The 230,686-nt window shown below is 45.2% G+C and carries 230 protein-coding genes (2 of these 230 cut by a window edge); 210 read left to right on the top strand and 20 right to left on the bottom strand.

Annotated features, from left to right (window positions below):
• From rpsB to NSQ20_RS13075, 59 genes are all read left to right on the top strand, one after another.
• Window positions 1-79, top strand: the final stretch of a protein-coding gene (gene rpsB / locus NSQ20_RS12785) for a 30S ribosomal protein S2 (protein ID WP_017689155.1). Its footprint begins 620 nt before the window's first position; the window shows 79 of its 699 coding nt (coding positions 621-699); its start codon lies beyond the left edge, outside the window; its stop codon occupies window positions 77-79.
• A 115-nt stretch (window positions 80-194) separates the two neighbouring features.
• Window positions 195-845 (top strand): translation elongation factor Ts, encoded by a 651-nt coding sequence (tsf, locus tag NSQ20_RS12790; protein ID WP_017689154.1) that lies wholly within the window; start codon window positions 195-197, stop codon window positions 843-845.
• Between the two features lie 232 nt (window positions 846-1,077).
• A complete protein-coding gene (gene pyrH, locus NSQ20_RS12795) occupies window positions 1,078-1,806 on the top strand; it encodes a UMP kinase (RefSeq protein ID WP_017689153.1) in 729 nt (242 codons plus the stop codon).
• On the top strand, window positions 1,806-2,360 hold the full coding sequence (frr, locus tag NSQ20_RS12800; RefSeq protein ID WP_036670384.1) for a ribosome recycling factor: 555 nt from the start codon (window positions 1,806-1,808) through the stop codon (window positions 2,358-2,360). The genes pyrH and frr overlap by 1 nt, the downstream gene beginning before the upstream one ends.
• Before the next feature lie 89 nt (window positions 2,361-2,449).
• The gene (locus NSQ20_RS12805) at window positions 2,450-3,217 is read left to right on the top strand and encodes an isoprenyl transferase (protein WP_017689151.1); all 768 of its coding nucleotides are present in this window, start codon (window positions 2,450-2,452) and stop codon (window positions 3,215-3,217) included.
• Window positions 3,218-3,233: 16 nt separating this feature from the next.
• Window positions 3,234-4,028 carry a phosphatidate cytidylyltransferase gene (locus NSQ20_RS12810; protein WP_036670385.1) on the top strand — a complete coding sequence of 265 codons (795 nt, stop codon included), beginning with the start codon at window positions 3,234-3,236 and terminating at the stop codon, window positions 4,026-4,028.
• A gap of 70 nt (window positions 4,029-4,098) precedes the next feature.
• A complete protein-coding gene (locus NSQ20_RS12815) occupies window positions 4,099-5,238 on the top strand; it encodes a 1-deoxy-D-xylulose-5-phosphate reductoisomerase (RefSeq protein WP_340032688.1) in 1,140 nt (379 codons plus the stop codon).
• A gap of 113 nt (window positions 5,239-5,351) precedes the next feature.
• On the top strand, window positions 5,352-6,623 hold the full coding sequence (rseP, locus tag NSQ20_RS12820; RefSeq protein WP_036609317.1) for an RIP metalloprotease RseP: 1,272 nt from the start codon (window positions 5,352-5,354) through the stop codon (window positions 6,621-6,623).
• 62 nt (window positions 6,624-6,685) lie between these two features.
• On the top strand, window positions 6,686-8,140 hold the full coding sequence (proS, locus tag NSQ20_RS12825) for a proline--tRNA ligase (RefSeq protein ID WP_100529405.1): 1,455 nt from the start codon (window positions 6,686-6,688) through the stop codon (window positions 8,138-8,140).
• Between the two features lie 382 nt (window positions 8,141-8,522).
• Window positions 8,523-12,842, top strand: coding sequence for a PolC-type DNA polymerase III (locus tag NSQ20_RS12830; protein WP_036670388.1), 4,320 nt, complete (start codon window positions 8,523-8,525; stop codon window positions 12,840-12,842).
• Window positions 12,843-13,098: 256 nt separating this feature from the next.
• Window positions 13,099-13,560, top strand: coding sequence for a ribosome maturation factor RimP (gene rimP, locus NSQ20_RS12835; RefSeq protein ID WP_036609311.1), 462 nt, complete (start codon window positions 13,099-13,101; stop codon window positions 13,558-13,560).
• Between the two features lie 123 nt (window positions 13,561-13,683).
• Window positions 13,684-14,781: a transcription termination factor NusA gene (gene nusA / locus NSQ20_RS12840; RefSeq protein ID WP_036609309.1), complete on the top strand. Its 1,098-nt coding sequence runs from the start codon at window positions 13,684-13,686 to the stop codon at window positions 14,779-14,781.
• Between the two features lie 25 nt (window positions 14,782-14,806).
• Window positions 14,807-15,112, top strand: coding sequence for a YlxR family protein (locus tag NSQ20_RS12845; protein ID WP_036609307.1), 306 nt, complete (start codon window positions 14,807-14,809; stop codon window positions 15,110-15,112).
• The gene (locus NSQ20_RS12850) at window positions 15,105-15,434 is read left to right on the top strand and encodes a ribosomal L7Ae/L30e/S12e/Gadd45 family protein (RefSeq protein ID WP_017689142.1); all 330 of its coding nucleotides are present in this window, start codon (window positions 15,105-15,107) and stop codon (window positions 15,432-15,434) included. The genes NSQ20_RS12845 and NSQ20_RS12850 overlap by 8 nt, the downstream gene beginning before the upstream one ends.
• Entirely contained in the window at window positions 15,427-18,015 is a 2,589-nt protein-coding gene (gene infB / locus NSQ20_RS12855) for a translation initiation factor IF-2 (RefSeq protein WP_036609305.1), read from the top strand. The genes NSQ20_RS12850 and infB overlap by 8 nt, the downstream gene beginning before the upstream one ends.
• A 25-nt stretch (window positions 18,016-18,040) precedes the next feature.
• Window positions 18,041-18,400 carry a 30S ribosome-binding factor RbfA gene (gene rbfA / locus NSQ20_RS12860; RefSeq protein ID WP_017689140.1) on the top strand — a complete coding sequence of 120 codons (360 nt, stop codon included), beginning with the start codon at window positions 18,041-18,043 and terminating at the stop codon, window positions 18,398-18,400.
• Between the two features lie 19 nt (window positions 18,401-18,419).
• Entirely contained in the window at window positions 18,420-19,397 is a 978-nt protein-coding gene (locus tag NSQ20_RS12865) for a bifunctional oligoribonuclease/PAP phosphatase NrnA (RefSeq protein ID WP_036609303.1), read from the top strand.
• The gene (gene truB, locus NSQ20_RS12870) at window positions 19,391-20,314 is read left to right on the top strand and encodes a tRNA pseudouridine(55) synthase TruB (RefSeq protein WP_036670396.1); all 924 of its coding nucleotides are present in this window, start codon (window positions 19,391-19,393) and stop codon (window positions 20,312-20,314) included. The genes NSQ20_RS12865 and truB overlap by 7 nt, the downstream gene beginning before the upstream one ends.
• 82 nt (window positions 20,315-20,396) lie before the next feature.
• Window positions 20,397-21,323 carry a bifunctional riboflavin kinase/FAD synthetase gene (locus NSQ20_RS12875; RefSeq protein WP_143760269.1) on the top strand — a complete coding sequence of 309 codons (927 nt, stop codon included), beginning with the start codon at window positions 20,397-20,399 and terminating at the stop codon, window positions 21,321-21,323.
• A 159-nt stretch (window positions 21,324-21,482) separates the two neighbouring features.
• Window positions 21,483-21,752, top strand: a complete 270-nt coding sequence (rpsO, locus tag NSQ20_RS12880) for a 30S ribosomal protein S15 (RefSeq protein WP_036609297.1) — start codon at window positions 21,483-21,485, stop codon at window positions 21,750-21,752.
• A gap of 259 nt (window positions 21,753-22,011) precedes the next feature.
• A complete protein-coding gene (gene pnp, locus NSQ20_RS12885; RefSeq protein ID WP_074094584.1) occupies window positions 22,012-24,114 on the top strand; it encodes a polyribonucleotide nucleotidyltransferase in 2,103 nt (700 codons plus the stop codon).
• Window positions 24,115-24,289: 175 nt separating this feature from the next.
• Window positions 24,290-25,285, top strand: a complete 996-nt coding sequence (locus NSQ20_RS12890; RefSeq protein WP_340032689.1) for a polysaccharide deacetylase family protein — start codon at window positions 24,290-24,292, stop codon at window positions 25,283-25,285.
• 99 nt (window positions 25,286-25,384) lie between these two features.
• On the top strand, window positions 25,385-26,668 hold the full coding sequence (locus NSQ20_RS12895; protein WP_076326816.1) for a pitrilysin family protein: 1,284 nt from the start codon (window positions 25,385-25,387) through the stop codon (window positions 26,666-26,668).
• On the top strand, window positions 26,628-27,074 hold the full coding sequence (dut, locus tag NSQ20_RS12900) for a dUTP diphosphatase (RefSeq protein WP_179086415.1): 447 nt from the start codon (window positions 26,628-26,630) through the stop codon (window positions 27,072-27,074). The genes NSQ20_RS12895 and dut overlap by 41 nt, the downstream gene beginning before the upstream one ends.
• A 157-nt stretch (window positions 27,075-27,231) precedes the next feature.
• Entirely contained in the window at window positions 27,232-28,131 is a 900-nt protein-coding gene (dpsA, locus tag NSQ20_RS12905; protein ID WP_017689131.1) for a dipicolinate synthase subunit DpsA, read from the top strand.
• On the top strand, window positions 28,128-28,724 hold the full coding sequence (locus NSQ20_RS12910) for a dipicolinate synthase subunit B (RefSeq protein WP_062833836.1): 597 nt from the start codon (window positions 28,128-28,130) through the stop codon (window positions 28,722-28,724). The genes dpsA and NSQ20_RS12910 overlap by 4 nt, the downstream gene beginning before the upstream one ends.
• Window positions 28,725-29,101: 377 nt before the next feature.
• Window positions 29,102-30,319, top strand: coding sequence for an aspartate kinase (gene dapG / locus NSQ20_RS12915; RefSeq protein WP_017689129.1), 1,218 nt, complete (start codon window positions 29,102-29,104; stop codon window positions 30,317-30,319).
• Between the two features lie 47 nt (window positions 30,320-30,366).
• Window positions 30,367-31,245, top strand: a complete 879-nt coding sequence (gene dapA / locus NSQ20_RS12920) for a 4-hydroxy-tetrahydrodipicolinate synthase (RefSeq protein WP_076326814.1) — start codon at window positions 30,367-30,369, stop codon at window positions 31,243-31,245.
• Window positions 31,246-31,721: 476 nt separating this feature from the next.
• On the top strand, window positions 31,722-33,401 hold the full coding sequence (locus NSQ20_RS12925) for a ribonuclease J (protein WP_036609284.1): 1,680 nt from the start codon (window positions 31,722-31,724) through the stop codon (window positions 33,399-33,401).
• 221 nt (window positions 33,402-33,622) lie between these two features.
• Window positions 33,623-34,396 carry an ATP-dependent Clp protease proteolytic subunit gene (locus tag NSQ20_RS12930; RefSeq protein ID WP_235193785.1) on the top strand — a complete coding sequence of 258 codons (774 nt, stop codon included), beginning with the start codon at window positions 33,623-33,625 and terminating at the stop codon, window positions 34,394-34,396.
• Window positions 34,393-34,623, top strand: a complete 231-nt coding sequence (locus NSQ20_RS12935) for a YlzJ-like family protein (protein WP_036670404.1) — start codon at window positions 34,393-34,395, stop codon at window positions 34,621-34,623. Before NSQ20_RS12930 ends, NSQ20_RS12935 begins: the two co-directional genes overlap by 4 nt.
• A 90-nt stretch (window positions 34,624-34,713) precedes the next feature.
• Entirely contained in the window at window positions 34,714-37,452 is a 2,739-nt protein-coding gene (locus NSQ20_RS12940; protein WP_036670405.1) for a DNA translocase FtsK, read from the top strand.
• 195 nt (window positions 37,453-37,647) lie between these two features.
• Window positions 37,648-38,475 carry a spore cortex-lytic enzyme gene (sleB, locus tag NSQ20_RS12945; RefSeq protein WP_076318532.1) on the top strand — a complete coding sequence of 276 codons (828 nt, stop codon included), beginning with the start codon at window positions 37,648-37,650 and terminating at the stop codon, window positions 38,473-38,475.
• A gap of 126 nt (window positions 38,476-38,601) precedes the next feature.
• Window positions 38,602-39,882: a pitrilysin family protein gene (locus NSQ20_RS12950; protein WP_076326811.1), complete on the top strand. Its 1,281-nt coding sequence runs from the start codon at window positions 38,602-38,604 to the stop codon at window positions 39,880-39,882.
• A 3-nt stretch (window positions 39,883-39,885) separates the two neighbouring features.
• Window positions 39,886-41,166 carry a pitrilysin family protein gene (locus NSQ20_RS12955; protein WP_076318533.1) on the top strand — a complete coding sequence of 427 codons (1,281 nt, stop codon included), beginning with the start codon at window positions 39,886-39,888 and terminating at the stop codon, window positions 41,164-41,166.
• Between the two features lies 1 nt (window position 41,167).
• Window positions 41,168-41,938 (top strand): 3-oxoacyl-ACP reductase FabG, encoded by a 771-nt coding sequence (gene fabG, locus NSQ20_RS12960; protein ID WP_036670413.1) that lies wholly within the window; start codon window positions 41,168-41,170, stop codon window positions 41,936-41,938.
• A gap of 163 nt (window positions 41,939-42,101) precedes the next feature.
• Window positions 42,102-42,365: a DUF3243 domain-containing protein gene (locus NSQ20_RS12965; protein ID WP_017689119.1), complete on the top strand. Its 264-nt coding sequence runs from the start codon at window positions 42,102-42,104 to the stop codon at window positions 42,363-42,365.
• 197 nt (window positions 42,366-42,562) lie between these two features.
• Complete coding sequence (locus NSQ20_RS12970) at window positions 42,563-43,330, top strand: DUF3388 domain-containing protein (protein WP_036609270.1); 768 nt, start codon at window positions 42,563-42,565, stop codon at window positions 43,328-43,330.
• Window positions 43,331-43,396: 66 nt separating this feature from the next.
• Complete coding sequence (locus NSQ20_RS12975) at window positions 43,397-44,434, top strand: RodZ domain-containing protein (RefSeq protein WP_340032690.1); 1,038 nt, start codon at window positions 43,397-43,399, stop codon at window positions 44,432-44,434.
• Window positions 44,435-44,507: 73 nt separating this feature from the next.
• Window positions 44,508-44,672, top strand: coding sequence for a hypothetical protein (locus tag NSQ20_RS12980; protein ID WP_167350848.1), 165 nt, complete (start codon window positions 44,508-44,510; stop codon window positions 44,670-44,672).
• Between the two features lie 155 nt (window positions 44,673-44,827).
• Window positions 44,828-45,319, top strand: a complete 492-nt coding sequence (locus NSQ20_RS12985) for a YajQ family cyclic di-GMP-binding protein (protein WP_036609266.1) — start codon at window positions 44,828-44,830, stop codon at window positions 45,317-45,319.
• Between the two features lie 320 nt (window positions 45,320-45,639).
• A complete protein-coding gene (gene pgsA / locus NSQ20_RS12990; protein WP_017689114.1) occupies window positions 45,640-46,227 on the top strand; it encodes a CDP-diacylglycerol--glycerol-3-phosphate 3-phosphatidyltransferase in 588 nt (195 codons plus the stop codon).
• A gap of 107 nt (window positions 46,228-46,334) precedes the next feature.
• Complete coding sequence (locus NSQ20_RS12995; RefSeq protein WP_036670416.1) at window positions 46,335-47,591, top strand: competence/damage-inducible protein A; 1,257 nt, start codon at window positions 46,335-46,337, stop codon at window positions 47,589-47,591.
• 243 nt (window positions 47,592-47,834) lie between these two features.
• Window positions 47,835-48,899, top strand: coding sequence for a recombinase RecA (gene recA / locus NSQ20_RS13000; protein ID WP_036609261.1), 1,065 nt, complete (start codon window positions 47,835-47,837; stop codon window positions 48,897-48,899).
• A gap of 282 nt (window positions 48,900-49,181) precedes the next feature.
• A complete protein-coding gene (locus NSQ20_RS13005) occupies window positions 49,182-49,919 on the top strand; it encodes a regulatory protein RecX (RefSeq protein ID WP_074094594.1) in 738 nt (245 codons plus the stop codon).
• Between the two features lie 310 nt (window positions 49,920-50,229).
• On the top strand, window positions 50,230-51,771 hold the full coding sequence (gene rny / locus NSQ20_RS13010; RefSeq protein ID WP_339169623.1) for a ribonuclease Y: 1,542 nt from the start codon (window positions 50,230-50,232) through the stop codon (window positions 51,769-51,771).
• Between the two features lie 154 nt (window positions 51,772-51,925).
• Window positions 51,926-52,720, top strand: coding sequence for a TIGR00282 family metallophosphoesterase (locus tag NSQ20_RS13015; RefSeq protein ID WP_036609256.1), 795 nt, complete (start codon window positions 51,926-51,928; stop codon window positions 52,718-52,720).
• Between the two features lie 117 nt (window positions 52,721-52,837).
• Complete coding sequence (locus NSQ20_RS13020; protein ID WP_007430104.1) at window positions 52,838-53,098, top strand: stage V sporulation protein S; 261 nt, start codon at window positions 52,838-52,840, stop codon at window positions 53,096-53,098.
• Window positions 53,099-53,183: 85 nt separating this feature from the next.
• Window positions 53,184-54,185 carry a dipeptidase gene (locus NSQ20_RS13025; RefSeq protein WP_340032691.1) on the top strand — a complete coding sequence of 334 codons (1,002 nt, stop codon included), beginning with the start codon at window positions 53,184-53,186 and terminating at the stop codon, window positions 54,183-54,185.
• Between the two features lie 193 nt (window positions 54,186-54,378).
• The gene (locus tag NSQ20_RS13030; RefSeq protein ID WP_017689107.1) at window positions 54,379-54,951 is read left to right on the top strand and encodes a phosphate propanoyltransferase; all 573 of its coding nucleotides are present in this window, start codon (window positions 54,379-54,381) and stop codon (window positions 54,949-54,951) included.
• A 312-nt stretch (window positions 54,952-55,263) separates the two neighbouring features.
• A complete protein-coding gene (gene miaB, locus NSQ20_RS13035; protein WP_036609253.1) occupies window positions 55,264-56,820 on the top strand; it encodes a tRNA (N6-isopentenyl adenosine(37)-C2)-methylthiotransferase MiaB in 1,557 nt (518 codons plus the stop codon).
• Window positions 56,821-57,086: 266 nt separating this feature from the next.
• On the top strand, window positions 57,087-57,536 hold the full coding sequence (locus NSQ20_RS13040; protein WP_036609251.1) for a YlbF family regulator: 450 nt from the start codon (window positions 57,087-57,089) through the stop codon (window positions 57,534-57,536).
• Window positions 57,537-57,745: 209 nt separating this feature from the next.
• Window positions 57,746-58,150, top strand: coding sequence for a PaaI family thioesterase (locus NSQ20_RS13045; RefSeq protein ID WP_047842517.1), 405 nt, complete (start codon window positions 57,746-57,748; stop codon window positions 58,148-58,150).
• A gap of 78 nt (window positions 58,151-58,228) precedes the next feature.
• Window positions 58,229-59,032, top strand: a complete 804-nt coding sequence (locus tag NSQ20_RS13050) for an NUDIX domain-containing protein (RefSeq protein ID WP_036609248.1) — start codon at window positions 58,229-58,231, stop codon at window positions 59,030-59,032.
• Window positions 59,033-59,099: 67 nt separating this feature from the next.
• Window positions 59,100-59,657: an isochorismatase family cysteine hydrolase gene (locus NSQ20_RS13055; RefSeq protein ID WP_036609245.1), complete on the top strand. Its 558-nt coding sequence runs from the start codon at window positions 59,100-59,102 to the stop codon at window positions 59,655-59,657.
• A gap of 197 nt (window positions 59,658-59,854) precedes the next feature.
• Complete coding sequence (locus tag NSQ20_RS13060; protein WP_036609243.1) at window positions 59,855-61,309, top strand: nicotinate phosphoribosyltransferase; 1,455 nt, start codon at window positions 59,855-59,857, stop codon at window positions 61,307-61,309.
• Between the two features lie 397 nt (window positions 61,310-61,706).
• Entirely contained in the window at window positions 61,707-62,360 is a 654-nt protein-coding gene (locus tag NSQ20_RS13065) for a hypothetical protein (protein WP_036670421.1), read from the top strand.
• 110 nt (window positions 62,361-62,470) lie between these two features.
• Window positions 62,471-63,490 (top strand): acryloyl-CoA reductase, encoded by a 1,020-nt coding sequence (locus NSQ20_RS13070; protein WP_340032692.1) that lies wholly within the window; start codon window positions 62,471-62,473, stop codon window positions 63,488-63,490.
• Between the two features lie 74 nt (window positions 63,491-63,564).
• The gene (locus tag NSQ20_RS13075) at window positions 63,565-64,119 is read left to right on the top strand and encodes a hypothetical protein (protein WP_076318538.1); all 555 of its coding nucleotides are present in this window, start codon (window positions 63,565-63,567) and stop codon (window positions 64,117-64,119) included.
• Between the two features lie 76 nt (window positions 64,120-64,195).
• Here the strand turns inward: NSQ20_RS13075 and NSQ20_RS13080 are convergent, their stop codons facing one another.
• On the bottom strand, window positions 64,196-64,714 hold the full coding sequence (locus NSQ20_RS13080; RefSeq protein WP_036609234.1) for a MogA/MoaB family molybdenum cofactor biosynthesis protein: 519 nt from the start codon (window positions 64,712-64,714) through the stop codon (window positions 64,196-64,198).
• Window positions 64,715-64,885: 171 nt separating this feature from the next.
• On the opposite strand from NSQ20_RS13080, the gene NSQ20_RS13085 reads away from it, so the two are divergent.
• The 7 genes from NSQ20_RS13085 (at window position 64,886) to NSQ20_RS13115 (ending at window position 71,715) form a co-directional block, all read left to right on the top strand.
• A complete protein-coding gene (locus NSQ20_RS13085) occupies window positions 64,886-66,004 on the top strand; it encodes a GTP-binding protein (RefSeq protein WP_340032693.1) in 1,119 nt (372 codons plus the stop codon).
• Window positions 66,005-66,077: 73 nt separating this feature from the next.
• Entirely contained in the window at window positions 66,078-66,413 is a 336-nt protein-coding gene (locus tag NSQ20_RS13090) for a four-helix bundle copper-binding protein (protein ID WP_036609230.1), read from the top strand.
• Between the two features lie 534 nt (window positions 66,414-66,947).
• Window positions 66,948-68,678, top strand: a complete 1,731-nt coding sequence (gene argS, locus NSQ20_RS13095; protein WP_340032694.1) for an arginine--tRNA ligase — start codon at window positions 66,948-66,950, stop codon at window positions 68,676-68,678.
• A gap of 6 nt (window positions 68,679-68,684) precedes the next feature.
• Window positions 68,685-69,740: an ABC transporter ATP-binding protein gene (locus NSQ20_RS13100; protein WP_340032695.1), complete on the top strand. Its 1,056-nt coding sequence runs from the start codon at window positions 68,685-68,687 to the stop codon at window positions 69,738-69,740.
• Window positions 69,737-70,447 (top strand): hypothetical protein, encoded by a 711-nt coding sequence (locus NSQ20_RS13105; RefSeq protein WP_340032696.1) that lies wholly within the window; start codon window positions 69,737-69,739, stop codon window positions 70,445-70,447. Before NSQ20_RS13100 ends, NSQ20_RS13105 begins: the two co-directional genes overlap by 4 nt.
• Before the next feature lie 99 nt (window positions 70,448-70,546).
• A complete protein-coding gene (locus NSQ20_RS13110; RefSeq protein WP_051447120.1) occupies window positions 70,547-71,092 on the top strand; it encodes a hypothetical protein in 546 nt (181 codons plus the stop codon).
• Window positions 71,089-71,715 (top strand): YdcF family protein, encoded by a 627-nt coding sequence (locus NSQ20_RS13115; protein WP_340032697.1) that lies wholly within the window; start codon window positions 71,089-71,091, stop codon window positions 71,713-71,715. Before NSQ20_RS13110 ends, NSQ20_RS13115 begins: the two co-directional genes overlap by 4 nt.
• 185 nt (window positions 71,716-71,900) lie before the next feature.
• On the opposite strand, the gene NSQ20_RS13120 is transcribed toward NSQ20_RS13115, so the two are convergent.
• Window positions 71,901-73,991: an ABC transporter ATP-binding protein gene (locus NSQ20_RS13120; RefSeq protein WP_340032698.1), complete on the bottom strand. Its 2,091-nt coding sequence runs from the start codon at window positions 73,989-73,991 to the stop codon at window positions 71,901-71,903.
• Window positions 73,992-74,003: 12 nt separating this feature from the next.
• A complete protein-coding gene (locus NSQ20_RS13125) occupies window positions 74,004-75,749 on the bottom strand; it encodes an ABC transporter transmembrane domain-containing protein (protein WP_036609220.1) in 1,746 nt (581 codons plus the stop codon).
• 485 nt (window positions 75,750-76,234) lie between these two features.
• Between NSQ20_RS13125 and NSQ20_RS13130 the strand changes: the two genes are divergently transcribed.
• Together NSQ20_RS13130 and NSQ20_RS13135 are read left to right on the top strand one after the other, a co-directional pair.
• Window positions 76,235-76,531 carry a HesB/YadR/YfhF family protein gene (locus NSQ20_RS13130; protein WP_036609218.1) on the top strand — a complete coding sequence of 99 codons (297 nt, stop codon included), beginning with the start codon at window positions 76,235-76,237 and terminating at the stop codon, window positions 76,529-76,531.
• 76 nt (window positions 76,532-76,607) lie between these two features.
• Window positions 76,608-77,057 (top strand): NUDIX domain-containing protein, encoded by a 450-nt coding sequence (locus tag NSQ20_RS13135; protein ID WP_340032699.1) that lies wholly within the window; start codon window positions 76,608-76,610, stop codon window positions 77,055-77,057.
• Window positions 77,058-77,156: 99 nt separating this feature from the next.
• Here the strand turns inward: NSQ20_RS13135 and NSQ20_RS13140 are convergent, their stop codons facing one another.
• The 3 genes from NSQ20_RS13140 to NSQ20_RS13150 all read right to left on the bottom strand — a co-directional run bounded on the left by NSQ20_RS13140 (window position 77,157) and on the right by NSQ20_RS13150 (window position 79,533).
• The gene (locus tag NSQ20_RS13140; protein WP_036609214.1) at window positions 77,157-77,669 is read right to left on the bottom strand and encodes a hypothetical protein; all 513 of its coding nucleotides are present in this window, start codon (window positions 77,667-77,669) and stop codon (window positions 77,157-77,159) included.
• Between the two features lie 416 nt (window positions 77,670-78,085).
• Complete coding sequence (locus tag NSQ20_RS13145) at window positions 78,086-78,529, bottom strand: DUF441 domain-containing protein (protein ID WP_036609212.1); 444 nt, start codon at window positions 78,527-78,529, stop codon at window positions 78,086-78,088.
• Window positions 78,530-78,534: 5 nt separating this feature from the next.
• Window positions 78,535-79,533: a YpdA family putative bacillithiol disulfide reductase gene (locus NSQ20_RS13150; protein ID WP_076249782.1), complete on the bottom strand. Its 999-nt coding sequence runs from the start codon at window positions 79,531-79,533 to the stop codon at window positions 78,535-78,537.
• 178 nt (window positions 79,534-79,711) lie between these two features.
• Between NSQ20_RS13150 and NSQ20_RS13155 the strand changes: the two genes are divergently transcribed.
• The 6 genes from NSQ20_RS13155 to NSQ20_RS13180 all read left to right on the top strand — a co-directional run bounded on the left by NSQ20_RS13155 (window position 79,712) and on the right by NSQ20_RS13180 (window position 85,004).
• The gene (locus NSQ20_RS13155) at window positions 79,712-80,305 is read left to right on the top strand and encodes a metalloregulator ArsR/SmtB family transcription factor (protein WP_339191614.1); all 594 of its coding nucleotides are present in this window, start codon (window positions 79,712-79,714) and stop codon (window positions 80,303-80,305) included.
• 412 nt (window positions 80,306-80,717) lie between these two features.
• Window positions 80,718-81,863: a ribosome small subunit-dependent GTPase A gene (gene rsgA / locus NSQ20_RS13160; RefSeq protein WP_340032700.1), complete on the top strand. Its 1,146-nt coding sequence runs from the start codon at window positions 80,718-80,720 to the stop codon at window positions 81,861-81,863.
• Window positions 81,864-81,919: 56 nt separating this feature from the next.
• Complete coding sequence (locus NSQ20_RS13165; RefSeq protein ID WP_076318547.1) at window positions 81,920-82,258, top strand: L,D-transpeptidase; 339 nt, start codon at window positions 81,920-81,922, stop codon at window positions 82,256-82,258.
• Between the two features lie 163 nt (window positions 82,259-82,421).
• Complete coding sequence (locus tag NSQ20_RS13170) at window positions 82,422-82,961, top strand: GNAT family N-acetyltransferase (RefSeq protein ID WP_036670432.1); 540 nt, start codon at window positions 82,422-82,424, stop codon at window positions 82,959-82,961.
• 170 nt (window positions 82,962-83,131) lie between these two features.
• Window positions 83,132-84,607: an aldehyde dehydrogenase family protein gene (locus tag NSQ20_RS13175; RefSeq protein ID WP_340032701.1), complete on the top strand. Its 1,476-nt coding sequence runs from the start codon at window positions 83,132-83,134 to the stop codon at window positions 84,605-84,607.
• Between the two features lie 244 nt (window positions 84,608-84,851).
• Window positions 84,852-85,004, top strand: coding sequence for a hypothetical protein (locus tag NSQ20_RS13180; RefSeq protein ID WP_164783094.1), 153 nt, complete (start codon window positions 84,852-84,854; stop codon window positions 85,002-85,004).
• Window positions 85,005-85,126: 122 nt separating this feature from the next.
• On the opposite strand, the gene NSQ20_RS13185 is transcribed toward NSQ20_RS13180, so the two are convergent.
• On the bottom strand, window positions 85,127-85,366 hold the full coding sequence (locus NSQ20_RS13185) for a hypothetical protein (RefSeq protein ID WP_074094612.1): 240 nt from the start codon (window positions 85,364-85,366) through the stop codon (window positions 85,127-85,129).
• A 422-nt stretch (window positions 85,367-85,788) separates the two neighbouring features.
• Here NSQ20_RS13185 and NSQ20_RS13190 point away from each other — a divergent pair, with 422 nt between their 5' ends.
• From NSQ20_RS13190 to NSQ20_RS13240, 11 genes are all read left to right on the top strand, one after another.
• Window positions 85,789-86,109 carry a hypothetical protein gene (locus NSQ20_RS13190; protein WP_074094613.1) on the top strand — a complete coding sequence of 107 codons (321 nt, stop codon included), beginning with the start codon at window positions 85,789-85,791 and terminating at the stop codon, window positions 86,107-86,109.
• Between the two features lie 54 nt (window positions 86,110-86,163).
• Window positions 86,164-90,168, top strand: a complete 4,005-nt coding sequence (essC, locus tag NSQ20_RS13195) for a type VII secretion protein EssC (protein WP_340032702.1) — start codon at window positions 86,164-86,166, stop codon at window positions 90,166-90,168.
• Window positions 90,169-90,184: 16 nt separating this feature from the next.
• Window positions 90,185-91,015, top strand: coding sequence for a hypothetical protein (locus NSQ20_RS13200; protein WP_036670435.1), 831 nt, complete (start codon window positions 90,185-90,187; stop codon window positions 91,013-91,015).
• Between the two features lie 6 nt (window positions 91,016-91,021).
• Complete coding sequence (locus NSQ20_RS13205) at window positions 91,022-91,570, top strand: WXG100 family type VII secretion target (protein WP_017689072.1); 549 nt, start codon at window positions 91,022-91,024, stop codon at window positions 91,568-91,570.
• Window positions 91,571-91,756: 186 nt separating this feature from the next.
• Window positions 91,757-92,032: a WXG100 family type VII secretion target gene (locus tag NSQ20_RS13210; protein WP_017689071.1), complete on the top strand. Its 276-nt coding sequence runs from the start codon at window positions 91,757-91,759 to the stop codon at window positions 92,030-92,032.
• Window positions 92,033-92,190: 158 nt separating this feature from the next.
• Window positions 92,191-94,266, top strand: coding sequence for a hypothetical protein (locus NSQ20_RS13215; protein ID WP_340032703.1), 2,076 nt, complete (start codon window positions 92,191-92,193; stop codon window positions 94,264-94,266).
• Between the two features lie 33 nt (window positions 94,267-94,299).
• Window positions 94,300-95,052 carry a vWA domain-containing protein gene (locus NSQ20_RS13220; RefSeq protein WP_127543696.1) on the top strand — a complete coding sequence of 251 codons (753 nt, stop codon included), beginning with the start codon at window positions 94,300-94,302 and terminating at the stop codon, window positions 95,050-95,052.
• Between the two features lie 10 nt (window positions 95,053-95,062).
• On the top strand, window positions 95,063-95,905 hold the full coding sequence (locus tag NSQ20_RS13225) for a protein phosphatase 2C domain-containing protein (protein ID WP_036609194.1): 843 nt from the start codon (window positions 95,063-95,065) through the stop codon (window positions 95,903-95,905).
• 189 nt (window positions 95,906-96,094) lie between these two features.
• On the top strand, window positions 96,095-96,901 hold the full coding sequence (locus tag NSQ20_RS13230; protein ID WP_017689067.1) for an SDR family NAD(P)-dependent oxidoreductase: 807 nt from the start codon (window positions 96,095-96,097) through the stop codon (window positions 96,899-96,901).
• Window positions 96,902-97,054: 153 nt separating this feature from the next.
• Complete coding sequence (gene hrpB, locus NSQ20_RS13235; protein WP_340032704.1) at window positions 97,055-99,574, top strand: ATP-dependent helicase HrpB; 2,520 nt, start codon at window positions 97,055-97,057, stop codon at window positions 99,572-99,574.
• 871 nt (window positions 99,575-100,445) lie between these two features.
• Window positions 100,446-101,051 carry a general stress protein gene (locus tag NSQ20_RS13240; RefSeq protein WP_017689064.1) on the top strand — a complete coding sequence of 202 codons (606 nt, stop codon included), beginning with the start codon at window positions 100,446-100,448 and terminating at the stop codon, window positions 101,049-101,051.
• Window positions 101,052-101,228: 177 nt separating this feature from the next.
• Here NSQ20_RS13240 and NSQ20_RS13245 read toward each other — a convergent pair whose 3' ends face one another.
• Complete coding sequence (locus NSQ20_RS13245) at window positions 101,229-101,621, bottom strand: DUF202 domain-containing protein (RefSeq protein ID WP_339188147.1); 393 nt, start codon at window positions 101,619-101,621, stop codon at window positions 101,229-101,231.
• Window positions 101,622-101,694: 73 nt separating this feature from the next.
• On the opposite strand from NSQ20_RS13245, the gene NSQ20_RS13250 reads away from it, so the two are divergent.
• The 7 genes from NSQ20_RS13250 (at window position 101,695) to NSQ20_RS13280 (ending at window position 108,118) form a co-directional block, all read left to right on the top strand.
• Window positions 101,695-102,843, top strand: coding sequence for an acyltransferase (locus NSQ20_RS13250; RefSeq protein ID WP_340032705.1), 1,149 nt, complete (start codon window positions 101,695-101,697; stop codon window positions 102,841-102,843).
• 513 nt (window positions 102,844-103,356) lie between these two features.
• Window positions 103,357-103,731, top strand: a complete 375-nt coding sequence (locus NSQ20_RS13255; RefSeq protein WP_036609188.1) for a helix-turn-helix transcriptional regulator — start codon at window positions 103,357-103,359, stop codon at window positions 103,729-103,731.
• Between the two features lie 2 nt (window positions 103,732-103,733).
• A complete protein-coding gene (locus NSQ20_RS13260) occupies window positions 103,734-104,741 on the top strand; it encodes a Gfo/Idh/MocA family oxidoreductase (protein ID WP_340032706.1) in 1,008 nt (335 codons plus the stop codon).
• 268 nt (window positions 104,742-105,009) lie between these two features.
• On the top strand, window positions 105,010-105,450 hold the full coding sequence (locus NSQ20_RS13265) for a ribonuclease (protein WP_036609184.1): 441 nt from the start codon (window positions 105,010-105,012) through the stop codon (window positions 105,448-105,450).
• Window positions 105,451-105,464: 14 nt separating this feature from the next.
• A complete protein-coding gene (locus NSQ20_RS13270) occupies window positions 105,465-105,740 on the top strand; it encodes a barstar family protein (protein ID WP_340032707.1) in 276 nt (91 codons plus the stop codon).
• A gap of 262 nt (window positions 105,741-106,002) precedes the next feature.
• Window positions 106,003-107,292, top strand: coding sequence for an MFS transporter (locus tag NSQ20_RS13275; protein WP_340032708.1), 1,290 nt, complete (start codon window positions 106,003-106,005; stop codon window positions 107,290-107,292).
• A gap of 133 nt (window positions 107,293-107,425) precedes the next feature.
• Entirely contained in the window at window positions 107,426-108,118 is a 693-nt protein-coding gene (locus NSQ20_RS13280) for a helix-turn-helix domain-containing protein (RefSeq protein WP_340032709.1), read from the top strand.
• A 190-nt stretch (window positions 108,119-108,308) separates the two neighbouring features.
• On the opposite strand, the gene NSQ20_RS13285 is transcribed toward NSQ20_RS13280, so the two are convergent.
• Window positions 108,309-108,875, bottom strand: a complete 567-nt coding sequence (locus tag NSQ20_RS13285) for a TraR/DksA C4-type zinc finger protein (protein WP_036670451.1) — start codon at window positions 108,873-108,875, stop codon at window positions 108,309-108,311.
• Between the two features lie 198 nt (window positions 108,876-109,073).
• On the opposite strand from NSQ20_RS13285, the gene NSQ20_RS13290 reads away from it, so the two are divergent.
• The 20 genes from NSQ20_RS13290 (at window position 109,074) to NSQ20_RS13385 (ending at window position 126,825) form a co-directional block, all read left to right on the top strand.
• Window positions 109,074-109,451 (top strand): DivIVA domain-containing protein, encoded by a 378-nt coding sequence (locus NSQ20_RS13290; RefSeq protein ID WP_017689054.1) that lies wholly within the window; start codon window positions 109,074-109,076, stop codon window positions 109,449-109,451.
• Between the two features lie 42 nt (window positions 109,452-109,493).
• On the top strand, window positions 109,494-109,928 hold the full coding sequence (locus NSQ20_RS13295) for an Rrf2 family transcriptional regulator (protein ID WP_017689053.1): 435 nt from the start codon (window positions 109,494-109,496) through the stop codon (window positions 109,926-109,928).
• A gap of 36 nt (window positions 109,929-109,964) precedes the next feature.
• The gene (locus tag NSQ20_RS13300; protein ID WP_047842548.1) at window positions 109,965-110,462 is read left to right on the top strand and encodes a metallophosphoesterase; all 498 of its coding nucleotides are present in this window, start codon (window positions 109,965-109,967) and stop codon (window positions 110,460-110,462) included.
• 341 nt (window positions 110,463-110,803) lie between these two features.
• On the top strand, window positions 110,804-111,718 hold the full coding sequence (locus tag NSQ20_RS13305; RefSeq protein WP_340033024.1) for a sugar phosphate isomerase/epimerase family protein: 915 nt from the start codon (window positions 110,804-110,806) through the stop codon (window positions 111,716-111,718).
• The gene (locus NSQ20_RS13310; protein WP_036670454.1) at window positions 111,715-112,887 is read left to right on the top strand and encodes a Gfo/Idh/MocA family oxidoreductase; all 1,173 of its coding nucleotides are present in this window, start codon (window positions 111,715-111,717) and stop codon (window positions 112,885-112,887) included. Before NSQ20_RS13305 ends, NSQ20_RS13310 begins: the two co-directional genes overlap by 4 nt.
• Window positions 112,888-112,950: 63 nt before the next feature.
• Window positions 112,951-114,048: a Gfo/Idh/MocA family oxidoreductase gene (locus NSQ20_RS13315; RefSeq protein ID WP_036670455.1), complete on the top strand. Its 1,098-nt coding sequence runs from the start codon at window positions 112,951-112,953 to the stop codon at window positions 114,046-114,048.
• A 341-nt stretch (window positions 114,049-114,389) separates the two neighbouring features.
• Window positions 114,390-115,361 (top strand): HNH endonuclease, encoded by a 972-nt coding sequence (locus tag NSQ20_RS13320; protein ID WP_051449697.1) that lies wholly within the window; start codon window positions 114,390-114,392, stop codon window positions 115,359-115,361.
• Window positions 115,362-115,546: 185 nt separating this feature from the next.
• A complete protein-coding gene (locus NSQ20_RS13325) occupies window positions 115,547-116,338 on the top strand; it encodes a GCN5 family acetyltransferase (protein ID WP_051449698.1) in 792 nt (263 codons plus the stop codon).
• A 173-nt stretch (window positions 116,339-116,511) separates the two neighbouring features.
• Window positions 116,512-117,231 (top strand): ferritin-like domain-containing protein, encoded by a 720-nt coding sequence (locus tag NSQ20_RS13330; RefSeq protein ID WP_340032710.1) that lies wholly within the window; start codon window positions 116,512-116,514, stop codon window positions 117,229-117,231.
• Between the two features lie 239 nt (window positions 117,232-117,470).
• On the top strand, window positions 117,471-118,130 hold the full coding sequence (locus NSQ20_RS13335) for an HAD hydrolase-like protein (protein ID WP_340032711.1): 660 nt from the start codon (window positions 117,471-117,473) through the stop codon (window positions 118,128-118,130).
• 393 nt (window positions 118,131-118,523) lie between these two features.
• Window positions 118,524-118,964, top strand: a complete 441-nt coding sequence (locus tag NSQ20_RS13340) for a hypothetical protein (RefSeq protein ID WP_076326795.1) — start codon at window positions 118,524-118,526, stop codon at window positions 118,962-118,964.
• Between the two features lie 633 nt (window positions 118,965-119,597).
• Window positions 119,598-119,975, top strand: a complete 378-nt coding sequence (locus NSQ20_RS13345) for a hypothetical protein (protein ID WP_036670459.1) — start codon at window positions 119,598-119,600, stop codon at window positions 119,973-119,975.
• 288 nt (window positions 119,976-120,263) lie between these two features.
• Window positions 120,264-120,410 carry a hypothetical protein gene (locus tag NSQ20_RS13350; RefSeq protein WP_156946107.1) on the top strand — a complete coding sequence of 49 codons (147 nt, stop codon included), beginning with the start codon at window positions 120,264-120,266 and terminating at the stop codon, window positions 120,408-120,410.
• 370 nt (window positions 120,411-120,780) lie between these two features.
• On the top strand, window positions 120,781-121,257 hold the full coding sequence (locus tag NSQ20_RS13355; RefSeq protein WP_036670460.1) for a GNAT family N-acetyltransferase: 477 nt from the start codon (window positions 120,781-120,783) through the stop codon (window positions 121,255-121,257).
• Window positions 121,258-121,520: 263 nt separating this feature from the next.
• On the top strand, window positions 121,521-122,156 hold the full coding sequence (locus NSQ20_RS13360; protein ID WP_338708528.1) for a Type 1 glutamine amidotransferase-like domain-containing protein: 636 nt from the start codon (window positions 121,521-121,523) through the stop codon (window positions 122,154-122,156).
• Window positions 122,157-122,367: 211 nt separating this feature from the next.
• On the top strand, window positions 122,368-123,147 hold the full coding sequence (locus NSQ20_RS13365; RefSeq protein WP_338708529.1) for a Cof-type HAD-IIB family hydrolase: 780 nt from the start codon (window positions 122,368-122,370) through the stop codon (window positions 123,145-123,147).
• Between the two features lie 201 nt (window positions 123,148-123,348).
• Window positions 123,349-124,119, top strand: coding sequence for a nucleotidyltransferase domain-containing protein (locus tag NSQ20_RS13370; protein ID WP_338708530.1), 771 nt, complete (start codon window positions 123,349-123,351; stop codon window positions 124,117-124,119).
• A gap of 550 nt (window positions 124,120-124,669) precedes the next feature.
• Entirely contained in the window at window positions 124,670-125,215 is a 546-nt protein-coding gene (locus tag NSQ20_RS13375; protein ID WP_036670465.1) for a hypothetical protein, read from the top strand.
• Between the two features lie 224 nt (window positions 125,216-125,439).
• Window positions 125,440-126,093, top strand: coding sequence for a lysozyme inhibitor LprI family protein (locus tag NSQ20_RS13380; protein WP_338708531.1), 654 nt, complete (start codon window positions 125,440-125,442; stop codon window positions 126,091-126,093).
• A 240-nt stretch (window positions 126,094-126,333) separates the two neighbouring features.
• Window positions 126,334-126,825: a GNAT family N-acetyltransferase gene (locus NSQ20_RS13385; RefSeq protein WP_340029838.1), complete on the top strand. Its 492-nt coding sequence runs from the start codon at window positions 126,334-126,336 to the stop codon at window positions 126,823-126,825.
• 22 nt (window positions 126,826-126,847) lie between these two features.
• Here NSQ20_RS13385 and NSQ20_RS13390 read toward each other — a convergent pair whose 3' ends face one another.
• Window positions 126,848-127,135: a hypothetical protein gene (locus NSQ20_RS13390; RefSeq protein WP_036609138.1), complete on the bottom strand. Its 288-nt coding sequence runs from the start codon at window positions 127,133-127,135 to the stop codon at window positions 126,848-126,850.
• Window positions 127,136-127,288: 153 nt separating this feature from the next.
• Here NSQ20_RS13390 and NSQ20_RS13395 point away from each other — a divergent pair, with 153 nt between their 5' ends.
• The 15 genes from NSQ20_RS13395 to NSQ20_RS13465 all read left to right on the top strand — a co-directional run bounded on the left by NSQ20_RS13395 (window position 127,289) and on the right by NSQ20_RS13465 (window position 136,445).
• Window positions 127,289-127,510 carry a helix-turn-helix transcriptional regulator gene (locus tag NSQ20_RS13395; RefSeq protein WP_179086413.1) on the top strand — a complete coding sequence of 74 codons (222 nt, stop codon included), beginning with the start codon at window positions 127,289-127,291 and terminating at the stop codon, window positions 127,508-127,510.
• 133 nt (window positions 127,511-127,643) lie between these two features.
• Window positions 127,644-128,045 carry a GNAT family N-acetyltransferase gene (locus tag NSQ20_RS13400; RefSeq protein ID WP_036670471.1) on the top strand — a complete coding sequence of 134 codons (402 nt, stop codon included), beginning with the start codon at window positions 127,644-127,646 and terminating at the stop codon, window positions 128,043-128,045.
• A gap of 100 nt (window positions 128,046-128,145) precedes the next feature.
• The gene (locus NSQ20_RS13405) at window positions 128,146-128,349 is read left to right on the top strand and encodes a helix-turn-helix transcriptional regulator (RefSeq protein WP_338708533.1); all 204 of its coding nucleotides are present in this window, start codon (window positions 128,146-128,148) and stop codon (window positions 128,347-128,349) included.
• Window positions 128,350-128,549: 200 nt separating this feature from the next.
• Window positions 128,550-129,074 carry a DNA topology modulation protein FlaR gene (locus NSQ20_RS13410; protein ID WP_338708534.1) on the top strand — a complete coding sequence of 175 codons (525 nt, stop codon included), beginning with the start codon at window positions 128,550-128,552 and terminating at the stop codon, window positions 129,072-129,074.
• Between the two features lie 190 nt (window positions 129,075-129,264).
• Window positions 129,265-129,693: a hypothetical protein gene (locus tag NSQ20_RS13415; protein WP_338708535.1), complete on the top strand. Its 429-nt coding sequence runs from the start codon at window positions 129,265-129,267 to the stop codon at window positions 129,691-129,693.
• Between the two features lie 52 nt (window positions 129,694-129,745).
• On the top strand, window positions 129,746-130,147 hold the full coding sequence (locus NSQ20_RS13420; protein ID WP_338708536.1) for an NUDIX hydrolase: 402 nt from the start codon (window positions 129,746-129,748) through the stop codon (window positions 130,145-130,147).
• Window positions 130,148-130,328: 181 nt separating this feature from the next.
• Complete coding sequence (locus NSQ20_RS13425; RefSeq protein WP_338708537.1) at window positions 130,329-130,856, top strand: YfiT family bacillithiol transferase; 528 nt, start codon at window positions 130,329-130,331, stop codon at window positions 130,854-130,856.
• 184 nt (window positions 130,857-131,040) lie between these two features.
• Window positions 131,041-131,595 carry a helicase gene (locus NSQ20_RS13430; RefSeq protein ID WP_338708538.1) on the top strand — a complete coding sequence of 185 codons (555 nt, stop codon included), beginning with the start codon at window positions 131,041-131,043 and terminating at the stop codon, window positions 131,593-131,595.
• A 39-nt stretch (window positions 131,596-131,634) separates the two neighbouring features.
• Entirely contained in the window at window positions 131,635-132,288 is a 654-nt protein-coding gene (locus NSQ20_RS13435; RefSeq protein WP_340032712.1) for a DUF4367 domain-containing protein, read from the top strand.
• Window positions 132,289-132,318: 30 nt separating this feature from the next.
• A complete protein-coding gene (locus tag NSQ20_RS13440) occupies window positions 132,319-132,801 on the top strand; it encodes a DinB family protein (protein ID WP_036670479.1) in 483 nt (160 codons plus the stop codon).
• 54 nt (window positions 132,802-132,855) lie between these two features.
• On the top strand, window positions 132,856-133,395 hold the full coding sequence (locus NSQ20_RS13445; protein ID WP_036670481.1) for an AAA family ATPase: 540 nt from the start codon (window positions 132,856-132,858) through the stop codon (window positions 133,393-133,395).
• An 83-nt stretch (window positions 133,396-133,478) separates the two neighbouring features.
• Window positions 133,479-134,210: an AAC(3) family N-acetyltransferase gene (locus tag NSQ20_RS13450; protein ID WP_340032713.1), complete on the top strand. Its 732-nt coding sequence runs from the start codon at window positions 133,479-133,481 to the stop codon at window positions 134,208-134,210.
• A gap of 102 nt (window positions 134,211-134,312) precedes the next feature.
• Entirely contained in the window at window positions 134,313-134,792 is a 480-nt protein-coding gene (locus NSQ20_RS13455; protein WP_127546051.1) for a DinB family protein, read from the top strand.
• 87 nt (window positions 134,793-134,879) lie between these two features.
• Window positions 134,880-135,815, top strand: coding sequence for an acetamidase/formamidase family protein (locus NSQ20_RS13460; protein ID WP_340032714.1), 936 nt, complete (start codon window positions 134,880-134,882; stop codon window positions 135,813-135,815).
• A gap of 48 nt (window positions 135,816-135,863) precedes the next feature.
• Window positions 135,864-136,445 (top strand): HAD-IA family hydrolase, encoded by a 582-nt coding sequence (locus tag NSQ20_RS13465; protein WP_340032715.1) that lies wholly within the window; start codon window positions 135,864-135,866, stop codon window positions 136,443-136,445.
• Window positions 136,446-136,484: 39 nt separating this feature from the next.
• On the opposite strand, the gene NSQ20_RS13470 is transcribed toward NSQ20_RS13465, so the two are convergent.
• The gene (locus NSQ20_RS13470; RefSeq protein ID WP_036609111.1) at window positions 136,485-136,934 is read right to left on the bottom strand and encodes a DUF1569 domain-containing protein; all 450 of its coding nucleotides are present in this window, start codon (window positions 136,932-136,934) and stop codon (window positions 136,485-136,487) included.
• Between the two features lie 157 nt (window positions 136,935-137,091).
• Between NSQ20_RS13470 and NSQ20_RS13475 the strand changes: the two genes are divergently transcribed.
• The 8 genes from NSQ20_RS13475 (at window position 137,092) to NSQ20_RS13510 (ending at window position 142,025) form a co-directional block, all read left to right on the top strand.
• Complete coding sequence (locus NSQ20_RS13475; protein ID WP_340032716.1) at window positions 137,092-137,265, top strand: hypothetical protein; 174 nt, start codon at window positions 137,092-137,094, stop codon at window positions 137,263-137,265.
• Window positions 137,262-137,417 carry a hypothetical protein gene (locus NSQ20_RS13480; protein WP_340032717.1) on the top strand — a complete coding sequence of 52 codons (156 nt, stop codon included), beginning with the start codon at window positions 137,262-137,264 and terminating at the stop codon, window positions 137,415-137,417. The genes NSQ20_RS13475 and NSQ20_RS13480 overlap by 4 nt, the downstream gene beginning before the upstream one ends.
• 353 nt (window positions 137,418-137,770) lie before the next feature.
• Entirely contained in the window at window positions 137,771-138,598 is an 828-nt protein-coding gene (locus NSQ20_RS13485) for a methyltransferase domain-containing protein (protein ID WP_340032718.1), read from the top strand.
• 34 nt (window positions 138,599-138,632) lie between these two features.
• Entirely contained in the window at window positions 138,633-139,565 is a 933-nt protein-coding gene (locus NSQ20_RS13490; RefSeq protein WP_340032719.1) for a hypothetical protein, read from the top strand.
• Between the two features lie 60 nt (window positions 139,566-139,625).
• On the top strand, window positions 139,626-140,204 hold the full coding sequence (locus NSQ20_RS13495) for an aminoglycoside phosphotransferase family protein (RefSeq protein ID WP_340032720.1): 579 nt from the start codon (window positions 139,626-139,628) through the stop codon (window positions 140,202-140,204).
• Between the two features lie 442 nt (window positions 140,205-140,646).
• Complete coding sequence (locus tag NSQ20_RS13500; RefSeq protein WP_076326777.1) at window positions 140,647-141,093, top strand: GNAT family N-acetyltransferase; 447 nt, start codon at window positions 140,647-140,649, stop codon at window positions 141,091-141,093.
• A 45-nt stretch (window positions 141,094-141,138) separates the two neighbouring features.
• On the top strand, window positions 141,139-141,462 hold the full coding sequence (locus tag NSQ20_RS13505) for a hypothetical protein (protein ID WP_340032721.1): 324 nt from the start codon (window positions 141,139-141,141) through the stop codon (window positions 141,460-141,462).
• Window positions 141,463-141,500: 38 nt separating this feature from the next.
• Window positions 141,501-142,025 carry a GNAT family protein gene (locus NSQ20_RS13510; protein WP_036670493.1) on the top strand — a complete coding sequence of 175 codons (525 nt, stop codon included), beginning with the start codon at window positions 141,501-141,503 and terminating at the stop codon, window positions 142,023-142,025.
• 134 nt (window positions 142,026-142,159) lie between these two features.
• On the opposite strand, the gene NSQ20_RS13515 is transcribed toward NSQ20_RS13510, so the two are convergent.
• From NSQ20_RS13515 to NSQ20_RS13525, 3 genes are read right to left on the bottom strand one after another with little or no spacing between them, the layout of a single operon-like run.
• Complete coding sequence (locus NSQ20_RS13515) at window positions 142,160-143,125, bottom strand: substrate-binding domain-containing protein (protein ID WP_340032722.1); 966 nt, start codon at window positions 143,123-143,125, stop codon at window positions 142,160-142,162.
• Window positions 143,118-144,707, bottom strand: a complete 1,590-nt coding sequence (locus NSQ20_RS13520) for a response regulator (protein WP_244898339.1) — start codon at window positions 144,705-144,707, stop codon at window positions 143,118-143,120. Before NSQ20_RS13520 ends, NSQ20_RS13515 begins: the two co-directional genes overlap by 8 nt.
• A gap of 5 nt (window positions 144,708-144,712) precedes the next feature.
• A complete protein-coding gene (locus NSQ20_RS13525) occupies window positions 144,713-146,524 on the bottom strand; it encodes a sensor histidine kinase (RefSeq protein ID WP_036609096.1) in 1,812 nt (603 codons plus the stop codon).
• A gap of 243 nt (window positions 146,525-146,767) precedes the next feature.
• Here NSQ20_RS13525 and NSQ20_RS13530 point away from each other — a divergent pair, with 243 nt between their 5' ends.
• The 29 genes from NSQ20_RS13530 to NSQ20_RS13670 all read left to right on the top strand — a co-directional run bounded on the left by NSQ20_RS13530 (window position 146,768) and on the right by NSQ20_RS13670 (window position 173,942).
• A complete protein-coding gene (locus tag NSQ20_RS13530) occupies window positions 146,768-147,790 on the top strand; it encodes an ABC transporter substrate-binding protein (RefSeq protein ID WP_017689009.1) in 1,023 nt (340 codons plus the stop codon).
• A gap of 85 nt (window positions 147,791-147,875) precedes the next feature.
• A complete protein-coding gene (locus NSQ20_RS13535; protein WP_036609094.1) occupies window positions 147,876-149,387 on the top strand; it encodes a sugar ABC transporter ATP-binding protein in 1,512 nt (503 codons plus the stop codon).
• A gap of 4 nt (window positions 149,388-149,391) precedes the next feature.
• Window positions 149,392-150,435 (top strand): ABC transporter permease, encoded by a 1,044-nt coding sequence (locus tag NSQ20_RS13540; protein WP_081745908.1) that lies wholly within the window; start codon window positions 149,392-149,394, stop codon window positions 150,433-150,435.
• Window positions 150,425-151,399: a galactofuranose ABC transporter, permease protein YjfF gene (yjfF, locus tag NSQ20_RS13545; protein ID WP_074094671.1), complete on the top strand. Its 975-nt coding sequence runs from the start codon at window positions 150,425-150,427 to the stop codon at window positions 151,397-151,399. Before NSQ20_RS13540 ends, yjfF begins: the two co-directional genes overlap by 11 nt.
• 108 nt (window positions 151,400-151,507) lie before the next feature.
• A complete protein-coding gene (locus NSQ20_RS13550; protein WP_340032723.1) occupies window positions 151,508-152,560 on the top strand; it encodes an ABC transporter substrate-binding protein in 1,053 nt (350 codons plus the stop codon).
• Between the two features lie 221 nt (window positions 152,561-152,781).
• On the top strand, window positions 152,782-153,846 hold the full coding sequence (locus NSQ20_RS13555; RefSeq protein WP_340032724.1) for a polysaccharide deacetylase family protein: 1,065 nt from the start codon (window positions 152,782-152,784) through the stop codon (window positions 153,844-153,846).
• A gap of 190 nt (window positions 153,847-154,036) precedes the next feature.
• Window positions 154,037-154,567: an AAA family ATPase gene (locus NSQ20_RS13560; RefSeq protein ID WP_340032725.1), complete on the top strand. Its 531-nt coding sequence runs from the start codon at window positions 154,037-154,039 to the stop codon at window positions 154,565-154,567.
• Between the two features lie 237 nt (window positions 154,568-154,804).
• Window positions 154,805-155,290, top strand: a complete 486-nt coding sequence (locus NSQ20_RS13565; RefSeq protein ID WP_282322188.1) for a GNAT family N-acetyltransferase — start codon at window positions 154,805-154,807, stop codon at window positions 155,288-155,290.
• Between the two features lie 12 nt (window positions 155,291-155,302).
• The gene (locus tag NSQ20_RS13570; RefSeq protein ID WP_340032726.1) at window positions 155,303-155,833 is read left to right on the top strand and encodes an AAA family ATPase; all 531 of its coding nucleotides are present in this window, start codon (window positions 155,303-155,305) and stop codon (window positions 155,831-155,833) included.
• A gap of 48 nt (window positions 155,834-155,881) precedes the next feature.
• Complete coding sequence (locus tag NSQ20_RS13575) at window positions 155,882-156,349, top strand: DUF2691 family protein (RefSeq protein WP_339188098.1); 468 nt, start codon at window positions 155,882-155,884, stop codon at window positions 156,347-156,349.
• 699 nt (window positions 156,350-157,048) lie between these two features.
• Window positions 157,049-157,408 carry an NIPSNAP family protein gene (locus tag NSQ20_RS13580; protein WP_338708560.1) on the top strand — a complete coding sequence of 120 codons (360 nt, stop codon included), beginning with the start codon at window positions 157,049-157,051 and terminating at the stop codon, window positions 157,406-157,408.
• Between the two features lie 23 nt (window positions 157,409-157,431).
• On the top strand, window positions 157,432-157,929 hold the full coding sequence (locus NSQ20_RS13585; protein WP_338708561.1) for a GNAT family N-acetyltransferase: 498 nt from the start codon (window positions 157,432-157,434) through the stop codon (window positions 157,927-157,929).
• 2 nt (window positions 157,930-157,931) lie between these two features.
• Window positions 157,932-158,474 carry a GNAT family protein gene (locus tag NSQ20_RS13590; RefSeq protein WP_127546102.1) on the top strand — a complete coding sequence of 181 codons (543 nt, stop codon included), beginning with the start codon at window positions 157,932-157,934 and terminating at the stop codon, window positions 158,472-158,474.
• Window positions 158,475-159,035: 561 nt separating this feature from the next.
• A complete protein-coding gene (locus tag NSQ20_RS13595; protein ID WP_340032727.1) occupies window positions 159,036-159,494 on the top strand; it encodes a GNAT family N-acetyltransferase in 459 nt (152 codons plus the stop codon).
• A gap of 155 nt (window positions 159,495-159,649) precedes the next feature.
• A complete protein-coding gene (locus NSQ20_RS13600) occupies window positions 159,650-160,117 on the top strand; it encodes an NUDIX domain-containing protein (RefSeq protein WP_127546115.1) in 468 nt (155 codons plus the stop codon).
• 50 nt (window positions 160,118-160,167) lie between these two features.
• Window positions 160,168-160,437 (top strand): hypothetical protein, encoded by a 270-nt coding sequence (locus NSQ20_RS13605; RefSeq protein ID WP_101313464.1) that lies wholly within the window; start codon window positions 160,168-160,170, stop codon window positions 160,435-160,437.
• Window positions 160,438-160,477: 40 nt separating this feature from the next.
• Window positions 160,478-161,011, top strand: a complete 534-nt coding sequence (locus NSQ20_RS13610) for a GNAT family N-acetyltransferase (RefSeq protein WP_340032728.1) — start codon at window positions 160,478-160,480, stop codon at window positions 161,009-161,011.
• Window positions 161,012-161,176: 165 nt separating this feature from the next.
• Window positions 161,177-162,205, top strand: coding sequence for an alpha/beta hydrolase (locus tag NSQ20_RS13615; protein WP_340032729.1), 1,029 nt, complete (start codon window positions 161,177-161,179; stop codon window positions 162,203-162,205).
• 26 nt (window positions 162,206-162,231) lie between these two features.
• A complete protein-coding gene (locus NSQ20_RS13620) occupies window positions 162,232-162,648 on the top strand; it encodes a hypothetical protein (protein ID WP_253507730.1) in 417 nt (138 codons plus the stop codon).
• 207 nt (window positions 162,649-162,855) lie between these two features.
• Window positions 162,856-164,043: a glycoside hydrolase family 5 protein gene (locus NSQ20_RS13625; RefSeq protein WP_340032730.1), complete on the top strand. Its 1,188-nt coding sequence runs from the start codon at window positions 162,856-162,858 to the stop codon at window positions 164,041-164,043.
• Window positions 164,044-164,247: 204 nt separating this feature from the next.
• Window positions 164,248-164,787, top strand: a complete 540-nt coding sequence (locus NSQ20_RS13630) for a GNAT family protein (RefSeq protein WP_340032731.1) — start codon at window positions 164,248-164,250, stop codon at window positions 164,785-164,787.
• A 166-nt stretch (window positions 164,788-164,953) separates the two neighbouring features.
• Window positions 164,954-165,229 (top strand): hypothetical protein, encoded by a 276-nt coding sequence (locus tag NSQ20_RS13635; protein ID WP_036609065.1) that lies wholly within the window; start codon window positions 164,954-164,956, stop codon window positions 165,227-165,229.
• Between the two features lie 11 nt (window positions 165,230-165,240).
• Entirely contained in the window at window positions 165,241-166,041 is an 801-nt protein-coding gene (locus tag NSQ20_RS13640; protein ID WP_340032732.1) for a phosphotransferase, read from the top strand.
• A 237-nt stretch (window positions 166,042-166,278) separates the two neighbouring features.
• Window positions 166,279-167,160: an AraC family transcriptional regulator gene (locus NSQ20_RS13645; protein WP_036609061.1), complete on the top strand. Its 882-nt coding sequence runs from the start codon at window positions 166,279-166,281 to the stop codon at window positions 167,158-167,160.
• A 22-nt stretch (window positions 167,161-167,182) separates the two neighbouring features.
• A complete protein-coding gene (locus tag NSQ20_RS13650; RefSeq protein WP_340032733.1) occupies window positions 167,183-168,454 on the top strand; it encodes a sugar ABC transporter substrate-binding protein in 1,272 nt (423 codons plus the stop codon).
• Between the two features lie 91 nt (window positions 168,455-168,545).
• Window positions 168,546-169,451: a sugar ABC transporter permease gene (locus NSQ20_RS13655; protein ID WP_036609058.1), complete on the top strand. Its 906-nt coding sequence runs from the start codon at window positions 168,546-168,548 to the stop codon at window positions 169,449-169,451.
• A complete protein-coding gene (locus NSQ20_RS13660; protein ID WP_340032734.1) occupies window positions 169,451-170,275 on the top strand; it encodes a carbohydrate ABC transporter permease in 825 nt (274 codons plus the stop codon). Before NSQ20_RS13655 ends, NSQ20_RS13660 begins: the two co-directional genes overlap by 1 nt.
• A gap of 5 nt (window positions 170,276-170,280) precedes the next feature.
• Window positions 170,281-172,830 carry a hypothetical protein gene (locus tag NSQ20_RS13665; RefSeq protein WP_340032735.1) on the top strand — a complete coding sequence of 850 codons (2,550 nt, stop codon included), beginning with the start codon at window positions 170,281-170,283 and terminating at the stop codon, window positions 172,828-172,830.
• 41 nt (window positions 172,831-172,871) lie between these two features.
• The gene (locus NSQ20_RS13670; protein WP_101313873.1) at window positions 172,872-173,942 is read left to right on the top strand and encodes a glycoside hydrolase family 88 protein; all 1,071 of its coding nucleotides are present in this window, start codon (window positions 172,872-172,874) and stop codon (window positions 173,940-173,942) included.
• 59 nt (window positions 173,943-174,001) lie between these two features.
• Here the strand turns inward: NSQ20_RS13670 and NSQ20_RS13675 are convergent, their stop codons facing one another.
• Window positions 174,002-176,284, bottom strand: a complete 2,283-nt coding sequence (locus tag NSQ20_RS13675; protein WP_340032736.1) for an FAD-dependent oxidoreductase — start codon at window positions 176,282-176,284, stop codon at window positions 174,002-174,004.
• A gap of 113 nt (window positions 176,285-176,397) precedes the next feature.
• Here NSQ20_RS13675 and NSQ20_RS13680 point away from each other — a divergent pair, with 113 nt between their 5' ends.
• From NSQ20_RS13680 to NSQ20_RS13740, 13 genes are all read left to right on the top strand, one after another.
• A complete protein-coding gene (locus NSQ20_RS13680) occupies window positions 176,398-177,162 on the top strand; it encodes an AraC family transcriptional regulator (protein WP_127546136.1) in 765 nt (254 codons plus the stop codon).
• A 360-nt stretch (window positions 177,163-177,522) separates the two neighbouring features.
• Window positions 177,523-179,856 (top strand): endo-1,4-beta-xylanase, encoded by a 2,334-nt coding sequence (locus NSQ20_RS13685; protein ID WP_340032737.1) that lies wholly within the window; start codon window positions 177,523-177,525, stop codon window positions 179,854-179,856.
• Window positions 179,857-180,054: 198 nt separating this feature from the next.
• Complete coding sequence (locus NSQ20_RS13690) at window positions 180,055-181,875, top strand: sensor histidine kinase (protein WP_340032738.1); 1,821 nt, start codon at window positions 180,055-180,057, stop codon at window positions 181,873-181,875.
• Between the two features lie 23 nt (window positions 181,876-181,898).
• Window positions 181,899-182,750: a helix-turn-helix domain-containing protein gene (locus NSQ20_RS13695; RefSeq protein ID WP_036670530.1), complete on the top strand. Its 852-nt coding sequence runs from the start codon at window positions 181,899-181,901 to the stop codon at window positions 182,748-182,750.
• A gap of 168 nt (window positions 182,751-182,918) precedes the next feature.
• A complete protein-coding gene (locus NSQ20_RS13700) occupies window positions 182,919-184,235 on the top strand; it encodes an ABC transporter substrate-binding protein (RefSeq protein WP_340032739.1) in 1,317 nt (438 codons plus the stop codon).
• Between the two features lie 208 nt (window positions 184,236-184,443).
• Complete coding sequence (locus NSQ20_RS13705; protein WP_036670532.1) at window positions 184,444-185,325, top strand: sugar ABC transporter permease; 882 nt, start codon at window positions 184,444-184,446, stop codon at window positions 185,323-185,325.
• An 83-nt stretch (window positions 185,326-185,408) separates the two neighbouring features.
• A complete protein-coding gene (locus NSQ20_RS13710; RefSeq protein WP_100528989.1) occupies window positions 185,409-186,239 on the top strand; it encodes a carbohydrate ABC transporter permease in 831 nt (276 codons plus the stop codon).
• A 189-nt stretch (window positions 186,240-186,428) separates the two neighbouring features.
• Window positions 186,429-186,977 (top strand): glutathione peroxidase, encoded by a 549-nt coding sequence (locus NSQ20_RS13715; RefSeq protein WP_036609037.1) that lies wholly within the window; start codon window positions 186,429-186,431, stop codon window positions 186,975-186,977.
• Window positions 186,978-187,042: 65 nt separating this feature from the next.
• Window positions 187,043-187,906: an AraC family transcriptional regulator gene (locus NSQ20_RS13720; protein ID WP_047842609.1), complete on the top strand. Its 864-nt coding sequence runs from the start codon at window positions 187,043-187,045 to the stop codon at window positions 187,904-187,906.
• Between the two features lie 136 nt (window positions 187,907-188,042).
• Window positions 188,043-188,297 (top strand): hypothetical protein, encoded by a 255-nt coding sequence (locus tag NSQ20_RS13725; RefSeq protein ID WP_036609033.1) that lies wholly within the window; start codon window positions 188,043-188,045, stop codon window positions 188,295-188,297.
• Window positions 188,298-188,445: 148 nt separating this feature from the next.
• A complete protein-coding gene (locus NSQ20_RS13730) occupies window positions 188,446-189,045 on the top strand; it encodes a nitroreductase family protein (protein ID WP_036670536.1) in 600 nt (199 codons plus the stop codon).
• Between the two features lie 94 nt (window positions 189,046-189,139).
• On the top strand, window positions 189,140-190,771 hold the full coding sequence (locus NSQ20_RS13735) for an S-layer homology domain-containing protein (protein ID WP_340032740.1): 1,632 nt from the start codon (window positions 189,140-189,142) through the stop codon (window positions 190,769-190,771).
• Window positions 190,772-190,952: 181 nt separating this feature from the next.
• On the top strand, window positions 190,953-191,864 hold the full coding sequence (locus NSQ20_RS13740; RefSeq protein ID WP_338708579.1) for an NAD(P)/FAD-dependent oxidoreductase: 912 nt from the start codon (window positions 190,953-190,955) through the stop codon (window positions 191,862-191,864).
• 127 nt (window positions 191,865-191,991) lie between these two features.
• On the opposite strand, the gene NSQ20_RS13745 is transcribed toward NSQ20_RS13740, so the two are convergent.
• Window positions 191,992-192,201, bottom strand: coding sequence for a hypothetical protein (locus NSQ20_RS13745; RefSeq protein ID WP_338708580.1), 210 nt, complete (start codon window positions 192,199-192,201; stop codon window positions 191,992-191,994).
• Window positions 192,202-192,447: 246 nt separating this feature from the next.
• On the opposite strand from NSQ20_RS13745, the gene NSQ20_RS13750 reads away from it, so the two are divergent.
• The 5 genes from NSQ20_RS13750 to NSQ20_RS13770 all read left to right on the top strand — a co-directional run bounded on the left by NSQ20_RS13750 (window position 192,448) and on the right by NSQ20_RS13770 (window position 195,535).
• Window positions 192,448-192,801, top strand: coding sequence for a DUF3243 domain-containing protein (locus NSQ20_RS13750; RefSeq protein ID WP_340032741.1), 354 nt, complete (start codon window positions 192,448-192,450; stop codon window positions 192,799-192,801).
• A 245-nt stretch (window positions 192,802-193,046) separates the two neighbouring features.
• Complete coding sequence (locus tag NSQ20_RS13755; protein ID WP_017688959.1) at window positions 193,047-193,613, top strand: hypothetical protein; 567 nt, start codon at window positions 193,047-193,049, stop codon at window positions 193,611-193,613.
• A 156-nt stretch (window positions 193,614-193,769) separates the two neighbouring features.
• Window positions 193,770-194,627 carry a heme o synthase gene (cyoE, locus tag NSQ20_RS13760; RefSeq protein WP_340032742.1) on the top strand — a complete coding sequence of 286 codons (858 nt, stop codon included), beginning with the start codon at window positions 193,770-193,772 and terminating at the stop codon, window positions 194,625-194,627.
• Window positions 194,628-194,824: 197 nt separating this feature from the next.
• Window positions 194,825-195,307 (top strand): tetratricopeptide repeat protein, encoded by a 483-nt coding sequence (locus NSQ20_RS13765; RefSeq protein ID WP_340032743.1) that lies wholly within the window; start codon window positions 194,825-194,827, stop codon window positions 195,305-195,307.
• 30 nt (window positions 195,308-195,337) lie between these two features.
• Window positions 195,338-195,535, top strand: a complete 198-nt coding sequence (locus NSQ20_RS13770) for a hypothetical protein (RefSeq protein ID WP_340032744.1) — start codon at window positions 195,338-195,340, stop codon at window positions 195,533-195,535.
• Window positions 195,536-195,577: 42 nt separating this feature from the next.
• Here NSQ20_RS13770 and NSQ20_RS13775 read toward each other — a convergent pair whose 3' ends face one another.
• Window positions 195,578-196,453, bottom strand: a complete 876-nt coding sequence (locus NSQ20_RS13775; RefSeq protein ID WP_340032745.1) for a LysR family transcriptional regulator — start codon at window positions 196,451-196,453, stop codon at window positions 195,578-195,580.
• Window positions 196,454-196,618: 165 nt separating this feature from the next.
• On the opposite strand from NSQ20_RS13775, the gene NSQ20_RS13780 reads away from it, so the two are divergent.
• From NSQ20_RS13780 to NSQ20_RS13825, 10 genes are all read left to right on the top strand, one after another.
• The gene (locus NSQ20_RS13780; RefSeq protein ID WP_047842617.1) at window positions 196,619-197,566 is read left to right on the top strand and encodes a DMT family transporter; all 948 of its coding nucleotides are present in this window, start codon (window positions 196,619-196,621) and stop codon (window positions 197,564-197,566) included.
• Between the two features lie 187 nt (window positions 197,567-197,753).
• Entirely contained in the window at window positions 197,754-198,785 is a 1,032-nt protein-coding gene (locus tag NSQ20_RS13785) for a LacI family DNA-binding transcriptional regulator (protein ID WP_100528793.1), read from the top strand.
• A gap of 247 nt (window positions 198,786-199,032) precedes the next feature.
• Window positions 199,033-201,582, top strand: coding sequence for a glycoside hydrolase family 2 protein (locus NSQ20_RS13790; RefSeq protein WP_340032746.1), 2,550 nt, complete (start codon window positions 199,033-199,035; stop codon window positions 201,580-201,582).
• Window positions 201,583-201,747: 165 nt separating this feature from the next.
• Entirely contained in the window at window positions 201,748-202,281 is a 534-nt protein-coding gene (locus NSQ20_RS13795; RefSeq protein ID WP_340032747.1) for a hypothetical protein, read from the top strand.
• Between the two features lie 77 nt (window positions 202,282-202,358).
• Window positions 202,359-203,063: a response regulator transcription factor gene (locus NSQ20_RS13800; protein ID WP_017688950.1), complete on the top strand. Its 705-nt coding sequence runs from the start codon at window positions 202,359-202,361 to the stop codon at window positions 203,061-203,063.
• The gene (locus tag NSQ20_RS13805) at window positions 203,060-204,100 is read left to right on the top strand and encodes an ATP-binding protein (protein WP_340032748.1); all 1,041 of its coding nucleotides are present in this window, start codon (window positions 203,060-203,062) and stop codon (window positions 204,098-204,100) included. The genes NSQ20_RS13800 and NSQ20_RS13805 overlap by 4 nt, the downstream gene beginning before the upstream one ends.
• Before the next feature lie 34 nt (window positions 204,101-204,134).
• Window positions 204,135-204,860: a cytochrome c biogenesis protein CcdA gene (locus NSQ20_RS13810; RefSeq protein WP_338594921.1), complete on the top strand. Its 726-nt coding sequence runs from the start codon at window positions 204,135-204,137 to the stop codon at window positions 204,858-204,860.
• A gap of 18 nt (window positions 204,861-204,878) precedes the next feature.
• Window positions 204,879-205,460 carry a redoxin family protein gene (locus NSQ20_RS13815; protein WP_340032749.1) on the top strand — a complete coding sequence of 194 codons (582 nt, stop codon included), beginning with the start codon at window positions 204,879-204,881 and terminating at the stop codon, window positions 205,458-205,460.
• A gap of 16 nt (window positions 205,461-205,476) precedes the next feature.
• A complete protein-coding gene (gene msrB / locus NSQ20_RS13820; protein ID WP_340032750.1) occupies window positions 205,477-206,565 on the top strand; it encodes a peptide-methionine (R)-S-oxide reductase MsrB in 1,089 nt (362 codons plus the stop codon).
• 235 nt (window positions 206,566-206,800) lie between these two features.
• Window positions 206,801-208,711 (top strand): AraC family transcriptional regulator, encoded by a 1,911-nt coding sequence (locus NSQ20_RS13825; RefSeq protein ID WP_340032751.1) that lies wholly within the window; start codon window positions 206,801-206,803, stop codon window positions 208,709-208,711.
• Window positions 208,712-208,847: 136 nt separating this feature from the next.
• Here the strand turns inward: NSQ20_RS13825 and NSQ20_RS13830 are convergent, their stop codons facing one another.
• Both NSQ20_RS13830 and NSQ20_RS13835 read right to left on the bottom strand, forming a co-directional pair.
• Complete coding sequence (locus NSQ20_RS13830; protein ID WP_340032752.1) at window positions 208,848-209,519, bottom strand: hypothetical protein; 672 nt, start codon at window positions 209,517-209,519, stop codon at window positions 208,848-208,850.
• A gap of 44 nt (window positions 209,520-209,563) precedes the next feature.
• Window positions 209,564-210,085, bottom strand: a complete 522-nt coding sequence (locus tag NSQ20_RS13835) for a hypothetical protein (protein ID WP_282321723.1) — start codon at window positions 210,083-210,085, stop codon at window positions 209,564-209,566.
• Window positions 210,086-210,313: 228 nt separating this feature from the next.
• On the opposite strand from NSQ20_RS13835, the gene NSQ20_RS13840 reads away from it, so the two are divergent.
• From NSQ20_RS13840 to NSQ20_RS13860, 5 genes are all read left to right on the top strand, one after another.
• Window positions 210,314-210,991, top strand: a complete 678-nt coding sequence (locus NSQ20_RS13840) for an SOS response-associated peptidase (RefSeq protein ID WP_036608866.1) — start codon at window positions 210,314-210,316, stop codon at window positions 210,989-210,991.
• A gap of 187 nt (window positions 210,992-211,178) precedes the next feature.
• On the top strand, window positions 211,179-212,309 hold the full coding sequence (locus NSQ20_RS13845) for an NADH-dependent flavin oxidoreductase (protein WP_127546194.1): 1,131 nt from the start codon (window positions 211,179-211,181) through the stop codon (window positions 212,307-212,309).
• 137 nt (window positions 212,310-212,446) lie between these two features.
• Entirely contained in the window at window positions 212,447-213,214 is a 768-nt protein-coding gene (locus tag NSQ20_RS13850) for a DeoR/GlpR family DNA-binding transcription regulator (protein ID WP_340032753.1), read from the top strand.
• Window positions 213,215-213,234: 20 nt separating this feature from the next.
• Window positions 213,235-213,693, top strand: coding sequence for an OsmC family protein (locus NSQ20_RS13855; RefSeq protein ID WP_074094724.1), 459 nt, complete (start codon window positions 213,235-213,237; stop codon window positions 213,691-213,693).
• Between the two features lie 58 nt (window positions 213,694-213,751).
• A complete protein-coding gene (locus tag NSQ20_RS13860; protein WP_074094725.1) occupies window positions 213,752-214,342 on the top strand; it encodes a DUF2062 domain-containing protein in 591 nt (196 codons plus the stop codon).
• Here the strand turns inward: NSQ20_RS13860 and NSQ20_RS13865 are convergent.
• Complete coding sequence (locus NSQ20_RS13865) at window positions 214,320-215,249, bottom strand: AEC family transporter (RefSeq protein WP_036670567.1); 930 nt, start codon at window positions 215,247-215,249, stop codon at window positions 214,320-214,322. The two genes, NSQ20_RS13860 and NSQ20_RS13865, sit on opposite strands and share 23 nt — an antisense overlap.
• Before the next feature lie 214 nt (window positions 215,250-215,463).
• Between NSQ20_RS13865 and NSQ20_RS13870 the strand changes: the two genes are divergently transcribed.
• From NSQ20_RS13870 to NSQ20_RS13930, 13 genes are all read left to right on the top strand, one after another.
• The gene (locus NSQ20_RS13870; protein WP_338708592.1) at window positions 215,464-216,546 is read left to right on the top strand and encodes a lactonase family protein; all 1,083 of its coding nucleotides are present in this window, start codon (window positions 215,464-215,466) and stop codon (window positions 216,544-216,546) included.
• A gap of 393 nt (window positions 216,547-216,939) precedes the next feature.
• A complete protein-coding gene (gene hxlA / locus NSQ20_RS13875) occupies window positions 216,940-217,572 on the top strand; it encodes a 3-hexulose-6-phosphate synthase (protein ID WP_036670570.1) in 633 nt (210 codons plus the stop codon).
• 4 nt (window positions 217,573-217,576) lie between these two features.
• Window positions 217,577-218,140 carry a 6-phospho-3-hexuloisomerase gene (hxlB, locus tag NSQ20_RS13880; protein WP_047842632.1) on the top strand — a complete coding sequence of 188 codons (564 nt, stop codon included), beginning with the start codon at window positions 217,577-217,579 and terminating at the stop codon, window positions 218,138-218,140.
• A 267-nt stretch (window positions 218,141-218,407) separates the two neighbouring features.
• Entirely contained in the window at window positions 218,408-218,767 is a 360-nt protein-coding gene (locus NSQ20_RS13885) for a helix-turn-helix domain-containing protein (RefSeq protein ID WP_062833989.1), read from the top strand.
• A 488-nt stretch (window positions 218,768-219,255) separates the two neighbouring features.
• Window positions 219,256-221,058, top strand: coding sequence for an oligoendopeptidase F (gene pepF, locus NSQ20_RS13890; RefSeq protein WP_340032754.1), 1,803 nt, complete (start codon window positions 219,256-219,258; stop codon window positions 221,056-221,058).
• 111 nt (window positions 221,059-221,169) lie between these two features.
• On the top strand, window positions 221,170-221,685 hold the full coding sequence (locus NSQ20_RS13895; protein WP_245838093.1) for a DUF2500 domain-containing protein: 516 nt from the start codon (window positions 221,170-221,172) through the stop codon (window positions 221,683-221,685).
• Between the two features lie 235 nt (window positions 221,686-221,920).
• Window positions 221,921-223,414 (top strand): rhamnulokinase family protein, encoded by a 1,494-nt coding sequence (locus tag NSQ20_RS13900; protein WP_127546212.1) that lies wholly within the window; start codon window positions 221,921-221,923, stop codon window positions 223,412-223,414.
• A gap of 1 nt (window position 223,415) precedes the next feature.
• Window positions 223,416-224,177, top strand: a complete 762-nt coding sequence (locus NSQ20_RS13905; RefSeq protein ID WP_340032755.1) for a DeoR/GlpR family DNA-binding transcription regulator — start codon at window positions 223,416-223,418, stop codon at window positions 224,175-224,177.
• A 113-nt stretch (window positions 224,178-224,290) separates the two neighbouring features.
• A complete protein-coding gene (locus NSQ20_RS13910) occupies window positions 224,291-225,019 on the top strand; it encodes a (Fe-S)-binding protein (protein ID WP_017688927.1) in 729 nt (242 codons plus the stop codon).
• Entirely contained in the window at window positions 225,016-226,533 is a 1,518-nt protein-coding gene (locus tag NSQ20_RS13915) for a LutB/LldF family L-lactate oxidation iron-sulfur protein (RefSeq protein WP_076249613.1), read from the top strand. Before NSQ20_RS13910 ends, NSQ20_RS13915 begins: the two co-directional genes overlap by 4 nt.
• The gene (locus tag NSQ20_RS13920) at window positions 226,523-227,248 is read left to right on the top strand and encodes an LUD domain-containing protein (RefSeq protein WP_340032756.1); all 726 of its coding nucleotides are present in this window, start codon (window positions 226,523-226,525) and stop codon (window positions 227,246-227,248) included. The genes NSQ20_RS13915 and NSQ20_RS13920 overlap by 11 nt, the downstream gene beginning before the upstream one ends.
• A gap of 214 nt (window positions 227,249-227,462) precedes the next feature.
• Complete coding sequence (locus NSQ20_RS13925) at window positions 227,463-228,017, top strand: glutathione peroxidase (protein ID WP_340032757.1); 555 nt, start codon at window positions 227,463-227,465, stop codon at window positions 228,015-228,017.
• A 299-nt stretch (window positions 228,018-228,316) separates the two neighbouring features.
• Window positions 228,317-230,686, top strand: the 5' portion of a protein-coding gene (locus NSQ20_RS13930; RefSeq protein WP_340032758.1) for a bifunctional cytochrome P450/NADPH--P450 reductase. Its footprint extends 804 nt past the window's final position; 2,370 of the gene's 3,174 nt are visible here — the first part of the coding sequence; its start codon is at window positions 228,317-228,319; the stop codon falls past the right edge of the window.

Below are 230,686 nucleotides of genomic sequence, written 5' to 3' on the forward strand. Positions count from 1 at the left end.
CCGCGCTGTTAAATTGCTGACAGGTAAAATGGCTGATGCTGTAATCGAAGCTAACCAAGGCGAAGAAACTTCCGCTTAATAGATTCGAACATATGTTATAAACTAAATTAAAAGGGTGGTTGGCAGGTGGATAACCTCTCACTGCCCTTTTTTTAGAGTGAACGTACAATACTTAATGTTGGAGGGAATTTATAATGGCAGTTAATGCGAGTGCAGTAAAAGAACTTCGCGAAAGAACGGGCGCTGGTATGCTCGATTGCAAAAAAGCACTGGAAGAAGCAAACGGTGATGTAACAAAAGCAGCTGAATTGTTGCGTGAGAAAGGTCTTTCTGCAGCAGCAAGCAAAGCAGGCCGTGCAGCAACTGAAGGCGTTGTAGAATCTTACATCCACGCTGGTGGACGCATTGGTGTCTTGGTTGAAGTTAACTGTGAAACTGACTTCGTTGGTAAAACGGATCAATTTAAGGATTTCGTTAAAGATGTAGCTATGCAAATCGCTGCAGCTAATCCTAAATTCGTTAAACGCGAAGAAGTTCCTACAGATGAGCTGGAAAAAGAAAAAGAAATCCTGAAAGCTCAAGCTCTTAACGAAGGCAAACCAGAGAAAATCATTGAAAAAATGGTTGAAGGCCGTATCGGTAAATACTACGAAGAGTACTGCCTGATGGAACAAACTTTCGTTAAAGATCCAGACAAAACGATTTCCCAATTGCTGAACGAAAAAATCAGCCAAATTGGTGAAAACATCTCCATCCGTCGTTTCGTTCGTTACGAACTGGGTGAAGGTCTTGAGAAAAAAGTAGACAACTTCGTAGAAGAAGTAATGTCCCAAGTAAATAAATAAGACGGTTTCTATAGACCGGCGAGCAGAATTGATTTTCGAAGATATAAGAATGATGAAACTTCGAAGCGTAAACTCCCTTATATCTCAGGAAAACAGTGACTTACCGGTTAAACGTTTTTCCTAAAAGAGCGGAACACAACTGTGTTCCTTTCTTTTTAAGCAGGAGGCCATGCGCGAGAAGTTTTGTTGGTTGAACACCAAGCGTGTTCGATTCAAAGTGGAGGGTGAATAATTGGAACAGCCAGTATTTAAACGTGTTGTCTTAAAGGTCAGCGGAGAGTCTCTTTCCGGTCAAAACGGCTACGGTATTGATGCAGATACGATCTCGTCGATTGCCCAACAGGTAAAAGAGGTTGTTGCACTTGGTGTACAGGTTGCTATTGTATGTGGCGGCGGAAACATCTGGCGTGGAATTGCCGGTAGCGAAAACGGCATCGATCGTGCAACTGCCGATTATATGGGTATGCTGGCGACAGTAATGAACTCGCTGGCACTGCAAGATGCTTTGGAACAGATTGAAGTGCCTACGCGTGTACAGACATCTATTGCAATGCAACAGATTGCAGAGCCTTATATTCGTCGTAGAGCTATTCGCCATCTGGAGAAAGGCCGGGTCGTTATTTTTGCAGCAGGTACAGGTAACCCGTTCTTTTCCACGGATACAACAGCAGCACTGCGCGCAGCGGAGATTGAAGCAGAAGTTATCTTGATGGCCAAAAATAAAGTTGATGGTGTATACTCAGCAGATCCGTTTAAGGACAGTACAGCTGTGAAATTTGATCAGTTGACTTACATGGATATTCTTAACAAAGACCTTGGTGTAATGGATTCGACGGCATCCTCGCTTTGTAAGGACAACAACATCCCGTTGATCGTATTTGCCATTACGGAACAAGGTAACATCAAACGTGTTGTTCTGGGCGAACGTATCGGAACAATCGTTAAAGGGAGTGTAGATTAATGCCACAAGCAGTTAAACAACATGCCGAAGAGCGTATGGAAAAAGCAATTCAAGCATTGCGTCGTGACCTGGCTACTTTGCGTGCAGGCCGCGCAACTCCAGCTCTTCTGGACCGAATTCAGGTAGAGTATTATGGAGCAATGACGCCATTGAATCAACTCGCTAATATCAGTACTCCGGATTCCCGTACACTGATGATTCAGCCTTGGGACAAATCCTCCATGAGTGACATCGAGCGTGCCATCATGAAATCGGATCTGGGTCTTACTCCAGCCAATGATGGTAGCATGATTCGTTTGTCTATTCCGGCATTGACGGAAGAACGTAGAGCGGAACTTGTTAAGCTGACGAAGAAGTTCGGTGAAGAAGGTAAAGTAGCGATTCGTAACATTCGCCGTGATGCGAATGATGACATCAAGAAACTGGAAAAGTCAGATATTTCTGAGGATGAATCCCGGAGACATCAAGATGATATCCAAAAATCGACCGACAAGTTTATTGCTGAAGTCGATAAGGTACTCGCTGCCAAAGAAAAAGAAATCATGGAAGTGTAAGACAAGCGCAGCCCCTCCAATACGGTGGGGTTTTGTCTCTTTTTCCAAGCTTCAGATAAAGAAACTTCAGGGATTTTGGAGGAACAGGAATGATCAAACGGGTTCGGTCGTGGTGGAATGGGGCTGACAAGCAGGAAACGCTGACTATATCCGAGGACAATATCCCGCAGCACGTCGCCATCATCATGGACGGCAATGGACGATGGGCCAAACGTTTGGGGCTGCCGCGTATAGCCGGGCACCAAAATGGCATGAAGGCGGTCAAACGTGCGACCATCGCGGCGGATGAACTGGGCATCAAATATCTGACGATGTACGCTTTTTCGACAGAAAACTGGACGCGTCCAAAAGAAGAAGTGGATTTTCTGATGCGACTTCCGCAAGAATTTCTAGCTATAGAGCTGGATGAACTTATAGAAAAAAATGTGCGCATTCGCATGATGGGTCAAGAGGAACATTTACCTTCTCATACCATTAATGCCTTGCGGGAAGCCATTCGTCTTACGGAACATAATACAGGTCTCGTTTTGAATTTTGCAATGAACTATGGAAGTCGTCGTGAAATGACGGACTGTGTTAAACAGATCGCTCTGCAGGTGAAATCGGGGGAACTATCGGCAGAGGATATAACACCCGAACTCATTGATAGACATATGCTGACGGTTGACATGCCTGATCCGGATCTGCTGATCCGGACGAGCGGAGAGTTGAGATTAAGCAACTTTATGCTTTGGCAGCTTGCATATAGTGAATTATGGTTTACGGATATATACTGGCCCGAATTTGGCAAAAAGCATTTGCTTGAAGCAGTAGCCGAATATCAGCGCAGAACAAGGCGTTACGGCGGTTTGAAATAGATGGAGGATGAAGCCGTTGAAACAGCGACTAACGACAGGAATCATAGCAGGTGTGTTGTTTTTAGGTTTTTGCATGCTGGGCGGACCCTGGTACCATGGTTTGGTATTGCTTATGGCTCTCATCGGTTATTATGAATTTGTTAAAATGACCGGGGTGATGCCTTTTTCAGGTGTGGCCCTGATTGGATATGCTGGTGTGTTTGCCATTGTGTTTCCTTGGGAAATGTTTTGGGAGGCAAGACCGCTATCCTTATTTCAGGTCATCTGGATAGTAATGCTTGTACTGATGACAGCTTCGGTTGTCACCAAAAATAAAGTTCCCGTGAATACAGTGGCCATGCTTTTCCTCGGCGTGTTGTATATAGGGATCGGTTTCTATTACATTGCAGAATCCAGACATCTGCATCATGGGTTGTTCTGGACGTTCCTGTTGCTGGGCTCCATATGGGCCAGTGATGCAGGAGCTTATTTTGTAGGGAAACTCATTGGTAAAAACAAACTGTGGCCTTCTATCAGTCCAAACAAAACTATAGAGGGTGCACTGGGTGGCATCGTAATTGCAATTGTTACTTCTGTTATTTTTGCATTAGTATCAGATGGTTTGCTTTCCTGGCAGAGAGCGATTGTGATCGGAATTGCCTGTGCAGTTGTAGGTCAGATGGGTGACTTGATCCAGTCTGCATACAAACGTGTATATAATATCAAGGATTCAGGCAGTCTTCTCCCAGGGCATGGAGGCATTCTTGATCGGTGCGACAGCTGGATTGTTGTTTTTCCATTCGTACATATACTAATGCTACTGCCCTACTAAAGAAGAACATGAGTCTGAGATAACAGCATTGTTCGCCGTAGGCATTGGATAATTAAAGATGAGGTGCAGCATGAAAAAAATTGCGATTCTTGGGTCAACCGGTTCCGTTGGAACCCAGACACTGGATGTAGTTGACATGCATCCAGAACTCTTTCAAGTGGAGGGACTGGCTGCCGGAGGCAATACAGACCTGCTGATCGAACAAACCAAACGTTACCGGCCGAAGAAAGTATCAGTGGGGTCCAAAGAACTGGCGGAGAAGATAGCTCCACATTTGCCAGCAGGAACGCAACTATTTTATGGCAACGAAGGACTCGTAGAAGTTGCGGCAGGAACCGATGCGCATACGGTTGTTACAGCGGTGGTGGGCAGTGTTGGATTGGAGTCAACGCTTGCTGCCATAGATGCAGGCAAACAGATCGGACTGGCCAATAAGGAGACATTGGTTACAGCGGGGCATATCGTTACGACAAGAGCGGCTGCCAAAGGAGTTTCTTTACTGCCCGTTGATAGTGAGCACTCTGCTATATTCCAATGTTTAAATGGTGAAAACAGAGAACGCCTGACAGGCATCACGCTCACCGCTTCAGGTGGATCATTCCGTGATCTTACCCGTGAACAGTTGAAGAACGTGACTATAGAGGATGCGCTTAAACATCCAAATTGGTCAATGGGCTCCAAAATCACGATAGACTCGGCAACGATGGTAAACAAGGGTCTCGAGGTCATTGAAGCACATTGGTTATTTGGTCTTCGATATGATCAGATTAATGTATTGCTTCACCCAGAGAGTGTTATTCATTCCTATGTGGAATTTGATGACACAAGCATCATCGCACAACTGGGGAATCCAGATATGCGTGTGCCCATTCAATATGCACTGACTTACCCTGACCGCTTGCCATCACCGGCACAGCGTCTGTCTCTTGCTCAAGCTGGGAAATTACATTTCCGTGATATGGATATGGAACGGTTCCCGTGTTTAAGAATGGCGTATGAGTGTGGTAAAATGGGAGGAACCGCAACAACGGCGTTTAATGCAGCCAACGAGGTTGCTGTAGCCCGTTTCTTGCGTAAAGAGATTTCATTCCTTAAAATAGAAGATATTATTGCTTCTGTGCTGGAAGCACACCACAATGTGGACGAGCCTGATCTGCAGGAGATCGCGCGTTGTGATCAGGAGAGCCGTAAGCTTGCGGCTAGTCTGTAATCTCTTTTTTCATAACAAATTGGAAGAAGTGATTCTCTTGTGCGGCATCAGAGAATAATGATAATCTAGAGGGACAGACTGCGGTGTGTGCCGTGAAGGAGGATGGATAGGGATTGGAAACCATACAAGTGGTATTTCTAACGGTGCTCATGTTCTTTGTCATCGTGACGGTTCATGAATGGGGGCATTATTATTTTGCCAAACGCGCCGGTATTCTTGTACGGGAGTTTGCGATCGGTTTTGGTCCCAAATTGTTCTCATATAAAAGAAACGAGACCCAGTTTACATTGCGTTTGTTGCCTTTTGGTGGATATGCACGGATGGCAGGGGAAGATCCGGAACTGGTAGAGATCCAGGAAGGACAGACCATTGCGGTAAGATCAGCGGATGACCAGGTGAAGATGATCTATCTGGACCAGCTGGATAACCGTAAAAATGTAATACGTGGTGAAGTCATCTCCATTGATATGGAGAGAGCGCTGAAGCTTCAACTCGATGTAGATGGAGAGATTCAGGAGTATCGTATTCATCCTCAAGCAATGTTGGTAAGTCGTGGTAAACAAACGCAGATTGCACCGAAAGATCGTCAATTCGGCAGCAAAACTGTTGGACAGCGTGCATTGGCTATTTTTGCGGGCCCACTCATGAACTTTATCTTGGCCTTTGTGCTGTTTGCTGTATATGCCCAGATGGCAGGAGTTCCAGTGGAAAATCCAAAAAATCTTGTAATTGGTGAAGTGCTTGAAGGTGGGGCAGCCGATGAGGCGAACCTGCAAAAGGGCGATATTATCGAAACCATCAATGGTACTGCAATTGGTACGGATTCACAAAAAATGGTGTCGATGATTGCCGATTCCAAAGACAAGCCGATGGAATGGACGCTGCGCCGGGGTTCGGATACGTTTAATATAACGATTACTCCACGTGCTGTAGAAGGACAAGAGGGCGGTAAAGTTGGAATTGTACCTACGTTACCAACCCGATCTGTTGGATTTGTAGAGACATTTAAAGTCTCAGGCGTGGCCATGGTTGATACAACCAAAATAATATTTGAAGGTTTTAAACATCTGATCAATCAGTTCAACATGGATGATATCGGTGGTCCAGTTCGCACATTTGAAGTGACAGGACAAATAGCTAAACAAGGGATTGAACAGTTAACGAGATGGGCAGCGATTTTGAGTCTGTACCTTGGGATTTTCAACCTGCTACCAATACCTGCACTGGACGGCAGTCGTCTGGTATTTTTGGGAATTGAAGCGCTGCGCGGCAGACCTGTTGATCCCAATCGCGAAGGCATGGTGCATTTCGTCGGATTTGCGATGTTGTTTGTGTTGATGCTGGCAGTAACTTACAATGATATATTACGTTTAATTAACGGATAATTACGGTTGGACTACGCTCTGGACATTCAGAGATAGTCGTTATGGGAGGACGCTGGAGTCTTATGTCAAAGGAAAATGATAAACAGTTCGTGACTGAAATCACACCACAGGGTGAGGATTTCTCACGCTGGTACATTGATGTTATCAAAAAAGCTGATCTCATGGACTATGCACCCGTACGCGGTTGTATTGTGTTCAAACCAGACGGATTTGAAATCTGGGAACATATTAAGGATGAGTTGGATCGTCGTTTTCGGGAAACGGGTCATCGCAACGCATACTTCCCGATGTTCATTCCTGAGAGCTTCTTTCAAAAGGAAAAAGAGCACGTGGAAGGTTTTAACCCTGAATTACCATGGGTTACGGAAGCTGGCGGAGAGAAGCTGGAAGAACGTCTGGCAATCCGTCCTACATCCGAAACGATTATTGGTCACATGTATTCCAAGTGGATTCAGTCTTATCGGGATCTTCCGGTACTGATCAACCAGTGGGCTAACGTAGTTCGTTGGGAAAAAAGAACATTGCCTTTTCTTCGCACAAGTGAGTTCCTGTGGCAGGAAGGTCATACAGCGCATGAGACGGAAGAAGAAGCACGTGAAGAAACGATGAAAATGCTTCAGATTTATCGTGAAGTGGTTGAGGAATACTTGGCTATTCCTGTAATTGTAGGTCAGAAAACCAAGTCCGAGAAGTTTGCGGGTGCGGTGGATACCTACTCGATCGAAGCCATGATGAAGGATGGACGTGCAGTACAAGCAGGTACATCTCACTACATGGGGACGAACTTTGCAAAAGCATTTGAAATCCAGTATCTTAGCCGCAATAATGTGCTGGAGCTGGCTTACACCACTTCATGGGGAGTAAGCACACGTTTGATCGGTGCATTAATTATGGTTCATGGAGATGACCGTGGTCTCGTACTTCCTCCTAAAGTCGCACCGACTCAAGTGGTCATGATTCCAATTGGACCTCCGAAAACGCGTGATGCTGTGGTTGGGCGTGCAGATGAGTTGTTCACTGAGTTGAAAAAAGCTGGAGTCCGTGTGAAAATGGATGATCGCAGCGATGTTCGCCCAGGTTGGAAATTCAATGAATACGAGATGCGTGGTGTTCCGATTCGTCTGGAGATTGGTCCACGTGATATGGAAAATGGCGTTTGTGTACTCGTATCACGGATCACAGGTGAGAAGAAAGTGGTAGAACAAGCAAACCTGGTAGAGGAAATCCAGGCTATGCTGACACAGATCCAGGTAGATATGTTAGAGCGTGCTCGCACATTTATGTCGGATAACTTCTACTCCGTGGATACACTCGATGAGATGAAAGAACTGATGGAAAATAAACGCGGGTTTACACTGGCCGGATGGTGCGGTTCAGAAGCTTGCGAAGATAAAGTAAGAGAAGTTACAGGTGCAACAAGCCGGAACATTCCGTTCCAGCCTGCGGAAGAAAAACATACGTGCCTGGCTTGTGGTGAACAGGCAGAACACACGGTTGTGTTTGCAAGAGCGTATTAAGTCAGGATAACCTGACTATATACATTGAACTAAACATTTACATGAGAACGTAGAGAACAGAAATAACCTGAAGAAGCGGAGCTAAGAGCTTTCTGAAAGAAAGATACATCGGAAGCATACGCTGCGCCTTTATCCCCGGATTTTCCCCTTTGTAAATGGGAATCAAAAAATCTGGGGGTAACAGCGATCGGAAGGTTGTTCTGTTATCGGAGTGGTAAGTGTAAATATCTTTTTGTTCAATGTATATAATGGCACGTACGGACTGTAAGAGTAATGAATGGAGAGCTTCTGTCGGATAAAATGAGTCGGTGCGAGTTCGGATCGGTGACATTTTTGAATGCAGGGGCTTTTCATGCTTTAAGGGGGTACAAGGAGGAACACGATGAGCGGATTCGAGGAGAAAAGAAAACGGTTTGAGTTGTTGATGAAACAGGCAGAGCTTCCGGCTGGTCTGTTAGAGCCCTATTTTTTGGATGGATGGATTGAACAAGTAGAGACTAATCGAAGTAATCGGGAATGGAATATTCTCATTGCAAAGGATACGTTAGTACCCGCTCCAATCTATCGCACATTTTGCCTGCATATTCAAGAGAAAATGAATCATATCGCCAAAATTTCATTTGGCTTCAAATACACAGACCAAGTACAAAATGGGGATATCGTCAGTGAATATTGGAATCTGTTTCTCGAGTGGGTTACCCGTGAGATTCCATCTGTAAATGGTTGGATGAACCGGACAACCTTTGAATGTGAAGAGGATCTTCTACAACTGACAATGAGTGATGCAACGTCGATGGAATTGGCTCGTAAGAAACAGATTGATCAGGCTATTACGAAATTCTATGAAAAATACTTTCATCTACCTCTTCGCATCAAGATGCAAGTGGGTGAAGTGGGAAGCAATAAAGAGGCCATGGAACAGTTCCAAGCCCAAAAACGTGTAGAAGAACTTGAGGTCATCGAGAAGATGATGAGTGAAGTGGACACAGAAATCCCGGTGGATGAGGAGCAGGGTGATCTGCGTTTGCAAATGGGTTATGACATCAAGGAACCTGCAGTACCTATGCAGGAAATCCAGGATGAAGAGAAAAAGGTTACGCTTCAAGGTTCGGTGTTTGGACTGGATCGTAAAGAACTGCGAAACGGAAATACGTTGTTTACCTTCTACCTGACCGACTTCACGGACTCCATGCAAATGAAGATGTTTGCCAAAACAAAAGAGGATGTTAAAATTCTCAGTTTGTTGGCTAACGGTAAATGGGTAAAAGTGCGTGGTCGTGTAGAATATGACCGGTTTATGCAAATTCCTGAACTGGCCATGATTCCATCGGATTTGATTGAAGTTAAAGCACCGCCGTCTCGCAAAGATAATGCACCAGAGAAACGGGTGGAGTTCCATTTGCACTCTACGATGAGTACGATGGATGCTGTAACTTCAATCGACAAATACGTGAAAATGGCAGCAGAGTGGGGACATAAAGCGATTGCAGTCACTGATCATGGTGGGGTGCAGGTATATCCCGAGGCTTCCAAGGCTGCTAAGAAAAACGGGATTAAAATGATCTACGGCCTCGAGGCCAATGTCGTGAATGACTCTGTTGCCGTTGTAATGGCTCCTCAGCCATTGGATCTCCAAACAGCAACATACATCGTATTTGATATCGAGACCACAGGTTTGTCGGTAACACAGAACAAAATCATTGAGATTGCAGCCGTGAAGATGCAAGATGGTAAAGAAATCGACCGGTTTGCAACGTTTGTGAATCCGCATGAACGCATTCCCTACAACATTCAGCAGTTGACCAATATTAATGATGACATGGTAAAAGACGCACCTGAGCTGGAGCCTGTCATTCGTGAGTTTGTGCAGTTTGCTGGTGATGGTGTGCTTGTTGCGCATAATGCACGTTTTGATATGGGCTTTATCCAGGCTTCGCTGAAGCAAATTGGAATGCCAGAGCTTCCTAACCCTGTCCTTGACACGTTGGAACTGGCGCGATTGTTATTTCCAAAAAATAAGAACCACCGTCTGAATACGATGGCAGATAAATATAAGGTTGGACTTGAAAGTCATCACCGTGCCATTGATGATACGATTGCACTCGCGGGTATACTGATCGGATTATTAAATGATGCTGCTCAGATGAAAGGGTTAACGAGGCTTGATCGCTTGAACGATTATGTAGGTGTCGACTTGTCGAATACAAGACCTTTCCATTGTGGAATCTATGCATTGAATGATGTCGGTAAGAAAAATCTATACAAGCTGGTATCTCTCTCTCATACGGAACATTTCAAGCGGGTACCGTGCATTCCCAAATCAAAACTGATTAATTTGCGTGAAGGCCTTGTTATTATATCGGGCTGTGAAAAAGGGGAGTTTTTCGAAGCGGTGCTTAACAAATCGCTCGAAGAAGCGGAAGAGATCGCTGAGTTCTATGACATACTGGAGATCCAACCACTTACCATGTATATGCATTTGGTGGATAAAGGGTTGGTGGCTACACCCGAAGAAATCAAAACAGCGATCCGTAAAGTCATCGATATAGGTGCAAAATTTAATAAACCAGTCATAGCCACAGGTAACGTGCACTATTTGGAACCGCGTGACAAGTTATATCGGGATATTACCATTCACGGAATTACAGGTTTTAGTCCACTCAAAGATCAACGTAAACCGGATGCACATTTCAGAACGACAGAGGAAATGCTGGAAGAGTTCCAGTTCCTGGGCCAAGATAAAGCTTACGAAGTCGTTGTTACAAATACGGTAGAGTTATCTGACCGCTTTGAGGAAATTAAGTTATTCCCGGACAAACTGTTTACTCCAATTCTGGAAGGTGCGGACGAAGAAATCCGTAATACCTGCTATGACACTGCCAAGTCTATCTATGGCGAGGAATTACCAGAAGTAATCGTTGCACGACTAGAGAAAGAGCTCATTCCAATTATTAAATACGGTTTTTCTGCCAACTATCTGATCTCGGAACGCTTGGTTAAAAAATCGAATCAGGATGGTTACCTCGTAGGTTCGCGGGGATCGGTTGGCTCCTCTGTTGTTGCTACATTCCTGGGTATATCCGAGGTTAATCCACTACCTGCTCATTATATTTGTGTGAATTCAGAATGCAAACACAGCGAGTGGTTCCTGGACGGCAGTGTTCGAAGTGGATTTGACCTTCCAGAGAAAGAGTGTCCGGATTGTGGTGGCACACTTAAAGGAGAAGGCCAGGATATTCCGTTTGAGACCTTCCTTGGATTTAAAGGAGATAAAGTTCCCGATATTGACTTGAACTTCTCTGGTGATTATCAGCCTCATGCTCATAACTATACGAAAGTACTATTTAGTGAGAAGAGTGTTTTCCGTGCGGGGACCATCGGTACGGTGGCTGAGAAAACAGCATTTGGTTTTGCCAAGAAGTACGAGGAACATCATCAGAAGAAATGGCGTGGAGCTGAATTGAATCGTTTGGCCTCTGGCTGTACTGGGGTGAAACGGAGTACTGGCCAGCATCCCGGTGGTATTGTTGTAGTACCTGATTATATCGAGGTCGAAGACGTTACACCTGTTCAGTTTCCGGCTGACGACGTTAATGCGGAGTGGAAAACGACACACTTTGATTATCATGCTTTTGAAGAAAACTTGCTGAAACTTGATATTCTGGGGCACGATGATCCAACTATGATGCGGATGTTGCAGGATTTGACAGGGGTCGATCCAACGACCATTCCGATGAATGATCCGAAAGTTATGAGCATGTTTAACTCAACCGAAGCTTTGGGTGTTACACCGGAACAGATTAGGTCGCCAGTCGCAACGTTTGGCGTGCCGGAGATGGGAACGAAGTTTGTACGTCAGATGCTTGTTGAATCCCAGCCGACGTCTTTTGCCGATTTGCTGCAGATTTCCGGATTGTCCCATGGTACAGGGGTATGGCTTGGAAACGCTCAGGATCTGATTAAGAACGGAACGTGTAACATTAAGACGGTGATTGGTTGTCGGGATGATATCATGTTATTTCTGATCTATAAAACGGGAATGGACGCAAGTCTGGCATTTAAGATTACCGAGAGTGTTCGTAAAGGACGGGGTCTGCCACAGGAATGGATTGACGAGATGAAGAATTGTAAAGTGCCTCAATGGTACATTGATTCGTGTCTCAAAATCCAGTACATGTTCCCGAAGGCTCACGCGGCCGCTTATGTTATTTCGGCAGTACGTACGGCGTTTTTCAAGCTGTATCATCCGATTGAATATTACGCAACTTACTTTACTGTTCGAGCTGATGAGATTGATATCGAACTGATGTGTCAGGGATATGACGCGATCTATCGCAAAATTACGGAAATTGAGCAATTAGGTTTCCAGGCACCTCCAAAAGAGAAAAACATGTTACCTGTTCTGGAAATGGGTCTGGAAATGGCAGCACGCGGATTCTCGCTGAAATCCATTGACTTATACCGTTCAGAAGCGACAAAGTTCATCGTTGACGGAAAAACACTAATCCCTCCATTTTCAGCTTTGGCAGGAATCGGGGATAATGCAGCTCGCAATATTGCTGCGGCAAGAGATCATGGTGAATTCCTGTCAGTGGAAGACTTCCAGCAGAAGTCGAAAGCAAGTAAGACCATTGTTGAACTCCTGTCGAATATGGGATGTTTCCGTGGCTTGCCAGAGAGCAATCAGCTTTCCCTTTTCTAGGATTGAATTTGGATCTAACCATAGCGATTGTTGGGGGAACGTAATTTTTCCTTCATTAGTAAGTAAACTGCCTGAAGCATCGCTTACTTGTCACTATTACCAGACTATGTTATAATTTTTGAAGTGAACGAGATAGTACGAATTTCTAAAGAGTGGGGAAACCCACTCTTTAGTCTTTGGTATACAAGAATCTTGGGTATTGAATAATCTGCCAGTGCTTTTTTGCTGGTGTAACCTAAGTTGGAGGTTATTGGTTTTGAGCACAACGAACATTAAATCTACCGTGGAAGAAATGATCCAACCCTACTTGAACGAACAAGGTTTCGAGCTGGTTGACATCGAATACGTCAAAGAAGGCAGCAACTGGTTTTTACGGGTGTATGTCGACAAAGAGGGTGGCATCGACATCGACGATTGTGTCTTGATCAGCGAAAAGCTGAGCGCCAAGCTGGATGAGAACGATCCGATTCCAACCATCTATTTCCTTGAAGTGTCTTCTCCCGGTGCGGAGCGTCCACTTAAAAAACCTGAGGACGTTACCAAAGCTGTAGGCAAAAATGTTTTTGTTACAACCTACGAGCCGGTGAACGGATTGAAGGAATTTGAAGGCAAGCTGCTTTCCTTTGATGACGATGAACTCGTGATCGAAGCAGGCAAAAAACAGCATGCCATTTCTTATGATAAGGTTGCCAGTGCGCGCCTAGCTATTTTGTTTTAAGTGCCTTGTTCACTTTATTAATGAAAAAGACACATCTCACGATAACGGCAAGGTGCTCATGAGTTCAGAGCCTTTCGCCGTTTTACGTATGAGATGCCATGTTTGAAAGGGGGATCAACATTCATGAGTACGGATTTTATTGAAGCAATGAATGAATTGGAACGGGAAAAAGGGATCAGCAAGGATGTGCTGTTTGAAGCGATCGAGGCTGCACTAATTTCCAGCTACAAGCGGAATTTCAACACGGCCCAGAATGTGCGTGTTGACATGAACCGTAATACGGGAGTTATTCGGGTGTATGCCCGTAAATTGATCGTGGAAGAAGTCCTGGATTCACGTACCGAAATTTCATTGCCTGCTGCACGAGAAATCAACCCACACTTCCAGCTGGAAGATATTGCGGAGATTGAAGTTACGCCGCGTGATTTCGGACGTATCGCGGCACAAACTGCCAAACAGGTAGTGACCCAGCGGATTCGTGAAGCCGAACGCGGCCTGATCTACAACGCTTTCGTAGATAAGGAAGAAGATATCGTTACGGGAGTGGTGCAGCGTCAGGATTTGCGCAATATCTACATCGATCTGGGCAAAATCGAAGCGGCTTTACCGCTGACCGAATTGATGCCGAACGAGAAGTTTGTTCATGGTGACCGTATTAAGGCGTATATCACCAAGGTCGAGAATACGACGAAAGGGCCGCAAATCATTTTGTCCCGTACCCATCCGGGCCTCTTGAAACGTCTCTTTGAACTGGAAGTGCCTGAGATCTTTGACGGTGTAGTTGAAATTCGCTCCGTCGCTCGCGAAGCAGGGTTCCGCTCCAAGATTGCCGTTCATTCCCGCAACGAGGAAGTTGATCCAGTTGGATCTTGTGTAGGTCCTAGGGGAATGCGCGTGCAGACCATTGTGGGTGAGCTGCGCGGTGAAAAAATCGACATCGTTCGTTTCTCCGATCAGGTAGACGAATATGTTGCTAATGCACTGAGTCCTTCCAAAGTATTGGAAGTTCATGTATTTGAGGAAGAAAAGATGGCTCGGGTTATCGTTCCGGACTATCAACTGTCCCTCGCAATTGGTATCAAAGGCCAAAATGCCAGATTGGCAGCCAAATTAACCGGCTGGAAAATCGACATTAAGAGCGAGAGCCAGGCGGAACAGGAATTCGGCAGAGAAAAAGATTCTTCTTCTGAAATGCATCAGGATTCCGTCTCCGTCGACTAAAGTAAAGTACGGGGGGCGCTGACGTATGAAACCAAAAAAAGTGCCGCTGCGCAAATGTGTGGCATGCCAAGAAATGATGCCCAAAAAGCAGCTGATTCGCATTGTTAAAACGCCAGAGGATGAAGTGCTGATCGATTTGACTGGCAAAAAATCCGGACGTGGTGCCTATTTATGCGGCAAAGAGTCCTGTTTTAAGCTCGCACTCAAAAACCGGGCTTTGGATCGGGCGTTAAAAGGCAAAGTCTCACCTGAAATTTACGAGCAATTAGCAGCTGACTTCATCGCGGTTGAGGATGAATTCATAGCAGCACAGGAGCGTGAACATGACTAATATTAAAACGCTGTCTTATTTGGGACTCTCTATGCGTGCAGGTAAACTTGTAACAGGTGAAGAAATTGTACTTAAAGCGATCCGTTCTTCCGAAGCTAAAATGGTTATTGTTGCGGGTGACGCCTCAGCCAATACACAAAAGAAATTTCGCGATAAATGCGGAACTTATAAGGTTCCTCTGTTGATCGGATTTGACCGGGATAGTCTGGGTTCAAGTATCGGTAAAGACACGCGTGTTGTTCTTGCAGTAACGGATCGAGGGTTTGCAAAAATGATCTCCAAGCAAGTCGGTATAATGTCGGAGGTGGAGTATATTGAGTAAACAGGAAAACAAGGATAAATTGCGGGTTTATGAATATGCGAAGTCCCTTAATATGAGTAGTAAAGAAATTATAACCATTCTTAAAAAGCTGGAAATTCCCGTAAACAATCATATGAGTGTCATGGAGAATGGTTCAGTCGGTAAGGTGGAACAATTTTTTAAAGATATAAAATCCACTGCTGCTTCGAAACAAGGCAACGATGCAAAACCAGTTGCAACTTCGGCAGTACGTAGTGACAAACCAGTGGACAGCAACAAGCCGGCCGGCGGAGTGAACACGCCGATTAGCAGCAACCCATCCGGTAGTCCCGTACAAACAAAAATACAACAGGAAAAGCAGGTAGGTATGAACAATAGACCAAATTCCAACAATAACAATGGCACTCAAAGACCCAGCGGCCAAGACAGTCGCAACAGAACGAACTCTTCCCAAGGCTCAAGCCAAGGAGGACAATCAACTAACCGTCCAAGACCAGCTCAAGGTGGACAAAGCAGTACTGCATCCCGTCCGCAAGGAACGGGTGGTCAACGTCCGAATAACAGCGGTGGCGGTCAAGTAAGAACTTCAGGCCCTAACAGCGGTGGTAATACAGGTACTGCTGGCAACCGTAGCGGTGGCCAAGGTCAGAGCCAAGGACAAGGCCAACGTAGAAGCGGCCCAGGTGGTACTACTGGCAGCAACAACAATAGTGGTAACCGTTCGAACAGCGGTGGCGGTGGACGTCGTTATGATGACAACCGTGGCGGTAACTTCCGTGGTAACCGTGGTGGCAAGAACAACCGCAACAGAAATCAACAACAGTACCAACAACGTGAGAAAATTGATAACACACCTAAGAAAATCATCGTTCGTGGTGATATGACCGTTGGTGAAACAGCGAAGTTGCTCCATAAGGATGCTTCCGAAGTTATCAAAAAGCTCATCGCTATGGGTGTTATGGCAACAATCAACCAAGAGCTTGATATCGAAACGATCCTTCTGCTTTCAGGTGAATTCGGTGTTGAGGTTGAAGTGAAGATTGTGCTTGAAGATGACCGTTTCGAAACACTGGAAGAGAATGATGATGCTGCTGACTTGCAGGCTCGTCCACCAGTAGTTACGATCATGGGTCACGTTGACCATGGTAAAACTACTTTGCTGGATGCGATTCGTTCTACGAATGTATCCGATGGCGAAGCAGGCGGAATCACGCAACATATCGGTGCTTATCAAGTTGAAATTAACAACAAAAAAATCACGTTCCTGGATACTCCGGGTCACGAAGCGTTTACAGCGATGCGTGCACGTGGCGCACAAGTTACGGATATGACGATTATTGTCGTAGCTGCGGATGACGGTGTTATGCCACAGACCATTGAGGCGATTAACCATGCCAAAGCTGCTGGGCTACCAATCATCGTTGCTGTCAACAAAATTGACAAGCCGGGCGCTGATCCAGATAAAGTGAAACAAGAATTAACCAGCTATGAACTCGTTCCGGAAGAGTGGGGCGGAGATACCATCTTTGTTAACGTGTCAGCGAAACAAAGAATGGGTCTGGAAGGTCTGCTTGAAATGATTCTGCTCGTTGCAGAAGTGAACGAATACAAAGCGAACCCGGACAAACGTGCCCGTGGTACAGTGATTGAAGCCGAGCTGGATAAAGGACGTGGCCCAGTTGCACGTATCCTCGTACAGCACGGTACATTGAAAGTCGGCGATGCTTTCGTTGCAGGTAACTGCTTCGGTCGTGTTCGTGCGATGGTCAATGACAAAGGTCGCAAATTGAAAGAAGCTGGACCTTCAACACCTGTAGAAATCACAGGTCTGACTGAAGTTCCAGGTGCGGGAGATCCATTCATGGTGTTTGAAGATGAGCGCAAAGCGCGTTCCATCGCTGACAAACGTTCGATCACGCAACGTGAATCCGATCTGGGTACGCATACTCGTGTGACGTTGGATGATCTGTTCCAGCACATCAAAGATGGCGAGATCAAAGATCTGAACGTAATCATCAAAGGTGATGTACAAGGTTCGGTTGAAGCATTGAAAGGTTCCCTTGCGAAGATCGAAGTTGAAGGTGTACGCGTGAAAATTATTCATAGCGGCGCTGGTGCAATCACAGAATCCGACATCATTTTAGCTGCAGCATCCAATGCTATCGTGATCGGTTTCAACGTTCGTCCTGATAACCAGGCGAAATCAACTGCAGATCAAGAGCAAGTAGACATTCGTCTGCATCGCGTGATCTACAGTGTTATCGAAGAAATTGAACAAGCGATGAAAGGTATGCTCGATCCGATCTACAAAGAAAAAGTTATCGGTCATGCTGAAGTTCGGAGCACGTTCTCCATCAGTAAAGTGGGTACCATCGCTGGTTGTATGGTTACCTCGGGTAAAATTACGCGTTCTGCGGAAGCACGCCTGATTCGTGATGGCATTGTCCTTTACGAAGGTAAGCTGGATTCCCTGAAACGTTATAAAGATGATGCCAAAGAAGTAGCACAAGGTTACGAGTGCGGTATCACACTTGATAAATATAATGATCTCAAAGAAGGCGACGTTATCGAAGCTTTCATTATGGAGACAGTACAACGATAAGCAAGGAAGCATGAGGTGAACAACAATGGCTAAGATTCGTACAGGTAGAGTGGGCGAGCAGATCAAGAAAGAAATAAGTCTGCTCATCCAGTCTGAACTGAAAGATCCACGTATCGGCTTTATTACGGTAACGGGAGTCGAAGTGACAGGAGACTTGTCGCAAGCCAAAGTTTATCTGAGTGTCTTCGGTGAACAGGAACAAAAAGATAACACGCTGAAAGCTCTGGCAAAAGCAAATGGATTTTTGCGTTCGGAGCTGGGCAAACGTATCCGGTTCCGGCATGTTCCCGAGTTGATATTTAAGATTGACGAATCCATCGCTTATGGCAGCCGAATTGAGAAGCTGCTTGGCGATATTGGTTCCGACAAGAACGAATCCCAGTAACAGAATAGAGGAGACGGCAATGCACACTTATGAACAGGCGCTCCAGGCCGGAAAGCAATTTCTACTGGAGCATGATGATTACCTGGTCGTGTCGCATGTACAGCCGGACGGTGACGCAGTCAGCTCGACGGTAACGGTGGGCTGGCTGCTGTCATGTCTGGGTAAGACATTCACGATGATTAATGAAGGTGAAATCCCCGGGCGCATGCAATTTTTGTGGGAAGCAGGCAACATTGTGAACATGACCGAACAACCACCGCAGCGAAAATATAAAGCTGTTATCTGTGTGGATTGTGCAGACTTTGCCAGAGTAGGTTTGACACGTCATTATTTCGAAGATGATGCTGTTATCTTGAATATTGATCATCACCCTACAAATGACGGTTATGGTACAGTCAACATCATTAAGTCAGATGCTGCTGCTACGGCTGAAATCTTGTTCGATTTTCTTAACCTGTTCCAAGTAACATGGGATCAAGATGTTGCGACGGCAGTTTATACAGGATTGCTTACCGATACAGGTGGATTCCGCTATGCCAACACCAGCCCAAATGTAATGAAAACGGCCTCCAGACTGCTTGAACATGGCGTGAATGGACCCTATCTCGCCCAGACCTTGTTGGAGCAGGTGACTCTTCCGCAAGTTCGGATTTTGAATCAGGCACTATCAAGCCTGCAGATGACAGATGATGGAAAGATAGCCTGGGTTGTTATTACACCAGATGATATGGTGGCTTGTGGAGCAGCTAATGAAGATCTTGAAGGGGTAGTGAACTATCCGCGCAACATTCAGGGCGTGGAAGTTGGTATCTTTTTCAAAGTCATCAACGAGAATGCAGTCAAGGTTTCTTTGCGTTCAGCTGGTAAAATTGATGTTGCTGCACTAGCACAGACCTTTGGCGGAGGCGGGCATGTGCTCGCAGCCGGATGTCGTCTGGAAGGCAGACTTGATGATATTATCGCAAAAGTACTGAAGCAGGTGAATTCACAATGGTAAAGCCATTTGAAGGTGTACTTCCGGTATATAAACCGGCGGGTTTTACTTCTCATGATGTTGTAGCCAAAATGCGTCGCATTCTCAAAATGAAGCGCATTGGGCATACGGGCACACTTGACCCACAAGTTACAGGCGTTCTGCCGCTCTGTCTTGGACGGGCGACACGTGTGGTAGAGTACATGCAGGAGCTTCCGAAGGAATATCTGGCTACGCTCAGACTGGGACTGTCTACTGACACAGAGGATATGACAGGGGAAGTCATTGAGCGGGCTGAAACGACTGTGGAAGTAACACAGGAACAGGTTCAACAGGTGCTTGAGCAGTTTCTGGGAACGATTTCACAGGTACCACCTATGTATTCTGCGGTAAAGGTAGACGGCAAACGTCTTTATGAGCTTGCTCGTGAAGGTAAGACGGTAGAGCGTAAGAGCCGTGAGGTCACAATCTATGAGCTCGAACTTACTGGGATTGAGACTCAGGGTGAGACCACCGATATATCCTTCCGAGCCTTATGTTCAAAAGGAACTTATATTCGGACATTGTGTGTAGACATTGGTCGGCAACTCGGATATCCATCAACCATGGTTCAACTGGAGCGTACGATATCGGCAGGTATCTCTGCAGATCGTTGTCTTCGTATTGAAGAAGTGGAACAACTTATGGCTGACGGGACTTTGGCGGAGGCGCTGATTCCTGTTGACGAGGCTATTGCTTCAATTCCGGCCCATAAGGTTGGAGAAGAACAGACCAAAGGAGCACTTCAAGGTCAGAAACTGTCTGCACGTCTTCTGGAACCGCCTGTAGAGCAACCTGGTCTATTGCGGTTGTATGCTCAGGATGGTACGTTTCTGGGGATATTTGAACGGGATGAACTAAAACCAACGGTGAGGGCAGTTAAAGTCTTTTTGCCGGAATAAAGAGGTTTCGGGCTTGGAGTTGTGGTGAGGCTCAAGCTTGGCCTATCTAGTGAAATGCAGGTGAATGATTGTGAAAACCGTAATGCTAACCTATCCGCAGACGTTACATTCGACTGAGCTGAGCACACTGCCCCAAGTGCTTGCGATTGGTCAATTCGACGGACTGCATCTCGGACATGCAAGTGTCATTTTATCAGCTGTCCGCATTGCGCGGGAAACGGGCATGCAGGCAGCGGTCATGACCTTTCATCCACATCCGAAGGAAGTTATGCGCAAAGGGGATTACGAGGGTTATTTAACTCCCTTGAGAGATAAAGAAGACATCTTGGCAGGAATGGGCGTTGATGTACTCTATGTGGTGGAGTTCAATGAAGATTTCTCACGTTTGACGCCGCAACAATTCGTACACGACTTGTTGATTCCTCTTCAGACACGAACAGCGGTGGTTGGTTTTGACTTCCGTTTTGGTCACAAGGGTGCAGGGGATGAACAACTTCTTCGTACTTTGGGAGAAGGAGAGATGACGGTGGAAACCGTTCCTCCTTTCTTGTTAAATGGTGAAAAAGTGAGCAGTTCTCTCATTCGTGGCCTGTTGAAGCGTGGGGAGATGGATGAGGCCAGTCAGTGGCTTGGCCGACCTTACAGCATCAGAGGAACCGTCATTCACGGGGAGAAGCGTGGACGAACGATTGGATTTCCTACAGCCAACCTTGAACTCACGGATCATTACGTTACCCCGTCGAAGGGTGTTTACGCTGTTCGTGTGCAGTATGGCGAACAGGAACTGCATGGCGTAATGAATCTCGGTGTGAAACCTACGTTTCACGAAAGTGGGATGAAACCTACGTTTGAAGTGCACCTGCTTGATTTTGATGGACACTTGTATGACCAGGAACTAAAGGTTGAGCTCGTTCACTATATTCGTGCAGAACGAAAGTTTGACTCCATTGAGGCATTGATTAGCCAGATTCGTGAAGATGCATTAACTGCCGGCCGCCTGTTATCTTAAAGGTTCAGGATTAAATGCATGTTTACATTTACTTTAACTAGGCAATTATGATATACTGTACTACGTTGTCGATTGAGGCAACATTAACCTTGGCTTGGTTGCTTGCTCTCACCGGCGGTGACGAGGCTAATGGCGATTATATTGAAGGAGGTGAACAGGATGGCATTGACTCAAGAACGTAAACAACAACTGATCGACGAGCACAAAACTCACGAGTCCGATACAGGATCTCCAGAGGTGCAAGTTGCTATCCTTACGGAAAACATCACAAGTTTGACAAACCACTTGCGTACGCATAAGAAAGACCACCACTCACGTCGTGGACTTTTGAAAATGGTAGGTCAACGTCGTAAGCTTTTGGCTTATGTGAAAAACAAAGATGTTAAACGTTACAGCGCACTGATCGAAAAACTCGGATTGCGTCGTTAATTATCGTACATGTTTTCAAAATCAACCTGGCTGTTATCCGTCATTCTTTTGTCTAAAAGGACAAGCGGAACTTACAGCCGGGTTGTTTTGTAGATGAACATGTTGCCATATATTTGTAGATGGGGCTCCGTGAGGAGCTTTTGTTGTGCAGGTTAGCATGTTGAAAGATCCATACATAGCTAATGAATGCAGGACAAGCAGGAAATACTGTAAATATGCAGAATCCATTGAATTAGGAACGAATAAAAGGAGGGGTTTCATGGAACAGCGTGTTGAAATGCAGCTTGGTGGAAGAAAACTTACGCTTGAGACCGGGCGTTTGGCCAAGCAGGCTAATGCTGCCGTTAAGGTAACATACGGGGATACCGTGGTATTGTGTACCGTGACAGCATCAAGTGAGCCGAAAGATCTGGACTTTTTCCCATTAACGGTGAACTATGAAGAAAGATTGTACGCCGTAGGTAAAATCCCGGGAGGATTTATTAAACGTGAAGGCAGACCGAGTGAGAAAGCCATTCTTTCAAGCCGTCTGACAGACCGTCCAATTCGTCCTTTGTTCCCGGAAGGCTTCCGGAATGATGTACAAGTTCTGAATATCGTTATGAGTGTGGATCAAGATTGCGAACCGCAAATCGCTGCAATGATTGGTACATCAGCAGCATTGAGCATTTCGGATGTTCCATTCAGCGGACCGATTGGTGGCGTGAAAGTGGGACGTATTGATGGCGAGTTCATCATTAACCCAACGATTGCACAGCTTGAAGTTAGTGATATTGAACTGGTTGTTGCAGGAACCAAAGATGCCATCATGATGGTTGAGGCCGAAGCAAACGAAGTGCCGGAAGAAGTGATGCTCGAAGCAATCATGTTTGGACATGATGAGATCCAAAACATTATTGCTGTAATCGAACAACTTGTACAAGTTGCTGGAAAAGAAAAAATGGCTGTTAAGTTGCGTACCGTTAATGCTGAAGTTAACAACAGTGTGCGTGAATTCGCCAGCGCTCGTCTGGTCGAAGCGGTTAAAATCGCCGAGAAGCATGCTCGTCAAGATGCAATCGATGTAGTGAATGACGAAACCGTTGCTCACTTTGAAGAGAAATATATTGAAAGTCCGGAATTGTTCAAAGACGTGAAGGAAGTTCTGCACGATATCGTCAAAGAAGAAGTGCGCCGTCTGATCACGCATGATAAAGTTCGTCCGGATGGACGTGGACTTGCTGAAATTCGCCCAATTGAATGTGATACATCTCTGTTGCCACGTGCACATGGTACAGGACTGTTTACGCGCGGTCAAACGCAAGCACTTAGCGTTTGTACACTTGGTGCACTGGGTGATGTTCAGATTTTGGACGGAATCAGTCTTGAAGAAACGAAACGATTCATGCATCACTATAACTTCCCACCATTCAGCGTAGGTGAAGCTCGTCCATTGCGGGCTCCGGGCCGTCGTGAAATCGGACATGGTGCTCTGGGTGAGCGCGCTCTTTCCAAAGTGATCCCTTCCGAAACGGATTTCCCATACACGATTCGTTTGGTATCTGAAGTTCTAGAATCCAACGGCTCATCATCTCAGGCAAGTATCTGTGCCAGCACTTTAGCTATGATGGATGCAGGTGTACCAATCAAAGCTCCAGTTGCGGGTGTAGCTATGGGTCTGATCAAAGATGGAGATCATGTATCCATTCTGAGTGATATTCAAGGTATGGAGGATCACCTCGGTGACATGGACTTTAAAGTAGCTGGAACACCTGAAGGTGTAACTGCAATCCAAATGGACATCAAAATTGCTGGTATTAATCGTCAAATTTTGTCTGATGCATTGGCGCAAGCCAAAGAAGGCCGTATGCACATTTTGGGCAAAATGAACGAAATTTTGAAAACTCCACGTGAGCAGTTATCACAATATGCGCCTAAAATTACAACGATGCATATCAATCCGGACAAAATCCGTGATGTTATCGGTGCAGGTGGTAAAATTATCAATAAAATCATCGAAGAAACCGGTGTTAAAATTGATATTGAACAGGATGGACGTGTCTTTATCGCTTCTTCCAACCAGGAGATGAATGATAAAGCCAAAGCGATCATCGAAGGTATTGTGCGCGAAGTATTGGTCGGCGAGATTTATGTCGGCAAAGTAAAACGCGTAGAAAAATTCGGTGCATTTGTTGAAGTACTTCCGAACAAAGAAGGTCTGGTACACATCTCGCAACTGTCAACTGAACGTGTTGCCAAAGTGGAAGATGTTGTAGCTATCGGTGATTCCATTACGGTAAAAGTAACGGAAATTGACCCACAAGGTCGAATCAACTTGTCCCGTAAAGCAGTTTTGACTGCTGAAGCTCCGGCTCAATCCTAGGTTACCGAAGCGACAGGTTATAAATGGATAGATTGAATGAAGAGACAGAATGTGAATTTCTGGCTCTTTTTTTAACGTTTAAATACGTAAAGCAAGGATGAAACCATGGCTCAGCATTCATATTTTTGCCCTTGTCCTCATATGATGGGGACAAAGACGGCGGGAGGATGGAGCTGTGGGAAACCAATCCAAAAAGCTGGCGGCTGTTCTGGCGGGTGTGACTGCGGTCATATTGATCGGACAAGTTGGCAGTGTACGTACATACATTACGGAGATCCGTGATGGGCCAGGTACGCAAAATGCTTTTGACATGTTTAAGGAGGCAACTGGAGAAGATGCGCTGTTGTCTGCGATTCGGGATAAAGCGGTTGAAACGAAAATTGCTCCGGTAAATGCCAGAGTGGATCGGGTATGGAAAGCGATTCCTGGTTATAATGGCATGGAGATTGATGTGGAAGCGACATACCGTAAGGCGCTGAGTGGAACATTGAATACCAAAATAGCGTATGTCTACCGTCAGATTGAGCCGGAGATCCAGCTTAAGGATTTGGGTGCACATCCGATCTATCGGGGGAATGCAAACAAACCGATGGTTTCTTTTATGATTAATGTGGCCTGGGGGAACGAATACATCAAACCGATGCTGGATACGCTTGATGCCGAGAAAGTGAAGGCTACTTTTTTTCTGGATGGAAGTTGGTTAAGCAAAAACGTTGAACTGGCCAAAGAAATTCAGAAACGTGGGCATGAGATGTCCAACCATGCATATTCTCACCCTAATATGAGTCGATTGAGCGCAGAACGGGCCAAGCTGGAAATTAGCAAAACCCAGGATCTGCTCCATAAAACACTGGGCGTAGAGAATCGTTGGTTTGCTCCGCCATCCGGTGACTTTAATCAGAAGACCGTTGACATTGCTTCATCCATGGGACTGAACACCGTGTTATGGACAGTAGATACTGTGGATTGGCGTAAGCCAAGCCAGGATGCCGTTGTTGCCAAAATTGCTAAAAATACCGAGGCTGGAACGTTAATTCTAATGCACCCTACAGCTGCTTCTTCGGGAGCTTTAAAGGGTATGATTCAATCCATACGGGCCAAAGGTTTGGTGCTTGGAACAGTAAGTGAGACGCTGTCTTCGGAACGTGTAAATACGTCTGTGGTTGAGTGAACGTTGTTTTTTTGTTAATATCAAACAGTTGGAACCAAATGTCGATTTCAATTTCAAGGTTGAGATCAAGGCAATTATAGAGATGTAGGAGGGCCAACCATGAAAAAAATTCAGCTGGGCAATGGCCTCAGAGTTGTCATGGAACAGATACCGACCTGCCGTTCTGTGTCTTTCGGAATATGGGTCAAGACAGGTTCGCGTAATGAGCAACCTGCAAGTAACGGAGTATCACATTTTATTGAACACATGTTGTTCAAGGGAACAGATCGTTATGATGCCAAGGCGATTGCGGAGCAGTTCGATGCGATTGGCGGTAACGTGAACGCATTCACTTCCAAAGAATACACGTGTTATTATGCTAAAGTATTGGATGAACATTTGCCGATTGCGGTTGATGTATTGTCTGATATGTTTTTCCGCTCCAAAATGGATGATGGTGAATTGATCAAGGAGAAAAACGTCATTCTGGAAGAAATCTCGATGTATGAAGATACGCCTGATGATATGGTTCATGATCTGATGGCCTTGGCCGCTTATGGTGAGCATCCACTCGCATACCCAATCCTGGGTACGGAAGAACGTCTCAAAGCGATGGATTCCAGTCATCTGCGTGCATATATGAAGGAGCATTACACGATTGAGAACACGGTCATTAGTATCGCGGGTAATATTGATGACAGTGTAATCGATCTGATGGAGAAGCATTTTGGCGCTTTTGATGTAAATGGAGTAACGGAAGCAGTCACGATGCCAGCTTTCCAAAGCGGACAGCTCTTTCACAAAAAGAAAACGGAACAGAATCATATCTGTATTTCGTTCCCGGGCTGTAAAATCGGAGATCCGCTGCAATTCGCTATGGTTGTTCTGAATAACGCCATTGGTGGAGGCATGAGCTCGAGACTGTTCCAGGAAATTCGTGAGAAACGGGGTCTTGCGTACTCCGTGTATTCCTATCATAGCTCTCATGCGGACAGCGGACTTTTCACGATATACGCGGGTACAGCACCGAAACAGACCAAAGAAGTGCTCGATCTGACCAAAGAAGTTCTGGGCGACCTGGCTGTAAACGGCTTGTCCGAAGATGAACTTCGTAAAGGAAAAGAACAGCTGAAAGGTAGCTTGATTCTGAGCCTGGAAAGCACAGGCAGTCGCATGAATCGTCTGGGTAAAAACGAGCTCATGCTGGGCAGACACCATACGCTGGATGAGATGATCACCAAAATTGAGCAAGTTACCATGGACGATATTAACGCGGTACTTGATCTGATGTTTGCTGAACCTTTTGCACTTGCTATGGTTGGCGCTTCAGATAAGACGATCGCTGGATTGAGAAGGGATGATTTTGTTGCATTACGTTCAAATACAGAAACTGCCGGGCAATGAAGATATTAAACTGCCTCAAAAAATGTCGGACCTGGCATCCGGTTTTGATGTAGTAGCTGCACTTCAGGAGGACGTTGTCCTGCAACCGGGTCAGCGTATACTGATTCCTACTGGACTTGCGATGGCAATGCCAGCTGGATTGGAAGCACAGATCCGTCCTCGGAGCGGACTGGCTTTCAAACATGGTATTACTTGCCTCAACACACCGGGGACCATTGATGCGGATTATCGCGGAGAAGTTAAAGTGCTGTTGATTAATCTGGGTCAGGAACCGTTCACGATTGTACGGGGAGAGCGCATTGCACAGATCGTCTTCCAGACCGTGCCTGCGGTTGAATTGACGGAAGTGAATGAACTTTCGGAAACGGTACGTGGTGAAGGCGGATTCGGTCATACCGGGAAATAAGCAGCGTAGATATACCTATTCTTTAGAGTCGTCCCTGACAGGGGCGGCTCTTTTTTACATTTGAGAAACGGACGGTGGAATGCAATTATTGTTTTCACCCCCCTGTGGGCCCCTGCATACGATAAGGCATACATGTGGTGAAAGGAGTGACGTCCCGATGCTGACCGGAGTCCGGATTGTAGTCCTGGGCGGAGATGCGCGGCAGCTTGAAGTCATTCAAAAGTGCGCTGAGCTGGATGCAACGGTAAGTGTGGTGGGTTTCGATAAAATAGAACGTTCCATTCCAGGGATAGAGCACCAGGAACTGGAGGATGAAGTGTTTGCTTCCGCAGATGTACTCGTACTGCCTGTTGTCGGTTGCGATGAGCAGGGAAAAGTAAGTACTTCATTTAGTGACACACCGATCTATTTGAAAAAGGAACATATTGCAGCATTACCAGAGCATTGTATTGTGTTCACGGGTATGGCAAAGCCGTTCTTGCGCGAACTTTGTCTTGAAAATGGGCTGCGACTTGTTGAAGTACTTGATCGTGATGATATTGCACTTTATAACTCTATTCCAACAGCTGAGGGAGCCATCGCCATAGCTATTCGGGAGACGGACTTCACAATCCATGGTTCGGAATGCATTGTGCTTGGCATTGGTCGAACAGGATTCACAATGGCCAAAACACTGCAGGGACTTGGAGCAAATGTACGGGTGGGAATCAGGCGGGAAGAGGATGCTGCCCGCGCTACAATCATGGGCTGGAAGCCTTTCATGACAACGGATTTGGCCGCTCAGACCGGGGAAGTTGACTTGCTTTTTAATACGATACCGACTATGATAATCACAGCACAAATCCTGTCCAGAATGCCGCAAAAGGCTGTCATTATCGACCTCGCATCCGCTCCTGGCGGCTGTGATTTCAGGTATGCCGACAAACGCGGTATCAAAGCGCTACTTGCGCCTGGCCTCCCCGGCATTGTTGCTCCCAAAACGGCTGGCGGCATTATTGCCGACGCGTTGATCCGTTTGCTTTTGGAAGAACAGAACGCACGGGAGGTTAAATCATGAACTGGCAGGGAAAAACGGTAGGTTATGCAATTACGGGTTCTCATTGTACGTTTGAAGAGGTTATGCCGGTAATTAGCCGCTTCGTAGCTGAAGGTGCCAACGTCATTCCGATTATTTCGAATTCGGTTCTGACGACGGATACACGCTTTGGTACGGCGCAAAATTGGCAAAAACAGTTGAAAGATATAACAGGTAATGATATCATTTCTACAATTGTTGAAGCGGAGCCATTAGGGCCTTCCAAGCTGCTTGATGTGCTGGTTATTGCTCCATGCACAGGGAATACAACAAGCAAGCTGGCTAATGCGATGACCGACAGTCCAGTGCTAATGGCAGCCAAAGCGCAGATGCGCAATCAGCGTCCTCTTGTGCTCGCGATTTCCACGAATGACGGTCTGGGCTTGAATGCTGCGAATATCGCCAAATTGCTTGTGGCTAAATACTTGTATTTTGTGCCATTTGGGCAAGACGATCCAGTGAAAAAACCAAACTCGTTAGTCGCCAAAATGGAATTGATTCCAGAGGCTTGCTGGAGTGCTCTTGAGGGCAAACAGTTGCAGCCGATGATTGTGGAGCGTTCTTCACAGGCTTGATGGAACAATGATTCGGTGACAACGTTTATACGCTTGGAGAAATGAAGAAGGGTTCGAGAGACAAAGAAAATCATGGGGGACAATATGCTGGATTGAACAGCTGCTATGTCCACGTTCCTGTCTATAAGGCATTCCTGCTTGCGGGCAGTACAGGTTAAGCAAGCGGGAGAGGTCTATTGTGAATGTATGCGTCATGACCTCGATAACAACCGCGACCTTTGATTTGCAATTGTCCCAGACAATTACAGAAAATAAGGAGCGGCATGGAATGCCGTATAAAATGCTGAAATTATCGCATCAGAACGCTCCCTAGAGTGATCCATTTGTTGATTTGACCCGTGTCCAGTCTTCTTGCGTACACAAATGGAGGAATAAAGATGCGTATCATGGTACAGAAATTCGGAGGCACGTCTCTCTCCACTGTTCAGGCGAGAGAGCATGTGCTCCGTCATGTTAAACGTGAACTTGAAGCAGGATTGAGTCTGGTCATCGTTGTGTCTGCGATGGGGCGCCGCGGCGAGCCATATGCGACCGATACGTTGCTGGACTGGGCTGCACAGAACGGAAACGCACTATCCGCACGCGAAAAGGATTTACTGCTGTGCTGTGGTGAAATCATATCGGCGACAACGTTGAGCAGTTTACTCGAACATGAAGGCATTCCAACTACAGTGCTGACCGGTGCACAAGCAGGTTTTGTGACGGACGACAATTTCGGGAATGCCCGGATATTGGATGTCCGTCCTGTTCGTGTGTTGGAGCAGCTTCAGCTTGGCCGTGTCGTTGTTGTAACCGGATTCCAGGGGCAGACAGAGAACGGAGACTTCACGACATTGGGTCGTGGGGGAAGCGATACGTCTGCTACAGCTCTCGGTGCAGCATTACGTGCTGAAATGGTGGATATCTACACAGATGTGAACGGGATACTCACCGCTGATCCGCGAATTGTTGAGGATGCACGTCCACTGACTGTTGTGAGTTATGCAGAGATCTGTAACATGGCCCACCACGGGGCCAAGGTAATCCATCCACGTGCGGTTGAGATTGCGATGCAATCCCAGATTCCAGTGCGGGTAAGATCTACTTTTGCAGACACGGAAGGAACGCTGGTTACGCATCCGGAAGGATTCCAGGATGTGCAGACAGGCATTGTTGACCGTTATGTAACAGGCATCGCCTACGTGAGCAATGTAACGCAAATTACGGTGGATGTGCCTGGTGGTGCAGATCGATTGCAACTAAAAGTGTTCAAAACCATGGCTGAGAATTCAATCAGCGTTGATTTTATTAATGTTACCCCCTCGGGAGTTGTCTATACGGTTTTTGACAGTGATTCCGAGAAAGCCATACAGGTATTGCAGGAGATAGGTCTCAAGCCACAAAGCCTGTCCGGTTGTGCCAAAGTGTCCGTCATTGGTGGAGGCATTAATGGTGTACCTGGAATCATGGCTCGAATCGTGGAGTCCTTGACACTGGCAGACATTCAGATCCTGCAATCGGCAGATTCGAATACAACGATCTGGGTGCTCGTAAAAAAAGAAGATATGGTTCAGGCCCTGAGGGCACTTCACGCCTCATTCGAACTTCATTTGTAAATAACTGAAGTTAGAGGAGCCAAACCTGTTTTGAAGGAGGAATCGAATTGGACTTTGGAAGATTGATTACAGCAATGGTCACTCCGTTCAATGAACAAGGAGAGATTCATTGGGAGGAAACGGCACGTCTAATCGACTATCTGATTATAGATCAAAAGTCGGAGACGCTTGTGGTTTCTGGAACAACAGGGGAGTCTCCAACACTTAGTGATACTGAGAAAGTTCAATTATTCGAATTTGCAGTGAAACATGCGGCCGGTCGGTGCAAAATTATAGCCGGAACGGGAAGCAATAACACGGCACATTCCATCCATTTGACACAGGAAGCTGAACGTGCCGGAGTGGATGGCATTTTGTTGGTTGTTCCCTATTACAATAAACCTAGCCAAGAAGGTTTGTTCAAACATTTTGAAGCGATTGCAGGCTCTACCAAGCTGCCAATTATGCTCTACAACGTGCCTGGGCGTACAGTAACCAGCCTGTCAGCAGAGACAACGCTTCGTCTTGCACAGATTCCTAACATCGTCGCTACAAAGGAATGTGCGTCTATGGAGCAGGTTACGCTGATTGCAGCAAGTGCTCCAGAAAATTTTAGAGTTTATTCCGGTGATGATGCTTCAGGCTTACCAGCGATTGCGGTTGGAGCACATGGAATTGTCAGTGTGGCCAGTCATGTCGTAGGGGCAGAAATGAAGAAAATGATTGACGCCTTCTATGGCGGAGCACCTCTTCAGGCTGCTCAGATTCATCAGCAGTTGTTCCCGGTGTTCAAAGGCCTGTTTGAGTGTCCACAGCCTCTACCAAACCCCGTAGCGGTGAAATATGCGCTGACATTGCGTGGTCTAGACGTTGGTTCCGTACGGTTGCCCCTTATTCCCCCAACGGAAGAGGAACAGGTTTATATCAAAGGTTTGCTTAATTTGTAATCATTTTGGTTGTATATGGACTATTTTATTAATCATGGGAATATCCTTCAGATCAGCAAAAGAACCGCTCCTCTTCCTAGAGGCTGCGGTTCTTTTTTTTACGAGTAATGTGAGGTTTCTTTTCCACTGCTAAGGGGAAACCTACAGGTTAACGAGAGAGTGACTTGTTTTTTTTGTTTTTAATCATGTATAATGATGTCAAGTGACTGGGTGCGGTATTTTTTTGAAATTGAAAGCGACATCGCTTCGTGGTGTAGCTTTGCGGTGAAAAAGGAAGGAACGGCTAAGAGGGAATTTCAACTCCAACTTGTTGGTCAAAGGGAATAACTTCGAAGAACTTCTTCCAAATATCGTGAATAAAGGTGTTCTTTTGCATTCATCCTGATAGGTGGGTATGTGATGTATGGACTACTTTTCTTAACTTACAATAAATAATAAGGTACGACGTCCAACTACCATAGGAGGTTTAGATTCATTTGTCTAAGAAAAATAATAACGATAAACTGATGATTTTTGCTTTGGGCGGCGTAGGCGAGATTGGTAAAAATATGTACGTCATCCAATACGCCAACGACATTGTAGTCGTAGATGCTGGTCTTAAATTCCCGGAAGAAGATATGCTTGGTATTGATATTGTCATCCCTGACATTTCTTACCTGACTGAGAACCGTGACAAAGTAAGAGGAATCATTCTTACTCACGGACATGAGGATCACATTGGTGGTCTGCCATATGTTCTCAAACATCTGAATGTTCCTGTATACGGAACAAGACTTACGCTTGGACTTGTAGAAAACAAGTTGAAAGAAGCGAATTTGCTGGGTGATACAAAACGTATTCTGATTGATGCTGATTCCGAGATCCAACTTGGATCTGTTCTGAAAGCATCTTTCTTCGCTACTAACCATAGTATTCCGGATTCTGTTGGTGTATGTGTCGAAACACCGGAAGGTGCAGTTGTTCACACAGGTGACTTCAAATTCGACCATACTCCAGTCAATGGTCAATATGCAGATCTTCAGCGTATGGCACAGATCGGAACAAATGGCGTGTTAGCGCTGTTGTCCGACAGTACGAACGCTGAGAAACCTGGATTCACACCATCGGAGAAAAATGTGGGTATCGTTCTGGAAGATATCTTCCGTAAAGCAAGTCAACGTGTTGTTGTAGCGACATTTGCTTCCAACGTACACCGTATCCAACAGGTGATCAATGCAGCAGAAGTGACTGGACGTAAAGTTGCAGTTATCGGACGCAGCATGGTGAACGTGGTTGGTATTGCTTCAGAACTGGGTTATCTTGAGATTCCGGATGGCATGATCATTGAACCTGAAGAAGTAGGCAAGATGGCAGCTGATCGTGTCGTGATTCTCTGCACAGGAAGTCAAGGAGAGCCAATGTCAGCACTGACACGTATGGCTCGTTCCACACACCGTAAAGTGGACATCCTGCCAGGTGACACCGTCATTATCGCAGCAACACCGGTTCCAGGTAATGAAAAATATGTAGGCCGTACAATTGATGAACTGTTCCGTCTGGGTGCTAACGTGCATTACAGCGGTGCTAACAGTGGCGTCCACGTATCTGGTCACGGTAGCCAGGAAGAGCTGAAACTGATGCTCAACCTGATGAAACCGAAATTCTTCTTGCCGATTCACGGTGAATTCCGTATGCAGCGTCGCCACGCGGTTCTTGCTGAATCTGTAGGGGTAGAACCTGAGAACATTTTCATCACGGATATCGGTGAAGTGATTGAAATTCAAGGTGGAGCAGCACGTAGAGCAGGTAAAGTTACTGCAGGTAATGTGTTGATCGATGGCTTGGGTGTAGGCGATGTGGGTAACATTGTACTTCGTGACCGCAAATTGTTGTCACAAGATGGTATCCTTGTTGTTGTGGTAACACTGAGCAAACAGGATGGAAAAATTGTTTCCGGTCCTGACATCATCTCTCGCGGATTTGTGTATGTTCGTGAATCGGAAGGACTATTGGATGAGGCCAACCGGATCGTTAGCAGCACATTGCAGAAGTTGATGAGTGAGAACGTTAACGAGTGGGCTTCACTCAAAACAAATGTTAAAGATGCACTGGGACGCTTCCTGTATGAGCAAACTCGTCGTAGACCGATGATTTTGCCAATCATTATGGAAGTTTAAAATAAGCTAAACAAAAACATATATTCAGGCACACAGTCGCCCCTTCTCTACGAGTAATATTGGACGGTTCCTCGTAGAGAAGGGGCTTTTTTTGCGTTTTCAGGAAGATCTGCAATAGCTTCAATATGTGAAGCAATTTGATGCAGCGGGTATAAGGCGGTTGGGAAAATCCCCATACTAAGGAAATACATTAAATGTTTCTGGAGAAGGGGATTATTGAAATGAATGAACGTATGAATGACAAGCAGGCATCAAGATCCAATCAACCGGAAGTTGAAGCGCCGGAAATTCCGATTCAGGAGGAAAAGGCCATCTCTCCCGTGACAGAGACTATTCAGCAATTTGGGCAGACACAGTCGCCAGCAGGTGAATCGAACATCTTCTGTATGACCATTATTGGACAGGTCGAAGGGCATTTGATTTTGCCGCCACAAAACAAAACAACAAAGTATGAACATATCATTCCACAGCTGGTGGCCGCAGAACAGAATCAGCGTATTGAAGGTATACTGATCATTTTGAACACGGTAGGTGGAGATGTAGAGGCGGGTCTGGCCATTGCAGAGATGATTGCTTCTCTGAGCAAACCTACGGTGACTGTGGTCATTGGAGGCGGGCATAGCATTGGAGTACCGATTGCTGTAGCTTCAACATATTCCCTGATTGCCGGAAGTGCAACGATGACGATCCATCCAATTCGGATGAACGGCCTTGTCATTGGTGTACCTCAAACGTTTGAGTATATGGAGAAAATGCAGGAACGAGTTGTTCGGTTCGTGACTTCTCATTCGAATATCTCTGAAGAGATGTTCAAAGAACTGATGTTTAAGACTGGTGAGTTGAATCGGGATATTGGTACAGCTGTAGGAAGCGCAGATGCAGTGAAACATGGATTAATGGATGCAGTGGGCGGGATTGGACAGGCTATTGCTCAGTTAAATCAGCTCATAGGAGACAAGAGACAGACTCTGCAAGCGGGAGGTTATACCCAATGACATTATATACAGTGATGCCCCCGGAACAACTCTGGTCGGGAATGTGGAAAGAAGGCGAAGATACAAAGGAGATCAAGATGAATGGTTTATTGATGCAGGTGAGACCTGTTAATGACAATGAAGCCGTTATCGTACGTTTGCTGGATTGTCCACTTGAAGCCTATCTCAATCCTGCTAATATGCCTGGTTCGACCATTCCGCTTTCGGGTAACTTGGGATCAGCATAACGCGACGAATTCAGACAAATTGAGCAGAAAAAGAACATATGTACGGATTATATTTGTATGGTATAATATTCTTCTGGGGGTGACCTGATTTTGGCCAGAAGAAAAAAGAGGAAAAAAAAGGGCGCTGGTTTTAGCGGCGTTTTAAAATATGAAATTTACGGGATTGTGCTTATTACCCTTGCTGTCATAGCATTATCGGGTGAAGCCACCGTTGGACGTTCGCTTTCCAAGATGTTCGGACTGATGCTTGGTAAGTTTTATTTTGCGATTCCACTTGTTGGTATTTATTATGGTCTCATGGTGATGATTCACCGGAAATGGCCGAGTGGTTGGACCACACGCAAGACAGGACTTGTTTTGCTGGTCTTTGCCTTAACCTTGATGAGTACTGTCTCTGCAATGCACCAGAAGCTCATTCCGGTTGGTGCGCTTGAGCCTGGTGCTGTGATTACGCAGGTACATAATGATATGCAAACCGAGTTGCTAACCCCTGCTGTGCCAGGTGAGAGGGACTCCATGCTTAACAAGGACATCAGCGGTGGTTATCTCGGAGCTGGGCAATTTGCTCTTTTCCTGTGGCTGTTCGGCAGTCTTGGGGCGAGACTCATCATGATTGTCATGTTTATCATCAGTTTTATGCTGATTACGAGTCTATCTTATGTGGATTTGATACGAATATTCCGAACAAAGATTTGGGATGCCGGGAGTTCGATGTACAAAAAGCTGGAGTCGAGACCCTCTGCACGTTCTGCTTCAACTTCTGATGCCAGAAAGAAAGGTAACGCCCGTAAAGTGGTACCTGTTCCTGTTGAAGATGACGAAGACGAGTATGAGGATGAATTAGAGGAACAGCATCTGCCAAAACGAAACTCGCCCATATTCTTCCAACTTTTCGGAAAATGGGGAGCTAAACGGGAACAGGCGACATCAGGACGTGAAATGGATGAGGTCGATTCGGCAGAAACAGAACAGATTGTGTACCGCGCCGAACAAGATCACAATCTAGAGGCGTGGCTGGATGCAACCGAAGACGTAACTAACAAATCAGCTTCATCACGTGTTCCTGTTCAGGCTAAACCTAATTCAGCGCCGATCATTCGAGACTTTTTCGAGCACGTCAGAACAGAAGAGGCAAGCATTGAAGATGATCTGGACGATGCTTATCCTTTCCCGGATAATCTGGCCGATCCAAACGTAGTACAACAGGGCGAGCATGCCATTAAAATAACGGATGAACTGGTAGAGACGGAGTGGTCCGCATCCGATGCGGGTACAAACGGGATGAATGCTGTGGATGAGATTCAGAGTGGAGAAGAAGTACCTAATGATGCAATGCAGGGAACAGATACTCCAACTCCTGAAGGGCAGGACACACCACCGGTGAAACCACCACCGCCACCTCCTAAGCCGTACAAGCTGCCATCATTCCGTCTACTTGCCAAGCCAAACAATGGGGGCAAGGCGGGTGACCAGAAGGATTATATGCAAACAGCACGTAAGTTGGAAGCCACACTGGAAAGCTTCGGTGTTCGTGCCAAAGTACTTGAAGTGGTTCGGGGTCCTGCCGTTACAAGATATGAAATTCAACCTGACATTGGCGTCAAGGTCAGCAGAATTGTCAGCCTAACTGATGATATCGCGTTGGCTCTGGCGGCAAAAGATATTCGGATGGAAGCACCGATTCCCGGAAAGTCTGCTATTGGTATCGAAGTACCTAATGGTGAAGTATCGGTTGTAACGATGCGTGAAGTAATGGAGACAGCAACGTTCCAGGATGCAGAATCCAAAGTGACCATTGCATTTGGCCGAGATATCTCGGGACAGACGATTATTGGTAACTTGGCTCGTATGCCCCATTTGTTGGTTGCGGGTGCTACAGGTTCCGGTAAGTCGGTGTGTATTAACGGAATTATTACCAGCATATTGTACAAAGCCAAGCCGGATGAAGTGAAGTTCCTGATGGTCGATCCCAAGATGGTTGAGTTGAACGTATATAATGGGATTCCCCATTTGCTGGCACCGGTAGTAACTGATCCTAAGAGAGCGTCACTTGCTCTCAAAAAGATTGTGGTTGAGATGGAGAAACGATATGAACTGTTCTCCAAATCAGGCACTCGTAACGTTGAAGGTTACAATAATCTGATGAAAGATAATCCTGCGGCTGTTCTGCCTTATATTGTTGTCATTGTGGATGAGCTTGCAGATCTCATGATGGTTGCAGCCGGAGATGTTGAAGATGCGATTGCGCGGCTTGCCCAGATGGCTCGTGCAGCCGGTATCCATCTGATTATTGCTACACAGCGGCCTTCTGTGGATGTTATTACTGGCGTAATCAAAGCCAACATACCTTCTCGTATCGCCTTCGGTGTATCCTCACAGGTGGATTCTCGAACCATTCTGGATATGGGTGGGGCCGAGAAACTGTTGGGTCGCGGAGACATGTTATTCATGCCAATGGGCGCATCGAAACCGGTTCGTGTACAAGGTGCTTTTATGAGTGATGAAGAAGTGGAAAATATTGTGAATTATGTACGTGGTCAAGGTGAAGCACAGTATGATGAGTCCCTTGTACCTGAGGTGGACGACTCTATCCAGGCTGAAGATGAAGTACAGGACGAGTTATACGAAAAGGCAGTGCAGATTATTCTGGAGGCCAAGCAAGCGTCTGTTTCTCTGCTACAACGTCGAATGCGAGTAGGATACACCCGTGCCGCACGTTTGATTGACTCCATGGAATCCCGGGGCGTGATTGGTCCTTACGAGGGTAGCAAACCACGGGAAGTGTTGGTCTCGCTTGAAGAGTACCAACAAAACAAAATAAGCTCGTAGCTTGTAATGCACATGAATATTCAGGCGATTCGAGCCCTCAACCTTAATGGTTGGGGGCTTTTTTCATACAATTTGACTGAAGTTTTACCATGATGTCCAATGATCGGATGATTTGGTGCATAGGAAGCAAGCAGGCTTGTCATAATAACCTTAGCGATTCTGTTAATCCCACAAGAGAAAGGTAGAGCACAGTCGATGCGAAAAATGAACATATGGCTTTTCACTGCTATTTTGCTGATGTCCGCATTGGGAATCCGTTATTTGCTTCCTGAGAATGCAGCAACCGAAAGTTCGAATCAAAGCACATCACAAGTTGAAGAGAAAGCCTTGCCTACTTTCAGCAGCAACGCTGTGAAATATGGAAGTTACGGTCAGGATGTATATGAGCTTCAGGGGCGTCTGAAGTACCTGGGATTTTACAATGGTAAAATCGACAGTAATTTTGGCAGCAGCACACTGAAATCCGTCAAATGGTTTCAATCCGAGTTTGGCATGAAGGCAGATGGTGTGGTTGGAGCTGAGACCAAGCTCAAGCTGTACAATGCGTCAACCAAATGGTCGCCAACAGAGCCGCCGCTACACAAGGAATCCTCAGGTGGAGGTGGAGGTAGCAACAATACGGCAGATAAAGAGCAAGACAATATGGGATCTGCCAATGCTCTTGGTCTCTCAGAGAATGAACTCAAGATTATGGCTAACGCTGTATATGGTGAAGCCCGGGGTGAACCGTTTGAAGGTCAAGTCGCAGTAGCGGCAGTAATTATGAATCGCGTGAAATCACCAAGCTTTCCAAATACGCCTTCAGGCGTGATCTTTCAGCCAGGTGCATTTACGGCTGTAGCAGACGGACAGATCTATTTGGAACCAAACGCACAAGCCAAAAAGGCAGTTGAGCAGGCCCTGAATGGATGGGATCCGTCCGGTGGATGTCTCTATTATTTTAACCCGAAGACAGCAACATCCAAATGGATCTGGACCCGCCCACAAGTGAAAACAATCGGACAGCATATCTTTTGTATGTGATGATGTTGGAAGCAACCAGAAGGCGTGACTTCGGTTGCTTCTTGCCTTTTGAATGGGTTAAAATGGTTGTTACGTTTAGCTTAATATGATTGCATGATAAATGACGCCGTAAAGGGGTTTTGACATTTGAATACATCAGGATTCGAACGAGGTAGCAAGAGAGAGTTTCGTATACATGTGCTTCCGACTAAACGTTTTAAAACGTTTGCTATATCGTTATATGCAGGAGTTCCCTTACGGGAAGATACAGTAACCAAAGTAGCGCTGACACCTTTTGTTCTGCGACGCGGCACGGAGTCCTATCCGGAAACAACGCAATTTCGTGAGCAACTGGAGCATCTGTATGGAGCAGGTTTTGGTTTTGACGTCTATAAACGCGGGGATTACCAGATTGTACAGTTCCGAATGGATACCATTAATGATTCCTTTGTTGGAGGGGATGAGCAGTTGCTGGATCGTTCATTTGCCTTCCTTGGAGAGGTTCTTACACGACCTGCACAGGAGAATGGACATTTCAGGACGTCTTATGTACAAGCAGAGCGAGAGACTGTTCGGAAAAAGCTGGAGTCCATCGTGAATGATAAAATGCGCTATGCGGCTGAACGCAGTATCGAGGAAATGTGCAAGAACGAGCCATACCGTCTTCATCCATTGGGTGAGCGAAAGGATCTGCCTGGGATTGAGCCCGACACACTGACTGCGTCTTATCAGGAGTGGCTGCAGCAGGCGAGTATGGATCTGTACGTGGTAGGGGATACGACACTGGAGGAGGTCGAGAACCTTGTTCAGCGTCATTTCAATGTAGATCGAACGTCCTCCTCTGATTACCAGACACAGGCAGCGGTTCGAGGAAATAAGGAAGTGGAGACCGTTGTTGAGCGACTGAATGTGAGTCAGGGAAAACTCAATATGGGACTCCGTACATCTATCACTTATGGAGATCCTCAGTATGCCGCAGCACTAATGTACAACGGGATTCTCGGTGGTTATCCTCATTCCAAACTGTTTGTCAATGTTCGTGAAAAAGAAAGCCTGGCGTATTACGCGTCATCGCGATATGACGGACATAAGGGCATTGCAACGATTCAATCCGGGATTGAAATCCCTAATTATGAGAAGGCTGTCACCATTATCAAGCAGCAGCTGGAAGAAATGAAAAGCGGTACAATCAGTGATCTGGAAATGTCTCAGACCAAAGCAATGATCCGTAACCTGCTTAAGGAAATGCAGGATTCTGCTTTTGAGATGATCGCTTATGACTTCAATCGACAGTTGTCTGGCAAAGAAAGAACGGCTGAAGAACTGTTGGCTCAGGTAGAACATATTAGCAAGGAAGATGTACGTGAGGCGGCAGAACAATTCCGTCTGGATACGATTTATTTCTTGCGGGACGAGAAGGAGGAATAATCGGTGGAGAGCATTCGGTATGAGCATTTGCAGGAGACACTATATTACGAAGTAATGGATAACGGACTGCATGTCTATATTTTGCCTAAACCGGGGTTCCAGAAAACGTATGCTACGTTTGCAACCAAGTATGGATCGGTGGATAATCATTTTCAGGTTGAAGGACAGGAAGAAGTGAAGGTTCCGGATGGGATTGCTCATTTCCTGGAGCATAAAATGTTTGAAGAACCAACAGGCGATATTTTTGCAACATTTGCGTCTCACGGTGCCTCAGCTAATGCGTTTACGAGCTTTGATCAGACGGTTTATTTGTTTTCAGCGACTGAATATGTGAATGAAAATATACAAACATTAGTCAACTTTGTGCAAAATCCTTACTTCACGGATCAAAATGTGGAAAAGGAAAAAGGCATTATTGGACAGGAAATTGACATGTATGCTGATAATCCGGATTGGCGTGTTTATTTTGGATTGATCGAAGCCATGTATCAGAAACATCCGGTGCATATCGATATTGCAGGAACGGTGGAATCCATCCGTACGATTACCAAAGAGATGTTATATGAGTGTTATAACACCTTCTATCACCCGAGTAATATGCTCTTGTTTGTGGTGGGTGGTGTAGATCCACAAGAAGTCATTGATATGGTTCGATCGAACCAGGAGCAGAAGGATTATAAGCCACAGGGGAGCATTCAACGTTTCTTCGAACCGGAGCCTGAGCAGGTAGGAGAAGCCAGACGGGAAGCGAAACTGGCTGTTTCACTGCCCAAATGTCTGTTTGGATTCAAGGAGACGGACGTTGGACTTACCGGGGAACAATTGTTACGGCGAGATATGACAACGCAGCTGATGATGGACCTCTTGTTTGGCTCAAGCACACGATTATTTCAGAAGCTCTACGATGAAGATCTGATCTCGGACAGCTTTGGACATGAGTATAACAGTTCGCCGCAATATGCTTTTTCAGCCATTGGTGGTGATACAAAAGACCCGGATCAACTGCTCGCGCGTATACGTGAAGAAGTGGATGCCATTGTAGAAAAAGGGTTCGATTCCACGGATTTTGAACGTGCACGCAAAAAGAAAATAGGCGGATATTTGCGTATGCTCAATTCTCCGGAGAACATTGCGCATGAATTTACACGTCAGCAATTCCGTGGCGGTGATTTTTTCAATATGCTGCCGCTCTATGAATCGATTACACTGGAAGATGTAAATCTCAGACTGAGAGAGCATATTCGGTGGGATCATCTGGCTGTATCGCTAGTCGTGAGTCCTTGATATGGAGAGGGGAACGGGACAATTGAAGGCAATCGGGGAAATGACTGTACTGGTAACTGGCGCAAGCGGTGGCATCGGAGCGGCTATCGCAGAACGCTTTGCCAGAGTGGGAATGAATGTTGTTATACACTATATGAAATCGCATGAAGCAGCGAATGAAGCCGCCAGACGGTGCATGGAACAAGGCAGCGGAAAAATCATGACCGTGTCTGCGGATCTTCGCAGCCGGGAACAGATTGAGCGTATGCGTGAGAAGCTGGAGTCGCACAATCTCATGCCAGATATCCTTGTGAACAATGCAGGAATCTCGCACTATGGGATGTTGGCTGATGTTACAGAGGAGATCTGGGATGAAGTGATGGCGATTAACCTCAAAGGCACGTTTATGTGTACACAGGAAATGATGCCTCACATGATCTCCCAAAGGTACGGCCGGATCATTAATGTATCGTCGATCTGGGGGCTGTCTGGTGCTTCTTGTGAGGTGCTGTATTCCACAACCAAGGGTGGGGTGAATGCATTCACCAAAGCGCTTGCGAAAGAACTCGCGCCTTCCGGAGTAACCGTAAATGCCGTTGCTCCTGGTGCAGTTCAGACATCCATGCTGAGCCATCTGGATCAGAGTGAACTGAAGATGCTGGAAGAGGAAATTCCGGCAGGAAGACTTGCTCAACCTGATGAAATCTCATCATTGGTTTATTTTTTGGCTCTCCCTGAATCGGGTTATATCAATGGGCAGATCATCAGTCCAAATGGCGGTTGGTTAACGTAAAAAAGCAAGAAAACTTGACTGGCTGTGAATGAACCAGGTGAAGGTTGCTGAGAAGCAGTCGTCTTCCGGATTATTTTCAAAATGCTCGTATATAAAATGCTTCGAAAGCACATATTACAACTGTTGATTTTAAATCTCATGCGTCATCTAAGGAGGATTTATCATGTCAACAGAAAAAACAGTGCTCTCCAGTTTTGACACATGGAAGAAGTTCCTGGGTGACCGCGTACTGCAAGCAGAGAAGATGGGGATGAGTGAAGAAACCATCAACAAACTTGCGTATGAAATCGGCGACTTCCTTGATGAGAAAGTCGATCCGGCGAACCATTCCAACCGGGCATTGAAAGAGTTATGGGATGTCGGCGATGCTGATGAGCGTCGTACGATTGCGTGCCTGATGGTCAAATTGGCCAAACAAAACGCATAAGATTACAGATGAAGAGCTCCCGCAAGGGGGCTTTTCTCTAATGATTACAAACGGATTACAGAGCTGTTCTTGTAATTCATTTTCATTTTATATATCATTAACGTGACCCATTTTTAGAAGATGTCTCAGATTGTTGTCCAGTGGATATGTTCTGTTGCTGTCGAATAATGGGGAATAATGCATTACGGGGTGTTGAAATGGAATCTAAACAATGGTACATGGAATATAAAATACATAAGAACAGACCCGGTTTGTTAGGCGATATTGCCTCTATGCTGGGGATGCTTGAAGTGAATATATTGACCATTAACGGTGTTGAAGGCAAAACTCGAGGCATGCTGCTTGAATCGGATGATGATGAAAAAATCCGTTTGCTTGGTGAAATGCTTGGCAAAGTAAACAGCATCACCGTATCGGCTTTGCGGCAACCTAAATTGGTGGATATTTTGGCCGTACGTCATGGCAGATACATTGACCGTGACTCGGATGATCGCAAGACATTTCGTTTCACACGAGATGAACTTGGGTTACTTGTGGACTTTTTGGGTGAAGTATTTAAGAGGGAAGGCAATCAGGTCATCGGTTTGCGCGGAATGCCTCGTGTTGGCAAAACGGAGTCTATTATTGCGGGCAGCGTATGTGCAATGAAGCGATGGACGTTTGTTTCCTCCACACTTCTCCGTCAGACGATAAGGAGTCAAATGTCCGAAGACGAATTGAACCCAAACAATGTCTTCATCATTGACGGAATTGTAAGTACGATTCGTTCCAGTGAGCGGCATTACAACCTGTTGCAGGATATTATGTCCATGCCTAGCACTAAAGTTATTGAACATCCGGATATTTTTGTACAGGAATCCGAATATGATTTTAATGATTTTGATATTATTATTGAATTGCGTAACATTCCCAATGAAGAGATTATTTATGATACGTTTACGGCTAGCTACACCGATGAATTGTAAGGAACCGTACGGAATCATGGAATAGATTAGCAACAACTCAAGAGATAAACATAAGGAGGAGATGGCATGTCTGAACTGGGTCAGCAGTTAAGGGAGGCCCGGCTGCAAAAAGGGATGAGTCTTGACGATGTACAGGAAATGACAAAAATTCGCAAGAGGTATCTGGAGGCCATAGAAGCAGGAGACTATAAAGTGCTGCCGGGTAGCTTCTATGTGCGTGCTTTCATCAAAACCTATGCGGAGACCGTGGGACTGAACCCTGATGAGCTGCTGGAGGGACACAAAAAAGACGTACCCGAAGAAGAGACGGAAGCAACGATGGAACCGGTTATTCAGAAGCGTTCCAGCCGTCCGGTTGAGCGTAGTAATCGGTGGATGTCTGTCGCGTTGATGTGGACATTCCCTGTTTTGATCGTAGTACTGTTGTATGTATACGTGGTGTATAACAATGGTGATGAATCAGATAATCCGGGTCTTGATCAGGTCAAAATTACAGACAGTCAACAACAACCTGAGGATAAACCAGATCCACCTGCCGACAACGGACAGGCATCTAATCCGCCTGCGACAGATTCAGGTACTGACGGTACTGGTGAGGGCGACGCTGGGGGTAATGGTGGCGGTACAGACACTGAAGGACAGACGGACGGTCAAACTGATGGCCAAACGGATGAAACTGAGGAAAAACCAACTGACAATTCACCGTCTAATGTGACTGTTGCAGAAGATGGGAAATCAGGGAATATTACGAACTTTAAAGTTAACGGTAGTGCAGGGCAACCTGTAACGGTTACGATCAAAGCAACAGGTCATAGCTGGCTGGAAGTGTATAAAGGCGAAAACTCCAGTGGAGAGAAGTTGGAGTATGGTAACACAGCCGAAGGTGACAGCTATACCTTTGAGCTTGATAGTACAGGCATGTATATTAAGTCCGGTTACGCTGCAGCGACCACGATTGAGGTTGGCGGGCAGGTTGTAACGGATGGCAAGGCGACCAATCGGATCCGTTTGAAGCTTGGTGAAGATAGTAGTGGCACTCCTTCTTCCACAGGTGTTGAAAATGGATCAACGGACGGTACAGGGGGTACCACGGGTAGCGAATAACCGGGTCAACTGCAGGAGACAATAATCGTGTCTTAACTTGCAGTTAACTTTTGGTGAAGTGAGGTGGATGGCTGTGACAGTCAGCTGGATCGTAACAGGTTTAGGGATCATTGTCAGCCTCCTGGGTTATTACCTGACTCCAAGTGCTTGGGGTTACGGAATATTGGGTTTTGGACTTGCACATGTACTTTTGGGTGTGCTCGATATGTTCAGACAGCCCAACCGCAGCCGCTATTAGGTTGGAAGCTGGACCAGCAAGCATTTTTGGCAGCCACTTGAAGTGGAAGCCAAAAATGCTTTTTTCTTTGTGTAAAACAGCTTGAAATTAGACTTTTGCTTAAGGTATCCTCTATAATGTTACAGAACATACGATTAACTGAAAGGGTGACTGGTTTGAGCTCAGAAAATTCATTTGATATCGTGTCCAAAATGGACTTGCAAGAACTGACAAATGCCGTTACACAAACCGAGAAAGAAATTGGCGCTCGTTATGACTTCAAGGGCAGCAAGAGCAGCCTGAAACTGGATAAGGATGCGTTAACGATCGTATCTGATGATGAGACCAAACTCAAGGCTGTCATTGAAGTGCTGCAATCCAAAATGGCGAAGCGTGGTCTACCATTGAAAAACATTGATTACGCAAAGGTAGAGCCAGCGTCTTCTGGTACAGTCCGCCAGCGTTTGAATTTTAAACAGGGGATTGATCAGGACATCGCCAAGAAAATCAATATCCTGATTCGGGACTCCAAGATGAAGGTGAAGAGTCAGATTCAGGGAGATCAACTTCGGGTAACTGGTAAGAGTAAAAATGATTTGCAAGCTGTCATGCAGCTGCTAAATGGTGCTAACCTGCCTCTGGATTTGCAATATACAAATTTCAAGTAATAAGGCCTTTTTGTAGCAAAAGTGTTTTTTTGACACGGTATTGGGCGTATATTATACTAAGTGTGCATTGCTGGCAGTCAAGCATCAAGTCCAGTCCTCATCGTTTGCTGACTTTGTGAAAAGCAGTACATCTTCTGGAAGTCACCGGAACGTTTAAAGCGTTTTGCTTTTGAGCGGTTGACTTTATTTTTTGCGTTTCTACATAGTGGGATCATGTTAATATGGATTGACATTGAAACTGTACATTTCATGTTCCGGATGATGATAACGGGATTATGATGATTGTTTGGAGTAATGGAGGATATGAGGGAGGGCGTCTTGTGAATTTACCCAACCGGATTACGCTTGCACGAATTTGCTTAATCCCTTTTTTGATGGTGTTCCTGCTCGTGGATTTTCCATTTTATCCAGAGCCGTTGCAGCTTGGAAGCTTGTCGCTTCCGTATAATCAACTGATTGCTGCTGTTATTTTTATCATCGCCGCAAGCACAGATGGAATTGACGGATACCTTGCGCGGAAAAATAACATGGTTACCAATCTGGGGAAACTGCTCGATCCACTCGCAGACAAGTTGCTGGTTACTGCAGTTTTGATCTCGCTTGTGGAGATGGGCAAGCTGGATTCCTGGATTGCAGTTGTGATTATTAGTCGTGAATTCGCAGTTACCGGCTTGCGTCAAATTGCATTGCTGGATGGTTCGGTTGTTGCCGCTAGTGCTTGGGGCAAGCTGAAGACTGTAGTGCAGATTGTGGCGATTGTGCTGTTGCTGTTGAACAATTTCCCGTTTTCATACACGGGTATTCACGTCGATATTATCGCGGTATGGGCAGCAGCGCTTATTACTATCTGGTCGGGTATCGATTACTTTATCAAAAACAAAAATTTGCTTCATTTAACAAAAGCATAATGGTTTGTTCTTAAATGGGTAATCATGAAGGAAGCATTGGGTCAGGGGCAATAGGAAATTATCCTATTGCCCTTTGATCACTCACCACGTGTACAGGAGGATGCTCAATGAAGGCAGAAATCATTGCAGTTGGCACAGAGCTACTGCTTGGACAAATCGTCAATACCAATGCCAGATACCTATCCCGTGAATTGGCTGCGATGGGGATCGATGTATATTTCCAAACGGTGGTTGGGGATAACCTGAACCGACTTAGTGAAGCTATTCGCATTGCGCAGAGCCGTGCAGACGTTATTTTATTTTCCGGTGGCATCGGACCTACCCAAGATGATCTGACCAAGGATGCGCTCGCAGCTGTTCTTAACCGGAAACTGCATACAGATCGAATGGCAATGGACAAAATTGAGAGCTTTTTCAGAGATCGTAATGTGGATATGACAGAGAATAACAGACGTCAGGCGATCGTTATTGATGGCGGAACACCTCTGGCCAATGAAACGGGCCTTGCGGCAGGAAATGCGATTTCTGACAATGACAAATATTATGTTGTGATGCCTGGACCACCTAAAGAGTTGATTCCAATGTTTGAACAGGAAGTCAAACCTTGGCTGTTCCAGCATGTACTCACAGAAGAGATGCCGATCTATTCCCGAATGCTCAAATTCGCAGGTATTGGTGAATCTGCTCTGGAAGATCGACTTCTGGATCTGATTGACGCGCAGACAGACCCTACGATTGCTCCTTACGCGAGCGAAGGCGAAGTTACGGTACGTGTCTCCACAAAGGCTGCGAGTGAGGGAGAGGCGAAGCTGAAGCTGGATGCGATGGAGGTTCAGATTCGGGAACGTTTGACAGAACATCTCTACGCGAACGAGGATGTGCCTATAGAGTACACGATTGTAACCATGATGTCTGACATGGGGCTGACACTCAGCGCTGCTGAGAGCTGTACAGGAGGGCTTGTCATGCAAAGTCTGACCTCTGTACCCGGAAGTGCATCAATGCTCAAAGGTGGAATTGTTTGTTACTCCAATGAAATTAAAGAAAAGCTGCTGAATGTGCCTCATGATTATCTGGAAGGTGAAGATGCACCTGGGGCGGTAAGCCCTGAGGTTGCAAAAGTGCTTGCTGAGCAGATCCGCATGATTGGCGATGCTGATTTTGGCTTGGCTGTTACCGGTGTAGCTGGACCGGGATATTCGGAACGCAAACCACCCGGACTTGTCTTCATCGCTCTTGCTGAACGTGGAAAAGAGACGGAAATTCATGAGCTGCGTATTAATGGTAATCGCGAGACGGTTCGCATTCGTTCAGCCAAAGCGATTCTCTATCGCTTATGGCAAAAACTTGTGGCGATGGATTGATTAGTTAATAGCTTCGATTGCATTTACAGTTCCAAGCAAGTATAATTAAGGAAGACGGAAGAACCGTAGAATTAGGCTTTATAGCCTTGTTTACGGTTCTTTTTTCTGTTTAATGGAAAGTTTCCTTGAGGAAGAGGCGCCTCGGCCTTTACAAAAAAAACGAATGTATGTTCGAAAAAAAGCTTGGCAAACGTGTTAAAACAAGGTATCATTATCTTATAAACAGTAAAGGGTGTGAGCTTATTGTCAGACCGTCGTGCCGCGCTTGATATGGCGCTCCGTCAAATAGAGAAGCAATTTGGTAAAGGATCCATCATGAAACTGGGTGAGTCCACTCATATGAATGTGGAAATTATTCCCAGTGGTTCCTTGGCTTTGGATATTGCATTAGGAACAGGCGGCTTGCCTAAAGGCCGTATTGTTGAAATATATGGACCCGAATCCTCTGGTAAAACAACCGTAGCATTGCATGCTATCGCTGAAGTACAAAGAGCGGGTGGACAAGCTGCATTTATCGATGCCGAGCATGCTCTTGACCCGCAGTACGCAAGCAAACTTGGTGTTAATATTGATGAATTGCTTCTGTCTCAGCCAGATACGGGTGAGCAAGGGCTGGAAATTGCAGAAGCTCTTGTACGCAGTGGTGCAGTAGATATCGTCGTTATTGACTCTGTAGCCGCATTGGTTCCAAAAGCAGAGATTGAAGGCGAAATGGGCGATTCACACGTTGGTTTGCAAGCGCGTTTGATGTCTCAGGCGCTGCGTAAACTGTCTGGTGCAATCAGCAAATCCAAAACAATCGCAATCTTCATTAACCAGCTTCGTGAGAAAGTCGGCGTTATGTTTGGTAACCCGGAAACAACACCTGGTGGTCGTGCTCTGAAGTTTTATTCCACAGTACGTCTGGATGTGCGTCGTATTGAGAGTATCAAATCAGGCAATGACATGATTGGTAACCGTACTCGTATTAAAGTTGTGAAAAACAAAGTGGCACCTCCGTTTAAACAAGCGGAAGTGGATATCATGTATGGCGAGGGTATTTCGAGAGAAGGCAGTATCATTGACATTGGTACAGAGCTGGACATCGTTAATAAAAGTGGTGCTTGGTACTCCTACGAAGGCGAGCGTTTAGGACAAGGCCGTGAGAACGCAAAGCAGTTCATGAAAGAGCATAAAGATATTGCTGACATCATTGAACAAAAAATTCGTGTAGCCAGTAACTTGGTTACTGCAGTTCCTGCGCCAACTAGTGAAGAGCAACAAAAAGAAGCAGCAGAAGAACAAGAATTGTTTGAAATCAACGAGTAATCTCTCAAAACCTCTCTTGTAGGGAGGACCCTGAGGGTGTTCCCCACTGGACTCCGTAAACTTATCTGATTGAGCTTGGATCAATCTGGATAATGGATTGTAGTGGGAGTACTCGTGCTGTCTAACAGCCCCTGTCCCAATGGACAGGGGCTGTTAGCACGCTAACTGTGGAGTAAAGGCCGGGCAGAGTTCCCGGTCTTTTGTATTATTGGTGTTCTTTGTCTTATGTGAAGATGTGCTTGGCGTAGTCAGAATGAGAATGTTATGAAAGGGGAGACCAGAATGGATCAACATGACGAGGATTTATATGAAGAAGCAGAACAGGACGGCCTATCCCAATTTCCGGACAACGAAGAACTTATTATTACACGTGTAGAACGAACGAAGAGCAGGCAAGCTCGTTATCGAATCACTTTTGGCATCCACTCCATTACGGTTCTTGAAGATGTGATGATTAAATACAGGATGACTCAAGGTAATACGTTTATGAAGAAGGATCTGGAAGATATCATTCTAGCTGATGAGCGACAGCGGACGTATGCACAGTCTCTGCGTTTTTTGGAGCATAAGCCACGTACGCGCCATGAATTAAGTCAGAAACTTCGTCAGAAGGAGTTTGCTGCACCTTTGATTGAAGAGGCGCTGGATCGGCTTGAGCGGGAGAACCTGGTGGATGACGATCTATTTGCGAAGGAATGGACAAGACAGCGTATGGAGGGCAAGCGGAAGGGAAAACTGTGGATAAGGCAAGAGCTGCGTCAAAAGGGCATTGCCAATGATCTCATTGTTGAGGCACTAGAAGGGATCAGTACAGATGCGGAATTTGAGACTGCCTTGAGTGCCGGACGCAAAAAATGGAATCAGGTCAAAGGGGACGTCAAAGAGAAGAAAAATAAAACGCTTCCCTTCCTAATGAGACGTGGTTTTTCAATGGATATGGTGCGCCGGGTCGTGAATTGTTTAATTGAAGAAGATGAGGCTGGGGACCCTGAAGATGACGAAGCGTTGTTATGGGATTAGCAGACCAGAGTCTCTATACTGCATTCTCTTGACAATTTCTTTCGTCAAATACTAAAATGGACATGAGTCTGTAAGAAATGGACAACCCTTTTTCCTTCCAAAAAAGCGGTTTCGGTTTCTTAAGATTTATACCATTCTTAATTATGGGTTCGCTGGAAACAGTGAATAGTACGTGGAAACATGTACATGTGAAATGAAAATCGGCGGGGGATCGCCGTGAGTATTCGTTATTCCCAAACATATGTAAGGTTTGAAAACTGCAAATTAACCCAAGGAATGCCTTGGAGGAACCAACGAGGAGGTGAACAGTATGGAACCTGCAATCATGATCGCTCTCGTTGTGGCCGCGCTAATCATTGGGTTCGGAGTAGGGTATTTTATTCGCAAATCTCTTGCAGAGGCTAAAATCTCTAGTGCGGAACAAGCTGCCGTACAAATCGTGGAGAACGCGAAGAAAGAGGCAGAGGCACTGAAGAAAGAAACGGTGCTGGAAGCGAAGGATGAAATCCATCGCATTCGTGCTGAAGCTGAAAAAGACACTCGTGAACGTCGGAATGAAATTCAACGACAAGAAAGACGATTGTTGCAAAAAGAAGAGTCGCTGGATAAAAAATTGGAATCACTCGAACGTAAAGAAGAGCAAGTGGCTAACAAAGAGAAACGAATTGATGAGACTCAGCAGCAGATCGAAATGATTTACAAAAACCAGGTGACAGAGTTGGAACGTATATCCAACCTCACCATGGAAGACGCACGCAGTATCATACTGTCCAACGTAGAACAGGAAGTTCGTCATGAGACGGCTCAAATGATCAAGGACATTGAACAACAAGCGAAGGAAGAAGCGGACAAAAAGTCCCGCGAGATTATTACACTCGCCATCCAACGCTGTGCGGCTGACCACGTAGCGGAAACAACGGTATCTGTTGTTACCCTGCCAAATGAAGAAATGAAAGGCCGGATTATCGGTCGTGAAGGACGTAACATCCGTGCGCTTGAAACCCTTACAGGGATTGACCTCATTATCGATGATACGCCAGAAGCTGTTATTCTGTCGGGCTTTGACCCGATTCGCCGTGAAATCGCCCGTACTGCCCTGGAGAAACTGGTGGCTGATGGACGTATTCACCCGGCACGGATTGAAGAGATGGTTGAGAAATCCCGCAAAGAAGTGGATGAGCGCATCCGTGAATACGGTGAGCAAGCTACCTTTGAAGTGGGCGTGCATGGTCTGCATCCGGATCTGATCAAAATTTTGGGCCGGTTGAAGTTCCGTACAAGTTACGGTCAGAACGTCTTGAAACATTCCATGGAAGTCGCTTATCTGGCTGGACTGATGGCTGGCGAACTGGGAGAAGACGTAACTCTGGCAAGACGTGCAGGTCTATTGCATGACATCGGTAAAGCGCTGGATCACGAAGTGGAAGGATCACACGTCGAAATTGGCGTGGAACTGGCGAAGAAATACAAAGAACATCCGGTTGTAATCAACAGTATCGCGTCCCATCACGGAGATTGCGAAGCGACTTCGGTCATTGCCATGTTGGTTGGCGCAGCAGATGCGCTCTCCGCAGCAAGACCAGGCGCACGCCGCGAAACGCTGGAAACGTATATCAAACGACTGGAGAAGCTGGAAGAAATCTCAGAGTCCTTCGAAGGTGTCGAGAAATCGTACGCCATTCAGGCCGGACGCGAAGTTCGCGTTATGGTACAGCCTGAGAAGATCGATGATGCTGAAGCCTTCCGCTTAGCCCGTGACATCACGAAGATGATTGAGAATGAACTCGACTATCCGGGTCACATCAAAGTCACCGTCATCCGGGAAACCCGTGCGGTTGAATACGCAAAATAGAGCATTACGGAAAAGTGGCCGCAGTAGTGGGCCACTTTTCCTGTTGATAGCCTGTTAAAAGGCAACTACACATTATGGAGCATGAGATAGAGTCCTGCAAAGGTTCAACATTTGAAGTAAGAGGACTTTGCAGGAATTGAGGAGGCAGTAATCAATGAAAGTTTTGTTTATTGGTGACATTGTAGGTAACGTGGGACGTAAGGCATTAAAGGAAAATTTACCGTACCTGAAATCAAAGTATAAGCCACATGTGGTGATTGTGAATGGTGAAAATGCGGCAGCAGGTCGTGGCATTACCGGTGCAATCGCAAATGAGTTTTTCAACTGGGGTGTACATGGTATTACACTTGGTAATCATACTTGGGACAATAAGGATATTTTTGATTTTATAGATGATGAGCCCCGCATGATTCGTCCAGCGAACTTTCCACCAGGCACACCAGGACGAGGGTACACGGTTGTCAAAGGCGAAGGGAAAGAGCTAGCGATTGTCAATCTTCAAGGAAGAACGTTCCTGCCTGCTCTGGATTGTCCATTCCGTGTAGCTGATGAAATTGTAGATGAGCTACGCCAAGACCATAAATGTATTTTAGTTGATATGCATGCTGAAGCAACGTCAGAAAAGATTGCCATGGGATGGCACCTGGATGGACGTGCGTCTCTCGTTGTAGGTACACATACGCATGTACAGAGTAATGATGATCGGATTTTGCCTGGAGGAACAGCTTACTTGACGGATGCGGGCATGGTAGGACCTCGTGACGGCATATTGGGTATGGAGCGTGAGGCCGTGCTGCGTAAGTTCTACACCCAGCTACCTGTACGTTTCGTTGTAGATGATGGCAAATGGCACTTCCACGGTGTTTTTGTTGAAATTGATGAAGCCACAGGTGCGGCAACACGCATCGAAAAAATTCGTCTGACGGAGGACGAGTGGCGCATGGAATAGGGGTATTGTCCCAATTTGCAGGGAAACCCGTCTAAAAAGAAGGAATTTTTTTGCCTCCCGCGAATAACATCTAGTAAGTGGAAACAAACTTTCAACATTCCCAGGGAGGTACTTACCATGGATGTATTAAAAGTTTCAGCAAAGTCCAATCCTAATTCTGTAGCCGGCGCTCTTGCAGGGGTTCTTCGTGAACGTGGAAATGCTGAACTGCAGGCAATTGGAGCGGGAGCACTGAACCAAGCCATTAAAGCGGTAGCGATAGCCCGGGGATTTGTAGCACCAAGCGGAGTTGACCTGATTTGTATTCCAGCTTTTACAGACATTGTGATCGACGGCGAGGACCGAACGGCCATTAAGCTGATTGTGGAGCCCAGATAATACATGCAGTATGCATTGAACCTGTTTACGATGTAGACAGGTTTTTTTGCGTTTTTTTGCAATCACATATTGAGGAGGGTTTAAGATGTCCATGTCTGATTGGCGTGTAGCTGATTTTCACTGTGATGCACTGAGCAAAATTTTGATGCAGCCTGCCCTTTCATTTGAAAATGCTCCACAACTGGATGTGAACTTGCAACGTTTGAAAGAGGGGAATGTAGGATTGCAGGCGTTCGCCATCTATTTACCCGAAGTACTTGGCAGAGGCAAGTTTGAACATGTGATGGGGCAGTTGGAGATTTATCGTAGACGTGTGGAGAGAAGTCAGGAGCGGCCTGGCGGCACACAGACGTTGTTATGGCGTGAACAGGTGGCTCAGGTGGGGCAAACAGGGGGGCCGTGGGGATTAATCACACTGGAGGGTGTGGATGGCCTGGAGGGCAACCTGTTCTATCTGGAGTTATGTTATCAGATGGGCGTTCGAATTATTGGACTAACGTGGAATTATGCCAATTGGGCGGCTGACGGAGTAATGGAGAAGCGTGGAGCAGGTCTGAGCGAGAAGGGGAAGGAACTGGTGCGCCAGTGTAATGAAATCGGAATGCTGCTCGACGTGTCACATCTGACAGAGAAAGGTTTCTGGGAACTGGCTGACTTGAGTAAACGTCCTTTTATCGCCTCCCACTCCAACAGTTACAGTGTATGTCCCCATGTGCGTAATCTGAAAGACGATCAGATTCAGGCTATCATTGCCCGGAAAGGGCGGATTGGACTGACGTTTGTACCCTGGTTTGTAAAGCAGGAGGGTGAGGTACGTATAGAAGATCTGCTGCCTCATATTGAGCAATTCTGTTCTCTCGGCGGGCAGCATCACCTGATGATGGGGTCTGATTTTGATGGAATTTCAACGTATATTCAGAGACTTGAACATTCAGGACATTATCCGAGACTGACGGAAATCCTGCTCAAGCATTATGATGAACATCTGGTTCGTGGCTGGTTGTGGGGGAATGCGATGAGTTATCTGGGGGAACACTTGCCAGAGAGCAAACCGAAGATGCAGATGAAGGGGAATTCCATGAAATAGTGAACTGGTGTGTGCGTTGAATGGGTTGAATTGAAACTTGTTTTCCAAATAAAGGAGGGGAATGATGGTGAAATAAGTGTATTTCATGAATTTTCACCAGTTCGTTTTCATTTCACTCCAAAAAGGGGTATAATACCATTGGATTGTTAAGAGCCTGAGTACAGGCCATAGATAAACAAGGAGTGAATTTACAATGAGTAAAACAGTACCTGTGGGCGTATCTGCCCGTCACATTCATGTATCCCAAGAGCACGTTGAAATTTTGTTTGGCAAAGGTTATGAACTGACTGAATTTAAACCTCTGTCCCAGCCTGGCCAATACGCTGCTAACGAAACTGTAGCGGTAATTGGTTCGAAAGGACAGTTTGATAAAGTGCGTATCCTTGGACCTGTTCGCCCTGAAACGCAACTGGAGATCTCCATGACAGATTCATTTGCGATTGGTGTTAAAGCACCTGTACGTGAATCTGGAAGCATTGAAGGTACACCAGGAATCACAATTAAAGGTCCTGCTGGCGAAGTTACGATTGATAAAGGTGTTATCGTTGCTGCTCGTCACATTCACTTCCATACTTCTGATGCTGCTAAATGGGGTATCGAGGACAAACAAATGTTGAAAGTTCGTCTGGGTGGAGATCGCGGTCTTGTACTGGAAAATGTACTGGCTCGTGTATCCGATTCTTTTGCACTGGACATGCATATTGATACTGATGAAGCTAACGCTGCTGGCGCTCGTAATGGCGACACTGCTGAAATCATCGATTAATTACATGTAATAGCTTCAGCCCCCAATTATGGCGGTCTGAATAACATTTAAACCTGAGCACAGCCAACAGGGGCCGGTTAATTCCAGCCCTGATGGCAAGGCTCAGGTTTTTGTGTTTTCTGAGTGTTCTTCTGAGCATGGCATGGTTCGGATTAGACGAAGGGACATGCGCTTTGGATGTGGAACTACAGCCCAATTCATGCTATAATTTGCTGTAATGCTCTTTTAATGTTCCAAGCAAGATTTTCATGTGGAACAGGGATGAATGAACGATTTTTTATTAATAGAGGCTGTAAGGAGTGACCGAAGGAAATGGCTAAAGACTCAAAAAAGGATTACTCCCAATATTTTGATTTCTCCGATGCCAAAGTAATTTCGCAAGATGAATTCAGCAAAAAGATAAGAATCCGGGGCCGTGAGATTAACATCAAATCGGAACCCAATCATCGTCAGGAGAAACAACGGGGCAAGGAAGACGTCCAGGTGCTTTACGAAAATGCCGTTCCCGATGAACTGAAAAACATAGGGAAAGGCAAACACTATATTGTATATACGTATGGATGTCAGATGAACGAGCATGACTCGGAGACCATCAAAGGACTGCTTGAGTCTATGGGATATCAGGCAACAGAGAATCGCAAAGAAGCTGATATTATTCTGCTCAATACGTGTGCCATACGAGAAAATGCGGAAGATAAAGTATTTGGTGAGCTTGGTCACCTCAAAACGCTGAAACTCGAACGTCCGGGATTGTTACTTGGCGTATGCGGGTGTATGTCTCAAGAAGAAGGCGTCGTCAACCGAATCATGCAGAAGCATGGATTTGTGGATATGATCTTTGGTACACATAACGTGCATCGACTGCCACATCTAATCCAGGAAGCGTTGTTCAGCAAAGAAATGGTTGTTGAGGTGTGGTCCAAGGAAGGCGACATCATTGAGAACCTGCCGAAGAAACGTGAGGGTATGCGCGGCTGGGTGAACATTATGTATGGCTGCGACAAGTTCTGTACATATTGCATCGTTCCGTTTACGCGGGGCAAAGAACGTAGCCGTCGTCCTGAAGATGTCATTGCCGAAGTACGTGATTTGGCACGACAAGGCTTTAAGGAGATCACGCTGCTTGGTCAAAATGTGAATGCGTACGGCAAGGACTTCACCGACCTGAACTACAGTTTTGGTGACTTGATGGATGCCATTCGCCAAATTGATATTCCGCGGGTACGTTTTACAACCAGTCACCCACGTGACTTTGATGACCACTTGATTGAAGTGCTGGCCAAGGGCGGAAATCTGGTGGAGCACATTCATCTTCCGGTGCAATCTGGCAGTTCAGAAGTACTCAAACGTATGAGCCGCAAGTATAACCGGGAACACTATCTGAAGCTGGCTGACAAAATTAAAAAGGCCATCCCGGATGTTGTGTTAACAACGGATATTATTGTTGGTTTTCCGGGGGAAACGGAAGAACAGTTTGAAGATACACTTTCCCTTGTCCGTGAAGTAGGGTATGATTTTGCCTATACCTTTATTTATTCCCCGCGTGAAGGTACACCGGCTGCAGTGATGGAAGACAACGTACCGATGGAAGTGAAGAAGGAACGTTTGAAGCGCTTGAACGAAACGATCAACGAATACAGCCACCGAAGCAATGAAGAGCAACGCGGCAAAATCGTTGAAGTGCTCGTTGAAGGCGAGAGCAAACGGAATTCCGAAGTTCTGGCAGGACGTACACGCAGCAACAAGCTGGTGCATTTTGAAGGACCTAAAGATTTGATCGGTACTTTCGTACAAGTGGAAATCACCGATCCGATGACTTTTTATATTCGGGGCAACCTGCTCTCCGAGCCGGTAGCTGCCAATCAGTAATACACACACACAAATAAGATGAATGATTTTTTGCACTTAGCGGGGTTACGCCGAGCGTAGCGAAGGTGACGGAATCGATTCTGTAGAAGCGAAGCGTTCGCCTTTGTCTCCGAATTTTAACCTTGAACAATCTTAATCGAAAAAATTCGGAGACAACAGCGATCAAAAGAACGATCCGACACCGCAGCGGTCACTCAGCAGTCGACTGAGCTTAATGCAACATTGAGTTTTCATCTTATATCATCTCATAGAATGGAGCGATTTCAGTGGCGCAGGAAGAAGTGCAGTACAACCATTATGGAATGCCAACCTACGATACGCGCAATCTGGTCATACGCGACGACATTATGGGAAAAGCCAAAGAATTGGCTGATATGCTCGGAACGAGTGAGGAAGTTAGACAGTTTCAACAGGCTGAAACCAAAATTCGGGATCATGAGCGCATCCAGCAGTTGATTGCAACGATCAAGAAAAAACAAAAAGAGATTGTTGCTTTTGAAAGCTTCAAAAATGTGGAGATGGTCAGCAAAATTGAACAGGAAATTGAAGATCTCCAAAGCGAACTGGACAGTATTCCATTGGTTACGGAATTCCAGCAGAGCCAGAGCGACATCAACTACTTGCTTCAACTAGTTATCTCTGTAATCCGGGATACGGTTTCTGAAAAAGTAAACGTGGAGGCTGGAACGGATTCACCTCCGACCAGTTGCGGTTAAATGACGGAAGGGTGCGGACGCTGTCCGCGCCTTTTTTGACATTACATAACCGTTAATGTGGAGTGGCTATCGCCAAGTACTCGGAATATAATTCCAAGCAAAGCTCCACGCTGTGGGGTTATTTTGTGTGGCGCGGCTGATTTTTAATGATAAAGGCACATGACATCAAGAGAGCTTGATACGTACAGTGAATAAAGGAGAAATGAATAATGAGTATTTTGGACAAAATGGTGGAAGACGGAGACGGACGATTCTGGGGATTTCTCGGCTGTCGTTATATTAAAGGAGACGGAAAAGAAGTACAGATTGCGTTGACAGCAGGCGAACATCATACCAACTCCATGGGGATTATTCATGGGGGTGTATTAACTTCACTGATGGACCAGGCGATGGGTATGGTTGCAACAGCAGCAATGGAAGTGGATGGCTGTGTGACAACAAATCTGAACGTACATTTTCTTGCACCAATGAAACAAGGGGAATTAACGGTGACAGCTACCGTACTACATCAAGCAGGACGCAGTGTTACGACTCAATCGGAGGTTCGTGATGAATCGGGCACATTGGGATGTATGGCTACGGCGACATTCCGCATAGCACGCCCTAGAACGTAACGCACGAATCCTGCGGTTGACAAAAGATATTATTATGTCATAATGAAATTATCAAAATGAAAATAGTCGGTGGTGCCCATGAGCGAAAACTACGAACACTTCAATGCAGAGAGCGACGAACAAGCAGCACGTGCTTATAGTTCCCAAAAATATCGTACCCCCGATGGTGTTCCTGCGGATATCGTTATGTTCACCTTAACCAAGCGGGAGCGCAAGACGGTGACGAAGACACTTCCCATTCGGGAACTGAAAGTGATGCTGATCAAGCGCAAAGGCTGGCCTTTTGCAGGCAGATGGGCATTACCCGGTGGATTTTGTCAGGAGAATGAATCCATCTACGGTGCAGCTAAGCGTGAGTTGATGGAAGAGACAGGTGTAGACGGTGGACATCTGGAATACTTGAATGTATACAGTCAGCCAGGTCGTGACCCGAGGGGCTGGATTATCTCACACGCATTTTTCGCGCTTGTAGAAGAATGGATGCTGGATCAACGCCAAGCGGCAGATGATGCTGAGGATGTTGGGTTGTTCACGATTCAGGAGGCGCTGCAAGAACTGGAACTGGCCTTTGATCACAGAACAATCATTGAAGATGCTTATCGACGTATTCAACAGCAGATGCTGGAAACGACGATTGCTCGTCAGTTCCTGCCACGTGATTTTACATTAAGTGAATTGTATCAGGTTATTCAAAGTGTTGTACCGGATTTTGAAGAACCAAACTTTATTCGCAAGATTACGTCTACCCGCAGCCGTAAAGGCATTGTGGAAGAAGTAAGAGATGAAGAGGGGAACCTGGTGAGTTCCAACCAGTACTCGCAGCGTCCGGCGCAGTTATATCGTTTTACAGAACTCGTACCACGCCTGTCCATCTACACGTAATAAGGTGTAGATGTGTCAATCTGATTGAATCAGGATCAACCATTTCTGGGCTAAGGGAGTGTTGACGATGAAAGCACTGATTGTCATTGATTTTACGAAGGATTTTGTGACAGGTTCTTTGCCTGTAGGTCAGCCAGCAGTAGAGATCGAAGAGACGATTGCAGCTGTAACCGAGGCCTATTGTAAGAACAAACATGAGGTAATCATGGCTGTGGATCTGCACGAAGAGAATGATCCGTATCACCCGGAGACTGTACTTTTCCCACCTCATAACATCAGAAATACGGAGGGAAGACAGTTATATGGTCGTCTTGCCCAAGTGATGGAAGAACGGAAAACAGATATACAGTGGATGGATAAGACGAGATATAGTGCATTCTGTGGGACCGATCTGGAACTCAGACTGCGTGCACGTGGTATTACGGATATTGCACTGATTGGGGTATGCACGGATATTTGCATATTGCATACCGCAGTGGACGCTTACAATAAAGGTTTTCATATTACGGTATATGAAGATGCCGTTGCCAGCTTCAATCCGGCAGGGCATGAGTGGGCACTTGGACATTTTCGTTCCAGCCTTGGTGCTTCGGTGGTTAAGGCGAGCGAGACAGTCTTGGCTTAATTTACTCCATAGTCATGTTTGGTTGACCTCATGTTAGGAACCGGATGAATGTGGTGAATGGTGTATAGAGTTTTTTACGGGAGACTTGTTTGTTTAATACGGATGAACAGAATCATGAAGAATAAGTCTCCATATGTTAACCCGTGTTCACAGATGAAATCTGGGGACACGAGCGGAAGTCAGAGAGGATGAGACAAATGCAGACAACTAGCCTGGCTTTACATACGGATAAATATCAGATCAATATGATGTACGCCCATTGGGTGAATGGTACTCACAAGCGGAAGGCGGTATTTGAAGCCTATTTCCGTAAGCTTCCTTTTGGCAACGGATATGCGGTATTTGCCGGATTGGAACGTATTGTGAACTATATCAGCCAGCTTCGGTTTACGATGGACGACATCAAATTCTTATCCAAACAAGAGGAAAATTACGATCCGGTCTTTCTGGAAGAGTTGCTCCAGTTTTCATTTCAGGGGACGATTCATTCCATGAAGGAGGGCGCAATTGTTTTCCCTGACGAACCGCTCATTCGGGTAGAAGGCTCCATTATGGAGACTCAATTGGTGGAGACGGCGATACTTAACTTCATGAATTATCAGACATTGATTGCAACTAAGGCTTCGCGGATCAAACAGGTAGCGCAGCAGGATACGTTGCTTGAATTCGGCACACGGCGAGCGCAGGAAGCGGATGCTGCCATCTGGGGCGCACGTGCCTCGTATGTAGCAGGCTTCGATGCAACGTCTAATATGCTGGCCGGAGAGCGCTTCGGAATCCCAACAGCAGGTACTCATGCCCATTCCTGGGTACAGAGCTTTATGAGCGAACAGGAGGCGTTTGACGTGTATGCCAAAGTGTTGCCTGATCAGGTTACGCTGCTGGTTGATACCTTTGACACATTGAACAGTGGAGTACCTCACGCCATCAAGACAGCCAAGAAGTTGGAGAGCCAAGGCAAAAAGATGAATGCCATTCGTCTCGACAGTGGTGACCTAGCGTACTTGTCGATTCAGGCACGTCAGATGTTGGATGAGGCTGGCTTGGATTATGTGAAAATTGTTGCATCCAATGATTTGGATGAAAACACGATTTTCAACCTAAAGGCTCAAGGAGCACGGATTGATACATGGGGTGTTGGTACACAGTTGATTACCGCTTCTGACCAGCCATCTTTGGGTGGAGTGTACAAACTGGTGGAGCGTGAAGTGGACGGTGCCATGCTGCCTACGATCAAAATATCTGCCAATCCTGAAAAGGTGTCCACTCCAGGTAAAAAGGAAGTGTTCCGGATCATTGATCCGAAACATGGCAAAGCGATTGCAGATTATATCTGCTATCCAGAGGAAGAGCAGCCGCTACAGGGCGGACCGCTCAAGCTGTTCAACCCGCTACACCCTTATCTGAAAAAGACGGTTACCCGCTACGAAGCGGTGAATATGCTGGAGCCAATCTTTGTGAATGGACGTAAAGTGTATGAACTGCCTAATTTGGATGAGATTCGGGCGTACCACCGGGAACAGATGAACCTCTTCTGGCCTGAATACCAACGGAAGCTCAACCCGGAGATCTACCGTGTGAACATCAGCCCTGCGGCATGGAATATGAAGCAGAAGCTCATTGCGGAACATGTGAAATCCACAGAGGAATAATTCACACATAAGAATTACAGAGAGGCATAACCAGTGAGGTATACTGGCTTATGCCTTTTTGATGCCTATAAAATGTATACGTTCTTAGCGGAGTTGAACAATTCGATGATCGCAAGAAGTAATTTCAGCTATACGCGTTCTGTCTTCTGTGAAAGTACGTCGACAGTTGATAGACGTTATTCTATATGATCCCGATGAGGTGGACCAGTGATGTAAGAAATCTCATGGACAGACTGCCATGGTAACAGGCTATACTGGAAATAGTCATGCCCAATTCAAGAGGTTGTAGGGGAAAAGTAGTAATTATTTCTCGGGAAAGCGCAGGAGCCGCCAAATTCTGCATCGCATTGTTTCAATCCCGTAGCTGTAGGGGATGAAAGTAAGAGGAGGTGCAGACATGAGATGGATATTAGGACTGGTCTGGATCGCTTTTATTGCCTATGCATTGTTGTTGGCACCGGGGCAGTCACCTGGAAGTGATCCGATATTCAAAGAACTGATTACAATGCAAAGCAAAGAGCCCTGGTTACTTACGGTATTTTCGTGGTTAGGTATTTTCCCGGCAGTTTATGCCTGTATGCTGTTAAGAACATCTGTGAAAGAACGAGGTGGCCGTGTACCGGCTTGGCCTTTTGTTATACTTTCTTTCGGATTGGGTGCTTTTACCCTTCTTCCCTATTATGCATGGTCATCATCCGCAAATAGAGCTTCGGGTTACGCAAACTTACATTTTGGTCGTCAGCGGGAGTCGGGAATTGGACGGGTAGCAGCCCACAAGCTGACGCATGTAGTCCTTCTGCTGTTAACGCTGGGGGCAGCATTCTATGCCGTGACGCAAGGTCATCCGGATGTATATATGGAAGCATTCAATCAATCTGCCTTTGTACATATCATGACGATTGATTTTGTACTGCTGACCTTACTTTCCATGATTGCGATATACAGGGATACTAAAGTGAGTCGACGTTCAGCAGCTTGGACCGCGGCAGGCATCATCCCTATTGTGGGTCCACTAATCTATCTGTTGACGCTCAGGAGAGACAGAGTTTGATCATCAATATTTGAAGAATTCCATAGGTAAACGGAGCCGTTAAGCTGAATGCGAACAATTCATGTGCTTAATGGAAAAATATATACAATCCAAAGAAGGAGTGGTTATCGATGAAAAACCATTTTAACGCATATGTTGTCCGTAAAGAAGAACAGGGCGGAGTGAAAGCTGCTATAGAGCAACTGAAGAAGGAAGATCTGCCAAATGGAGATGTAACGGTACAGGTGCAGTATTCCAGTGTCAATTATAAAGACGGACTTGCTACCCTTGACAAAGGCGGTGTCGTTCGTGAGTACCCGATGGTCCCGGGGATTGATCTGGCCGGAACGGTAGAAGAGTCGGTAAGTGGACGTTTTGCACCAGGAGATCGGGTGATCAGTACAGGATTTGAACCTGGCGTATCCCATTACGGGGGGTACAGCGAGTATGCGCGTCTGCGCAGTGAATGGCTGGTGCCTCTGCCACCGGGTCTCAGTGAGAAAGAAGCCATGGCAATTGGAACCGCAGGATTTACGGCTGCACTTTCGGTAGATGCGCTGTTACAGGCTGGAGTGACACCGGAGATGGGCAAGGTTCTGGTTACGGGTGCAACGGGTGGTGTTGGCAGTATGGCAGTAGCGATTCTGGCGAAGCTTGGCTTTGAAGTAACAGCCAGCACAGGCAAGAAGGAGCAGGAGGAGCCATTGCTTAGAAACTTGGGAGCCTCAGAGGTCATTACTCGGGAAGAAGCTGATACTCCAGCTAAAGGAGCGATGGGGAAACAGCTATGGGCGGGAGTTGTTGATCCAACAGGAGGACCGGCTCTTGCGGAGCGATTGAAACAGGTTCAATACGGAGGTGCGGTAGCGGTATCCGGGTTAACTGGAGGCACAGCTTTTGAATCTACGGTACTTCCGTTTATTTTGCGTGGCATCCAGCTTATTGGTATAGACTCTGTATATTGTCCGATGGAACGTCGGGAACGATTGTGGAAACTGCTCGGCGGAGAATGGAAACCGGAGCGCGCGCTGGAACTGGGAATCTGGGAAATTTCTCTAGACCAGTTGCCTCATACGCTGGAGACGATACTCCAAGGTGGTGCAGTAGGTCGTACGGTGGTCAATACGATATCAGATCTGCCATCCGCATAAGATTCTAAGTCCTTAGACATGCTAATTCTACCTGATTGGGTCACAGTACACGTGGCTGGAAAGGAAGGATTGGCATGTGGTTTGGTAGAAAAGGCCGAAGTCTGGTTGGAAGAACAATGAAGTCGGTACTTGTAAGTGGCGTGTTGATCACGAGTATCTGGTCCCTGGTGGCTTGTTCCGCATCATCCATTGAACAGGAGCGGAAGGTCTACACCCGCGAAGCGACAGATGAAGGAAATGTGCGGGCACAGAGTCAAGGACATGGATTAAACGGTGAATTGGTGAGTGAGATCAGTAAGAGTTTTGAAGCAAAAGGCATTCAACTGATGAATAACATGTCTGCCGATGACGGCCATGGTGGGGTCTCTTATATGTATTTGTTGAATGGAAGTGGCAGACACATCGTGAAAGTCCATATTTTCAGTGATGCGACAACCCGTGCTGCCAGCATGAAACAAATGTATAGTGAGAATCGTGATGAGGCTGTCTTGGAGAATGCGCTTGGCCGAACAACGATTCGCAGCAAAGGGTACGTCTCACTCGTTTATACAGCTTCCGGTGGGGAAAAGGACAAGTATGAACAGGATGTTATGCAGGTGTTCCAACATGTGTTGGGGCAACTAAGGTAAGAGAAGATGGGAGCACACAAAACTTTCAATCCTTACCGTACAGCTGAAAATAAACCCTAAAAACCCGTCTGATCTTTCAGACGGGTTTATATATTTCACGCATTACATGCCGCAGCTCGGGCAGAATGAGTTTTTCCATGGCCAATTTGACGGCTCCTTTGGAACCCGGCATGGAGAATACGGCTGTGCGTCCAATCGTTCCAGCGACGGCTCTGCTCAGGATGGCAGCGGAACCGATATCTTCGGTGTAACTGAGAAAACGGAAGATCTCACCAAAGCCCGGTAGTTCCTTGTCCAGTAGTGAGGATACTGCTTCGTAGGTTGTATCTCGGGGTGCAATCCCCGTCCCGCCGCTAAGCAGCACGGCTTCAATATCATCACGAACAGCTGCATCTTGCAGGATGCTTCGAATGTTCTCCGTTTCATCTGGTGTGATGATGTATTCAACAATCTGATAACCCGCTTCATTCAAAAGCTGGTGCATGAGCTGGCCACTGGTATCGGTGTCTTTGGTTCGTGTGTCAGACACTGTAACAATCATGCACGATACCGTGTCAGGGGCTTCCTGGCGATGTTGTTCCACTGAATTAGTCATGAAACTTCCTCCTTCAATCAACATGTCCTCATAGCATAGACCATCCGTTAGAATCAGGCAATGTACTGGGGAAGAGTTGAACGTTATTGCACAACGAATGCGGGATGGTGTACACTCGCTAGATATAGATAGACTAGGTTACAAGAAGGACAATCAGAGAGGTGTATACGTATGAATAAAACGATTATAAAAGAACAATCCATACCTGTATATATACTGTCAGGTTTTTTGGGGAGTGGAAAAACAACACTGCTTGTTCAGTTGATTGAACATTGGCAACAGCAGGGTTTGCGCCCCGCAGTGGTTATGAATGAGTTAGGCGATGTCAATCTGGATGGTCAGATTGTGGATTCCACCGTTCCGATGACAGAGATGTTAGGCGGCTGCATCTGTTGTACCGTACGTGGTGACTTGGGATTGCAACTTGCCGATCTCGTTCAGGAGGAATCCCCTGATGTGATCATCATTGAAGCAACCGGTGCGGCGAATCCAATGGAGATTCTGGATGCAGTAACTGAGACTTCACTTTACATGCGATTGGAACTGAAAAGTCTCATTACGGTTGTGGATGCAGCACATCTATCTGGTCTGTATCAGGAGCAGAAGGGGCAGACCTTCAAGCTAATGCAGGAGCAGATTCGTTGTGCGTCTGTGCTTCTCTTGAATAAAACGGATCGGGTGAGTGCACAGGAACTGCAGGATCTGGAGCAGCTTTTGGCAAAATGGAATGGTTTCGCACCTGTAATCCCTACGGTCAAATGTGAGGTGGAGATGGATCTGTTGCTTCGCAGCGGGGCAGACGTGCACGTACGTGATTCAGCTTCTGAAGCAGGCAAGCGGGCTCACCAAGAGCATCATGTGCATACGGAAACCTGTGGTACACATGGCTGCAATCATGGACATGAGCATACAGATCATACAGTCCAAGGCGATGCTACGAATACTGACGCATCTCATAGCCATAGTCATGACCACGGTCACGAGCATTCTGCTCCTCATGCCTCACACGAACATGTTATGGTGTATACACATTATTTCAGTCATCCGGTGAACAGTGAGGCGTTTGAACAATTTGTATCTGCTTTGCCACGGGATGTGTATCGAGCAAAAGGCATCTTATCGTTTAGTGACACGGCGAGCCGTTTCTGGTTCCAGTATGCCTACCGTGAATCGGATTACATGAAGATCACACCTCAGGGAGAGGTCCCTAATGTTGCTGTGTTTATAGGTGAACATTTTGACCAAACTGTCATTCGTGACCAATTACTGGAATTGGAAGCGATAAAGTAGGTTAGATGATTCAATATTCCTCCGAACTGGGTATTAAGATGCATAGCAAACTTTGCCTGGGGGGTAACTTTAAATGACACAACAACAATATCAACAATGTATCGATGCTTGCCTGGAGTGCATGAATGCATGCAACGTATGTTACATATCGAGTCTGAAAGAATATGATCTGGCGATGTTACGTGATTGCATTCGTTTGAATCGGGAATGTGCGGAGATCTGCAGTTTTGCTGCACAAGCGATGACACGTGGAAGTGATTTCATTGCTGAAATATGCGAATTGTGTGTGAAAGCTTGTGAAGCTTGCGCCGCAGAGTGTGGCAAACACCACCATGATCACTGCCAAGCATGTGCAGAGGCTTGCCGCAGATGTGCAGAAGCTTGCCGGTTGATGGCAGCAGTGGCGTAAATATTATTTCACTGGAATATATAATTAAAACCGATAATGACCGTTGTCCCCTAAGGGAAGGCAGTGAACACAGGCATCTGAGACGATGTGCCTATGTGTTGCCTTTCAGTAGGGGATTTTTAATGTAGGTTGCCAAGTCTGATCATGGTATGTATAATGATGGCAATGAATTGAAACGAAGAATATCAATGATCGGGAGAGTAGCCAGATCCATACATGACAGCGAGCCGGGAGAGGTGGAAGCCGGTATGACATGACCTGAGTGAACCGCACCCGTGAGATGGTTATCCGAAAAGATGCACGTATCCCGATTGGGATAGGCCATATCTGTCTGAGGGTAACCCGGCTTGCGACCGTTATACGCATCGAGCGGAACAGGTTTTACTGGTATGCATCTTGATGCATATTAGGAGTAGCTGTTCACCTAGAGTGGTACCGCGGGAACTGTTAATTCAGCTCTCGTCTCTTATGTAGAGACGAGAGCTTTTTTGTATTTATTTTCAGCCAATAATGAATGGATAAGGAGTGTTAGGCATGTTGATGAAGCAGGCTGCGGCCGATATTGCCCCTTTAACGGGATTGAATGAAAAAGAGGTTATGAGATTACTGGAGGTCCCACCGCAGGCGGAGATGGGTGATGCAGCATTCCCTTGTTTTGTATTGGCGAAGTCATTAAAAAAAGCACCCGCAGTCATTGCGACCGAGCTCGCAACTGGATTGCAGGCATCTGGAATTGAAGCGACTCCCGCCGGTCCGTATGTAAATATCCGTTTTAACCGGGAGAAGCTCGCGCCGAATCTGCTGAAAGAACTGGGGAATGCGGCATTTGGTAAGCTTCAGCTTGGTCAAGGTTCACGTGTTGTGATTGATATGTCTTCCCCTAACATCGCAAAACCCTTCGGAATAGGACATTTGCGTTCTACTGTAATCGGTGCGGCACTGTATCGGTTGTATAACGAAGCGGGTTATACCTCTGTAAGTGTGAATCACTTGGGAGACTGGGGAACCCAGTTTGGCAAGCAGATCGCAGCGTACAAACGGTGGGGCAATGATGAAGCGTTGCAGGCAGACCCGATCCGTACGTCACTGGAACTGTATGTGCGCTTCCACGATGAGGCGGAGAACGATCCTTCTCTGGAGATTGAGGCACGCGACTGGTTCCGCAAGCTGGAGCAAGGGGATGATGAAGCACAGCGGTTATGGGCGTTCTTTGTGGAAGTGAGCATGAAGGAATTCAACCGGATGTATGAACGTCTGAATGTACAGTTCGACCATACGCTGGGAGAGAGCTTTTACAATGACAAGATGGGGGCAGTGGTTGAAGAACTGAAGGCAAAAGGTTTACTTGAAGAGAGTGATGGAGCACTTGTGGTACGTCTGGAGGATGAGAACATGCCCCCATGCCTGATTATCAAAAAAGACGGAACAACAATCTATCCTACACGGGATTTGGCTACGGCAGTCTATCGTCATGAGGTGATGAAGGCAGATCGGTTGTTATACGTGGTCGGAGGCGAGCAGAAGTTACATTTCCGTCAGGTATTTGCGGTCCTATCAAGGATGGGTCATGAATGGTCTGCGAAGTGTGAACATATCCCGTTTGGCTTAATGCGTTTTGAGGGACGGAAAATGTCCACCCGCCGCGGTAAAGTCGTCTTTTTGCAGGAAGTGTTGGATGAGGCAGTCGCTCGTGCACTACAGATTATTCAGGAGAAAAACCCGAATCTGGAGAACCCTCAGAAGGTGGCTGAGGCGGTCGGTGTAGGTGCCATTGTCTTCGGTGATCTGCGTAATAGTCGGTTAAACGATGTGGACTTCTCCTTGGAGGATGCGGTGAGTTTTGAAGGAGAGACCGGACCTTATGTGCAGTATACCCATGCCCGGATTCAAAGTGTGCTTGCCAAGGCAGAAGAGGCGATCCGCGTGGAAAATGAAAACCCTCTGTCTAACCCCAGCCTTGCGGATGGTGAGAATGACACAGTGACCACTCCATCCTGTGTCGGAGATACCTCATGGGCATTGCTGAAACTGCTCGGTGAATATCCCGAGTATCTTGAAAAAGCAATTCATCGGAATGAGCCTTCGGTCATTGCCAAATATACAATAGATGTCGCTCAGGCGTTCAACCGCTTCTATCACGCTGAACGGATTGCGGATGCGTCATCTGATGTAAGATCCTTCCGGGTGGCATTGGCCAAACGGACTGCCGAACGCCTCGCGTACAGTTTACATTTGCTAGGTGTGCAAGCTCCAGAGCGGATGTGATCCCAGGTGATAAGGAGTACACGTGGACTTTTCAAAAAAGCCGATCAAGATTTACGAGACTCATTAGGTCGAGGTATGTTGCTTCAACAAGTGAGCAAGCGATTAGGTAATGCTCAAGTACTTGATGAAATTAATCTGGAAGTGAAGCAGGGCGAATGTGCTGTACTTGTTGGCAGAAACGGCTCGGGCAAAAGCACGTTGCTACGTATGTTGGCAGGTATTTTGTTACCCGATACAGGATCGATCCAGCGCACAATGAAGGGTTCTAATGGGTATGCAGTAGATGGCCTGCCACGTTTGCCCTTTACCTCTGGAGAGTATTTGTGGGACATGGGTCGGATTCGGGGCATTCGCCCCGAAGTACTGCGTGAGCGGATTAGAGAACTTAGTGAACTTTTATATCTGGATACCGCGATCGATCAGAAGTTACCCTTATTATCGAAGGGCACACTGCAAAAAGTGAATTTGATTCAGGCCCTGTTACCTGGACCGGGTGGTCTTTTGTTGCTGGATGAACCGTTGTCAGGCTTGGATATTCCAGCTCAAGAGGGCATTGTATCCTTATTGGGGCAATGGAAGGATGAAGGGACATCCATCGTTACAGCTTGTCATGAACCGTTGCTAATTGAACGTTTGGCAGACCATGTGATTGTGTTGAAAAAAGGCAGCGTGCTCCGCTACTGGAGTCGTGAAGATATACTTCAAGCTGGCGAACCCGTTGTACGTATTCAAAGTCTGACGAAAGCTGGAGAGGATCTGGCTAACGATCTATCTATTGTACAACAACCGGGAGTACTGTCTTTAGTTCGTAATACAAACTCGGAGAAATCCAATTCCTGGTTGTGGGATTGGAAAGTGGTTCAACAATCAACAGATGATGTCCTCAGAATGATTCTGGCATCCGGAGGTTCGGTTGTGTCTGTACAACAGGAAGAAAGTCAATTACATATGGAAAGTCTGCTGGAAGGACAACATCCAGCTGTACATGCGAGTCGTAGAGGTGTCACAGAATCTGTGGACTTAAGCTCTTCCATGGATGATGCGGGGGGAGAAGCCAAATGATCTATCTGACCCGATATTTGTTAAGGCATCACATTCGCTCACAGAAATATTTTGCACCGGTTATCTTTTATATCATCGCCATGCTGCTGATCTATTCCTACAAACCCAACCCTATTGCGGACAGTTACAGTGTTACGGCTATGCTGTTATTTCTGGCAGCTGCTTGGCTCGGAGTAATGGTGATGAATACCGAACCTGCTAAGCAGTATCAATTACTTGTCCTTCATACAGGAAGCAGGCGTAAGGTTGTAACAAGTCAACTCATCTGTGCCTGGATAATGCAATTCATGCTCACCGTAATCACTGTGCTGTATCCCGTGTTCGCGGGAATGTTCGAGAAACAACCTACAGGTGAGGAGTGGATGATGACTTGGTTAGGACATCTGGGGTTATCGTTACTGGGATTAGGCATTAGTGTATTTTTTCAAAAATCGTACATTCCCTTGCTTAGTCGCAGTATGCCTGCCCTCATTATTGTATTATTACTATCGTTTATCCAAGGTTCCTTAAGTGAACGTCTGCCTGAATCGTTAGAATGGCTTGGCCGCATTCTTCCACCAGCCTTTTATCTGGTTCGTGAGATGATGTTATTTGATGAATCAAAGATGGATTCTTTTATTTCGGTTATGCTGTGGACTGTGCTCTATGCATTAGGGTTACTAATCATCCATGTGTGGCTGTCCGGAAGAAGAGATCTGCGGAGTTAGAAGACGCGCTTCCCGATAACTTGAATGTTGCTCTTGGTTTGGTTAGGATAGAGGGACATGGAATAGTTAACATTGTACGGTTGAAGGGGGCGCTCGCATATGCAAAATACAGATATCCAGAATGGTGACATGCTGGACAGCGAACACTCCAGGGAATTGTTTGCCTATTACGGATTGGCAGTGTACTACGGGCAGGCGCTTGAACAGCAGCTGGTCAATCTGATTTTATTAATGAAAATGTCTCAGGGCAAAGCCGTGTCTGAAGAGGATCTGGAAGATCTGTACGAACGAAAGATGAGCAGTTCACTGGGGCAGCTCATTCACGAAGTGCGCCATCATTTTACATTCTCCGAGGAAGAGACTCTTCAATTGAATGAGTTATGGCAGCAACGTAACCGTATCGTACATCACTACTTCAAGGAACGAATCCATGAGACATTCAGTCCGGAAGGACGATCACGTATGATTAAGGAATTGGAGGATTTCAAAGACCGTGCACAGGAGTTGGAGATCCGTCTTCAGCAATATACGGGTGCCTGGATCGCAGAGCTTGGTCTGGATGCCGAATCCGCAGCAGCTCTGCAAACGCTGGAGCGTATGCATACCGAGAGTATGCAAGCAAGGGCTTTGGAAGAGGATGAATGACAAGCAAACGGATAACGAAACGCTGGATATTAATTACGGCTCTGGCTGTAGTATTGGTTGGAATCCTGTGGACTGTGGTTACAGCAATACGTATATCTGCATATACGGATGAGGATTCATCCAGGATATCGGACGCAGCAATCATTCTGGGCGCAGCCGTGGCAGGGGATAACCCTTCACCTGTATTTCGCGAACGTATTGAACACGGGATTGAATTATACCGTCAGGGTACCGTTCGTAATCTGCTTTTCACAGGCGGGTCAGGTGATGATGGAGAACATACGGAAGCTGAAGTGGGTCAGAAGTATGCCATCGCACATGGAGTAGATCCTGCGGATATTCGCATCGAGACCAAATCCAGAATTACCGAGGAGAATCTGGTCAATTCAATTCCAATTGGTGAACAAGCCGGTTATCAAACCTATACAATTGTGAGTGATCCGCTGCATATGAAACGGGCCATGAAGCTGGCTGCCGGGCTGGGTATGGATGCCGTACCCTCTCCGACACGAACAACGGCTTATCGAACCTGGCGCAGCAAGTTTCCTTTTCTCGCAAGGGAGACTGTGATGTACATGGGATATACGATCAAAGGATGGATAGACAATCCGCAGCAGCCGTGAGGTTGCGCGCGGATTGTTTTTTTGTCTGGACGAAATAAACAGTAACCGAACATGCCTTCAGATGAAAATACAAAAAAAACCGATCTACACCGCAAACCCTGAGGTAGCTGTGTAGATCGGTTTTTGTTTTGCCGTCGAGTACATCATTTTGATTGGTTACTTAAAGAGCTATCTGTTTTACTCTGTTATGCATTGCCTCCGGCAAAGGAGGTTGAGGTTGGAATGATCTCACCCGACGGATTCTCGCTGGTTGCACTCGCTGCTGCTTGCGCACCTTGCTGGAGCTGATACATTTTATAATAGCGGCCTTTAAGCTCCATCAGTTCATCATGTGCACCTTGCTCAACGATACGCCCGCGATGCAAAACCAGAATCTGATCTGCCGAACGAATAGTGGACAGACGGTGAGCAATGATGAAGGTGGTACGTCCTTTTTTGAGGACTTCGAGTGCGTTCTGAATCAAAGCTTCTGTTTCCGTATCGATATTGGCTGTCGCTTCATCCAAAATGAGGATGGCCGGATCAAACGCCAGTGCACGAGCAAAGGAGATCAACTGACGCTGTCCAGCAGACAATGTGCTTCCTTTTTCGATGACGGGTTCGTCAAAGCCTTGAGGCAAATGAGCCAGGATACGTTCAGCGCCTACATCACGCAGCGCCTGTTCAATTCGTTCACGGGAGATCTTCTCATCGCCGAGACTGACATTGGAAGCAATGGTGCCTGTGAACAGATACGGGTCCTGCAATACAATCCCCATATGCTCGCGAATCCACTGTTTAGGCAGATCTTTGACGTTCTGACCGTCAATCGTGATCTTGCCTTTTTGCGGATCATAGAACCGGAACAGCAGGTTGATGATTGAGCTTTTACCTGAGCCGGTGTGACCGACCAGAGCGACCGTCTGACCTTGGGATGCTTTGAATGAGATATTGTTAAGCACGTAATCTTTTTTATAGGCAAAGGATACATCATCGAAGACAACATTCCCTCTGTATCTTGGCATAGAGCCATCCGTTACAGCTTCTCCCTTTTCATCCATCAGCTCAAAGACGCGACCAGCAGATACGAGGGAGGAGTCCAGGTTGGCAAGTTGATTCACCATACCGGTGATTGGCTGGAACAAGCGACCCAGAACATCAACGAAGGCATACAGAACACCCAGGGAGATAATACTTGTGCCATCCAGCACACTGGAACCGAAGTACCACAGGACCACCGCAAAGGCGATATTCCGTAATACGTTAACCAGATTGTGTGAGGTGAAGGCATTTAGGTTAAGCATTTTGTTCTGGTGTTTCATATAGTCATCATTCAGATCTTCGAATTCCTGTTTGGTTTGTTTCTGATGGCGGAATACGCGGATAATGGACATCCCCTGAATGGACTCGTTAATGATTGCATTGATCTCACTCAGTCGTGATCGAATGATCGTGTTGTAGCGAGTGGCGAATTTGCGATAGAGCACAATCCATGTAATGAGCATCGGCACAACGAATAAGGAGATTAGACCAAGGCGGACATCAAGCAGGAAGAGTGCGACATATACACCTGTAATCGTGATGATTCCTGAGAAAAAGTTCGAAAGAACAGCAACGAACAGATCTTTTACGGCTTCTGTATCGTTTGTGACCCGAGATACAACTTTACCTGCGGGCAGGTTATCAAAAAAGTGCACCGGCAGTCGCTGAATATGGGCATACACATCGTTACGCAGTCTTTGAATGACCTTGTTGGCCGAGGATTGCAGCCAGAAAGTTTTACCAAACTCCATTATGACCGAGATCACGAGGAAGATCATGTAATACACAATTAATTGATAGATGCTGGGCATCTCCGGTTTGTAAAAAGCAAACAGTTCACCAGCGGACAGGGGTGTTGCCGCATATTGGCCTGTTACCTCACCTGCGCGTGTAACCGTAAGGGTTCCATCCGTATATGTGCGGTCCCCGTCAGGTGCGCTTACCGGTTCGTTTACAAAATAAAAACTTCTGCCGGCTTGTAATACCCGCACTTCGGAACCTTTGTTTTCATCCGGTTCGAACAAGCCTTCGCGTTTGTAGTTCTTACCGTTGTAGACTGCGGCTTCATCAGAAGCTGTTGTCTCATAGAAAGGTTGCTCAATCGCGAGCAAGTGATTGTCGATCATGGATTTGGCGATGAACGGCCCGGCAAGCTCGGCCGCAACACCAATGGTAAGCATAATTAATGCAGCGATAAATGTTCCTTTGGCTTTCAAGGCGTAATCAAGCAGCCTTTTGCCTGTATTAGACTTCAATGAATTGACCTCCTACGTGGACAGATTGGACTCGACCTGTTGCCGTTCATACTGTTCACGGTACCAGCCGTTCATGGCTAACAATTCCTGGTGAGTGCCTTCTTCCGTAATTTTTCCGTGCTCCAGTACGATGATTCGGTCAGCATGTTCAATAGCAGACAGGCGATGAGTCGAGATCAGCGTGGTTTTGCCCGAGCGTTTGTTGCGTATATTTTCAATGATTTTGGCTTCAGTACGTGCATCGACCGCAGATAAGGCATCATCGAGGATCAGAATATCAGGATTAGCAATAAAGGCACGCGCCAGCGATACCCGCTGTTTCTGTCCACCGGACAGAGAGATTCCTTTTTCACCAACGAGTGTATCCAGTCCATCGGATAAGGTTCCCAGATCCCCGTCAAAAGCGGCGGTACGAATGGCTTCCATGATGACTTCATCACTGGCCCCAGGTTGACCGAATTGAATGTTTTGACGAACTGATTTGGAGAACAGAACTTGTTCCTGTGGTACGTACCCAATCCAGCTGTGCAAGTCATCTTTGGCGATATCCTGAATCGGATGACCCGAGATGCTTAATGTGCCCGAACCGGCAGGGTATTCATGAAGCAGTTGTTTGAGCAAAGTAGACTTACCGCTACCCGTACGACCCACAACACCCAATGTTTGACCCCGTCGCAGCGAAAAGCTGATGTGACTGAGATTGTCGACAGTGGAACTTGGGTAACGGAATGTAACATCCTGCATCGCAATTTCTTCCGGATTCGTAACGTGAGCAGGTTGCTCCACATCTTGTACGGCAGGTTCTACTGATAAAGTCTCGTTGACCCGATCAAGCGAAGCGCTACCACGTTGCATCAGGTTAATTAATTCGCCGATGGCAAACATGGGCCAGATCATCATCCCCAGGTACATGTTAAACGATACGAGATCCCCCAGGGTAATTTCATTATGAAATACAAGATATATGCCGTAGGCAAGTGCAATCACATAACTGAGTCCAACGAAGAGGCGGATGGTGGGTTCAAATAGGGCATCCATTCTGGCAACAGCCAGATTTTTACGATACACATCTTCGGTCACGTCGGCGAACCGTTTCTCGTCCAGACGTTCCTGCACATAAGCACGCACGACACGAATCCCGGCGATGGATTCCAGCACCTGGTCGTTCATATCTCCGAATGCATCCTGTGCCAGGGTGTAACGTTGATGTACAGCTTTACCATAGATCATCATGGCAATGGCGATAAAAGGTAATGGCAGGATTGCCGCCAGGGTCAGTTTCCAACTGACCAGGAAACCCATGGCGAACAATACGGTGGCCAGAAAGGCTGTAGAGTCTGTTAAGGTCAGCATGCCGAAGCCTGCTGTAGTGGCGATGGAACGAAGATCATTGGTGGCCCGAGCCATCAGATCTCCTGTTCTGTTTTTCTCAAAAAAGGGAGGAGTCATCCGTAACAAGTGGTCCATAAAGCGTGAACGAAGCAGCCGCTCCACCAGGTTGGCACCACCAAACAGTTTGTGCATCCAAACGTATGTAACCAGATAGATAATGATGACCGTTCCTAGAATAAGCAAAATATAACGCGTAAGTGAGGTGCCGGTAATGGAACCGCGCACAATCTCGTCGATGGCATTACCAAGAAGACGAGGAGGCAGCAGTTCGGCAATGCCCACCAGAATAAGCAAAATGACACCGGTTAGGTATCGTTTGCGTTCCAGCCGGAAGAACCAGGCCAGGTTTTTAAGTACAGAGAACAAGTGTTATCCCTTCCTTTCGATGTCCGAGAAATGCAAATTCCGTTCATGAATGCCGAAATGTACCCACAAAAAAAGACATACCGCACGCAGGCGGTATGTCTTCATATAATCATACGGCAGCATGGCTCAGAGAACAGAGCCGCCACCATATATAAGTTCGATTGTGAGTAAACATCACAGAGGCTCTAATGAAAGATCGCCTGTAATGCCGACTTATGAACGGAATAATGATTTCGGGTGTGCTCCGGTATTTAGTTGTGTGCTGAATTGACCTATCATATGTTTGTTAAACACCGTAATCACCCTTTCTTTTTTTGGAAATAAATACAATGTAGACCTCGTATGTTTGCATCTTAACACCGGCTTTTACAATCTGTCAAACATTTTTCACAACTTATTTTGTCTTTATGTGGTCACTCGGGTTTGTATTCAAGTCCCTGTCGAGATATGATGGAACATATATATACAGAAGGAGCTGACACCAAATGAGTACCATACATGTATCCGATCAAGCTGCTCGCTGGTACAAGGAAGAGCTGAATTTGAACGAGGGAGACAGCATTCGATTTTTTGCACGTTATAGCTCTGGCGGAGGTCTTCACCCTGGATTTTCGCTAGGTATTGCTGTGGAGAAACCAAGACATCCTGCGGATCAAACCGAAGTGTCGGGGATTCAATTCTTTATGGAAGATCACGATTATTGGTATCTGAAAGGGCACCAACTGCATGTCGATATCGTTGATGAAGGTCAGGATATCGAATATCGCTATACCGAAGTCTAATCCTTGAAGTATTCTGCTAAGCAATAGATGGATTACAGGTCGCCACCGGCTTCCGAGTAGGAGGAGGGGATAAGCAGTGAATCTGCCACCACGAGATTTGGCCCAGTATATCGCAAAACGCTCTCATATTGTTGTAAAAGCGGCGGTGCGGGCTGAGAACGAACAAGGTGAATTACTGCTGATTCAGCATGCTGAACATGGTCACTGGCGGTTGCCAGCAGGTGAGATGCGCCCGGGTGAGGCTATTGAAGATGCTGCACATCGGGAGTTATGGGAAGAGACAGGTTGGACTGCTGATACCATGACACTGGAAGGTCTCTATTCGGGGCCTGACCTTCGGCATCTGCATTCAAGCGGAGATGAAGAGTATTATGTCATTGCCCTGTTTCGGACAGTGATCATTCAGGATGACCTTGTGGAGTCGCGTGTAAATAGTGATGCAGGTCTGAAGTTTTTTGCGCTGGAGTCGTTACCACCTCTTAATCAGATTAGCCGAATCCTGTTAGCGCGGGAGATTGCAGAATAAAATAAGTGTTGACCGCAAAAAAATGACCTTGGCATGCACGATACAGTGGATGCCAAGGTCATTTTTTTTAAAATCCGATTCTGGTGCTCAGAGCATGAATTACACCTGATCCAGTGGTTCATCATCCATCGCAAAATCAAAATCATCAATATCGAATACCTGTACAGGTGATTCAGACTCAATTATGCGTGCAATCAGTTCAACCTGATCGGTGAGAATCGGGATACTCAGGCGCTGAGATGTCAGCAGCAGTTCGGTCTCAATGGGATCGAAATACTCCCCGTACTGTGCCGTATCTATTGCATTGATAATGGCAATGGATACTTGGTCACCAAATAAAATGGAGGGGCTTTTGGCCCATGGAACAAGTAACGCACGCTCTATTTTTTTCTTATTCAGCGGTTCCTCGAAATAAGAAATCATTTCATTGATTTTGGATTTCACATGCTGATCATCTGCCGGGTTATCCATCATGGGATCAGGACTGGTCTGGAATTCATATAGCTCAAGGATGGTGGTATAAGGAACAATATATTCAACAGGCGCGGGCGGCGCTAGCAATTGACCGTAAATGGCCACCATCACGGCTTCTGTAATAAACTGACGTGACATGGTTCCTTAATCCTCCTGCGCCATTAATAGTTGCAAAGTGAATCTATACGTTTATGCAACAGCATAACCATAATAGTACGTGTTCAAATAGGACGGTTTTCAGTACCGAGAAGATGGGATGAAGCTAGAAATGGAGTAGCGGAGCGTAGGGAAAACTACGTGAGCAACCAAAATGTTTCCTAAGGAAACATACTTCGTAAGCCTCCCGCTTATTTCGGCTGAATTCCATATTCGATGCTGATGATGCCTCTGGGCATCCTTCGTAATCAAAAGCGGACTTTTTGAACAACCTCTAATGTGGATTATTCTGCTGTAGACTCGTTTACATGATTTGCATGAATAGAAGTATATCACACAACGGTGGGAAATACAGCCAATCTGCATAGCATGTCAGGTCACAACCTTCACAACTTCAATCAGGATTTGCCCAGCAGCAATGATAAAATTCCCGCCGCAATCAATGGACCCACAGGCACACCCTTGAATAGGGCAACCCCAAGTACCGTTCCGATTAACAGCCCTGCAACGACAGTTGGCTGTGTACCCATCAACGTAGCGCCACGTCCTCCGAGATATGCCACCAGTAATCCTACGCCAATGGCGAGCAGTGATTTCCAGTGCAGGAAAGACTCACCGATCGTCTGCAGACTCATCTTGCCACTGGCAAGAGGTGCCATCACGCCAATGGTCAGAATGATAATGCCCAGTGTAAGTCCGTATTTTTCAAGCCATGGAAATGCCTGATTCAGGTTCAGGACTCGTAGCAACAACAGAAATACCATCGCTACGGTCACAGGTGTGTTGCTGCTGATAATCCCGAGAGCCGCAAATACGAGCAACAGCAGGGAAGTCATATCCATTGTTTTCATTTCCCTTCAGTCTGTCCACGTTGTTTGCTAACGATATGTTCCGCAATGTAACGTCCATGCCAGCGCCCGGATTCAATAAAGACTTCATTGGCATTACGCCCCGAAGCGATGACTCCGCCCACATATACACCAGGTACGCTGCTTTCCATCGTTTGTGCATCATATAGAGGTTTATCCATATCATCAGACATCTCCACACCTACCGACGTGAGTAGTTGACGATCTGGACGGAAACCGGTCATTGCCAGTACGAAGTCATTATCCAGTTCCCGAGTGGAACCATCCGTGTGTATCAGACGAATCGAATCATCGAGTATTTCATTCACGCGTGATTCCAGGTGGAGTGTGATATGACCTTTTGTCACCATGCTCTCGAATAGCGGGCGTACCCATGGTTTAATATGCTGGGACAGACCACTGCCGCGATAAACCATATCAATGTGTGCTCCGACCCGAACCAGTTCCATGGCCGCATCCACGGCTGAGTTGCTTCCGCCAATAATGGCGACACGTGTACGGGTATAAGGGTGGGCTTCCCGGAAGTAGTGAGTTACTTTATCTTTATCTTCTCCAGGGATGCCCAGATAGTTAGGATGGTCAAAATAACCGGTAGCTACAACTACATTGCGTCCAACATGTACGATGGCTTCCCCGCGGCGATTGAGCGTATGTACCTCAAACGTACCATCATCCTTGCGTTTAATTTCACGGGCTTCCTCATAGTTATGAACACGCAGACCAAAATGTTCGGCTACCCTGCGATAATAGGCAAGTGCTTCATAACGAAACGGTTTATCATTAGGTGTGCTGAACGGAACGTTTCCGATCTCAAGCAGCGGGGCTGTGCTGAAAAACTGCATATGGGTTGGATACAGATAAATAGATTGAACGATATTGTATTTCTCAACGATCACAGCGGACAGTCCCAGCCGCTCACATTCAATGGCAGCAGACAGACCGCATGGGCCTCCGCCGATAATAATGACATCTTCCATGTTCTTAATCCTCCTTATTTCAAGCAATATAATCCTACCGTAAATAACGAGCCAATGCCAGTTCAAGCGTGGAGTTTAATTAGACAAGCTTACTTGAAACCAAAGGAGTTGACGTGCAGAGAAGAAAAGACTAATATCAAATTAGATATATATCTAATTGAAAGCGAGATGAACGATGATGCAGCTGGAGAAAATTGTGGCTTATCATAAAGCGTTGGCTGACCCGACCCGGCTTCGCATGCTGCTGTTGTTGGCACAGGGTGAACTGCACGGACAGGCACTTGCCGAACGGCTGAATCTGTCACAGCCAACCGTGACACATCATGCATCCAAGCTGAGAGAGGCGGCGCTGATTAAGGAACGACGGGAGAAAAATACAGTGTATTTCACACTCAATCCTTCGTTTATCCGCGAGAATGCACAGGCTTCGGTTGATTTTATCTTTAATCGAGAGGAGGTTGAGGATATGAGTGATGTTAACGAAACATTGAAAGCGTCGGTCATGAGGAATTTTTTCTCCAAAGATGGACGACTGCGTCAGATTCCGGCTCAATACAAGAAAAAACTGATTGTACTTGGTCATCTGGTCGAGCAGCTTGAATTTGGTCGGAAGTATACGGAAAAAGAAATCAATACATTTATAAAGCAATACCATGAAGACTTTGCCACGATTCGTCGGGAATTTATCATGCATCAGTTCATGTATCGGGAAGAGGAGATCTACGAATTGAATCCGAAGGAAATGTGGACACGCTGGGATCAGGTTAAATAGAGTAGCTGGTGGTAAAAAAAGTTTGGGCTTGACAACTGTTAAGCTCAGTGTGTAACATAATGGATAATTCTACAAGGGAGGCGATTGTTTATGACAAATTTAAATGCAGTATACGTTAATTTGAATATGAACAGCGTCTCCGGAACGGATCAAAGCATGTAATTTTGCGTTAGCTGGATAGCAGTATCCATTGTAACGTGAAGTATCGCATGCTCAGATGAAGCCACGGGTGACGCACCCGTGGCTTTTTTGTTTGCCGATAAAAGGGTGTTCCTGAATGGTTTATATCGGAGGGTTAAGTATACTATCCGGTAGATCTACAAGAAGGGATGATCTTTGATTCGGCTAACTACTTATTGCCGCGGGTGTATTTCTACTCGTGGTTTTTTGTTTTGATCTGAACCGGAGATGATTGTTCACTCGGCTTGAACGAAGTAAACAACTTATTTTGGGAGGAATTTTTATTTTAGATAACCATATTGAGAAGTACGGCTGGTCAGCAAAGTGGCAGGAACTGTGGCAAGAGACAGGGATGGAAGAGCAGGAGAAAAAGCCAGCCAGAATTATCGCAGACCATGGACATCTGCTACGTTTGATTACAGAAGAGGGCGAATGCTGGGGAAGGATTTCGGGCCGAATGCGTCATGATAGTCTGGAGACCAGCTTGGCACCGGCGGTTGGAGATTGGGTGGCCATTACAGGTCAGTCGGGTGAAGAAGCAATTATTCACAATCTGGTGCCCCGTCGGAGCAGGGTATCGAGACAGGCGGCAGGTCCAGTGACCAAGGAACAATTAATCGCCGCAAACGTAGATACACTGTTAATCGTGGCAGCACTTAATCATGATTTCAACCTTAGAAGGCTCGAAAGATACGTGCTGATGGCTTGGAATGGTGGCGTAAGGCCAGTCATTGTTCTGAGCAAAAGTGATCTGTGCAACAATGTGGAAGAACAGATCCGAAGTGTAGAAGGGATTGCTCCAGGCGTTGAAGTGCTTGCGATATCTGCAGTGGAGGGTCAAGGTAAATCCTTACTGGAACGATACTTGCAGCCAGGGCTGACTGTTGCGCTCACAGGATCTTCTGGCAGTGGCAAGTCTACGCTGGTGAACTGGATGATGGGTGAGGATGTGCAGCTTACGCAATCCGTTCGCGAGGGAGACAGTCGTGGGAGACATACGACAACACACCGGGAGATGTTTGTACTTCCACAGGGAGCCGTATTGATCGATACTCCAGGAATGCGCGAGCTTAATCTCTGGGATGAGGGCAATGATGGGCTGTCGCATGCGTTTGGAGAAATTGAAGAACTTGCCGCCACGTGCCGATTTCTGGATTGCAGTCATACACGGGAAGCTGGATGTACAGTGAAAGAAGCCATACAGGATGGTTCATTGGATGAAAAAAGACTGAATAATTATCTGAAAATGCAGAAGGAATTGCAATATCAGCAACGCAAGGAAGAAGTGGCATCCAGAAGGCGTACCGCTTCCAGCAAACCGGCCAATAGTCGCAAACCCAAGCACTCCCGTAGTGTGAAAGAGTGGGAGGAAGCCTGAAATCAGGCGGGCATCATCCGGTATCTTGCATAAGATAGGTCAGGAGGGATGTCATTATGCCAGATTACAGGATTATTGTAGATCTGTCTGACCACATGTTATATCTTCTGGACGGCAATCAGGTGATTAAGGGCTATCCTGTGGCCACCGGCAAGATGCTCACGCAGACTCCAAACGGGGAGTTCACTATTATTAACAAACAATCGAATCCAGGTGGGCCATTTGGCGTGCTCTGGATGGGGCTGTCTGCTCCCCATTATGGCATACACGGAACCAATGAGCCCTGGTCTATTGGCAAATCCGTCTCCCATGGTTGTATACGCATGTACAACTCGGATGTACTGGATCTGTCTTCCAAGGTATCTGTAGGCACTAGGGTAACGATCCGGCCGTAGGGCCGGATTTTACTTTTATAAGAGGTAGTTCAAAAAGTCCACTTTTGATTACGAATCATGCCTAGCGGCATCAGGACTGAAGTGGATGAATTTGGAATTATAGAAAGAAGAACATATAATATGGTAAAGTTGCGGCAGTTACGAGAGAAAGCGAGTGATAGCTATGCTGATCAGGCCAGCGCGTGAAGGGGATGCGCAGGGGATAGCTCATGTACATACGGAGAGTTGGAAAACAACATATCGGGGAATTGTGCCTGACGATTTTTTGGATCATTTGACTATAGAATCAAGATTGTCCCAGTGGGAGAAGACCATTCGTTCTAGCGAAAAGGATCAGATCCTGGTGGTAGCTGAACAGGATGATGGGAACATTGTCGGATTTGCTTGTGGGGGTAAGGAGCGTGAAGGCAAATTACCTTATGATGGAGAGTTGTATGCTATATATTTGCTGAAGGAAGTGCAACAAACGGGGATAGGTCAGCAACTCGCGACACATGTCGTTCATCATCTGCAGACCCACAATATGAAACGTTTGATTATATGGGCTTTGGAGCGTAATTCAGCTTGTCGCTTCTATGAAAAGATGGGAGGCACTCCAGTCCAGACACAGTCCCTCCGCATTGGTGGTCAAGATCTGATCGAAGTTGGCTACGGATGGGAGGACTTGAGCCTCTTTGGAGAGAAGAGCCTGCCCGACTGTTGAAAGACGTCCAGATGCTGAGAGAATAGTGGGGGTTGTATTGTTTCCCTTAAACTTAAAGAATGAAAGAGCTAATTCAGGTCTTCACGTTTGCGTAATTCTGAACAAGGTTAATGATGTATTACACCGTTGTGCAGGTGTGACATTTAATCTTGATCAGGAGGCGTATTCACATGACTTTAATGGACACTGAACATACAACATGGACGAAACAATATATTAATGGCAGCTGGGTAGATGGCTCCGGTGAGAAAACAATGGAGAATATCAATCCTTATACGGGAGAAGTTATTGCCACATGGCGCTCTTCCAATAAGAAAGACATAGATAAGGCTTATGAGTCAGCTCAGAAAAATTCGATTGAATGGGCGAAGTCTTTGCCCGCTGCGAAAGAAGAGGTGTTGCGTAAAGTTTCATCCCTGATGGCGGAGCGCAAAGAGGAGATCATTCAACTGTTGATCACGGAATCCGGGAGTACCCGGATCAAATCGGAGGCGGAGTTTGCAGCCGCTAAACGCATTGTGGATGAAGCAGCATCTTTTCCTTATCGCATGAAGGGTGAGATCATCCCGTCCAATACCCCTGGCAAAGAGAACCGTGTGGTTCGTGAGCCTAAGGGAGTGATTGGTGTTATCGGGCCATGGAACTTCCCTTTGCATCTATGCCTGCGATCTGTAGCTCCAGCGATTGCCCTTGGTAATGGTGTGGTGATTAAACCAGCATCAGACACTCCGATTACGGCAGGTTGGCTCATTGCCGATTTGTTTGAACAAGCCGGTCTGCCTGAGGGCGTGCTGAATGTCGTTGCGGGAAGTGGCAGTGAAATCGGGGATTACTTTGTCGCTCATCCGGTTCCCAAAGTAATTTCATTTACGGGTTCCACCGAAGTTGGACAAGGGATCGGTAAACTGGCGGGGGAACATTTAAAAGAAACGGCACTGGAACTAGGTGGCAACAACGCGATGGTTGTGCTGGAAGATGCGGACATTGAACGTGCTACCGAAGCGGCGGTCTTTGGCAAGTTTCTGCATCAGGGACAGATCTGCATGGCGCTGAATCGTATCATTGTGCATGCCGATATTTACGAACAATTCGTCGAATCATTTGTTGCCAAAACGAAGAATGTCCAGGCAGGTGATCCGGCGGATGCCAAAACACTCGTGGGTCCTCTCATTCGGGAAAAAGAGGTAGAACGATTGCTGGAGCTTGTGGACAAAACCAAGGCCGAAGGTGCACGGTTATTGCTCGGAGGGACCAGTAAAGGCAGTGTGCTGTCTCCTACTGTACTTGCCGATGTTAAACCTGAACAAGATATCGTGCAACAGGAATTGTTTGGCCCAGTAGCAGTGATCATGAAAGCTCATGATGAGCAGGAAGCTGTACGTTTGGCGAATGATACGCCTTATGGACTTAGTGGTTCCGTATTCACCCAAGATCTGAATCGAGGATATCAGGTTGCCCAGCGCATTGAATCGGGTATGGTGCATGTAAATGATCAGTCTGTGAACGATGAAGCGCATGTGATGTTTGGCGGTGAAAAAGCTTCAGGGATTGGACGTTTCGGTGGGGATTGGGCGATTGAGAAGTTTACACGTACTCGTTGGATCAGCATTCAGCACCAATATCGGGAATATCCGGGAGTGAAATAAGTCGAAAAAGAGTAAATTAGCAGGGGCATTTATGAATGATTAGAGTGGGTTACAAAAGATCGACAAATCATGCGAAAGTCCGTCTCCAGCTTGGTGGGACGGGCTTTTTGCACAATATTACACCTTGGCAAAATACGGCTTAATATAAGAGTGGAAAAGCTGTTTGGGGCTGACGCTATCTGGTTATTTATGGATACACGGAAGAATCGATCCGTAAATCCAATGGCAAAGGGGCTTTAAATTCATGTCCATTGACCGCTTTATTCTGAGGAAACTGAATACCTGTCAGGAAGAACATACACGTGCCAATTTGGTTCGGCTGTTTGTCATTCGTATTCGTAAAGCCGAGATTGCGGAAGAACATGATGCCGCCTATGTCCTGAGCAAACTGCACTGAGCGATGGCTGATAATAATTGCGATCCGCTGTTAACGTGTATACAACTCAAAAAAGGAAGCTTGTCTATGACGACAGCTTCCTTTTTCATGTCTTGTAATGAATGTGTCTTGGTTGACTCCTTTTAATATAACGATAAAGCAAGGGAGTCGTTTTCACTTCGACTGTGGAGAATGGCTTCTCCATTAACAATCTCAATACTAATTAAAGAATGCAGACATTTTTGAATGGCGCGTTTACCGTTGCTAATTTTATGCTCAAGAGCACTGCTAAGCAATCTTAATGTCTTCTGCATAGGTTGTTTGTTTTCTTGATTAAAATATACAGGGATTGATTTGTTTTGAAAGGTTATTAGGGTTCTCACTTGAAATCACCTCACGGTTGTTATTTCATACAGCTAATATTAAATTCCAATGCTTAAAATTACCTTAAAATCAGCTTATGAAAACATAAAGGTGGGTAATGTTTGAAAAGTGTTCACAATTCAATTGTGAGCGAAGGAATAAAAATCCTGAAAAACGTAACTTAATTACCATTTAAATGGAACAAAAAACGATGATTTTCGTATCCTCGCAATATTAAATTGCATAACTGCCACAAAAGTTCTGAGTCGAATGTACGATATTTTAATATATACGTGGGTCATATGTAACAAAATTACAGGTGGTACATTGCAAACAGGGTGTTTATGTAAGAAAATAGGGTTGATATAACGATTCATTCTCTTTTTTTTGATTTAATCTGACATTAGGACAATTTACATATGAGACCATGGGAGGGATTCGGATGATTCTAACCGTGTATTCCGGCCGCGAGGAAGGAGAATGGTTCGACATCGATGTTCCGGACGAATGTACCATTGAACATTTGAAGACATTACTCGGCGTTCGCATTTTTGGACAGGCACCGGGAGACGGCATTCAGTACATCCTTGAAGCCAAGTTTCCGGAAGGTCTGTGGTTCTCTCCGCAGAACGCACAGCAGTTAATGGAAACGGGACTGAGACAAGGCAGTTGCGTACGTGTCCAGCGGGCTTTTTCAACAACTTCGGAAGAAGCGCCTGTATATGGAAGACGTTCATTGTTTCAACAGGACAGCAACGAATAGGGCTTTTGAACGTATACATTCATTATTGAACGAACTAAAGGAGGTCTTCTCTTCGTGAATGTGTTATATCAGCGTTCTCCAAGAATGACACCGGTTCTCAAGGAAGAGAGACTCGAAATACTCAGGCCTCCAACAGAACCGAGCAAACCCACGTTTTCCATGATATCCATTATTGTGCCGATCATGATGACTATGGTCAGCATTGGTTTCTACGTATATATCAATATGACCGGCAAAATGAATAACAGCAGTTATATGATGTTTCAGATGATGACGGTCATGATGATGCTTACTTCTTACACCATTCCATTCTTCGTGTATCTGAGCAACAAGAAATCATATCGCAAAAAATTGGAAGAACGAAAAATAATGTATCTTGCCCAACTGGACAAACACCGGGAAGAACTGAAAGAAGCTCAGGCGGAGCAAGTGAAGAGCCTATACGAAATTCATGGTGATCCGGGTGTGTGTCTTCAAGTGGTGAAGAACCGGAACAGTTCCTTGTGGGAGCGTTCACCAGAGGATGATGATTTCCTTCAGGTACGCATTGGTACGGGAGAGATTCCATTCCGCATCAAACTTCAGGTTCCGCGGATTGATGGTTACGAGAAGGATGAGCTGATTGAAGCGGCCCATGAACTTGCGGCTGAATTCCAGACGGTACCGGATGCTTCCATTACATTGCCTTTGTTCCAATCGAAGGTTATGGGACTTGTCGGTGATCGGGAGGAAGTACTTGCTTCCCTGCGAGTCATCATCTCACAACTGACGGTACGCCATTCCCCGGATGAACTGAAGCTTGCTGCTTTCTATGAAGAAAAGGACAGCAAAGAATGGGACTGGCTTCGCTGGATGCCCCACATCTGGGATGAAGACCAAGGACAACGCTATATGGCCGACAGGCACAGCGGTGCGCATCAATTGGCGGACAGCTTGTTTTCCGTGTTGAACCGGCGTCGTAACAATAAAGAAGACCGCTACAAGAAAAGCGTACAAACGCCATGTTACGTTGTAATTCTCTCCGATACGCAATTAATTGAAGAAGAACCGTTGCTTCCGTTGCTGCTGGAGTCGGCTCACGAGATTGATGTATGCACCATCATACTGGCTAATCGCAAGGAGTCTCTACCGATGCATTGTCAGTTGATTATGGATGCCTCCAAAGGCAAAGGGGTGTATATCAAAAAAACGGAAGATGCGGATGTTATTCAACAAACGTACAAGCCTGATGTGATCTCGAAGGAGATGGCAGAGGCGCTTTCCCGTTATATGTCACCGATCCGGTTGAAGCGGTCATCTGCTTCAGATATCCCGCAAGTGCTTCCGTTATTCGATATGCTGAGTACATCACGCGTGGAAGATCTGGATGTGGTGTCCAGGTGGGGACAGACGAGATATCCTGATACGCTGCCTGTACCAATGGGTGTACGCGCTGGCGGCAAAAAAATTGCGATAAACCTGCATGACAAAATTGAACGTCAGGGTCATGGTCCCCATGGTCTGATTGCAGGTACAACTGGTTCAGGTAAAAGTGAAGTTATCCAGTCCATCGTAGCTTCACTCGCTGCAGAATTCCATCCACATGATCTGGCCTTCATGCTGATTGACTATAAAGGTGGCGGTATGTCCAATACATTTGTTGATCTGCCTCATGTGGTAGGGACGATCACCAATCTGGATGGGAATCTGATCGAGCGGGCGAATATTTCACTTCGTGCCGAACTGGTCAGAAGGCAAAAAATATTAAATGATGCGGGAAACCTCCAGCATATTGATGAATATTACAAGATTCTGCGTTCCAGACATGAACAGCCACTGCCACATCTGGTTATTATCATTGACGAGTTTGCTCAATTGAAGCGGGACCAGCCGGAGTTCATGGATGAATTGATCAGTATAGCGGCGATTGGCCGGACACTTGGGGTTCATCTAATTCTGGCAACCCAAAAGCCAGCTGGTGTTGTGGACGATAAAATATGGAGTAATTCGCGCTTCCGGATCTGCCTTCGCGTACAGAGTGAGGGAGATAGCAGGGATATGATCAAGATTCCAAATGCTGCCTGGATTACAAAGCCTGGTCGTGGATATTTCCAGGTTGGTAGTGATGAAGTGTTTGAAGAAATGCAATTCGCCTGGAGTGGTGCACCGTATAACCAGCAGGAGGATTCAACAACGGTATTACCTGTTATGGAAGTGCGCCTGAACGGTAAGCGGGAGCCTCTGTTAACTGGAGAGCGCAGAGCCGTTCTCAAAGGTGAAGATGTTCCGAAACAGCTTCAGGTATTTATTGATTATGTTGCGCAGTCTGCAGCGGATGCGGGTATCCGTCGTTTGCCAGGACCGTGGTTGCCACCTTTACCAGAGACACTGGAATGGGAAGGTCTTCAGGAATGGCAGGAAGAAGAGAATCGGGATCTGCTGCTTGATGGCGGAGCGAGTGGTCTGAAACCACTGGTTGGTTTGCTGGATGATCTCCCTAATCAGCGCCAACAACCGCTCGCATTGCCTGTGGATCAAGGCCATCTGGTCGTGTACGGTATGCCAGGACTGGGCAAAACAACATTTGTTCAGACCTTGCTTATGTCTCTGGCCCGTTCCCACAGAACTGAGCCCTGGCATGGTTACATTATCGATATGGGTCGCATGATGAAGGACTTTGCAACACTACCTCAGATCGGTGGCGTGATGATGGCTGAAGAGGAAGACCGGATCAAGCGGTTATTCCGCTATATTCTCAAGCTGTCAGCACAACGCAAAGATATCATCTCGGAGGCGGGTGTTAAAACGATTTCGGCGTACCGCCGTTCAGCTCACGCGGCAGTCCCGCAGGTTCTGGTCGTTATTGATGGCTATCTTTCATTCCGCAATGCCTATCCGGAAGAAAATGAACTTCTGGAGACGATCCTGCGTGAAGGCGGAAGTTTGGGTATCACCTTTGTGCTTACTGCGAATCGGGTAACAGATGTATTTGAAAAATTCAGAAGCAATATTCCCAATGCGGTTTCATTTGAGTTATCCGATCCAAGCGATTATTATTATGCCGTGGGGAGACCTTCCAAGGCACCAAGCCAACTTCCGCCAGGAAGAGGCCTGGTCAAAGGGCAAGTGCCTCCATTAATGTTCCAGGCGGCATTACCTTCTTCAGGGGCAGATGAGGGCAAGCGTTCATCGGCACTGCGCCGTACGATTGCTGAGATTCGCCAAGGCTGGACAGGGGAAGAAGCGCCGCAGATTGCTCCACTTCCGGAAGAGATCAAACTGAAGGATCTGCTCATTCGGACAGGATCATATGGTCAGGCTTGGGATACATCGTCTGTAACTGTCCCTGTGGGATTGCTTACGGATGATCTGGAACCATTCGAGCTTAATCTGCGTGAAGGTCCGCATTTCATGGTAACGAGTCCGATGGAAGGCGGCAAAACGACATTTTTATTGACATGGATGTTATCACTGGCTTATCATGCTTCTCCGGAAGATGTGCAAATATACACAGTAGATATGCGTTATGGCTCAGGTGGGCTGGGGGAAATCAGCAGTTTGCCCCATGTCCGTGGACATGTATCGCGAGAAGAACAGCTTGCACCTGTCATTCAACAGTTGTACGATGAAGTTCTGAAAAGAGGCGAGATTTCCGGTGGACCGGAACTTGTGCTCGTCATCGACGATGCGGACACCTTGTCCAAGCAGCTAAACGATTTTAATGTGAAAGATCAATTGGGAGCGATTGTTCGTCAAGGAAGGGATCGCGGTGTACACGTGATTCTATCCGGAGTTCCGGCAGACTTCCCAACCTTTGGTTCTGACTGGGTAACGGATGTGAAGGCTTCCCAGAGTGGAATGCTGTTCGGGACTTTAGACCCTAACGATCTCTCGTTCTTCCGTATACCTTATTCCGAATCTGGAGGTAGTTCAGGTGGGCTGAAGGTACTGCCTCCGGGTCAAGGTTATTATGTAAAACGTAAATATTCCAGGGTTAAAGGTGCAGTTCCATGTGATGACAGCTGGAAAATGACCGATTGGATTTCTGAAATTCGTGACCGATGGCATGTTGTAGTTTGAGGGGAGGTGGCTCATAATGTTGACGGTTCATGATTCTAAGCAAAAGGTAGTCACGTTGCAAACAAAGGAACTTTTTTTCCTGGCTGGTATTCTCGGTTCAGACCGACTGCTTGGTGTGGAAGATCCGTTTCGCGGCTATATGGCGGAGGATATCGCGATGGAGTGGGAGCGTGTCAAAACCTCCCTGCTTGACAAAGGATATCTGATTCGGGATCAGGATACCGATGAGCTGATCATGACACCGACCGTTTTCTCCAGGGTAGCCATTGCCGGATTGTCCGACAGAGCTTGTTGGATTCGCTACACGATCAACGGCAAGTCGTATGAGAGTTATATCCATTGCACGGATGAGCGGGTCGTTGAAGTTTCCCGTGTTGACGACGTACCGGACTCGTTCCGGCTCAGCGATCTGGGAAGTGTTCGTGAAGCCATCGATGTTCTGATAGAGCGGATGAAATGGAGCGGCCATTCTCCTGCGGAGAAACCGGCCCTAATGTGCTCCAAGAAAAAATTTTATGATGTCATGAATGAGCTCGAAAACAGCGGAGTACAGACCGTAGCAACGGAACTCGAACAGGAGACAAGTGATCCTGAGGGCTCACTTGCACTGGCACGCTGTCTGGTGGGTAAGGAGTCAGACGGGGAGCTTAGGTTGCTTGTATGGAATGAAGACGGGTGGAAGTCGCAGTCGGCAGCATTTGCTGCAAGTGCGGTATCCAACTGGTTGTTCCGGATGAGCACTGCGGCTTCAGATGATTGGCTTGTTGCAGCACTAACGACTAGAGAACAGTTTCACGAGATGCTGCTGGACTGGCTTAAACAGCCTGCAGGGGAAGAGGAAAGGTGATGGTAAATGCGCATTCGTGTGGAACCGGATGTGCTTCGGGCACTGAGCAAGCAGATTCAGTATGCAGCGGAGCAAATACAGCAAAAGATGACAGTGTTGGATCAGGCGATTCATTCGCTGGAGTGGGAGGTTGAATCCCGCGCAGCGGTGATGAATGAATGGAATCACAGTAAACGACTGGGCGAGGATGCGCTGCGTCGATTAATGGACTTAAGCGTACAGCTGGGACGCAAAGCGTTGTTATTCCAGCAGGCAGACATGGAGTATCGTTCCGTGCTGAGTCATGTGAACACAGCCTATGGTAATGCGGTCAATATGCTGAATGTTCTTCAGAACAATCGTACAGGAGAAATCATGCCTGCACATTCTGCAACTGTAGCTGTAGTATCCGATCCCCTTTCCGCAATGGCGGCCGTATATCGTGTACAGGATGCCGCTCCGCCTGATGGCTCCCCGGCTACACTGGTGCAGGCTATGCAGCCTGAGCCTGTAGCATGGAGATTCACAGATCCTTCCTTTCGGGGAAGAAGAGGGACCGAGCCTGTTGTTTCCTGAACAGGGTGAATAAAAGTAACAGCAGAAAGTGAATATTTTTTTGTAAATAGGCTGTTAGGAGAAGTTTCAAGTGCTGAAAATGGGGTAAATAGGATTAGGTCCTTCGGCTTTTGTCCGATCGATCCTGGTATAGTACAATTTGAACAAGTAAAAATTTAATTGCACAAACCAAGGAGGAATTTACAAATGGCAGGACGTATTTTAGTTACCCCAGAGCAGCTTGATCAGGTTTCCAACCAATTTAAACAAAGCGGTGAGCAAAGTCAGCAAATCGTATCTACATTGACTCAATCCATCACAAGCATGGAAGGACAATGGGAAGGTATGACAAAGCAACGCTTCTTCCAAGAGTTCCAAGAAGCTAGCAAACAAATGCAATCATTCGTTCAAACGCTGAACAGCATCAGCGCTGAACTTACAGCTATTGCTAACAAATTCCGTACAGCTGACCAAGCTCGTTAATCTGCTTTACATAGATCAGGCCGATGTGAAGTCTGAATTCGTCCTGAATTATAGGTGGATAGCAAGCTGAAGATGTACAACTACAGCAAAAACCGGGCGTTTTCACAACACCCGGTTTTTGTTGCAACTATGACACTAGGACAGAGAGAGGGATAAGCATGTCTTTTCAACCAAATCCCGGGGATGAAGTGGTGATTAACGACATTGCCTATACGATTGGGCAACATCCGGCTGCGCCGGGTCTGGCTTATGCCCAAGCCGGAAGGCAGGGGATTGTTTATCAGTTGTTACCCCGAAATGGTTCCATTCATGGGGCTAAAGCACTAAAAGTATTTTTTCCTAAATTCCGTATTCCGGCTATGGTATATCAGTCTGAACATATGGAGTCTTATAGTGAACTGCCAGGTTTGCAGGTATGCAAGCGTGATGTGCTCACTCCGGAAAGAAACGGAGCGCTCATTGGAAAACATCCCGATCTGTTATATGCGGTGTTGATGCCATGGGTGCAAGGTCAGACCTGGTTCGATGTGATCAGTGATCAGAGACAGTTGACGGCTGAGGAGAGCCTGAAGCTGGCTAGAGCGCTTGCTGGAACTGGTTCGGCTATGGAACAACGTGGACTGGCTCATTGCGATATGTCCGCTCCCAATGTAATGATTCCGTTTTTTTCCGAAGTGGAGAACCTGGGGAAGACGTCTGCGGTAGAACTTGTGGATGTCGAGCAGATGTACGGTTCCAAGATGGATCGTCCGGATGCCCTGCTTGCCGGGTCACCCGGTTATGCAGCCCATCGAACAGTGCACAGTGGTTTGTGGAGTTCATATGCTGACCGATTTGCCGGAGCGGTTATCATTGCTGAAATGTTAAGCTGGTCCGACCCTGTGATTGTAGAGAAAGCGTGGGGCGAAAGTTATTTTGACCAGCATGAAATGCAAACGGTGAGTGAACGGTATTATGCCATGCGGGAGTCCCTTGAGAAGCGTTGGGGTTCCAAACTGTCCGATCTGTTCATTCGAGCTTGGGAAAGTCACGATCTGAGCAGTTGTCCGACGTTTGGTGAGTGGTATGTTGCATTGGCTGCGGTAGACGTGGATCAGGCCAATGCAGCGGCTGCTGTGACAGCGGAAGAAGAAGCTGCCAATTCGTCCGAAGCTGATGTGAATCTGAAAAAGAGCTCAGAACCAGTAAGTGAACCGGTGAATACGCAAGACGGGAACCGTCCTCAAACGCCGCACTCTCCCGATCAGGCAGCGGTTGTGAACCGTCTGTTCCTGCAAGCAAGAGCCCTGGAGGATGAAGATAAACCGGCTGCAGCACTGGAAGTGTACCGCTCGCTTTATCATTTTATTCCTCATAACAGCGCGATGCAGATGGAAGTCGAGGCTGCAATTAAGGAACTGGATGCAAAGCTTAATCCAAAAGAAGACACAGACAAACCTGTACCTGTGCCATTCTACAGATCCAAAAAGTTCATGATTTCCTCCGCTGTACTTATTGTATTGCTGGCAGGTGGCGTGCCAACGGTCAAAATACTCGCCGATCAGGCAGAGGTGAAACAGAAAGAACAGCAGGAAGCCACACGACTGGCAGATATCAAAGCTGCGGAAGAGGCTGAAGCAGCAAAGGCAGCTGCGCTCAAACAGCAGGAAGAACAAGAGAAACAAAAGGCCGCAGATGCTGCAAAACTGGACGCGGAGGAAAAGAAAAAACTTGCTGAAGCCAAGCAGAAGGCAGCTGAAGCAAAGAAAAAAGAAGAAGAACGTAAGGCGTTACAGGCCAAGTACGACAAACAGGCGAAATATGAGGCCTTTCTGGTGAAGCAGGAACAGCAGAAGAAAGAAGCGGCTAAGAGAGCGGAGCAGGAAAAATACGATAAACAGGCGAAATATGAAGCTTATCTGGTCTGGAAAAAAGAGAATGATGCCAAGCTTGCAAAACAGGAAGCGGAGCGTAAAGCGGCAGCTGAAGTTAAACGTCAACAGGAGATTGCTCAGAAAGCAGCTCTGAAGAAAAAACGTGCCCAGAATGTGGTCACGCTGATTGCTCATTACAATAAAACGTATAACGCGCAAAAAGGCAGAAAAATTGAAAATGCGGAATCGTATGCCCGTGATTTCAAAAATCTTTACAATACCGATGCTTCCTATTTCAAAGGTGTTGGCAAAGTAGCCGCTCGAATGAGTGCCATTAACAAATTTCTGAGCAACAACAGTTACAAGTTGCCCAACTTATAAATTAATGTGAATGATGGAGGTGACTCACCCTAGATGAACTACACGATTCAAGCATCACAGCGTACACCTGCACTTATTATATATTTAATTGATATTAGCGCCTCCATGAACATGGTTCTGGAAAATCGTCGACGGATTGACGTCGTCTATGATGCCTTATCTCTCGCGATTCGCCAAATGGTGTTTCGGTCTACCAAGGGAAATCGTCTGACACCTCGCTATCGTATAGCCATATTGGCTTACAGCGATGATGTATATGACTTGTTGAACGGAATCAAAGGAATTGATGAGATCGCTGCCGTTGGTTCTTTGCCTGACCTGACTCCGAGACGGTTTTCAGATTCTGCGAAGGCTTTCCTGCAGGCGGAAAAGATTCTACAGGCCGAAATTCCGAATATGCAGGACTGTCCTGCGCCACTTGTATGCCACATGACCGATGGGGTAGCCACAGGTGAAGATCCCGAGCCTATCGCGAAAAGAATCATGGGTATGAGTGTACCTGACGGCAATGTGCTGGTGGAGAATATTTTTATATCGGATCATTTGCTTGAAGGACCAATTGCTGAACCTAGAAGATGGAAGGGAATCTCTTCGGAAACGAATCTACAGGATGAGCATGGAGAGAAGCTGCGGAATATGTCATCCATCCTGCCCGAAAGTTATCGGGAAATGCTTGTTGAAGCTGATTATTTGCTTGCACCCGGTGCACTCATGATGCTGCCAGGTACATGTGCAGAATTGGTATCAATCGGGTTCCAGATGTCCGCTGCTACGCCTGTGAGATAGGAGGGGAATCATGAGAGCGATGCGTTTGGCAACATTGTCTGCTGGAGATAAGGGGGGCCATGCCGAGCAACGGCATGGCAACTTTCGCTATGTGAGTGTACAGACCGGGGAACAGCCGCTAACTCGCTATCAAGGCACATTCAAGTGCAGATATGGTTATGGCAGAGCGGCTGAGACGGTACATCAGGGAGATACCGGACAGGACTTTGCTGCGGTACGTATGAAAGGGAATATCTGCAATTTTGTTTTGTGTGATGGCGTAGGCATGAGTTACCTGGGCGATTTTGCAGCGCGTTTTCTAGGGAATGCTTTGCTGGATTGGTTGGAAACGACGCAACACACAACGGTAGAGGGTGTTGAGCGTCTTCTCCATGATCTTACCCTTCCCGCATCGGAGCAATTGGAGAAATTACAGCCACTGGAAAGTTCCCCTTTGTTGCTGCGTGAAGTATTGATGGAAAAGCGAAGTCGGGGCAGTCAGGCCATGTATGTCTGTGGGCGGATTGAGCTCACGGGAGGCGGCCGCAAAAGTCGGGTGTGGCTTGCGTGGCAAGGAGATTCCCGTATTCGCCTGTGGCGTAATGGTCAGGAACAGTCTGAATTATTTCAGACTCACTGCAAGACAAATGAGCGTTGGTCTACCCTTGAAGGACCTGTTGGTGGTAAGCCGCACATCTGCGAGATGAAAGGGTCCGCAGGAGATTCACTGCGTCTTCAGTTATATACGGATGGACTGAACGACCTGGATGCCATTCAAGCCTATGTCCCGGATGAACACATTCAGGTATTGCTGGATGCGACACATACCGGCGGTCTTGAAGATGATGCCGCTTTCATTGAGCTGGAATGGTGAGTGCGGGATATCAAGTTGTGGATCGATCCTGATGAAGCTGTGACAGCGGCGAAGATCAACTGTGAAAAAACTTGTTGGTGTTGATTTAAAAGACACTCTTTTTGGGTAATCTTGTGAAGAATTGGCTTTCACGATGAGCTTGAACGTACATTCTTACATAATTGCTAAAATAAAGGAGTGGGATGGATAATGACACAACATAACGGCAAGTCACGGTTCCAAGGCAAGGTTGCGATTATTACCGGAGCAGGATCCGGGATTGGGAAAGCCACTGCGGTCAAGCTGGCTAAAGAGGGCGCGCATGTTGCATTGTTTGATCTGGTGAATGATCGGATCTCGGAAACGGAAGCAGAGATTAATGCGCTGCACCCCGGTGCGGCAAGAGCATTTGATGTAGACATTTCCGACCCTGCACGTGTGGAAAAGGCGGTACTGGAAACTGTTGAGTTATTCGGCGGTTTGGATATTGTTTTTGCCAATGCGGGAATTAACGGTGTATCGGCACCCATTGAGGAAATTCAGGTTGAAGATTGGCAACAGATTATTACAACCAACCTGAATGGTACATTTTTCACGATTAAATATGCATTGCCTCACGTGAAAAAACGGGGTGGCGGCAGTATTATCATTACGAGTTCCATCAATGGCAATCAACGCTTCTCAAGCTTTGGCATGTCGGCGTACAGCACGTCCAAGGCAGGACAGGTTGCTTTTGCCAAGATGGCTGCACTTGAGCTGGCGAAGTTCAAGATACGTGTAAACGTGATCTGCCCAGGAGCGATTGCGACAAATATCGATCAAAGTACGGTCAAAACGGATGATCTACAGCAGATCATTATTCCGATGGAGTTCCCGGAAGGACAGCAACCGCTGGCGGACGGGCCGGGTCAGCCGGAACATGTTGCCGATCTGGTGAGCTTCCTCGCATCGTCCGAATCCAGACATATTACCGGAGCAGAGATCGTCATAGATGGTGCCGAGTCATTGCTCAGCTAAGTGAGCATTCTGGATAAATTTCATTTTTGCTAAGGCGTGTCTTAGGGTGTGTCTGCGATAGTCGTTCCTCTGGAACGGCTTTTTTTGTTATAATGCTAACATTCGAATAGAGATACTGAAGAGCAGTAGGGTACATTCATTAGGAGCGATTATATGCATATAGAGTTACCGATACAAGAGATTATTCCTGAGTTAAGACAGTTATTTCGGGATCAAGATACAGGTGTGTTAATTGCAGAGCCAGGAGCGGGAAAAACGACTGTTGTACCGCTGGCTTTGCTGGAGGAGCCGTGGATTGCTGGACGGAAAATCATTATGCTGGAACCCCGAAGGCTGGCTGCGCGTTCGGCTGCATCGAGACTGGCGGCTACGCTTGGAGAAAAAGCGGGTCAGACCGTAGGATATCGTGTACGCATGGATACCAGGGTGAGTCAGGCGACGCGTATTGAAGTTGTGACGGAAGGGGTATTGACCCGGATGTTGCAGCAGGACCAGGGTCTTGAGGATACGGCGATGATTATATTTGATGAATTCCATGAGCGGCATCTACACGGGGACTTGGGCTTGGCCCTGGCATTAGAATCGCGAGCGATGTTACGTCCAGATCTAAAATTGCTGGTGATGTCGGCTACCCTAGATCCTGTTCCCGTCTGTGCATTGCTTGGCGAAGGTACAAGATCAATTCACTGTCCCGGACGCACGTTTCCGGTGGAAACTCGATATGTACCGAGACCGGCAGCTATGCAGTTGGAACAATTCACGGCTCAGACGGTGACCAGGGCATTAGCTGAACAGGAGGGAGACGTGCTTGTTTTCCTTCCTGGCGCAAGAGAGATACACCGTACAGAGCGAGAGTTATTAAACGGTTCTCTTCCTGCGCACGTGAAAGTTCATTCCCTGTATGGCAGTATGCCGATGGAACAACAGGATGAGGCCATACGGCCGGCGGCTGAGGGGTCGCGCAAAGTTGTGCTGTCCACTTCCATTGCTGAATCCAGTCTTACACTCGCTGGAGTCAAGATTGTGGTGGATGCAGGGCTGAGTCGTGCATCGGCATTTTCGCCGCGCACGGGCATGAGCCGGCTTGTCACTCTGCCGGTGTCCAAGGCGTCAGCCGATCAACGGCGGGGTCGTGCAGGGCGAATTGCCCCGGGGGTGTGTTACCGGCTATGGAGCGAAGAGGTTCACGGGGGACTGCCTGAGGCAGCTCGCCCGGAGATCACCTCCGCGGATCTTGCGCCGCTGGCGCTGGAGCTTGCCGTCTGGGGTGTCCAGTCCCCAGCAGAGCTACAATGGCTGGACACCCCGCCTGACGCCGCCTACGGCCAGGCACAGGCGCTGCTGCGCCAGCTGGGCGGCCTGGACGACGCAGGCCGCATCACGCCCTTCGGGCGGCGGATGAACACGCTTGGCGTGCATCCGCGACTGGCCAGCATGTTGCTCCGCGCAGCGGAGCTTGGGCTGGCCAGCTACGCCAGCATGCTGGCGGCACTGCTGCAGGAGCCTGCCGGCCTTCGCAGCAGTGGCAGTGCAGGCGCGGGCACGGACCTCCGCCCGCGCGTAGAGGCGCTGCTGACCGCGGACAGCAGCGGCATGCCGCAAGCGGCAACGGCTGTCGCAGACGGCGCGGCCGTGCGGCGCATGCTCCAGGAGAGCCGCCAGCTGCGCTCGGCGCTCGGCCCGGCGGCCGATCCGGTGCGGCCGGATGAGGACAGCTGCGGATTGCTGCTGTCCTTCGCCTATCCGGACCGGATCGGGCAACGCCGGGAGGACGGCCGCTATCTGCTGAGCAGCGGCCGCGGCGTACGGCTCGCAGCGACAGAATCGCTGAGCCGTTCAGCGTATCTGGTCGCAGCCGAGGCAGACGACCAGGGCGCAGATGCGCGCATCCTGCTGGCTGCGCCGTTGCAGGAGCAGACCTTGTTGCAGGCAGGACAGCACTTGTTGCACAATGAAGTGCAAGTGGCCTGGGATTCCAATACCCGCAGCGTGCGGGCACATAAGAGACTTCGGATTGGAGCCCTTGTGATTAAAGAGAGCAGTATTGCACAGCCACCTGAAGATCAGGTGCTGGAAGCGCTGTTAACCGGAATACGAATGGAAGGGCTGGATTGCCTGCCTTGGACAAAAACATCCAGACAACTTGCGGACAGGCTGCGGTTCCTGCATCTCCATCTACCTGAGTGGCCTGACCTGATTGAAGATGAGCTGACCGAAGAGCTGGCAGAACATCTTACCCCTTATCTGACAGGCATGCGTTCGGCAGCCGACCTGAAGAGATTGTCGATGCAGGATGTATTACTGGGTGGATTGAGCTGGACGCAAAGACAACAACTGGACGATGAAGCGCCGACGCATATACAGGTGCCCAGTGGCTCACGTATTCCTGTGGACTACAGTCGTCCAGAGGACCCCGCGCTGGCAGTAAGATTACAGGAGATGTTTGGACAACAGGAGACACCGCGTATAGCGGGTGGGCGAGTCCCGTTGACCATCCACTTGTTATCACCGGCTCAGCGACCTGTACAGGTCACACGAGACTTGGCGAATTTCTGGCGAGAGACGTACTTTGACGTCAAAAAAGATCTGAAAGGTCGTTATCCGAAGCACTACTGGCCGGATAATCCACTTGAAGCGGTCGCCACAAATCGGGCCAAACCACGGGGCAAATAGATGAATTACTTCGTTTTTAAAGACATCAACTATTTAGCTCCCAAAGGGCGCTCTTCATCAGGCTCAGACTCTGCTGAACAACCTTCAGTTTTGTAGCTTATCGAATCATTCTCTGCCTTAAAGAATAACCCTTTAACCAGGATGTGTCTCAAAACTCGCTAACGTGCATCTTTTACTATTTTTTCGTCCCATGTTACGTCACTTTTCCTTTTTTTCGCTCCATGCTGCGTTACTTTCCCTTGAGGTGCCCCGGCACGCATGCCGATAAATTCCGGCATGGAACGAGAATTCGGCAAAGTCTTCTTCCTTCGAGTGTGAAGGCACACCCCAGAGCGTATCTTCAAACCTGCCGAAGCCGAAGCGTAACTGGACGTGCCTAGAGCTGAAGATGGAGCAAGAACCATGGAGCGGAGTGCTAACGAACCTGTGACGTCTTATTCAGCGATTTGAAGCGCCCGTAGTAATCTAAGGAATCTGAAACACGCTATATTTGAATAACCAGCCGTTTAAAACGGGTTTGTCAGGTGATTTTGGTAAATAACGTGTCTCATGTTCCTTACAAACCTAAATGAAGACCGGAAGGCTAAATAAGACGTCCTCGGTTCCTTAGAAAATCGTCTGGGACAATCCGCTAGGATCAGCCAGTCTGGACTTCAAGATGTTCTGGACGCCGACGTTTTTCCACGTAAGAGTATGCCTGACAACGTACCACATGCCTGAGTTTGAAGGCACACCATGATGAGGAAAAAAATGAATGAACCCCAGCAATTATTACTATCAACACATAGTATATTGACTTGCAAACGTTTAAAAGAAACTTAGGCGGGTAATAACATAGCGAACCACTCAATAATATGAGGAGGGATTCACTATGCAGAAGAAAATCGTAGGTGTGTTTAATACAGAACGTGAAGCATCGCAGGCTATCGAGGGTTTGAAAGCACAAGGATTCACTTCAGACGAAATCTCCGTTGTTACACAAGATCGGGATGAACTGAAGGCAATTCGGGAAGAGACAGGTACCAAAGCCCCTGAAGGCGTGGCTGCTGGTGCAGCAACAGGTGGTGTCCTTGGTGGCGTAGCCGGTCTGCTCGCAGGTATCGGTGCACTAGCCATACCCGGCATAGGACCGATTCTGGCCGCAGGCCCTATCGCAGCAGCATTTACCGGTGCAGCTGTAGGTGCGGGAGCTGGCGGATTGGTGGGTGGACTTGTGGGTCTTGGTATTCCGGAAGAGGACGCTAAACAGTATGAGGAGTATGTACAGAATGGTAAAATCCTGTTGCTCGTAGATTCTACGGATCGGGACTCCGATGTGTATGATGTGTTCAGTGGCAACAGCCAGCTTAACCGAGACAGAGCTGAAGCAGCTCATCGCGGAGATGTGCCAGCCGAACGTCCGGATCTGGATATGGAAGAACGCAGATTGGAAGCTCAAAACAAGGCAGCGCGATTCGGTAACAATACATTCCTGTAATCTTGCCGCGAATATAATCGATATGAAATAAAACCCAATGACTTATTATCTGCAAAATGGAATGACATATATGATCCACCAGATGGTCATTAGCCGGTTTCCTTAAGGGAAGCCGGCTTTTGTCCCTGTGTTGCATATGGGTGGGTGTCAATAATGTCGGATGGTGTTTTTACCCAGTCAAGCAGGGAATAACAATACATATAACAGTACAGCCAAAGCGAGTCCAATCACCAGTAGCATCCATGTGAGAAACCGAATTAATCCAGTCGATGCCTGAAACGTCTGTTCATTGATTTGTGTACGCTTCCGATGATACGCTGCTGCCGAATAGACAATGATGGATATGCCGCCAATCAGAGAAGTGATACCCGTAATAATCGCCGCAATATGTGCAAGTTGATCATACGCCGACGAATTGAAACCAAATCCGGCAGCAAGAAAGCCTATGCCCGCCATGGCAATACCCGTGCGCACCCAGGCCAGAAAAGTTCGCTCGTTAGCAAGATGTTGCTGGACATACTTGGAATCGGTAGTGGTTACGTCTTTGTCTGTTAAAGAAATGTGAATCAACTCCGTTCAATAATATACGGCTTCATTTTCATTATATCTCTTATCGTAAAACCAAGAAAGGATGGCTGAAGGTATGCCTCGCAAAGAACGAATTACAGAATTAGAAAGCTTAAGGGGAATTGCCTTTGGAGCGGTTGTTCTCCAGCATTCCATCGCACATTACTCTCTGGTCCCGGAAACGAGACTGGAGGATGGCGTGTTACTGGCCATACTGCTGATGCTCTCCAAATTTGCAGTTCCTTTATTCATATTCATAACAGGTATGGTGCTGTTTTATAACACGGGAGACAAGCTGCATTACGGCAAGTTTATGAGAAAAAGAGTAAACGACGTGATCGTGCCTTACCTGATCTGGTCACTCATTTATTTTACACTTGCACCGCGGGGCTGGACCGGATTTGGATGGAATGACATCCCAGACCTAGGCCTGAAGTTGCTTACGGGCAAAACGACTTCACACTTTTGGTACATCATTATGTTGATTCAGTTTTATCTGTTATTTCCGCTCTTTTTGCGAGCCATTCGTTATGTATATAACCGATATGAGGCCAAGGGGCGCTTGATCGCATTATTGATTTCTGGTGTGGTGTATCTTGTACTTGCGGATCAATTAAGAAACATCGCCAAGTTCATGGAACGGCTGAATATCCCGGTGCTGACAGATGCTTTTACAACGTATGCAGACCGTAATTTCCTCTATTTCTTTATTTATTTTGTACTTGGTGCAGCAGCGGGGTTATCCGTCCAGCACTGGAATGAATGGATTCATCGATTGCGCTGGATATACTGGACAGTGTTTATTGTTCTGGGTCTGCGGTTTACTTATTTATTAATGCTGGAGTTTCAAAAGCCGGAGGGAATCAAAATTACGTTCTACACAGTCAGCTTGATCCGCCCTGATATGGCACTCTTTCTGATCGCTTCCATTATGGTCATGTACCAGCTGGCCGGAAAACTTCACAACCTCAGGGCTACACGATTGCTGGGATGGATTGGTGGTGTATCGTATGGCGGTTATCTGATGCATATGTTGATGCTGCGGTATAGCTACATTCCGGATGAGTTGTTTTACGTTGCTATGGGTTGGAACCCTGTCGTCCGAATGATCATCACCTGGTTGTTAGCTCTTACATTATCCTGTGTAGTGACATGGCTTATCTCGCGTGTAAGCTGGGGCAAATGGATTGTGGGAACGGTACCGAAGTCTGTCCGCGATAAATGAATCCATCAACATATGAAAAATTCACAATAGATCACCACAGCCTCACAGAAGTGTACGGGAGTACGAGAGTATACGAACACAAGATACAGAGCACAGGTATCACAGCTTTTACAGCTTTTGCACAGACTTTCTTGTCATTAACATTCGATCTCACGACACCCTGAGCCCTGAAATAAACAACTTTTGAACAATTTCATAACTCACTAAAAATGAATTTCTGTAACTGGATATAGACAAATTGAACCGTTTCGATCTATATCCAGCCTTGATTGAAGCAGCTAAAGGTATTATGAAATTGATTCTTTTGAATAAAAAATAAAATTTCATTACATGAAAAATTCACAACAGAAAACCTTTTTCCGTGCTTCCCCCAGGTTAACGCGTATTCACACGATTTCTTGCTCGCCCTCCTTGAAGATAGATAAAAGGGAGGCAAAGCGGAGAAAGATGGCAGAACCCGAACATAAGTTTTATAATACTAGATATATAGGTTCTGACAGGAGGGGAAAGAACGTGGCTTTTATGATTGCACAGCGGGCATTTATCAAGCTGTATCTGATTACGATGGTTGAACAGCACAGAGGGTATGGTTACGAGATGCTGGAGGCGATGAAGCAGGAATTCAAAGACTACGGTTATGTACCACCACAGAGCGAGGTATATCGGGCATTACATGAATTGGTACAACAGGGTGTATTTTATCGAACGAAGAAGCTGAAGGGTAACGATCCAAAGGTCGATTTTCAGGAAATCGTTTTATATCATTTCACGGATGATGGTGCGGAAAAAGCTGAGTTATACAAGAAACAGGTCAAAACGGATCTGGATCGTTGTCTCGGCATGTTACACAAGGCAGAAGAGGACAACTACGGTACGAAAGGAAGATGAGCATGAACAGACAGTTACAGTGGGGTGTACTCGGTACGTCAACCATTGCCAAAAATGCAGTCATTCCGGCGATCCAGCAGTCTGAACGTGGTGAGGTGTTGGCGATTGCCAGCCGTAGCAAGGAAAAAGCGGAAACCCTTGCCGAAGAACTCGGCATTGCCAGATCGTATGGCAGTTATGAAGAGCTCATCGCTGATCCGGACATTGAAGCCGTCTATATTCCTTTGCCTAACCATATGCACAAAGAATGGACCATCAAAGCGGCACAGGCTGGTAAACACGTGTTGTGTGAGAAGCCTGCTGCCTTGAATGCAGATGAATCGGCAGAAATGATCGAGGTATGTCATCAGCAAGGTGTTCTTTTTGCAGAAGCAATTATGTATCGATATCATCCCAAGCACAGACGTGTGCAAGAGATTATAGCTAGTGGAGAGATTGGTATCGTCAGAGCCATCCATGGTAACTTTACCTGTAATACCGCTGATGACAAGGAGAATGTAAGGTTCAAAAGAGAGATGGGCGGCGGATCATTATTCGATCTTGGCGTGTATCCGATCTCGGCGGCCCGGATGTATCTGGGACAGGAACCGGAAGCGGTGACAGTTCACGCTCTATTCTCGGACGAGCATGATGGCGTGGATATGATGGCGTCGGGACTGGTAGAATTTCCGAATTCGGTAGCTTTAACTTTTGACTGTGGCATGTGGGCTTCAGGTCGAGCGGAGATGGAGATTCTCGGGACGGAAGGGCGGATTGAACTACCAAAAGTGTTTGGCTGGGAGAACAGTGATATTCCACCTCAGATTATTGTGCACACCGATTCGGTCAGCCGTGAGGAACGTGTATCCGTGTCGAATTCCTATGTGCTTCAGGTGGAGACGTTTGCAACGGCTGTGCTTGATGGAGCATCCCTACCTTTCAGTCCGGAAAATACCATTCAAAACATGCGCGTTATTGATGCGTGCCTGGAATCGGCTCGAACTCGTCAACGTGTGAAATTGATCGGTTAGATTAGGTCAGGTCAGTTTAAACATACTAGAAAAGTAGACTCCATCTTCAGGGATGAGAGTCTTTTTTCTATCTTAAAATGTTACAATTATAATATTTTACAAATTAGACGTCTTTATTTGATATTTCTACCAAAATGATGTGATATAAATAGTCATGAGATGACTTGTTTACTATAATCTAGCAGAACATACAACTAGACTGTTACAGCTTACAGAACGCATATCGTGACAACGTTCATCTACTTTGAAGGATCGGGAGGCCGGATTGATGAAAAAGTTGATATCCACCGCATTACTGGCATTGTTGTTAACGTTTGTTTTCCTCACAGGTTCACAGTTCACTCCAGTCGCACAGCAGAAGGCATCTGCTGCAACATGTACCATCATCAATACGTTTACGGGTGTAGCAAACTATTTGAGTGCAAACGGAACGTTGCCATGTAACTTTATTACCAAATCACAGGCAACAGGACTCGGCTGGGTAGCGTCAAAAGGAAACTTGGCTGTAGTTGCTCCTGGGAAAAGCATCGGTGGGGACACATTTGGCAATCGGGAAGGGCTTCTGCCTTCGGCCAGCGGACGTACATGGCGCGAAGCGGATATTAACTATACTTCCGGCTTCCGTAATTCGGATCGGATTGTGTACTCCAATGATGGACTCATCTACAAAACGACAGATCACTATGCATCCTTTACACGTTTGAAATAGAGGAAGGAGCAGCCATGAATACCGTGATTCTGGATGGAGAAGACTTTGCTAGTAGCGTTGAACTTCATCAACAATTAAAGGTTAAGCTGAAGCTGCCGGATTTTTATGGCGGTAATCTTGATGCATTGTGGGATTGCCTGACGGGTACGATTGAACTTCCACTAGAGTTAAGATGGACCAACTACCAAATCAGCGAAGAACGACTGGGGAATGAAGCAGGCCGGGTACGTGATTTGATGTTGGAGGTACAGGCTGAACAGGCTGGATTTCAATTGCTTGTTGAGAAGTAGGCAGCAAATAAAGACAGTTCAAATACAATACGTCCAGCCGAGCAGACCACATGTGGTCTGTTTTTTTTGTGTTATAGGAGGTTGTTCAAAAAGGTTGTCCCAAAAGTCCCTGTGTTGATTACGAATTCTCTGAAAGAATAGCGAGCTATAACTTTGCTTACTTGTCGTTAAAATTATTTTCACGGAGGTGTTGATTTCTGCATAACTTACGTTAAAATAAAATTAACATGAAAAATATTTTAACGTTGAGGAGTGAAAAGGGATGAGCGATAACACAGCAGTTGGCAAGCAAGGTATGGGTGAGTTAATACGAATCAGACCGTACATGCAATTTATGCTTAGTAAAGTTGTATCCAGATTTGGTGATTCGATTGACTCGATTGCCTACAGTTGGATGGTTTACATTCTAACCGGTTCGAAAGTGTTGATGGGTACGTTGCTGGCGGTGAATTTTTTGCCCAATATCCTTCTGGGTCTGTTCGCCGGGGCTTTGGTTGATCGCATGTCTCCCAAAAAAGTGATTGTGATTACGAATACGGGTCGCGGGTTGTTGGTGGGTATTACAGCTCTGCTGTTTGGATTGGGCCAACTTGAAGTCTGGCATCTGTTTGTCATTACAATTCTGATTTCTTTGCTGGAATGTTTCACTACTCCTGCGGAAGTGTCCAGTGTCCCCCGATTGCTTCCCCAATCGATGCTGCTTTCGGGTAATGCGATGTCCTCTTCCGCAACCAGAGTGGCCGAACTCGCAGGACTTGCAGTGGCTGGTGCCCTTATTGCTACAATAGGCATTGCCTGGACGATCTTGATTGATGCGGGGTTGTTTGCGTTAAGTGCTTTAATGATGAGCCGAGTAGGCTACCCTGAAGTCTCAACATCTGCTAACAATGAAGATGAAACATTAACTGAAATGAATTCTCTTTCATCCGACAAAAGTAGTATATTCTCCGAAATGGCGGAAGCTTTTCATTTTCTCCGTAAACATGCCTTATTGTTAATTGTCTCCATCCTGTTTGCCTTCGTTAATTTCTGCCTGATGCCGTTTAATGTTCTTCGTACACCCTATGTCATTGAAACGTTGCATGCTGGCGCTGGGGGATTAAGTCTGCTTAGTGGGCTGATGGTGGGAGGTATGTTGCTCAGTGGTGTATGGTTGACACAAAGGGGAGCGAATTATCGTAAAAGTGTGCTGGTCATCAGCGGTATTGTCATGTTGGGTCTCAGTTATGCGATGACGGCACTACCCGCTTATATGACTTCCTTCCAACTGCCGGTTGCAGCGGCCTTTTGTCTACTGATGGGTATGGGGATTCCGCTGGCTACAACACCGCTGGCCACCTATCTTATGGAAGTGACCCCTTCGGAGATGCTGGGTAGAGTTTATGCCCTTCAGAGTATGCTCGTCTTGAGTGTTGCACCACTTGGCAGTCTGGTTTCGGGAGCACTTGCAGATTGGATGACCATGCCTGTTCTTTTTATCGTTTTCGGTATTATGCTTGCCATGTCAGCAGGTATGCTGTTATTTAGCAAAAGTTTTCGAAGTGCCCTGTGAAGATATTCAGAAGTGATCATTAGCCAATTTTCTGTATCAAGTCATTTCTCGCTCGTTTTGACCGAAGTCCTGACGCAACGGTATAATAGAGATATCGATGGACAACAGGTACCCCGGAAATGAGGATACAGGGATGGAGCACAAGGTTCTTTCAACAATTGAAGAAATTAAAATCTACTCCGATCCGTATCGGATACAGATTATGAATATGTTTAACAAGCAGGGCAGACCATCCACTGTTAAAGAGATCGCCGACCAGATGGGTGAGGTGCCAGCCAAAGTTCACTATCATGTAAAAAAGCTGGAGAAAATTGGTCTGCTGACCATCGTTTCCACACGTGAGATTAATGGGATTATCGCAAAATACTACGAACCATTCACCGGAGAGATCCATCTCCGTCACGAAGATGAAGACAAGGAAAACTCTCCATTGAAACAGGTGTTTCGGTCCGAGACGCTCAAATTATTAAATGAGATGTTCGAACAGAGTCGTCAGCGATTCATGCATCAGGCGGAAAACGAAGATCGGATGTTTCTCTCGGACATCACGCTCTATGCAACACGTGAGGAAGTAGAGCAGTTGTATAAAAACATCATAAAACTCTGTGAACCCTATACAACAAAAGAGAATCGACAAGGGGAACATGAGGTCTTTCAGTTATTCTCTGCTCTCTCTAAACCTATAGTGAAAATACCTGTTTCTAAGACAGATGCAAAAGAGAAAAAGAAAGCTACGTCTGATAAGGGTAAAGCAACTCCGAAAACGTCTCGATCTGTGTCTAAGCGGCAGGAATCTGCATCATCTGGTAGTGAGTCAGAAGAATAAATGGATGGAATACATGGGTTTAGCGTTATCGCTGGAAGCAAGTAATGGCAAATGTGAGAGACTGCTTTGGAGAAAACTAGAAAAAGCCGCCCAATGGCGGCTTTTTAATGCGTGATAAGGAAGGCTAATGGTGGAGCGCCTATTGAATTCATTTCAATTTTGACGCTTACCATTTCAGCTCATAACGAAGTTACATGTTCTCATCGTAACCCTTCACATCACGCTTGGCTGCGGTTGCGGGGGAGTTGGATGTACCATATTCTTCGACCGCTTCCCAGGCATCTGCGTTGTCGAACTTGCCGGCCCGCTGCTGTCTTCCTTCCCCAGCACCACTCGGAGGCATGGTCATTACTTCTTCTTCAACGGGCCGATCGTTGCTGATCTCCCGGTTAGGTGTGTCGTTAATACAGTAAGCGGTGTAGGGGATAGCCTCAAGTCGTTCGAAGGGAATATCTTCGCCGCACGTTACACAGGTTCCATATGTACCTTGCTCCATACGTTCCAATGCATCGTTCACTTGATTGAATTCGTCTGTTAATGTATCGTCAATCGCCAGATCACGGCTACGTTCAAATGTTTCCGTACCGGCATCTGCCGGATGATTATCATAGGAGGACAGCTCACCGGTTGAATCTTTCAGCGACTCGACTGGAGCACCGTCTTCCATGCTGGATTCAAAATGACGCTGTAAGTTTTCACGTTGCTCCAAAAGGGCATTTTTCAGTATTTGATGTTGATCTTTAGTTAATGTACTCATAAGGACATGCTCCTTTCCCGTTGTGGGGTGTAGTGAGTCTTTACCCGAATTGGATGAAAAGCAATCATTTTCGTGAGGAATAGGGCTGTATCGTTTTATATCTGACGGATTATGTGTTATAAAAAATAGAGAGAGAAAATGCCGTATGTTATTCACAGGAAATGAAACACGGCTTGGCTTATAATGGAGGTTGTCAATATGGATGAACATATGAAACGAAGATTGGATAAACAAAGACAATTGTTCAAACAATTGGGTGTGCAGCTAGATGCGTTATCGATACATGAAAAACAATTTAATTATAAACTTCGTGGTTATGATCCGGATGAGGTAGATGCTTATCTTGATCTGGTCATCAAAGATTACGAACGTTTCTATGCCAATATTGCAGATCTGATGGACAAATGGCAAGAACAGCAGTTAACGATCCGCGATCTCAAGTCGTCCGCGAAACCGGTGGAAGATCCAACCAAGATTGATCGCAAACAACTGGATGATATTGTGAAACAACTGGAATACAGTGTGCGACAGCTCAAGATCAGAGCACGTCCCGAAAAGGATCTGTTCTCTGAATAACGGCAGCATGTCCTGGATTATATTAAATAAAGGTGGTTAATCATGAGTACTCATTTTTCGGTCAGTGTGCATTGTTTGTTGTTATTGTCTCTCAGCGCGCCTGAACGAATCACGTCTGCACATATTGCAGGTAGCGTGAATACCAACCCTGTCGTCGTCAGACGTATTCTGGGCGGGCTGAAAAAGGCAGGATTGGTGAACTCCTCTCCTGGAACAAGAGGTTTTTACTTAGCGAAGCCATCAAGTGAAATCACATTAGCCATGATCTATCAGGCTGCCAAGGACGAAGGCCCATTGTTCCCGATCCACGGCAATTGTAACCCGGATTGTGAAGTAGGCTTGCATATAGACAGCTTGCTGACCAATCTGTATCAAGTTGCCGAGGCGAAGGTGGAGCAGTTCTTTGCATCCATTACACTCGAAGATATGGAACGTTCCTGTACTCAGATGCAAGCTGTTCCATCACAGACAGAATAGATTGTAATCAGAGGTAAAGGAAAGGTGGGTTGTTATATGAAAATTGTAGTCATCTCTGACACGCATTGTTCACGTAAATCACGGAAGTTACCGACTAGGCTCCTGGATGTATTGCCGAGTGCCGATCTCATTCTTCATGCCGGCGACTGGTCGGATTGGAGTGTGTACCCATTGCTTAGTGAGTATGCACCAGTTGAAGGGGTAGCGGGTAATACAGACCCGTCCGAAATCGCTGAAAAACTGGGATATTCCCGTATTGTTGAAGTGGAAGGGCTTCGTCTGGGGCTAGTGCACGGTCATCTGGGATCAAAGGGTACGGAACAGAATGCAATTCATACCTTTGCAGGCCAGCATGTGGATGCTGTGATCTACGGACACTCACATATCCCGGTGATGCATACCGTGGACAACACACTGGTATTTAATCCGGGGTCGCCTACGGATCGGCGTTTTCAGAAACAATACTCATTTGGCATCATGACAATAGAACAGGGGAAAATACAGGCTGAACACGTTTTCTTTGATCGGGATTAGAGAGATATGCGCTGGTTGCAAGTTGGACGAGTGCAAGAACCAGAACCAGCTACTGAAGTCTCGAATGGATAACGGACAGGGAACCTTTTCCTTAAATTTCATCTTATATATATGATTATTGTACAAGGCATCTTTGAGCAGATTTAAAATCTGTTCCAGGGATGTCTTTTTTGATTTTTGATCACATCATTCTCTTGGAAGTTATCTCTGAATGGGGAATGTGCTCTGTTCGTTATCTGTCATTCATCTGTTGGCGTTTTCCCCTATGGTGACGTTCAGTGGAGTGATACAATGCCTTTACGACATGAAATGAATACGTTTACATAAGGAGATGGATCATGATGAAACTGTCTGTATTCACGGTGGCTACCCCTGATCTGAATGCAGAAGAACTGGCATCGGCTGCGGCAGCAGCGGGAATTGATGGAATTGAGTGGAGATTCCGTGGAATTCCTGAAGATGCTATATCTGAAGAGCCTTCTTACTGGAGAAATAATCGATGCTCGGTAGATCCGAGCCGCTGGGAGGAACAGGTTCCTGTTTTTCGTGAAGCAGCGTTAGGGCAGGGTAGAAAATCCATTGCACTTGTACCGTATCTGAACTGTGGAGATCTGTCTGCCACCAAGCAAGCGTTTCAGGCTGCGGCTGGTTTAGGAGCATCTATGATGCGTGTTGGTGTCCCTGGATATGATCGCAAGACCAGTTATCCTGAGTTGTATCGTAAAGCCGTTGATTACCTGAGCGAAGTAAAGGATTTGGCCAAACAGTACAACATCAAGGCGATTGTAGAGACGCATCACCAAACGATTGCACCGACGGCATCGCTGGCCTATCGGCTTGTGCAATCGCTCGACCCGCAGCATGTGGGTGTATTGTACGATCCAGGCAATATGGTGCATGAAGGATATGAGAATCATCGAATGGGACTTGAGTTGCTGGGCCCTTATCTGGCTCATGTACATGTAAAAAATGCCGGGTGGTTTGAAGCAGAAGGGAAAGATTCGCAAAAGGCTAAGGTGGCTGAGAAGAGCAGCGGAGTGGCTCTGAATACGGCCTGGAAATGTCACTGGACACCGCTGACTGAAGGCATGGTGGATTGGGTACAGATGGTGCGGGATCTTCGTGCCGTTGGGTATGACGGATATTACGGAATAGAGGACTTTAGTGGTGCCTTGGAATCCAAGGCGATGTTACAGCATTTTGCAGACGTTTTCGCCGAAATTGAGCGTCGTGTGGACGAGGAGGAGCAGTCATGAGTATCGTACGAGTAGCGGTGATTGGTATTGGAAACATGGGAGCAGCACATGCCAGAACGTTGGTGGCTGGAGAAGTACCCGGTGCAGAACTGGTTGCCGTATGTGATGTAAGAAGAGAGATGGAGAGCTGGGTATCCAGTCATCTTCCGGCAACGGTAACCTATTGGCAGGATGCTGAGCAGATGATGGCTTCGGGTACGATTGATGCAGTCATTATTGCAACGCCGCATTATGATCATCCGGAACAAGCCATTCAGGCTTTCCAGCATGGCTTGCATGTCATGATCGAGAAGCCGGCCGGTGTATATACGAAACAGGTACGCAAGATGAATGAAGCGGCCGCAGCCAGCGGTAAAGTCTTTTCCATGATGTACAACCAGCGGACCAATCCACTCTATATTAAACTGAGAGACTTGATTGCTTCAGGGGAACTGGGAGAGGTACGGCGTACCAACTGGATTATTACGAACTGGTATCGATCCCAAAGTTACTATGATTCCGGCGGCTGGCGGGCAACATGGGCAGGTGAAGGGGGCGGTGTACTGATTAACCAGGACCCGCATCAACTGGATCTGTGGCAGTGGACCATCGGCATGATGCCGGTGCGAATGCGTGCTTTCTGTTCGTTTGGCAAGTATCGGAACATTGAAGTGGAAGATGATGTAACAGCTTATGTGGAGTATGAAAATGGAGCAACAGGTGTCTTCGTAACGACTACTGGAGAAGCACCGGGTACCAATCGATTCGAGGTCAACGGAGACCGGGGTAAAATCGTGATCGAAGATGGAAAACTTACGTTCTGGCGACTTCAGGAATCTGAGCCTGAATTCAATCAGCGGTTTACCGGAGGTTTTGGACAGCCAGAATGCTGGAAATGCGAGATTCCGATTACAGGTGTGGAAACGGGTCACCCGGGTCTGATTCGTAACTGGGTTGATGCGATTCGTACAGGCGTACCACTTATTGCTCCCGGTGAGGATGGTATACACGGATTGACGTTATCGAACGCTATGTTGCTGTCCACCTGGACGGATAACTGGGTGGATCTGCCGATCAACGAGGATCTGTTCTATGAACATCTGCAGGAACGTATTGCTGGATCAACAACGAAGAAAGACAAGGCATTCAGTGGCAGTCAACCTGCTGATTTGAGTCAGACGTTTAAATGAAGACGATTTGTTATGTAAGACGAGTTCATTGTAATCAACATTTTATAATAAGGATGGGATGACATGGCTAAAGACGGAATGTTTTATGCACCAAAAAGTGTTACAAAAGAGGTCGTATGTGGTCCGGGTGAGTTCACGATTGCTGCTGTTGCGCTGGATCACGGACACATCTACGGCATGGTTGGGGCATTGTTGGAGGCTGGTGCTACCCTCAAGTGGGTGTATGATCCGGACCCGGCGAAGGTAGAGGCATTTCGGAAGCAGTTCCCACAGGCTCAAGTCGCTGGATCTGAAGCGGAGGTGCTTGCAGACGATGAGGTGTTGTTGGTGGCAAGTGCAGCGATCCCTTCAGATCGTGCGCCGCTTGGCATGAGGGTTCTGGCCGCGGGCAAGGATTATTTTACAGACAAAGCCCCGTTCACCACGCTGGAGCAATTAAACCTTGCACGAGAAGAAGTGAAGCGAACGGGCAAGAAGTACATGGTGTATTACAGTGAACGGCTGCATGTGGAAAGTGCGATTTATGCCGGACAGCTCATTGAACAAGGGGCAATCGGCAAAGTAGTGCAAGTTATGGGTACAGGCCCACATCGCTTAAATGCCGGAGGAAGACCCGACTGGTTCTTCAAGCATGAGCAGTATGGCGGCATTCTATGTGATATCGGGAGTCACCAGATCGAACAATTCCTGACGTTTGCATCATGTACGGACGCTGAGGTAGGGTTCAGTCGTGTGCATAACTTCAATCACCCACAGTTCCCGGAACTGGAAGACTTCGGTGAAGCTTCTCTGATTGGTGACAACGGAGCGTCCGGTTACTTCCGAGTGGACTGGTTCACACCGGATGGTCTGGGCACATGGGGCGATGGGCGTACAGTTATTCTGGGAACGGACGGTTATATTGAGCTGCGGAAGTATATCGACATCGCAAGGGAACCTCAGGGGGATCAGGTGTACCTGGTCAATCATGAAGGGGAGTACCGCTACAATGTAAAAGGCAAGGTTGGTTATCCTTTCTTTGGTCAACTCATTCGCGATTGTCTGGACCGGACCGAGACCGCTATGACACAGGAACATGCATTCAAAGCGGCAGAACTCTGCCTGATTGCACAGCATAAAGCGATGAGTGAGCGCGTGGTGTGGAGCAGCGGAGCGAAGTAAATGTTAGGTGAAGGAGCGCAAGGGGAGAAAAGTTTGATCACTGAAGGTTATCGGCATTCTTCTATTGTTCAGTGAGGAAAGAGCAGCCCGGGTGTAAACTGCATCCTACGTGTTAGTTATGGCTAACATATAGGACAGTTTACTCGGGCTGCTTTTTTGAGTACGTTTGTGACTTCGCAGATGGATTATTATGGGTTATATTATATGTAGTTCGGATGATGTTTGAAAAGAGAGGTATTTACGAAGTTCGTAGATATGATGTTATCCGAAAAAACTTAAATACTTATTAATAACAAAAGTGAAGCGAAAGCTATATCAGCTTGGATTAGGAGCAGAAGATTATGATGTGGATTGAAATGTCAACAGACGAAACACATGGAGGAAAAGGATGGGGATTTTCTCAATGTCTATGGTCTCCAGCATATAAGATCGTTAAGAACTCTAGAAGACCTTGGCCGTATTGGAATAGCTTGATACGTGTTAAAGAGGGAGACGTTATTTTACATCTTAAAGGTAATGCAGAGCCTGGATTTGTAGGATATTCTATTGCTGAAGCTGATGGCTTTGTTACAGATCTCAGACCGCCTAATCCCGGAAGCCAATGGGATTATGCAGAAAAGTTTAACAGAGTAAATTTAAAAGACTTTGAATTATTTACTGAAAAAATTTTGCTCAGTAAATTATTCAGTCAAAAGGAAAGTCAGCTTAGATACTATTTCAATATAAATAAAATCAAGAAAGGCAATGAAAAAAAACTTTTGTTTTATGTAGTTCAAAACGATAGTTTACGTAGGCAGAATGGAGCTTATTTGTCAGAGTTAGATAGGATATTAAGTGATATTCTATTTGATGAAATTACAAGCTATACAAACGTTAAAGAAACTAATATCAGAAAACAGGTAAAAGCATATGAAAGTCAATCAAGTTTAGCAATTCGAATCGGACAAAATGAATTTTCGAAAAATGTTAAAGAAAACTTTCACAATAAATGTTGCTTTCCTAGTTGCGAAATTAGCGATAAAAACTTTTTGATAGGGTCACATATAGCACGATGGTCGGACAGACCGGAATTAAGAGGAGAAATAGATAACGGTTTGTGTCTTTGTTTAATGCACGATAAAGCTTTTGAAATGGGCTTATTTACTTTAGATAGTGATTTGCTAGTATCAATAAATACTGAGCGCTTAGCCAATTATGGTAATCCAATAAATCGAATAAAAGAATTTAATGGTTATCCTATCAAGCAAGCGCAAACATGCGTTAACACTGATTATTTAGAACATCACTGGACAAGAATTGGTTTTAGACCTTGAACAAAGAAGTATAGCTGTTTCAAAGAAGCCTGTTTCTTCGGATAACATAATATTCACGCTGCGAGAATTCGCTCTTGGTCCGGCTTTCGCCGGACACCCGACATACGTCGGGTCGTGAATACAGGAACGTTATACGCAACCACCCAGGAGTAATTGTATGCGGATCAAGGAAGGGGATAAATTGAATGATATTGAATTTGGAACTTGCGGATATTTTAGAAAAATCTGAAATTAATTATATGGTTGATCGAATGACTGCAATCAGAGAACGAGAAGGAAACCCTGAGGGAATTGAAATAAAACGATTCGGGGAGAGCACAGCGTTTTATAGTAAAACCATGCCATGGGGTCTTTTTAATAATGTAAAGGGAAGGATTTCTGATGATGTCATTGAAGATATCCTAGACTTTTATAATGAGCGGGAAAGGAATTTTGAGATTCAAGTCATCCCGGGTAATATAAATCAAGAAGTTATGAAAAAACTCCATAATAAAGGCTTTTATCAATCAGGATTTCATACAACGCTTTTTTGTGAACCTGGAAATCTAAATTCGTTTGATCATCATAAACTGGAAATTCGTGAACTACTCGAAGATGAGTTCGATACATATGCAGAAATTCATTGTTTAGGTACAGGATTATCTCTTGATGGGAAAAAACACGTGGCTGCAAATAACCGAGTACTGTTTTCCCGTCCTGGATGGCACTATTATTTGGGGTTGGATCAGGGCTATCCAGTTGCAGTAGCTGTAATGTATATAGAGAACAATGTTGCTTCATTAACATTTGCGACAACACTACCTGAATATCGAAATAAAGGATTTCAAACAAATTTATTACTTAGACGAATTCATGATACCTACAACAATTGTAATCTCGTTGTGAGTCAGTGCTCATTTTGCTCGCAAAGCCATCGGAATATGGAAAGAGTGGGTATGAGAATTGGATATACCCGGGCAACATGGACAAGGAATTAATTGTGAGGGGAAATTTAGGCTGGCATCGCCTAACATAATATTCAAGCAGCGGCCCTTCGGAGCCTTGGTCTGCGAGGTGGATTTCGAAGAGGCTTTTCAGCAGACAACCCCTTCGGGGTTCGTGAATACATGAACGTTATCTGACATAAACTATTACATTTTAGGAGCAAATAATGAATATCACTTTTTCGAAATGGGTGCAATATTATCGAAGAAATAATCAGAATCTCAAATATATTCATTGGGATGACAACTATAAATTAACAACTAATGAAAGAGAAATAATCATTAAGTCAATTCAACAGTTTCAATTAGGAGAAAACTCTGAAGGTAAATATCTAATTAAACGTGCGCAAGAATATGTACATCAGACGCAAGATCAGGATTACTATGAAGCGCTTATAGAATTCATTAAAGAAGAACAGAGGCACGCTAGAGATCTAGGCAGATTTATGAAGGTACAGGGAATCCCACTCCTTCGTAGACATTGGGTGGACAATGTATTTAGAAGATTACGTCGATATGCGAGTTTAGAACAATCAGTCATTGTTCTATTAACTGCTGAGATTATTGCTAAGTTGTACTATAAAGCCTTGCAAAAATCTACAAAGTCAGAAGTATTAATCGATTTATGTAATCAGATTTTAAGTGATGAGGAGAAACATGTTCAGTTTCAATCTGAAACACTTCATAAATTTGCTCAAAATAGAAGCGTTCTCTTTAACAGAATAGTTCATATCCTTCGTAGAATCCTTTTTGAAGGAACGCTAATTATAGTGTGGTATCAACATAAGCCAGTATTTAAAGCTGGGGGATATAAACTCAAAAGTTATTACTATGAATGCCATCATGAGTTTAACTTAACGAAGAAGATTATAGCTAATTCACAGTAGAGGTTTACGTCAGATAACATTATATCCAAGCTTTGGGTCCTGACGCTCCCTCGGTCAGCCCGAAGGGAATTGGCAGGGAAGTGGAATCTGGCGGACACATCCGCACCGACTAACCGCATCGCGGCCGTCTTTTGACGGAGCCTTAATTCGGTGGGACGTCGTGAATACAGAACTTTATAGGTGATCAGCGTAAAAACAGTATAACAATTCATTATTTTATTTTGAATAGGAGTGAAATCATGCTGGAAGCGGTTATTTTCGATATGGATGGTACACTATTTCAAACAAACAAAATCTTAGAGTTATCGTTAGAAGAAACATTTACTATCTTAAGGTCTCTAAATGAATGGTCGAGTGAAGCTCCAACCCAAAAATATCGTGAAATAATGGGAGTTCCTCTACCAGTAGTTTGGGAAACGTTATTACCGAATCATTCAACTGAAATCAGACGAATTGTGGACGAGATCTTCCTAGAGAAGCTAATTACAAATATTAATAATGGCAATGGCGCCCTATATCCTCATGTCAACGAAATCTTTGATTACTTGAAACATGAAGGCTATTTCATTTTTATTGCAAGTAATGGACTAAACGAATACCTCAATGCCATCGTTAACTGCTACAAATTAGATAAGTGGGTGGCAGAAACTTATAGCATCCAACAAATAGGAACTCAAAATAAGGATGACTTAGTCGGTCATATTCTTAAAAAACATCACATCAGCAATGCAACTGTAGTTGGGGACAGGATTTCTGATTTCAATGCCGCAAAAAACAATGGGTTGAAGGCTATTGGTTGTCGATTTGATTTTGCCCAAGAAGGGGAGCTTGCACAAGCGGATTTTATTATTGACGACTTACTTGAATTAAAAAATATATTTAAACATCAGGGAAAATAGAATGATTTTGTAATTATATCGAAGAAGACGCTGAAATCCTATAACACCATATTTAAGCTGCGGTTACCCCTTGTTCAAAATGATGTTTTTGGCAGGGGAGTTGATTCATGTGACAACTTGCTGCGCAAGTTCGTGAATACAGAACGTTATACGCAACCCCTTAAGAATGTTAAACCATGCAACCAATTAATATAATAAATATAGGTGAAAGAATACATTTACAACGTAGCAGTTGAAAACCAGGATGAACGGAATATTAGAAGGTGTACCATATAACAATAAATTTCCACATCGTTAGTTATGCTCCTTGGTCATCAAGAGGAATACCAGAAAGCGGATTCATAATAAAGTGCAAACTAAAGAATATTTCTATTATGCGAAAGAGAGGATCAAATGAATTATCATTTTGGTTTTTCATGGAAGGGTCTGATCATCTTTTTATTACCAATGATACCAAATATATTTTATTTTTTAATTCCTGCGTCAGATATATCAGGAAACAATGCAAATAGCTATTTGATTTTAGATGTTTTGGAGCACGGAAGTCAGGCGATATTTTTCTTTCTTCTGATATTTGTTGTAAGAAAACAAGCATCTGAAATGCGATGTCCGTATATAATTGGTATGGCAATAATGTTGATTTTTTATTATGGGCTATGGATATTGTATTTTACAGGCAACGCAAACTCGATTATTTTTTTGGGGATGGCCGTTCTCCCGGTAGTATATTTTATATTAGCTGAGATTTGGCTTCAAAATTATCTGGCTATTATACCAACAGTACTTTTTGGTATTGTGCATGTCATTAATACATATTTGTCTATTGCGAATTAAAGGGAGGACAACAATCCTCTTAAATTTTGATTGTTCGTTCAGCATGTATTCTATATCAAGGATTAAGTCCCGAATGGTGAGGTTAGAAGTAAGCCATAGCTTAAGGCAGGGGTGTCCAACGTGAGCAGTAATCTGAATGAAGCCATCGGCAAATCTCCGGTCCGAGGAACACAAGCCTCTTATAAGGCTAGCGTTCATTGGATGAAGTTACTACACAAACCAAAGTTGATACTGCTGAAGGCGTACGAGAGTAAATGAGGGCATCTTTCCTATGCGGAAACGGATTTGATAGGAGCAAAAGATAGAATCCAAAAGATAAAATACGTAAAGACATATTAAATATATAAAACACACAAGACATATAAGGATGTGGAATCGAAGAAGAAAGGGCAGCGTATAACAATGCATTATTGCTTCGTCGCTGACGCTCCTCGGTCTTCAAGAGGGATTTCGGAGAAGTGGAATCAGGCGACACATCCAACCGGCTAAGTGGCAAAGCCACCCGGACCTCCGGTCCTTAAGACGTTTGGACGTCAGAAATGCGCAACGTTATACGCAATACCCTGAAATTAAGAAGAAACTAAAGAACAATAAAAGAAGAAACATAATAAAACTTAATTGAAGGTGATAATTATGAAAGATTGGGACTACAGTAAGCCTTGGTTCCATGGCTCGCCATTATTTCTAAATGAATTACTAGTCGGAAGCACAATAACTCAAGATCGAGAGTTAGCGAGAATCTTTTCGCAGAAACCATCTATTGTTTCTTTTAATGAGAGTGGCGCAAGATTTCATAATGGTAAGTTATGTGGATACATTTACATAATTGATGAGGAAATTATAAGTGAGGATGTATATCCACATCCAGCAACTACCATGAAACCTGGTGAAGAATGGCTCATAAAAAGAGGATTAAAAGTACGAAAGATAGATGAAACAAAAACAAGAGCGGAAGAACAACTTTCAGAGGAAGAGGAGGTAGAATTATTGGAAAAGCTAAATAACAGATAGCCCATAGCTTAGTCACAGAAGAGGGCACTGCAAATAACAATATATTCACGCCTCGGGCCATTCGGCCCTGGGTCAGGCAGGGGAATTGGGAGCAGCCGGACAACCCTGCACTAGCTAAGTCCGTCAGACCCGGCTGTAGCCCTTAAGCCAGTGAGGGTTCGTGAATACAAGAACGTTATCTGTAAGATTGAAAAATGATTAAAACTGTAAAAAGAAAAAGTATATATTATCTAATTATAGAGTTAATTCAATTGCAACGTTCTGTTGCTAGAGGGGGAAGTGATCAAGGTGCTAATTTTGATCCTGCTTATAATTATTGTTATGGGAGTAGCAATTATAGATGGGAGATTAAAAAAGAAACTTGAAAATGATAAAAGAATTATTGAAAGATTAGATGTGTTAATTAATGAAGTGAGAGATATCCGTAAAAAATAGAGAAATAATAATCACAAAAGAAAATAAAGGTTTATTGTTAATTGTAAATCGCTGAAACCTATCAAATTCAAATCAGATGGAAAATAGGATTAAGTGGACTTGTTCACAAAATGTTAATAAGAAATATTATGATTATCAATAAATAAGTTATAATTCAACGTGTTATTTCTGCTCGAAGAAAGTCAATCCATCAGATAACATAATATTCAAGCTGTGGCTCCGATGGAGTCTTGGTCTGCGGGAAGGAATTCAGAGAGGCAATTCAGCAGACAACCGTTGGGGTTCATGAATACAGGAACGTTAGATGAAATCCCCAATCAATAAAGACTAATACTTTTGAGTGCATTTCATTTTTAAGGGGGAAACATAAATGATAGAACTTAGGAAAATAACATTTGATAATTTTTCAGAATGTCTGGACTTAAGAGTTGAGGAAGAGCAAGGCAGATTTGTAGCATCTATTATTTATACTCTTGCGGAATTATATGTTGTTATAACAAATAAAAGCAGTTTTATTCCAATGCCATATGCGATTTATTGTAATGATAAGATGGTTGGATTTATCGCAATGTCATATGTTATTTCTGAGAGTGAAGATTCTGAAAATTATTATGACATATATAGATTTATGATAGATAAACGATATCAGCGCAAAGGATATGGCAAAAAAGCAATAGAAAAGTCAATTGAGTTACTTCGAACTTTGCCGCATGGAAAGGCCTCAGAAGTCGTGATTCTTTATTCGCCCGAGAATAAGGTAGCAAGGAAACTTTATTCTTCTCTTGGTTTTGTAGAAACAGGGGAGTTAGATGAAGACGGCGATATTTTCGCAAAACTGATCTTATAAAGCAAGCAGGACTTCTATGTAGTAATTCGAAAAAATAAGGTGAATCATCTAATATCATATTAACGCATCTGGTATTCGCCCTAGGTCGCTGGGAGGGATATCGAGGGAGATGGGTCAGGCGACAATCCTGCACTGACTAAGTCCGTCGGACCCGTGCTGTCGCGCTTAAGCCAGTGAGTGTTCGTGAATACAAGAACGTTATAGGAAATCAAGAGAAAGCCTAAATAAATTATAAAGATTAGATAAATCATTAGTTAAGGACGGTGATTTCAATAAGTAGCTTGTTACTAACCTCTTGTGGTTTTTATACTGAAGATATTAAAAATCAATTTCTGGATTTTATTGATGGAGATATTTCTCAATTAAAAGTCTCAATTATTACAACAGCATCCCCTAGAAAAGAAACTAATAGATATGCACAAAGAGCAATGCAAGAGTTTAAGGACATGGGATTTCAGCATATCAATTTTGTAGATATTGAATTTGATGACCCGCAAATACTCTTACATAGAGATGTTATATATATTAATGGTGGGAATCCATTTACACTATTGTATTACGCTAAGAAAAGTGGTGCTGATGAAATTATCAGAACACTGGCCGCACAGAATGTAATTATAGTTGGAGTAAGTGCAGGAACGTTATTACTGGGGCCGAATATTAACATTGTCGATTTCTTTACTCCACAAATGAACACAATGAATTTAACGGATTTTAAGGCATTAGGAGTAACCGACAAGCTTATTTTTCCTCACTATGATAGAGAGGACATATTTAAAGATAGTACTAATAAAACAATTGAAGAGAGAATAGTAGAATTTGAATCCAATGAGAACTGTAAGGTGACAAGGCTTAAAGATGAAGAATATATCTCAATCTTAATGAACCAAGCACATTGAATCGAAGAAGCCCCTGAAATCTTGCAAACACCGTATTCACGCTGGGGCTACGCCCCTTGGGCTGTCAGTGGGGTTTCGAGGAAGTAGTATCCAGCAGACAACTCCTGTGAGGATAAGTCTTCGACCCAGTCGCTCCTTTAAGTCTCTCGGGTTCGTAAATACAACAACGGTAAATAAAATAACGAAGCAGTTTATATTGGGAGTTGATTCATTGAAGTATTCAACTGTAGTTCTTGACTTGGACGGAACATTATTAAATTCAAAAAAAGAAGTATCTAAGAGAAACGTAGATGCGGTCTTATCTTGTTATCAGAAAGGAATGAGAATAATATTTGCAACAGCTCGACCGCCCAGGGCGGTTAATTGTTTGCTTCCACAAGGATTAGTAGATATCGGGGCTTTTGTATATTACAACGGAGCTCAAGTGATATGTAAGGAAACCAAGATAGAAATTAATGAATCAATCCCTGCTAATGTAACTACAGAAATTCTTGATTACTGTTTGAAGTGTGACCCTCAAATTGAACTGACTATGGAAGTGAAGGATGAGTGGTTTAGTTTAAGAGAGCTTGATTATATGAGCTCAATGAACACACAATCAAACCCCATAGTAAAACCCTTAAAAGAATTAAAGCAATATGATGCCACGAAGATACTTCTGACTGGCAATAATCACAATTCTGGATTGTTTGAAAAATTCGAGGGTAGAGTGAATATACTAATTACGGATAATAATAAATTAGTACAAATCATGCCTCTTCTGGCATCTAAGGAAATGGCAATTACTAAACTCTGTGAATTATATAATGTAGAATTGGATTCCATTATTGTATTTGGTGATGATCATAATGATGTAGGCCTCTTTAAGATGGCGGGATATTCTATTGCTATGGGAAATGCGATTAGGGAATTGAAGGAAATCGCTGATGAAATAACCGTTAATAATGATGAAAACGGTGTTGCTGTAAGTCTAGAAAGATTTTGTGGGTAACTCAAGGTTACTTTATCTCACAGTACATTCATACACCATCGCACTTGCTCCTCGGTCGCCAAGAAGGATATCGGAGAAGTTGATTAAGGCGACACATTCAATCAGTTAAGTCTATTGACCCGTTCCCTACGTTAAGCTGCTTGAACGTCAGGAATACAAAAACGTTAGCCGAAAGAAGTTCTTTTTTTAGGAGGAGTCTATATGATATTAGAAAAAGTTATAAATAGAATTACAATACAAAGTGAATATAAGGATTTGGTTGATAAGTATGTGGATCATATTCTTAACGAATTCAAAGATAAGATTCATAGCATTTATATGTGTGGCTCGATTCCCAAAGGAACGGCTCAACCTTTTAAGTCAGATGCAGACTTTACTATTGTATGTGCAAATCCCGAAGATATTGATTACGAAAGATTGTCAATGATTAAAGACAGGCTTTTGGAAGAATATTCATTCGTCACTAAGATGGATACGATCATTTGCTCGATTGATGATGTATTAAGTAGACCGAACGATTGGGGTTTTTGGGTTAAGATCATTTGTGTGTGCATACATGGGGAGGACATTGGTGAAAAAGTACCCCCGATCATAATTTCTCCAGAATTCATTTTAGACTTAAATACAGATACCAAGGAGGAAGTAGATCGTGTACATCGATCACTTTCTAATGTTAGTGATCACTCAATGAAAACTAGATATATTAAAGGTTACTCTAAGAGATTAATTCGTGCATTATACTCTTTGGTTTTAGAAGATACAGGGGTATGGGAAGATGAAATCATTAAGATGAAGAATGCCATATTAAACTATTGTGAGATTAACGCCGCTTTAGTTGAGTATCTATATGCTTGTTACTTGGATTGCAGCAATGTACTTGTTGAAGAGTTTTTGAGAATTGCAGATGAAGTATATCGCTATTTTGAGAACGCTCTAAATACAATGGCTGCTTCCAGAAATTCATTCAACTGACACCATATTGACGCTCGGGGTCACTCTGAGAAGCGAGTGACCCTATCCAGCCCCCTAAGTCAGTCGGGACGTTACTTCATTAGGTGTTCGGCAAGCCTCACAACTATAAGTAGCGACTCTAAGGGGCCAGGACGTCGTCAATACAAAACGTTAGAAAATTGCTGTAATAAGAAATAAATAAGAGGTGCGGACAAATGGGGCAGACTAGTCCTAAGTTTGCTGATAAAGAATTAATTGAAGTATTATAAAGAAATTACATTTACCGCCACTTACTCCGTTTTCACAGGACTGGGAATATACGTTGGCTGATTCTTCGAAAGTAAATGAATTTATTACATATTATGAAAATAATAAATTTAACAACAAAGAGAAATTTATGCTGATGATAGTTATAATATCTTCATTTGATGATTATCTTTCCGAGGGAATAGGAACTGAAGAGATCAGAATTTGGAATCGAATAAAACAAAATATACTTAAAGACGATAAATTACATACAACAACGTTATATACAATCAGGCAAGAATTTACACCCCGAGGAGAGGTTTAGTTGTTCAATACAAACGCAATAACAAAATTTATAGGTTTATGTTTTATGTTCTTAGGCTATTGGAGATTAACTGATTTTGTAATTTTAAATCCGGTATTTACTTTTAGTTTCTCTATTGCTGGCTTCTTTTTCATATTATTTGATTTAACAACTCACCATTTTGAGCAATTAAAAAGGGAAAAAGAAAAATACTATAGTTGGAAAGGGAAGATTCTTAGATTTTTAAAACTCTCTCTACTATTCTTAACTGCATTTTCTATAGTAGCATTGCCTCATCTCACACTTGGTTGGGAACAGGAATTAATTTTGAAATTAAATGATGCAATTGTTCTTTTAGGTTTAGGTATTGTTGTTTTCCTAATCGGACTAAAATCAGACCAAGAAATAGATAACGTACTAGAGGTCTTTGAAGACGTAGAAAATAGATTGAAAAATATCGATGATAAATTTAGCGGTATAATAGCTAGTAAAGATGAAGAGATAGAAAAATTAAAACATGAACTTAAAGAACTGAGAGATGACTCAGGAAGCCCGGGAAGCATATAACAACACATTCAACGCTTCGGTCGCTGTCGCTCCCTCGGTCCGTTAGAGGCATTTCGAGGAAGCTTATCCAGCGATAACACCTGCGAGGCTAAGTCTTCGACCCAGCAAGGCGATTACTTCGTTTTATCGCCGCGGCAACCTTAAGCCTCTCGGGTTCGTGAATGCGGAGAGCGTTATGCGCCATTACCTGTAAATATTAAAGATAATATTTAAGGAGAAAACTTATGAAAGGTAAGATACTCTTATTAGTTTTTATTACAATAGTGTTTTCATCTTGCCAAAATAGTAGTCATTCGACTACCTTGAACAGCGAAACTAAATCAAAAATGAATTCTGAACTGTCTCCTGATGAAGTGAGTACAGGTAATGGAACAGAACCGAAAGAAATAACTGAAGGTCGATCAGATGCTTCTAACAATGAAGTGTTATCCATTAGCATTGGGAACTATGAATTGAAAGGAGAATTTTATGATGAAATGCTTCGAAATCCTATAGATCATGATTATGAAGTGGAATTTGATGAGGCTCAAAATTCAAAAGAGATTATTACAACAATGGGATGGGGGGCGTTGGAAAGCAAATATACAGAGATTTGGGATAAAGAGTTGAATCAAATATATAAAAAACTTCTTTCTAAGTTGGATAGAGAACCAAGAGAAGCACTAATCGAATCGCAGAAAGAATGGTTACAGTATCACTTAAAGGAAACAAAATTTGTAGAGAAGACATTTATTAATAATGGTTACCTTGGAACACAAGGATCGGTAAGCCTAGGCATGGTTATACGGGAGAGAATTAGGGAAAGAACAATGCAATTATTTGAATATCGATATTTGCTAGATGGTGAAGTTGAGTTTTTATACCAAAGTAAAAAATAAAGTTGGAATCTGGATCAAAGGTTTTTAGGTGATGCCTCGAAGCAGTAACGGCACATAACAATGTATTCAAGCTGGGGGGATACCACGCCTTGGTCGCCTGCGAAGTTTCGATGAAATGAATCCATACGACACTTTAATTTTACTTAAGATAAGAGCTATCTAAGGGGAATCAAAGTCAGGAATTGACATACGTTAGGTGAAACCGCGAAGTGCATTGAAAAAAAGGAGTTAGATGCAAACATGGAATTAAAACTTGTCCGAGTAAATTCTGAAGATAAAAGTATACTAATCAATTTATATGAATTGTACGAGTATGACTTCAGTAAATATACAGGTCGAGATATAGATAGAAACGGAAAATTCGAAGTAAACATAAATTATTATTGGGAAGGCGACGAAAGATGGAATCCATTTTTTATAGAAGTAGCAGGTAAACTCGTTGGTTTTATAGTAGTCCTTTTTGAGAATATGGATACTGATCCAGATCCGACGCATGTGATATACGATTTCATGGTTTTACAGAAATACAGAAGATCGGGCATAGGTCGTAAAGCAGCAATAGAAGCATTTAAGATGTACAAAGCGAATTGGAAGATTTCGCAAATGGAGAGCAATCTTCCGGCAAGGACATTTTGGAGAAGTGTAATAGAAAGTTTTAAAGGAACTAACTACACTGAACACTATGCACAAGATCGAAAAATATATATACAAGAATTTAGTACAAGAAATTAGAAAAAGAGGGTCATAAAACCCTCTAAATACTAGAATTCTGCAATTCACTAAATAGTTGTAGGGCATCTTTGAAACCTTGTATGTAGATACTTCTTTCTAGGATGGATTGGAGTGAGATTTGTGCGTCTTCGTAAAGAAAAACTGTATGTTGAAGTTGATCGGGCAAAGCATCACGAAGTGTTTTAAAATATTCATCTGTCTCAGCAGAAAGCTGAGTGTACTCTCTATGACACTCCAGAAGCTTAGTATAGAGCAAATCTAAACGTATTCTTATCAGTGGTTCTGTTAATGATTCTACAGTATTAATCATATTTAGTTCCTCCTTTAATTAACTCTATAAAGTTATTATATGACCTCTTAGAGTTAATTGCAAGGTGAATATTTGACTTTGTAGAGTTAAAACTTCGCTTTCAGTTGATGATTGCTAATATGAAAGATAAGATAGAATTACGGAGGGGAAAAGATGAACATAATCAAGTGTAATATACGAGAACTCATGGCAGAACATCGAATAGATGATATAACAGAATTGATGGCAAAATCGGGCTTAAGCCGGAATTCGATCAATAAACTCTATAGGGAAACAAATATAGAAACAACAAAGCTGGAAACTTTATTCAAGCTATGCGATACATTTAATTGTAAATTATCTGATTTGATCGAATACGTACCAGGAGAAAAATAAATAGTGAAGGTCCGGAGCCTTGGTCTGTGGATAGATTTTGAGAAGGAATTTCAGCAGCTCCCCCTTTGGGTTCAAGAATACAGAAACGTTATCCAATACTCCCAATCAAAACAACAAGCATAGGAGCAATATTATGACAATCATTTTCAAAGAAGTAAAAGACATTGATACACAAGCAATTCAAGAACTGTTTCACTCGGTTGACTGGAAATCAGGAGATTTCCCAGAAGATCTTAGACAAGCAATAAACAACTCGCATACGGTTATTACTGCATGGGATGATAACAAATTAGTTGGTTTAATAAATGCATTGTCTGACGGCGTGATGACAGTATATTTTCATTACATGTTAGTACACAAAGAATATCAATCATTAGGAATTGGAAAGAGAATGATGGAACAAATGCTTAGTCGATATTCTAATGTCAAAACAAAAGTACTTATATCCTATGATAGTGCAGAAAAATTCTATGGAATATTTGGATTTAAGCCAGAAGAAGGAACTAAAGCCATGTTTATTTCAGATATGGTATAGCATTGAAGTAAAGATTCCGATCAGATGAGAATTGATTAGATGAATTTGTTTTTGAGAAGGTCCTATATAAAGCTTCAATTCGGATATGAAGGGATACCAGATGATAAGTTATAAACCATTTCAAAAATTATTGATTGACAGGGAGATTAAGAAGCAGGAATTATTAAAAATCCCGGGGATCTCATCGGCAACGATGGCAAAACTCAATACGAATGAGTATGTATCTTTAGAAGTAATTGATAAATTATGTACGGCATTGGGATGCCAGCCTGGAGATCTATTGGAGCATATAGCAGATCAATGATGGGATGATAACATCTGCTGTTAACCAAAATTGAGATTCCGTCGTATGACATAAAGCAACGGCTCCTAACGGAGCCTTGGTCTGCTAAATGGATTTCGAAGTTGATATTTTGGCAGACACCTCCGAGAGTTTGTTGAACTGCATAAAAAAAGGAAGGTGATTAGAAATCACTGCAATAAATTAAAGAGGAGAAGCTAATTATGTCTAGACCTTTAAGAATTCATATTATAGGTTCAACTGGTAGCGGAAAAACATACCTTGGTCAAGTTTTGTCAGAGAAGTTAAATATAAAAATTCACGAACTAGATACAGTCATGTGGAGCAGTAAAGTGGAGTTTTCAGGAAAGAATTCTCCAGACATGAGAGATAAATTACTACATAAAATAATTGATAATGATAGTTGGATTGTAGAGGGAGTATATTATAAATGGCTTTCTGATAGCTTTTCAAGAGCAGATGTAATTTATTACCTAGATACTAATGTATTGATTCGACATTTTAGAATTATCATGAGATTTGTTAAACAAAGAATAGGCGCCGAAAGATCTATATACAAGCAAACATTAAAAGGACTAATTGAAATGCTTATCTGGAATCATAAATTTAATAGTACAAATCGGAAAGAAATCTGTAGTTTCTTGTCCCCTTATAAAGACAAAGTGATAATCTTAAAAACCAACAGGCAAATGATAAGTTTACTCAATGAAGGCAGTGAAATCACATAACTCCGTATTTACACATCGGGATATACGTCCCTCTGTCAGCAGAAGTTTTGGTAGAGGACCAGAAGGTAATATAACAATTAAACGGTGGACATTGATCCTTGGGCCCAATAAGCAGTACACCCAGCCTACGCTGGGTCTTATATACAGATAAGTATGTGAAATCGACGAAACTATTTAATGAGGGTGAACGATGAAGATAATAAGAGATAGGGAAGAACTTGAAGGAACTGGTTATATTGAAGTTTTACCCGGAAAGTACCTTGGGCAATGTTGGAATGAGGACTCAATTTACTTTGATGAAGAAGTATTCGGCTTTGTAGAGAAAACAATAGAAAATATATTTTCTGGATATGATCATTATGCATTTAACGAAATACATCGAAAAACGTGGGAGGTGATCCTTGAGGATTTGAAAACGCTTGCTAATCTCCTTGATGAAAAAGTAACAATGGAATTAATAAATGAACATGTATATTTCTTCTTTGGCAGTTCTAAAGATGAGTTTCAACAAGATTTTCTCAATAGTGTTCAGAGACTTCGTGAATTAATCATAGAGTTTGTTGTATGGGTTGAAAAGCAATTAACAACTCAAGATTTTGTTTCAGTTCTAGGCATTTAGCTATTCCATTCGAGGAAGAGTGGTTATTTAAACCACCATAGGAGGAATTAGAATGAAATTTATCGTTTCTGCTAGTGTAATCGTTCTCAATGAACATAATGAGATTTTACTTATGAAAGGTCGAAGAGGCTGGGAAATGCCTCAAGGTTGTATTGAAGAAGGAGAGACTATTAGGCAGGCAGCAGTCAGAGAAGTGAAAGAGGAAACAGGGATTGACATTGAATTAATAAAATTTTGTGGTTTGTATCAGAACATAACGCGCGGTGTATGCAACAATATATTTACTGGAAAACCGATTGGTGGAGCTTTAACTACCAGTGATGAAAGTGAAGAAGTGGGCTACTTTACTTTAGAAGAAGCTGGGCAAATGATAACATGGGGGAATTTCTATGAAAGAATTCATAATGCATTAGATGAGAAAAGCCATCCTTTTTTGATTGAATTTTCAGAATAAGGACATCCATCAGATCCTAGTTTTCTAATCCAAATACAGATATGAGAGTAGTTTAATATAAGGAGCAGCCCGGGAACAAAGGTTGCTTCTTTTTTTGCTTTTACACTTCGCAAATGGAACATTGTGGGTTATATTGGATATGATTTGGTTCTATAGTAGAGAAATGGAGAGGTGGTCAACCTTGGATGAAAATGTACGCTTTCCGATAGGACACTTTGAGCCAAATCTTAAACTCTCTAATGAGGACAGAATCCACATCATTGATCAAATTCCCGGAATTACGAAGACCATAAGAGAGGTTACAGAACATCTCAATGATGATCAACGTTGTACTCCTTATCGTGATGGCGGTTGGACAATCACACAGATTGTGCACCATCTTGCGGACAATGACATGAACGCTTATATCAGATTTAAGAGAGCCTTGACTGAAGATGAACCGGTGGCAAGCTCATATCGAGAGGATTTATGGGCATCATTACATGATTACAGGAATACGCCCATCGAAGATTCAATTTTGCTGATGGAGATACTGCACAAGCGATTTCTCACGTTGCTACATGGTTTACATCCCGATCGGTTTAGACGAAAATTCCAAACAGAAGTGTTAGGTACAATTTCATTGGATATCGCGATTCAAAGATTTGTATGGCACGGGCAGCATCATATTGCTCAAATTAAATCTTGTATAACATCGCAGGGGTGGTAGGTCTTATACATCTCAAGTGTGGAGGTAACATATGTGTAAAAGTGAATTGAGTTTCTAATTAGAAGCCTTGGCCTGCTGCTACCACTTACTGAGCATTTGTATGTAAACGAATTCAGAACTAGATGAGTGACTACGTTTTAAATATAAATTCAAATAGAAGTAATCTTGATTTAGGGGGATACAAATGTTGATTGAAGATGAAAAAGTATACCCTGATTGCGCAGTTGAAATTAGAATAGTAGACGTTGGCGGTTTAACAAAACCAGAGCTTATTCAGAAACTGGACCAACACTCTATTTTATTGAATAAATATGGAGAACAGTTGTTAAATGATGAGAGATTTGTAGTTCCCGGCACAAAGCAAAGCTTGCAAACGGTTGAGTTGACCGTCAGACAACTTGGATTTTCGGATGGTGCTATGACTTTTCAGCTCTTTCGAAGAGCAAATGATCTTGGGCTAGAATGTTGTCCGGTTGAGTTAGGACCTTATCTAAGAATGCAATATTTGGATCAGCCTGAGATATGTTCTACCAATATTTCAGAGGGTAACAAAGCTCAGTCCGGCTCTATTACCATAGCATCTGAAGCTCTTACGGAGGAAAATGATTTTCCAAAAGGTTTTTATCTCAGACGAATAAACGACAAGTTATGGTTACGAGGATATCTTGCCGACCATTTGCATATTTGGAGTCCTCATGATCGCTTTATCTTTTGCAGGGCTCAGCTTCTATTGTATTAGGATCGGGAAGATGTTTTGAAAGGAAAGGAGTGAAGATCAATGGATATCAAAAACAAAAGCGGAGATGTGCTTGGAAAAATTCAAATTGAATCCTTACGCGATAATGCGATTGACCGAATCGTCATTGACTTAAAGCCTGGTGACGGGAAAGCGATATACACCGCAGATGTTATAGAGAACCAATTCACGCAACAGACCAATTATGCACCCATTTCATGGGGAGACGGTTTGGAACAATTGCAGAAACATTATTCTCCATGGCAGCCGAAATTTCCGATTGATTCTGATATAGATGCCATTCATGTATTTTATGGATTTGATAATTTAACTCCGCAAGAAATTGATGAAATGATTGAAGAAAGTAACAGGTCAGGCAGAAATGTAGTGATTCGAGACTTGAAGCCTAATAAGAAGGTTGTGGGCATCAGCCTCACGTATCAAGAATACGGTGGTTATAAACTTAATATTTTCGGGACAACAAAAAGCCGGATCGCATTGCCTGATCATGATGGTACTAAGGTTAAACAGGTAGCCATACGTGGCGTCGAAGCATTTTATATTTTCAATAACGAAACTTCCCAATTGATATGGATCGAAGAGGGTGTGCATGGGAAGGCGCTACAATACGAGATCATTGGCGGAAACATGTCAGAAGATCTTGTGATGAAGATTGCGAAGTCAATGAACGGATAAATTTTATATTAATCAGAGTGAGGTGCAACGATGAGTTACAAAACTATTCTCATAGACCAATTAAACGCTTGTTATCATGACAAGAGCTGGTTTATACCGCTTCATGATATTTTGACAGACCTCAATGCGGCGGAGGCCGCTTATGTAAAGAATGAGGGGGAGCACTCCATCTGGGCGATCGTCAATCATCTTATTTTCTGGAATGAGAAGTGGCTTGAGAGATATGTTGCCGAACAGGTCAACGGGCAGAATTCAGTGAATAATGAGGATACATTCGACATAGATACGTCTAACCTGAATGATGTGGAGTGGCGCAAGACATTACATAGACTGAAAACCGTGTTTAGTGATTGGAACAGGGCACTCGAAGATAGTGAAGAACATAAATTGACCCGTGAAATCCCTGCCTATTTCAACGCGCCATGGTGGGGAGTTGTATCAAACCTATGTATTCATAATGCCTATCATATTGGCCAAATCATGCTGCTCAAAAAATCAATGAAACACACGTAGTACACGCTGTATTACATTTATGAAATTATACTTAAGCAAAGGAAGATGACTATCATGGAAAAAGGCAAAATTATATTTTTGAACGGTGTAACCAGCTCCGGTAAAACTTCAATTGTAGAGGCGATGCAATCATACGATGATCCGTTTTTCTATGTTGTGGCTAATGATTTATTTGAAAATACGATTGGTGATAAACATCTTCAGACGGATTACTGGAAGTATCTGAGTGAAGCGATAGTAATGATGTATCATACGGCAAAAGTATTTTCAGACCATGGAAAGCATGTTCTGATTGATGGCATTCTTGTGGAAAGACCGGAGCTCGCGCCGCATTATGAACAAGTCAAACAGATTTTTGTAGGGTATCCACTGGATATCGTTGAACTGCACTGTCCTCTCGATATCTGTCGTCAGCGGAACATTGAGCGTGGTGATCGCAGAGAAGAGCAATCGGATGAGCAGCATCAAATCATGGCCCAAAACATCAACTATAGGTATTCGATTGATACAAGTATGAACACACCGGAAGAATGTGCAGAGAAGATTATTGCAGCACTGTTCAAGAACCATCATGAACCATTGAAAAATATGTAAAAATTATATTACGAAGCTATAGTGGAATCGATATCTAGTAACAACTTTGTCTGCTTTGGTCTGAAGATTAAATGAGGAATTCAATGGAATTACAAACAAGAAAAAGTGTAGTTAATGATTTAAAGGCAATGGGGATAAGGAAGGGCATGACGATAATCGTTCATTCCTCCTTCAAAGCAATAGGTAAGGTTATAGGTGGCCCGGTAAGTGTTATTTTAGCTCTGGAAGAAGCCGTTGGAACCAATGGAACCATTGTCATGCCCACTCAAACAGAACATCTTTGTGAACCTTCAGAGCATGATACGAACCTGTCTTCAGAGGAAATTGAGTTCATCAAAGACAATATGCCTATTTATTATCCTGATTTAACACCAACCTCGTATATGGGCATCATTCCTGAGGTGTTTCGGAGGCAAGATGGTGTGTTTCGAAGCTCACATCCGCACATGTCTTTTGCTGCCTGGGGGAAAGAGGCAAAACGGATAATGAATGATCACAACTTGCATTATGCATTAAATGGGAAATCTCCGTTAGGAAAAATCTATGATTTGAGTGGATACATTCTGTTACTTGGTGCGCCTACAAATAGTAACACCTCCTTGCATCTGGCCGAGTATAAACAGCAGAATACATTTGTTAAGCCAAAAGTCTGGGGAGTAAAAATACTGGTGGATGGAATTGAGCAATGGACTACATACGATGATATTAACAATGAATCAGATGATTTTGAATTGATTTTTAATGAGTTTAAGATCCAGACTAACGCTGTTACCGAAGGAATGGTAGGGGAATCTGTGAGTTATCTGATACCCTAAAGAGAGATGATTGATTATGCTTTGGGATGGATGAATCGTAATCGAAGAGAACATATCGAGCAGTGAATCATTTCAAAAAAGATAGAAGGGGGAAATGTAATCATGACTAAAGAGATTGAACATTTGCTTCAAACTTTTGAAGAATGGGCGTTGTTTGTCAAGACGATGAATCATCTTGAAGAGAAGACCTGGAATTCCAGCATGGAAGAAGGGAAATGGACGATAAAATCCATCGTCAGCCACATGATGTTATGGGATAGATATTTTTACAAAGAAGCGATTGAGAAGATTGCTCTGAAGCAGACAGTTACGTTGAAACAAATGGATTTTGAAGAGTTTAATCGCAAAGCTATTGAGTACGGGAACCGCACAGAGACGTCCGAAATCGTAAATAAGGCTATCACGTACCGCCATAAAATTATGAATGACATTCGAGGGTTATCGGAGGAACAGCTTCATCAGACGTATTTGGACGCAGAGGGGAACGTATTTTATATTCCCCAATACCTTAAAGATTTTATATGGCATGACCAGCATCATATGGAACCGTTGAAGAAATATCTTGCCAACCTTGAAGCGTAAAGGATTTAGCAGGCAGGGGGTGACACGGAACACAGCATGTTGCTTGCTTTGAATATAATATGTATCCCAAACCAGGGAGGGATTGTAGTGAGTAGTCATACGATTGAATTAACTCAGGAAAATCTGATCGGTTCATTTACCAATGAGGTAACCCCCATTTTGAGCGTGAAATCTGGTGATTCCATTCGTTTTCAGACGCTAGATGCGGGCTGGGGAACAGGTGTGAGTTATGTGGAACGCATGAAACCTTTTGATCGTCAAGGTGAAAAAGATGGAGGTCATGCCTTAATCGGTCCGATCTATATCGATGAGGCGAAGCAAGGACAGACGTTGGAGATTATTTTCAATGAGATCGTACCCGGGAGTTACGGGTTTACTTCCGCTGGCGGATATCTGAACTGGCAGAACCAGAAGTTACATCTAACAGAGGTTGAAGAACTGTCGCTGAACTGGACACTTGATCGCCGAACGATGAGTGGAAGCTGTGAAATAAAAGGAAAGTCCTTCACTGTATCTCTCTCGCCGTTTATGGGTGTAGTGGGCATGCCGCCAGAGTCAGGTGGAATTCATACGACTTGGCCGCCTCGCTATTGTGGAGGGAACATCGACTGCAAGGAACTGGTGCATGGAAGTAAATTATATTTACCTATCCCCGTAGACGGGGGTTATCTCGCGATTGGTGATGGTCATGCACGGCAGGGAGACGGTGAAGTCAGCTGTCAGGCCATTGAATGTCCGATGAAAGTGGTGGATGTCACGCTTAATGTGATTGATGATATGATTTTGACCAATCCTCGTGCACATACGCCATCCGGCTGGATTACCTTCGGTTTTCATGAAGATCTGAATGAGGCTACGGTTGAAGCATTAGATGGGATGCTCAATCTGATGGGTGAGTTGTACGGACTAGAACGAGTGGAAGCGATTGCACTTGGAAGCGCGGTAATTGACCTGCGTATCACCCAAATTGTGAATGGCGTTAAGGGTGTACATGCTGTCCTTCCGCATGACGCTTTTAAGTGACTTAAGGACTGTTATACGTCGTATTAGTTGAACTCGGGGGTCGATAAAATGAAAGGCAGACCACAGATCGTTTTAGATATCGCAGGGGTTTTGTTAAGTAATATGTCGTTGACGTGCTGGAAAGATATGAGTGAGGAAACCAACCTATCGGCAGAATCTTTGAAAGTACATTTTGCAGGAATCAAACGAAAGCTCTGGACAGGAATGATGAGGGAAGAAGAGTTCTGGCAATCGTTGAAGGAGATGTATCCTGAATTATCAATAAGCCGAGCGAAGGACATCTTATACAATTCGATTGTTCCCTTACCAGCCGCTCAATACCTTGAGCGATGGAGTGAGTCCGCCGATATCCATCTACTCAGCAATCATTGTAAGGAATGGATTGAGCCGAATCTGAGCCGTTTAAGCTCATTTACCAAAAGTGTAACTATCTCTAATCAAGTGGGTTTATGCAAACCTGAGATTGAGATATACCAACGGGTAGAGACCTTCCTGGCAGATGGAGAAGAGGTTCTATTTATAGATGATCAAGAGAAAAATTTACATTCTGCTAAACTACTTGGTTGGAGGACTTTACTGGCTGACGAAGAAGGAGATTGGGTTAATGAAGTTGAGTCATTGCTAATTTAGAATGTAATCCAGAAACCAATAAGTTCCGAATATTACCTGCTAAACTCCAAATTGCTTTAGATGATGATCTAAATGCTTGTATATGCCTTTACCCCATTGCTCGGCTGTTAATTTTCCGAAGAAGGGATGGGGGTGGCGGGAGAATTTTTCTGAAGCACCTTGTTGAAAGATATTAATCTGCTGCTCAAGCTTTTCTTTTTCTTCTATAAACTGTCGTTGATCATCAATAATGATTGTCGGGATCGTAGACATATTATGGGGCAAGGGCTTGTCATTATAAAACATTGGTTTTGCGAACCGTCCTATAAGTCTCCCAAGTAATCCTCTAGGTGGAAAAGCATTTCCTAAGGGGATATCATGAAATGCTGAACAGTGAGCCAGCATTTGAGAGACCTGCATCGTGCCCCATTCAGGGATGGATTTTTCACTAAGTTGGGCCATGCGCTCTGTAATTTCAGCAGCATTGATCGTATCAAATATACTTTTCACAAGAACACCTCAGTCCTCTAGGATATAAAATTTGAACTTAAACTATCATCATTCTCTTATTGAAAGGTTTATCCTCTTACTATCAAGAATAATAAGATATGGTAACTTTAGTCAATGTATTATAGGAAAACCACAATTGAAATCGGAGGATGCGAACTTGGAAAATAAGGAAACGTTTAATCTCGTAGCAGATGAATATGAACGATATAGACCCGTCTATCCGAGTGAAATGTTTGATGATATTTTTACATATCTGAATCTTAATAAAGAGGATTCCATTCTTGAGATTGGCTGCGGAACGGGGCACGCCAAGGAAAGCGATTTCAATTGATTGTGTCAGGAACGGCCTTTCACTTCATTGATCCGGAAGTTGGTTACCACCGGGTTTGGGAATTGCTAGAGAATACAGGCGGTATTGGACTTTTCTGGACGATTCATGTACCGGTCTATGACCAGCTGCACAATGAAATTCGTTCCCACTAGACAGCATTAGCCCCTCATCTGGATGATTCTCAATATCCTTCGCCAGATGAAGTTATCCAGGAGCGTAAAGAAATAACAGAAAAATCCGGCTTGTTCACGGATATTGAGGTTAAGGAGTATAACTGGATACAGACTTGCTCCAGCGAAGAATATGTCGCTTTATTAAATACCAATTCCAAACATCAGCAGCTTTCTATTGATGTTCGGCGTTCACTTCTAGAGCGAATCAAACATTCCATTGATGCTGCAGGTGGAACGATAGAGAAACAACATAAGGTTGCCCTTTTTCTAGGGAAGAAAAAGGTCTAAGGATATATGTTTTTATTTTTCCACAGAAGAACAGGAGGGAATATATGAGTGATCCGCGTTCAACATACAGTATCCAAACGGCAGTGTTAAGTTTACAAGAGGAATTAGAGAGGTTAAAGATACAGGCGGTAATGGGGTGGTCCAAAGAATTTCGAAATCTAGAGTGGTATGGTTTGAAAAATGGAATGCGTGTATTGGAGGTCGGAAGCGGACCAGGTTACATTACTGAGCAACTATTGAACAGTCTGCCGGACAGCGAGCTTACCTCGCTTGAGATTGATCGTTCACTGCAAGCACAAGCCAAAGAACGGCTGAAAGATATTCCTTCCACGCGATTGCAATTTGTAGAGTCTTCCATCTACCAGATGGATCTGCCTGATGATTCTTTTGATTTTGTCGTGGCAAGACTTATCTTTCTTCACTTGAACAATCCTGACGAAGCTGCACAAGAGATATATCGTGTACTGAAGCCTGGCGGCCGTCTTGCCATTATTGATGTGGATGACGGCGTTTTTGGAGCAGTGAATCCTGATGTTCCTGCTTTGCATACGGTATTAATGAAAATTTCGGACTATGTAGCACAACACGGTGGTAATCGCTTAATTGGCAGAAGTCTGCCGCGTCTCCTTTCTGAGAACGGATACATCGATGTTGACATTGATTCTGTCCTTCAACATAGTGATCTGTTAGGCATAGAAGGGTTTAAGCACCAGTTTAATCTTAATCGTTTTGTACATTTTGCTGAAAAAGGTGTGATCAGTTCGGAGGAATTTGCTCAGCTGCAACAAGCATCTGAAGCGATAAATCATTCGCCGGAAGCCTATGCCATGATGAATTTCATTACAGCTTGCGGCACGAAGCCATTGACTTAGCTGAATCGAAACTAATTAAGGATGGAGGATGGGTATGAATATCGTTCATTCTTTTCAGGAATTAGTAGTTCGAGGGGATCATCAGGGTATGATTGAGTTACTGAAAAACTTCGAACATTCTAGGAAATTGTCTGTCCATGAACAAGGCTGGGTCTACTGGAATGTTTCAGATGGTTATGCCTTGTTAAGGGAGCCGGAACCGCTTTATGCCAATCACCGGGAATTCTTCAAATGGGGAAAAGAAAATCTCGCCCCGGAGCAGTTACACTGGATCGTTTCGGATTCGACACAAGCGTTGTCATTATCTCTGGGGAACTACTTTGATCATTGGATGGACTGGTACCAATATGCTTGCGATAATGCTCCGAAGTTGGATACCAACCGAGGTGTTCGATTCGAGAGCCATCGGGCATTGGGTGGTTCGCTTTGGGTTTTGGAGAGATACAGTGAAATGGACAGTGTGCTTGAAAATATGAACCAGCTTATACAAGAAGATGAGACATGGTCCAATATTCTTTTTGCCCGGATTACATATAACAAACAGCGTCTGGCCTATCTGCATCATGCCGGGGAGGTTAGAGAAGTAAATCTGCTTCTGGATGAAACGCTGAATTTGATAAACAAGATCGACTGGTCAGCATTAGATCAAATAAAAAATCAGGAAGTTGTAGGTAGCTGGAGACAATTGAATTCATCCAGTAACTCACAGAGAGATGTTCACATCGCGATGAACAATCTGGTATGTATTTTGACAGATATTGAAAAGGTAGAGGAAAGTGTGGGGTTATTCAGACGGCTACAGGACAATGGATATGCTTTGAATGGGTATGCTTTTTCTAAATATGTCTGTTCGGTCTGGAAGTCAGAGGGGGTTGAAGCTGTTAGGGAAGTGTTAGGTGCCAATAAATCTTTTGAAATCGCTGAACTGATTAAACATAGCCCTATGCTTTCAGAGATCGAAGATTAGGTTTGAGGTTGTCTAAAAGAGGACTGAACTTCAAGGACTAAGAAAGAAGGAATGTATGAAGTGAACCATGACATCTTGTTAAACAGATTTCCGAATGTGAACATTGTTAAACTAACAGGTGGTTATACCAATACGACCCTTTTACTTGAGGGAACTGATCCGCAGATGATTGCTAAAATCTATCATGTAGAAAATACAGATGCAAGGACAGAAATAAGCGCGCTAAGGTTGTTAAATCATTCTGGCGTGACTCCGCGAGTGCATGATTGCTTTGAAAAAGAAAACTGGCTGTTTGTTATGATGGATTATGTTCCAGGAATAAACGCACAGAGGCTGCTGGATCAAGATGGACGTGACCAAGGCAGGAAAATTTATGAGCAACTTGGTATATATCTCGCCAGAGACGTGCACACAATCAAACGAGGTGACTGCGAAGCAGAGCTGCCAGTCAAAACGAAGTCCGCTAATGATGTGGAGGAACTTGAGTTTGTACCCTCCGGAATCAAAAGCATGGTAAAAGAAGTGTTGGACATTTCCGATCATGGGGAGCAAACTCTGATTCACGGAGATTACGGACCACATAATGTCATGTTATCCAACGATTCAATGTTCATTTTGGACTGGGAGTGGGCAGGATGAGGCAATCCGTTGTTTGATATCGCATGGGTGGTCTGGTTTGTGCATCTTCATTACCCTCACATGGCAAAGGATCTGTCAGAAGTCTTCTTAAATGCATATACAGAACGTACAAATATTGATGTAACAAATGATCTAATTCGGGCATATTCCACATCCAAAGTAATACAGATCATGAACCGAATCAAGAATGCTCATCCAGATGTACATAGGGAATGGCTCCGCAGATTAGAATGGACACTGCAAGCGAGCTTTAACAAGTCTTAATCGTGAAATTTCGTTGAAACGCTGAAATATACGTGAAAGGAGTGATGTCGTATGAGAAACAATACGAATCCAAGTAGAAGAAATGAAGTTGCAAGAGGTGTTTTTGTCTAGCGCAGGGACCCAAGGAGAGTTCCGGGGGATTCCTCTGTGTAATTTTCACAAGGAGGAATTTCAAGTAATGATTCATTTAAAACGTGTATCGGTGGATAATTGGTATGCATGTACTCAACTGAATGTAACGGAAGAACAGAAAAAAAGTTTTCCCGCTCCGGTTGTATATTGGATTGCTGAATCCAAAGTAGTAGAAGACTTTCAACCTATGGCCATTTATTTTGATTCGGATCTGGTTGGTTTTGCTGTGTACTCAGATAAGGCGGATCATGAGGATAACTATTGGCTTCTTGCTCTAATGATAGATACAAAATATCAGGGAAGAGGTTATGGAAGAGAAGCGCTTAGGAAGTTGATTGATCTAATGAAAGAATCGCTGAATTGCAAACGCATCATGATTGGACACAGGCCGGAAAATGGTATCGCCGGAAATCTGTATGAATCACTTGGTTTTCACAGCGTAAGTGAGGGATTGATCGATGGAGAAGTTGTTCGGCTTCTAAGATGCAAGTAGTGCCAAATCACAAGCGATTTGGATTGTAAAGGAGGTAATTTGTCTTTGAAGCGTGTACACATTATTTTCTCATTACTCTTTATCATGTTAGGAATTGTGATTATTACGATCTCGAAAATGATTGAAGAGGTGATTCCCAAGCTAGGGTATGCAGCATTCCAGTCAGCAGCAGCTGGCAGTTATGATTCGAGTGCTTATCAAGTGAATCTTGTACTGAATTATTGGATAGCCGCGATATGTATTTTGGGTGGAGTTATCTGTTTAATTAGTACAATGAATGTTGTCAGAAACTACATTCGTGAAATGAATATAAGAAACAGAGCGTTTGATGAAACTCATAATTATGACGACACAAGAGAACTGAAATAGGTTATGATATGACATAAAAAAAGAAGGGGCGGATACACATGATTACATTCCAATACTTTGAACCGGAAGATTTTGATCAACTGATCGAATGGAGTGGGGATGAAGCATTTTTGCTCCAGTGGGCCGGCCCTCAGTTCCAATATCCACTTTCCAGAGAGCAGCTATCGGATTATTTGCATGGTGCCAATGATAAGAACACTTCAAATAAGTTCATTTATAAAGTGATGGATGAATCAACTCAGGAGATTGTAGGTCATATTGCTCTTGGCGGTATCGATCGATATAATCGTTCAGGGCGTATTGGTAAGGTGCTACTTGGCAAGCCGTATCAGGGTAAAGGTTATGGAAAGCAAATGATCGATGAGGCACTTCGAATTGGATTTGAAGAGGAGAAGTTGCACCGGATCAGTCTGGGCGTATTTGATTTTAATGTCTCAGCCATCCGATGTTATGAAAAAGCGGGCTTTGTACAAGAAGGACTTATTCGTGATGCGAGAAGATATGAAGATACATTCTGGAATCTTATCGAGATGAGCATATTAGAAAACGAATGGAAAAAATGACTTCTCAAAAGGAACATCATACTTGAGAGTCATCTTTCTTGAGAAACACTTCGATGAACGGATGTAATAACTACGTGTATTAAAATTTAAATGGGGATGTCCTCCTGTCATCAGAATGACAGGAGGACATCCCCTTAATTACTTTCTTTCTGGTTTATTTCAATGATCCCCGTATCAATAAATTCCTTCACAGGCACACCATCGCTAGCGAGTAACAGGGTCTCCATCATTTTGGTACCCCAGACTCCTTCATTCTGCGAAATAACGGCAGACAATTGACCGTTAAGTAACCCGTTTTCACTGGTCGGGCTATCACCGAACGCGATTAAATGCCGGTTAAGGCCTTTTGCTTTCCAGATCAGGGTAGAGGCAGAGACAGAAACAAAATCGAGCCCGATAATTGCATTGAAGTGAGGGTGAGCTTGAATCATGTTCTCCATATCGGACATGGCTTGATCTTCATTCCCTTGATGATAACGAACTTCCAAGATCTCGATGTCTGTTTCACTGCGGATATAATCAATGAATCCATTAAGCCGCTGTTGCAAACCCTGCATCTCCTCCAAGCCATTCTCGACAAGAATCATGCCTTGATTATGCAGAAGTCGTGTAGTCGTCATCGCGAACTGCTGGCCAGTGCGATAGTTATCGGCGCCCACATAAGCGATTCGATGACTGGATGGGACATCTGACTCAAATGTAATGACAGGAATACCTGCAGCTTGGGCTGCATCAATAACGGGTGTAAGTGCAGCAGCATCCACAGGAGATATAGCTATCCCGTCCACATGCTGTTTGATCATATTCTCCATGATACGGATCTGTTGTTCGGTATTAGCTTCATCAGGTGCGTTTACAATTAATGTAATATTATGTTTCCCTGCATACTCCGTTGCATCCTTCGTGATCATCTCATAGGTTGGATACGTCATTGGATAGATAATACCGAAAGTTTTGCTCGCTGCAGATTTCTCTACAGGTGAAGTCGCAGGAAGTGTTGCAGCCATTTGCTGTGGGCGAATGTGTGCCGAACCGGATGAAATGATCATCGGGAACACAAGTATTAGCGTAAACAAAAGTGCAAATCTGGCTTTATTCATACATTGGCTCTTTTCTCATATCTGATGGTCTGGCCTGCGATTCCTCGGTTCCTTGAGTTCGGTATTCTCTTGGCGTAAAACCTGTTGTTTTCTTGAATATATTAGAAAAATAGTGAGAGTCATTGTAACCAACTTTGTAAGCAATCTCAAAGGTTTTGTTGTTGGTTGTTTTCAGCAGCTCCTTGGCTTTGCCGATTCGAATCTGAGTTAGATACTCCGTTATCGTTTGACCAGTTTCCTGACTGAAAATCTTGCTTAGATGACTTGGACTGATTCTGACGTGTGCAGAAATCATCTTCAACGAGACCTGTTCGTTATTGTATTCACGGGATACATAGGCTTTCACCTGATCAATGACATCACTGTATTTTCCAGAGCACGCTGCTCTTCTCTGCCATAACAGGTTAAGCAGGGAACACAGATATTGGGTACAATCCTCCCAGCACGTAATCTTCCGAATCGTCTGTTGCAGGGAAGTAATGTTCTCATCCGAATGGTCACTCATGCGGAACAACTGATTGGCGAGCCGAAATGACTCCAGCGTAAGATCATTCAACAGATAGAAGCCATACGAGGAGGACTTCCAGTCGAAGGACTGTAATGGAGCGGCAAACTCTTGCACAAAATGGTCACGCAGATTGGGGCTGCCGATTTTGAGAAATTCAAGAAACGAATTCCTGTCGAGAAAAAGAGTCGTTTGCTCATCCAGGTTAATTTCACGTAGAGAAGCTCTGTTTTGAAGGGTGAGTCGATTAATATATTTATCCTCCTCCGCTTCCAGATAAGAGACATGAATTCCTTGCAGACGTTCCTGTTGACTGCCAATGCCCAGAATAATATTACATTTGAACGTATGCTCAAGTTCCATACGAACCCGCCCGCGAAGCTGCTCCAGATATACGGATATGTTGTCATCGGAGTGATACTTGAGCAGAAGCACCAACTCGGTCCGGCTTCGAATATAAGGAAGAAGTTCGACGTGGGGATCACGAGTTTCCTCCAGTATGGGAAGCAACTTCTTCATCAGGGATTCCGGGTCCCGGGAGTCATCTGTTAATCGAACGTCGATAATGACAATTGTATAATACCGGGCCGAGAGTGGAAGTGAGAGTTGTTTGGCTGATTCAATCGCATCGGTTGTACCGATGAGTCCTCCGCACAGATCGGCCAGCAGTTTTTCTTTGGTGATCGTCCGGTTTGTCATGCGTTGATGTTCTTCATCCATTTGTTTGCTGACCTTATGAAGCATTTGGATTAGCTCTGCTGCGCTAATGGGCTTTAGACAGTACTCGGTCACACCAAGTCGGATAGCCTCCTGGGCATAGCTGAATTCATCATGACCGCTCATGATAATGATTTTGATATCAGGTTGTTGAGTGCGAACGATGGAGGTCAGTTCCAATCCGTTCATAAATGGCATTTTGATATCCGTAATCAGAATATCCGGAGCCCATTCATGAATTAAAGGTAACGCAAGCTCGCCGTCGGGTGCATCCCCGCAATAGTGAAAACCTTCCTTTTCCCAATCGATGCAGCTCCGTATATTCTCCCGAATTCCAATTTCGTCATCCACAATCATCACCTTTTTCAACGGTTAACCTCCTTGCTTTTGGGGATACGAATCATAAATGTGCTGCCTTCCATATAGGTACTTTCCATTTCAACGCCATAAGCTGGTCCGAAATAGAGTCGAATCCGGTGATGTACATTGAGCAGACCAAATCCGCCTTCCTGCTCGTCATCTTGGGGTGAACGGGAACCGGCCGGCTTCTCCAGCTCTTCACGTAATTGTGCCAATCGATCCGCAGACATGCCAATTCCGTTGTCCTGTACGGTGAGAATGATGCTATTGTCCTCTACATATCCGTGTATGGATATCAGCCCTTGACCGCGTTTGTTCTTGATCCCATGGTAGAGCGCGTTTTCAATCAGGGGCTGCAGCGTCATCTTCAAAATAGGATAATCCTGAAGCTCACGATCAACGCTGATCTCGTAGGTGAGAATATCGTGGTACCTCATCTGTTGAATAACCAAGTAACTCCGCGCATGTTCAAGCTCGGTTTGAATGGATACCCAGTCGAATCCTTTATTCAGACTCAAACGAAAGAACTTCGAGAGGGCCTGCACAAGTTTGATTACATTTTCTTTTTTCTCTGCTTCAGCCATCCATAGGATGGATTCCAACGTGTTATAGAGGAAATGAGGGTTGATCTGAGCTTGCAGCGTACGTAGTTCAGCTATTTTCACCTGTTCATTCTCTCGAATGCTCTTTTCGATTAGCATTTTGAGCTTATCCAGCATCACGTTGAAGCTTTTGCCCAGATCAGCAATTTCGTCCGAGCCGTGTGGTGTGACTTTGGCTTCCAAGTAACCGTTTGCAGCTTTACGCATCTTGTTCATCAGAATCCGAATGGGAAGAATCAGTCGGTTATTCAGGAAAAAATATAACGATATCGCAAAGAAAGCACTTAACAAAACCGTAATGATGATCAATTGGCGAATGCTATTGGCCTCTGCAATGATTTCCTGATAAGGAGCTACCCCGATCATTTTCCATCCGGTCTGTTTTGAGGTGCTGTATACAACAAACTGGGGCTTGGATCCTGCAGACAGGATAAAGCTGTCGTGCTGTAGATGTAAAGGGACCGATCTGATCTGATCCATCATGGTTATGGATGCCGGGGTGACATCCGGCCTGAAGAGTGTATTTCCGTATTGATCACTAATATAGAAAAAACCGGAATCCTTAATGGGGGTATTCGTCAAAAAATCATCAATGAATGAATCATTCAAATCAATCACGATGAACCCGATGACCTCATGCGTAATTCGCTCTTTGACCGTAGTTATAATTGAAAGCGCATTCTGTTTAGGGTAAGCAAAGCCATCCAGCCTGTTATATTCCGCATAGGCTGCAGAATGAGGGATGCGCAGAATGGCATCCGGATACTGTATCAGATACTTGAAGTACGGGTTACGCAGCGGATTTCGTTCCAGCTTGAACACGCCTTTTCGTTCACTTATGCCTTTTCCATAAAAATTCACGAATGAGATATTAAGTACCTTGTCATACTTGTAGGTTTCCCGATAAAGATTGTATGTCTGAAGGATGGCTTTGGCTTCTGGGTAGGACTCCGATTGAGAATACAAGTATTGAAGCACTTGCGGGTTCTTGCCCAGTTCGAGCAGCCGTTCCGTATCCTCAAACAAGATGTCAATGTTCCTGGCAAGCTGGTCGGCAACCAGCTGTGTCGAGGCCTTGTTATGATTGGATACGACCGTATAGGATTTGTGGTAAGAAATCAATCCAACCACGATCAGTGGTACTGAACTGAGGATGATAAACATGCTGAGTAATTTAAGCCTGAGGCTTGAAGCAATCCACTGAATGAGTTTCAACGTATTCCACTCCATCTGAAGGGATCAAAAATGTATCATTAGTATAACATGATTTTCTAATATATAAGAGAATCGCTAAATACTACACGATTAAACAAAGAAATTACACTTTTTAAACTCCATTCTCTGAAATTACTAAATTATTACATAAATAAAGTATGAGACTCCATATAAGCTTGGAATGAAAGCGTTCTATAATGTGGTCACACCACAAGGTGAAACGAAAAAAGGGAGGATCACAACATGCGAACCAAAAAAAAGTGGGGACTTGCCATAACATTGGCTATGGTGATGCTGGTCAGCACGGCATGTAGCAGTACCAATGGAGGAGCAGGCTCCGATAATGAAACTTCAACGAGTGGGAATGGCAGTACACCTGCCAGCGCCAAAACAATTACGCTTGGTTTTTCGCAGGTTGGTGCGGAGAGTGGCTGGCGTTCGGCGAATACCAAGTCGATTCAGGATTCAGCCAAAGAAGCGGGTTATGATTTGAAATTCTCCGATGCGCAGCAGAAGCAGGAAAATCAAATTAAAGCTTTGCGCTCCTTCATACAACAGAAGGTGACGGTGATTGCTTTTTCCCCTGTTGTAGAATCCGGTTGGGATACCGTATTGAAGGAAGCGAAGGATGCAGGAATTCCCGTGATTTTGACGGACCGTGCTGTGGATTCGCCGGATAAAACCCTCTACAAAACCTTTATTGGTTCCGACTTTGTAGAAGAAGGACGCAAAGCAGGTCAGTGGCTTAGTGACCAATACAAAGACACACAAGACGAAATCAACATTGTTGAGCTGCAGGGTACAACAGGCTCCGCACCAGCGAATGACCGTCAAGAGGGCTTTATGGAATTGATTGCTTCCAATTCGAAGCTTAAAGTGATTGCTTCACAATCGGGTGACTTTACACGTGCCAAAGGCAAAGAAGTCATGCAAGCTTTCCTCAAAGCACATAAAAAAATAGATGTTCTCTATGCACATAATGACGATATGGCACTTGGGGCAATCCAGGCCATTGAAGCGGCAGGATTGAAACCAGGCGTAGATATTACCATTATCTCTGTGGATGCCGTGAAGGATGGTATGCAGGCTGCTGCTGATGGCAAAATCAACTTTATCGTTGAATGTAATCCGTTGTTAGGACCTCAATTAATGGAAGCGGTTCAATCGGTAGTGGACGGGAAAGACATCGAACCCCGAATCGTTACGGATGAGACGACCTTCACATCGGAGCAAGCCAAAGAAGCATTGCCAACACGTGAATATTAAAAGCAGATTCGTATAACACCGAAAAGTCATTTTTCGACCAGGCTGTCGCTAAATGACTTTTTTCCATAACAAAGGAGAGGGTTATATGGCCGAGCAAGCACCCATTTTGCAAATGACAGGCATCACCAAACAATTTCCCGGGGTTAAAGCGCTATCCAGCGTCAGCTTTCGCTTGTTTCCGGGCGAGATTCATGCCTTGATGGGTGAGAATGGAGCGGGGAAGTCGACGCTTATTAAAGTTCTGACTGGCGTTTATTCCATTGATGAAGGAACGGTAACCATGGATAACCGGCATCTTTCGATCTCCGGTCCGCTTGAAGCGCAAAAGGCGGGAATCAGTACCGTTTATCAAGAGGTCAATCTTTGTCCGAACTTAACGGTCGCTGAGAATATTTTCATCGGGCGGGAGCCGATGCGATTTGGCAAAATCAATTGGAAGCAAATGAACAAAGATGCGGAGAACATTCTGCGAGATAGATTACATCTGTCCATCGACGTTAAGGCCCCTTTACAGACCTATTCGGTCGCGATGCAACAACTGATTGCAATTGCAAGAGCACTCAGCATCTCGGCAAAAGTGCTCATATTGGATGAACCCACATCCAGTCTGGACAAAAACGAGGTTCAGCAACTGTTTCGTATTATGCACAAATTAAAGAGTGAAGGTCTCGCAATTCTTTTTGTTACTCATTTTCTTGATCAGGTATACGAAATGTCGGATCGTCTAACGGTGCTCCGTAACGGGGAATTGGAAGGAGAGTACATAGCCGCAGAACTTCCACGCATGGAACTGGTTCTCAAGATGATCGGCAAGGAACTCGAGGTGCTTGAGGAGCTTCCGAAGGAAGCGGATGCTGCCCAGGCGGAGTCGGGAGAACTGTTAATTACCGCTAAGGCACTTGGACGCAAAGGAGCAATTGAGCCATTTGATCTGGACATTCGCAAAGGAGAAGTCGTGGGCTTGGCTGGGTTATTGGGGTCTGGTCGTACCGAGATCGCTCGCCTTTTCTTTGGTGCAGATCGTTCAGATGTAGGCAAGCTGCTCGTTGTAGATACAGGAAGTACGGTCAAGTCGCCGCGTCATGCAATTGATCAGAATATTGCTTTTTGCTCCGAGAACCGTAAAACCGAAGGCATAATCGATGATTTGACTATTCGGGAGAACATTATTCTGGCTTTACAAGCGACACGAGGCTGGTCCAAACCCATCTCACGCAAGAAACAGGATGAGATCGCCGAAAAGTATATCAACCTGTTAAATATCCATCCGAAAAACCCGGAGCATTTAATTAAAAATCTGAGCGGCGGTAATCAGCAAAAGGTGTTGCTTGCACGGTGGCTGCTGATGAACCCCGATCTGTTGATTCTCGATGAACCTACGCGTGGAATTGATATCGGCGCCAAGACTGAAATACAGAAGCTGGTGCTCTCTCTGTCGAAGCAGGGCATGGCCGTGCTGTTCATTTCGTCCGAGCTGGAAGAAGTGATTCGTGTCAGCCACCGGATTGCCGTAATCCGGGACCGCAAAAAAGTGCAAGAACTTAGCGGGGATCAGATCCATCAACAGCAAATCATGAAAGCAATGGCAGGAGGTTAAAGAGATGGCGGGCAAGATGCGTAAACATCATTTGTTTTGGCCGTTATGTATGCTTGGTTTACTTTTAATCTTTAATTTGCTGTACTCTCCGGATTTCTTCTCCCTCGTCATGCGTGAAGGGAATCTGTATGGCAGCTTGATTGATATTCTCAATTTTGGAGCGCCTTTAATTCTGGTATCGATCGGTATGACACTAGTGATTGCGACCGGAGGTATCGACTTGTCCGTGGGCTCCATTGTAGCGATCTCCGGTGCTGTGGCTTGTATGAGCATCAGCAGAGGAGTGGATCAGAATTCGCTCGGGCTTATGTTGGGTGCACTTGGATTATCTATAGGTCTCTCACTGATCTTGGGCATATGGAATGGGGCGCTGGTTTCGGTTGCCCGAATCCAACCCATTATTGCAACGCTTATTCTGATGGTAGCTGGACGTGGGATTGCGCAATTGATTACGAGTGGACAGATTATTACTGTATCCAACGCAAACTATGCCTATATCGGGGCAGGTTCGCTTGCAGCATTGCCTTTTTCCATCTTCATCGTATTAACTGTGCTGCTTGTTGCCTCACTGTTGACGAGAAAAACGGCACTGGGACTGTTTATTGAATCGGTCGGAAGTAACGCAAACGCGAGCCAACTGGCAGGTATTCGTTCAAAAACGGTTATTCTCACGGTATATGTCTTCTGTGGTCTGTGTGCCGGCATTGCCGGGCTTATTCTCAGCTCGAATGTATCCAGTGCGGATGGCAATAACGCAGGTCTGTGGTATGAACTTGATGCCATTCTTGCTGTAGTCATCGGGGGTACTTCGCTCAATGGTGGTCGTTTCTATCTAATGGGTACCGTCGTTGGAGCACTCATTATCCAAACCTTAACAACGACAATCTATATGATTGGAGTCCCGCCAGAAGTTACGTTGGTTGTCAAAGCCTTTGTTGTACTGGCCGTATGTTTGATTCAATCCGATTCATTCCGCAATTCCATGGTGATCCGTTGGAAAAAACGGAAGTTTCCAGCCGAACAGGGGGTTAACCGCCATGTTTCTTAATCGTAAGTATCTCCCCGTCTTTGTCACCTTCGGTTTGCTGGCCGTGATGTTTGCCATAGGCTCTTTCCGGTATACGGGGTTCTTTTCCACACAGGTACTGCTTAATCTTCTCATTGATAACGCATTTCTGATTATCACGGCAATTGGCATGACTTTTGTGATTGTATCGGGAGGAATCGACCTGTCGGTAGGATCTGTCATTGCGCTGACGACCATCATTAGCGCAAGTCTGGTCGAGAAGCAAGGATGGTCGCCTGCGATCGTTATACCTATGGTGCTTGTCATGGGTGCGTTGTTTGGCACAGTCATGGGGGCGATCATCCACTATTTTAAAATCCAGCCTTTCATCGTGACATTGGCAGGCATGTTTTTGGCGCGGGGGCTGTGTTATGTCATCAGTCTCGACACCATTACCATTACGAATCCATTTTACACACAGGTTGCGCAGGCGAAAATTTCCCTGCCAGGGGGCAGCTTTGTCTCCATTAATGTGATTATTGCTCTGGTCATTGTACTACTCGCGATCTTCCTGGCACATTACACCCGGTTTGGGCGCAACGTTTACGCCATCGGCGGAAGCGAGCAATCCGCGCTGCTTATGGGACTGCCGGTTGCACGTACCAAAATCCTGGTGTACACGTTCAGCGGTTTGTGCTCCGCGCTTGCCGGTGTTGTCTTTACCTTCTATATGTTATCCGGTTATGGATTACACGCCATGGGTCTTGAACTCGATACCATCGCGGCTGTTGTGATTGGAGGCACCTTGTTAACAGGTGGTGTAGGGTATGTGGCGGGAACCTTTATTGGTGTATTGATCCAGGGGGCTATCCAAACTATAATTAGCTTCGAAGGTACGCTCAGCTCATGGTGGACCAAGATTGTAATTGGCCTGATGCTGTTTGTTTTTATTTTGTTCCAGCGACTTCTTAGCGGGCGGCGAGTATCCTCGAAATCACTGCATTAAGTTGATCGAATTAAATGATATTGAATACGGATACCGACAAAATGATATAACAATATGCGCTCTGCATTGCTGAATGCTGAGCGTAACATGGAGATGGGGGATACGTGAGTGAGAAGACATGTGAACTGGTTGTGTTTGTTCATTCTACTGCTGCTTGTCGGCTGCACAACCCCTGAGTCTGAATCTGTTCCTCCTCCCATCTCGTCTAACAACTTCGAAACTCTTCCCTCCGTTGAGGAATGGATGGAATCAGCGGTAGCAAGGGATACCTCTACGAAACCGATTGTCTTAGGTTTTTCACAACTGGGCAGAGAGAGTGCCTGGCGTCTGGCAAACTCCACGTCTATTCGCAATGCTGCAGCTGAATCGGGAATCTCCCTTGTAATAAAAAATGCAGAACAGTCTCAGACGAAACAGTTCGAGGCTGTTCGGTCGTTCATCAGGCAAAAGGTGGATGTCATTGCCATTGCACCGGTCGTGGAATCGGGCTGGGATGGTATTCTTCAGGAGGCCAGGGATGCAGGTATACCCGTGATTATCGTAGACCGGTCAGTTGATGTCAAAGACACTTCACTTTTTGTGACAACGATTGGATCGGACTTTTATGAGGAAGGTGTGAAGGCCGGGAAGTACATTCAGGATCGGATGCGAAATCAACCGGGTTTGATACGGATTGCCGAACTGCAAGGTACGAGTGGTTCTACACCCTCTATCCAGCGTGGCGAGGGCTTTAGAAGCATTTTCGAAACCAGAGCAGATATCATCTTCTCACAAAGTGCTCCTGCCGATTTTACGGAGGACAATGGGAAACAAGTGATGAAAGGATTCCTTCAGGTCCCGGAAGACAAACGACCGCAGGTTCTTTTTGCCCATAATGATGAAATGGCTTTTGGCGCCATACAAGCGATAGAAGAAGTTGGGCTGAAGCCGGGAGAGGACATTATCATTGTCTCGGTGGACGGCTCCCGCAAAGCACTTGAAATTCTGGCGAGTGGGAAAATCAACGCTGTGGTGGAATGTAACCCGCTGCTTGGTCCTCAGCTTATGCAGGCTACAAAAGAAATTATTGCAGGGCGTACACTCCCGAAGCGCATGGTGCCTCCGGAGGACATCTTTACACAGGAGAGTGCTAAACGGGAGATGTACAACAGGCGATTCTAGAATTCGTGAATAAATAGAACATTTTGGATAAAATTCAATTTACTTTAAATAAACTTATCGTTTATACTGAACTCACCTTGAACTAAAAGCTCTTCTCTATGAGAAAGGACGTAGCGGATTACATACTTTTGAAAGCGCTTTTTTCGAGGGGTGAAAGTTCGATAAAGAGAGGGAGTGTAGAAGGTATTATGCTGTGAATATAATATGAGGGAGGTAATTTTATGTTCAAAGTAAAGCTGGCAAAGGCGGTAATATCTCTCGCACTTTTCGGTACCTTGTTTTCTATTCCGGGGGTGCCTGATGCTCGTGCTGCAGATGCAAGTTGTCCGAATGGTTATGTAGGTCTGACGTTTGATGATGGCCCATCTGGAAATACAACAAACATGCTTAACGCGTTGAAGCAGGCTGGCTTACGGGCAACGATGTTCAATGTTGGACAAAATGCACAAAATAATAAATCTCTGGTTTCTGCACAAGTAGCAGCTGGTATGTGGATTGGCAATCATTCCTACACACATCCAAACTTGACTACATTAAACAGTTCTCAGATGTCGTCAGAGATTACTCGGACACAGCAGACGATCCAGTCTATTACCGGAAGTTCACCTAAACTGTTCAGACCTCCTTACGGTGCGACAAATGCGACCTTGAAATCCGTTGTGAGCCAAAACGGCCTAAAGGAAGTACTGTGGAACGTAGATTCCCAAGACTGGAATGGCGCCAGCGCAGCCCAGATCGTAGCAGCTGTGAATACGATGAAAAGTGGTGACGTCATACTAATGCATGATCAGTACCAGACGACACTTCAGGCCATTCCGCAGATTGCACAAAATCTGAAGAATCGTGGCCTTTGCTCCGGCATGATCTCATCAACTACCGGTCGGGCAGTCGCACCCGATAATAGCACTACCAATCCCCCGAGTAACGGAACAAAAGTGGAAGCTGAGAACATGACCAAAGGTGGACAATACACCGGCAATATCAGTTCTCCTTTCAATGGTGTGGTCCTCTATGCCAACAATGATTTGGTTAAATACACTCAGAATTTTGCAACGAGCACTCATAATTTCTCGCTTCGTGGAGCTTCAAACAATGCCAACATGGCTAGAGTTGATTTGAAGATTGGCGGACAGACGAAGGGAACCTTTTACTTTGGCGGAAGCGCTCCAGCGGTTTATACCCTGAATAATATCAGCCATGGGACGGGAAATCAGGTCATTGAGTTGGTTGTAACAGCCGATGATGGGACATGGGATATATATATCGATTACTTGGAAATACATTAACAAGCTTAGGTTGATTGAAAAATAATGCACTATAATGAAATCCCGTTGGGTTGACCCAATGGGATTTCATTATGTTTTTTGCTATTTTGTAACACAAAAGTGGAAGGAAAACATTTATAATGGATGAAATTGTATGTGAAGAATCTGGTTTCTATTGAAAAATTTCATGGAATGGGAGTGAAATCATCAAATGATCATCATGATTAATGGAGCGTTTGGTTCGGGAAAAACTTCTGCAGCAGAAGCACTTCAGCCCTTAATTGCAAACAGCATGATCTACGATCCTGAAGAAATAGGTTATATGCTCAGAAAACTTCTTCCGGAGAATTGTAGAGAGGAAAGGGAACGTACGGATGATTTTCAAGATATCGATCTATGGAAAATTCTAACCGTAAAGACGGCTAAAGAAGTAAAGCAGAAATACAACAGACACTTAATTATCCCCATGACCATCTATAAAGAGGAAAACTTTCATTACATCTATAACGGGTTGAAAGAGATCGATCAGGACATTCATCATTTTTGCCTTACGGCTACAGAAGAGACGATTTATCATCGTTTGGCTAAACGTGGAGATGAATATGGAGGCTGGCAGTATCAACAAGCACCAAAGTGTGTTGAAGCTTTCAAAGATGAACAATTTCAAACTCGCATTATTACCGATCATCTGGAGACTAGTGAAATCATAGAACTCATATTGAGGAAGGTTCTATCCAAATAATTATCATTTTTGATTAAGGAGGATTTTAGGATGATGATTGTACATGTACTCTTAAGAAAAGAGTGGGAAGCCGCGTTGATTAATGGAATTCTAAAATAAAGTCAGAAGCTATATGGGAAAATCTGTATAATGAAGGCAGGGAATATCCTCATATTTACGGTGAATTAAATCTAGACGCGGTATTTCATACATATGATGAAGAAATGAACAGAAGAGGATGGAACCTAATTGACGGCTGTGACTTTTGAAGAGGTAACCGAACAGTACCTCCATGAAATTAGAGAGATTTATAACTATTATGTAATGAATACAACGATTTCGTTTCATACGGAGAAATTAGATCTTGATCAGATTAAATCCTCTGTGATGAACAAGGATACACGGTATAAAACTTATGTAATTCTTGAAAACAATCAAATGATGGGCTATGTTCTGATCACCCAATATAAGAGTAAACAGGCATATGACATTTGCGGTGAAGTCACCATATATTTGAAGCCCGATATTTTGGGAAAAGGCTTGGGGAAACAAGCACTACGTTTTATTGAGAAGATTGCAAAAGAACAAGGATTCCATACCTTAATTGCGACGATTTGCATGGAGAATACAAGAAGTAAATCATTATTTGAGAGAAATGGTTATGAACAATGTGCTCTGTTTAAAGAGATCGGATATAAATTCGATAGAAAACTGGATATTGGAAGTTTCCAAAAGATATTGTAAGGAGAATACGAAATGAGTAAAAACCTATATATTATATCTGGCCCTCCTGGAGTAGGGAAATCTACAACTTCAAAGCTGCTAGTTCAGACTTTAGATAAAAGTGCCTACATTTCTGGAGATGCGGTTAGTCACTTTCCGGTCAAAGGGCGAGGTAAACCCTGGCTTGATAAGGATACAAACGACTTAACTTGGAAAAATATATCTAGTCTGGTGAAAAACTTATTGGATTATAAATACGATGTAGTGCTGGACTATGTGGCCTTTCCGGAAGACATTGATGGGTTAATGACAGAATTGGCAGACTATCATGTTCGCATAATCTATGTTGTATTGATGGTTGATCGTCAAACCATTATTCGTAGAGACCGTCTAAGAGCAGAAGAATATCAAATGAAAGAAAGAAGTATAATTCTGCTGGATGAGTTTGAAAATCATCCGGATCTGAGAGTAGATAACAAGCTGTATACTAATTATTTTACAGAAGAACAATTATCTGAAATAGTAAGTGAAATTATAAATAATGAGAAATATCGGGTGAAATAACTGCACTGTTATTGTGCTTCGAATTGAAAATGATAAGAGGGTGAACAGATGAACAGAGGAATACGTTTTGAAATACCAAATGCCTATGGTCGCTTTCTTGGGGAGATTTTAAAACCAATGGAAGTATCTAATTTCGATTGGTTTATTGGTGAGGAGGAGTCCTATTTCGTTGTTGATGATACGTTAGGGGATGATCTTTTTCCGGATGTGATTATGGGTATGAATGGAGAAGAATTACAGAAGATTATTGATGACAACGAGTATTATTTAATATTTGCGAATTTAAAAGCATTTCCAAAAGGCTCACAAATAACAGATGTAATCACCTATGAAGATTATGTGGAGAGTGAGTGTCAGATGGTTCTTCTTGTGATCGATAGTATCTACGTCACGGTTTATTGTAAAGATCTAGAGAAAGTCGAGGAATTATATAATCATATAAATAGACAGGGATTTGAATCTCTCGCATATTTAACAGATGAGAATGATGCTAGGACAAAACTATCGGTCTGGTGATAAAGGAGCATGGGATTAACTGCTAAGGTTTGATAGAACATTCCATGCTTTTGTTGATATGCGTTAATGTAGCGATGAGTTTAGTGTTAGGTGTTAACGCTAACGAACCTGACACCTCTTATTCGGGAATTTGAAACGCCCTCCGAAATCTAAGGAATCTGAGACACGCTATACCAGAAAAAATAGCCTTTTGTAGCGTTTTTGTCAGATGATTGTGGGAATTAAGATGTCTCATGTTCCTTACAATTTTTTAAGAGGACGTGAAGGCCGAATAAGATGTCCTGTGTTCCTTAGAAAATCGCCTGGCGATTCGCCAGCATCAGTCACTCTGAACTTCAGGAATTTTCGGACGGTAAGCTGGCACCCATCACCGTTTACTTGCCTGAGTTTTCAGACACGCTCTAGTCCGTTTCCCTATGATATTTGAATGTTTATGAATACGATTACATCTTTATGAAGCAGGGGAATTGCCTTGTCTGATTACTATTGGGATGACCAAATTGAATATCTGAGAAATATGCGGTGGCTTTACTATAACGATGATTATCTTGAATTTTTGTTTTTGGTTCAACGTGTATGGAAGATTAAAAATTTAGTAGATATTATCAACTTGGTTAACCTATGCTCCGAACATGAAAATTACATCGGGAATTGTGACGAGATAGGTGTACTGCTTTTATTACACATAAGGAGGTACACATGATGATATATAGGAGAAAAACCTATATTATTGCGACTTCTTTTGTAGATGAGTTTAATGCTCTGTTTAATGATATTTTGCTGCCATCCCAGTTGAAATACGGATCAAGACTTATTGGGAGATGGCACACAACAATCGATGATGAAACCAGCGAAATTTTTGCGATGTGGGAATACGATACCTTTGAACAATACGAAGAGATTGAGAAAAAGATAAAATCAGATACAGAACACGTAATGCGAGTTCAAGCCCGTTTTGATCAGATTGGAAGACATCGGTATAAAGATGTATTTCGAGAAGAGATTAGGCAAGCGTTTTTCACATCGACAGTAGAGCGCGAACAAACGATTTTGAAGTGAATGAAAAAGGAGTTGAGAGAAAGATGGAGACAGAACGACTTATATTTCGGAAATATACCAAAAATGATTTCGATTTACTTTTTGAAATGACTCGTGAGCCAAATATGATGAAATTTATAAGACATGGAGGACCCTGGACCAATGAAGAAACCATGCAAAGCCTGGAAAAGTTCATCAACTGGAATAAAGACGATAAAGGGCTGTTACTCGCATTTAACAAAGAGGATAACAAGTTAATTGGAACCTCTGGTCTGATTCCTCAAATCATTGAAGGCACTGATGAGCTTGAAGTTGGTTACTGGGTTATAGAGCAATACTGGGGAATGGGTTACGGATATGAACAAGCAAAAGCGTGGAAAGAATATGGTATGGATCACTTGAAGCAGAAAAGATTAATATCGTTAATTCAACATGGCAATGTGGGTTCTATGAAAGTCGCGCAAAAGAATGGCATGAAACACGAGAAGGATGTAGACATAATAGGGAAAAATGTAGCAGTATACTCGATTGAGGTGAAGTGAATATGACTCCATTTCCTGAGCTAGAAACCAAAAGATTGCTGTTAAGAGAGATTAAACAGAGTGATTCCCAAGACATATTTCAATATTTTTCTTCAGATGAAGTTACAAGATTCTACGATTTAGAAAGTTTTACAACTATAAAACAAGCAGAAGAACTCATACAAAGATGGACTGAACGATTCGAAAATGGTCAGGTCATCCGCTGGGGAATTGCTTTGAAATCGGACAATAGAATTATTGGAACATGCGGATTTCATGGTTGGATGAAACAACATCATAAAGCTGTGATGGGATATGAGTTAGCACCGGAGTTTTGGCGACAGGGTTATATGACCGAGGTAACTCAGAAAATCGTTGAATATGGATTCAAGAACCTTGAATTAAACAGAATTGAAGCATTTGTAGAGCCAGAGAACGCGGGATCAAGAAAGTTGCTTGAGAGAATTGGGTTCAGTGAAGAAGGCATATTGAAAGAACATTTTTATTGGAAAAATCGATTTGTTGATAATGTCATCTATGCAATTTTGAAGAAAGAATATGTATGAGAATCCGAATTATTGGATCTTGCGGTAGTGGGAAATCAACATTAGCCCAAGAATTGTCGGATCAATACGGTGTTCCTTCTTATGAATTAGACAATCTCATCTGGGACAGAAGTGCCGAAAATCTGAGATATCCTGAACATGTTAGGGATGAATCCCTCCAATCTATTGTCAGTTCCGAAACTTGGATCATAGAAGGAGTACAGTGCAAAGATTGGACAATAGCGTCCATCCAGGAAGCGGATTTGATTTTTGTATTAGCTCCAAATGTTTTCATTAGAGATTATCGGATTATAAAAAGGTTTGTATTGTCCAGAATGGGTTTGCAACCGTGGAATTACAAGCAGTCATTCAAGAACTTATGCAAGATGATTGTGAAATGGAACCATCAATATAATATAGAAGAAGTTATATGTACAATTAACAGAAACCATAAGACTGCAACAATCACGAAGAATAAAAAACAAGCGATACAGTTGATTGAACATCATTTGGAAGTGGTTGTAAGTGAAATTGAAAAGACTTTAGAATCAAACAAGGATTGTCGAAAGAGGAGATGCAGTGGTGAATATAAGAATACAACCAGTCACCCGAGAGAATTGGGAAGAGGCGCTGAAGATCTCTTTGTATGAACACCAAACGTCATTAGTTCCATCTGTTATTGAGGGGATCGCTTACGCCTATATAAAACCGTGGGATGAAGCATTTGATCCTTACGTACTTGAGATTGATGGGAAGGTATTTGGTTTCTTTTATCTAAGTTATACGCCAGATAGTACAGATAATTACTGGATTGGTGGTTTTCAAATCGATCAATCCTATCAAGGCAAAGGAATGGGAAAGCGCGCTATAAGAGCCATTCTAGATTACATTACAAAACAGCATCCGGAATGCAAGGTTATTTCATTAACGGTTGAACGGGATAACGAAATAGCACAGAATTTGTATAAGAGCATGTCCTTCATTAGTGAGAACAGAACCAATTCAGATGATGAAGTGATCTACAGGTTGGCAATAAAATGATAGACTCAATATTTAAGAGGGCAATATATCTTTGTTAACCAAAAGCGAGGATTGGTTGCGGTATTCACAACGATTATATCCGATGATAGCTTGTTACCACTTCAATGGTTTAACAATTATATATTGAAAGAATAGTTGTTTATGGGAGAGATAACATGAGCCACTGGTTTGATCTAGATGAACTTGATCCAGAGTTAATCAAATTTGCAGTTATGATCGCTAAATACAAAAATAAATTCATCATTATAAAAAATAGGAAAAGAGGAGGTTGGGAGATCCCAGGAGGCAACAAAGAAATAGGGGAAACACTTTTACACACGGCAAGTCGAGAACTCTATGAAGAGACAGGGGCAGTACACTTCGAATTAATACCTTATGGTGTATATGAATGGAATGGGAGCTTTGGTATGGTTTCTTATGCTGAGGTTAAATTGCTGGAGAGCTTACCGGAGTCTGAAATCGATGAAATAAAGCTTGTGGATGTATTACCTGAAGGGATGAACTTCGGAGATATGTTTTATCGTTTCTCAGACAGATGGGATGGACTTGAGAACCATAAGCTTAAGAAATACACTATCGAAATAAATCATTTGAATGAGTTACCTGAAATTAAAATAAGCTAGTTTTAGTTGGAGGAACTCTGTTTTGAAACTAAAGGAGATGAAAAGAACTAGTGAATAAGAATAAGGGACTCATCAGGTCACTATTACTTTTATTGATTTTAATTTTGTTATGGAATTCCTTTCGAACTTCAATTTTTGAAGCAGTTACTGTTCAAAAGATTAATGAAAATGAAATGACTGTAATTAATTTTAATAATCTTGAAAGAACAATAGCCGTTCCAATGGATATGTCAAAACTAATTGAAGAGAACAAGGAATACACTATTTTGTACGATAAAAGGGTCTTTGATAAATACAGACTTCGATCAATAAAGCCATAGGATCTTAGAAATAACATGGGGAAGGAGAGATGCAACAATCATGATAACGTATAGAACGTTGACCCTTGATGATGTGAATCAGTTGCAGGAAATAGATCGCTCGGAACATATTGATCTCATTTATGAAATGAGGGAGAACCGATTGGTTGAACTTGAACAAAATCATGAATGCTCAAACTGGGATGAGATGCTTTTGAAAGAGATTCAAAATCGATATGTGTACGAATTAGAACAAGGTGGCATGGCATATGGCGCGTTTGCTGACGATCAATTAATCGGATTTGGTGTGCTGGCACATCAATATAGAGGAAAAAAACGAAATCAATTACAAGTTGACTTGATGTATGTCTCACGCGGGTACAGAAGACAAGGCGTTGGAAAACGTATTCTAAACGAGTTAGGTGAAGAGGCTAAGAACCGTGGTGCACAGTATCTGTATATCTCCTCCACAGAGACGAAATCAGCGGTATCCTTTTATAAAAGTCAGGGCAGTCAGATTGCAAGTGAGATTGATCAAGAACTTTATGACAAAGAGCCGAACGATATACATATGATAAAGGAGCTGGGCACATGACAACGGTTGGGATACTCGGAACCATTCATATGTATCGTTGGAGCCGATCACAATTACATCTTCCAAGAAGAGCTGATGATAGAACCCGTTGAATTGTTGTATCCGTTACGATAAAGGAACCGTTGGTAGAATTACAAATGAAACTTATTATTTAAGGAGCATTACATGCGCAAAAAAATACGTAAAACACTCAAGTACAGCATATTCAGTATTATTTTAATAGTTATAGTAGCTCTGATATTTCCCACATGGACACCCAAAATTAAAGGTGAAAACAGCATCAGCATGTTAGAACAGGTCGAAATTAACGGTACAGGACATGAAGTTATGATCAGGGGTGTTGATCGGACTAACCCTATCCTAATTTTTGTGCATGGCGGGCCGGGATGCTCGGAGATTCCATACGTAAGGAAGTATCAGAAAGAGCTTGAGCAACACTTCACAGTGGTGCATTACGATCAACGCGGGAGTGGAAAGTCCTATCACTTTTTTGAAGATTACTCGAATCTCACAACAGATGTATTAGTAGATGATTTGTTAGAGTTAAGGGATTATGTATCTAAGGAGTTAGGTCAAGAGAAGGTTATATTAATCGGTCATTCATTTGGTACATACATCGGGATGAAAGCTGCGGCTAAAGCACCTACTCAGTTTCACGCTTATATAGGCATTGGACAGATGGCTAATACACTTCAGAGCGAACTGGAAAGTTTGGAGTACACGTACGAGCAAGCGAAACAAGCCGGTAATGAAGATGATGTTAAAAAACTGGAGCTAATCCGCAGCTCGATCGAGCAAGGAAAGGAACTTACGCCTAGAATTTTGCTGCAAAAGTACGGTGGTGCAGCCAGACTCATCAACGAGAATAGAGATTATATTTCAGGATTCCTTTTTAATCCCGAATATAATGGGCTGGATATGATTCGCTTTTATTCAGGGATGTTCAGTTCACAAGACATCTTACTGAGGGAAGCATTTGATCAAAATTTACCTGATATTGTTGATCATCTGGAGATTCCTACCTATTTTGTAACGGGTAAATATGATTATATGACCACTGCAAATGCAGCACGTGATTATTTTGACGTATTGGATGCACCGATCAAAGACTTCATTGTATTCAACGAGTCGGCGCATTACCCACAGTTTGAAGAGAAAGAAAAATTCGTAAAGTGGTTAAATGAGCTATTTTAATATGCATTGAGAGGAGCAAGATCATATTGTTAAATGAATTCATTGAGCTTGAAGAAGAGAGTGATGAGAGTTACCGGTGTTACACTCTGCAAAATACTGTGCAAATATTTAAACATTGCATACAGGATGAGGATTTAAATGACTTTCGAATATATGTGTCCACTAATACACCGTTAGATTCAATTGTTCATAAAATAGAAGATTACATTAAGTGGTTTTCAACTTGTGAGACTGTCTTTCGAGATTATTATGAGAATGAACTTCAGGAAAAAGTACATCAGAATTGGTTTAATGAGATTGAAGTCTATCGTGTGGATATCACATTTAACAGTATAGCCGATTACGGCGCAACAATATCTTGCGGAGATCATATTTTGCGCGATCACATTATGATTATTGATTTTGATAGAGAACAAATCCAAGCAATCCACTTAAACGGATAGATGGATTATTTTGTAGTAAATAGTCACAAAAAACAATAAATATATCGCTTTATTTTCCATAAATGTGTTATTATGTTGTTGTTGGACGAAGAATTCATTTGTTTGATCGATAGAGAGAGGAGGCACGTATTCTCGAATCATTCAATCTGTATGCATAGATTAACTGCACTGCTTGTTAAAAATAATAGAATAAGCGGAGGTATGGTTATGTTCAAAAAATGGAAGAAATTTGGCATCAGTAGCTTGGCACTGGTATTGGTGGCTGCGGTAGCCTTTACGGGATGGAGCGCTAAAGCATCAGCAGCGGACGCTTCGCAAATAGTGTCTGAGATGGGTGCAGGATGGAATCTCGGCAATCAGCTGGAAGCATCGGTGAACGGTACACCGAATGAGACAGCTTGGGGCAATCCTACGGTAACTCCAGAGTTAATCAAAAAGGTAAAAGCGGCAGGCTTCAAATCCATTCGTATTCCCGTTTCCTATTTGAGTAACATTGGAAGCGCTCCCAATTATACGATCAATGCGGCATGGCTGAATCGAATTCAGCAAGTCGTGGATTATGCGTACAATGAAGGTCTGTATGTGATCATCAATATTCATGGTGATGGGTTTAATTCCGTACAGGGTGGATGGCTACTCGTGAATGGTGGCAATCAGACTGCCATTAAGGAAAAATATAAGAAGGTGTGGCAGCAGGTTGCCACCAAGTTTAGCAACTACAATGATCGTCTTATTTTTGAATCCATGAACGAAGTATTCGATGGTAACTATGGCAATCCAAACTCGGCCTATTACGCCAATCTGAACGCATACAATCAAATCTTCGTGGATACGGTTCGTCAGACTGGAGGTAACAACAATGCCAGATGGTTGCTGATTCCAGGCTGGAATACCAATATTGACTACACTGTTGGTAATTATGGCTTTGCTCTTCCAACAGATAATTACAGATCCTCAGCTATTCCTAGTTCGCAGAAGAGAATCATGATCTCAGCACACTATTACTCTCCGTGGGATTTTGCAGGTGAGGAAAACGGCAATATCACACAGTGGGGTGCAACTTCTACGAACCCTGCCAAAAAGTCTACTTGGGGCCAAGAGGATTATCTTGAATCGCAGTTTAAGTCCATGTACGACAAATTTGTGACTCAGGGCTATCCCGTAGTGATTGGTGAGTTCGGTTCCATTGATAAAACGTCCTATGATTCCAGCAACAATGTCTATCGTGCTGCTTACGCCAAAGCAGTTACAGCAAAAGCCAAGAAATACAAAATGGTTCCTGTTTATTGGGATAACGGGCATAACGGTCAACATGGATTCGCCTTGTTTAACCGTTCAAACAAAACCGTGACGCAGCAAAATATCATTAATGCCATCATGCAAGGTATGCAATAAATTACTGTCTGGCTGTATCCGTGTAAACGGCGTGTTCCTGTAAAAGGGACATGCCGTTTTTTTGTGCTACTGGAGATGAAGATGAACAACATTTACCAATGCATTTTACATAAGCCACATACAGAATTCATTAAATCCCACACTAGCTTTTATATACTTAATTTGCTTGATATAGCGAACTAAAAGGACTAGGTGGTAGACAGAATGTTAAAAAAACGTGATTTGCAGGAATGCCTTTCACTGTACAGCTTAATGATGGACCCCGCAGTTTCTCCTTACGTTCGTTATCAATGCCAATCGTATGAAGAATATCTATTCCTGACCAAACAATTGATGGTCGAAGAAGAGCAAAAGACAGTGATTTCCCGAACGATTTTGAATGAAACAGGGCAGCCTATTGGAACCATTGATCTATATCATATTGAGCATCAAACCGGTTTTTTAGCCACATGGATTGGTTCACCGTTTTTTGGGAATGGGTATAGCCAAAGAGCCAAATCAGCCTTTTTTGTTGAATTGTTTCTGGAACATGGGATTGAAACGGTATTTATGAAGATTCGCAAGCAGAATATAAGATCCAGAAAAGCAGTACAAAAACTGCCTTATGTGAAGTTAGCCAATGATGTGTATCCAGATGTATATCAACGGATTAATTTGAATGAACAGATGTATGATCTGTATTATGTTGAACGGTCAGCCTTTTTCGAAAATAGTATGGATCTGCACCAAGTGGTAGCTACGTAACTTATTCAGAGAGCGTCAACAGCGGCGTCAGTGATGACGCCGCTGTTTGATATGATGATATAGGAACGGACTGTTAATATAACATGCAGGAATATGGACTAGAAAATCGAAAGACATTAAGTAGATAACCTCATAAAAAGTGGACGGTTAATCAAGGAGGCATGAAATGAATAATATTAACAAGATTTTGGGTGTAGTCCTCATGCTTGGCAGTGTGTTTATTTCAACGATGGAGAGAATTTCAATACGAGTCTCTGTCGCTATAGTAGAAGCAGGATATGCGTCAGGAGGGACGAACGTACCCCAGTTTGCTCAGATGAACGAGCATCCAACAGGTTTACTCGTATACTTCATGTTTTTTGTTGGATTCATACTATTGGTGGCGGGATTCCCCGGGAGTTATAAGAAAAATCGTAATCATGGGTATAACAAGGAAGTTTAGCTTGAGGAGGGATGAAAGTGGCCCAACAGGAGGAAGTGTTATCGGGAGGTAATGTGAATCAGGTCGTCAGAATAGGTGAGACTGTTCGCCGGCATGTGAAACCAAATCCATATGTGGTTGAACTGCTTTTACATCTCGAAAAAGTTGGTTATGATCATGCCCCTCGATTTCTGGGAATAGATGAACAGGGGAGAGAAACGCTCTCTTACCTCGAAGGCATCGTTCCAGGCAATGACTACCCTGATCTAGAAGAGTATATGTGGTCAGACGAATCTTTGATTGAAGTCGCAAAACTGTTGAGAAGTTACCATGATGCGACAGTTGGATTTACAACAACATCAGTTTCAACGAACAGATATCCAGGCATAACAGAAGATGAAGTTGTATGTCATAACGATTTTGCGCCGTATAATGTGGTGTACAAGGATGGCCGTCCTCAAGGCATTATTGATTTTGATATGGCGGGTCCGGGTCCGCGAATGTGGGATATCGCCTATGTCTTGTATACATCCGTTCCACTCGCAAATTTCTCACCAGAGATGGACGGAAAGGGTGTAATGCCATACGTCAGCCAGGCACACGGAACTGTTCGAAAAGAACGGATTGCCTTATTCATGGCTACGTACGGGCTGAGTGTTCCAGCAGATTTGAAGGATTGGGTCATATCCCGTATCCGTTTCATGTGTAAAACACTGACTGATCGTGCGGCTGATGGAGATGTCGCTTTTATGAAGATGGTCGAAGAGGGGCATCTGGCCCACTATGAGAAAGAAGTCATTTTTCTTGAAAACCATTGGGATGAATGGGTTTGAAAGGTAATGCTAATGGACCGCGTGATAGCCTACGGGCTGGACAGCGGTTTTTTTTGTTTTCATCTTTCAAATCCCTATAAATTCCTTTCTAATCATTTTCAACAATTGTGATCAACAATACAGCAATATAGTTCAGATTAGATCGAAATAACTGTGATACAATTCATTGTAAAGCGCTATCATTGTAAATTATTAAACTATATTGCTTTTTATATTCTGGGAAGGGAGATCTTACTGATGCTAACCATACACACCCCGACGAATATTGCTTTGCAGGAAAATGAAGTTTATGTGCGATCAGAAGCAGATAATTTTCAGGATGAATGGCCTGTTCATACGCATAATGGGTATGAGATACATTATTTTATTCAAGGAGATGCAACCTTTTTAATCGGTGACCGAATATATAAGCCGCTGCCTGGAGATATGTTTATATTCAGAGGCGGTGTGCCCCACCGAATCAATCCTTCAAGAGAAATGGTGTACAAGCGAAGTTTTGTCAATTTCACGGAATTATTGCTTTTGGACATGCTTGCTGTCAGTCAGTTGGAGAATCTGATGTCCATATTCCGTCATCCCAATGGGTTATTGGTGCATTGGCCTCCGGAGGAGCGTGAGTATATCACAGCTATATTTAAGGGAATCAAGGAGGAGATGGGGGCAGGAAATACAGGGTACAAAACAATGGTCAAATTGAGTCTTACCCAATTGCTACTGCGGATTTACCGGAAAACAACCAGTGAGCAATCCGCCAATCCTATCTTATGTTCTTCCCAGAAGCAGACAAGCGTAAGCCGGGTTCTTCATTATTTAAACCAGAACTATACGGAGAATGTTTCATTGGATGAACTGTCCAAAACACTCCATTTGAATAAATACTACATTTGTCATTCTTTCAAAGAGACGACGGGATATACCATAAGCAACTATGTTATACGGAAAAGAGTTGCAGAGGCCAAAAAATTGTTGCTGTCTACGGATGCACCGATTTTGTCCATATCTGAGACGCTAGGTTTTAACACACCTGTATATTTTAGCAGGGCCTTTAAACAATATGTGGGTGTATCACCACAGTTATTCCGTAAAAGTGAATTGCTCAACGAAGCCAAAATTCATTAGAACCTTCCAAGGAGATGTTGATATGACAAGAAGAACAACGTTTAAGCTCACCACTAGCATGGTATTGGTCATGTTACTCATCGTATTGACTGCTTGCGGAAATTCAGGTACCAATGCTAACCCAAAACAAACAACCCTGGATTTCCTGTGGTTCTCTGACGGAAAAGAAGGAGAAGTCATCAAGGAAATCATTAAAGATTATGAGCAGACCAATACCAAGGTTAAAATCAACCTGATTGAAGTTGGCTTCAAGGATATCCAAACCAAATTAAAAACAATGTTATCCGGTGGAAAGCCACCTGCCCTGAGCCGGGTCACGGATACCGGATCATTTGCTAATCAGGCGGTTGATCTGACACCTTACGTGGACAATGCGGACCAATTCGAGGATCAATTTATTGACTCACTTAAACCTTATTATGTTATTAATGACAAGCTGGTAGCGGCGCCTATGGATGTTACAGCGAATGGGCTTATTTATAACAAAACCTTATTTGATAAAGCGGGCGTCAAAGTACCGACCTCTCCTGACCAGGTATGGACGTGGGATGAATACACAGCTGCGTTAAAAGAGGTTATGGACAAAGGCGGAGCACGTTATGGCATGGTATGGGATGTCACACCGCATAGATGGTCCACTCTTTTGTATCAGAATGGCGGAAGCATCTTAACAGAGGATGGCACTGCAGCAGCGATTAACAGTGAAGCCGGAATCCGTAGCATGGAGCAGTTCAAGCAGCTTCATCAGGAAGGGATCATGCCCGAGTCCGTATGGCTCGGAGGGGAAAATCCGAACAACCTGTTCCGTTCCGGGACGGTGGCTACCCACTGGGCTGGTAACTGGATGATCAGCAATTACAAGGATATCACTGATTTTGAATGGGGAGTCACCTATATGCCAAAAGGAACACAACGTTCTTCAGTGCCAGGCGGGAAGTTTCTGATGGCATTCAAAGGCAGCGGATATGAGCAGGAGGCAGCAGAATTTATTGAATACTTAACGTCCAAAGAAGTGAATTCAAAATATAACCAAGAATCATTGTTTATGAGTCCGCGGAAGGACAGCTCTGTATTGAATTATGAATTCGGCAAGGAGATGTTTGAAATTTTCGCGGATGAACTGAAGAACAGTTCGCCTCTTGCAGCTAATGACTGGTCCAGACAGACCATTATATCCAAAATTTCAACGGACCTGAAAAATAATATTGTTGAGGTTTTATCCGATAAGGCAACTCCGCAGGAGGCATTGGATCGAACAGCCAAGCTGATTAACGAGGCTATTGGCAGTCAATAAACGTAAAGCGCTTTGGTTAATTCGTATACGGGGGCTTACCGATTCCTGTGAAGCCTCCCTTTCGAATAACGCATAAGGAAGGGGCAAGCAGATGAGTGAAGGACAACGATTAAACAAAAATACGCTGGCAAAACAGAACAGGAAGCTCGTTATTGCTCCTTATCTGTTTATACTACCCAACCTCCTGATCTTTGGAACCTTTATCGTATTTCCCTCTTTATTGGGCCTCTATTATTCCTTCCATGTCTATGATGGATTGAATCCAATGAAGTTTAACGGGCTGGATAATTATATCAAAATTATAGGAGATCGGGAATTTTGGTCGACCATCGGACGAACGGGGATTTATGCAGCAATTGTTGTCCCGCTAATATATGCAGCAGCGTTAGGCATTGCTTTGCTGCTTGCGCGCGAGATTAGAATGCGCGGGTTCTTTAGGGCCGTATTTTACTGGCCGACCATGATTTCTTACATTATCGTAGGATTGACCTGGAAGTGGATTTTCGGAGATTCATTTGGCATCTTGAATCATCTGTTAACCGTGGTTGGTGTGGAACCTGTCGGCTTTTTAACCTCTTCCTTTTGGGCAAATACGGCTGTAATCATCGCGACAGTATGGTCACGTGCAGGCTTTTTCATGGTCATTTTTATCGCGGGTTTGCAGGCTATACCTACGGATTATTATGAGGCTGCCCGCTTGGACGGGGCAACGGGAATGAAGGTGTTTCGCTATATCACGCTCCCGCTTTTGAAGCCCACAAGCTTGCTTGTTGTTATGCTGACTCTGATTGACGCGTTCAAAGCATTTCCACTTATGTTTGCGCTTACAGGTGGTGGTCCGGGCAAAGATACTACCTATATTGTTCAATATATTTATGAGATTGGCTTTAACAGACAGGAGCTCGGTCTGGCCAGTGCCATGTCGGTGATACTGTTTATCCTTATTGGTGGATTCTCGGCTCTGCAATTCCGTCTATCGAAAGGAGGGGCTACGTAATGGTAATGAAGCCTATGGTCAAAATCTTCATCTACAGTCTGTTAAGTGTTGCCGCAGTGGTGTGGCTCCTGCCTGTCCTGTGGGTCGTGATTTCTTCTCTAAAAACGAATAGAGATCTGTACAGCTTCCCTCCCAAGTTATGGCCGCAGCCAATCACCTTCGAGCATTTCAAGGAGGCATTCAGTAAAGGCGATTTTGGCTTGTATTTTATGAATAGTACGATCGTAACTGTAAGCTCAACGCTGCTACTGTTATTGATTAACTCCATGGCAGGTTTTGCATTGGCGAAATATCGCTTCCGCGGAAGCGCGATCATATTAATTGCTTTTGTCTCAACACTCATGATTCCGATTGAGGTAATTATGATCCCTATATTCAAAGTGCTGAGTGCACTGGGGTTGTATAATAGCCTACTCGCGATTATTATCCCGCCAGCAGCAACCCCAACAGGTGTGTTCCTTATGCGGCAGTATTTGTTGTCCGTACCGGACGAGCTGTTGGAAGCTGCCCGGATGGATGGAGCGGGCGAATGGAAAATTTACTGGAGCATTATTCTTCCGATAGCGAAGCCGATTCTTGCGGTGCTCGCAATCTTCTCCTTCATGTGGAGATGGGATGATTTTGTATGGCCATTAATTGCGATTAGTGATCCATCGAAATATACGATTCAGCTTGCGCTCTCTAATTTTATTGGTGAATACAACGTGGATTGGGGAAGTTTGCTTGCGATGTCCGTCATCACGATGCTTCCGGTACTGATTGTTTTTATGGTTTTCCAGCGGTATTTTGTCAGCGGTATGATTACTTCAGGAATGAAAGGATGAGTTGAATGTCAGATACCACCCGGAGTGGGATGGATACCTTGAATTATAAACCTATGAAATTAGGTCACAATCAGGTCATTAATCATTGGATGATCAGCGGCATATATACAAAGCCTGTTGCCTTTGTTCCAACAACGATGGAGGGAGATATTAATGATTGGCTTATCGATGGTTTTGCCATTCATGAGAATCCATGCAGAAAGGAATTTGTAGAACATAGGAGAACGCAGCCTGTGAAGCGATTTTTTGATCAATGGAGCGAGTTTCCTAGCCCGGGAGACGACTTCGTTGGAGAAGAGAACGGAATGCCTTGGGCACTGTATTCTCCTTGGAATAATCCACGTGTGGAGCAATCAGGATTTTGGTTTGTACCGACACATCTGCGCAGTTACGCGGCGACAAGACTCATTTCTCCGACTGCTCATACCGCCTCTTTGCGGATTAAGACCTATGGCAGTCTGACGTTGTGGGTGAATGGGGAAATGGTAACGGATTTTGCGCCACTCATGCGTAACAAGGAGCAGGAAATCGTAATTAAAGCTGAACTTTTAGCTGGAATTAATGAGATCTATGCCTGCTGGGAGGATCTGGCTGAGCGGGATACCATGTATGCCTTTGCGTTGGAATATCTGGGCGACGAGGAATTGGTGATTTCCCTGCCTATTGCTCCTCATTTGGCTGAGTCTGTAAAATCCGCAGAGCAAGCCCTCGAACAGGCTTATTTTCCTTCGGATCTCTTCAGAGGTGAGCAGATTAAGCTCAAGCTGCCGCTTCCCTTGCCGGATATCGTTAGAGAGGTTGATATTCAGTATGGCAATTTTTTTGACGGTACCGAAAACAAGACGATACACATCGCCGAAAAGGAAACGGACCTGGTCCTGGCACATACGAATCAACTCGGTCATCATTACGTATATTTCACGCTGGCTATTTCAGTTTCAAATGTTGTACTAACCAAGAAGTTTGGCTGCCAATCCTATGATACGAGCTATGATGAGGCAGCTCAGCAAGCTGCGGATATTGAAGCCCGCAAATCCTTGGCTCTGCGATGTATTGCCGAGAAGGGCAGTCCCAATATTCATAAGGCCATTGCCATGCTCAAAACAGGAGGTAATCTGCAAGAAGCGGAGAACATTTTGCTTGAGGGTGTGGAAGGGATTGAGCAACGGAAGGATTGCAGTGACTTCTATCTGGTGGGACTGTTCCGTCTTTGGAGAGATGAGCGAAATAGCGGTCTGTTTAGTGAATCGTTCTGGGATCGGGTGAAAGCAAGTATTCTGGGCTATCGGTATTGGATTGATGAACCTGGCGATGATGTGATGTGGTTCTTCAGTGAGAACCATGCCTTGTTGTTCCATACCAATGAACTGTTAGCCGGACAGCTGTTTGGAGATGAAACGTTCAGCAACAGTGGTGAATCCGGTGAAGTACACCGTCAAAAAGCAGAGCAGAGGCTTGCATTATGGTTTGAGCGCTTTTTGGATGAAGGATTGGCAGAATGGAATTCGAGTGCATACATTCCGATTGATGCGGTTGGGTTGTTGCATATCTATGAATTTGCCCATAATGAACAGCTCAGACAGCAAGCCAAAAAGGCAATGGACCTATTATTCTATTATATTACCGTTCAGATGCATCAAGGAGTCTTGTCCACAACGTTTGGGCGCAGCTATGAGAAGGAACTGCTGGGTGGTTATGCAGCGGGAACCACTTCAATGTGCTGGATCGCTTATGGCGTTGGCAATGTAAACAATTATTCAATAAGCAATGTTGCCTTGAGTTTATCGGATTACAGCCCTCCAGCAGCATATCAGGAGCATCTGTTGCTTGGGGACAATCAGCAGTTGGTGTTCGCTAATCAGCAGGGCAAGGGAGGTTACGCCAAGCTCTATCATTGTCGGACCAGGGAATACTCCTTATCCTCAATCATTCGCTTTCGTCCAGGCAAGCCAGGTTATCAGGAGCATGTCCAGCATTTATCTCTGTCACCTGAGGCGCTGATCTGGGTGAATCATCCGGCAGAAATATACAAGCATGGGGATGGTCGACCTTGCTTCTGGGCTGGGAATGGGATATTGCCCGATGTTGTTCAGCATGAGGGGATCGCTTTGATGATGTTTGATATTCCTGCGGATAACAACTCTGACTGGACACATGCTTATTTTCCTACTCACTCCTTCACGGAATGGGTAAGGCATGAGAACTGGCACTTTGCCCGTTTGGATAAGGGTTATGCAGCTATATATGCGGCCAACGGGACGAGTATGGAGAGCAGCGGGGTGACAAGAAAACGTGAGCTTATTTCACCTGGCTTGCGTAACGCCTGGATTATAAGAGCAGGAAGCGAACAGCAATTCGGGTCATTTGACGCTTTTATCAACCAAGTTCGTTCTGCAAGCCCGCAATTCGATAATCAAGCTTTAACTCTCACTCTAACAGACCCGGTATATGGTCCAATTCAATGGGGAATGAACAAGCCTTTTCTTATTAAAGAAGAGGAAATTATACATGAAGGTTATGGAGTGAAGGGACAACTGAAGTTACTGGACATGTAGCGCTGAATCATTTGCAAGAAACCAAGGGAGTGATAACCAACATGCCGAATCAAATGGTGCTGCAGGAGAGAATAAGCAAGGTATCCCAAGCGATGGAGTCTATGAAAAACACAAGTATCAATGAACAGTTTCCCATCGGACTAATCGACATACATCTATGGGAATGGCCGCAAGGTGTCGGTCTGTATGGCTTGCTTCAACTCCATGAGGCAACGAAAGATCCTAAAGTGCTGGAATTTCTCGAATCATGGTACAATGCAAGGCTGATGGAAGGGTTACCGGAAAAAAATGTGAACACCTGCGCTCCGCTCCTTACTTTGATCTCACTATGCGAGCTGACCGAAAACAGGGAGTACGAACAGGTCTGTGAGGAGTGGAGCAGTTGGATCATGGATGGACTGTTGCGAACCGGAGATGGTGCGTTTCAACATATGATTACGGGAGATGCCAATGATGGTCAAATTCTGATTGATACCCTGTTTATGACGGTGCTATTTTTGGCCAAGGCAGGGGTATACTTCAAGAAACCCGACATGGTGGAAGAAGCCAAACGACAGTTCCTTGTGCATATCAAATATCTATATAACAAGAAAACCGGATTGTTCTATCATGGCTGGGATTTCAATGAAAATCATAACTATGGTGCTGTTCATTGGGGAAGAGGCAATGCATGGTATACGGCGGGAGTTATGGATTTCCTGAATATCATTCCGATCGAAGACGGGTTAAAGGCCTATCTGTTGGATACAGCAACCGCTCAAGTCAGAGCACTGAGCAAGCTTCAAGGTGAGGATGGCATGTGGCACACTGTGCTGGATGATCCAACCTCTTACAAAGAAACCTCGGCAACGGCAGCGATTGGATACGGCATTCTTAAGGGAATTCGGTATGGATACCTGGATGAATCCTATCGCCAGAATGGCTTGAGTGCGCTTGAAGCGGTGTTGAAACAGATTGATGATAACGGCGTTGTACAGCAGGTGTCCTATGGTACACCTGTGGGGCAGGATGCTCAGTTTTATAAAGATATAGCGATCAGTCCGATGGGATATGGACAAGCACTTACGTTGTTTATCCTGATTGAGGGCTTGCGGGCTCCAACCGCCGAATAGAATCAGGCGGACTTGTACGGAGGATAGGGGATACAGTTTCCTGTATCCTCCTTTTTGTTTTAGTAAGCTCGAATCTCGATTAATTGGGCATATCTGCTGCCATTTGTGGCATCAATTATGATTCTCAGAGCCTGAGCTGACACAGGGACATCCAGGGAATGAATAACTTTTCTTTTGTGATTTTCTTGAACACTTGCGACTTGTGTCCATTCGCCAGCAGGAGTCAGTACCTCCACGTGATAATCACGCACCAGCTCAGGCATCACACGGAATGTTGTGTGATGGTGATGTAAATTAACCAGATCCTCGTTCACATCATCATTAAACGTCAAGTGCAACTCAGCCAAGGTTTGTGGCTCTTCCCATGTCAGTTGCACCCATTCAGGATTGCCAGACTGCATCGGCTGCGACATCCACTGTTGCGGCCCACCGTAAGGGCGATGATAACCGTTAATCGTGTTGTCCGCTGAATATGCCGAAGTCTCAGAGAGGGTACGACAGCAGAATGGCTGACGCGCCAACCCCTGCATGGACCATAATACGACAGGCTGATTCGTGGCATGATCCTCCAGATTTTTGGACACGTGGTTTTCTTCTGTTTTGAAGAAGATCAGCACTCCGCTGTGTGCTTCTGTCGAATGGTAGAGTGAGACGGCTTTATTGGAGCGGATGATTATAAAAGCATTCTGCGGTTCTTCCGGTCGCCATTCGAGCGGCAGCTTCACCCACTGCGCATTTCCTGTTGTAACGTTAACAGTCGCCGTAACTTGTAACGAATGCGGGACGTAGTTCTCCTTACGCCCCGTATCCCACAGCTCTACCGTCAGTGCGGTATCGCTGGATGCATCCAGCAGTAGCTCCAGGCCGCTGAGCACTGGATGCACAGGCAGCAACAGGGCGACATCTGTACCCAGCGGGTACGTCTCGCCAGGCTGCTCAAGGGCGATGCCCGTCAGCGTGCTGGAGGCTGTAACCTGGGCACGCCGGGCCAGATCCAGCTCATCGTGGCTGCGCACCCCGATGATGGAAGCGTCCTGCCGCAGCAACGTCTGCTGCAGGACCGCCAGATGCCTCGCGTGTAGCTCGCGCGGCGACACCCCCTTGGACGCGCAGAGCGCCGCGCCCGTACCCGCGGCTTCGCCGATGACCGCGCATGTTGCCATGACGCGCGTTGTGCCGAAGGCGACATGTGATGCACTGATGTCGCGCCCGGCCATGAGCATATTCCGCACATTTGCGGAATACAGCGAGCGGAACGGCACGTGATATACGCCATCGGCATGCATATGCTTCGAGCCGCTCGCTTCGGCATACATGCCCTGCGGGGGATGCAGGTCGATGGACCAGCCGCCAAAGGCAACGGCATCCGGGAACTCCTGCTGGCTGATAATATCGTTCTGGGTGAGCACATAGTCACCCGTGAAGCGGCGGTACTCCCTTTTGCCAGGCAGCGAACCAATCCACTCCAGCGTCATATGATCTGCATCAAATTTGCCGGAGTTCTTGATATAGTCCCAGATCCCGTAGATCACGGACCACAGTTCATCACGGATCAGCTCATTGTCATGAACGGTGTCATGTTCACCGCCCCATTCAATCCACCAATAATGACAACCGGAATCCCCGCTGCGAATGACCCGGCGAATCGGAATGCTGGTCTGTGTAATATCCTTGGCAAAAGAAGGCGGGATATAACGGACAGGCGCACCAGCATCCTTGGTATAAAAGAGAAGTGTACTGCCCAGCGTGATCTGATCAGCCACCTCTGGTGCCCACTCTTCGCCATACTCGCTGCGGGCTTCCCGGCCGAGTGCAAACTTGGCTCCAGCCAGAAAGCCTACCAATCCATCACCCGTACAGTCCAGATAGATCTGACTTTCGAATCGGATTTTGCGCTCAGAACCCATCATCCAGCCAGTGACAGAGGTGATCTTTCGTTCATCCCCATCGCCAGTAGCCTCGACTTCATGTACATCCGTGTTCAGGAACAGGCTGATGTTGGATTCAGCTCGAACGGCTTCCAGAATGATTAAGTCCCAGAGATACGGGTTGCCCTCTGGATTACGATACTGGTTCTCTACAAACAATTCCCCCATAATACCCGTTTCCCGGGCATAACGGTTAATCCCGTGGGCGGTGGCACCGCACACCCAGACCCGAACCTCGCTGCTGGAATTGCCGCCAAGCACGGGGCGGTTCTGCACCAGCGCAACCTGCTGCCCCATGCGGGCAGCGGCTATCGCGGCGCATACACCAGCAAGTCCTCCGCCGATGACGGTGATGTCGTTTTGTACATGCTCTTGTTTCATATCTGTGACCTCCTTAACTGAAGTTAGATCCACCTTCACTCCAACTACATATCTATAATTTCATCTTAGATTTATATATTCACTTTTTAAATGCACTATACTATCATCAAACATATACTTTATTTCACAGAAAGGGTGGTCAAGTCATGGAGCTGCTTAACCACATCTACTGGAAGCAAAAAGGGGAATTTGCTCTTACGGAAGATATCTATACGACTTGGGTGGCTTTTGCCGTCGAAGAGGGAATATTCCATTATGAGATTGGGGGTCAGATCGGAGAAGCGAGTTTTGGCGATCTGGTGCTGTGCCCCCCGGCGGTTCCTTTTCGGCGGACAGTCATTACCCCGCTGACATTTCACTATTTACAGTTTAGCAGTAGCCTGGAGGAGGAGGAGTTTCTGCCACCAGCCGGAAAATCGCTGATTAATGACACGAAGCGGTTAGCCTCGACGTACGCTTATTTACGCCAGGACAGTGAGGAGAATAAGGGGGGAGTTGCCCGTTGGAAGACACATTTTATGATGGATTTGTGGCAGTTGTATCAGGTGGAACGCAGACAGAATCGCTTAAAGGAGCGGAGATTTACCGAAGACGCACGAATGGCTGAAGCGGCAGCGCTGCTGGAGGAGCGGGCGGAAGAGGAGATCAGCCTTCAGGAATTGGCACAGCGACTGGCCTTGAGTCCGGTGCAGTTGACAAGGCGTTTCCGGGAAGCTTTTCAGGAGACGCCATCAGGCTATCTCAAACGGGTCCGTCTGAAAAAAGCGCAGAACCTCTTGGCTGACAGCAGCCTGACCCTTAACCAAATTGCCGAGCGATGCGGATATGAGAACGGTTTTTATCTGAGTAGAGTGTTCTCCAAAACGTTGGGCATAAGTCCATCTGAGTATCGCAGGAGACACAGGGTGTAAGCTGAAAGAAGTGAGCAGAAAGCTTGAAGACAACTTTAAAGACAACTTTTGAAGCCAGCGGAGCACCAGGTATACACTTCGTTACGGGTTGCCCAGATTATGGAGGAGCTGGTGCGAATGAGTGCAGAAGCAACGGATACTGCATTTCTAACCGAAATTAGAGGGGAAGTACATTTCAGTTGTAGATCATAGACAATTTATACTATAATTTACCATATGGAGTCCTTATCCGAACGTATGCCCCCCGTATCCGTTTGAATGAGGACTCTGATTTTATAATTAAAACCAAGGAGGTGGATATGGCCTTAGCCTTTGGAATAAGGAATTCATCCTAATATTCGATAAAGGAGAATGGAAGCGATGAGAAAAATGATTTTTTTGAAAGCGCTTAAATTTGTTTTGATGATAACTTTATTAGTTCCTTTGTATTGGGCGGCTCCATCTGTCCATGCGGCAGAAGGGGAAAATACCTTGATTCTGAGTCATGATTTTGAAGATGGCACGGTCCAGAGCTGGAGCGGACGCGGTGAAGTAGAAACGCTTCGTGCAAGCGCCGTTGCAGCTCGTACCGGAGATTATGGACTGGAGGTGAGCGGGCGTGCTATGACATGGCATGGGCCAGCGCTGGATGTGACAGAACTTTTGGAGGTGGGACAGACGTATGTGTTCACTGGCTGGGTGAAGCTTCCGGCGGGAGCGTCCAGCACAAACCTCAATATGTCTTTACAACGTACCCTGCCAGATACAACACATTATGAAAATTTAACATTCGGTACCGCATCCGCAGGCGGATGGACCAAGCTTACTGCACAGTTTAAAATGCTGGAACCAGCGAATCAGTTATCGGTTTATTTTGAAGTGCCAGACCGTGCCACAGCTTCTTTTTATGTGGATGATTTCCGATTGGAGAAGCTGCCAGATCTCGGACCCATTGTGATCGAAGAAGACATTCCTTCCCTACAGGATGCTTTTGCGGGCAAGTTTCGAATTGGGACGGCCTTCACGAACAATGAACTGCTGACCGAACCGGACAAGCAGCTGCTTACGAAGCATTTTGATAGTCTGACACCAGGCAATGTTCTGAAATGGGACAGTACCGAGCCGCAAGAGGGTATGTATAATTTCAGCGGGTCGGATGCCGCAGTTGCTTTTGCAGCAGCGAACGGACAAGAAATACGCGGGCATACCCTCGTTTGGCATACACAAACTCCGGATTGGGTATTTCACGATGCCAACGGCAATCTGGTGAGCAAAACGGTGCTGTATGAACGGATGCAGCAGCATATTGAGACGGTAATGGAGCGTTATCAAGGACAGATCTACGCTTGGGACGTTGTGAATGAAGTCATTGATGCCTCCGAGCCGGATGGCCTGCGGCGCAGTCTGTGGTACCAGATTGCCGGGGAAGAATATATTGAGAAAGCATTTGAATTCGCCCATGCAGCCGACCCGGATGCCAAGTTGTTTATTAATGACTACAATACCCATGAGCCGGCCAAAAGTCAGGCCCTTTACAATCTGATCACTCGCCTTCAAACCAAGGGTGTGCCTATTGACGGAGTCGGCCATCAAACACACATCAGCCTCTTTTATCCAACCCTTTCGGAAATTGAGAGTTCCATTGTCAAATTTAAGGCGCTGGGCCTCGAAACACATATTACTGAGCTTGATGTAAGTGTATATTCCAATGATTCGCAATCTTATGATATCTTCCCGGAAGAACTGAAGACACAGCAGGCGGCGCTGTACAAGTCCCTGTTCCAGATCTTCCTGAGGCATACGGACACAGTCAAAAATGTTACCTTGTGGGGCAAGGATGATGCCAATACCTGGCTACGAACCTTCCCGGTCGCCCGCAACAACTGGCCGCTGCTTTTCGACGAGCGACTCCAGTCCAAGCCAGCCTATTGGTCCGTATTAGAGACGGTCCAGGTCGAGGCAGTACCAGCCGCACCGCAGAATCTGACCGCCACTGCGGTTAGCGACAACAGCATCAATCTAAGCTGGAGTGCATCTGCAAGTGCAACCTCCTATACGGTAAACAGGTCGCTGACAGCAGCCGGACCGTATACATCTGTGGCCGCTGTATCGGGAACAAGCTATATGGATATGGCGGTATCTGCTGGAACCACCTACTACTATGTGGTGAATGCGGTTAACAGCGTTGGGAAGAGTGTGAACTCCGTTCAAGCTTCCGCAAAGGTCCAGGGTGGAGGGCCGCCAGAGCCTGCTGGCAATCTGACTCTAGCCTATCGTGCAGGGGATACAAATCTGCTCGATAACCAAATTAAACCGCAGTTTGCCATTCACAACAACGGTACCTCCGCAGTTAGCCTGAATGAACTGACAATTCGTTACTGGTATACAGTGGACGGGGAGAAACAACAATCCTTTTTCTGTGATTATGCACAGCTTGGAGGCAGTCAGATCAGCGGCAACATAGTGAAACTGCCTGCACCTGTTCCTGGAGCGGACCATTATCTGGAACTGAAGTTCGGTACCGGAGCAGGCGTGATCCCGGTCGGAGGAACCTCTGGGGAGATACATACCCGGTTGCACAAAGCAGACTGGTCCAATTACAGCGAAGGGGATGATTATTCCTTTAACCCGCTGCAGACCTCTTTTGCCGATTGGACCAAGGTAACTCTTTACCGGAACGGCGAGCTTGTCTGGGGAGTGGAGCCTATATCCTAATTTGCTAAGTCGTTATATCCAGCCTAGCCGGAGATCCCAGATCTCCGGTTTTTTTAATGCAATAGAACAAATCTGTGTATCCCTATCCCGTCCCTGGCAACTGGTATCACATATCCATGCGAATGAGCCCGGCCCCGGCCGAAGCGGGGGAACTGATGGTATAATGATCTCAATAATTGCAGGAGGAGCGCTGAGGGGATGACAAAGCCCGACTGGAAGACCTTTTTGCCGCATAAGCTCAGGTATCGGCTGTTTGGTGCGTTTGTGGTGTTGATTCTGCTGCCATTCAGCGTACTTAATGTTTACAACTATGGCCAGATCGAATCTCTGGTTGAGCAAAAAATCAGTGAACAGAGCCACGAGCAACTGGTGCAGATGTATGGTTCTCTGGAGGACCAGATGAGTATTGCATTCAAAACCCTGATTTTTCTGGAACAGGATTCAGCCGTAAGAAACGCCCTGACTTCTCCAGACAATCGTTCTCCGCTTGAGAATAAGTCGTTGGTGGAAGAGAAGTTCAAGATGATCAACAACAGCTTTTTTCTATATAATCCTTCCGTGTACTTCACGTTGTTAGATTTTCATGATAACGTTTACACTTCGTATTTGCCCAAAAAAGCTCTGGCCTATGGCCCTTATCGGGAACAATTTCGCAAGCATCTTGGAGAAATGACCTTCATCAAGGGCAACACTGATTCAAACTCGTTTCCATCAGAAGAGTTGCTCTACCGCTGGGATGCCCGGGATACCAACCATGTCCTGCGGGAGCTATCCTCCAGCCCGTATCTCTTGTCCCTCTATGCGTATATGAAGGACAGTGGCGGCAAAAGGTACGGAATGGCACGGATCAGCATCGATTATTCGTACTGGTTTCAGTCTATGCTGAAGGATTCGCAGAGCAATCAGGAGTATTTCCTGATTACTGGCAATGGGGAAACGATTGCCCGCTCGTCCGAAAAAGCGGTACTTTCCCCAGACGTGACCCGGGAAATTGCACTTCATCCGGCAGAGGCCTATCTGACGGATAATGATTCAGATACGCTGATTAACTACGTATACATCGAGTCACTGGACTGGTACATGGTAAATCGTATTCCACTAGCTGTGTTGTTTACGGAGATATCGGGGCTTAAGCAACGCTATTTTTTAACGTTTTTTGGCTTCACAGCAGCATTTGTGCTCATGGCCTTTATGATCTCGGCGACGTTCACTCGGCCTTTATCACATCTGCAGAACCAGATGAAGGAGGTTGTACGCAAAAACCTCAAGGTCCGTATCCCTGAAGGCCGCAGCCGCGGAGAAGTGCTGGAACTGACCCGTACGTTCAATACGATGCTGGATGATGCCAATCAGATGATCAACAGACTCAAGGTGGAGGAACGCCAGAAGGAAGCGGTACATTTTCATATGCTCCTGGCTCAGATGAATCCGCACTTTCTCCTGAATACATTGAATACAATGAAATGGAGTGCGATCCGCAGCGGGAATGAAGAGATCTCCGAGATGTGTGTTTCCTTGGGCAAATTACTGGAGGTCAGCCTGAATTCACAGGTCGAATTGGTATACCTGAAGGACGAGATTGAGTTGGTTCAAGCCTACCTTCATATCCAGCGGATTCGTTACCGTGATAGCTTTGAGGTGACTTGTGAATTTGACGAAAAACTTGAGTATGCGCTCGTGCCCAAGCTGAGCTTGCAGCCACTGGTGGAGAATGCCATTCACCACGGTGTCGGGCCACTGGAGCAGCTTGGTCAGATCCGCATCGGAATTTACAGGCAAGACACAGGAAAGCTGATGCTGGAGGTGGCAGACAACGGAATTGGAATGGAGGAATCCCGGCGTTTGCAGATGACCCGCACACGTCCGGGGATCGGCCTGTCTAACCTTAAGGAACGATTGCGATTATTGTTCAAAGGCCAAAGTGAACTTGAAGTGATTGATACCAAGCCGGGGACATTAGTGAGGTTCAGCATTCCTTTTTTATTGTCGACGCCGTACGTACAGAAGCGATCTCACTAGACGACTGGAGAGGGGAATCTGGCATGTGGAAGGTATTGCTTGTAGAAGATGAGGTATTCGTACGTGAGTCGGTACGAGAGATTATTTCCTGGGAAGAGCTGGGCTTCACGGTCATCGGGGAATCCGGTAATGGGACCGAAGCGCTGGCGATGATTATACAGGATACACCGGATCTGGTACTGACCGATATTGTCATGCCAGGTATGGATGGTCTGGAATTACTCAAACAGACCCGTCAGGCCGGGTTAAAAACCAAATTTGTCATGCTCACCTGTATGGGGGAGTTCGAATATGTACGCCGTGCAATGGAATACGGGGCTTCCAATTATATTTTGAAACTGTCCATGAGTGTGAATTCACTGCGTGATACACTCCGTAAAGTAAGTGCAGAACTGGGAGCTTCGACTGAAGCCCGGACAGAGACAGATCATCATCAAGTGCCACCTTCCACACCGGTTCTCACATCAACGCCTGTTTCGCCTGATTCTCTTACGGTCTCTTCTGCGCCCCCGTCTGATACGGATCTTCCATTTACACCTGTTCGTGAGCCGATTGTGAAACATCCGGAGATTAGCAAAATAATTCAGTATATCGGACAGCATTACGACCAGGACATTACCGTCAAATCCATGTCACGATATGTGATGATGGGCGAGAATTATGTGAGTGCTTTGTTTAAAAAGAAAACCGGCCATACCCTGATTCACTACCTGCATGGGGTACGGATGGAGAAAGCGGCTGAATACTTGCGCGAGACGGATCTTCCTGTACAGGAGATTGGTTACCGGGTAGGGTTCGGAAGTGATAATTATTTCATTAAAATATTCAAGCGTTGGACCGGTTGCACGCCCAGCCAGTATCGCCATCGTTCGTGACTCACAGGATGAGTAGAAGGAATATGTGTACCGAGTGCTCAGGCAAGCACAAGTAAATCCGTATTTTTGTTCAATGCGAATCATGGATATGTATCTTATGAACCCAGCAAGGTCCCTGCTACGATGTAACGGAAGGTACACTTCAATTCAGGGAGGTCATGTGACCAGATGAGAATCAAAAAAGGATTAACGGGATTAATCGTAGGTGCGCTGATGCTGGGCTTGCTTGCCGGCTGTGTAGGTAAAAATGAGACGAACGGTGGAGATAACGGAGGTGGAGCGGCAGGGGGAAAAGTGAAGCTCACCATGTGGGGCGCGGTGCCGCCCGAGAATGGTCCACAGGAAGTGGTGGATACCTGGAATGCGGAACATCCTGATATTCAGGTGGAATATGTGCGGTTTGTGAATGATGATGATGGCAACCTGAAGCTGGATACGGCGCTGTCCACCGGGCAAAACGTTGACCTGTATGTCAACTATACCCTTACAAATCTGGATAAACGCATCAAGGGCGGGACAGCACTGGATCTGGGCGAGTTCACCGACTACAACATTGATGAGAAAATGGGTGAAGATGCGGCTTCCTGGAAAGTGGACGGCAAATATTACGGGATGCCAACCAAGAAAAACGCTGCCTTCTTCGCTTTAAATATGAAAGCGCTTGATCAGGCCGGACTGAGCGTACCAACAGCCTGGACTTGGGATGAAGCCCGTGAATATGCACTCAAACTGAAGACAGCTGGCTTCAAGTACGGATTGGTGCAGCATACCGCTTCCTATGTAGACCCGCTCGATTCCGTTCTGGTGAAGAACGGTTATGTTAAGGCAGACGGCACTTCCAACCTCGATGATCCACTCGTTACCAAATGGCTGGAGACTTTGAACGGAATGATGAAGGAGGATGCAACCACCCCTCCGCTCGGAGAGCAGCTTACTTCTAAAATGCCGGTGGAGAACATGTTCCTTGGCGGTGAGTCTGCCATAATTAATATCGGCGAATGGCTGATCCGCACATCAAACAATATGACCGAGTTCCCGCGGGATTGGAAAATTGCCTTTGCCCCTGTACCGAGACTGGCTGCACAAGAAGCAGATATGGTGAAGAGTGGAGGACTTGGTGACTTTATTGCGATCAATTCCAAGTCGAAAAATAAAGAAGCCGCATGGGAGTTCCTGAAATGGTACGCCGATGGGGGAATGATGCCGATGGCTGCGGGTGGACGTTTGCCTTCCTCCAATGCGGTTGATCAACAGACTGCGATCGATCATCTGCTGGGCGATTATGCCGATTCTTATGATAAAGAGTCTCTGGAATTTGTGTTGTACGGTGACGAGACACCTACGTTTGTCCGCAGCATTGCGCAGGAAGTGGTCGATCTGCGTGCACAGGAGTATGAAAAGTTCTTCCTCGGTAACCAGACTGCCGAAGTAACGGTACAGAACATGGTCAAACGCCATAATGACTGGCTGAAGCAGAATCAATAGGTTGCAAAAGCAATGAGTCCAAAGGCCGTCCCAATGGGGCGGTTTTTTCTATATAAGCAATAGAACAATTCCATGTTGTTTTCCTCCCGAAAGGCACTGCCGAAATACATATATCTGTGATATCAGGTACAGGGTTATGTTCCTTAAATGTTAGAGGACATCTTGTTATGCTTAATTCCAGAACAGATGTTAAGGAGTGGGGGAGCATATGCATAAATCCTGGATGAAACGGCAGAGCAGACTCGGGTATCTGTTTATTGGGCCCAATATGATTGGCGTGCTGTTGTTTTTTATTATACCGGCTGTCTATTCGTTCTATCTCATGTTCACTGATTACAAATTCATGAGCCCGGAGACGAATTTCGTCGGGCTGGACAATATCCGCCGGATGTTGAATGATGATCTGTTTGGCGTGGCGCTGCGAAATACATTTGTATTTCTGTTAGCGGTTCCGGTATCGATGGGGTTGGCATTTATCGTGGCGGTGGCGCTGAACAAGTCGGTGTATTGGCAAAAAACGCTTCGTGCCCTCTATTTCATGCCCTATATCACCAGCGGCGTTGCCATCGCTTTTGTCTGGATGCTGCTGTTCCAGCCAACATCGGGGCCCATTAATGGCTTCTTGCGGGGGATCGGTATTACGAATCCACCCGGATGGTTATCAACAACCGAATGGTCCATGTATGCGATTGATATCATCTGGATCTGGTTCATGTTGGGTTACAACATGATTATTTATCTGGCCGCTTTGCAGGAAATTCCGGAGGAATTGGTTGAGGCTGCACGGATAGATGGAGCCCGTCCTTGGCAGACGATACGCCAAGTGATCTGGCCGCTTGTGAGTCCAACGACCTTTTTGCTACTGATTACGGGGCTGATTATGACGATCAAAAACTTTGGTATCATTCAAGCGATTACCCAGGGTGGGCCGGGGAACAGCACAACCGTCCTGTCACTTTTTATCTACCAGAATGCCTTCCGATATTACGAGATGGGATACGCTGCCGCCATAAGCTGGGCACTCTTTGCCATCATCATGATATTCACTGTTTTGCAGTGGCTCGGTCAGAAACGTTGGGTTCACTATTAAGGAGGGGAGGGATCGTTATGGAGAAACAAATTGCCGCGAATGCGAAGCCCACAGCTCCACATTCACCTAAAGTTAAAGTCCGCATGGAGTCCTTGAGCCAGATTCGAAAAATCATATTGACACTTCTGATGTCCGGGTTTGCTTTGCTGATGATTATGCCGTTTATCTGGATGATCAGCACGTCGTTCAAATCTCCTGCGGACGTATTCACCTATCCCATCCAGTGGATACCCTCCAGCCTGAACTGGGAGCATCACATTAAGGTTTGGAGTGGAGCGGATACCTTTGCGACGTATTATCTGAACTCGTTGAAAATATCGCTAATTAGCACGGTCGGAGCTGTATTTCTCTCGGCTTTTGCAGCCTATGGCTTCGCACGGATTCAATTCAAAGGCCGGGAGACACTGTTTCTGATCTATCTCTCGATGATGATGGTGCCACCGCAGGTACTCTTTGTACCGAAGTTCCTGATGTTTGAATGGGTAGGCATATATAATACGCATTGGGCATTGATCCTGCCCGGAATGTTCACGATCTTTGGGGTGTTTATGCTGCGGCAATTCTTCCTGTCCGTGCCTTCAGAGATCTCGGAAGCGGCGTTCATCGACGGTGCCGGTCACCTGCGCATATTCTTCAGGCTGATTCTGCCCTTGGCGAAGCCAGCGCTGGCTACACTGGCCATTATTGATTTCTCCTGGCACTGGAATGACTATGAGAATGCGCTTGTGTTCCTGATCGACAAAGACTTGTACACCGTTCCGCTCGGACTGCAGAACTTTATTCTGGAGAATAATGTGGATTACAACGGCATGATGGCCGCTGCCACGGCAGGCATTATTCCGATGATCATCGTTTTCCTCGTGGGTCAGCATTATATCATTCAGGGCGTGGCCGGAAGTGCCGTGAAGGGCTGAAGCTGCTGTCACTGTGATCCCATATAATAACCCTTTTGCTGAACGAAGAGATTTTCGCGGCAGAAGGGTTTTCTGTTGAAAGGGAGAGTAACTTATCTTGCGCGATACAATAGTTCAAACTTCGTATATAATTAACAATGACATATGATGCTGTATGACTACATAACTATCGCGAGGTGCACTAGACTTATGCCAACCATCTACGACTTTACCGTAACCAGAACCAGTGGAGAGCGTTTCCCACTCTATCAATATGAAGGAAAACCTGTGCTCATCGTAAACACGGCAAGTAAATGTAAATATACGCACCAGTTTGATGACATGCAGAAGCTGTATGACCAGTACAAGGATCAAGGACTTCAGATTATTGGTTTCCCGTGTAACCAGTTTGCAGAGCAAGAGCCTGGAAGCAGTTCGGAAGCGGAATCGTTTTGCCAGATTAACTATGGTGTGAAATTTCCGATGTTCTCCAAACTGGATGTGAATGGAGAAGCGGCGCACCCGCTCTACGACTTTTTGAAAAGATCAGGGCCTTTTGCCGGCTTTGATGAAACAGATATACAGGCCAAATTATTGAAATTAATGGTGGCTGAGAAGGCACCAGAATGGTTACACGGCGATGCAATCAAATGGAATTTCACAAAATTCCTGATTGATGCAGAGGGTCGTGTGGTCAGACGCTTCGAACCTGTCGACTCCATCGACGAGATTCAAGAGAGTATTAAACAGCTTCTATAATTTCACTTTCATATATCCTACAGGGGCATGATACAAATCGTTTCCCTCTTCCGAACAGGAGGTGCATGAATGTGCCGAGCATGATGCAATTTAGCGCTTCACTGGAGTATAGTTACCGATCCACCAGCATATTTAACCCAGGCAAGTCAGATGGATTCCATTCACATCCACATTATGAGATTTATTATTTTCATGATGGAGAATGTACCTATATCATAGGAGACCGGGTATATAACCTGGAGCCGGGTGATCTGGTGTTAATGCATGGCCTGACTCTTCATCGACCACATCCGAAGCCAGGCAGTGCTTATGAGCGAAGCACACTGCATTTTGATCCGTCTGCAATCCGCAGCAGCCTGCATCCGGACCGTATGGCTGAGGTCCTGAGACCATTTGAAGAACTCAGAAATTGCCGGGTCAATCTGAAGGGAGATAACCGCTCTGAATTCGAAGCTCTATTGCATGATCTTCATCGTCTGTCTCAAAGTCAGAGCAATTTCAGGCAAGAGCGAATGAATGTCAGACTGTGTGATCTGTTGTATTTTGTAGCAGAGATCTGCCAGGGTGATGTCCAGGAACAACTTCCCTCATCGGAGAGGGAGCGGCATGTCCAACACATTATTCGTTATGTGGATACCCATTATATGAAGGACATTGGTCTGGATGATCTGGCACTGGAATTACATCTGTCCAAGCCATATCTGGCAGGCATGTTTAAGGAAATGACAGGTTTGACGATATTCAAATACCTGTATGACCGCCGTATCAATCAGGCGAAGCTTTTGTTTCAGTTTCAGCCTGAGATCACCGTGACAGAAGCAAGTCGATTGTCCGGTTTCAAACGCCTTTCTCATTTTAGTCGGATGTTCAAACAAAGTGTGGGATGTTCGCCTGATCTGTACCGTACCCAATTGCATCGCCAATCATAGAAGTCGTCTTTGAGCTGACCAGCTTGTCTGGTTGGCTTTTTTTGTTGGTTTTTGTTTGAGGAATGCATCCCACTGTGTTTAGAGGACACGCAGAACAGGTAAAGAAAGGTAATGAACCCAGAGGAGGCGAATATGAATGAAACAGCGCACACCGGATCAGAATAACAACGATACCCAACAGGAACAATCCCGTGACAATCCTGAACAATATAAGACAGAGCACGAAAGTCTGCTTGACCGACATGAAGAAGAACAGACCGTAGATCCAATTCCGATGGAAGATCTGAATATGGAAGCTCAGGAAGAGAAGAATAAAGATCAGACAAAAAGTAACTCGTCTACGGAAGAGAAATACCGGGCGGATTATCGTAAAAAGACGGGCGAAGGATAACTTCAATTGCTGTATTGGGCAAACTTGTTGAAATGTTTTCAGTGAATGTATACTTAGTGAAAATAAATTAGTTTGTTGACTAATGTATGTTACTATATTATAGTTACTGTGTTGGCAATTGAAAAAAAATTTTGGGAGGCGAATAAGAATGACAACTTTTTTTGATGCGTTGAAAAACAGAAGATCTTATTATGGAATCAGCAAGGAATCTACAATTTCGGATGCTAAAATCCAGGAAATCGTAGAAGAAGCGGTGAAATATACACCAACTTCCTTTAACTCACAAACATCCCGTGCCGTTGTATTGCTCGGTGAACAACATGATAAATTGTGGAATCACACAGAAGAAATTTTGCGTGAAGTGGTAGGTAATGAAGAAGCCTTCAAATCCACAGCAGAAAAAATGACTGGATTCCGCAGCGGATATGGTACGGTTCTCTTCTTCGAAGATAACAATGCGATCGCACAGCTTCAACAAAACTTTGCAGCTTATGCAGATAACTTCCCAATCTGGGCTAACCAATCCAACGGCATGTTACAACTGGTAATCTGGACTGCTCTGGAACAAGAAGGTCTGGGTGCATCTTTGCAGCACTACAACCCGTTGATTGACGAGAAAGTGAAGCAAGAATGGAACATTCCTGAGAACTGGAGATTGATCGCTCAAATGCCATTTGGTAAACCAACGGCAGCACCGGGTGAGAAAGAATTCCAACCAATTGAAGAGCGCGTAAAAGTACACAAGTAAGCTTCGCATTTCCCAACATTTAACCACATACGGCCTCGCTTCAATTTGATACGATGATAGTTGATCGTAATCCAATGAAGCGAGGCTTTTTGATGTGAATAATAGATTAAAAGACATAACGAACCAACGGATATGGAAAATGGCATTATGCGGGTTATTAACACTTGGATCAGTGGCTGGATACAGCTCTACCGTTCAGGCTGCAACCGTGCAGCAACAGTTTCAGGATACGCACACCAGTTACGCCAAGGATGCCATTACACATCTGGTGGCCAAAGGTATTGCTGCCGGTACGTCAGAGACTACGTTTGAACCGAAGAAGGCCGTTACTCGTGCAGAATTTGCGACGTTTGCAGTGAGATTGCTAGGTTTGAAGCCCGTAAAAAATAATATAAATCCCTATCAGGATATAAGCATGAATGCTTGGTATTACGGCAACGTTGCCGCCATGACGAATCTTTTTATTCTGGAGGGTAAGGGTCAGGGAACGTTCCAGCCTAATGCTTCCATTACGCGCGAAGAAGCGGCTGCCCTTCTTGTTCGAATGTTAAAACAACAACCCGTAGAGACATCACTCTTATCTTCAACGTATTTTGACGCAGCGGATATCTCGGACTGGGCACGTCCTTATGTTCAAACGGTATATCAACTTGGATTAATGCGGGGAAGCGGAGGCGTGTTCCGACCACATGACGAGGTAACGCGAGAAGAAGCAGCCGTAATGCTCGATGCCATTTTACAAAAGAAAACATGGTCTGAGCAGTTACAACGTGGGGATGAACTTGGCGTTCAGTTGGGCTGGCAATATAACTCCACTACAACTGAATTCAAGAAACAAGTGGAACAGTCTGAGGTCAATACACTTGTCCCGCGCTGGTTTTTCCTGAACAGCAGTATGAAAGTAACAGATCACGCGGACCCTGCATTGATCTCCTGGGCATCCGCCACCGACAGGCAGCTATGGCCATTGCTTGGGAATCGTTCCGATTCGGCAATTACCCATCAGATGTTATCCAGTTCGGCCAACCGAGCGACAGTGATCTCACAGGTAGCCGCTTATGTCAAAACCTATAAATTGGACGGCATTAATGTGGACTTTGAGAATGTTGATCCTGCGGATCGTGAAGGGCTGACGGCATTTGTGACCTCTTTGACGGCTACGTTGCATGCACTCGGTGCTGTAGTGTCCGTGGACGTTTCGCCCGATCTGGGTACTGATTGGACGGATGCATTTGATTATGCCAAACTGGGCGCTGTATCAGATTATATGGTGCTGATGGGATACGAGGAACACTGGAACGGTGATCCGAAAGCAGGATCAGTGGCGTCTCTTCCATGGGTGGAAAAGGCTTTGGATACCATGCTTTCCGAGGTGGTACGTGCCAAAACAATTTTGGCCCTTCCGTTATATACACGGGACTGGTCTTCAGTGAATCCTGCAGCTAGTTCTTGGGACATCACACTTTCAGATCAGGGAATGCGTGCGCATGCTACGGGATCTGTAAGACGATGGGATGCAAGTCTGGTTCAATATATTATCGGGTACAACAGTAATGGTAAGCCAAGATATATATGGGCAGAGGACAGTCGTTCTTTATCGGCCAAAGTGTTAATGAGTGAGCAACGGCAAATCGCTGGACTGGCTTACTGGTATATGGGCGGCGAAACAGCCGATGTATGGAACGCCATTTCAAATGCTTCGCGATTTGAATCTTATAACTTCTAAGCAATCATAAATCTTATAGGCCCAAACTCACCGTGATTCCTACGGATGGTTTGGGTCTGTTTATTTTGGTATAAGATAAGCAATATGAGGAATCGTTTAAGCTTGGCTGAACGGTTTAATGTATATAAGGACAAATTGTTTAATTAAATTAGATAAATGGAAGTTCAGGAGGAGAAGGAGCATGCGAGAGGTTGATTGCATAATTGTAGGTGGAGGGCTCGCAGGGCTTCAGGCAGCCATTCAGCTTGGACGTTATTCAGCTCATCAGGTGTTGGTAATCGACGCGGGAGAAGGCAGATCGACGTTATGCCGGACTTATCATAATATCCTCGGTTTCCCCGATGGGGTATCCGGTGAAGAGCTTAGAGAACGAGGCAGGATGCAGGCAGAGCGGACTGGTGTATCTTTTGAGAAAGACCGTATCATTAAAGCGGAACGTAAGGGAGAACATATTCAATTATTCGGTACTTCCGGATCTGAATATAGGAGCAAAACCGTGTTATTGGCAACGGGGCTCACGGATAGAGTTCCGGACATTCCGGGACTAACCCCTACGCTGGGCCGAACGGTGTATGTCTGCCCTGATTGCGATGGTTATGAGATTCAGGATCAACGTACGGTACTATTGGGATCTGGCGAACCAGGTGCCAATATGGCGATGATTTTAATTCAGCGTACGAATGATCTGTTATATATCAATCATGAGCAGGCTCCCATATCTGCAGAGCTGCATCGGAGCATGAAAGAGGCGGGAGTTCGTTATCTGGAAGCCGCTGTTCAGGAAGTACAACAGATTGAGGATGGCCATATCACCGGTGTTCTGACCGAAGATGGGCAGATCTTTGAGTCGGAGCGTGGATTTATCGCATTTGGAGGTAACCGGGTACACTATGAACTGGCGGAGCAGCTGGGAGCTGTGATTGCAGATAATAAACATGTAGAAGCTGATCCGCGCAGCTTGCAGGCAGCGAATAATGTATGGATAGCCGGGGATCTGGGACTGCACGCAGAACAAGCAACCGTTGCGATGGGTGAAGGTTCCATTGCCGCGATCTGGATTCATAAGGCGTTACAGCAGATGACAAAGGATTAACGTTGAATTTCACCTCCAGATATGAGATTGATTATTCAATCGTTCATTACCAAAAAGTCCTCCCAAGCCATGCATGTGGCAGGAGGACTTTTTGAGTTATCTTTTGCTAGGGAGAAAAGGATTACGCTTATTTGTCTGATGAATCCGTTGACTTGGAGGAAGACTTCTCGTCCTTCGATTCATGGGAGAAATCTTTGCGAATGTTGTCCACGATATCACCAACCACGCCTTCGATCATATCGGTTGGTCCGGGATTATTTTTGTCTGGATGGATAACGGTATTCACTCCTGGTTCAAGTTCATCGTTTGTCTTCTCATGTTTGGTTTTATCACGCATGGGAAATCCCTCCTGGTTCGATATTGTATAAGGTGTTCATTAACATATCCAAACACCGTTACGTATATGTAAACGATTAACCGCTGTATTTCTTTTGAAACGTGTACTTGCTCATATATAGAAGATATATACAGAATTGAACGTACTGATTAAACTTCTGCAATACGTTTATATTATAGATAACCAATGAGTATTAAGTTTAAAGCTTCAAACCAATAAACAACTATTATGCAGGAGGTTATTCAAATGAATGAAGAAAATCATGTAATCCATAAAGATGGCCAAGTTTCAACTGACAAGGTGGACAATGCAATTGAGAAGATTGCGCCGGAAGAAAGAGAACAGATTTTACAGAACTTTGATGCGTTCAAAGAATACCTGGGTAAGCGAATTGCCATGGGAGAATCGATTGGACTAAGTGAGGAGCAGATGGCCAAAATTGCCGAGAAAGTAGCGGATTATCTGGCAGCTCGGGAGGAACCCCGTAATCGTGAAGAAAAACTGCTGCAGGAGCTGTGGAATGTCGGCAAGGAAGATGAACGTCACATGTTGGCTCATATGCTCGTTCGTTTGGCGCAAAGCTCCAGACCCAATCATTAAGATTAGTAAGTTAATAACCTCTGAATGGCGATGCCTTCAGGGGTTATTGCCGTTTACGGAGACTACAGACAGGAGTGATGACGCACATTGTAACTATTTTTAATCTGGCTGATACTTTTATAATCCCTGTTCGAAGTATGATAGGAAAAGAAAGAACGTTGGAATCGATAGTTCACATGAGCGTTTGAGAAGCAAGACTTCCGGTTAAGGAATAGTAACGTTCATATTAAGGAGAGATGTTACCTATGAAGAACGCGACAAAACAATGGAAACTAGGAATGATCGGTGCAGTTGTTGCTTTACTTGGTATGATTGTGCTGACTACATATTTACTTACCCCTGCGAATGCTCAAGGTAGTACGGACGCTCAACAAACTTCTGCGAAAGAAGCTCAAGTTGCAAACTCCGAGATGTTTACAGCCTATGTTGAAGGTATGCATATAGAAGACGGCAAATTGTTTATGACAGTGGACAAGATTGGCTGGTATCAGGGTGAAGAAGCTGATGCGATTTTTGCACAGCGCAATCCGGAAGCAGGTATAGACGGTGCTCCAGATGGTTACTATATTGTCAATGACAGCAAAGAGCAGGAACAAGTTGAAGTTAGTGCCAATGCTGAAGTGTTGATGCAGTTGTATGATCGGGATGGTACGATGCAGGGCGCAGACATTCAGTGGAATGAACCTGTGACATTATCCAAGTTCGAATCGTTGTATGAGAATACCCGTATTCTTGATCTGTCCGTATTCCCGTATCATCTGACGGTGCAGGACGGAAAAGTTACTAAAATTGTGCAACAATACATCCCATAAAATATGATGAAATTCATCAAAAAGCATTCCTCCTGTTCATTGGAACGGTGAGGGATGCTTTTTGGTTATGACAAATTCATGAAAGCGATTGTAATTAATGGTAGGTACATGTATCATTATTGGAATGGCGTTTTTACATAGTTCAGGAGGAGCCTCATGCTTAAAGACATGATTGCATTAACTAAGCCCGGACTTCTAAGGTTAAATGTGTTTGCGGTGGCGGTAGGATTCTGGGTAGCTTCAAAATGGGATATCAACTGGTTATCTCTGCTCATGGTCGTGATTGGATCAACTTTGGTTATTGCTTCAGCTTGTGTTATCAACAATTATTGGGATCGTGAATTGGACCAAAAGATGGAGCGCACCAAAAAAAGGATGGATTACATTAACCATCTGAAGCCAGGGTTTGTACTTGGCTATGGCATTATCCTTGGTGTTGTGGGACTAGCAGTACTATTTTTCCTGGTGAACCCGTTATCAGGCTGGATGGCACTACTTGGGTGGTTCGCTTACATCGTGATTTACACGATGTGGTTGAAACGCAGTTCGACGTGGAGCACGTCACTGGGTGGAATTGCAGGAGCAATGCCGCCTGTCATCGGTTATACGTCTGTAACCAATGAGATTGATGCAGGTGCCTGGCTGCTGTTTGCACTATTATTCTTGTGGCAACCACCACACTTCTGGTCATTGGGTATTCGCCGGGTAGAGGAGTATCGTGCTGCTGGCTTCCCGTTGTTGCCAGTGGTTAAAGGGGTGAAACGCACCAAGTTTCAGATGATTCCTTATGTTTTTCTGCTGCTTCCTGCTGTATTTCTGTTGTATTATTACGACTACTTAGGTCTGGTATTTCTGATTGTATCTCTGGTCGGTGGACTGATCTGGTTTGTGCATACCCTTAGCGGACTGAAGACACAGGATGATGAGAAGTGGGCAAAAGTAAACTTTTTGATCTCGGTGAACTATCTCATGCTCGTATTTATTGTTATGGTAGCGAATACGGTATGGTCATAATTAGACGATGAACTTATCGTTTTCAGAGAGATTTTCAGCTTAAACTAGCTGGCTGCATCGAATGAAAAAGCACACTGCGGAATAGAGTTTGGACAACCTTGAGTTGTTACAACATATTCTCTAGGGTGCTTTTTTGGTATAATAAAACAATTGAATCATATAAGTGGAAATTATAATGCAAGATGGGAAGTGACAGCATGAGTAATTTGGAACAGGCCGTGCGATGGAGAGAAGAAGGCAAGGTGCAGGAAGCGATTGAACTACTGCAAGAAATAACAATGCAGGAACCCGAGAATGCGAATGTCTGGTACCAACTGGCTTGGGCACATGATTCGCTTGGATTGGAGCGGGAAGCTGTCCCGCATTATGAGAAGGCACTGAGTCTTGGACTTTCTGGTGAGGACAGAGCAGGTGCAATACTTGGACTAGGCAGTACATATCGAACGCTTGGACAGTATGAGCAGGCAAAGGTTTGGTTTGAAACGGGCTTGAAAGAATTCCCGGCGTACCGGGAATTTGAAGTTTTCTATGCCATGGTGCTCTACAATCTGGGTGAACATGCAGAAGCAATGCAAAGACTGCTCGTACAACTCGCGGACACATCAAATGATAAGAGAATAAACGACTATAAAAGAGCAATCCGTTTCTACGCAGATCAGCTGGATCGGGTGTGGGAATAGATCAAATACGCAGAAAAGGGAGATGGATGAATGAACTCCAATCAAGATCTGAAGCAGGTAAATGAAAGGTTGGATCAAATTGAGCAGAAATTGGATAACCTGGGAGGCAGCCATCAGAACAAACGCTCACCTGGCGTGCGCTTCCTGATTGGTTTTGGCATCACGATTGGGATTATATCTGTACTGATATTGACCCTCGGCGTTATCCAATTTGTGAGTAACGGATAGGAGAAATCGATCTTAACGACAGAGGTAGTGAGTTCTCCAAATTTACATAGCCGGACCAAGCCACTGTTGTACCTCTTCTATAAAACGTCGCGTAGCTGGTGATAGATTGCCCAAAGATGGGCAGGCCATGCCAATCGTACGATAAGGATCTCCAGTGAGTGGCACGAGCGCGAGTGAATCAGTATGATTTTGAAGTACCATTTCCGGCAGCAAACTGATTCCGAGACCATTACGGACCATCGCCATGATGGCTTGATCTTCTGCGACTTCATAGACGACATTGAGCTTAGCCGCATGCTGCCGGATCAGTCGTTCTATCTCGTTATCTCCGCCCCACTTGGGCAGAATAAAGGGTTGCTCCAGCAGAATATCAAACGAAACAGATTCCTCTGAGGCGAGAGGATGATCCAGAGGCAGGATACACATCATCCTGTCTTTTTGCAATGGGATCGTCTCAAAAGGTGATGAATCGCCGAGGGATAGAAATCCGAGATCGATGGCACCTCCAGCCAGCCAGCCCTCAATCTCAGCATAATCGCCCTCCCACAGCTTGATCTCAATTCCGGGATGACGCAGACGAAATTGTTTCAGGATGCCCGGCAACCATTGTGTGGAGACACTTGCGAAGGTACCAATACGCACCGTACCAATCTCCGCGCCGCGAATGAGGGAGATTTCCTGGTTCATCAGTTCCGTCCAGCGCAGAATCTCACGTGTGTATCCCAGAATGCGTTCCCCTTCAGCGGTAACCCGCACACCCGAGCGGCTGCGATGGAGCAGGGAAAAACCACATTCTGTCTCCAGACTGGCGATGGCATGGCTGACTGCGGATTGGGTGATGTTCAACGCTTCTGCCGCTTTGGTGAGACTGCCATATTCCACAACGGTATTCAATATTTCGTATTTGATCAGTGACATAAAAGATTCTGTTCCTTCCCTCATTTGATATATGAGTTTATTTCATATAATACATTATAAATATTCATTTTAATAATACAAAGAGATCGTTTATACTTGCCAAGGCGAGTTAGTTTGACGCACGATCACACAGATCAGAACACATAGAATGAAGGTTGAAGCAAGATGAATGGTGTACAGGTTAATCAAGGTCAGACAACAAGAAGAGCGGACATACAGATGCTGCTCGCAACGGTTATATGGGGATCTTCCTATCTGTTTATGAAATCGGGTCTGGAGTCCATGCAAGAATTGAATCTGGTCGCATTTCGTTTTGGAATTGCCTTTATTGCCGCAGGACTTCTTTTTCATCGGCGGTTGTTTAACATGGATCGCAGAACACTTGTGGCAGGCGCTATTATGGGGACAGCTTTATTCGCTGCATTTGTATTTATCACCTATGGTGTGCAACGAACAACGACATCCCAAGCGGGATTCCTGATAAGTTTGGCCGTTATTTTTGTACCGATCCTGACGACGATCCAGCATCGTCGTATGCCGGATAAACGATTGACACTCAGTATCCTGGTTGCAGTTACCGGGCTTGGCTTGTTGACGCTTCAGCATCAGCTTAGTCTGCACATGGGAGATATTCTGTGCATACTAGCAGCACTTGTGTATGCCATCTATATCATGATTGCTGGCAAGTTCACACCGAAGCATGATCCGTTAACATTAGGGACAGTTCAATTAGGTGTTGCAGCGATGTGGGGAATTGCAGCTACATTTATGCTGGAAACGCCACGTATGCCCGATACGGCTGAATCCTGGGCAGCCATTCTCGGGTTAGGTGTTTTGTGTAGCGGCTTGGGGTATATTCTGCAGACACTCGCGCAGCGTCATGCCTCTCCTACAAGAACAAGTCTGATTTTTTCACTCGAACCACTGTTTGCAGCAGCCTTTGCATTTACCTTTCAAGGGGAATCGCTAACGTTGCAAGGGTATGCGGGAGCAGCTTTGATGTTGGTCGGTGTTCTGATCACAGAGATCAAACTTCCACAGCCTATCTTCTGGCGCAGAAAACGCCCGGTTTTACAGTCGGAACTTGGCGATCAGGGAGTATCAGGCGTATAATTGGGGGACAAGGGTCCTTTCGTCATCTTCTATGGAAGGTGGGGAGAGGGCCTTTTTGGTTATGTCGCACACCTTGTGAAACAGATAAACTACTACCTAACAAAAACAGAATAACATAACCTTGTTTTGTTGATTTTTGTTTTTTATGCTACACTGAATGGAAAATTAGGAAAAACGGGTGAGTAGGATGGCCAAAAGAGTAACGATGCAGCAAATTGCGGATGCTGCGGGGGTATCCAAATTCGCAGTCTCCCGTGCGCTGACGGGCAAGCCTGGTGTGAGTGAGCATACACGCGAGATGATTGTCAGAACAGCGGGGCAGCTCGGGTATTTCAGAACTGAGCCTAAGCGTTATCCGGGGGAGACACAGATATCAACGGAGATGAAGCCAGAAGCGGAGCGACAAGGCACCATATTGATTTTGTTTCCCAACATTCGTTCTCAGAATCGAGCTTCCTTATACTGGGGGCCTGTGTTTGATGGTATTTCTGAGAGGTTGAATGAGAAGGGGATGGATATTTTAACGCTGACAGAACCCTCTTCAGATCGAATGTTCTCGGTCCTTAATCCCGAAGCAATCAGCGGAGTCATAACCGTGGGCACCATCTCGACATCGGTATTGCTGGAGATTTACAGACTGCGTATTCCGCTTGTCATGGTGGATCATGAAGACCCTGCCATATACGCAGACTCGGTTTTTACGGACAATATGAAATGTATGAAAGAACTGGTTCTCATGCTCGTTGGTAAAGGGTATAGAAGGTTCCAGTTTGCCGGACAACTGCCCGATGCAGCAAGTTTTAGAGAACGCTGGCTTGGATATCGTATGGTGCTGGAAGAGAAACAGTTGGAGGGGGAACAGCAAGACGGCTTGCTGGGACCAGAGTATGATCAGATCCGGAGATCCATTGCTGAAATGGAGCTGGAGGATATCCCTGAAGTTATCGTGTGTGCAAATGACCATACAGCTGTCATTGTCATTCAGGCACTCCAAAGTCGAGGCATTCAGGTGCCCGAACGTTGTGCCGTAACCGGATTTGACAATACGCAGACGGATGAACCCATTCTTGCTTCGGTACATATTAACAAAGAGAATCTGGGAACGAGAGCAGTAGACCAGCTATTGTGGCGGATCAAACACCTGGATGAACCTTATGAACGCAAGCTGATCTATTCGGAATTAATTATTCGTGATGAATATAACGCCAGTATACTGTAATGGGATATGAATTTACGGGCTCATTTTAACAATGATCATACGGGTAAATGAAATCAGGTGAAAGACATGGAGAGGTTAGAGCTTCATGTCTTTTTGGTATGCAGAAACCAAATAATAAATTAAATTACAAAACAGATTGACTATAAGAAGCATATCGTGTTAATTTTGTTTTGTAAGTTATTTGTTTTTATAATAACAAAACCTAACAAAATAATGTTTACCAACTCTAACAACAATGGAGGCTGTCATGAGCACAATACAATCACATGTTTTTCAGAATTGGACGTTCAAGGCTTGCGAAGATCAAGAGTGGATGCCGGCTCAGGTGCCCGGCTGTGTGCATACAGATTTGCTGAAGCTGGGCAAGATTCCAGATCCTTTTTATGGAACAAACGAGAAGGAAGTACAATGGATTGATAAGATAGATTGGGAATATCAGACGGAATTTGACGTTGCCGAAACGTTGTTCTCGCAGGAACATCTGGAACTGGTGTTTGATGGTCTGGATACATATGCTGATGTGTATGTGAATGAGGTGCATGTGTTATCAGCAGATAATATGTTCCGAGTATGGAAGGCAGATGTAAAGTCTGTATTGATGGGGAACGGCAACATTCTCCGAATACGTTTTCGGTCACCAATTCAGGAAGATCTGCCGAAGCTAGAGAAGCTCGGATATGCATTACCGGCATCGAATGATCAGTCCGATGTTGGCGGACTTGGCGACAAGAGAGTAAGTATTTTTGCACGTAAAGCCCCGTATCACTATGGTTGGGACTGGGGTCCGCGTTTTGTAACCAGTGGGATCTGGCGTGAAGCACGTCTTGAAGGTTGGACACAGGTACGAATCAATGATGTGTATATCCAGCAAAATGAAGTAAGCGCTACCTCAGCTTCATTAACTGCTGCTGTGGAAGTCGAGACATCACAAGCGGTAGATACGATTATTCGTATCGGCGCAGATGGACAGAGATGGGAAAGATCCGTATCACTACAACCCGGAACTCAGACTGTGGAGATTCCAATCTCCATGGATGAACCGAAACTGTGGTGGAGCCGTGGGCTTGGTGATCCGCATATGTACACCTTCCTTACCGAAGTGCTTCAAGGTGAGCGAGCTGTGGCTGAATCTACAGTGAAGACTGGGCTTCGTTCCATTCGCTTGGTACGTGACAAAGATGAAGCAGGAGCATCCTTTTATTTTGAATTAAACGGGGTTGCGGTCTTTGCCAAAGGGGCCAATCACATTCCAAATGATAGCTTCATCACTGAAATTACTCATGAACGTTATCGTCATGAGATCGTATCCGCAGCCGAGTCCAATATGAATATGCTGCGCGTGTGGGGTGGCGGAATCTATGAGCAGGATGTGTTCTACGAACTGTGTGATGAATACGGAATCCTAGTATGGCAAGACTTCATGTTTGCATGCAGCATGTATCCAGGAGATGAAGCGTTCCTGAACAGTGTGAGACATGAGGCGATTGATAATGTGAAACGTCTGCGCAACCATCCAAGTATTGCACTCTGGTGTGGGAACAACGAGATTGATTCGGCTTGGGCTCACTATGTTGAGAATGGTGGCTGGGGTTGGAAAAAGGAATTTACTGCCGAGCAGCGTGAAAGCATCTGGGCCGATTACGAAGCCATCTTCCATGATCTGCTGCCAGAAGTCGTTGAAGCGTATGCGCCAGGTGTGGATTACTGGCCTTCCTCACCACTGGTATCACTGACAGGGGATGAGACGCAACATGCGCACCCATCCACAGCTGAAGGGGATATCCACTACTGGGGCGTGTGGCACAATGTAGAACCATTCGAAAACTACAACGTGCATGTGGGTCGTTTCATGAGTGAATACGGATTCCAGTCTTTCCCGGAGTACAAGTCAGTACGCACTTATGCAGAAGAAGAGGATCTGGCTCTGGAATCGGAAGTCATGTTGGCTCATCAAAAGAATGGTGCAGGCAATCGTCTGATCAAACAGTACATGGATATGTACATGCATGAATCGAAGGACTTCCCATCGTTCCTGTATATGAGCCAGGTACTTCAGGCGGAAGCAATGAAGACAGCCATTGAAGCGCACCGTCGCCGCAAACCATTCTGCATGGGCACACTTTACTGGCAAATGAATGATTGCTGGCCGGTGGCTTCATGGGCAGGTATGGACTACCTTGGTCGCTGGAAAGCATTGCAATATTATGCGAAACGCAGCTTCAGCGATGTGTTGGTATCCGTAGATGGAACCAAAGAAGATACAACAGATATATATATCATCTCGGATCAATTACAACCTGTAAAAGGGCAATTACAGATTCGTTTGCTCGGGTTCGATGGAACGGTGTATCGTGATGAAACACATGACGTGACCTTGGCATCTAATACAGGTGATCGAGTGCTGTCATTACGTAACGCGGAATGGCTTGGAGGTCATGATACAGCTAACACGCTGCTGCGCCTGGATCTGAAACAGGAAGGTGCGGCGAATATCGTACAGGAACACTATTTTGTACCGTCCAAAGATCTTGCTCTGCAGCCTGCAAACATCAATGTAAGCGGGGGAGCGGATGAGAACGGCGTTCATCTGGTACTGGAAAGTGACGTGCTTGCTAAACAGGTATGGCTGTCTTCGGATGTGGAGGGTGTCTTCTCAGATAACTTCTTCGACTTGATTCCTGGCATTCCGGTGAAGGTGCAGTTCACTTCCAGAGAGGGATTGCAGTCTAATGATGTGATATCAAATCCGGGACCAATCGAGGTTCGATCCATGATTGATTTTATTCGTTTGACCTAGAAGACACGGTTGGAGTCTCTCGTAAGAGAGATTTCAACCGTTTTTTATTGAAACCTGACCTCATTTATATATCGTAATGGTTTCGTAATACTTCGCTTAGAGAATCGTAAGCTGTCTTGCTTATTGTAATCCATGTAAGTAATAAACGAATGGAGAGTGATAAGAATGATGAAAACAAATAAGAGCAAAAAAGTGATGGTAGCAGCGGTATTGATGATGTCTATGGCCTTTTCTGGATTGGCAAGTGCTGCAGATATGAAAACGATTAAAAAGGATGGCATGGAGCTTGTTCAATTGAGACAGGCGGCGAAAATGTATGATTACAGCATTATGTGGGACAGCAAGGATAGATCTGTAACTCTGATGTATATGGGCAAAATGGACGACAAGATGATGAAAGACGACACCATGATGGAAGACGACATGAAGATGAAAGACGACAAAATGATGGAAGATGACATGATGATGAAAGATGACAAAATGATGGAAGATGACATGATGATGAAAGACGACATGATGATGGAAGAAACGATGATGCCTGCGGGAAAAACGATTAAATTGTGGATTGGATCGAAAAAAATCATGGTAGACGGTATGCAAGTTAACTTGAAATCGATGCCTGTCATCCATGATGGGAATACGTATGCGGCTGAGTCAGTAATTAAACAGTACATGATACCCGCCATGGGAATGAAGTAATTTAAGGGCTAAGCATCGCCATCACCATATGATATGATTGGCTCAAATGTATTTTCTGGAATATGGGGTGGGTTCGTTTGAATGAATGTGTACTTGTTGCTGATGATGATACAAATATTACGGACGTTTGTCGCAGGTATCTGGAACGGGAAGGTTATCTTGTCGTGACGGCTAAGGACGGTTTGGAGGCTATTGAGCTGTGGCACAGCCAAACGCCAAGCTTGATTGTGCTCGACCTGATGATGCCACATAAGAATGGCTGGGAGGTTTGCAACGAGATTCGGCAAACCGAGGATGTGCCCATTGTAATGCTGACGGCCCGGGGTGAGGAACAGGACCGTCTGATGGGACTGACGATGGGGGCGGATGATTATCTGACCAAACCTTTTAGTCCGAGAGAACTTGTCTTACGTGTAAAGGCAATCCTGCGGAGAATGCGAATTGCGCAGGCATCACCTGTTACAACTTCTGAATATACGATCAATTATGAAGGGCTTACCATTGATTTTACCAAGCGTGAAGTGCACATCAGCGGGCAGGCCATTGAATTGACCGTTACAGAGTTTGAGATGTTGTATTTGCTGGCAAGTCACCCGGGTCAGGTGTTCTCCCGTAACCAGATGTTAAGCAAGATTTGGGATTTTAGCTACGAGGGAGATACAACAACGGTGACTGTACATGTTCGGAGATTACGCGAGAAGATCGAACAGAATCCTTCTGATCCAAAATATATTAAAACAGTTTGGGGCATAGGCTACAAGTTTGCGGGTGGCAGTTCATGAAACTTCGCACATACTTGGTGTTGTCCAGTCTCACAGGCATTGGCGTATTATTAATTTGTTTGTTCATCAGTTATTCCAAAATGCTGCTTACGATCGAACAATTGTATTGGTTATCGGCTATAACGGCAGGGGTAGGCTTGCTTTCGTTTATACTTCAATATTTGCTGACTAAGCCATTAGAGAAATCAATTGCGCGAATTACACAGCAGACAATACGAATTGCCGAAGGGGATTTCCATACGGAAGTCCCTCTCATCGGTACGCAGGAATTTAAGCTCTTGGCACAGCAATTTAATGAAATGAGTTCCAAGCTGAAGGAAAGCTTTGATCATCTGCATCACTCAGAAACTGCCAGACGAGAGTTGATCGCCAATGTTTCCCATGATTTACGGACTCCCTTGGCATCCATTCAGTCATTCGTCGAAGCGTTGGAGGATGATGTCATTAAGGATAAAGAAACCTTTCAACGTTACCTGAACACGATACGACTTGAGACGAAGCGTTTGGGAGGGCTTATTCAAGACTTGTTTGAATTATCCAGCCTGGAAGCGCAAGGGGAGGTATTCGACCCTCAGCCTTGTCACGTTGATGAGTTGCTGCTCAGTACGTTGGAGAGTTTTTCGTTTCATCTCGCCGAGAAAACGCTGAACGTTGAAATCGATTTGCCCGATAAATTACCAGCCGCGGTCATGATGCCTGCACAAATGAAGCGGGTCCTTTCCAATTTGCTGCAAAATGCCATTCAATACTCTCCTGTTGAAGGAAAAATCATTCTGGCTGCCGAAGAGAAGGGGCCGTTTATACGAATTTCAGTTACGGATGAAGGGGAAGGCATTGAAGCCGAGGAAACTTCACGTATATTTGAACGTTTTTATCGAATTGACAAATCACGTAGCAAGAGTAATGGGGGGGCCGGGCTTGGCCTTGCCATCGCTCAATCAATTATGGAACTCCATGGTGGCGAGATCGGGGTTCAGAGTACAAAAGGAGAAGGGAGCTGCTTCTGGTTCACGCTTCCGATCTACGTCAGTCGTTAACCTTGGTTAATCAAACGTAGTATTTATTCAGGTGGTGAATGACTTGACCAGTGATTTGGTTTTTCTTTTCGGGGTTTTTGGTGCAGGATTGTTATCGTTTTTTGCGCCATGTATTCTGCCGCTGATCCCGGTATACGTGTCTTATCTATCCGGAAGCATGGTCAACGGTACGAATCAGCAGCAGCCTGACACCAATTCGGTTCGGTTGCGGTCCACACTTGTTTTGCGGACATTTTTATTTGTTCTTGGGCTGTCCCTGGTATTTGTTTTACTCGGTTTTGGTTCCGGCATCGTTGGTAATTTGATCTCAAGTCCTGTGTTTATTGCGATTTGCGGAGCCATCGTGGTGCTTTTTGGGATTTATCAAACCGGGTTGATCCGACTATCCTGGCTGGAACGGGAGAGAAAGCTGTCAAACGATCATGCCAGACGAGGAGGGTATGTCGGAGCGTTCCTGTTGGGTCTAACGTTTAGTTTTGGCTGGACGCCTTGTATCGGGCCTGTGCTGGCGGCCATTCTTGGTATCGCAGCAGGAGAAGGCTCTCCACTGTATGGCGGGTTTCTCATGTTCCTGTATACCCTTGGGTTAGCGATTCCTTTTCTGATTCTGTCCGTTTTTTCGGAATATGTTATGAAGCGGATACGTCGTTTATACAGGTACATGGGCGTCATCAAAATAACTTCCGGCTGTATTCTTATTGTCATGGGACTATTGTTAATGACAGACCGGCTAAACAGCTTGGTGACCTGGTTTCAATAATCATTGGAGGAATTTGGTATGAAGATGGCACGGAAATGGATGGTATCTGTAATCGTATTTGCTGGAACCCTGTTGATCTTGAGCGCATGTGGATCACAGCAAACTGAATCAAAACAAACGGGGTCATCATCAACCCCAGCATCAACATCCGATATGAGTTCGTCAACGATGATGAACAAGGGAGAGACAGCTCCTGAATTTTCATTGCGTGATCTGAAAGGAAACACGGTTGGACTTTCTGATGTTCAAGGCAAGAAAGTGTATGTGAAATACTGGGCTTCCTGGTGTTCCATCTGCCTTGCGGGTTTGGAAGACCTGAACAATCTGGCTGGTCAAAACAATGATTTTCAAGTCATTACGATTGTGACGCCAGACTACAAGGGAGAGAAATCCTCCCAAGCGTTTACTGAATGGTTTGACCAACAGCCATATGATAACATAACTGTTCTTTTGGATGAGAAAGGTGTATGGGCCAAGGAATTTGGCGTAAGAGCATATCCTAGTTCCTTTTATATTGGCTCTGATGGTATTTTAACGAAATCGCAGCCAGGGCATGCATCCAATGAACAGATCATGGAATCATTACAAGAGATTTTGTGAGAAAGGAGGAAGTGTCATGAAAAGGACGCTGCTGGGCCTGTGCCTCCTTGTTATAGCGATAGTTGTGTCTGCTTGTGGAAACAGGGCTGAGAGCCATTCAGCTTCATCTTCGATATCCACTCAACCTGTCAAGGCATCGAGTGTCTCCGAGGAAAACCTGAGTAACCTGTACTTGGCAGGAGGCTGTTTCTGGGGTGTGGAGGCATATATGGCTCGTATTCCGGGGGTTCAGGATGTGACTTCCGGTTATGCCAACGGTGAAGGAGAGAATCCAACCTATGAGGATGTTATTCGCGGGGAGCAGGGGTTTGCGGAGACTGTTCATGTAAAATATGATCCGCAGCAAGTATCTTTGCAGAAACTGCTTGAATCTTATTTTCGAGTTATTGATCCTACCAGCTTGAATAAGCAGGGCAATGATCGTGGCGTTCAGTATCGGACTGGCATATATTATACGTTGCCTGAAGATGCCAAAATCATCGAGCAGGCTGTAGCGGTAGAGCAAGAAAAATATGACCAACCCATTTTAACGGAAGTGATGCCTCTGCAGAATTATTATTTGGCGGAGGAGTACCATCAGGATTATTTGGAAAAAAATCCGAACGGATATTGTCACATTGATATGACTGTTTTGGATGACCTGGAGATTAGAATTGATCCCGCTCAATATCCACGTCCAACAGATGAACAATTAAAGGAACGTTTAACAGACGAACAGTATGCGGTCACGGTAAACAATGATACGGAGCATGCGTTCAGTAACGAATACTGGGATAATGAGGAGCCCGGTCTGTATGTGGATATTGCAACGGGAGAGCCGTTATTCACCAGTCGAGATAAGTATGATTCCGGTTGCGGGTGGCCGAGTTTTACAAAACCGATTGTACCTGAGGTTGTTACCTATACAACGGATACGAGCTTTGGTATGGACCGCACGGAGGTACGAAGCCGGGCAGGTGACATCCACCTCGGGCATGTGTTCGATGATGGTCCCGAAGATCGTGGTGGCAAACGTTACTGCATTAACAGTGCATCGATCCGCTTTATTCCGCTAGACAAGATGGAGGAAGAACGATACGGATATTTATTGTCTATTGTCGAGTAGAGAAGGGCAGCTGACTTTATCAAAACATAATAAGGCCATAATCTTAGAACGGTTGAGATCTCTCTATGAGGGATTTCGACCGTTTTTTATTTTGCAGCATCTAACAAAAACGAAGGTAGGCTTCAAAGATGGTTGCATCATTGTTATAATTGATAATCATTATCAATTATAGGTGGATTTTTAGTCACAATGCTAAGGTATTGTGTGTGTTTGTCGCTTAGGAGAGGGAGTTTATATGGGAATTCAGAATGACATCAAGCTGTGGGATCAGGTCCAGGTTCGCGTGCTTGATGTGCGTCTTATATCACTCGCAACACACGAGTTCATACGCAATTATGTGTTACCGACGAGTGCATTTGTGTATGTTCAAGGCAGGGGGCAGGTCTGGCTTGATGAAGAGGTATGGACTACAAACCAGTTCTTGTTGTTGCATGGGGGAAAAGGAAGACGTCTAACACTTGAAGCGACAGGGGTAATGGAGGTACATCTGATTTTGTACAAATCAACCTTGCCCTCCAACGTGCTTGTGGAGTACCGAATGATGTTGAACCAGCGTAATCCGTTTGAAGAGTCCTGGGCGACAGTGCCGGATCATACACTTGAGCTGCGTGAGCTTGTGCGGAATATACATGAATGCTGGTCAGGGCAGGTGCGAGTGAGCAAAATTCAGGTCAAAGTGTATTTTTTTCAACTGGTACAGCTTGTCTTGTTACAGCGGAGTCGCATGTCTAACGAATTTGAACAGCCTTCGCTTACCGATCAGGTTTTGCGATATATCAAAGCTCATTACCGGGAATCCATCTCACTTGATTTGCTTGCCCAGTCCTTGAGTTACAGTCCGCAATATTTATCACGCAAATTCAAGGAACAGACGGGATGTACACCGACAGAATATGTAATTCGGTTACGAATGGGTGAGGCAAGGAGTCTGCTTGCGTCCACAGAAGCTTCATTACAGGAGATTGCTGCGTATGTGGGTTATATGGACCCGTTTTATTTCAATCGTATATTCAAAAAAGAGATCGGTATCACACCGGGGCAATATCGGTTGAAGCAGCAGGAAAACTCGAAATCAGTTTCAAAAAGTACATTAAATGCAACAAATCAATCCATTGTAACAGGAGGGGATGAACGTTATCCTTTAATTGATGATGATAATCATTATCAATATAAGGGAGATGAGGAAATCAACATGTTTAACCATTTTAAATCAGCGATTATGTCGCTTGCGCTTGTACTCACATTGAGTGCTTGTGGAACAACTCAGCAGGGGGCAGAAACATCCGAAGTTGCGGCTGAACCCGAACAACCGGCAGTCGTGGAGACCCAAATGGTAAATACGACCTTTGGTGAGGTAGAGATTCCTGCACATCCGGAGCGAGTTGCTGCCATAGATTATCTGGGAACGGTACTTGCTCTTGGTGTCAAACCGATTGGTGGAGGCCAATTTCTAATGAACAGTCCTTATCTGGAAGGTCACATGGATGGTCTTGAAACGATAGGGGATTCCGTTGAACAATTGATGGAGCTGGAACCTGATCTCATTATTACATTGAATCCGGACAAGGCGGCTTATGAGAAATATAGCAAGATTGCTCCGACCGTTTCGATCGCATCCATCACTTTTCCGACACTGAAGGACGAAGTGAACTATTTCGGTAAAGTCCTTGGCAAAGAAGCGGAAGCAGAGAAGTGGCTGGCTGATTTTGATGAGGAGATTGCCAAAATCAAGCAGGAGGTGCAGAGTGTTGTTCCAGCTGATGCTACATTCTCCGTTATGCAGGAATATGATCGCCAAGTCTTCATTTTTGGCAATCAGTCGGGCCGGGGAGGGCGTAACATCTACGAATTGCTTGGTTTGCAAGCACCAAAGAACATTCCATCCGAGTTGATGCAGGGCGCCTATCATGAATTCTCCATAGAACTGCTCTCCAAATACGCTGGAGATTACATTGTGCTGACCAGCAAGTCTCAGTTGAAAGACCTTCAGGCAGATCCGATCTGGGGTTCATTGCCTGCTATCAAAAATGGAAAAGTGTACATATGGACGGAAGAACAATCCTGGTTCCGTGACCCTATTGCCTTGTTGAAACAGACACAGGATCTGGCTGAATGGATTATTGGACTTAATACACCGTCTGAATAAGGAACTTCAAAAAACCGTGCCGCCCAGTTTGCTGAGCAGCACGGTTTTCATTTTCTTATGTAGGACTGAACAGTAGAGGGGATTAGGGCCTGTACGGAGATGAAATAATAGTGTGGTGTGATTACCGTATAAGAGTTTATTCGCTCTTTTGTTCGTTCTGAATTTCTTGCAGATCCTCCAGTTGCAGTGTGAGGTCATTCTCGGGGTTTGCGCTCACAATGACTTCTGACTGTGATTGTTGCTGACCAGGCTGATTCGACTTGGCGGCAGGTTTAATCACGTAGAGACTTTGATCGGAGTTGAGCAGGCTGGCAGGGGTGTCTTCATACGTTTCCAGGAAGAGTACATAGTCTTTGGTAGGAATCAGCTTGAGGTTGTCATCATTAATAATCTCGGTGTTACCAAGTTGTCCCCCAAGTTGCTTCACTTCAAGTTTTTCCCCGGCAGTGTAACCGCCCTTATAGGATTCAGCGACCTGAATCGTGTGGATCGTATAGATTTTGTCAAAAGAAGCTGGCTCTCCGCCCGGATCGGACGCAGGGTTTAACTCGTTTTCATTGGCAGCATCAATAACTTGTACGATATCGTTTAAAGCTTCCACACGAGTCTCAACAACACTGCCTTTCACAATGGTATTTGCTCTCTCGGACAGGTCGCCAATGCTGCCATAACTCGGGTGATCTTCAGAAGCAATAATGGTCATGGGTGCATCGGATGGGGACGCGGTAGGTGTAACAGAAGAACATCCAACAGCAGATAAAATGAAAATGGAAGAGAGAAGCAGCGTTAATACTCGATTTTTGTTCATGGACAGGAATCCTCCTTGGATTTTTGGGATAAGTTCGTAGCGGATTAGTACTTGGATTTTACGTTATTGATATCAAAAGTTTGGGGTTGGGTCATGGAATTGCGGTTACGGGAGTAAGACATAATGGAAGGACTACTTGTTGTCGGGTTGTCACCGAGCCAGATGGAGTGTCCGAGTTCGTGGACAAATACGCTTTGAATGAAGTTGGATAAGTTAGTCGCGTCAGGGGTGATTGTGGATGCATTGAGTTCGATGCGGAAGCTTACGACTTGACTGCCGGATACGGAGGCGTAGTTGACACCATATGCTGTATTATTGAAGTTTCCTGCGGTGATGATGTTTGGGGAGTTACTTGTTTTGGTGAATTTAACTTTGGCACCTGCATTGTTCCAGTTGGTAAGGGAAGTGTCCATGGGAGTCTGCCATGCGGCGGCGTAATTATACGTACGAATGGGGATGGTGGTGCTGGGATAACCGTAGGTCAGAAAGGTTGCCGCATAGATGGTACTGCCAAACATCGCAATCGCTGAGAACAACATGATGCTCATCAAAAACTTCCTTTTCATACTTAAAACCTCCAATAAATGTATTTTATTCTCTATTATAGTAACAAGTAATATTGGAGTTGAAATGAGTCCGAGGTCGTTGTTTTTGTCGTGAAAAACATGAAATATATCTTGATCCGACCCTAATGGTGTCAAAATAAGTCATTTCCTGTTCAATGTTCATGAATAATTTCCCTAAAATTACAAACAATACGTTCAACTTCTCATAGGGAAAGGTAGTGCTTGAACATGTGCAACCGTTTTTCATTGGCAGCCGATTTGGACGATGTCAGAGATCATTTCAAGATTCAGCGAGTGATGTATTATTACAAAAACCGATACAATATCAGTCCAACCCAGCATACGCCGATTATTTTGCATCAGGATGGTGAGCGTGTACTGGATGAGTTCCGGTGGGGGTTCATTCCATTCTGGGGGCGTGATGCCGTTAACGCAAACCTCATGACGGTGCATGAGAATCCTTCCTATTACAAACTGGTAGAGACCAAGCGCTGCGTTATTCCCTGCAATGGATTATATTACTGGCGGCAAGAGGGCAAAAAAAGTTATGCGGTTCGTGTTGTTATGCCGGATCGTGGCCTGTTTGGGATTGCTGGGTTATATGAGGTGTGGAGAGATACACGGAAAGAGCCGCTTCGGACCTGCACGATGCTTATGACAGGCGCAAATATGGTTACACGCGAGTTTGGCAGTAAAATGCCAGCGATCCTTTCCGAAGAAGAGATCAACACCTGGCTTGACCCGGCAAATACACGGGTGACTCAGTTGTTACCGCTATTGAAATCGTATAACAGTACAGAGATGAATCTGTATCCAGTAACCCCAATGGTCGCCAACGATGAACACGATTGTTACGAATGCGTAGAAGAGATGGATCAGAAGCTGGCTTACGTTCGGAGTTTCTGAGTATCCTTTGGAAGATGTGAAGAAAATGAAGAGGGCTGAGAGTCTGGAGACACTCTGCTCTTTTTTTCCTTTCTGAAAATGAAAAGTTGCAATTGCAGTGAAACGTAACTATAATCATTACAGTAAGCGAACGCATATATTCATATATCTATTAAAAGAGATATTTATAATCAGGAGGGAACCACGAATGAATCCAAAGTTTAACCAGATGTTTGAACAAGTGTCACTACCGACTGGCATTACACTGAAAAACCGTATCGTGCTCGCTCCCATGACTCATATGTCCTCGAATGCTGATGGTACGATATCCGACGCTGAACTTGCTTATTATGCACGTCGCACCGGTGGTGCGGGCATGTCAATTACGGCTGTAGGGCATGTAACAGAGACAGGCATTGGTTTCCCGGCTCAATTTGGCGTATATGACGACCGCTTCATTCCTGGTCTGAAAAAACTGGCTGATACCATGAAACAACAGGGCTCCGTAGCTGTATTGCAAATTTTCCATGCGGGCCGTCTGACTCCTGAACAAGCTGTACCTGCGGGTCAAGTAGTTGCTCCTAGTGCGGTTGCAAGTGAGCGTCCGGGCTCTCCTGAACCAAGAGAGTTGACGGATGCCGAGATTACTTCGATTATCAAAGACTTTGGTGAAGCGACACGTCGTGCAATCGAAGCCGGCTTTGATGGTGTTGAGATTCACGGTGCTAATGGTTATCTGATCCAGCAATTCTTCTCCCCGCATTCCAACCGACGTGAAGACCGTTGGGGTGGTAGTGTCGAGAAACGTCTGACATTCCCACTTGCTGTAGTGGATGAGATTCAGAAAGTGGTTGCCGAACATACCAAACTGCCGTTCATCATTGGTTACCGTTTCTCCCCGGAAGAACCGGAAACACCGGGACTCACAATGGAAGATACGTATGCACTGGTGGATGCGCTGAAAGATAAAAATCTGGATTACCTGCACGTTTCCCTGAACGAATTCTGGTCCAAGCCAAGACGTGGCGAAGCAGATACACGTTCTAGAATGGAATTCATCCTGGATCGTGTGAACGGCAAATTGCCTGTGATCGGTGTAGGTTCGATTCATACGGCTGATCAGGCCGCTGAGGCGCTTCAAACGGGAGTACCTCTGCTTGCCATTGGACGTGAGCTGATTATTGAACCGGATTGGGTTGAGAAAATCGAGAGCGGACGGGAAGAAGATATTGAGACGATTCTGACCAAATCCGATCAGGAACGTCTGGTTATCCCTGACGGGTTGTGGAATGCAATCATCCACACACCGGGCTGGTTCCCTATGGCAGAAGATAAATAAGATACACTTCAGAACTGGAATGGAGGGGGCGAAAGCTCCCTCTTTTTGCACATGGTCCAAATTCTCCTTGTCATCGCTCTGTGGTATGATGGATGAACAGGATCAACTGGATAATCAACGGTTTGGAGTGAAGGAATATGCTCGTAGCTGAACGGTATGAGAAAATAGTGGAATGGGTGGATACGCAAGGCAGCATGCGTGTGACCGAACTTAGTGAGCGCTGCGGGGTGACGGAAGAGACGATTCGTCGTGATCTGGACAAGCTCGAACAGGCGGGCAGGCTCAGACGGTCCCATGGCGGGGCGGTCAGCGTAAAATACAAGGATGAGTTACAGTCGGAGATTCCGTATCCGGAACGGGCTGTAGCCCATGCAGAAGAGAAGCGCAGAATTGCAACCGAAGCGGTGAAAATGGTGGAATCTGGCGACCGGATCGCCCTGGATGCAAGTACAACGGCGTGGTACATGGCGGCAGGATTGCCAAACATTCCACTGACGGTATTAACCAACTCGATTAAGGTCGCCGCAGAGCTGAGTAACAAGGAGCAGATTCGTGTGATTGCCACAGGTGGGCAATTGGCTTCGAAGTCACTGTCTTTTGTAGGACCGCTGGCGGAACGTTCGCTTGATGCCTATCATGTGGATAAAGTATTTCTGTCTTGCAAAGGAGTGCATCTGACCAAAGGCATCAGTGAATCCAATGAATTACAGGCCTTGGTGAAGCAGAAAATGATCCATATTGCGGATGAGGTCATTCTACTTGCAGATTCCAGCAAATTTAACATACAGGCGTTTACCAGAGTTGCTGAGATGAGCAGTGTGGGCAAAGTGATTACAGATCAGGGTGTAGATGAAGAGCACGTTAGCGCATTGATCGAGCAGAATATTACGTGTATACGTGTGTAAACAAGAAAGGAATGAATGTCATGAAACATCCTTTTCATCTGAAAGCGGTATGGAATGGTGGGCGTAACAGTGAGGGAACAATCGATGCAGGTGGATTAAAAACGGTCATATCGATTCCGCAGGAGATGGGCGGACCCGGTACGGGAACTAACCCGGACGAGATGCTGCTGGGTGCAGCCTCCACCTGTTACCTGATCACGCTGGCAGCGATGCTGGAGCGTTCGGATATTACGCCGGATGAATTAACGCTTGAATCGGAAGCAACGGTAGATGTTACAAATAACGTATTTACGTACGAACGGATCGTACATAGACCCCGGATTGTGCTCAGCGCAGATGCCTCTGAGGCGGATCTGACCAAGGCTGAGCGCCTGGCGCATAAGGCTGAATCCTCCTGTATGATCTCCCGAGCGGTGGCAGGTAATGTCCAGATGGAGACACAGCCGGTCGTTGTTACTACAGGTGCTAACGCGGTGTGATATACTGAAGAATAGACGTTTCAAGTTGTCATTTGTGTAAAATAAGGAGTAATTCGGTATGAACACACAGAAGCGCAAGACTAACCGCTGGGTACGTTTAACACGTGTTATGAAGCTGAATTTTCTCAAATTGTTACGTGCTCCCGGAGGTGCCCATAAAGTATCTACCGGATTTGCCATAGGGTTCGGACTGGAACTGATCGTGATCTCGACAGCTTCCCTGATCTATCTCGTATTTTATCCGATTGTGCGACTGTCTGGGGGTTCGGTGCCAGCAGCCATTGTTGGTAATGTGATCGGGAAACTTACGTTTTTACCTATTATCCTGATGCCGCTCGCGAAACAAATTGGCTCATGGATATTGCCTGCTCACAGCATGGGACAGGGACCGGTACATGAGAGTGCATTCATGGAGCTGTTTCGCGGTAACTGGTCGGCCGTGAGTGAATTGTTGCTTGGTGGACTAGATATTCTGGCAGGCATGTCCGTGTTTGGTGTCATTCTGGGTGTGATTTCGTACTTTGTCGTGAAATTCTTCTACGTCAGAGCGCTCAACCGGCGTTATGAACGCCGGCTGGAGAAACGCCGCCAAGCGGATATCGCTTCGGTATCACCTCCGGTATTAATCAGGAAGCCATCACAATCATAATGGGCAGCATCAACATGGATGCAGCGGTGGTCCACAGAATGCAGCGGGATACAAACTGCGGAGAAGCATTGAACTGTTCAGCCAAAATAACAGCGTTCACTGCGGTCGGCATCGATGCGAGGATCAGCAGTACACTGAACAACGTACCTTCGACCTGAAGCGCGGTCAGTATCAGCCAGGACAGGATTGGCGCAGCTGCGAGACGTACCACAAGCCCGGTCCAGAAAGCTCGGCGTACATTGGGCAACCAAGGCACCGTTGCACCTTTTGGTCTGAGCATCTGTGCTCCCAGAATAGCGAGAACGACAGGAGAGTAACCCGCAGCCAGCATGGAGATCCCTCCATCCAGCGCTTCAGGCAGGCTCAGATTGGATGCACGCAGCGCAATGGCGATGCCAGCAGCATAGATGGATGGCATGCGGAAAACGGAAAGGATCGCATCTTTCACCGTGAATTCGGATCTCGCGGCAAAAAAGATACCTACCGTATTAACAATGATCATCTGTCCAATGACGTAGACCGAAGCCTTGTCCAGTCCAAGCTGACCAAAGGCAAGCAGTACAAGCGGGAGCCCGTAATTCACGCAGTTCGTAAACGTGGAGACAAGGGTGAGACCCGCTTTTTCGCTTGCACCCAGACGGAACACCCGGCTCAACAGCTCGGCGAGGGCCCACAGAGCAATCAGATTAATAATAGAGAACCAGAACGTGCTGGTGACATCCGTCCAGGTAATCTCTGCATGCAGCAATGTATTGAAGATGAGCGCAGGGCTCAAAATATAAAGGGAAAAGGTCGAGAGCGACCGGGTATCCCAATTTTTAAAGCGTTTTAACAGAATACCTCCGATCACGGGAAGTGATATCGGCAAGAACACATGGTATAAGGTGAGTAAAAATGAGTGAAGCAATGCAATTCAGTCCCTTCTGGATGAAAAACCTATCTTATCATAGCAGAAGATGCATCTCATATGAATGGATTTCAGTATGATGATGTGTAGTAATCGCCTTGCTTAACTAAGGATTTCCCTGATGGGCAGCGACAGCGGATTGCTATTTTGATATGGCAGATTTATTATAGAAGAGGTGCAACAAGATTACATACACATAGAGGAGGAAACTGTAATGAGTGAATCAAAACGCTTGCTCGTACTTGCTGGCTCTTACGCCGAAGCGGAAAATGAGGGCATTTATGCATATGAATTGAATGAGGATACAGGCAGCTTGTCCAAGCTTGACGGCATCGCGGGTGTGAAAAACCCAACGTTTGTCAACGTGGATGCTGAAGGAAACAAACTGTATGCGATTGGTGAAACAGCGTCAGCTGAAGGCAACAAAATGTCTGAAGCTGTAGCTCTGAGCATTGATCCTTCTACAGGAAAATTAACGTTGCTGAACCGGAATAACTCCATTTCAGCTCCGCCATGTCATATCCAGCGTGACCCTTCCGGCAAATACTTGATCCTCTCCAGCTACCACGGTGGTCTGGTAGGTCTGCAAGCCTTGACGGATAACGGTGAAGTTGGAGCGCTTCTGGACGAGAAGAAACATGAAGGACAAGGTGCGCATCCTGAACGTCAGGACAAGCCACATGTTCACTCCGCATTCTTCAGCCCAGATGGTAAATACATGATGGTACAGGATCTGGGCGCAGATAACATCGCGATCTATTCTATTGATGCAGACAAAAATGAACTTGTGCTGCACAGTGAAACCAAAACACATCCGGGAGCAGGCCCACGTCACTTGGCGTTCCACCCGAACGGTCAGTTCGCATATGTCATCAATGAAGTGGATTCTTCCATTACTTCGTTCAAATATGATGCAGCAGCGGGCACGTTGACTGAATTGTCTACTGTATCCACACTGCCTGATGGATATGATGGCAAAGAGAATACAACAGCCGAAATCACGGTTTCCAATGATGGACGTTATGTATATGGTTCTAACCGTGGACATGACAGCATCGTTGTATTTGCAGTAGATGCAGACAAAGGTCACCTGACACTGGTTGAGCATGTATCTGCAGAAGGTGAGCACCCGCGTCACTTTGCGCTGACACCTAACGGCAAATTGCTGATTGCAGCTAACCGCGATACGAACAACCTCGTGACATTCACGGTAGATCAGGAGAGCGGACGTCTGAAATACACTGGTCACAGCACAGGTGTATCCAAGCCGGTATGCGTGAAACCTGTATATCTGTAAAATGATAAATTTCTAAACCAGCTTTGGCTGGATTGAAAATGAAACGATAAAGATAAAGATAAAGATAAAGACCCTGCCATGTGGCGGGGTCTTTTATATTGAATATATAATTGGATGATTAGGCTGCTGTTCTGCTGTAAGCATGTGGATTGGAATAGAGGATTAATTCTATATTTGATTCACCTAACAACGAATAATTATCAATAGTATCCCCCAAGTAACTACCCCACTTCAAAGTGCGTACTTCCTGAATGGATAGTCAGGGTCTACAATGAGTGAGTAGCCAAAACAAACACTGCATGCATCTGAACAGACCAATTGGTGCAGGCTAAATATCTGATTATTATTTTTACAGGAACGAATCATACTTGAACAACAAAGGAGAAATAAATGATGAAATTGCAATTGGCGCTTGACTTGGTAAATATCCCTGAAGGTATCGCATTGGTTAAAGAGGTTGAACAATATATTGATATCGTTGAGATTGGTACTCCAATCGTTATTAATGAAGGTTTGCACGCGGTAAAAGCGATGAAAGAAGCATTCCCTAATCTGCAAGTTCTTGCAGACCTTAAAATCATGGACGCTGGTGGTTATGAAATCATGAAAGCAGCTGAAGCTGGTGCGGATCTGATCACTGTGCTTGGGGCAACCAATGACAGTACGATCAAAGGTGCAGTAGCAGAAGCGAAGAAACAAAACAAACAAGTTCTTGTAGACATGATCAACGTGCCTAACCTGGAACAACGTGCTCGTGAAATTGATGCGCTTGGCGTAGATTACATCTGTGTACACACAGGTTATGATCTGCAAGCTGAAGGACAAAGCCCGTTCGAAGATCTGCAAACGATCAAAGCAGCTGTGAAAAATGCTAAAACTGCTGTTGCTGGTGGAATCAAGCTGGAAACATTGCCAGAAGTAATCAAAGCACAACCGGATCTGGTTATTGTAGGCGGCGGTATCACAGGACAAGCAGACAAAGCGGCAGTTGCAGCTGAAATGCAACGTCTCGTTAAACAAGGGTAAGCAGATGAGCAAAACACAGTACGCAGCTGACATCTTGAAGGAGCTGGAACGTACGTTAAGCCAGATCGACGATGCAGAGATGCAAGCGATGGCTGAGCACATTCTGGCTGCAGAACAGATTTTTGTAGCAGGAGCAGGCCGGTCAGGACTTATGGGAAAGGCTTTTGCCATGAGACTGATGCAGATGGGGCTTCGTGTATATGTGGTGGGCGAGACCGTAACACCTGGGATCAGCTCTAAGGATTTCCTCTTGCTGTGCTCTGGCTCAGGAGAAACAGGCAGTCTGGTAGCCATGGCTCAAAAGGCTAGTCAAGCCGGTGCACCTGTAGGTCTCATTACAATTAAGCCAGAGTCCACAATTGGGAAACTGGCAACTACGGTAGTGCGTCTCCCGGCTTCAGCCAAAGAGGACACAGCAACTTCCGGAGCGGCAGTAACCATTCAGCCGATGGGCTCGTTGTTCGAGCAAGGACTGTTGATTGGCATGGATGCTCTCATCCTTACGATGATGGAAATGAAGGGTATGACCGGAGCGGATATGTTTGGCCGCCACGCGAACCTGGAATAGTGAATAGATGAAAGACCGGAATCCTTTGATTATGAAGGGTTCTGGTCTTTTCTGCGATACATAATCATTCATCTGTATAGGTTCTATCCGTGATTTACAGTTAAACTTTGCATCCCGACCAGGCTGTAGTAGAATTAATAGATAGCTGTATCGAATGAATGTACTTATTACATCATGCATGGAGCGGAAAACTTACCTCGTGTGAAGTGTCCCCGTGATATGCGTAATATACGCGATATAAGATTGAAGATGAGGGGGCTCGGAGCCATGGCAGCCGAAGTCAAGGAACGGATTAATCTAAAAGAAATCAACTGTGAGAAGGAATTGACCCTTGCGGTGATCGGTGGCAAATGGAAACTGATTATTTTGTGGCATTTGGGTCTGGAAGGCACCAAACGTTTCAGTGAGCTGAAACGCCTAATCCCTCATATTACCCAGAAGATGCTGACCAACCAGCTTCGTGAGCTGGAGGAAGACAAACTGATTGAACGCAAGGTATATGCAGAGGTACCTCCTCGGGTGGAATATACATTGACAGATCACGGTCAAAGCCTGATGCCCGTCCTGCACGCAATGTATAACTGGGGTAAAAATTACGGTGAAAATGTAATTTGGAAAGAAAGCTAAATAAGTAAGTTCTAAGAAGCTAAATAAGTAAGTTCTATAATGAACCGCCGGGTAAATGGATTCTTCCATTACCCGGCGGTTTTTTTAGTTACTTTCAGACCATGGTCACATGAGCAAAAGTTTATACGAAACGTAGAGGACAGAAATAGTTTGAAGAAGCGTAGCTAAAAGCTTTCTGAAAGAAAGCTACATCGCAAGCATATACTGGCCTTTATCCTAAATACCCCTTTTATATAGATGGAACTAAACATTCACACGAGAACGTAGAGGACAGAAAGAACCTGAAGAAGCGGAGCGTTCGCCTTTATCCCCGGATTTTCACCTTTGAAAAAGGGGAATCAAAAAATCTGGGGATAACAGCGATCGGAAGGTTGTTCTGTCATCGAAGTGGTAAGTGAGAATAATCTTTAGTCCAATCTATACTCCCTTGAACTGGAATATGATACGATGAGAGATATTGGAAAATGCAAGGAGGATGACAACTAAAGATGGAAAAAATACGTACACGTGCTGAGGTAAACACAGAAACCACTTGGGATCTGAGAGACTTGTTTGTAACCGATGTAGAGTGGGAGCAGGAGCTTCGATCACTTCCTCAGGCTGCTGCCCAGATCGAAACGTTCAAAGGACGTCTGGGCGAAGGCGCTGAACAATTACTGGCTTGTCTGGATGCGCGTGAAGCTTTGCAGGAGCGGATCGGCAAGACGGCTTCTTATGCCCGCTTGAAGCAGTCAGAGGACAGCACGAATCCGGTGAATATTGAGAATTCAGCCAAGGCAGGAGATATCCTATCAAATCTGTCGTCGTCCTTGTCTTTTGTCAATTCGGAGATCGTTGATCTGCCGGAGGGAACAGTTGAGCGTTATCTTGAAGAGCTTCCGGAATTGGAGCCGTATGCGCGCAGTTTGGAGCGTTTGATTCGAGAAAAAGCACATCGGCTTACGCCTGAGACCGAGAAGGTACTCGCTTCATTAGGAGAGGTACTGGATTCGCCATACCGTATCTATCTGCGCGGTAAACTGGCAGACATGACGTTTGACGATGCTCTTGATGGAGAGGACAATAATCGTCCACTGTCCTGGTCATTCTATGAAAATAATTATGAGATGTCGTCTGATACAAAGCTGCGCCGTTCTGCTTATGCTGCATTCAGCTCGACATTAAATGATTACAAAAATACGTTCGCAGAAGGTTATGCAACCGAAGTGAAGAAACAGGTTGTTTTATCCAGGCTGCGTGGTTACGACGATGTTACAGATATGCTTCTCAGCCCACAGCAAGTGAGCAAAGAGATGTACAATAATATTCTGGATATTATCCAGCAGGAACTCGCACCTCATATGCGCAGACTGGCGGCTCTCAAGAAACGTGAGCTGGGTCTGGACAAACTGATGTTTTGTGATCTGAAGGCGCCGCTTGATCCTGAATTTAGCCCTGCCATTACATATGATGAGGCGTGCATACTCATTCGAGAAGCACTTGATGTGCTTGGGCCGGAGTACGGCGAGATCGTAGAGCGCGCATTCAGTGATCGCTGGGTGGATTACGCAGATAACGCAGGCAAATCCACAGGGGCATTTTGCTCCTCTATATATGGTTCACACTCTTATATCTTAATTTCATGGGCGAACAATATGCGCGGAGCATTTACACTTGCCCATGAAGTGGGGCACGCAGGCCACTTCATGCTTGCGGGACGTTACCAACGGCTCACGAATACACGGCCATCTCTTTATTTCATTGAGGCGCCGTCGACCATGAATGAAATGCTTCTGGCCGATCATCTATTGAAGCGTTCCGATAATCCGAGAATGCGTCGCTGGGTCATTTTGCAATTGTTGAACACGTATTACCATAACTTCGTTACACATCTGCTGGAAGGTGAATTACAGCGCAGGGTGTACGCACGCGCAACCAATGATGAGCCCATTACGGCGAAGACGTTAAGTCAACTCAAGGGAGACATCCTTTCCGAATTCTGGGGACCTGATCTGGTAATTGATGAAGGGGCCAAGCTCACGTGGATGAGACAGCCTCATTATTATATGGGACTATATCCGTATACCTATGCGGCAGGCTTGACGGCTTCCACAGCGGCTGCACAGCAGATTCGTGAAGAAGGACAGCCTGCGGTAGATCGCTGGCTTGATGCACTCAAAGCTGGTGGAAGTCTCACACCACAGGAGTTAATGAAGCTTGCGGGTGTGGATATGTCCGGACCTGAGCCGATTCGCTCTGCGGTTGCTTATGTCGGCAGTCTGGTCGACGAACTTGAACGTCTGTATTCCTGATCTGGTTCATATAGTATATGGACAAGGCAGAACGGGTTGTCTGCATGCACCGCCTTCCTTGCGTGGGGGGCGGTGCATCTTATTTTTGCAAGGGGAAAGGAACGATGATGAATGGCGTTAACGAGCGTGTCCTCATCGATGGGCCGATTAAGCGTAGACGGCTTTGGTGTGTTTGACGACATGAATGGAGTACCAGGTTTTGAAGGCAATCAGGGTGGTTTTTTTTCGGGATTTAATGAGTTTGCTACAATGAATGCATTTGCTTCGATTTTCATTGGCGCCATATTTCTCATCATTGCGGGAGTCATTGTTTTTGTTATTATTTCAGGCATACGCTCAGGGATGTCAAATAACGCGGCAGCCTTGTTAACCCTGCACTCAACAGTGGTAGCCAAACGAACGGAAGTCTCAGGTGGAAGCGGCGATAGCAGTGCGACTACCCGGTATTATGTTACATTTGAATTCGACAATGGGGAGCGCACTGAACTGATTGTTGGCGGAAACCATTATGGTATGATGGTGGAAAATGATCGAGGGATGCTGACGTATCAGGGGACACGTTTCAAGCATTTTGAGAGAGATGTACAACCCCAGTCGGGGGTAAGCAAAGGTCAATTTTATACGTAAAAAAAGAAATGCGGCTCCTCCCAGGTGGGAGAGAGTCGTTTTTGGTATACCCAAAAGAAAGAAAAACTGAAGGGTATTCAAACGCTTACATTGGTGATATACTCGTAAAATAAAGTAAAACAGTATTAAACAAAAACAAACAAACAATAAATACAGAATAAAGTACAGAGTTACGGTCTGAATCAAGGGATACCGTTTGGAAAATAGGATGGGTTCGAAAGGTTGGTGAAGCGCGGTGAGTGTGCTGGCTTATGATTTGGGCGCTGGGAGCGGGAGAGCGCTACTGGGACATCTGAATGATCGAGGGATCGAAACAAGCGAAATTCATCGGTTCAAGAATGAACCAGTGAAGATTGGCGAGCGGATGCACTGGGATATTCTGCGATTGCATCATGAATTGTTGCAGGGGCTTACCCTTGTGAAACAGCAGGGAGAACAGCCGGAGAGCCTGGGGATCGATTCCTGGGGCGTTGATTTTGGTTTGCTTGGCAGTAATGGTGAGTTGCTTGGTAACCCGTATCATTACCGTGATACACAGTTTAACGGCATGATGGATCAGGTACGCCAAGAGCTGAGCTCTCAGCGAATCTTCGAACGTACAGGGATACAGTTTCTTAGCTTTAATACCCTGTATCAATTGGCAACGCTTCAACGCAGCGGTTCCCCGTTGCTTCATGAAGCAGAGCGTTTTCTCATGATTCCGGATTTGCTACGTTATTTCCTGACAGGGGAAGCGGTGAATGAGTTCACCAATGCAACCACAACACAATTATACAATCCATCAGCGGGGCAGTGGGATAGTGAGTTGCTGGCGCATATTCGTATTTCGGAGAAACTGTTTGGTAAAGCCGTGCTGCCAGGTACCCGTGTTGGACAATTGCGAAGCAGTATCTGTAACGATCTGGGATTGTCCCCGATTCCCGTGATCGCTGTTGCGGAGCATGATACGGGTTCAGCCGTTGTGGCTGTTCCTGCAACGGAACGTTCATTTGCTTATCTGAGCTGTGGAACCTGGTCCCTGATGGGTACGGAGATAGATCATCCTGCAATTAGTACCGAGAGTCTGGCCTTGAACTTCACGAATGAAGGCGGGGCGGGCGGAACATTCCGTCTGCTGAAGAACATTATGGGTTTATGGATTTTGCAGGAAAGCATGCGCGAGTGGGAGCGCCAGGGGCAGGGAATTAGCTATGATGCGTTATTGGCGCAGGCGGAACAAGCACCTCCATTTGCCAGTTTGTTTGATCCGGATGATGAACTATTCATGCCAGCAGGAGATATGACGACCCGTATACGTCAGTATTGCCGTGATACAGGGCAAGTGGTACCAGAGGATCAGGGGGCTATTGCCCGGGCAATTCTGGAGAGTCTTGCATTGAAGTATAGAAGAGTTCTGGAATGGACGGAGCAATTGTCGGGTCAGGCGTTCAACGGATTGCATATGGTCGGTGGAGGCATCCAGAACCGCCTGTTATGTCAGTGGACTGCAAATTCCATTGGTAAGCCGGTATGGGCGGGTCCAGCAGAGGGAAGTGCCATCGGGAATATGGCTGTGCAATGGATGGCGAGCGGAGCTTTTAAAGATATCTGGGAAGCGCGTAAGGCCATTCGTGATTCATTTCCGGTAACTGTGTATGAGCCGCAGGACAGGTCAATCTGGGAAGATGCTTATGGCAGATTTCTGCGTGTGACGGCTTCATCTAATTCACAAGCGGGGAGTGAGGTGTAACATGCTGGCAGCCGAGCGGTATGACCGGATTGTGGAGATGGTGAATGTAAAGGGCAGTATGCGTGTATCCGAGCTTAGTGAGCGCTGCCGGGTGACGGAGGAAACCATCCGGCGTGACCTGGATCGGTTGGAACACGCAGGACGACTACGCCGATCTCACGGTGGTGCAGTGAGTGTGAAGGAAGATCAACCGGAGATCCCTTACCGGATCAGGGAGACAACCCATGCGGAAGAGAAAAAGCGGATTGCACAAGCGGCTCTGACGATGATTAATCCGGGTGATCGCATTCTGTTGGATGCGAGCACAACGGCAGGTTATATGGCAGCGAACATGCCGGATTTTCCGCTGACGGTCTTAACCAACTCTATCCAAATTGCCACTGAACTCAGCAACCGTGACAAGGTTGAGGTCATCTCAACAGGGGGCCAGCTGGCATCGCGCTCGTTGTCTTTTGTTGGGCCGCTGGCGGAGCGTTCTTTGGAAACGTATCACGTGGATAAAATGTTCATGTCGTGCAAAGGTGTACATCTCGAAGGTGGCGGAATCAGTGAATCCAATGAACTCCAGGCAAGGCTGAAGCAGAAGATGGTTGGCATATCAGATCAAGTCATCTTACTTGCAGATGCCAGTAAATTTGGTGTACGTGCTTTTGCCCGAGTATCCGGGTTAAATGCAGTCCATATGATCGTTACCGATCAGCCATTGGAGGCTGAACAGACAGAACATTTGAGCGGATACGATATTGGTATCATCACGGTTTAATCTTTCAGATTTTATCTATATAAAATGAACTAAACATTTACACGAAACGGAGTGTCCAGTGTAAATATTCATAGTCAATTTATCTACTAATCAGTTAATAGGAGCGTGTAATTATGAAGGTCTCCTTATTCATTACCTGCCTCAGCGATGCCATCTATCCCCGAGTGGGGGAGGCCATGGTCAGATTGCTCGCCGCTCATGGCGTTCGGCTGGATTTTCCGCCGGTGCAGACCTGCTGCGGTCAGCCTTCCTACAATAGCGGGTACTGGGATGAGACTCGGGTAGCGGCCAAAACGATTCTTGAAGCGTTTGACGACAGTGATTTTGTGGTATGTCCTTCGGGATCGTGTACGTATATGATTCATCATTATCCCGAGCTGTTCGCGGATGAACCAGTATGGTTGGAGAAGGCAAAACGATTGGAAGCCAAAGCTTATGAGTTTACTCAATTCCTCGTTCAGGTACTCGGGATAACCGATCTGGGCGCACATTTTCCGCACAAAGTAACCTATCATCCATCCTGTCATGGCAGCCGTCTGCTTGGTGTGAAGGATGAGCCGATGGCGCTACTCTCTCAAGTAAAAGGTCTGGAATTGGTTCCGCTCCCATTTGCTGAGGATTGCTGCGGGTTCGGGGGCACGTTTGCCATCAAAATGTCCGATATTTCAGGAGCGATGGTGACGGAGAAGGTCGATCATGTCAAAGAGACACAAGCCGAAGTGCTGGTTGGGCTGGACATGGCCTGTCTGATGAATATCGCAGGTAATCTGCGTTATCGGAATGAACCGGTGCGTGTGATGCATCTGGCGGAACTACTGTATGAGGGGGTGCGAACAGGATGAGCCAACCGGGAGTTATGGATACTACGGTCAAAGAACGTGCCGGACTGGCCTTGAATGATGATTTTCTGCGAAAAGCAGTCAAATTCACGACAGAACGTTTGCGTAACGGGAAGAAATCTGCCTCAGAAGAACATGGAAACTGGGATGAATGGCGGGAACGTGGCCGTCAGATTCGTTTGCACACGATTGCGTATCTGGATTATTACCTGAATGAATTTGTGAATAACGCCCGTGCGAACGGGGTTCATATTCATTTTGCAGATACATCGGTGGAAGCAGCGGCGATTGCGCTGGATATTGCGGCGCACAAGCAGGCTTCTACGGTGGTGAAGTCCAAATCGATGGTGTCGGAGGAAGTGCACCTGAATCATGTGTTGGAGTCGGCGGGCATTGAAGCTATCGAGACCGACCTGGGTGAATACATCATTCAGCTGGCAGGCGAGGCGCCATCTCATATTGTCATTCCAGCCATCCATAAGAACCGCTACCAGATTGCAGAGTTGTTATCGAAGGAAGCGGGTGAAATTCTGGAGCCGGACACAACGGTACTTGCTGGATTTGTTCGCAAAAAGCTGCGCGAGAAATTCCTTGAAGCAGATATCGGCATGACCGGCTGCAATTTTGCAATTGCAGAGACGGGTTCCATGGTTTTGTTCGAAAATGAAGGCAATGCCCGTATGGTATCCACTGTTCCGAAAACGCAGATTACACTGATGGGCATGGAGCGGATCATCCCTTCGTGGACGGATCTGGAAGTCATGGCAACCTTGTTGCCACGCTCCGCAACAGGTCAGAAACTAACGATGTACATGTCAGGCATCACAGGTCCTCGCCGCACAGCGGATGCGGATGGGCCGGATGAAATGCATATTATTATCGTGGACAACGGTCGATCTTTACAGCTCGGTGATCCTGAATTCCAGGAGTTGCTGAATTGTATTCGCTGTGGTGCTTGTCTGAATGCTTGCCCGGTATATCGTCATATTGGAGGTCATGCCTACGGTGGGACGTACAGTGGTCCAATTGGCGCAGTACTGACACCTGCACTTAATGGCAACATTGATGAATGGAACGATATTGCGGGTGCTTCGAGTCTGTGCGGAGCCTGTTATGAAGCATGTCCAGTTAAAATTCCATTGCATGATATGCTCGTTTATCTACGTAGGCGTAAAGTGGAAGACGGCCATGGAAACAAAATGGAGAGCATGGGCATGAAGGGATTTGCCGCTGTTGTATCCAATTCCAAACGTTTCAGTGCGGCCATACGTCTGGGACAGATCGGGCAGAAGGCAGTTGTACGCAACAACGGCATTTCTCTCAAGCTGGGCCCACTTAAAGGCTGGAACAATTATCGGGTTGCGCCAAGCCTCGCCAAGAAATCCTTCCGGCAACAATGGAACAAGCTGGATCAGGAACTGAACCAGAAGCAATCGGCCATGGATTCTTCCGTTCGCAGCCGTATGGAGCAGATTATTCGTGAACGAGAGGAAGGGGATGGTAAGCATGGTCACTGAACATCAGCAATGGCTCGCACAATTGGAGAAGAAGTCGATGGAGAAACAGGAGCAGTTCATGAATGACATTGCTTCGAAATTGAGAAGACCAAGGCAACGACATGCGCCGACCCAACCCTTTCGGGGAGCACCCGACTTTTGGACTGAGCTGGAATGGGATGAAGAGAAGCGTATTCAAGCCTTTACGGATAACTTTGTGAGTGTAGGCGCACACATTGCCCGGGTTCAGAACATGGAAGAAGTATCTCAATTTATTGCCAACAAATCTCATGAACTGAGTGCCAGATATATCATTCGTCAGAATGAACAGGCGTTACAGGATCTCGGATTGGAAGAGCAGCTTCCGGATGTACAGATCTCAGTCTGGAATAGTCAGGCGGATGAGAACTGGAAGGCTCGGGCAGCTGAGGCTGATATCGGTGTGGTCATGGCGGATTATGCAACAGCATACACAGGCTCGGTCACTGTACTTTCTTCACCGGAAAAAGGTCGTTCGGTCAGTCTCTTGCCTACGGTACTCATCATCATTATTCCAGTAGATCGACTGTACACCAGACTGGGTGAGACGCTGGATCGATTTGACGACGCGGGGAGAGAGAATCTTCCAGCAGGCATCCACTTTATTTCCGGGCCAAGCCGCTCTTCCGATATTGAAAATGATTTAACCATTGGGGTACACGGACCAGGCATTGTATATGGTTTAATTATGGGTTAACGATGTGTTTAGCGTGATGGCACATCATGATTTTGATAACTGTCCGAGATGCAGTATTTGACTGCTGAGGGCAGTTTTTTGTTCGCGATTTATAGTTAAAAGCTATTAAAATTATATTAATTATATATTTCACCTATTAATAATGGAGGTGTATAATCCATCTCAAGAGAGAGTTCATATGAGATACAAAAGAGAAAGAGGAGGATGAATACAGATGAGTATATTTTCTTACCAAGTTCCGTTTATGGATAGACACAAGGGTGATTTTTCTGCTTTTAAAGGGAAAGTGCTACTTATTGTGAATACAGCAAGTCGGTGCAGCTACTCCCGGCAATTCAGTGAACTTCAGCAGATGTATGAGAAATATGGTGATCAGGGGCTGGAGATTCTGGCGTTCCCGTGCAACCAGTTTAACGACAAAGAACCTGGTAGTAGCGCTGAGGTAGCTGAGTATTGCAGAAGTCAGTTTCAGATATCCTTTCCGATTTTGGAGAAGGTTGAGGTCGTTGGGCAATCGATGCATCCTGTGTTTCGTTATCTGACTACAGAAGCGCCATTTCAAGGTTATGATCTGGACACGAAGGAAGGAGAGTGGATGGACACCTTTGTGAAAGAGAAGCATCCAGAATTGTATCAAGGTGACGGCATCAAATGGAATTTCACCAAATTCCTGATTGACCGTAATGGGGACGTCCATGACCGTTATGAAACGACAGTAGCTCCATTAGAGATGGAGTCAGTTATTCAGAACTTGTTAAAGAAATCATAAGTATACCTTAATCCCTGTCCTGAGGTCCTATGACTTTGGGACTGTTGAAGATTAGAACTGGAAATGTTAGGGTAAAAGAAGATAACGAAGTGCTCCATTTTTTTTAATTAAAAATGACCAATATACCATTTCAGTCAGTTAGTTCTTTGATGGTTTTGTCGTTATCTGGATGAAATATGAAAATGTGCAAAAAATAACTTGAATCTGTTGATCTGAAGAGTAAGTGTAATCGCGTCTGTAAATCAAGTCATTATTTTTTAGTTGTAGAACTCTTAACTTGGAAAGAAGGAGTGAGCGTCATGCCACCAATTTCAGTGCCTCAACCAAAAACATTTGGCCCACTGGGCAACTTGCCGCAATTGAACTTTGAAGAGCCGGTGCAATCTTTGGTGAAACTGGCTGAAGAATATGGACCGATCTTTCGTATGGAATACCCGGGGCGGAGTGAATTGTATATTTCCGGTCACGAACTGGTCGCTGAGGTAACAGATGAATCCAAATTCGACAAACGTGTGTGGGCACCCCTTGCGAAGGTTCGTGCTTTTGCAGGAGATGGACTATTTACGAGTTGGACTGAGGAGCCAAATTGGAAAAAAGCCCATAACGTACTGCTGCCAAGTTTCAGTCAACGTGCCATGCAGGGATATCACAACAAAATGATTGATTTGGCTGTGCAGCTGGTTCAGAAATGGTCACGATTGAACCCGGATGAGACGGTTAACGTTCCGGATGATATGACGCGTCTTACGCTCGACACGATTGGACTGTGTGGGTTCAACTATCGGTTTAACAGCTTCTATCGGGAAGAACCTCATCCATTCATTACAAGTATGGTTCGTGCGTTGGATGAATCCATGAGTTCATTGCAGCGACTGCGTCTGCAAGACAAGCTAATGATCACCAAAAAGAAACAGTTTGAACAGGATATCCGTTCCATGTTCTCTTTGGTGGATCACATTATTGCCGAGCGCAAAGAGAAACCGCAGGAAGGCGCAGATGATCTGTTGTCCCACATGCTAAGCGGCAAAGACCCGGAAACAGGAGAAACGCTAGATGATGAGAACATCCGTTATCAGATTATTACATTCCTGATTGCTGGACATGAGACCACAAGTGGTCTATTATCCTTCGCCGTTTATTACCTGATGAAGAACCCGGATACGCTGGCTAAAGCCCAAGCTGAGGTGGATCAGATTCTGAAAGATCCGGTTCCCACGTACAACCAGGTTCGCAATCTGAAGTACGTTCGTATGGTTTTGAATGAAGCATTGCGTTTATGGCCAACGGCCCCGGCATTTTCTCTGTATGCAAAAGAGGACACGGTACTTGCGGGTCAATATCCTTTGCAAAAAGGAGACAGCGTCAGTGTACTTATTCCCAAACTGCATCGTGACCGCGAAGCATGGGGAGACGACGTAGAGGAATTCCGCCCGGAACGGTTCGAAGATCCGAGCAAAGTGCCGCATGATGCCTATAAACCTTTTGGTAATGGTCAACGGGCCTGTATTGGTCAGCAGTTTGCACTTCAGGAAGCAACGCTGGTACTGGGCATGGTGTTGAAGCATTTTGACTTCATAGATCATTCTGATTATCAGTTAAAAGTGAAAGAAACGCTGACGCTCAAACCGGATAACTTCACAATTCGTGTACGTGCGCGTGGCGGGCAGCCAGTCATGGCCGTTCCGGGTGTAGCGGTAGAAGAACCAAAGCCAGTTGCTAAAAGAACGGAGCCGGATGCAGCCAATGCCCACCACACACCGATGCTTGTTCTATACGGTTCCAATCTGGGTACCGCTGAAGGCATTGCACGTGAAATTGCGGATACCGCCAGATATCAGGGTTTCCGGAGTGAGGTCGCTACGCTTGATGATCGTGTTGGCAAACTGCCAAAGGAGGGTGCCGTCATTATTGTCAGTGCATCCTATAATGGTCAGCCGCCAAGTAATGCCAAGATGTTTGTCGAGTGGATCGAACATGCGGATGCCAATGAATTCAAAGGTGTGCGTTTCGCCGTTCTTGGATGCGGTGACCACAACTGGGCCAGCACCTATCAGCGTATTCCGCGTTTAATAGATGAACAGTTATCTTCCAGAGGAGCAGAGCGGTTATCACCACTGGGTGAGTCAGATGCTAGCGGAGATTTTGAGAAACAGGTGGGGGATTGGACAGAGCAATTATGGCCAGATCTCGCACGAACGATGGGACTGAAACTGAACACAAGCTCCAATAGCGAACGCAGTTCACTGTCTGTACAGTTTGTAAGTGGACTCGCCGTAACACCGCTTGCGGATACGTATGATGCACATGTGGCAGAAGTACTTGAGAACAGGGAGCTTCACGACGCGGGCAGTGAACGAAGCACACGTCACCTGGAGATCAAATTGCCAGAAGGCATAACCTACAGGGAAGGGGATCACCTGGGCATTCTGCCGCAGAACCCACCGGAGCTGGTGGAACGTGTATTGTGTCGTTATGGATTCACCGGAACGGAGCATCTCGTTCTGGATGCATCCGGTCGCAGTGCCGCACATCTGCCGCTGCATCAACCGGTGAACCTGTATGATCTGCTCAGTCATAGCGTTGAGCTTCAGGAGGCGGCAACTCGTGCGCAGTTGAGAGAAATGGCAGCATACACCGTATGTCCACCGCATAAGAAAGAACTTGAAGCG

This window comes from Paenibacillus sp. FSL K6-1122, assembly GCF_037977015.1.
Taxonomy (GTDB): Bacteria; Bacillota; Bacilli; order Paenibacillales; family Paenibacillaceae; genus Paenibacillus; species Paenibacillus amylolyticus.

Excerpts from the sequence above, each read along its gene's own strand:
- tsf (WP_017689154.1), top strand. The coding sequence starts at position 195 with ATGGCAGTTAATGCGAGTGCAGTAAAAGAACTTCGCGAAAGAACGGGC.
- frr (WP_036670384.1), top strand. The coding sequence starts at position 1,806 with ATGCCACAAGCAGTTAAACAACATGCCGAAGAGCGTATGGAAAAAGCA.
- NSQ20_RS12805 (WP_017689151.1), top strand. The coding sequence starts at position 2,450 with ATGATCAAACGGGTTCGGTCGTGGTGGAATGGGGCTGACAAGCAGGAA.
- NSQ20_RS12815 (WP_340032688.1), top strand. The coding sequence starts at position 4,099 with ATGAAAAAAATTGCGATTCTTGGGTCAACCGGTTCCGTTGGAACCCAG.
- proS (WP_100529405.1), top strand. The coding sequence starts at position 6,686 with ATGTCAAAGGAAAATGATAAACAGTTCGTGACTGAAATCACACCACAG.
- NSQ20_RS12830 (WP_036670388.1), top strand. The coding sequence starts at position 8,523 with ATGAGCGGATTCGAGGAGAAAAGAAAACGGTTTGAGTTGTTGATGAAA.
- nusA (WP_036609309.1), top strand. The coding sequence starts at position 13,684 with ATGAGTACGGATTTTATTGAAGCAATGAATGAATTGGAACGGGAAAAA.
- NSQ20_RS12845 (WP_036609307.1), top strand. The coding sequence starts at position 14,807 with ATGAAACCAAAAAAAGTGCCGCTGCGCAAATGTGTGGCATGCCAAGAA.
- NSQ20_RS12850 (WP_017689142.1), top strand. The coding sequence starts at position 15,105 with ATGACTAATATTAAAACGCTGTCTTATTTGGGACTCTCTATGCGTGCA.
- rbfA (WP_017689140.1), top strand. The coding sequence starts at position 18,041 with ATGGCTAAGATTCGTACAGGTAGAGTGGGCGAGCAGATCAAGAAAGAA.
- NSQ20_RS12865 (WP_036609303.1), top strand. The coding sequence starts at position 18,420 with ATGCACACTTATGAACAGGCGCTCCAGGCCGGAAAGCAATTTCTACTG.
- truB (WP_036670396.1), top strand. The coding sequence starts at position 19,391 with ATGGTAAAGCCATTTGAAGGTGTACTTCCGGTATATAAACCGGCGGGT.
- NSQ20_RS12875 (WP_143760269.1), top strand. The coding sequence starts at position 20,397 with ATGCTAACCTATCCGCAGACGTTACATTCGACTGAGCTGAGCACACTG.
- rpsO (WP_036609297.1), top strand. The coding sequence starts at position 21,483 with ATGGCATTGACTCAAGAACGTAAACAACAACTGATCGACGAGCACAAA.
- pnp (WP_074094584.1), top strand. The coding sequence starts at position 22,012 with ATGGAACAGCGTGTTGAAATGCAGCTTGGTGGAAGAAAACTTACGCTT.
- NSQ20_RS12895 (WP_076326816.1), top strand. The coding sequence starts at position 25,385 with ATGAAAAAAATTCAGCTGGGCAATGGCCTCAGAGTTGTCATGGAACAG.
- dpsA (WP_017689131.1), top strand. The coding sequence starts at position 27,232 with ATGCTGACCGGAGTCCGGATTGTAGTCCTGGGCGGAGATGCGCGGCAG.
- NSQ20_RS12910 (WP_062833836.1), top strand. The coding sequence starts at position 28,128 with ATGAACTGGCAGGGAAAAACGGTAGGTTATGCAATTACGGGTTCTCAT.
- dapG (WP_017689129.1), top strand. The coding sequence starts at position 29,102 with ATGCGTATCATGGTACAGAAATTCGGAGGCACGTCTCTCTCCACTGTT.
- NSQ20_RS12930 (WP_235193785.1), top strand. The coding sequence starts at position 33,623 with ATGAATGAACGTATGAATGACAAGCAGGCATCAAGATCCAATCAACCG.
- NSQ20_RS12935 (WP_036670404.1), top strand. The coding sequence starts at position 34,393 with ATGACATTATATACAGTGATGCCCCCGGAACAACTCTGGTCGGGAATG.
- sleB (WP_076318532.1), top strand. The coding sequence starts at position 37,648 with ATGCGAAAAATGAACATATGGCTTTTCACTGCTATTTTGCTGATGTCC.
- fabG (WP_036670413.1), top strand. The coding sequence starts at position 41,168 with ATGGAGAGGGGAACGGGACAATTGAAGGCAATCGGGGAAATGACTGTA.
- NSQ20_RS12965 (WP_017689119.1), top strand. The coding sequence starts at position 42,102 with ATGTCAACAGAAAAAACAGTGCTCTCCAGTTTTGACACATGGAAGAAG.
- NSQ20_RS12970 (WP_036609270.1), top strand. The coding sequence starts at position 42,563 with ATGGAATCTAAACAATGGTACATGGAATATAAAATACATAAGAACAGA.
- NSQ20_RS12975 (WP_340032690.1), top strand. The coding sequence starts at position 43,397 with ATGTCTGAACTGGGTCAGCAGTTAAGGGAGGCCCGGCTGCAAAAAGGG.
- NSQ20_RS12995 (WP_036670416.1), top strand. The coding sequence starts at position 46,335 with ATGAAGGCAGAAATCATTGCAGTTGGCACAGAGCTACTGCTTGGACAA.
- NSQ20_RS13005 (WP_074094594.1), top strand. The coding sequence starts at position 49,182 with ATGGATCAACATGACGAGGATTTATATGAAGAAGCAGAACAGGACGGC.
- rny (WP_339169623.1), top strand. The coding sequence starts at position 50,230 with ATGGAACCTGCAATCATGATCGCTCTCGTTGTGGCCGCGCTAATCATT.
- NSQ20_RS13015 (WP_036609256.1), top strand. The coding sequence starts at position 51,926 with ATGAAAGTTTTGTTTATTGGTGACATTGTAGGTAACGTGGGACGTAAG.
- NSQ20_RS13020 (WP_007430104.1), top strand. The coding sequence starts at position 52,838 with ATGGATGTATTAAAAGTTTCAGCAAAGTCCAATCCTAATTCTGTAGCC.
- NSQ20_RS13025 (WP_340032691.1), top strand. The coding sequence starts at position 53,184 with ATGTCCATGTCTGATTGGCGTGTAGCTGATTTTCACTGTGATGCACTG.
- NSQ20_RS13030 (WP_017689107.1), top strand. The coding sequence starts at position 54,379 with ATGAGTAAAACAGTACCTGTGGGCGTATCTGCCCGTCACATTCATGTA.
- miaB (WP_036609253.1), top strand. The coding sequence starts at position 55,264 with ATGGCTAAAGACTCAAAAAAGGATTACTCCCAATATTTTGATTTCTCC.
- NSQ20_RS13045 (WP_047842517.1), top strand. The coding sequence starts at position 57,746 with ATGAGTATTTTGGACAAAATGGTGGAAGACGGAGACGGACGATTCTGG.
- NSQ20_RS13050 (WP_036609248.1), top strand. The coding sequence starts at position 58,229 with ATGAGCGAAAACTACGAACACTTCAATGCAGAGAGCGACGAACAAGCA.
- NSQ20_RS13055 (WP_036609245.1), top strand. The coding sequence starts at position 59,100 with ATGAAAGCACTGATTGTCATTGATTTTACGAAGGATTTTGTGACAGGT.
- NSQ20_RS13060 (WP_036609243.1), top strand. The coding sequence starts at position 59,855 with ATGCAGACAACTAGCCTGGCTTTACATACGGATAAATATCAGATCAAT.
- NSQ20_RS13065 (WP_036670421.1), top strand. The coding sequence starts at position 61,707 with ATGAGATGGATATTAGGACTGGTCTGGATCGCTTTTATTGCCTATGCA.
- NSQ20_RS13070 (WP_340032692.1), top strand. The coding sequence starts at position 62,471 with ATGAAAAACCATTTTAACGCATATGTTGTCCGTAAAGAAGAACAGGGC.
- NSQ20_RS13075 (WP_076318538.1), top strand. The coding sequence starts at position 63,565 with ATGTGGTTTGGTAGAAAAGGCCGAAGTCTGGTTGGAAGAACAATGAAG.
- NSQ20_RS13080 (WP_036609234.1), bottom strand. The coding sequence starts at position 64,714 with ATGACTAATTCAGTGGAACAACATCGCCAGGAAGCCCCTGACACGGTA.
- NSQ20_RS13085 (WP_340032693.1), top strand. The coding sequence starts at position 64,886 with ATGAATAAAACGATTATAAAAGAACAATCCATACCTGTATATATACTG.
- NSQ20_RS13090 (WP_036609230.1), top strand. The coding sequence starts at position 66,078 with ATGACACAACAACAATATCAACAATGTATCGATGCTTGCCTGGAGTGC.
- argS (WP_340032694.1), top strand. The coding sequence starts at position 66,948 with ATGTTGATGAAGCAGGCTGCGGCCGATATTGCCCCTTTAACGGGATTG.
- NSQ20_RS13105 (WP_340032696.1), top strand. The coding sequence starts at position 69,737 with ATGATCTATCTGACCCGATATTTGTTAAGGCATCACATTCGCTCACAG.
- NSQ20_RS13110 (WP_051447120.1), top strand. The coding sequence starts at position 70,547 with ATGCAAAATACAGATATCCAGAATGGTGACATGCTGGACAGCGAACAC.
- NSQ20_RS13115 (WP_340032697.1), top strand. The coding sequence starts at position 71,089 with ATGACAAGCAAACGGATAACGAAACGCTGGATATTAATTACGGCTCTG.
- NSQ20_RS13130 (WP_036609218.1), top strand. The coding sequence starts at position 76,235 with ATGAGTACCATACATGTATCCGATCAAGCTGCTCGCTGGTACAAGGAA.
- NSQ20_RS13140 (WP_036609214.1), bottom strand. The coding sequence starts at position 77,669 with ATGTCACGTCAGTTTATTACAGAAGCCGTGATGGTGGCCATTTACGGT.
- NSQ20_RS13145 (WP_036609212.1), bottom strand. The coding sequence starts at position 78,529 with ATGGATATGACTTCCCTGCTGTTGCTCGTATTTGCGGCTCTCGGGATT.
- NSQ20_RS13150 (WP_076249782.1), bottom strand. The coding sequence starts at position 79,533 with ATGGAAGATGTCATTATTATCGGCGGAGGCCCATGCGGTCTGTCTGCT.
- NSQ20_RS13155 (WP_339191614.1), top strand. The coding sequence starts at position 79,712 with ATGCAGCTGGAGAAAATTGTGGCTTATCATAAAGCGTTGGCTGACCCG.
- NSQ20_RS13165 (WP_076318547.1), top strand. The coding sequence starts at position 81,920 with ATGCCAGATTACAGGATTATTGTAGATCTGTCTGACCACATGTTATAT.
- NSQ20_RS13170 (WP_036670432.1), top strand. The coding sequence starts at position 82,422 with ATGCTGATCAGGCCAGCGCGTGAAGGGGATGCGCAGGGGATAGCTCAT.
- NSQ20_RS13175 (WP_340032701.1), top strand. The coding sequence starts at position 83,132 with ATGACTTTAATGGACACTGAACATACAACATGGACGAAACAATATATT.
- NSQ20_RS13180 (WP_164783094.1), top strand. The coding sequence starts at position 84,852 with ATGTCCATTGACCGCTTTATTCTGAGGAAACTGAATACCTGTCAGGAA.
- NSQ20_RS13190 (WP_074094613.1), top strand. The coding sequence starts at position 85,789 with ATGATTCTAACCGTGTATTCCGGCCGCGAGGAAGGAGAATGGTTCGAC.
- NSQ20_RS13200 (WP_036670435.1), top strand. The coding sequence starts at position 90,185 with ATGTTGACGGTTCATGATTCTAAGCAAAAGGTAGTCACGTTGCAAACA.
- NSQ20_RS13205 (WP_017689072.1), top strand. The coding sequence starts at position 91,022 with ATGCGCATTCGTGTGGAACCGGATGTGCTTCGGGCACTGAGCAAGCAG.
- NSQ20_RS13210 (WP_017689071.1), top strand. The coding sequence starts at position 91,757 with ATGGCAGGACGTATTTTAGTTACCCCAGAGCAGCTTGATCAGGTTTCC.
- NSQ20_RS13215 (WP_340032703.1), top strand. The coding sequence starts at position 92,191 with ATGTCTTTTCAACCAAATCCCGGGGATGAAGTGGTGATTAACGACATT.
- NSQ20_RS13220 (WP_127543696.1), top strand. The coding sequence starts at position 94,300 with ATGAACTACACGATTCAAGCATCACAGCGTACACCTGCACTTATTATA.
- NSQ20_RS13225 (WP_036609194.1), top strand. The coding sequence starts at position 95,063 with ATGAGAGCGATGCGTTTGGCAACATTGTCTGCTGGAGATAAGGGGGGC.
- NSQ20_RS13230 (WP_017689067.1), top strand. The coding sequence starts at position 96,095 with ATGACACAACATAACGGCAAGTCACGGTTCCAAGGCAAGGTTGCGATT.
- hrpB (WP_340032704.1), top strand. The coding sequence starts at position 97,055 with ATGCATATAGAGTTACCGATACAAGAGATTATTCCTGAGTTAAGACAG.
- NSQ20_RS13240 (WP_017689064.1), top strand. The coding sequence starts at position 100,446 with ATGCAGAAGAAAATCGTAGGTGTGTTTAATACAGAACGTGAAGCATCG.
- NSQ20_RS13250 (WP_340032705.1), top strand. The coding sequence starts at position 101,695 with ATGCCTCGCAAAGAACGAATTACAGAATTAGAAAGCTTAAGGGGAATT.
- NSQ20_RS13260 (WP_340032706.1), top strand. The coding sequence starts at position 103,734 with ATGAACAGACAGTTACAGTGGGGTGTACTCGGTACGTCAACCATTGCC.
- NSQ20_RS13265 (WP_036609184.1), top strand. The coding sequence starts at position 105,010 with ATGAAAAAGTTGATATCCACCGCATTACTGGCATTGTTGTTAACGTTT.
- NSQ20_RS13270 (WP_340032707.1), top strand. The coding sequence starts at position 105,465 with ATGAATACCGTGATTCTGGATGGAGAAGACTTTGCTAGTAGCGTTGAA.
- NSQ20_RS13275 (WP_340032708.1), top strand. The coding sequence starts at position 106,003 with ATGAGCGATAACACAGCAGTTGGCAAGCAAGGTATGGGTGAGTTAATA.
- NSQ20_RS13280 (WP_340032709.1), top strand. The coding sequence starts at position 107,426 with ATGGAGCACAAGGTTCTTTCAACAATTGAAGAAATTAAAATCTACTCC.
- NSQ20_RS13285 (WP_036670451.1), bottom strand. The coding sequence starts at position 108,875 with ATGAGTACATTAACTAAAGATCAACATCAAATACTGAAAAATGCCCTT.
- NSQ20_RS13290 (WP_017689054.1), top strand. The coding sequence starts at position 109,074 with ATGGATGAACATATGAAACGAAGATTGGATAAACAAAGACAATTGTTC.
- NSQ20_RS13295 (WP_017689053.1), top strand. The coding sequence starts at position 109,494 with ATGAGTACTCATTTTTCGGTCAGTGTGCATTGTTTGTTGTTATTGTCT.
- NSQ20_RS13300 (WP_047842548.1), top strand. The coding sequence starts at position 109,965 with ATGAAAATTGTAGTCATCTCTGACACGCATTGTTCACGTAAATCACGG.
- NSQ20_RS13305 (WP_340033024.1), top strand. The coding sequence starts at position 110,804 with ATGAAACTGTCTGTATTCACGGTGGCTACCCCTGATCTGAATGCAGAA.
- NSQ20_RS13310 (WP_036670454.1), top strand. The coding sequence starts at position 111,715 with ATGAGTATCGTACGAGTAGCGGTGATTGGTATTGGAAACATGGGAGCA.
- NSQ20_RS13315 (WP_036670455.1), top strand. The coding sequence starts at position 112,951 with ATGGCTAAAGACGGAATGTTTTATGCACCAAAAAGTGTTACAAAAGAG.
- NSQ20_RS13320 (WP_051449697.1), top strand. The coding sequence starts at position 114,390 with ATGATGTGGATTGAAATGTCAACAGACGAAACACATGGAGGAAAAGGA.
- NSQ20_RS13325 (WP_051449698.1), top strand. The coding sequence starts at position 115,547 with ATGATATTGAATTTGGAACTTGCGGATATTTTAGAAAAATCTGAAATT.
- NSQ20_RS13330 (WP_340032710.1), top strand. The coding sequence starts at position 116,512 with ATGAATATCACTTTTTCGAAATGGGTGCAATATTATCGAAGAAATAAT.
- NSQ20_RS13335 (WP_340032711.1), top strand. The coding sequence starts at position 117,471 with ATGCTGGAAGCGGTTATTTTCGATATGGATGGTACACTATTTCAAACA.
- NSQ20_RS13340 (WP_076326795.1), top strand. The coding sequence starts at position 118,524 with ATGAATTATCATTTTGGTTTTTCATGGAAGGGTCTGATCATCTTTTTA.
- NSQ20_RS13345 (WP_036670459.1), top strand. The coding sequence starts at position 119,598 with ATGAAAGATTGGGACTACAGTAAGCCTTGGTTCCATGGCTCGCCATTA.
- NSQ20_RS13355 (WP_036670460.1), top strand. The coding sequence starts at position 120,781 with ATGATAGAACTTAGGAAAATAACATTTGATAATTTTTCAGAATGTCTG.
- NSQ20_RS13370 (WP_338708530.1), top strand. The coding sequence starts at position 123,349 with ATGATATTAGAAAAAGTTATAAATAGAATTACAATACAAAGTGAATAT.
- NSQ20_RS13380 (WP_338708531.1), top strand. The coding sequence starts at position 125,440 with ATGAAAGGTAAGATACTCTTATTAGTTTTTATTACAATAGTGTTTTCA.
- NSQ20_RS13385 (WP_340029838.1), top strand. The coding sequence starts at position 126,334 with ATGGAATTAAAACTTGTCCGAGTAAATTCTGAAGATAAAAGTATACTA.
- NSQ20_RS13390 (WP_036609138.1), bottom strand. The coding sequence starts at position 127,135 with ATGATTAATACTGTAGAATCATTAACAGAACCACTGATAAGAATACGT.
- NSQ20_RS13395 (WP_179086413.1), top strand. The coding sequence starts at position 127,289 with ATGAACATAATCAAGTGTAATATACGAGAACTCATGGCAGAACATCGA.
- NSQ20_RS13400 (WP_036670471.1), top strand. The coding sequence starts at position 127,644 with ATGACAATCATTTTCAAAGAAGTAAAAGACATTGATACACAAGCAATT.
- NSQ20_RS13405 (WP_338708533.1), top strand. The coding sequence starts at position 128,146 with ATGATAAGTTATAAACCATTTCAAAAATTATTGATTGACAGGGAGATT.
- NSQ20_RS13410 (WP_338708534.1), top strand. The coding sequence starts at position 128,550 with ATGTCTAGACCTTTAAGAATTCATATTATAGGTTCAACTGGTAGCGGA.
- NSQ20_RS13415 (WP_338708535.1), top strand. The coding sequence starts at position 129,265 with ATGAAGATAATAAGAGATAGGGAAGAACTTGAAGGAACTGGTTATATT.
- NSQ20_RS13420 (WP_338708536.1), top strand. The coding sequence starts at position 129,746 with ATGAAATTTATCGTTTCTGCTAGTGTAATCGTTCTCAATGAACATAAT.
- NSQ20_RS13430 (WP_338708538.1), top strand. The coding sequence starts at position 131,041 with ATGTTGATTGAAGATGAAAAAGTATACCCTGATTGCGCAGTTGAAATT.
- NSQ20_RS13435 (WP_340032712.1), top strand. The coding sequence starts at position 131,635 with ATGGATATCAAAAACAAAAGCGGAGATGTGCTTGGAAAAATTCAAATT.
- NSQ20_RS13440 (WP_036670479.1), top strand. The coding sequence starts at position 132,319 with ATGAGTTACAAAACTATTCTCATAGACCAATTAAACGCTTGTTATCAT.
- NSQ20_RS13445 (WP_036670481.1), top strand. The coding sequence starts at position 132,856 with ATGGAAAAAGGCAAAATTATATTTTTGAACGGTGTAACCAGCTCCGGT.
- NSQ20_RS13450 (WP_340032713.1), top strand. The coding sequence starts at position 133,479 with ATGGAATTACAAACAAGAAAAAGTGTAGTTAATGATTTAAAGGCAATG.
- NSQ20_RS13455 (WP_127546051.1), top strand. The coding sequence starts at position 134,313 with ATGACTAAAGAGATTGAACATTTGCTTCAAACTTTTGAAGAATGGGCG.
- NSQ20_RS13465 (WP_340032715.1), top strand. The coding sequence starts at position 135,864 with ATGAAAGGCAGACCACAGATCGTTTTAGATATCGCAGGGGTTTTGTTA.
- NSQ20_RS13485 (WP_340032718.1), top strand. The coding sequence starts at position 137,771 with ATGAGTGATCCGCGTTCAACATACAGTATCCAAACGGCAGTGTTAAGT.
- NSQ20_RS13490 (WP_340032719.1), top strand. The coding sequence starts at position 138,633 with ATGAATATCGTTCATTCTTTTCAGGAATTAGTAGTTCGAGGGGATCAT.
- NSQ20_RS13500 (WP_076326777.1), top strand. The coding sequence starts at position 140,647 with ATGATTCATTTAAAACGTGTATCGGTGGATAATTGGTATGCATGTACT.
- NSQ20_RS13510 (WP_036670493.1), top strand. The coding sequence starts at position 141,501 with ATGATTACATTCCAATACTTTGAACCGGAAGATTTTGATCAACTGATC.
- NSQ20_RS13515 (WP_340032722.1), bottom strand. The coding sequence starts at position 143,125 with ATGAATAAAGCCAGATTTGCACTTTTGTTTACGCTAATACTTGTGTTC.
- NSQ20_RS13530 (WP_017689009.1), top strand. The coding sequence starts at position 146,768 with ATGCGAACCAAAAAAAAGTGGGGACTTGCCATAACATTGGCTATGGTG.
- NSQ20_RS13535 (WP_036609094.1), top strand. The coding sequence starts at position 147,876 with ATGGCCGAGCAAGCACCCATTTTGCAAATGACAGGCATCACCAAACAA.
- NSQ20_RS13540 (WP_081745908.1), top strand. The coding sequence starts at position 149,392 with ATGGCGGGCAAGATGCGTAAACATCATTTGTTTTGGCCGTTATGTATG.
- yjfF (WP_074094671.1), top strand. The coding sequence starts at position 150,425 with ATGTTTCTTAATCGTAAGTATCTCCCCGTCTTTGTCACCTTCGGTTTG.
- NSQ20_RS13555 (WP_340032724.1), top strand. The coding sequence starts at position 152,782 with ATGTTCAAAGTAAAGCTGGCAAAGGCGGTAATATCTCTCGCACTTTTC.
- NSQ20_RS13560 (WP_340032725.1), top strand. The coding sequence starts at position 154,037 with ATGATCATCATGATTAATGGAGCGTTTGGTTCGGGAAAAACTTCTGCA.
- NSQ20_RS13570 (WP_340032726.1), top strand. The coding sequence starts at position 155,303 with ATGAGTAAAAACCTATATATTATATCTGGCCCTCCTGGAGTAGGGAAA.
- NSQ20_RS13575 (WP_339188098.1), top strand. The coding sequence starts at position 155,882 with ATGAACAGAGGAATACGTTTTGAAATACCAAATGCCTATGGTCGCTTT.
- NSQ20_RS13580 (WP_338708560.1), top strand. The coding sequence starts at position 157,049 with ATGATGATATATAGGAGAAAAACCTATATTATTGCGACTTCTTTTGTA.
- NSQ20_RS13585 (WP_338708561.1), top strand. The coding sequence starts at position 157,432 with ATGGAGACAGAACGACTTATATTTCGGAAATATACCAAAAATGATTTC.
- NSQ20_RS13590 (WP_127546102.1), top strand. The coding sequence starts at position 157,932 with ATGACTCCATTTCCTGAGCTAGAAACCAAAAGATTGCTGTTAAGAGAG.
- NSQ20_RS13600 (WP_127546115.1), top strand. The coding sequence starts at position 159,650 with ATGAGCCACTGGTTTGATCTAGATGAACTTGATCCAGAGTTAATCAAA.
- NSQ20_RS13610 (WP_340032728.1), top strand. The coding sequence starts at position 160,478 with ATGATAACGTATAGAACGTTGACCCTTGATGATGTGAATCAGTTGCAG.
- NSQ20_RS13615 (WP_340032729.1), top strand. The coding sequence starts at position 161,177 with ATGCGCAAAAAAATACGTAAAACACTCAAGTACAGCATATTCAGTATT.
- NSQ20_RS13625 (WP_340032730.1), top strand. The coding sequence starts at position 162,856 with ATGTTCAAAAAATGGAAGAAATTTGGCATCAGTAGCTTGGCACTGGTA.
- NSQ20_RS13630 (WP_340032731.1), top strand. The coding sequence starts at position 164,248 with ATGTTAAAAAAACGTGATTTGCAGGAATGCCTTTCACTGTACAGCTTA.
- NSQ20_RS13635 (WP_036609065.1), top strand. The coding sequence starts at position 164,954 with ATGAATAATATTAACAAGATTTTGGGTGTAGTCCTCATGCTTGGCAGT.
- NSQ20_RS13640 (WP_340032732.1), top strand. The coding sequence starts at position 165,241 with ATGAAAGTGGCCCAACAGGAGGAAGTGTTATCGGGAGGTAATGTGAAT.
- NSQ20_RS13645 (WP_036609061.1), top strand. The coding sequence starts at position 166,279 with ATGCTAACCATACACACCCCGACGAATATTGCTTTGCAGGAAAATGAA.
- NSQ20_RS13650 (WP_340032733.1), top strand. The coding sequence starts at position 167,183 with ATGACAAGAAGAACAACGTTTAAGCTCACCACTAGCATGGTATTGGTC.
- NSQ20_RS13655 (WP_036609058.1), top strand. The coding sequence starts at position 168,546 with ATGAGTGAAGGACAACGATTAAACAAAAATACGCTGGCAAAACAGAAC.
- NSQ20_RS13660 (WP_340032734.1), top strand. The coding sequence starts at position 169,451 with ATGGTAATGAAGCCTATGGTCAAAATCTTCATCTACAGTCTGTTAAGT.
- NSQ20_RS13665 (WP_340032735.1), top strand. The coding sequence starts at position 170,281 with ATGTCAGATACCACCCGGAGTGGGATGGATACCTTGAATTATAAACCT.
- NSQ20_RS13670 (WP_101313873.1), top strand. The coding sequence starts at position 172,872 with ATGCCGAATCAAATGGTGCTGCAGGAGAGAATAAGCAAGGTATCCCAA.
- NSQ20_RS13680 (WP_127546136.1), top strand. The coding sequence starts at position 176,398 with ATGGAGCTGCTTAACCACATCTACTGGAAGCAAAAAGGGGAATTTGCT.
- NSQ20_RS13685 (WP_340032737.1), top strand. The coding sequence starts at position 177,523 with ATGAGAAAAATGATTTTTTTGAAAGCGCTTAAATTTGTTTTGATGATA.
- NSQ20_RS13690 (WP_340032738.1), top strand. The coding sequence starts at position 180,055 with ATGACAAAGCCCGACTGGAAGACCTTTTTGCCGCATAAGCTCAGGTAT.
- NSQ20_RS13695 (WP_036670530.1), top strand. The coding sequence starts at position 181,899 with ATGTGGAAGGTATTGCTTGTAGAAGATGAGGTATTCGTACGTGAGTCG.
- NSQ20_RS13700 (WP_340032739.1), top strand. The coding sequence starts at position 182,919 with ATGAGAATCAAAAAAGGATTAACGGGATTAATCGTAGGTGCGCTGATG.
- NSQ20_RS13705 (WP_036670532.1), top strand. The coding sequence starts at position 184,444 with ATGCATAAATCCTGGATGAAACGGCAGAGCAGACTCGGGTATCTGTTT.
- NSQ20_RS13710 (WP_100528989.1), top strand. The coding sequence starts at position 185,409 with ATGGAGTCCTTGAGCCAGATTCGAAAAATCATATTGACACTTCTGATG.
- NSQ20_RS13715 (WP_036609037.1), top strand. The coding sequence starts at position 186,429 with ATGCCAACCATCTACGACTTTACCGTAACCAGAACCAGTGGAGAGCGT.
- NSQ20_RS13720 (WP_047842609.1), top strand. The coding sequence starts at position 187,043 with ATGAATGTGCCGAGCATGATGCAATTTAGCGCTTCACTGGAGTATAGT.
- NSQ20_RS13725 (WP_036609033.1), top strand. The coding sequence starts at position 188,043 with ATGAAACAGCGCACACCGGATCAGAATAACAACGATACCCAACAGGAA.
- NSQ20_RS13730 (WP_036670536.1), top strand. The coding sequence starts at position 188,446 with ATGACAACTTTTTTTGATGCGTTGAAAAACAGAAGATCTTATTATGGA.
- NSQ20_RS13740 (WP_338708579.1), top strand. The coding sequence starts at position 190,953 with ATGCGAGAGGTTGATTGCATAATTGTAGGTGGAGGGCTCGCAGGGCTT.
- NSQ20_RS13745 (WP_338708580.1), bottom strand. The coding sequence starts at position 192,201 with ATGCGTGATAAAACCAAACATGAGAAGACAAACGATGAACTTGAACCA.
- NSQ20_RS13750 (WP_340032741.1), top strand. The coding sequence starts at position 192,448 with ATGAATGAAGAAAATCATGTAATCCATAAAGATGGCCAAGTTTCAACT.
- NSQ20_RS13755 (WP_017688959.1), top strand. The coding sequence starts at position 193,047 with ATGAAGAACGCGACAAAACAATGGAAACTAGGAATGATCGGTGCAGTT.
- cyoE (WP_340032742.1), top strand. The coding sequence starts at position 193,770 with ATGCTTAAAGACATGATTGCATTAACTAAGCCCGGACTTCTAAGGTTA.
- NSQ20_RS13765 (WP_340032743.1), top strand. The coding sequence starts at position 194,825 with ATGAGTAATTTGGAACAGGCCGTGCGATGGAGAGAAGAAGGCAAGGTG.
- NSQ20_RS13770 (WP_340032744.1), top strand. The coding sequence starts at position 195,338 with ATGAACTCCAATCAAGATCTGAAGCAGGTAAATGAAAGGTTGGATCAA.
- NSQ20_RS13775 (WP_340032745.1), bottom strand. The coding sequence starts at position 196,453 with ATGTCACTGATCAAATACGAAATATTGAATACCGTTGTGGAATATGGC.
- NSQ20_RS13780 (WP_047842617.1), top strand. The coding sequence starts at position 196,619 with ATGAATGGTGTACAGGTTAATCAAGGTCAGACAACAAGAAGAGCGGAC.
- NSQ20_RS13785 (WP_100528793.1), top strand. The coding sequence starts at position 197,754 with ATGGCCAAAAGAGTAACGATGCAGCAAATTGCGGATGCTGCGGGGGTA.
- NSQ20_RS13790 (WP_340032746.1), top strand. The coding sequence starts at position 199,033 with ATGAGCACAATACAATCACATGTTTTTCAGAATTGGACGTTCAAGGCT.
- NSQ20_RS13795 (WP_340032747.1), top strand. The coding sequence starts at position 201,748 with ATGATGAAAACAAATAAGAGCAAAAAAGTGATGGTAGCAGCGGTATTG.
- NSQ20_RS13805 (WP_340032748.1), top strand. The coding sequence starts at position 203,060 with ATGAAACTTCGCACATACTTGGTGTTGTCCAGTCTCACAGGCATTGGC.
- NSQ20_RS13815 (WP_340032749.1), top strand. The coding sequence starts at position 204,879 with ATGAAGATGGCACGGAAATGGATGGTATCTGTAATCGTATTTGCTGGA.
- msrB (WP_340032750.1), top strand. The coding sequence starts at position 205,477 with ATGAAAAGGACGCTGCTGGGCCTGTGCCTCCTTGTTATAGCGATAGTT.
- NSQ20_RS13825 (WP_340032751.1), top strand. The coding sequence starts at position 206,801 with ATGGGAATTCAGAATGACATCAAGCTGTGGGATCAGGTCCAGGTTCGC.
- NSQ20_RS13830 (WP_340032752.1), bottom strand. The coding sequence starts at position 209,519 with ATGAACAAAAATCGAGTATTAACGCTGCTTCTCTCTTCCATTTTCATT.
- NSQ20_RS13835 (WP_282321723.1), bottom strand. The coding sequence starts at position 210,085 with ATGAAAAGGAAGTTTTTGATGAGCATCATGTTGTTCTCAGCGATTGCG.
- NSQ20_RS13840 (WP_036608866.1), top strand. The coding sequence starts at position 210,314 with ATGTGCAACCGTTTTTCATTGGCAGCCGATTTGGACGATGTCAGAGAT.
- NSQ20_RS13845 (WP_127546194.1), top strand. The coding sequence starts at position 211,179 with ATGAATCCAAAGTTTAACCAGATGTTTGAACAAGTGTCACTACCGACT.
- NSQ20_RS13850 (WP_340032753.1), top strand. The coding sequence starts at position 212,447 with ATGCTCGTAGCTGAACGGTATGAGAAAATAGTGGAATGGGTGGATACG.
- NSQ20_RS13855 (WP_074094724.1), top strand. The coding sequence starts at position 213,235 with ATGAAACATCCTTTTCATCTGAAAGCGGTATGGAATGGTGGGCGTAAC.
- NSQ20_RS13860 (WP_074094725.1), top strand. The coding sequence starts at position 213,752 with ATGAACACACAGAAGCGCAAGACTAACCGCTGGGTACGTTTAACACGT.
- NSQ20_RS13870 (WP_338708592.1), top strand. The coding sequence starts at position 215,464 with ATGAGTGAATCAAAACGCTTGCTCGTACTTGCTGGCTCTTACGCCGAA.
- hxlA (WP_036670570.1), top strand. The coding sequence starts at position 216,940 with ATGAAATTGCAATTGGCGCTTGACTTGGTAAATATCCCTGAAGGTATC.
- hxlB (WP_047842632.1), top strand. The coding sequence starts at position 217,577 with ATGAGCAAAACACAGTACGCAGCTGACATCTTGAAGGAGCTGGAACGT.
- NSQ20_RS13885 (WP_062833989.1), top strand. The coding sequence starts at position 218,408 with ATGGCAGCCGAAGTCAAGGAACGGATTAATCTAAAAGAAATCAACTGT.
- pepF (WP_340032754.1), top strand. The coding sequence starts at position 219,256 with ATGGAAAAAATACGTACACGTGCTGAGGTAAACACAGAAACCACTTGG.
- NSQ20_RS13895 (WP_245838093.1), top strand. The coding sequence starts at position 221,170 with ATGGCGTTAACGAGCGTGTCCTCATCGATGGGCCGATTAAGCGTAGAC.
- NSQ20_RS13905 (WP_340032755.1), top strand. The coding sequence starts at position 223,416 with ATGCTGGCAGCCGAGCGGTATGACCGGATTGTGGAGATGGTGAATGTA.
- NSQ20_RS13910 (WP_017688927.1), top strand. The coding sequence starts at position 224,291 with ATGAAGGTCTCCTTATTCATTACCTGCCTCAGCGATGCCATCTATCCC.
- NSQ20_RS13915 (WP_076249613.1), top strand. The coding sequence starts at position 225,016 with ATGAGCCAACCGGGAGTTATGGATACTACGGTCAAAGAACGTGCCGGA.
- NSQ20_RS13920 (WP_340032756.1), top strand. The coding sequence starts at position 226,523 with ATGGTCACTGAACATCAGCAATGGCTCGCACAATTGGAGAAGAAGTCG.
- NSQ20_RS13925 (WP_340032757.1), top strand. The coding sequence starts at position 227,463 with ATGAGTATATTTTCTTACCAAGTTCCGTTTATGGATAGACACAAGGGT.